The sequence below is a fragment of the Winogradskyella epiphytica genome (assembly GCF_003217215.1).
Classification (GTDB): Bacteria; Bacteroidota; Bacteroidia; order Flavobacteriales; family Flavobacteriaceae; genus Winogradskyella; species Winogradskyella epiphytica.
The window spans coordinates 5,427-173,854 of sequence record NZ_QJTD01000006.1; the positions used below are offsets into that span (position 1 = coordinate 5,427).

The 168,428-nt window shown below is 34.6% G+C and carries 155 protein-coding genes and 6 tRNA genes; 74 read left to right on the forward strand and 87 right to left on the reverse strand.

The annotated features are described in order from the left end of the window. Positions 1 to 1,442: 1,442 nt before the first annotated feature. Positions 1,443 to 2,171, reverse strand: a complete 729-nt coding sequence (locus DFQ11_RS11750) for a phosphatase PAP2 family protein (RefSeq protein WP_110476082.1) — start codon at positions 2,169 to 2,171, stop codon at positions 1,443 to 1,445. Between the two features lie 166 nt (positions 2,172 to 2,337). Between DFQ11_RS11750 and DFQ11_RS11755 the strand changes: the two genes are divergently transcribed. Next, a complete protein-coding gene (locus tag DFQ11_RS11755) occupies positions 2,338 to 2,739 on the forward strand; it encodes a VOC family protein (protein WP_110476083.1) in 402 nt (133 codons plus the stop codon). Positions 2,740 to 2,949: 210 nt separating this feature from the next. Then, on the forward strand, positions 2,950 to 3,285 hold the full coding sequence (locus tag DFQ11_RS11760; RefSeq protein WP_110476084.1) for a hypothetical protein: 336 nt from the start codon (positions 2,950 to 2,952) through the stop codon (positions 3,283 to 3,285). 55 nt (positions 3,286 to 3,340) lie between these two features. Here the strand turns inward: DFQ11_RS11760 and DFQ11_RS11765 are convergent, their stop codons facing one another. From DFQ11_RS11765 to DFQ11_RS11795, 7 genes are all read right to left on the reverse strand, one after another. Further along, the gene (locus tag DFQ11_RS11765; protein WP_110476085.1) at positions 3,341 to 4,483 is read right to left on the reverse strand and encodes a saccharopine dehydrogenase family protein; all 1,143 of its coding nucleotides are present in this window, start codon (positions 4,481 to 4,483) and stop codon (positions 3,341 to 3,343) included. Positions 4,484 to 4,706: 223 nt separating this feature from the next. Beyond that, positions 4,707 to 5,318, reverse strand: coding sequence for a hypothetical protein (locus DFQ11_RS11770; protein ID WP_110476086.1), 612 nt, complete (start codon positions 5,316 to 5,318; stop codon positions 4,707 to 4,709). Positions 5,319 to 5,458: 140 nt separating this feature from the next. Next, complete coding sequence (locus DFQ11_RS11775; protein ID WP_110476087.1) at positions 5,459 to 5,707, reverse strand: DUF3253 domain-containing protein; 249 nt, start codon at positions 5,705 to 5,707, stop codon at positions 5,459 to 5,461. A 12-nt stretch (positions 5,708 to 5,719) separates the two neighbouring features. Next, a complete protein-coding gene (gene pdeM / locus DFQ11_RS11780; RefSeq protein WP_110476088.1) occupies positions 5,720 to 6,379 on the reverse strand; it encodes a ligase-associated DNA damage response endonuclease PdeM in 660 nt (219 codons plus the stop codon). A gap of 18 nt (positions 6,380 to 6,397) precedes the next feature. Next, a complete protein-coding gene (locus tag DFQ11_RS11785) occupies positions 6,398 to 8,863 on the reverse strand; it encodes a ligase-associated DNA damage response DEXH box helicase (RefSeq protein ID WP_110476226.1) in 2,466 nt (821 codons plus the stop codon). A gap of 2 nt (positions 8,864 to 8,865) precedes the next feature. Continuing rightward, on the reverse strand, positions 8,866 to 10,461 hold the full coding sequence (locus tag DFQ11_RS11790) for an ATP-dependent DNA ligase (RefSeq protein ID WP_110476089.1): 1,596 nt from the start codon (positions 10,459 to 10,461) through the stop codon (positions 8,866 to 8,868). After that, positions 10,458 to 11,483 carry a ligase-associated DNA damage response exonuclease gene (locus DFQ11_RS11795; protein ID WP_110476090.1) on the reverse strand — a complete coding sequence of 342 codons (1,026 nt, stop codon included), beginning with the start codon at positions 11,481 to 11,483 and terminating at the stop codon, positions 10,458 to 10,460. Before DFQ11_RS11795 ends, DFQ11_RS11790 begins: the two co-directional genes overlap by 4 nt. Positions 11,484 to 11,770: 287 nt before the next feature. Between DFQ11_RS11795 and DFQ11_RS11800 the strand changes: the two genes are divergently transcribed. Further along, positions 11,771 to 12,139, forward strand: a complete 369-nt coding sequence (locus DFQ11_RS11800; protein ID WP_110476091.1) for a M15 family metallopeptidase domain-containing protein — start codon at positions 11,771 to 11,773, stop codon at positions 12,137 to 12,139. 783 nt (positions 12,140 to 12,922) lie between these two features. Then, complete coding sequence (locus DFQ11_RS11805; RefSeq protein ID WP_110476092.1) at positions 12,923 to 13,561, forward strand: hypothetical protein; 639 nt, start codon at positions 12,923 to 12,925, stop codon at positions 13,559 to 13,561. 26 nt (positions 13,562 to 13,587) lie between these two features. On the opposite strand, the gene DFQ11_RS11810 is transcribed toward DFQ11_RS11805, so the two are convergent. Then, complete coding sequence (locus DFQ11_RS11810) at positions 13,588 to 14,328, reverse strand: aspartyl/asparaginyl beta-hydroxylase domain-containing protein (protein ID WP_110476093.1); 741 nt, start codon at positions 14,326 to 14,328, stop codon at positions 13,588 to 13,590. A gap of 387 nt (positions 14,329 to 14,715) precedes the next feature. On the opposite strand from DFQ11_RS11810, the gene DFQ11_RS11815 reads away from it, so the two are divergent. From DFQ11_RS11815 to DFQ11_RS15190, 4 genes are all read left to right on the forward strand, one after another. Then, positions 14,716 to 15,474 (forward strand): NADase-type glycan-binding domain-containing protein, encoded by a 759-nt coding sequence (locus DFQ11_RS11815; RefSeq protein WP_110476094.1) that lies wholly within the window; start codon positions 14,716 to 14,718, stop codon positions 15,472 to 15,474. A gap of 55 nt (positions 15,475 to 15,529) precedes the next feature. Then, the gene (locus tag DFQ11_RS11820) at positions 15,530 to 15,823 is read left to right on the forward strand and encodes a hypothetical protein (protein WP_110476095.1); all 294 of its coding nucleotides are present in this window, start codon (positions 15,530 to 15,532) and stop codon (positions 15,821 to 15,823) included. Positions 15,824 to 16,090: 267 nt separating this feature from the next. Next, the gene (locus tag DFQ11_RS11825; protein WP_110476096.1) at positions 16,091 to 17,275 is read left to right on the forward strand and encodes a serine hydrolase domain-containing protein; all 1,185 of its coding nucleotides are present in this window, start codon (positions 16,091 to 16,093) and stop codon (positions 17,273 to 17,275) included. A 396-nt stretch (positions 17,276 to 17,671) separates the two neighbouring features. After that, positions 17,672 to 17,824 carry a hypothetical protein gene (locus tag DFQ11_RS15190; protein WP_158525004.1) on the forward strand — a complete coding sequence of 51 codons (153 nt, stop codon included), beginning with the start codon at positions 17,672 to 17,674 and terminating at the stop codon, positions 17,822 to 17,824. Between the two features lie 640 nt (positions 17,825 to 18,464). Here DFQ11_RS15190 and DFQ11_RS11830 read toward each other — a convergent pair. After that, positions 18,465 to 18,538, reverse strand: a tRNA-Met gene (locus DFQ11_RS11830). Between the two features lie 179 nt (positions 18,539 to 18,717). On the opposite strand from DFQ11_RS11830, the gene DFQ11_RS11835 reads away from it, so the two are divergent. Together DFQ11_RS11835 and DFQ11_RS11840 are read left to right on the forward strand one after the other, a co-directional pair. Continuing rightward, positions 18,718 to 19,110 carry an START-like domain-containing protein gene (locus DFQ11_RS11835; RefSeq protein ID WP_110476097.1) on the forward strand — a complete coding sequence of 131 codons (393 nt, stop codon included), beginning with the start codon at positions 18,718 to 18,720 and terminating at the stop codon, positions 19,108 to 19,110. Between the two features lie 69 nt (positions 19,111 to 19,179). Next, positions 19,180 to 20,034: an aminotransferase class IV gene (locus DFQ11_RS11840; protein ID WP_110476098.1), complete on the forward strand. Its 855-nt coding sequence runs from the start codon at positions 19,180 to 19,182 to the stop codon at positions 20,032 to 20,034. A 633-nt stretch (positions 20,035 to 20,667) separates the two neighbouring features. Here the strand turns inward: DFQ11_RS11840 and DFQ11_RS11845 are convergent. The 5 genes from DFQ11_RS11845 to DFQ11_RS11865 form a co-directional block, all read right to left on the reverse strand. Beyond that, complete coding sequence (locus DFQ11_RS11845) at positions 20,668 to 21,222, reverse strand: YqgE/AlgH family protein (protein ID WP_110476099.1); 555 nt, start codon at positions 21,220 to 21,222, stop codon at positions 20,668 to 20,670. A 131-nt stretch (positions 21,223 to 21,353) separates the two neighbouring features. Continuing rightward, positions 21,354 to 21,626, reverse strand: coding sequence for an HU family DNA-binding protein (locus DFQ11_RS11850; RefSeq protein ID WP_110476100.1), 273 nt, complete (start codon positions 21,624 to 21,626; stop codon positions 21,354 to 21,356). Between the two features lie 198 nt (positions 21,627 to 21,824). After that, positions 21,825 to 22,784: a methionyl-tRNA formyltransferase gene (gene fmt, locus DFQ11_RS11855; protein ID WP_110476101.1), complete on the reverse strand. Its 960-nt coding sequence runs from the start codon at positions 22,782 to 22,784 to the stop codon at positions 21,825 to 21,827. Beyond that, positions 22,781 to 24,676 (reverse strand): RecQ family ATP-dependent DNA helicase, encoded by a 1,896-nt coding sequence (locus DFQ11_RS11860; RefSeq protein WP_110476102.1) that lies wholly within the window; start codon positions 24,674 to 24,676, stop codon positions 22,781 to 22,783. The genes fmt and DFQ11_RS11860 overlap by 4 nt, the downstream gene beginning before the upstream one ends. Further along, positions 24,676 to 25,218, reverse strand: a complete 543-nt coding sequence (locus DFQ11_RS11865) for an AAA family ATPase (RefSeq protein ID WP_110476103.1) — start codon at positions 25,216 to 25,218, stop codon at positions 24,676 to 24,678. Before DFQ11_RS11865 ends, DFQ11_RS11860 begins: the two co-directional genes overlap by 1 nt. 104 nt (positions 25,219 to 25,322) lie before the next feature. Between DFQ11_RS11865 and DFQ11_RS11870 the strand changes: the two genes are divergently transcribed. The 3 genes from DFQ11_RS11870 to murA all read left to right on the forward strand — a co-directional run bounded on the left by DFQ11_RS11870 (position 25,323) and on the right by murA (position 27,688). Next, the gene (locus DFQ11_RS11870) at positions 25,323 to 25,616 is read left to right on the forward strand and encodes a DUF493 family protein (RefSeq protein WP_110476104.1); all 294 of its coding nucleotides are present in this window, start codon (positions 25,323 to 25,325) and stop codon (positions 25,614 to 25,616) included. A gap of 90 nt (positions 25,617 to 25,706) precedes the next feature. Further along, positions 25,707 to 26,366: a DUF4290 domain-containing protein gene (locus tag DFQ11_RS11875; RefSeq protein WP_110476105.1), complete on the forward strand. Its 660-nt coding sequence runs from the start codon at positions 25,707 to 25,709 to the stop codon at positions 26,364 to 26,366. Between the two features lie 5 nt (positions 26,367 to 26,371). After that, entirely contained in the window at positions 26,372 to 27,688 is a 1,317-nt protein-coding gene (murA, locus tag DFQ11_RS11880) for a UDP-N-acetylglucosamine 1-carboxyvinyltransferase (RefSeq protein WP_110476106.1), read from the forward strand. 222 nt (positions 27,689 to 27,910) lie between these two features. Here the strand turns inward: murA and DFQ11_RS11885 are convergent, their stop codons facing one another. The 6 genes from DFQ11_RS11885 to folE form a co-directional block, all read right to left on the reverse strand. Further along, the gene (locus tag DFQ11_RS11885) at positions 27,911 to 29,215 is read right to left on the reverse strand and encodes a cryptochrome/photolyase family protein (RefSeq protein WP_110476107.1); all 1,305 of its coding nucleotides are present in this window, start codon (positions 29,213 to 29,215) and stop codon (positions 27,911 to 27,913) included. Positions 29,216 to 29,307: 92 nt separating this feature from the next. Continuing rightward, positions 29,308 to 29,769: an SRPBCC family protein gene (locus tag DFQ11_RS11890; protein WP_110476108.1), complete on the reverse strand. Its 462-nt coding sequence runs from the start codon at positions 29,767 to 29,769 to the stop codon at positions 29,308 to 29,310. Between the two features lie 26 nt (positions 29,770 to 29,795). Beyond that, positions 29,796 to 30,260 (reverse strand): TspO/MBR family protein, encoded by a 465-nt coding sequence (locus tag DFQ11_RS11895; RefSeq protein ID WP_110476109.1) that lies wholly within the window; start codon positions 30,258 to 30,260, stop codon positions 29,796 to 29,798. 65 nt (positions 30,261 to 30,325) lie between these two features. Next, entirely contained in the window at positions 30,326 to 30,817 is a 492-nt protein-coding gene (locus DFQ11_RS11900; RefSeq protein ID WP_110476110.1) for a glutathione peroxidase, read from the reverse strand. 211 nt (positions 30,818 to 31,028) lie between these two features. Continuing rightward, positions 31,029 to 31,256 (reverse strand): hypothetical protein, encoded by a 228-nt coding sequence (locus DFQ11_RS11905; RefSeq protein WP_110476111.1) that lies wholly within the window; start codon positions 31,254 to 31,256, stop codon positions 31,029 to 31,031. Between the two features lie 3 nt (positions 31,257 to 31,259). Beyond that, complete coding sequence (gene folE / locus DFQ11_RS11910) at positions 31,260 to 31,952, reverse strand: GTP cyclohydrolase I FolE (protein ID WP_110476112.1); 693 nt, start codon at positions 31,950 to 31,952, stop codon at positions 31,260 to 31,262. 494 nt (positions 31,953 to 32,446) lie between these two features. On the opposite strand from folE, the gene DFQ11_RS11915 reads away from it, so the two are divergent. Together DFQ11_RS11915 and DFQ11_RS11920 are read left to right on the forward strand one after the other, a co-directional pair. After that, entirely contained in the window at positions 32,447 to 32,863 is a 417-nt protein-coding gene (locus DFQ11_RS11915; RefSeq protein WP_110476113.1) for a hypothetical protein, read from the forward strand. A gap of 147 nt (positions 32,864 to 33,010) precedes the next feature. Beyond that, positions 33,011 to 33,478 carry a type II secretion system protein GspG gene (locus tag DFQ11_RS11920; protein ID WP_110476114.1) on the forward strand — a complete coding sequence of 156 codons (468 nt, stop codon included), beginning with the start codon at positions 33,011 to 33,013 and terminating at the stop codon, positions 33,476 to 33,478. 198 nt (positions 33,479 to 33,676) lie between these two features. Here DFQ11_RS11920 and DFQ11_RS11925 read toward each other — a convergent pair whose 3' ends face one another. The 6 genes from DFQ11_RS11925 to DFQ11_RS11950 all read right to left on the reverse strand — a co-directional run bounded on the left by DFQ11_RS11925 (position 33,677) and on the right by DFQ11_RS11950 (position 38,641). Then, positions 33,677 to 35,098 carry an SDR family oxidoreductase gene (locus DFQ11_RS11925; RefSeq protein WP_110476115.1) on the reverse strand — a complete coding sequence of 474 codons (1,422 nt, stop codon included), beginning with the start codon at positions 35,096 to 35,098 and terminating at the stop codon, positions 33,677 to 33,679. Positions 35,099 to 35,118: 20 nt separating this feature from the next. After that, the gene (locus tag DFQ11_RS11930) at positions 35,119 to 36,429 is read right to left on the reverse strand and encodes an ABC1 kinase family protein (protein ID WP_110476116.1); all 1,311 of its coding nucleotides are present in this window, start codon (positions 36,427 to 36,429) and stop codon (positions 35,119 to 35,121) included. A gap of 5 nt (positions 36,430 to 36,434) precedes the next feature. Beyond that, positions 36,435 to 37,091 carry a TetR family transcriptional regulator C-terminal domain-containing protein gene (locus DFQ11_RS11935; protein WP_110476117.1) on the reverse strand — a complete coding sequence of 219 codons (657 nt, stop codon included), beginning with the start codon at positions 37,089 to 37,091 and terminating at the stop codon, positions 36,435 to 36,437. Positions 37,092 to 37,168: 77 nt separating this feature from the next. Beyond that, positions 37,169 to 37,786 (reverse strand): arsenate-mycothiol transferase ArsC, encoded by a 618-nt coding sequence (locus DFQ11_RS11940; protein WP_110476118.1) that lies wholly within the window; start codon positions 37,784 to 37,786, stop codon positions 37,169 to 37,171. Between the two features lie 22 nt (positions 37,787 to 37,808). Further along, positions 37,809 to 38,279, reverse strand: a complete 471-nt coding sequence (locus tag DFQ11_RS11945; protein WP_110476227.1) for a DUF6428 family protein — start codon at positions 38,277 to 38,279, stop codon at positions 37,809 to 37,811. Positions 38,280 to 38,308: 29 nt separating this feature from the next. Next, a complete protein-coding gene (locus tag DFQ11_RS11950; RefSeq protein ID WP_110476119.1) occupies positions 38,309 to 38,641 on the reverse strand; it encodes an ArsR/SmtB family transcription factor in 333 nt (110 codons plus the stop codon). A gap of 180 nt (positions 38,642 to 38,821) precedes the next feature. Between DFQ11_RS11950 and DFQ11_RS11955 the strand changes: the two genes are divergently transcribed. Next, entirely contained in the window at positions 38,822 to 39,667 is an 846-nt protein-coding gene (locus tag DFQ11_RS11955; RefSeq protein WP_110476120.1) for a DUF2911 domain-containing protein, read from the forward strand. A gap of 269 nt (positions 39,668 to 39,936) precedes the next feature. Next, a complete protein-coding gene (locus DFQ11_RS11960) occupies positions 39,937 to 40,488 on the forward strand; it encodes an HNH endonuclease (RefSeq protein ID WP_110476228.1) in 552 nt (183 codons plus the stop codon). A gap of 97 nt (positions 40,489 to 40,585) precedes the next feature. On the opposite strand, the gene DFQ11_RS11965 is transcribed toward DFQ11_RS11960, so the two are convergent. The 9 genes from DFQ11_RS11965 to DFQ11_RS12005 form a co-directional block, all read right to left on the reverse strand. Further along, positions 40,586 to 42,400 (reverse strand): sodium:solute symporter, encoded by a 1,815-nt coding sequence (locus DFQ11_RS11965; RefSeq protein WP_110476121.1) that lies wholly within the window; start codon positions 42,398 to 42,400, stop codon positions 40,586 to 40,588. Between the two features lie 158 nt (positions 42,401 to 42,558). Then, a complete protein-coding gene (locus tag DFQ11_RS11970; RefSeq protein ID WP_110476122.1) occupies positions 42,559 to 45,084 on the reverse strand; it encodes a PIG-L family deacetylase in 2,526 nt (841 codons plus the stop codon). Positions 45,085 to 45,199: 115 nt separating this feature from the next. Continuing rightward, the gene (corA, locus tag DFQ11_RS11975; RefSeq protein ID WP_110476123.1) at positions 45,200 to 46,279 is read right to left on the reverse strand and encodes a magnesium/cobalt transporter CorA; all 1,080 of its coding nucleotides are present in this window, start codon (positions 46,277 to 46,279) and stop codon (positions 45,200 to 45,202) included. Beyond that, a complete protein-coding gene (locus DFQ11_RS11980; RefSeq protein WP_110476124.1) occupies positions 46,239 to 46,829 on the reverse strand; it encodes a mechanosensitive ion channel domain-containing protein in 591 nt (196 codons plus the stop codon). The genes corA and DFQ11_RS11980 overlap by 41 nt, the downstream gene beginning before the upstream one ends. A 45-nt stretch (positions 46,830 to 46,874) precedes the next feature. After that, positions 46,875 to 47,816, reverse strand: a complete 942-nt coding sequence (locus DFQ11_RS11985; RefSeq protein WP_110476229.1) for a septum formation inhibitor Maf — start codon at positions 47,814 to 47,816, stop codon at positions 46,875 to 46,877. A gap of 93 nt (positions 47,817 to 47,909) precedes the next feature. After that, the gene (locus DFQ11_RS11990) at positions 47,910 to 48,503 is read right to left on the reverse strand and encodes a Maf-like protein (protein ID WP_110476125.1); all 594 of its coding nucleotides are present in this window, start codon (positions 48,501 to 48,503) and stop codon (positions 47,910 to 47,912) included. Between the two features lies 1 nt (position 48,504). Next, positions 48,505 to 49,419 carry a geranylgeranylglycerol-phosphate geranylgeranyltransferase gene (locus DFQ11_RS11995; protein WP_229791290.1) on the reverse strand — a complete coding sequence of 305 codons (915 nt, stop codon included), beginning with the start codon at positions 49,417 to 49,419 and terminating at the stop codon, positions 48,505 to 48,507. 68 nt (positions 49,420 to 49,487) lie between these two features. Further along, the gene (locus tag DFQ11_RS12000; protein WP_110476127.1) at positions 49,488 to 50,021 is read right to left on the reverse strand and encodes a KdsC family phosphatase; all 534 of its coding nucleotides are present in this window, start codon (positions 50,019 to 50,021) and stop codon (positions 49,488 to 49,490) included. Next, the gene (locus DFQ11_RS12005) at positions 50,021 to 50,818 is read right to left on the reverse strand and encodes a Rossmann-like and DUF2520 domain-containing protein (protein ID WP_110476128.1); all 798 of its coding nucleotides are present in this window, start codon (positions 50,816 to 50,818) and stop codon (positions 50,021 to 50,023) included. Before DFQ11_RS12005 ends, DFQ11_RS12000 begins: the two co-directional genes overlap by 1 nt. A gap of 122 nt (positions 50,819 to 50,940) precedes the next feature. Here DFQ11_RS12005 and DFQ11_RS12010 point away from each other — a divergent pair, with 122 nt between their 5' ends. From DFQ11_RS12010 to DFQ11_RS12035, 6 genes are all read left to right on the forward strand, one after another. Beyond that, positions 50,941 to 51,330, forward strand: coding sequence for a group III truncated hemoglobin (locus DFQ11_RS12010; RefSeq protein ID WP_110476230.1), 390 nt, complete (start codon positions 50,941 to 50,943; stop codon positions 51,328 to 51,330). Positions 51,331 to 51,383: 53 nt separating this feature from the next. After that, positions 51,384 to 51,833, forward strand: coding sequence for a large conductance mechanosensitive channel protein MscL (gene mscL, locus DFQ11_RS12015; protein ID WP_110476129.1), 450 nt, complete (start codon positions 51,384 to 51,386; stop codon positions 51,831 to 51,833). A 100-nt stretch (positions 51,834 to 51,933) separates the two neighbouring features. Next, positions 51,934 to 55,128, forward strand: coding sequence for a cytochrome c biogenesis protein CcsA (gene ccsA / locus DFQ11_RS12020; protein WP_110476130.1), 3,195 nt, complete (start codon positions 51,934 to 51,936; stop codon positions 55,126 to 55,128). A gap of 119 nt (positions 55,129 to 55,247) precedes the next feature. Beyond that, on the forward strand, positions 55,248 to 56,399 hold the full coding sequence (locus DFQ11_RS12025; protein WP_110476131.1) for a trans-sulfuration enzyme family protein: 1,152 nt from the start codon (positions 55,248 to 55,250) through the stop codon (positions 56,397 to 56,399). Between the two features lie 97 nt (positions 56,400 to 56,496). Then, a complete protein-coding gene (bshB1, locus tag DFQ11_RS12030) occupies positions 56,497 to 57,213 on the forward strand; it encodes a bacillithiol biosynthesis deacetylase BshB1 (RefSeq protein ID WP_110476132.1) in 717 nt (238 codons plus the stop codon). Between the two features lie 59 nt (positions 57,214 to 57,272). Beyond that, a tRNA-His gene (locus DFQ11_RS12035) sits at positions 57,273 to 57,348 on the forward strand. 111 nt (positions 57,349 to 57,459) lie between these two features. Here the strand turns inward: DFQ11_RS12035 and DFQ11_RS12040 are convergent. The 3 genes from DFQ11_RS12040 to DFQ11_RS12050 all read right to left on the reverse strand — a co-directional run bounded on the left by DFQ11_RS12040 (position 57,460) and on the right by DFQ11_RS12050 (position 60,574). After that, complete coding sequence (locus DFQ11_RS12040) at positions 57,460 to 59,040, reverse strand: M28 family peptidase (RefSeq protein ID WP_110476133.1); 1,581 nt, start codon at positions 59,038 to 59,040, stop codon at positions 57,460 to 57,462. A 100-nt stretch (positions 59,041 to 59,140) separates the two neighbouring features. Then, a complete protein-coding gene (locus DFQ11_RS12045) occupies positions 59,141 to 60,172 on the reverse strand; it encodes a M28 family metallopeptidase (protein ID WP_110476134.1) in 1,032 nt (343 codons plus the stop codon). 66 nt (positions 60,173 to 60,238) lie between these two features. Next, positions 60,239 to 60,574, reverse strand: coding sequence for a hypothetical protein (locus tag DFQ11_RS12050; RefSeq protein WP_146221535.1), 336 nt, complete (start codon positions 60,572 to 60,574; stop codon positions 60,239 to 60,241). Positions 60,575 to 60,836: 262 nt separating this feature from the next. On the opposite strand from DFQ11_RS12050, the gene DFQ11_RS12055 reads away from it, so the two are divergent. From DFQ11_RS12055 to DFQ11_RS12065, 3 genes are all read left to right on the forward strand, one after another. Beyond that, a tRNA-Ser gene (locus DFQ11_RS12055) sits at positions 60,837 to 60,921 on the forward strand. A gap of 135 nt (positions 60,922 to 61,056) precedes the next feature. After that, entirely contained in the window at positions 61,057 to 61,686 is a 630-nt protein-coding gene (locus DFQ11_RS12060; protein ID WP_110476136.1) for an NAD(P)H-dependent oxidoreductase, read from the forward strand. 79 nt (positions 61,687 to 61,765) lie between these two features. Then, positions 61,766 to 62,962, forward strand: a complete 1,197-nt coding sequence (locus DFQ11_RS12065) for a DegT/DnrJ/EryC1/StrS family aminotransferase (protein ID WP_110476137.1) — start codon at positions 61,766 to 61,768, stop codon at positions 62,960 to 62,962. Between the two features lie 123 nt (positions 62,963 to 63,085). Here the strand turns inward: DFQ11_RS12065 and ribB are convergent, their stop codons facing one another. The 8 genes from ribB to pheT form a co-directional block, all read right to left on the reverse strand. Continuing rightward, on the reverse strand, positions 63,086 to 64,234 hold the full coding sequence (ribB, locus tag DFQ11_RS12070; protein ID WP_110476138.1) for a 3,4-dihydroxy-2-butanone-4-phosphate synthase: 1,149 nt from the start codon (positions 64,232 to 64,234) through the stop codon (positions 63,086 to 63,088). 29 nt (positions 64,235 to 64,263) lie between these two features. Further along, positions 64,264 to 66,249 carry an LptF/LptG family permease gene (locus DFQ11_RS12075; protein ID WP_110476139.1) on the reverse strand — a complete coding sequence of 662 codons (1,986 nt, stop codon included), beginning with the start codon at positions 66,247 to 66,249 and terminating at the stop codon, positions 64,264 to 64,266. A gap of 18 nt (positions 66,250 to 66,267) precedes the next feature. Then, positions 66,268 to 66,909, reverse strand: a complete 642-nt coding sequence (locus tag DFQ11_RS12080) for a LolA family protein (RefSeq protein ID WP_110476140.1) — start codon at positions 66,907 to 66,909, stop codon at positions 66,268 to 66,270. Positions 66,910 to 66,953: 44 nt separating this feature from the next. After that, on the reverse strand, positions 66,954 to 69,374 hold the full coding sequence (locus DFQ11_RS12085) for a DNA translocase FtsK (protein WP_110476141.1): 2,421 nt from the start codon (positions 69,372 to 69,374) through the stop codon (positions 66,954 to 66,956). A 33-nt stretch (positions 69,375 to 69,407) separates the two neighbouring features. Then, positions 69,408 to 70,196 carry a M15 family metallopeptidase gene (locus DFQ11_RS12090; protein ID WP_110476142.1) on the reverse strand — a complete coding sequence of 263 codons (789 nt, stop codon included), beginning with the start codon at positions 70,194 to 70,196 and terminating at the stop codon, positions 69,408 to 69,410. Positions 70,197 to 70,365: 169 nt separating this feature from the next. Next, entirely contained in the window at positions 70,366 to 70,737 is a 372-nt protein-coding gene (locus DFQ11_RS12095; protein ID WP_189343018.1) for a diacylglycerol kinase family protein, read from the reverse strand. 4 nt (positions 70,738 to 70,741) lie between these two features. Beyond that, entirely contained in the window at positions 70,742 to 71,242 is a 501-nt protein-coding gene (gene tpx / locus DFQ11_RS12100) for a thiol peroxidase (protein ID WP_110476143.1), read from the reverse strand. 174 nt (positions 71,243 to 71,416) lie between these two features. Beyond that, positions 71,417 to 73,843, reverse strand: a complete 2,427-nt coding sequence (gene pheT / locus DFQ11_RS12105; RefSeq protein WP_110476144.1) for a phenylalanine--tRNA ligase subunit beta — start codon at positions 73,841 to 73,843, stop codon at positions 71,417 to 71,419. A 120-nt stretch (positions 73,844 to 73,963) separates the two neighbouring features. Here pheT and DFQ11_RS12110 point away from each other — a divergent pair, with 120 nt between their 5' ends. From DFQ11_RS12110 to DFQ11_RS12120, 3 genes are all read left to right on the forward strand, one after another. Beyond that, the gene (locus tag DFQ11_RS12110; RefSeq protein ID WP_110476145.1) at positions 73,964 to 75,178 is read left to right on the forward strand and encodes a peroxiredoxin family protein; all 1,215 of its coding nucleotides are present in this window, start codon (positions 73,964 to 73,966) and stop codon (positions 75,176 to 75,178) included. 105 nt (positions 75,179 to 75,283) lie between these two features. Continuing rightward, positions 75,284 to 75,439: a YqaE/Pmp3 family membrane protein gene (locus tag DFQ11_RS12115; protein WP_110476146.1), complete on the forward strand. Its 156-nt coding sequence runs from the start codon at positions 75,284 to 75,286 to the stop codon at positions 75,437 to 75,439. 9 nt (positions 75,440 to 75,448) lie between these two features. Continuing rightward, positions 75,449 to 76,081, forward strand: a complete 633-nt coding sequence (locus tag DFQ11_RS12120; protein WP_110476147.1) for an SDR family oxidoreductase — start codon at positions 75,449 to 75,451, stop codon at positions 76,079 to 76,081. Between the two features lie 95 nt (positions 76,082 to 76,176). On the opposite strand, the gene recG is transcribed toward DFQ11_RS12120, so the two are convergent. Next, on the reverse strand, positions 76,177 to 78,279 hold the full coding sequence (recG, locus tag DFQ11_RS12125) for an ATP-dependent DNA helicase RecG (RefSeq protein ID WP_110476148.1): 2,103 nt from the start codon (positions 78,277 to 78,279) through the stop codon (positions 76,177 to 76,179). A gap of 160 nt (positions 78,280 to 78,439) precedes the next feature. On the opposite strand from recG, the gene DFQ11_RS12130 reads away from it, so the two are divergent. The 3 genes from DFQ11_RS12130 to DFQ11_RS12140 all read left to right on the forward strand — a co-directional run bounded on the left by DFQ11_RS12130 (position 78,440) and on the right by DFQ11_RS12140 (position 82,266). After that, entirely contained in the window at positions 78,440 to 80,404 is a 1,965-nt protein-coding gene (locus tag DFQ11_RS12130; protein ID WP_110476149.1) for a M1 family metallopeptidase, read from the forward strand. Further along, a complete protein-coding gene (locus DFQ11_RS12135) occupies positions 80,401 to 81,309 on the forward strand; it encodes a patatin-like phospholipase family protein (RefSeq protein ID WP_110476150.1) in 909 nt (302 codons plus the stop codon). The genes DFQ11_RS12130 and DFQ11_RS12135 overlap by 4 nt, the downstream gene beginning before the upstream one ends. A gap of 75 nt (positions 81,310 to 81,384) precedes the next feature. Continuing rightward, the gene (locus tag DFQ11_RS12140; RefSeq protein WP_110476151.1) at positions 81,385 to 82,266 is read left to right on the forward strand and encodes a patatin-like phospholipase family protein; all 882 of its coding nucleotides are present in this window, start codon (positions 81,385 to 81,387) and stop codon (positions 82,264 to 82,266) included. A 23-nt stretch (positions 82,267 to 82,289) separates the two neighbouring features. Here DFQ11_RS12140 and DFQ11_RS12145 read toward each other — a convergent pair whose 3' ends face one another. Then, positions 82,290 to 82,811, reverse strand: a complete 522-nt coding sequence (locus DFQ11_RS12145) for a DUF7935 family protein (RefSeq protein ID WP_110476152.1) — start codon at positions 82,809 to 82,811, stop codon at positions 82,290 to 82,292. Between the two features lie 155 nt (positions 82,812 to 82,966). Here DFQ11_RS12145 and DFQ11_RS12150 point away from each other — a divergent pair, with 155 nt between their 5' ends. Continuing rightward, positions 82,967 to 84,535 (forward strand): hypothetical protein, encoded by a 1,569-nt coding sequence (locus DFQ11_RS12150; protein WP_110476153.1) that lies wholly within the window; start codon positions 82,967 to 82,969, stop codon positions 84,533 to 84,535. A gap of 99 nt (positions 84,536 to 84,634) precedes the next feature. Further along, positions 84,635 to 86,968 carry an ATP-dependent helicase gene (locus tag DFQ11_RS12155; protein WP_110476154.1) on the forward strand — a complete coding sequence of 778 codons (2,334 nt, stop codon included), beginning with the start codon at positions 84,635 to 84,637 and terminating at the stop codon, positions 86,966 to 86,968. A 2-nt stretch (positions 86,969 to 86,970) separates the two neighbouring features. Here DFQ11_RS12155 and DFQ11_RS12160 read toward each other — a convergent pair whose 3' ends face one another. Continuing rightward, positions 86,971 to 87,834 carry an alpha/beta hydrolase gene (locus tag DFQ11_RS12160; protein ID WP_110476155.1) on the reverse strand — a complete coding sequence of 288 codons (864 nt, stop codon included), beginning with the start codon at positions 87,832 to 87,834 and terminating at the stop codon, positions 86,971 to 86,973. Positions 87,835 to 87,883: 49 nt separating this feature from the next. Between DFQ11_RS12160 and DFQ11_RS12165 the strand changes: the two genes are divergently transcribed. After that, positions 87,884 to 88,504 carry an L-threonylcarbamoyladenylate synthase gene (locus DFQ11_RS12165; protein ID WP_110476156.1) on the forward strand — a complete coding sequence of 207 codons (621 nt, stop codon included), beginning with the start codon at positions 87,884 to 87,886 and terminating at the stop codon, positions 88,502 to 88,504. 220 nt (positions 88,505 to 88,724) lie between these two features. Here the strand turns inward: DFQ11_RS12165 and DFQ11_RS12170 are convergent, their stop codons facing one another. Continuing rightward, positions 88,725 to 89,927: a multidrug effflux MFS transporter gene (locus DFQ11_RS12170; RefSeq protein ID WP_110476157.1), complete on the reverse strand. Its 1,203-nt coding sequence runs from the start codon at positions 89,925 to 89,927 to the stop codon at positions 88,725 to 88,727. 161 nt (positions 89,928 to 90,088) lie between these two features. Here DFQ11_RS12170 and DFQ11_RS12175 point away from each other — a divergent pair, with 161 nt between their 5' ends. The 3 genes from DFQ11_RS12175 to DFQ11_RS12185 all read left to right on the forward strand — a co-directional run bounded on the left by DFQ11_RS12175 (position 90,089) and on the right by DFQ11_RS12185 (position 96,243). Continuing rightward, on the forward strand, positions 90,089 to 91,861 hold the full coding sequence (locus DFQ11_RS12175; protein ID WP_110476158.1) for an ABC transporter ATP-binding protein: 1,773 nt from the start codon (positions 90,089 to 90,091) through the stop codon (positions 91,859 to 91,861). A 168-nt stretch (positions 91,862 to 92,029) separates the two neighbouring features. Beyond that, a complete protein-coding gene (locus tag DFQ11_RS12180; RefSeq protein ID WP_110476159.1) occupies positions 92,030 to 94,930 on the forward strand; it encodes a PEP/pyruvate-binding domain-containing protein in 2,901 nt (966 codons plus the stop codon). After that, positions 94,930 to 96,243, forward strand: a complete 1,314-nt coding sequence (locus DFQ11_RS12185; protein WP_110476160.1) for a serine hydrolase — start codon at positions 94,930 to 94,932, stop codon at positions 96,241 to 96,243. The genes DFQ11_RS12180 and DFQ11_RS12185 overlap by 1 nt, the downstream gene beginning before the upstream one ends. 1 nt (position 96,244) lies before the next feature. On the opposite strand, the gene DFQ11_RS12190 is transcribed toward DFQ11_RS12185, so the two are convergent. The 7 genes from DFQ11_RS12190 to DFQ11_RS12220 all read right to left on the reverse strand — a co-directional run bounded on the left by DFQ11_RS12190 (position 96,245) and on the right by DFQ11_RS12220 (position 106,092). Then, positions 96,245 to 99,016 (reverse strand): Npt1/Npt2 family nucleotide transporter, encoded by a 2,772-nt coding sequence (locus DFQ11_RS12190; RefSeq protein ID WP_229791291.1) that lies wholly within the window; start codon positions 99,014 to 99,016, stop codon positions 96,245 to 96,247. Positions 99,017 to 99,094: 78 nt separating this feature from the next. Beyond that, positions 99,095 to 100,063: a serine hydrolase gene (locus DFQ11_RS12195; protein ID WP_110476232.1), complete on the reverse strand. Its 969-nt coding sequence runs from the start codon at positions 100,061 to 100,063 to the stop codon at positions 99,095 to 99,097. Between the two features lie 162 nt (positions 100,064 to 100,225). Further along, positions 100,226 to 101,767, reverse strand: a complete 1,542-nt coding sequence (locus tag DFQ11_RS12200) for an acyl-CoA carboxylase subunit beta (protein WP_110476162.1) — start codon at positions 101,765 to 101,767, stop codon at positions 100,226 to 100,228. 164 nt (positions 101,768 to 101,931) lie between these two features. Beyond that, on the reverse strand, positions 101,932 to 103,371 hold the full coding sequence (accC, locus tag DFQ11_RS12205; RefSeq protein WP_110476163.1) for an acetyl-CoA carboxylase biotin carboxylase subunit: 1,440 nt from the start codon (positions 103,369 to 103,371) through the stop codon (positions 101,932 to 101,934). 212 nt (positions 103,372 to 103,583) lie between these two features. Beyond that, complete coding sequence (locus DFQ11_RS12210) at positions 103,584 to 104,060, reverse strand: acetyl-CoA carboxylase biotin carboxyl carrier protein subunit (RefSeq protein ID WP_110476164.1); 477 nt, start codon at positions 104,058 to 104,060, stop codon at positions 103,584 to 103,586. An 84-nt stretch (positions 104,061 to 104,144) separates the two neighbouring features. Continuing rightward, positions 104,145 to 104,822, reverse strand: a complete 678-nt coding sequence (locus DFQ11_RS12215; RefSeq protein WP_110476165.1) for a PrsW family intramembrane metalloprotease — start codon at positions 104,820 to 104,822, stop codon at positions 104,145 to 104,147. A 13-nt stretch (positions 104,823 to 104,835) separates the two neighbouring features. Further along, positions 104,836 to 106,092 carry a flippase gene (locus tag DFQ11_RS12220; RefSeq protein ID WP_158525005.1) on the reverse strand — a complete coding sequence of 419 codons (1,257 nt, stop codon included), beginning with the start codon at positions 106,090 to 106,092 and terminating at the stop codon, positions 104,836 to 104,838. A gap of 90 nt (positions 106,093 to 106,182) precedes the next feature. Here DFQ11_RS12220 and DFQ11_RS12225 point away from each other — a divergent pair, with 90 nt between their 5' ends. Continuing rightward, positions 106,183 to 107,160, forward strand: coding sequence for a helix-turn-helix transcriptional regulator (locus DFQ11_RS12225; protein ID WP_110476167.1), 978 nt, complete (start codon positions 106,183 to 106,185; stop codon positions 107,158 to 107,160). Positions 107,161 to 107,391: 231 nt separating this feature from the next. On the opposite strand, the gene DFQ11_RS12230 is transcribed toward DFQ11_RS12225, so the two are convergent. Both DFQ11_RS12230 and DFQ11_RS12235 read right to left on the reverse strand, forming a co-directional pair. Then, positions 107,392 to 107,949, reverse strand: a complete 558-nt coding sequence (locus tag DFQ11_RS12230) for an NUDIX hydrolase (RefSeq protein WP_110476168.1) — start codon at positions 107,947 to 107,949, stop codon at positions 107,392 to 107,394. Between the two features lie 62 nt (positions 107,950 to 108,011). After that, a complete protein-coding gene (locus DFQ11_RS12235) occupies positions 108,012 to 109,100 on the reverse strand; it encodes a M42 family metallopeptidase (protein WP_110476169.1) in 1,089 nt (362 codons plus the stop codon). Between the two features lie 125 nt (positions 109,101 to 109,225). Here DFQ11_RS12235 and DFQ11_RS12240 point away from each other — a divergent pair, with 125 nt between their 5' ends. Both DFQ11_RS12240 and trhA read left to right on the forward strand, forming a co-directional pair. Continuing rightward, on the forward strand, positions 109,226 to 109,897 hold the full coding sequence (locus DFQ11_RS12240) for a DUF4294 domain-containing protein (RefSeq protein ID WP_110476170.1): 672 nt from the start codon (positions 109,226 to 109,228) through the stop codon (positions 109,895 to 109,897). Positions 109,898 to 109,907: 10 nt separating this feature from the next. Next, positions 109,908 to 110,534, forward strand: a complete 627-nt coding sequence (trhA, locus tag DFQ11_RS12245) for a PAQR family membrane homeostasis protein TrhA (RefSeq protein ID WP_110476233.1) — start codon at positions 109,908 to 109,910, stop codon at positions 110,532 to 110,534. Positions 110,535 to 110,563: 29 nt separating this feature from the next. Here trhA and DFQ11_RS12250 read toward each other — a convergent pair whose 3' ends face one another. Further along, on the reverse strand, positions 110,564 to 111,118 hold the full coding sequence (locus tag DFQ11_RS12250; RefSeq protein WP_110476171.1) for a thioredoxin family protein: 555 nt from the start codon (positions 111,116 to 111,118) through the stop codon (positions 110,564 to 110,566). A 65-nt stretch (positions 111,119 to 111,183) separates the two neighbouring features. On the opposite strand from DFQ11_RS12250, the gene DFQ11_RS12255 reads away from it, so the two are divergent. Next, the gene (locus tag DFQ11_RS12255; RefSeq protein ID WP_110476172.1) at positions 111,184 to 111,519 is read left to right on the forward strand and encodes a tRNA-binding protein; all 336 of its coding nucleotides are present in this window, start codon (positions 111,184 to 111,186) and stop codon (positions 111,517 to 111,519) included. Between the two features lie 72 nt (positions 111,520 to 111,591). Here DFQ11_RS12255 and DFQ11_RS12260 read toward each other — a convergent pair whose 3' ends face one another. From DFQ11_RS12260 to DFQ11_RS12270, 3 genes are all read right to left on the reverse strand, one after another. Beyond that, positions 111,592 to 114,099: a M14 metallopeptidase family protein gene (locus tag DFQ11_RS12260; RefSeq protein WP_110476173.1), complete on the reverse strand. Its 2,508-nt coding sequence runs from the start codon at positions 114,097 to 114,099 to the stop codon at positions 111,592 to 111,594. A gap of 84 nt (positions 114,100 to 114,183) precedes the next feature. Then, entirely contained in the window at positions 114,184 to 114,573 is a 390-nt protein-coding gene (locus DFQ11_RS12265; protein WP_110476174.1) for a PUR family DNA/RNA-binding protein, read from the reverse strand. Between the two features lie 64 nt (positions 114,574 to 114,637). Then, positions 114,638 to 116,392, reverse strand: a complete 1,755-nt coding sequence (locus DFQ11_RS12270) for an ABC transporter ATP-binding protein (RefSeq protein ID WP_110476175.1) — start codon at positions 116,390 to 116,392, stop codon at positions 114,638 to 114,640. A gap of 136 nt (positions 116,393 to 116,528) precedes the next feature. On the opposite strand from DFQ11_RS12270, the gene DFQ11_RS12275 reads away from it, so the two are divergent. The 4 genes from DFQ11_RS12275 to yajC all read left to right on the forward strand — a co-directional run bounded on the left by DFQ11_RS12275 (position 116,529) and on the right by yajC (position 119,681). Then, positions 116,529 to 117,632 (forward strand): Glu/Leu/Phe/Val family dehydrogenase, encoded by a 1,104-nt coding sequence (locus tag DFQ11_RS12275; protein WP_110476176.1) that lies wholly within the window; start codon positions 116,529 to 116,531, stop codon positions 117,630 to 117,632. Positions 117,633 to 117,738: 106 nt separating this feature from the next. Continuing rightward, entirely contained in the window at positions 117,739 to 118,683 is a 945-nt protein-coding gene (nusB, locus tag DFQ11_RS12280) for a transcription antitermination factor NusB (protein WP_229791292.1), read from the forward strand. A gap of 139 nt (positions 118,684 to 118,822) precedes the next feature. Further along, on the forward strand, positions 118,823 to 119,380 hold the full coding sequence (locus tag DFQ11_RS12285; protein WP_110476177.1) for a DUF1573 domain-containing protein: 558 nt from the start codon (positions 118,823 to 118,825) through the stop codon (positions 119,378 to 119,380). A gap of 10 nt (positions 119,381 to 119,390) precedes the next feature. Then, positions 119,391 to 119,681: a preprotein translocase subunit YajC gene (gene yajC / locus DFQ11_RS12290; protein ID WP_110476178.1), complete on the forward strand. Its 291-nt coding sequence runs from the start codon at positions 119,391 to 119,393 to the stop codon at positions 119,679 to 119,681. A 116-nt stretch (positions 119,682 to 119,797) separates the two neighbouring features. Here the strand turns inward: yajC and DFQ11_RS12295 are convergent, their stop codons facing one another. The 3 genes from DFQ11_RS12295 to DFQ11_RS12305 all read right to left on the reverse strand — a co-directional run bounded on the left by DFQ11_RS12295 (position 119,798) and on the right by DFQ11_RS12305 (position 122,632). After that, a complete protein-coding gene (locus DFQ11_RS12295; RefSeq protein ID WP_308425355.1) occupies positions 119,798 to 120,433 on the reverse strand; it encodes a YdeI/OmpD-associated family protein in 636 nt (211 codons plus the stop codon). 116 nt (positions 120,434 to 120,549) lie between these two features. Continuing rightward, positions 120,550 to 121,779 (reverse strand): peptidase T, encoded by a 1,230-nt coding sequence (gene pepT, locus DFQ11_RS12300; RefSeq protein ID WP_110476180.1) that lies wholly within the window; start codon positions 121,777 to 121,779, stop codon positions 120,550 to 120,552. Positions 121,780 to 121,801: 22 nt separating this feature from the next. Next, the gene (locus DFQ11_RS12305; protein ID WP_110476181.1) at positions 121,802 to 122,632 is read right to left on the reverse strand and encodes a universal stress protein; all 831 of its coding nucleotides are present in this window, start codon (positions 122,630 to 122,632) and stop codon (positions 121,802 to 121,804) included. 148 nt (positions 122,633 to 122,780) lie between these two features. Here DFQ11_RS12305 and DFQ11_RS12310 point away from each other — a divergent pair, with 148 nt between their 5' ends. From DFQ11_RS12310 to DFQ11_RS12345, 8 genes are all read left to right on the forward strand, one after another. Further along, entirely contained in the window at positions 122,781 to 123,818 is a 1,038-nt protein-coding gene (locus DFQ11_RS12310) for a quinone-dependent dihydroorotate dehydrogenase (protein WP_110476182.1), read from the forward strand. 231 nt (positions 123,819 to 124,049) lie between these two features. After that, positions 124,050 to 124,667 (forward strand): LysE family translocator, encoded by a 618-nt coding sequence (locus tag DFQ11_RS12315; protein WP_110476183.1) that lies wholly within the window; start codon positions 124,050 to 124,052, stop codon positions 124,665 to 124,667. Positions 124,668 to 124,706: 39 nt separating this feature from the next. Continuing rightward, positions 124,707 to 125,570, forward strand: a complete 864-nt coding sequence (locus DFQ11_RS12320; protein WP_110476184.1) for a hydroxymethylglutaryl-CoA lyase — start codon at positions 124,707 to 124,709, stop codon at positions 125,568 to 125,570. Between the two features lie 238 nt (positions 125,571 to 125,808). Next, entirely contained in the window at positions 125,809 to 126,966 is a 1,158-nt protein-coding gene (locus tag DFQ11_RS12325; RefSeq protein ID WP_110476185.1) for a porin, read from the forward strand. Positions 126,967 to 127,006: 40 nt separating this feature from the next. After that, positions 127,007 to 127,528, forward strand: a complete 522-nt coding sequence (locus DFQ11_RS12330) for an FMN-binding protein (protein ID WP_110476186.1) — start codon at positions 127,007 to 127,009, stop codon at positions 127,526 to 127,528. Further along, the gene (locus DFQ11_RS12335) at positions 127,528 to 128,037 is read left to right on the forward strand and encodes a hypothetical protein (protein WP_110476187.1); all 510 of its coding nucleotides are present in this window, start codon (positions 127,528 to 127,530) and stop codon (positions 128,035 to 128,037) included. The genes DFQ11_RS12330 and DFQ11_RS12335 overlap by 1 nt, the downstream gene beginning before the upstream one ends. Positions 128,038 to 128,169: 132 nt before the next feature. Continuing rightward, entirely contained in the window at positions 128,170 to 129,642 is a 1,473-nt protein-coding gene (gene guaB, locus DFQ11_RS12340; RefSeq protein WP_110476188.1) for an IMP dehydrogenase, read from the forward strand. Positions 129,643 to 129,901: 259 nt separating this feature from the next. Then, the gene (locus DFQ11_RS12345; RefSeq protein ID WP_229791293.1) at positions 129,902 to 131,047 is read left to right on the forward strand and encodes a lycopene cyclase family protein; all 1,146 of its coding nucleotides are present in this window, start codon (positions 129,902 to 129,904) and stop codon (positions 131,045 to 131,047) included. 2 nt (positions 131,048 to 131,049) lie between these two features. Here DFQ11_RS12345 and DFQ11_RS12350 read toward each other — a convergent pair whose 3' ends face one another. Continuing rightward, on the reverse strand, positions 131,050 to 131,289 hold the full coding sequence (locus tag DFQ11_RS12350) for a hypothetical protein (RefSeq protein WP_110476190.1): 240 nt from the start codon (positions 131,287 to 131,289) through the stop codon (positions 131,050 to 131,052). A 4-nt stretch (positions 131,290 to 131,293) separates the two neighbouring features. Beyond that, entirely contained in the window at positions 131,294 to 131,761 is a 468-nt protein-coding gene (locus DFQ11_RS12355) for an SRPBCC family protein (protein ID WP_110476191.1), read from the reverse strand. Between the two features lie 258 nt (positions 131,762 to 132,019). On the opposite strand from DFQ11_RS12355, the gene DFQ11_RS12360 reads away from it, so the two are divergent. The 6 genes from DFQ11_RS12360 (at position 132,020) to DFQ11_RS12385 (ending at position 140,572) form a co-directional block, all read left to right on the forward strand. Beyond that, positions 132,020 to 133,963: a peptidylprolyl isomerase gene (locus DFQ11_RS12360; RefSeq protein WP_110476192.1), complete on the forward strand. Its 1,944-nt coding sequence runs from the start codon at positions 132,020 to 132,022 to the stop codon at positions 133,961 to 133,963. 79 nt (positions 133,964 to 134,042) lie between these two features. Beyond that, positions 134,043 to 134,825 (forward strand): peptidyl-prolyl cis-trans isomerase, encoded by a 783-nt coding sequence (locus tag DFQ11_RS12365; protein ID WP_229791294.1) that lies wholly within the window; start codon positions 134,043 to 134,045, stop codon positions 134,823 to 134,825. Then, complete coding sequence (locus DFQ11_RS12370) at positions 134,773 to 136,227, forward strand: peptidylprolyl isomerase (protein WP_110476193.1); 1,455 nt, start codon at positions 134,773 to 134,775, stop codon at positions 136,225 to 136,227. The genes DFQ11_RS12365 and DFQ11_RS12370 overlap by 53 nt, the downstream gene beginning before the upstream one ends. Positions 136,228 to 136,233: 6 nt before the next feature. Then, entirely contained in the window at positions 136,234 to 137,187 is a 954-nt protein-coding gene (locus tag DFQ11_RS12375; RefSeq protein ID WP_110476194.1) for an AAA family ATPase, read from the forward strand. A 426-nt stretch (positions 137,188 to 137,613) separates the two neighbouring features. Next, complete coding sequence (locus DFQ11_RS12380; protein ID WP_110476195.1) at positions 137,614 to 139,884, forward strand: aconitate hydratase; 2,271 nt, start codon at positions 137,614 to 137,616, stop codon at positions 139,882 to 139,884. Between the two features lie 112 nt (positions 139,885 to 139,996). Then, the gene (locus DFQ11_RS12385; RefSeq protein ID WP_233487600.1) at positions 139,997 to 140,572 is read left to right on the forward strand and encodes a TlpA family protein disulfide reductase; all 576 of its coding nucleotides are present in this window, start codon (positions 139,997 to 139,999) and stop codon (positions 140,570 to 140,572) included. Here the strand turns inward: DFQ11_RS12385 and DFQ11_RS12390 are convergent, their stop codons facing one another. From DFQ11_RS12390 to DFQ11_RS12420, 7 genes are all read right to left on the reverse strand, one after another. Continuing rightward, on the reverse strand, positions 140,573 to 141,019 hold the full coding sequence (locus DFQ11_RS12390) for a sterol desaturase family protein (protein ID WP_110476196.1): 447 nt from the start codon (positions 141,017 to 141,019) through the stop codon (positions 140,573 to 140,575). It abuts the gene before it with no gap. A gap of 18 nt (positions 141,020 to 141,037) precedes the next feature. Continuing rightward, on the reverse strand, positions 141,038 to 141,877 hold the full coding sequence (locus DFQ11_RS12395; RefSeq protein ID WP_110476197.1) for a phytoene/squalene synthase family protein: 840 nt from the start codon (positions 141,875 to 141,877) through the stop codon (positions 141,038 to 141,040). Positions 141,878 to 141,901: 24 nt separating this feature from the next. Continuing rightward, positions 141,902 to 143,362: a phytoene desaturase family protein gene (locus tag DFQ11_RS12400; RefSeq protein ID WP_110476198.1), complete on the reverse strand. Its 1,461-nt coding sequence runs from the start codon at positions 143,360 to 143,362 to the stop codon at positions 141,902 to 141,904. Then, positions 143,362 to 144,261, reverse strand: coding sequence for a MerR family transcriptional regulator (locus DFQ11_RS12405; protein WP_110476199.1), 900 nt, complete (start codon positions 144,259 to 144,261; stop codon positions 143,362 to 143,364). Before DFQ11_RS12405 ends, DFQ11_RS12400 begins: the two co-directional genes overlap by 1 nt. A gap of 228 nt (positions 144,262 to 144,489) precedes the next feature. Then, positions 144,490 to 144,562 (reverse strand) — tRNA-Lys (locus tag DFQ11_RS12410). A 140-nt stretch (positions 144,563 to 144,702) separates the two neighbouring features. After that, positions 144,703 to 144,786: transfer RNA gene (locus tag DFQ11_RS12415), tRNA-Leu, on the reverse strand. A 208-nt stretch (positions 144,787 to 144,994) separates the two neighbouring features. After that, positions 144,995 to 145,067 (reverse strand) — tRNA-Lys (locus tag DFQ11_RS12420). Between the two features lie 129 nt (positions 145,068 to 145,196). On the opposite strand from DFQ11_RS12420, the gene DFQ11_RS12425 reads away from it, so the two are divergent. Then, positions 145,197 to 145,718: a shikimate kinase gene (locus tag DFQ11_RS12425; protein WP_110476200.1), complete on the forward strand. Its 522-nt coding sequence runs from the start codon at positions 145,197 to 145,199 to the stop codon at positions 145,716 to 145,718. Here DFQ11_RS12425 and DFQ11_RS12430 read toward each other — a convergent pair. From DFQ11_RS12430 to DFQ11_RS12440, 3 genes are read right to left on the reverse strand one after another with little or no spacing between them, the layout of a single operon-like run. Further along, positions 145,710 to 146,213, reverse strand: a complete 504-nt coding sequence (locus DFQ11_RS12430; RefSeq protein WP_110476201.1) for a phosphoribosyltransferase family protein — start codon at positions 146,211 to 146,213, stop codon at positions 145,710 to 145,712. The two genes, DFQ11_RS12425 and DFQ11_RS12430, sit on opposite strands and share 9 nt — an antisense overlap. A gap of 5 nt (positions 146,214 to 146,218) precedes the next feature. Further along, on the reverse strand, positions 146,219 to 146,803 hold the full coding sequence (locus DFQ11_RS12435) for a methyltransferase domain-containing protein (protein WP_110476202.1): 585 nt from the start codon (positions 146,801 to 146,803) through the stop codon (positions 146,219 to 146,221). Positions 146,804 to 146,850: 47 nt separating this feature from the next. Then, entirely contained in the window at positions 146,851 to 147,222 is a 372-nt protein-coding gene (locus DFQ11_RS12440) for an RNA-binding S4 domain-containing protein (RefSeq protein ID WP_110476203.1), read from the reverse strand. Positions 147,223 to 147,356: 134 nt separating this feature from the next. On the opposite strand from DFQ11_RS12440, the gene DFQ11_RS12445 reads away from it, so the two are divergent. After that, on the forward strand, positions 147,357 to 148,412 hold the full coding sequence (locus DFQ11_RS12445; protein WP_110476204.1) for an FKBP-type peptidyl-prolyl cis-trans isomerase: 1,056 nt from the start codon (positions 147,357 to 147,359) through the stop codon (positions 148,410 to 148,412). A gap of 67 nt (positions 148,413 to 148,479) precedes the next feature. On the opposite strand, the gene DFQ11_RS12450 is transcribed toward DFQ11_RS12445, so the two are convergent. The 3 genes from DFQ11_RS12450 to DFQ11_RS12460 are packed head-to-tail and all read right to left on the reverse strand — an operon-like array spanning position 148,480 to position 150,977. Continuing rightward, a complete protein-coding gene (locus tag DFQ11_RS12450; RefSeq protein WP_110476205.1) occupies positions 148,480 to 149,079 on the reverse strand; it encodes a porin family protein in 600 nt (199 codons plus the stop codon). 55 nt (positions 149,080 to 149,134) lie between these two features. Then, positions 149,135 to 150,088 (reverse strand): transketolase family protein, encoded by a 954-nt coding sequence (locus tag DFQ11_RS12455; RefSeq protein ID WP_110476206.1) that lies wholly within the window; start codon positions 150,086 to 150,088, stop codon positions 149,135 to 149,137. 43 nt (positions 150,089 to 150,131) lie between these two features. Further along, positions 150,132 to 150,977 (reverse strand): transketolase, encoded by an 846-nt coding sequence (locus DFQ11_RS12460; RefSeq protein WP_110476207.1) that lies wholly within the window; start codon positions 150,975 to 150,977, stop codon positions 150,132 to 150,134. A gap of 169 nt (positions 150,978 to 151,146) precedes the next feature. Between DFQ11_RS12460 and tgt the strand changes: the two genes are divergently transcribed. From tgt to DFQ11_RS12520, 12 genes are all read left to right on the forward strand, one after another. Beyond that, complete coding sequence (gene tgt, locus DFQ11_RS12465) at positions 151,147 to 152,277, forward strand: tRNA guanosine(34) transglycosylase Tgt (protein WP_110476208.1); 1,131 nt, start codon at positions 151,147 to 151,149, stop codon at positions 152,275 to 152,277. 73 nt (positions 152,278 to 152,350) lie between these two features. Beyond that, positions 152,351 to 153,427, forward strand: a complete 1,077-nt coding sequence (locus DFQ11_RS12470; RefSeq protein ID WP_110476209.1) for an LptF/LptG family permease — start codon at positions 152,351 to 152,353, stop codon at positions 153,425 to 153,427. Beyond that, positions 153,414 to 154,313, forward strand: a complete 900-nt coding sequence (locus DFQ11_RS12475) for a DMT family transporter (RefSeq protein WP_110476210.1) — start codon at positions 153,414 to 153,416, stop codon at positions 154,311 to 154,313. Before DFQ11_RS12470 ends, DFQ11_RS12475 begins: the two co-directional genes overlap by 14 nt. Before the next feature lie 146 nt (positions 154,314 to 154,459). Then, positions 154,460 to 155,413, forward strand: a complete 954-nt coding sequence (locus DFQ11_RS12480) for an acetyl-CoA carboxylase carboxyltransferase subunit alpha (RefSeq protein WP_110476211.1) — start codon at positions 154,460 to 154,462, stop codon at positions 155,411 to 155,413. Positions 155,414 to 155,581: 168 nt separating this feature from the next. Further along, positions 155,582 to 157,114: a replicative DNA helicase gene (gene dnaB / locus DFQ11_RS12485; RefSeq protein ID WP_110476212.1), complete on the forward strand. Its 1,533-nt coding sequence runs from the start codon at positions 155,582 to 155,584 to the stop codon at positions 157,112 to 157,114. Positions 157,115 to 157,188: 74 nt separating this feature from the next. After that, the gene (locus DFQ11_RS12490) at positions 157,189 to 158,223 is read left to right on the forward strand and encodes an AI-2E family transporter (RefSeq protein WP_110476213.1); all 1,035 of its coding nucleotides are present in this window, start codon (positions 157,189 to 157,191) and stop codon (positions 158,221 to 158,223) included. A gap of 173 nt (positions 158,224 to 158,396) precedes the next feature. Then, positions 158,397 to 159,314, forward strand: a complete 918-nt coding sequence (locus tag DFQ11_RS12495; protein ID WP_110476214.1) for an aminotransferase class IV — start codon at positions 158,397 to 158,399, stop codon at positions 159,312 to 159,314. Continuing rightward, a complete protein-coding gene (locus DFQ11_RS12500) occupies positions 159,307 to 160,032 on the forward strand; it encodes a sulfotransferase-like domain-containing protein (RefSeq protein WP_110476215.1) in 726 nt (241 codons plus the stop codon). The genes DFQ11_RS12495 and DFQ11_RS12500 overlap by 8 nt, the downstream gene beginning before the upstream one ends. Before the next feature lie 231 nt (positions 160,033 to 160,263). Next, positions 160,264 to 161,448: an asparagine synthetase B gene (locus tag DFQ11_RS12505; protein ID WP_110476216.1), complete on the forward strand. Its 1,185-nt coding sequence runs from the start codon at positions 160,264 to 160,266 to the stop codon at positions 161,446 to 161,448. Positions 161,449 to 161,686: 238 nt separating this feature from the next. After that, complete coding sequence (locus DFQ11_RS12510; RefSeq protein WP_262508291.1) at positions 161,687 to 162,796, forward strand: LamG-like jellyroll fold domain-containing protein; 1,110 nt, start codon at positions 161,687 to 161,689, stop codon at positions 162,794 to 162,796. A 110-nt stretch (positions 162,797 to 162,906) separates the two neighbouring features. Beyond that, entirely contained in the window at positions 162,907 to 163,188 is a 282-nt protein-coding gene (locus DFQ11_RS12515) for an EF-hand domain-containing protein (RefSeq protein WP_110476218.1), read from the forward strand. 11 nt (positions 163,189 to 163,199) lie between these two features. Then, positions 163,200 to 163,622, forward strand: coding sequence for a secondary thiamine-phosphate synthase enzyme YjbQ (locus tag DFQ11_RS12520; RefSeq protein ID WP_110476219.1), 423 nt, complete (start codon positions 163,200 to 163,202; stop codon positions 163,620 to 163,622). Here the strand turns inward: DFQ11_RS12520 and DFQ11_RS12525 are convergent. From DFQ11_RS12525 to thrS, 5 genes are all read right to left on the reverse strand, one after another. Continuing rightward, positions 163,596 to 164,399: an HAD family hydrolase gene (locus tag DFQ11_RS12525; protein WP_110476220.1), complete on the reverse strand. Its 804-nt coding sequence runs from the start codon at positions 164,397 to 164,399 to the stop codon at positions 163,596 to 163,598. The genes DFQ11_RS12520 and DFQ11_RS12525 overlap by 27 nt on opposite strands. A 115-nt stretch (positions 164,400 to 164,514) precedes the next feature. Next, positions 164,515 to 164,859, reverse strand: coding sequence for a 50S ribosomal protein L20 (gene rplT / locus DFQ11_RS12530; protein WP_110476221.1), 345 nt, complete (start codon positions 164,857 to 164,859; stop codon positions 164,515 to 164,517). 103 nt (positions 164,860 to 164,962) lie between these two features. Then, a complete protein-coding gene (gene rpmI, locus DFQ11_RS12535; RefSeq protein ID WP_110476222.1) occupies positions 164,963 to 165,160 on the reverse strand; it encodes a 50S ribosomal protein L35 in 198 nt (65 codons plus the stop codon). Between the two features lie 74 nt (positions 165,161 to 165,234). Beyond that, positions 165,235 to 165,783: a translation initiation factor IF-3 gene (gene infC / locus DFQ11_RS12540; protein ID WP_110476223.1), complete on the reverse strand. Its 549-nt coding sequence runs from the start codon at positions 165,781 to 165,783 to the stop codon at positions 165,235 to 165,237. A gap of 36 nt (positions 165,784 to 165,819) precedes the next feature. Beyond that, positions 165,820 to 167,760, reverse strand: coding sequence for a threonine--tRNA ligase (thrS, locus tag DFQ11_RS12545; RefSeq protein ID WP_110476224.1), 1,941 nt, complete (start codon positions 167,758 to 167,760; stop codon positions 165,820 to 165,822). Positions 167,761 to 168,428 lie beyond the last annotated feature (668 nt).

The following is a 168,428-nucleotide window of genomic DNA, read 5'->3' on the forward strand; positions in this document are numbered from 1 at the left end:
CAGCCCTTAGGGGTGTCGTATAGATTAGCAAGCCTAGCTCATTCTGGGTATTAAAGAATCTATCAAGGCCAGCACCTAAGTACGTCAAAATAACCACTACGACAATTTATAGGTACACATGAACTTAATTTTTTACCACAAAAGCCTCTTGGTCAAGAATGTCCCCTAGAGGGGACTTTAGGGGTGTTATTAAAAACCACCCACAACCGACAACCCACAACATCTAACTAATCACCATAACAAGTAACATTCCAAAAGACTAAACGCTACAGATGTCCCCTAGAGGCTAATAAGAATCAAAATATATTTTGATTCGTAATTACCGGGCGTAGCCCTTAGGGGTGTTGTCTAAGAAACAACCCACAACATCTAACTAATCACCATAACAAGTAACATCCCAAAAGACTAAACGCTACAGATGTCCCCTCGAGGCTAATAAGAATCAAAATATATTTTGATTCGTAATTACCGGGCGTAGTCCTTAGGGGTGTGGTGAAATCACCAAGCACAGCAAATTAGAGGACATAAGAAAAGCACGTAACCAAGAACACCCCTCAGGTCCCCTCAAGGGGACAATAGTAGCCTCAAAATCCTGCATTAAAAGAAACAGAATGAATAGCATCATAATCCACGCAATTATAAATCATACCCAAAAGACTCTTGGTCAAGAATGTCCCATCGAGCCTAATAAGAAATAAAATATACTTTGATTCGTAATCACCGAGCGAAGCCCTTAGGGGTGTCGTATAGATTAGCAAGCCTAGCTCATTCTGGGTATTAAAGAATCTATCAAGGCCAGCACCTAAGTACGTCAAAATAACCACTACGACAATTTATAGGTACACATGAACTTAATTTTTTACCACAAAAGCCTCTTGGTCAAGAATGTCCCCTAGAGGGGACTTTAGGGGTGTTATTAAAAACCACCCACAACCGACAACCCACAACATCTAACTAATCACCATAACAAGTAACATTCCAAAAGACTAAACGCTACAGATGTCCCCTCGAGGCTAATAAGAATCAAAATATATTTTGATTCGTAATTACCGGGCGCAGCCCTTAGGGGTGTATTTACAAAGAACAACCCACAACCGACAACCCACAACCCACAACATCTAATTAATCACCAAAACAAGTAACATTCCACAAGGCTAAACGCTACAGTTGTCCCCTCAAGGCTAATAAGAAGCAAAATATACTTTGATTCGTAAGCACCGGGCTTAGCCCTTAGGGGTGTTGTCTAAGAACAACCCACATCAGTAAATGAATCACTATAACAAGTTATATCCCACAAGGCATAACGAAACAAATGTCCCCTCGAGGCTAATAAGAATCAAAATATATTTTGATTCGTAATTACCGGGCGTAGCCCTTAGGGGTGTTTTCAACCCACAACCCACAACCCACAACCCACAACCCACACAACCCACAACCCCCAATCAAGTCTCCGGATCATAACGAAACACCCGAAACAAATTAAAAATCAACGCACAAAACACCACCCAAATAAAACCAGCAATAAAACCACCAACCACATCAGAAGGGAAATGAACACCAAGATAAATACGACTAATACCAATGCTGATAATGAGAATCGTTAGTAGAAGAATAACACCGTATTTCAGTAGCTTATTAATGTCAAAACGATAGAAAAGATAAATAAGAAAACCATAAAAAGCCATAGCCGTCATAGCATGCCCACTAGGGTAACTCAAGGTTTCAACAGTCACTAAATGTTCGATCTCTGGGCGAGAACGATTAATCACTTTCTTTAAAATCACATTAGAACTCAAAGCCAAAACCATAACCACACCCAATTGCAGTACAAATTTCCAATTCTTAAACACCAATAAAAATAAACTGATACAAATAATCAAGGCGGCCAAATAACCGTACACATCCCCAATATGGGTCACCGCCACAAAATATTGTGTGAGAAAAGGAGATCTAAAGGATACTACATAATCAGTGATGGCCGAATCATAAGTGGCCAAGACTTCCGTGTGCAGGTTTTCAGTGAGCTCAACAAACAGGTTAATCCCACCAATAACCACTAAAACCGCAACACCAACAGTTATCAAATAAGGCAACTTGCCATCGTACCGGTCAAAAAACTTCGACAATAAGACTTTGGCCTGTGTAATAATATACTTGATTTGTTGATACATATAGTGGGTTTTCGGGCGTTTATGCTCTGCAAAATATAAAATAATTTCCTTAAAATAAGGACCTAACTTCAATTGGATTAGGGATATCTTTAAATCAGTTAATGCTTCTAGACCTATTGATGTAATTTTAAATTCATCGAAATGTAGAACTTTAAAAACAAGACTTATGAAAGTACAAGCTTATTTATCATTTAATGGAAATTGTCAAGAAGCACTAGGATTTTATAGTGACTTATTTGATGCTAAAATCACCAACCGACAAACTTACCAAGACAAAAAGATTGATGTACCGTCTTCGTACCGAGATAAACTTCAGCATGCAGAATTAAAAGGGAATAATGTGCACTTTATGGCTTATGACGCCTCACCCGATACACCACTAAACAACGGCAATCAAATGCATATGAGTGTCGAGGTTTCAAATGAAGAAGAAGGAAGAGGTCTGTTCAACAGTCTGTCTAAAGGGGGGACGGTGCACCATGAATATAGAGAACGGGAATGGGGCTTTTTCGGGCGTTGTACCGATCAATACGGTATAGGATGGATGGTAAACCATAATACGAATTAATCACTGTAATAAATAGTAAACTTTAAGATGTTGGACTTTATTTCGGAGGATTGAAAATAGAAACGAAAGCCGGTATTTGAGAAATATTTTCCTTATCTTGTTATAAGAGGTAGATATGAAGCTTTTAAAGCACATATGCGATGCTTGAATTTTACTCGAGCATATTAATCTCACTAACTTTAAACATATTAATTCTAAAACATCAAGATTATGAATAACGAATATTCTAAGCATGAAAAAGATAATATAAAAATCTATGAAGAAAAAGGATATACCGCTGGATTCCATTTTAAAGAGGGAAACTTAATAGGAAACAACTCTAAGCATGTCTATACGCCAAAAGACATCAATATTGTGGCAGAGCATAGGTACGAAGGGATAAGCAACCCAGATGATATGTCTATCTTATATATTATTGAAACTAGTAAGGGTGAAAAAGGCACCTTCTTATTGGGCTATGGACCTAATGCCGACCTAGAGCTAGCAGAATTCTTTAAGAATATCCCTGAAAAGAATATTTCTGATAGAAAGAATATCAATAGCTAATCCGTAGGAATAAAAGATGATAAACTTTTACAAGGTGCTGTGAGAAAGGTGAGGATTACACCTTTCCATAGACACGTTGTACAAAATGACCATTCAAAAACCTGCTGCTTTCAAGTTGACTTTGGAGTACGACACCTTTAGTTTGAGTTTCTAATAGCCAACTGATGGCTTCCACCAATGCCGAAGCTGTTGTGGTTTGAATCGCTCGTAACTTGCGCTTGCCAATGAGCTGAGGTTGTATGCGCTTGGCAGTTTCTTGTCGGCGTAAAATACCTTGAGCATCTTTGCCTTCAACCGCAGCATAAATCACAATTTGATCGTCTTCTATATGTGGAATTTCACGAAGCATTACTTCCTGCAACCCAGATATGGCGTCTTGATGATCACTTAAGCCACGCAATTGGTCGGCGACCCAAGCATAATGCCCAGGATGTCTAAGGGTTTTATAATCTAAACGCTTCACCTTACCACTCAAAGCGTCAGGTAAATCGGCCGCTCCGCCTGAAGTTAAATCTTCTTCATAATGAATCCCATCAATAATAATACTTGCCCTTTCCGAAAGCGCAGGAAGAGTGGTCTTTTTATAATCACGTATAACAATACAATCCTTTAAATATTCCGTAGCCACACCAATCGGACTCCATGTAAAGCCATAATAATGTGGTGCTATCGCATGATCAGTCAATGCACCAACTTTAAACTCTAAGCTATCCACTTGCTCGACGCTGTATTGTTTGCAGAAGTTTTGAAACATGCCATGAGCTAAGATGTCAATATAGCCAGGAGCTAAACCGGTTTGTAAAACGAAGCCTGTTTCAGCACCTTGAGTGATGTCTATAATCTGATTGGTTTCTGCAACGTATTCCGTAAGATTAGCATAATGCAAATGATGCGTTTTGGCCATTTGTGCCATATGTGGCGCAAGGCTTCCAGGTAAACAATCGAGTAGGGCATCACCAGCTTCAAAAATAGCCTCCATTTCAGCACTTATATTCTGAGCATCCAAATGGAAGGCAATAACTTTACAGGATTTGGTGGTGCCATCCATAATCCAATGGGCTACGCTTTTCGCTTTTTCTAAATCCCAATCACCTATATATATCGTTGGCGTAACGGAACTCCACTCAGCTAAAATAAGGCCAGCAGCTTCCGCGATGCCTCCCGCACCTGCTATAATAATCATATGCTGTGTTTTCATAAGACTGATAAGTTTAATTTGAAGGATTAATTTACGGAAATTTTCGCGAGCTTGTTATAAGGAGTGAGAACTTCTTCCTTATAATTTATTTTTGGCGTCCTAATGAATGAATAGATGCCGTATAAAGGAGGTGAGTAGTGTAAAAAAGTACGAGTTCAATGTAAACTTTAGCTATAAACGATGCCCACAGTATTTAACAAAGCGCGTAATGTTGAAATAATACTTACTCTACTGTAAAATAAAACTCACGGTCAGACTCATTTAAATATCGAAAAGAAACCTCACCACAACTGTTGAATCCAATTTGATTCGGATGATCTTCAATAGGATAATTATCTGCTATAAACTCATGTCTTTCTAAATTCTGAAGTAGGCCATCACGCCAACTAATTACAAAGTCCCCTTGAGTAGTAGGTTTTAAACCAATTCTGTAGGTGTAGAAATCCACGTTCTCTTCGAATTCAGGATAAGCTTGTAGCTTGCCATTTTCGCATGAAGGAAGAAAGGACAATTGCCCTTGGTCTAAAATGACTTCAAAGGCATCAATAGCATCCTTACAGTTTGAAACGGTCGTAGGCTCTATAAATTTATAAATAGATAAATCGTCTGGATAAGGTTCTTCTAAAAAAATGGAATCGTTCTCAGTGGCATTAAAGACTTGATTCGAAATTCTACCTTCTATCCAAATGGTATCATTTAACGAGTAGCTATATTCTTGTGATACGTTTGCCTTATATACATTATGAACTAATCGGTCCTCTATAGGATCATTTTCGCAGGTGGTGGCTATTAGAAGTGGCGCAATAATGACAAGTTTTAATAAATTCTTTAACATGTGTTCTGTTTTTCTTTAGATGCAAAATAGGTTAAAGGGTTGCGTCAAAATTCTTACAAAATAGGCCTGTTTATACTCTTTTGTGTTTTATGTTGCTGATTATTAGTGCAATATAGTTTTGTGGTTTTACTACAAGAGCATCATTTTTTTCTAAGTCGGATAGGACCAACAGCCTCAGATGGCTTCACAGCGATAGGCTTATTTTTTTGCATAACTACTAATTGTCCTTCCGCAACTAATTCATCTGCAAGGCTTCGAATTAAATCCATTTGCGAACGCCATTGATCTTCTTTAAATAATTCACGTGCCACTTCCGAAGGGCAAAAGGTTTTGTCCCTACCTCGAGAATCACTCATTTTAATAAGATGGGCTTTAATACGATTTTTCATTCCTGAAAACGATTATTTTAAGGCGATTAATTTGGCCGATATTTCAATAACCTCATCTCGAGTATTCACATAAATACGATCCTTTGAATTCGGTTCTACAATAAATTTACCTGTAAAATTCCCAAAAGCAGGAAAGATGAGTTGCTGTTCTCTTCTAAAAAAGCAACTGACTTTTAAGAATTGCTTTCCGAAACCTTTAAGTCGAACACCAGGATGAATATGTCCAGAGAGATTAAATAAACCATCTCGAGATTCTGGATAATGTGTGAGTAGAAAATCATCAATCAACCATTCCTCTTTGACAGTGACATTAATACCATCAAACATGGACTTAGAGATAATATCATGGTTTCCTGATATAAGCACCACCTCAGATTGAAGCTGTTCAATCCAATCTTTAAACAGATGCCATTCGCTATTTATGGAACTGTGGAATAAGTCCCCAAGAAAACAGACGGATTTCGGCTTAAAATAATCGACTACCGCTTGTAACTTTTCAAAGTTCTGATAGAGGGAAGCCTGTGGTATAGCACTACCATGCTTTCTAAAATGTGTCACCTTACCCAGATGCACATCGGCAATTAAGAGCATGCCTTTCTCTTCCCAATAGGCCGCTCCAGAGGGATGCAACACAAACGACCGTTGATGGCAATTAATTTTTAAGGTTTCCATAATACAATGATTTGCAATTTACGATTTCTCCAATTGAATGGTCATTCGTTTTATTCGATCTGCTAGTTTTTCTGAGGACAATTTTGCTCTGAGTCGATCTGTGATTATTGGAAATGAAAATGGTGTTGGCTTTTGGCAAGCTTTCCAAATAATCGTTTGGGTATTGATACGTTCCATGGCTAACTGTAAACGCCCTTCTTGCAATTGGTGTTCAAACGTTTCTCTAAACGCTTGTTGATAGAGCAGGTTGTCAGGCTCAAAATCTTCAAATACCCCGAATAAAAGTTGTGAACTAGACTGAAGGTGCTTACTCTTGACTAACTTACTTGGAAACCCTGTAAATACAAGTCCGGAGATAACCGCTATATCCCGAAACTGCCGCTTGGCCATTTCTGTAGCATTCAGACTTTTCTCTAAGTCACTTCTTAAATAGTCAGTGCTAAACAAATTATTATCTAAAATCCCTTGCATATCAATAGGCTGATCCGACAGTAATTCAAAACCATAATCGTTAAAGGAAATAGTAAAGGTTATAGGCTTTAATAAGCTGGCGCGATAGGCGATTAAACTACCCATAGCCTCATGTACAAAACGTCCTTCAAAAGGGTAAATTACGGCATGATAGCCTTCACGAGTTTTAAAGGTTTCAATTAACAATTGATCGGCATTAGGAATTATACTTTCAAGCTTTTGTCTTTTAAATATCGGTTCCAAAGCTTTGAGTTCTTTAGATTTTTTGGCGTCATCAGCATTAGCGAGGTAGAGTTCCTGTCGAAGTAAATCGCTCATTTCAGACGAAAAGCTCATACGTCCGCCCATCCAACTAGGGATTTTAGAGGTTTTTTGTTTCGACTTTTTAACTAAGACTTGCATATTTCTAATTCTAAAAAGCTCCAGTTGCTTACCCGCAAATGTAAAGACGTCGCCTGGTTTTAATTTTGAAATAAATGATTCTTCAATCGACCCGATATAACCCCCTTTTAAAAATTTCACACTCAATACTGCATCACTGACAATTGTACCAATCTGAAGTCGATGACGCATCGCAACGCTTCGGCTATTCACTTTAAATTTACCATCAGGCTCAATCTCTACTCTTTTGTATTCGTCATAAGCCTGTAAACTTTGACCGCCAAGAGTAATAAAATTAAGCACCCATTGAAATTGTTCGCGGGTAATGGTTTGGAAACAGAAGGTGCTTTTAATTTCAGGAAAGATCTCCTCTGGATAAAACCCATCTGATACGGCTAAGGTGACTAAGTATTGTACTAAAACATCAAAACTATTCAGATGTGGGACTCTGTCTTCAACGACTCTGTTTTTGACGGCTTTTCGCAATGCTGACGCTTCAATTAATTCTATGGCATGGGTTGGTAGAAAATGAATGACGCTGGTTTTACCTGGTTGATGGCCACTCCGACCTGCTCGCTGGATAAACCGTGAAACTCCTTTGGGGCCACCAATTTGAATAATGGTTTCTACTGGCGCAAAATCGACCCCTAAATCCAGACTAGAAGTACAGACAACGACTTTCAAATTTTCATCACGAATGGCAGTTTCTACCCAAAGTCGAGTTTCTCTACTTATACTTCCATGATGCATGGCTATATCGCCAGCAAATTCAGGATAACGCTCTAATATTTTTTGAAACCACATTTCGCATTGGGAACGTGTATTCGTAAATATCAGTGTGGTCTTACTTTTTCTTAAAATAGGAATGATGTCGTCGAGTAAGTGTAAACCTAAATGGCCTCGCCACGGAAATTTTTCTATGGTCTTGGGGATGACGGACTTTACCTCAATCTGTTTATTAATCTTAGCCTTGATAAGCACAGAATTAGCGACAAATGCTTTATCTGTTCCTAATAATATTTCTCTAGCCTGATCAAGATTTCCTATAGTTGCCGATATGCCCCAAACTCTGAGTTGAGGTGAAATGCTTCTCATACGTGATAGAGCCAAGGTCATTTGAACGCCGCGTTTATTGCCAACCAGTTCGTGCCACTCGTCGACCACAACAGCGATAAGCTTATGAAATAGTTTATCATAGGCCTTGGACGCCAATAAAAGTTGTAAACTTTCTGGGGTGGTGATTAATAGATTAGGCATAGCTCTTTTTTGAGCCGCTCTTTCTTTCTGTGAGGTATCACCAGAACGAATACCTACCGTTAGCGGGACACCTAATTCTTCAACAAAACGTTCTGTGGCTTGTTTAATTTCAACAGACAAGGCGCGTAATGGCGTTACCCAAATAGCCATAAGTCCTTTAGGCTTTTTTGTTTTATAGTCAGGAGTTCTTTTAATATGTTCTAATACAATAGGAATCCATAGCGCATAGGTTTTTCCACTACCTGTAGGCGCGTTTAATAAGCCATTTTTACCTTGAAGAAAGGCAGTCCATGTGTGTTTCTGAAATGGAAAAGGTTTCCATGCCTGTTGTTCAAACCATTGCTGCGCTAAATTCTCTAATTCTTTCCTATTCATCATTATACGGGAATGAGCGTCTCTAAATCCTGTAAACTGTTTGCCTCTTCAATTTTTTTATCTTGGCGCCATCTGAGAATACGAGGAAAACGTGTAGCATAACCACTTTTATGACGGGATGATTTAGCGATTCCTTCAAAGGCAATTTCAAATACAAGTTTTGGGGTAACACTTCGCACGGGGCCAAAACGCTCGATGGTGTTTTTTTTAATCCAAGCATCTACCTTTCTAAATTCGGCATCCGTTAAACCAGAATAGGCTTTCGCGAAGGTGACGAGTTCCTCGCCATTAGCATTCCAAAGGGCAAAGGTATAATCGGTGAAAAGATTAGAGCGTCTACCATGTCCACGCATGGCATAGGTAAGAACGGCATCTATAGTTAAAGGATCAGTTTTCCATTTCCACCAATCGCCCTTTTTCCGGCCTACTTGATAGGTCGAATCTTTTCTTTTTATCATCAAACCTTCGCTTCGCATTTCGCGGGCGCGATCTCTTTCTTTGGCCACCTCATCCCATGATTGACATTCTACGATTTCTGATAGATAAATGGGTAAATCTTTAGAGCTTAAACTGCTCATTAAATCTTTTAGAATTGCTCTTCGTTTTACAAAAGGCTGTTGTCGTAAGTCGTCACCCTTCCATTCTAAAAGATCATAGACTTTAAGAATCACCGGCGTTTTCTCTAGCAGTGCTTTACTCAAGGTTTTTCTACCAATTCGTGTTTGCAAATCTTTAAAGGTACCAATGGCCTTATCGGGAAACGGTAAAATTTCACCATCCAAAACAGTACCATTTGGAATTTCAGTCGCAAAGGGATGAAATTCAGGATACTTATCGGTTACTAATTCTTCACCACGACTCCATACAAATAAGTGATCTTCTCTGATGATGGTTTGAGAACGAATACCATCCCATTTATGTTCTATACTCCAATCTTCGATAGCCCCTAAATCTGCAGCAGCCGTTTCTAAGCCATAAGCCAAATAAAAGGGGTAGGGCTTAGATAAGAAATCTGAGGCTTTTTCTTTTAAAACTAAATCTTCAAACGAAATGGTATTGGGATCCCATTTTCCCATTAATTTATAAGCTAGAATATCTTCATCGATGCCTGTGGTTTGCGATAAGGCACGGGTCATTAATTTCTGACTCACGCCAATTCGAAAGCCACCGGTAATTAATTTGGTAAAGACAAAACGTTCATAATAATTTAATTGGCGCCAATGATCGGTGACATAGGTCTTTTTAAAATCATCATCTTCGGCTTTAAGCGCAATCATTTCCGACAGGTATTCCGAAAGGGATTTATCGCTATGTGACTCAGTGTTTGGAATAACCAAAGCAATGGTTTCGGCGAGATCGCCAACAATATGGTAGGATTCTTCAAAAAGCCAAAGTGGAATATTAGATAATTCAGAGGCCCATTTTCTGAGTAAGGTGGTGTTGACCGGTCTTGGTGGTCGTCGGTGAGACAAAATAGCGATGGTCCATACCCGGTCTTCGTCTGAGGCATTTTCGAAAAACTTGGCCAATGCTTTTACTTTCAACGTGGTTTTCGTTGTACTATCTAATTTTCTTATTAAATCGGCAAAGTTTCTCATGAGGCTTTATCCACTTCTTCTTTTGTTTCGGACTCAGATGATTCACCTTCAAATTGGGTACTTTCTGTACGTGCATCATAGCCCTGTTCTCTAAGGTATCTTGAGAATATTTCAGTATAACCGTGAGTACAAATAATTTTTTCTGCACCTGTTGCTTCTATGGCCGTTAAAAGTTCCTGCCAGTCACAGTGGTCAGACAATACAAAGCCTTTATCAACAGCTCTACGGCGTCTGGCGCCTCTAAAAGCCATCCAACCACTTGCCGATGCTGTAACATAAGGCACCATTTTGCGTATCCAGGTAGAGCCATGCGCACTTGGTGGGGCTAAAACAATATTTCCTAGAAGATCTTTTTTTGTGGTTTCTTTTGTAATACGTGTCGTTTCAGGAAAGTCCACCATTGGTCTAATGACCTCCGTCATATTTTCGATAGCGCCATGGGTATAAATCTTTCCGATATCAGTGTTTAAATATTTTAATAAACGTTGGGCTTTCCCTAAGGAATACCCAAATAATACGGAAGTTTGGTTGTCCTCTTTATTAGTCGCCCACCAATGATTGATGTCTTCAAATACTTTGGATTGAAGCGTCCACTTAAATGCTGGAAGTCCGAAGGTACATTCGGTAATAAAGGAGTGGCATTTAACCGCTTCGAAGGGCACAGCAACCCCATCGTCTTCTAATTTATAATCCCCAGTAAATACCCAAACTTCGCCACGATATTCCACTCTAATTTGGGAACTGCCAATAATATGACCAGCAGGATGGAGGGAAAATTTCACGTTATTGATAACAAAGGTTTCGTTATAAGCTTTACCGGTAACATTTATAGGGCCTAAACGATGTTTTATAATAAGAACGTTGGTATGGTGAGTGATATATTTTCTATGACCATAGCGACTATGATCGGCATGACCATGAGAAATTATAGCCCGATCAACAGGATACCAAGGGTCGAGATAGACATTGGCTTGTTCGCAAAAGATACCATTTTTGTTAAAGACTAACAATGGTTTAGTCATGATCTAATTTTTACTTCAATTTAGACTAAATATTTTGAAAATGAAACTGTTAATGGTTTTGGGTTAATAATTTTAGGAGAACAGCAAGGAATAGAGAGTCCGAAAATCGGAAGAGTTTTCTCTAGAGCTTTAGGATTTATTTTGTATTGGAGTTCATCCATTTTTGCTTTCGCAACTTACTGAGTACGGTATTGATTTCCACTGCGCTTTTCATCTGGGTTATTTTTAAAATTTCTTACTATTCATATATTCAGCGTTTGTATTTATTTAAAATCAGACTATAAACATTGAAAACAGTTTTAAAAATATTTATTATTAGTGGATTAATTTTTCTGTGTGATCTAAGGTATTGTTATCTCAATTATCGATTTTGGACACATTATAAGACCGATAATTTCGAATCACTAATTGAATATAAAGGTAAAAACATAAAAGGCCTGAGGGGTAAACAGATTTTAATACATAAAGATTTCGAGAAAGACCTTCAAAAAATAGATGATTATGCTTCTAAAAACAACATAAATTTAATTGTAAATCATAGTTATAGACTTGATAAGTATGCTTTAAGTGGCGCTATTGTAAAACCGGAAAAAACATCTGATCACCATGCTGGATTCGCCATTGATTTCAATATAAATGAGAATGGGATTAAATAATTTTCAAACGATTTAAAAAGAAAGAACTTCAGAAAACTGCCAAGTAATTTTCAAAATTTTATAAACGACATTCGAAAAAATAGAGATTTGAGGTGGGGCGGAGATTTTAGAAGGGAAGACCCTGTACATATAGACCATCCTAAAAATATAAAAAGTAAAGTGAGTTGGGAGAACTATTCTAAAAATTGTTCTGAAGACTACCTTAAAAGGATTCCTATTTGGAAATTCTAGAAATAAACAGGGACATATAGCCAGAACGAGAATTGAACTCATTACTTCGAGGTTATAAATCCGACAAAAATTTACTTCATCAAAGTAAGCATTGAACTTACGAGCTGCTTCATGTTGAAATCAAATACAATTACGTATGCACTTTTTGACTTTCTGATTAAAATAATTAAAGTATAAATCGACAACATTTGCCCAATTAATCAAAGGTTGAAATTTTAAATTTCTCAGTTCTAATTAAAACACCTCTTATTCGCTACTTTCTTTACATCCAATGAAGTATATGGTTGATTTATAAGCTATACGCATGGGAAAACCGAAAGAAAAGTAGATTAAGTTTAAGAGAATTGGTCTACGGTTTCCGAATATTTCATTAAATTAACAGGAAAGAAATAGTCGGCACATACCAGACGCAAACCATTTCCATCATCAGGTGAAATGATGAAATTAACAAAAGTAGAATTTCACAAAGAACCATTCGACACACGATGATTTGCAAGAAAGCAACATGTCATATGCAATAGTCTTTAAGAATTATTTATAAATCAACCTTAAGTGGAAGCAGGCAAAAAATCATTTTTATATAAAATCACATGGATTTCGAATATTATTAAGAACGGACTGTTTTGGCATGGTATGCGTAACACCTTGGCCAAAATTGGACTTGATTTTATGCCATATTATTGGGAAATAGGTTCAATGGATATAAAACCGCCTCAAATTAGAGGTGATGCGTCCAAATATCAATTATCTTTCTTCGGAAAGGAGGAAATAACTTTTATTAAAAAAAATGTAATAGGAATAGCCCATAAAGATCTAATGAATGATCTTAAAAATGGCGATACCTGTTTAGGTATTAAGAATGATGGTATTATCTCAATATATTCTTTTGTAAAACATAAGAATTTTTCTTTTAGAGGAAGAGAATTTGTTATAATGCCCTCCGAGGGTTACATACATAATACCTATACATTCGAAGATTTTAGAGGTAGAAACTTAGCGCCTTATTTACGTTATAAATGCTATGAACATTTAATAGAGAAGGGGATTGATAAGTATTACAGTATAAGTGAGTATTTTAATAAGCCTACATTAAAATACAAGAAGAAACTAGGTGTTAAGCCACAGAAGTTATACCTAAGCGTTATTTTATTTAAAAGGTGGGTATTTAATTATACTTTAAAATCGTACTAATTAGCCGATTTGCCATATTACAAAATTCAAAGGTGGTTAAGAGGTTTTTTCCTACTTTTATTGAGCTTTGTAACGTCTTTTAGTACTTTTTCTATACGTACTTTTTTTAATAGAAAATTAGCGATAAACCTGTTAATTTGATTTGGTAAGTAAGGCAATGGACGTAAAAGGTCGATAATTAACACCACCCTTTCTTCATTCGATTTGTTTATAACCTCATGATCCCATGTGTCATCAAACAGTAATCCTTCTTTCTCTTTCCAATGGTAAATTTGATCTTTTAATCTAAAACTTGGAGGTGATTCCTTGGGGACCTTAATACCTAAGTGATATCTAAGATAACCTCTATAGGGTCCGTGATGGGCTGGAATGGATTTCCCTGGCTCCAACACCGAAAAAAAAGCTTTATAAATATTGGGAACCTCCTCTAACAAAGCACAAGTCTTTGGGCATAATTCATTAGCAAGATCTATCGTTTCTCCAGAATAATATAATAGAAACACCTTCCATTTTAAGTTTTGCTCTATTCTACCAGAAATTGCATATATTCTTTGTTCTATTTCATGGTAAGCTGGGATATCGAAATGTTCATTAACATTTTCATATTCCGCTTTGATGGTCTGAAAACGTTCTTCTATTAGGGATAGCTCAGGAAATATTCTTTTTATATCTAAAATAACAGGTCGTTGAGGTCCGCCATCATATCGACTAATGACACTATTGCCTATTTTCATTATGTAGTTGATAGTAACTGTGCGTAAATTCATGAAAATAATGATGTGTATTTATTATAAAAGAGTTGAATAATGCTTATAGAATCATCTAATCATAAAATTTCTATAATTAGGACACATAAACTTACTAAACCTTAAAAGTATTGTGTTGATATAGAGTAATATACGAAAATCAGTGATTCGAAGATTTAAATCTGTAGAAGAGTTTGTAAAAAAAGTAGTGTTCGCCACATAGCATGGTGATAAAAAAGAAATTAAACCGTGTATAATTCATTGCTTTGGCGAGTGTTTATTGGGAAAACTCCTTTGGAATGTTCTCGGGTTCGTAATAGTTTACTAAATTAGGTGCTTAACTAGGCAACATGTGAGCGTAGCTTACAGGCGAAGCAAACCATATACAAAAGCCTAAGCCCACGTACTATGAAAAAAGTAAAATACACGATAAACATCATTATTATTTTCCTATCAATAAATGTTAACTCCCAAGTATTAGAGCAGATAAAAACACAGGTTAGATATGAATTAGACTTTGGGGAACAGGTGCAAAATGATTGGATAAAAATCAAGAAATTTCTTTCAGAAAATGAAGATTGGAACAATTTCACCAAAGAAGAGATTGAATTAATTGACAAATATGATGCTGAAGTTGTTGAAGATATGTGGGACATCCTGGGTGGAGGTTGTAGTTTTTATTGTGGTGCAGGGGAATATGAAGTAATGACGTCATCAAATTTAGCTGAGCAAAACGGAATTGGATATAGTTCGAAGAATTTGAGGGATTTTAGCTATGAAACGGCTTGGGTTGAAGGTGTGAAAGGATACGGAATAGGGGAAACTATTGAATTTGAATTTAGTGCAACTCATCCAAGATTAACCGAAATAATTATCGTTAACGGTTATGTGAAAAGTAAATCTGTGTGGAAAAATAATTCGAGAGTTAAAACTTTAAAGATGTATCTAAATAGTAAACCTTATGGAATTATTGAGTTAAAAGATGTTTACGCTGAACAATCTTTTAAAGTTGAACCAATTGGACACGCAGATAGAGAAAATGGAGAGGAATTGATTGAAAAGGGAACATTTAAAATAACATTTGAGATTTTAAATGTTTACAAAGGAGATAAATATGACGATACAGCAATTACTGAAATATATTTTGATGGAATTGATGTGCATTAAAAAATGCATATGCTTAACTAATAGCCGATAAAACATTGTTAAGACATAAAACTCAATGAAAAAAATAATCACAATATTTTTAATAACGCCATTTCTAATTCAATCTTGTGAGAATAAAAACGGATTGGAAGACTCATTCTGGAAATATTGTGATGACTATGGAGCTGGTTATATTTCTGATGTTTTAGATTTTAGAGGGAATAAATACCTGTTGGTTAGAAACGATACGATTTTTGACAAAGAAGAGGTTGCTATTGCGACTATTGATAGAATAGAAGATGATTTTGGAGAAAGAAGATTATTTGTAAAGGATCAAAATGGACGACTAGCACGGTATTGCGAAAAATAAGGGCTAATTATAAAACGGTTTAGCCCAACTATTTTTAGCAATACTTTTCATATTTTAATCTTGCGAAAACAAAAGGAAAAATCACAAAAGATATTTTAATATTATTAGATAAAGAGAAACGATTACCGAAGTTGAAATTAATCCTCCCAAATTTTCGATCCGTGATTTATTTGCTAACTTAGTTGCTTTACCACGAAGCACACCAACAGAGTGAACTAGGGAAACATAGCATAGACCAGTGCATTAGACCTTATTAAAACCACATTTATGAAAGCAATAATAAATAGGATTAAAAATCTATCATTTTCAATTTTGTTTATTGTTGCTTTAATTGGTTGTAATTCAAAAAATAAAAACAAAGAGTCTGTTAAAAATCATCAAAGAATAACTTCACAAAATGTCCTATCAACTGTAATTGATTCTATCAATTCAGAAATTAAGAATGGAGATTATGGATTGATTGACCGCTTTATGCTCATTCAAAATGACGAGTTGTTAGCGGATTTTAGATATAACCAAGACTATGAAACCCTTGTTAAAAAATATGACACAACCAGTCATCAATACAATTTCAATAGTACAGATTGGCATCCCTACTACAAGCAAACTGAGTTACACAGCCTTCAGTCTGTTACTAAAAGTATGACGTCAATTCTATTAGGTATTGCGTTGGATTTGAATGCCGATTATAATGTTAGCAACAAAGCAATGCCTTTATTGACTGGTTATGATACTGACGATCTAGATAAACGAAAACAAAATATATCTATTGAAGATTTATTGACGATGAGAAGTGGATTACAATGGAATGAAGAGACTGATCATAATGATACTACAAATGACTGCTTTTTACTTGAATCAAGCAACAACTGGATAGAATATGTATTGAGCAAGCCTATGGATACCATACCTGGAACAAAATTCGTATATAATGGTGGGGGAACGGTGCTCTTAGGTAAAATCATTAGAACCATGACGGGCAAACGAATTGACCATTGGGCAGAAGAAAAATTATTTGAACCACTCGGCATTAAAGATTACTATTGGAAAGAAACGCCTGATGGAGAAATTGATACAGAGGGAGGTTTATATCTTAAGGCAGAATACTTAGCTAAAATAGGTGTATTGTTTTTGAACAAAGGGAAATGGAACGGTAAGCAAATCGTATCTGAGCATTGGGTCACAACATCCACAAGCCCTTTACTTAAAGACGTAAAACCTCAATGGCAAAATGTTACGGGATATGGGTATCAATGGTGGATTCCTGAATATACAGATAATGGTAAAACCAATATTTATTCTGCCAACGGGTATGGAGGTCAGTATTTAATGATAGCACCAGAACATAATTTAATAATTGTCTTTAATGGCTGGAATATTAATGATGAACCTGAAAAATCAACTTATCGGGTTTTACAGGACAGAATAATCCCAGCACTTAAGAAGAACTGAGTTAAAAAAACAAGCAATTTTAAGCTAATCTAGAAACAAAATTCTTATCATGAGGTAAACCTGACTTTGAAAGAGAACAGGCCTGTTTTGACAACATATTAGATGCTACCTTTCAATTAAGTACCCTTTGAAGATATTTTCTTTAGATTTGAGATGAGAAAATTAAACTATTGTCTATACCCAATAGTTGTGCGGAAGCTCATAAAACCTGTAATAATTGAGAAAAACGATTTATAGACAACGGATTTTAAATATAAAAAAGTGAGAATAAGATTTAAAATATTGGTTTTTATATTCTTTCTTACAATTATCGGTTGTAGCGTAGAAAACGAGCGAGAAAAATATGCGTAATTAATAATTAAAAAAGTACAGAAATTTAAATCAGATAAAAATAGATTGCCTGAAAACGTTTCCGAAATTGGACTTGGTGAACTTGAAAACAGTGAAGCTTTTTACGAGAATAAAACTGATTTAACTTATATAGTTTGGTTTGGATTAAGTCTTGGAGAAGCTAACACATATAATTCATCAACAAAGGAATGGAGATAAGGCAGATAATAGTAAAAAAAATCAACGCACAACAAAGTACTGTAGTTCAAAACTCATTGAATTAGCTATAAAGTTTTATGAATACTCGTAGGCTGCTATTTTAAACTTTTGACATCAATAAAGGTCGTAATCAACGGCTTACAACGGTTCCTTCAATGGCTTCAGTTTATGTATCAATGATTTCAGTTATTTGACCAACGTATTATTAATGACTCTAAGTTTAGATCAGATAACTCTTCCGTAGCTTTACAATAAACCATAGCCACCACTTCAGTGGGATTGTAATAATTCGGTGTGCATCAAATTCACTAAATATTTTGCCTTTATAATTAAAGAAAAAGATCCACCTAATCTGAGTAGGTCTGTGTTTAGATCTCTGACAAACACTAATTATTTACCGCAGAAATAAGACTAAAGTCATTTACCGCAAAATTAGGCGCAACTATTTTTTTTATGCTTTATATGAACTAGATTTTTCGAGAATTAGCTTCGCTGATTCTAAAGGGGAATGCTTTACAACAGTAAAAGTCAGAAATGCCCAAGCATTGCGACGGCCTTTTTTATGCTTTTCCACTTTAAAACGAGCTTTAGTGCAACGCATAAAAAAAGTCCAACATTCCCATGCTGGACTTTACTATTGTAGCGAGAACGAGAATTGAACTCGTGACCTCCGGGTTATGAATCCGACGCTCTAACCGACTGAGCTACCTCGCCATAATTATAATTTACACATGTTTCTAATTTATATCCGCAGAAACATATGCCTAATTGCGGCTGCAAATATAAAAACAAAATCAACACATCAAACAATAATTTCTAAAAAAAAATAATTTTAATTTATTGTTTTAAACTCAACTATAATTGTATATATTGAGCACATAATACTATTAAATATGGATGAGAAAGAAAAATTTGAAATGGAGTTTGTGATTCACGCATCACCTTCACTATTATACCAATATATAGCAACGCCTTCTGGCTTATCAGAATGGTTTGCAGATAACGTTAACTCGCGTGGAGAATTATTTACTTTTATTTGGGATGGATCTGAAGAACAAGCCAAAGTCTTAAGTAAAAAAAGTGGCGAACGCATTAAGTTTCGTTGGCTAGCAGACGAAGAAGATGGTGCTTCAAGTTATTTTGAAATCCGAATACAAGTAGACGAAATTACCAAAGACGTGTCTTTAATGATTACTGATTTTGCTGATGAAGATGAAATCGACGAAGGGAAAATGTTATGGGAGAACCAAATTTCTAGCTTAAAACAAGTTTTAGGGTCGGCATAAGGCCTAACTAATTATTCTATTATATATTTGTCTCGATTTAATCTAAAATAAATCGAGACTTTTTTTTTTATGGTAAATTATAACGGAACTATTCTCACTCTCGCAAAATCTCAACTTAGCATCCAAAATAGAGGTTATAAATACGGCGACGCGCTCTTTGAAACGCTTAAGGTAGTTAATGGAAAAATCTTCTTTTGGGAAGACCATTATTTTAGACTTATGTCTTCGATGCGTATTATGCGAATGGATATTCCAATGAGTTTCACTATGGAATTTCTAGAGGATGAAATCAATAAAACACTTTTTGCAAACGACTTATTGCAATCATCTGCAAGATTAAGAATTAATGTCGATAGAGGTGAAGGAGGCTTATACTTACCATCTGACAACGCTAAAATAGGGTATAACATCAGCGCAGAACCACTAGAAAATCCCTTTTATTCTATAGATACGAATGCAAGCTGTGTGGTCGACTTATATAAAGATTATTATATAGCACCCGGATTACTGTCAGGATTAAAGTCAAATAATAAGGCTATACAGATAATAGGAAGTATTTACGCTAAGGAAAATGATTTTGACAACTGTTTATTGCTGAATACAAATAAGAGTGTTGTAGAGGCTCTAAATGGCAATTTGTTCTTAGTGAAAGATGGACATATAAAAACACCACCATTAGAAGAAGGCTGTTTAAAAGGGGTTATGCGTAAACAAATATTAGCATTGCTGGCAGAAGATGTAAATATAACGGTAGAGGAAGCGCCTATTAGTCCTTTTGAACTTCAAAAAGCTGACGAATTATTTGTAACTAACGTGATTAAAGGCATTGTTCCAATCACCAAATACCGCAAAAAACACTACACTAGTGATTTCGCCCAAACCTTAATAAACAAACTAAACGCTAAACTGAGGTTACAATCCTAAATAAACAAGGTGTTAGCTTGTAGAACTTAGTTAATAGTTTTCAGCTGTCAGTTAGGGGTAAATAGTTGATTTGTAAAATTCGTCACTGAGATATTAGTGAGAATTAGTGAAATTAGTGTCTTTGCGAGTTGTTAGTCTTTAGTTCGTAGTTGTTAGTTGTCAGTTGTCAGTTGTGAGTTATCAGTTGTTAGTTGTGAGTAAATTAGTGGAATTCATCACTGATACATTCGTGAAGATTGGTGAAATTAGTGTCTATACAAGTTGTTAGTCTTTAGTTCGTAGTTGTCAGTTGTGAGTTATCAGTTGTTAATTATCAGTTGTTAGTTGAGAGTAAATTAGTGGAATTCATCACTGATACATTCGTGAAGATTAGTGAAATTAGTGTCTATACAAGTCGTAGTCTTTAGTTAGTAGTTGTTAGTTGTGAGTTATCAGTTGTTAGTTGAGAGTAAATTAGAGGAATTCATCGCTGATACATTCGTGAAGATTAGTGTCTATGCGAGTTGTTAATCTTTAGTTCGTAGTTGTTAGTTATTAGATGATATATATTAGAGAAATTCAGCACTGAGATATTCGTGAGAATTGGTGAAATTAGTGTCTTTAAAAAATATAATCTCAACATTAATCCACCCACTAATTATAACTAGGATTCTCCGGAGCATTAGACCAAATACAATAGTCACCACCAAGCTCAATCATCTTATCTCTCCAAAAAGAATGACAAGGCTTAGCAATAATTTCTTTATTGTGAATATTTTCTGAAACCAACCAAGCATTAGACTTAAGTTCGTGATCCAACTGCTGTTCATCCCAACCCGAATACCCTAAAAAGAAACGGATATCACTATTGGCAATCTTACCTTCATTGATTAAATCAATCACCACACTAAAATCTCCACCCCAAAAAATACCGTGAGATATCTCTACGCTATCTGGAATAAGTTCCGGTAGTTTATGAATGAAATAAAGATTGTCTTGCTCTACAGGTCCGCCATTATAAACGGTAAAGGTAGAATCGGTTCCTTCAATAAGATCTTTTAGGTTGTAATTTAATGGTTTGTTTAGTATAAACCCAACTGACCCTAATGCATTGTGATCGGCTAATAAAATCACTGCACGATTAAATGAAATATCGCCGATAATTGAGGGTTCGGCAATTAATAAATTACCTTTTTCTGGCTTGTTCATTATGTCTTCTCAGTTTTAAGATTATTAAATCTAGTTTTTTTTTGTTAAAAAAACAATATAATTCCATTAAACTTAGCCAAAAAAAAAACCTGCTCATAGAGCAGGCTTAGTATTTTAAACAAAAAAATGTCTTAGTTTATAGCGTTACTTAAGTCAGAACCTGCCTTAAACTTTACTACATTTTTAGCTTTGATCTTAATCGTCTTTCCAGTTTGTGGGTTTCTTCCGTCTCTTGCAGCTCTTCTAGAAACTGACCAAGAACCAAAACCTACTAGAGATACTCTGTTGCCTTTTTGTAAAGCTCCTTCGATATCAACTAATAATGAATCTAATGCTTTTTTAGCAGCTGCTTTTGTAATACCAGCATTCTCTGCCATTCCATTAATTAAATCTGTTTTGTTCATAAATATTTAATTTTAAATGTTAATTATTTTGGTTTTTAGATAATAGTTCTTAAAAATCCATACACAAAATTATTAGGATTATTAAGCTATACAAGTAATAGCAAGGGAAATACGAGAATTTGTTAATAACTTAGGGCATTTGTTAATAACCCTAGGGGATTTTAGCTGATATTTCGCAAATGCAATGCCTATAAGGGTTTAGAGCAGTTTTGCTGAATCACAAAATTGAAACCCATTTAAAAGAGATTTTACATCCATTTTACGCTTTCCTGGTAATTGAATTTCTAAGATGTTTATATAACCACCTTCACAGGCCACTTGTAAATCTGTTCTAGTGGTCGTGATGGTTCCTGGGGCTAAATTATGATCGGCCTCAACCTTTTCTACGCCGTAAATTTTAACGGATAACGGCTTGTCTTCTCCATTGTACAAATAGCACCAAGCGGTTGGAAAGGGGTTCAAGCCTCTAATCTTATTATATATAGTATCAATAGATAGCGACCAATCAATTTTACAATTGTCTCTATTCAGTTTGTAAGCCGTTTTTAAATCATCGGTTTGTGGTTGAACGAGAGTGCTTACAGAATCGTTTTCAATTTGTTCTACAGTCTTAATAACTAGTTCACTGCCAATAGTCATTAATTCATCATGTAATTCGCCAACCGTAGTTGTTGGTCTTATCGTGGTTTCTTTACTATCAATAATAGCACCTGTATCTATCTTTTCGTCAATAAAGAAAGTGGTCACTCCTGTTTTGGTTTCACCGTTAATAATAGCCCAGTGAATTGGTGCTGCACCGCGATATTGTGGCAATAATGACGCATGTAAATTGAAAGTACCGTACTCAGGCATTTGCCAAACCACTTTTGGGAGCATTCTAAAAGCTACAATGATTTGTAAATTGGCATTTAAAGCTTTTAACTCTTCAAGAAAGGCATCTGCTTTTAAGTTTGTAGGCTGTAAGACTTTTAAATCATGCTGCAATGCAAATTCCTTTACTGCCGATGATCTTAGTTTTTGTCCACGGCCTGCAGGTCGGTCTGGAGCAGTAATAACTCCAACCACTTTATAATTATGGTCAAGAAGTGCTTTTAAGGTGGCGACAGCAAAATCTGGTGTGCCCATAAAAACAATGCGTAAATCACGTTTCGTTGTCATACTGGTATATACGTATTAGCGTGTGTTAATGTTATTTGTTTTAGCTCGATAAGTTCTGATAGCTGTTGTATCAATTCTTGTTCCGAACATTGTATTTTCTGTAATAATTGTCTAGAGGATAAAGCCTCGGTCTCCAATAATTTTAAAATTTGAAGCTTAATAGTTTCGGTATTAATAGTGGTTCCTGCCGAAGCTTTAGCGATACAAACCGAACATTGTCCACAAGTGGCTGTCGATTTTTCGCCGAAATAATTCAGCAATTGCTGACTCCTACAAACAGAATCATTTTTAATATAGCGTAATACCGACTCAATCTGATTATGGGTAAGCATATGTTGTTGCTCTATAATCTTGGCAATCGGATTGATGGTAATATCATCTTCTCGTGGTTTTAAAAAGGTGATTTCAGAATCTGTATTGGCCATTTGCAGACTTATAACTTCATTCTTCTCAAGGCGTTGCAATTGAGCGATGACTTGAGCTTCAGAAAGTTTCGACTTTTGAACGACTAAATTTAGATTCACTTTAGTCTCATAATCAAAAATCCCACCATAGGTTCTTAGTAGAACTTTTACCAACAGGTTTAAATCTTTATGGGTTTCTAAATACTTAAATAAAACCGCATTGGTGGTGGTAAACTGGATCTTAGTTCTGAAGTTAAAATGCTGGGTTAAAGTTATAATCGCATTTCGGTCTAATAAGATGAGTGCATTATAAGTAATACTCGCACTTAGTTTATAATGCGTACAAAACGACTTAAAGTCCAATTGGTGCATCGTATTTTCACCTTCGCCATAAGAAATCTGAAAATAATTACACAATTTATTATACACCGTTTTTACAAATGTAACCGAAGGTAAGGTGTTTAAAAACTGACTCCTAAGTCGATCCTCGTCAATATGCTGTTTTAAAATAATGGCATGAGCTAATTTACCATCACGACCAGCTCTCCCGGCTTCTTGATAATAACTTTCTAAACTTTCAGGGAGATTATAATGAATTACGCTTCGTACATTAGCCTTGTCAATTCCCATTCCGAAGGCTGTAGTCGCTACCATAATCCGCTTCTGACCGTTAATCCATTGGGTCAAACGTTCTTGCTTTTCCTTATTGGTGATACCACCGTGATAGAAGGTAGATGAAAAATTTTTAGCTGTTAAATAATTATGAATATCAATGGTGGCTCTTCTATTGCGTACATAAACAATAGAAGATCCGGCATGTCTGTTTAAAAGATGTTCTAAATGAAATAACTTATCATCGGTATGCATCACACCATAAGCAATATTTGGTCGAGCAAATGAAGCTTTAAAGATGTTGGGGTTGATAAAATCGAGATTCTCAACAATATCATCAATCACATCGTGTTTTGCAGAGGCGGTTAAGGCAATGCAAGTTACATGTGGATGCATCTCTCGCAAGCTGCTAATGTTTTTATAAGCTGGTCGGAAATCATTACCCCATTGACTAATACAATGTGCTTCGTCTACAGCAATTAAATTTACACGCATTTGTTGTATGCGTTCTTTAACCAAGGTTTGTTGTAAACGTTCTGGTGATAAGTACAAAAATTTATAATTTCCGTAAATGCAATTGTCTAACTGAGTATCTAAATCTTTGTAAGACATGCCAGAAGTCAAGGCAATGGCTTTAATCCCTTTGGCTTTTAAGGTATTGACCTGATCCTTCATTAAAGCGATTAATGGGGAAATTACGATACAAATTCCATCTTGAATTAAAGCAGGAATCTGAAAGCAAACCGATTTTCCGCCTCCAGTTGGGAGTAAAGCAAAGGTATCCTCATGGTTTAAAACCGAAGTGATAATCTCTTCTTGAAGCGGTCTAAAGGAGGTGTGATTCCAATACCGCTCTAAAACTTCTATAGGATGCATTATTGCAAATTTAAGGACTCCAATATAAAATCGGCCCTATTTTCTACACTTCCAAAAGGAACATCTATAAGTTCATAACCATAGCGCTTATAAGTGGCTAGTAAATGTTTATGAATGTCTTTAGCTTCTTCAAAGTTCTCATATCGTTCACTATCACTAGTGAAAATCTCTTGCCATGGCGCTAAAATAAAGATGCGATCGTATTTGTGAATTTCGCAAGCTTCAACAAAATGTTCAGGATAGGTGTCACCAATAAAATCCATATAAGCCACAACATCAGGAATGCCGCGGTCTAAAAATACAATATCTTCAGTCTCCTTTTCCGCATCTTTATATTGTTGCGTTCGGCCTTCCAGCAGTTTCTGACTGAACAAAAGCGGATCGGTTAAAAAGAGTTGTTCAATGCCATCTTTTCTAGCTTGCAAAGTGATTTTTCGTGAAATTTCATCGTAGCACAAAAAACCACGTTTCTTTAATTCAGAAATAATAGTAGTTTTTCCAGTCCCTGGACCTCCTGCAATGACAACTTTTTTTGGATTCAAATTGGCTTTATTTTTGTTATAAATAATGGGATAAAAATAAGTGATAAAAATTAAAACTTAAAAATGTAAAGTTAAACGTATCTTTGCAACTGAAAAATTTCAATATGGATAGTTCAAAAAAAACAGACGAATTTTACGAAAAATTAAAGTCACAGCTCTATGATACAGCCACTTGGCCATCTGAATATTTGTACAAATTTATAGTGCTTTCTAATACCAAAGGAGTAAAAAGTATTGAGAATATTTTTGATAATTTAGGTGCTGTAATAACTACTAACGAATCTAAGAACGGCAAATATACTAGCGTTTCCGTGAATGTTAGAATGAAAACACCTGAATTAGTCATTGAAAAATATAAGGAAGTCGCTGAAAAAGTAGAGGGTGTAATTTCCTTATAAAATTTCTTTTAAGCTACTTATTTTTTCGTACTTTGCAACAAAACCTACAGACTACAGGTTTTTAAACTATATACTACACATTTTATAATTTTGATTGACGATTTAGAATACAACACAGAACGCGAGCATTTAATTATTCCGGAATACGGACGTCATCTACAAAAGATGATTAATTACGCTAAGACTCGCGAAACAAAAGAAGAACGAAATAAAATAGCCAAAGCTATAATTTCTGTAATGGGAAATCTACAGCCGCATTTAAGAGATGTGCCAGATTTTCAACATAAATTATGGGATCAGTTATTCATAATGGCCGATTTTGATATTGATGTAGATTCGCCTTATGGTGAGCCGTCAAAAGAAGAAATTCAAGCCAGACCAGAACCTCTAAAATATCCACAAAATCATCCGAAATATCGTTTTTATGGTAATAATATAAAAACAATGATCGATGTGGCTGTAAGTTGGGAAGATGGAGAGTTAAAAGATGCTTTGACGTATACGATTGCAAACCATATGAAAAAGTGCTTCCTAAATTGGAATAAAGACACGGTAGAAGATGATGTGATTTTCGATCATTTATACGAACTTTCAGATGGTAAAATCAACTTAAAGAATAGCGAAGAAGATCTTAGTGATGCCACTAGTTTGCTGAGAACAAAATCAAAGTACGGTTCTAAGACTAATTCTAACAAAAAGAGTTCTTCATCAAACAAGAAAAAATATTCGAGTAACAGAAAACGTTATTAAGACGAATGGGTACATTTAAAATTGAAGGTGGTCACCAATTAAAGGGGAAAATTCAACCACAAGGGGCAAAAAACGAAGCACTACAGATCTTATGTGCAGTACTTTTAACTGCTGAAGAAGTTAAGATAGACAACATTCCAGATATTATCGATGTCAATAAACTCATCGCTCTATTAGAGAAATTAGGGGTTAAGGTGAATCAATTAGGAAAGGGTTCTTATATATTCAAAGCAGATGAACTGAACTTGGCCTATTTAGAATCGGCTGAGTTTAAAGAGGACGGCAAAGGTCTAAGAGGATCAATAATGATTGTTGGACCTTTACTTGCACGCTTTGGTAAAGGGTATATTCCAAAACCAGGTGGTGATAAAATTGGCCGTCGTCGTTTAGATACACATTTTGAAGGTTTTATTAATCTCGGCGCTAAATTCCGCTATAATAAAGAGGAGTTGTTCTATGGAGTAGAGGCAGATAAGCTGAAAGGAACTTATATGCTTTTAGATGAAGCGTCGGTTACTGGAACGGCGAATATTGTTATGGCTGCAGTTTTAGCTGAAGGGACTACCACAATTTATAATGCCGCATGTGAACCTTATTTACAGCAACTTTGTAAGATGCTGAATAGAATGGGAGCAAAGATTTCAGGCGTGGGCTCTAACTTACTAACGATTGAAGGTGTTGATGAGTTAGGTGGAACGGAGCATAGAATGCTACCTGATATGATTGAAATAGGAAGCTGGATTGGTTTGGCCGCAATGACTAAAAGTGAATTGACCATCACCAATGTCAGTTGGGACGATTTAGGAGTGATTCCATCTGTATTCAGAAAAATAGGGATTACTGTAGAAAGAAGAGGCGATGATATTTATATCCCAGCTCATAAAGATGGCTACGAGGTACAAAACTATATCGATGGGTCTATCTTAACAATTGCAGATGCACCTTGGCCAGGATTTACGCCTGACTTGTTGAGTATTATCTTAGTGGTACTAACTCAAGCAAGAGGAGCAGCTATCGTACATCAGAAAATGTTTGAAAGCCGACTATTCTTCGTCGATAAGTTGATTGATATGGGTGCTAAGATTATTCTTTGTGATCCACATAGAGCAACAGTTATAGGTCACGATTTTAAATCGAAATTGAAGGCTACAACCATGACATCTCCAGATATTAGAGCAGGTGTATCTTTACTAATTGCAGCATTATCTGCAAAAGGAACTTCAACAATTCATAATATTGAACAGATTGATCGTGGCTACGAAAACATAGATGAGCGTTTAAGAGCCATTGGTGCTAAAATTGAACGTTTAGAAGGGAATTAAAAGGTCTACTTATTTCTTTATAAAGAAAAGCTTCAGGTAAACACTTGAAGCTTTTTCTATGGGAAGAATGAGCCCATTCAAAAAGCCCTGAGACTAATTCAGAGCTTTTCGAAATTGTTTGTTGAAATGGTTATTTTCGTTAAGACCTTCACAGTCTTATAGTTATATAACGTATAAAATTAACGTTTATTATGCGAAATAATTAAAATTTTTAAATTTTAATTATTGTAATGCGGATTTATAGGTTTTTAAGCAGCGTTCTCGTGCTTCTTTGTGATCGACCATCGGTTGTGGATAGGAGGATTCTTGATATTCTGGAACCCAAGTTTTTATGTAGTCATGATGTTTGTCAAACTTCTGAATCTGTGTGGTCGGATTAAATATTCTGAAATAAGGTGAAGCGTCAACACCAGTGCCAGCAACCCACTGCCAGTTTCCTACATTACTTGCCATTTCGTAATCGTGTAATTTTTCAGCAAAATAAGCCTCACCCCAACGCCAATCGATTAACAAATGCTTGCATAAAAAACTACCTACTAACATCCGAACACGGTTGTGCATAAATCCAGTTTGGTTGAGTTGACGCATCCCTGCATCTACTAAAGGATAACCAGTGTGACCATCACACCATTTTTGAAATTCGTCTTCGTTATTTCTCCAAACAATTCTATCATATTGAGGCTTAAAAGATTGGTTGGTGGTCTGTGGAAAATGCCATAAAATTTGAATAAAGAATTCACGCCAAATTAATTCTTGCCAAAAGATCTCATTAGCTTCTGAAATAGCCTTTTTAACAACCTTCCTGATACTTACAGTTCCAAAACGTAAATGAGGGCCTAGTCTAGAAGTCGAGTCAGCTGCGGGGAAATTTCGAGTGGCTTCATAATTCTGAATTAAACTCGAAGATACTTCATATGGAGAAATATTTTGATTTGATGGTTGAAATCCAATTGCCGATAAACTTAAATTGGGCAATTCTTTATCTTGAATAAGTCGGTCTAAGTGAGTCTCGCTTTTAAATGGGGTTAAATCATGGGCTTTAAAGGTTGATTTCCAGGTTTTCATATAGGGCGTGTACACCAAATAGGGGCTTCCATCTTTTTTTACGACCTCATCTTTTTCAAAAATCACATGATCCTTATAAGTATTAAACTCGATATTATGCCGATCGAATAGGGATTTAATCCTAGTATCACGTTGAGTGGCATAAGGTTCATAATCACGATTAGTAAAAACAGAATGTATGGTGTAGTCTGAAATGAGTTGCCTAAAAACAGCTTCTGGTGTACCATGATAAAACCCGATACTACTTCCATAGTCATCTTCTAAACTCTTCCTCAACTGTTGAAGCTGTTCGTGAATAAAAGTGACACGTGCATCGTCTTTCTGCAAATCGTTCAAGATTTCTGTGTCGAAAATAAAAATAGGTAATACAGGCAAGCCGGCTTTTAGAGCTTTATATAAAGCGTGATTGTCATCTAGCCGTAAATCTCTTCGGAACCAAAATATATTGATGTTTTTACTCATGCCGTGTTTTTAGTTTTAATCTATTCGTTTTTATAGAGATTTGTACGCGCCGTCAAATTGAAATAATTCAATTAGAGATTCGTAATATGCAATTAATAGGTTCCAAATAACTCTTCTAACTTTTTAGTTCGGTAATTGAAAATCTCCTCCAGTTTCGGTTTCACTAAAATGGGATGAACCAGCTGCCCTAATATTCCAAAAGGTAATTTATAATGAATGAGGTCTTCCATCTCAATTCCGCCGTCAATTTCTTTTATAAAATGTTTATGATGCCATAAGGCATAAGGCCCAAAACGTTGTTCGTCTACAAAATAATCTAAGTCTTTAATATGGGTAATTTCAGTAACCCATATGGTTTTAATTCCCAAAACAGGTGTGACGATATATTGAATAATCTGCCCTGGAAACATCGGTCTATCGGCACCAGATAAAATATGAAATCCCATATAGTCTGGTGTTATTATTTTCAAATTTTCTGGGTTAGACAAAAACTCCCAGGCTTGTTCTAAGCTTATAGGTAACTTTTGCTTTTTATGAAGGGTGTATAGGTTCATTTAATAATTTAAGATAGCTCATGGTTTTAATTATACAGGACAACATAAGCGTTTAGAGAGGTGGCAATGCACAGCCAAATTATATAGGGAACTAATAAGTATTTTAAACGACTTAGATTATCGTCACCAAAGCTGATAAAGAAATAAATAATGATAATGGTGAGTATAATAATATTAACCAAAGCTAAAGTGGTTAACTGCTGATTGAAGAATAGGTAATTCCATAAAACATTTAAGAGTACAGCGACGCTATAAGTTCCAATGACTACTTTGGAATTCCAAATTGTAAATAAATAACTTAAATAGATAGAGAAACAGACCATGATTAGTGTCCACGCCGCTCCAAAAACCCAGCCTGGGGGTGTCCATGGTGCCTTATTGAGAGAATCATACCAATCCCCTGAAACAGCATCACCCATAAACCAACTTGCTAAGGCTAATCCGCCAAAATTAATGATTAAGAATAGAAGAAATAAATAGAACTTTTTCAACAGTAATCGGTTTTGTGGTTTTAAAAAAGGAATCCACTACTATGGTAAGAAGCCTTAAGTAAAACCTAGGTTTCTTTAAAATGTTTGGTGATTCTAGAACTTGTTGGTTTGGTAATTGAATAATAATAGTCTAAAAACTCACCATTTTCGTCAATAAGGTATTTTTGAAAATTCCATTTAACCGTGGTGTTCTTTTTACCGTTAATTTTTTTTTGAGTGAGCCAAGCGTACAAAGGATGTTGATTAGGACCCTTAACATCAACTTTTTCAGTGATTAAAAATGACACACCATAATTGGCTTCACAAAACTCTTGGATCTCTTCAGGAGTACCAGGTTCTTGTTTTCCAAATTGATTACAAGGCAGGCCAATAACGACAAGTTGGTCCTTATAGCGGTCTTGCAATTCTTGCAAATCTCGATACTGAGGGGTGAAACCACAGCGAGATGCGACATTTACAAACAAGATATTTTTGCCCTTAAACTTGTGTAAGTCAATCGGAGTTCCTGCTAAACTGTTAATTTTTAAATCGTAAACAGGTGTTGTGGCTACTTCCATAACAAGTGGATTTAATATAGTAAAGATACCAATAAAAGCACTTAACTGAGGTGCTTTTTAGAGCTTATCTCAATTTGATACTTTAAAAAAGGTGATTTGGTTAAGGAGTTAGATGGATAAAATGAGGTTCTTGATGATATAAAAAAAGCAAAGTCAGGACTACATTGTAGTCTCGCCTTTGCTTTTTCCAATAAATAATAACCAGCTAAAATTATGCGGCTGTTAAAGGACGACCCTTTAAACGCTTTTCAATTTTTTGCTTAATAACCGTTAAACGCTTCATTAAATCCATGAGTTTAGCGTCTTTCTTTTTTTTATAAATTTCGTTAATAGCTAAGATTAGGTCTTTAGCCTCTCTTGCTGCTACGATTCTGTCACTTGTTGTTTTAAATGAAAACTTTCTGTTTTCAAATTCTATAGCTTTCTGTATTGTTTCCATAGCTTAATTATTTAAATAGTTTTGTAATTCTGCGATTTTTGCAGGCGTATTAAATTCGCCTCCATAATATGTTGTTACTGTTGCCGAAGTATCATCTTGAACACCTCTTGAAGCGACACATAAATGCTTTGCATCTATGATCACCGCAACATCTTCTGTGTTTAAAACGGTTTTAAGTTCGTTGGCAATCTGATTTGTTAAACGTTCTTGTACCTGAGGACGCTTTGCGTAATACTGTACAATGCGATTAAGTTTAGAAAGTCCAATTACTTTACCTGATGACTTATAGGCCACATGGGCTTTCCCGATAATGGGTACAAAGTGATGTTCACAGTTAGAATAAAAAGTAATATTCTTTTCTACTAACATCTGATTGTACTGATACTTATTATCAAACAAGGCAATTTTCGGTTTGTTTTTAGGATCTAAACCAGAAAAAATCTCATCTATATACATTTTTGCCACACGTTTTGGTGTGCCTTGTAACGAGTCGTCGGTTAAATCTAAACCAAGAACATCCATAATTTCTGAAAATAATATAGAGATGCGTTCTTTTTTCTCTTCGTCAGACAACTCAAAAGCACTGGGCTTAATCGGAGTGTCTAAACTTGTAAATAAATGATCGTCACCAATTTCTTCATTACTGAAGTCATTAATTGTATGACCATTTTTATTAGGAATTGTTACTGTGTTCATAGCGTCTTTTTAATGTGCTGTCTTTAAGGTTTCCAAATTTAAATCAAAGCACGCTTTAGTGTTTTTTAAACGAAGACCTTGGTCTTCAATAAATGTTTAGTCGTTAATCTTTCTGTTAGCTAACAAAACAACCCTGTATCATAAAGAGTTAATGCCTCAGTTTGATACTTGATTTTCTCAAACATACAAAATGTTTAATGTTTTAACATCATAGCTAAACATTAATTAACAGAGAATTAAGAATTTAGAAGAAGATATGGTAGAATAGGGCCATTAAAATTCCAGCGAAGCTTGATCGTATGCCTATTAACAATTGTAGTTGCTTTTTTATGCTTCCGATTCTTAATCTTGCTTTTTCCGTTTTGACAAGAGCATAAGTAATGCCGATTATGGGATTGTACAAATTGGTCATAATTGAATAATTCCTATATTTAGGATGTGATTTAGTATGTATTTATCATAGATAAAAATTAAGATTAACCATTCGTTTTAAAATGAAGAAAATCAGATATTCAAAAGAAAGATTAAGGAGTAACTATAGATTAGGGATATTCTTTGTGCTTATTGGAATTGTTCTAATTTTACTATCCTTAATTATGGGTGATTGGAAAAATATGTCATTAAAATCAGTTGGTGTAGGACAAATTCTAGCAGGAATTCCGATGTTTATCCTTTACTACTTTGAGAAGAAAAAACAATATCTAACAATAGATGATGGAGTGATCGTAAAAAATACCTTGATTCCAAAACGAATAAAGCTTTCAGAAATTAATTCAATTCGAGAATTTGCGGGTGACTTAAAATTAATTACCAATAAAAGTGAATTTGTCATCGATACTCAAATTATTGAATCAGATTCTTTAATAGACTTGAAAAATGAATTAAAGAAACACCATCTTGAAAACATATAATTCCAAAAATGGCTGTAATGAAGGTCTTGTTTTTTTAACTATCATATGTAAACTACAACTGAGTTGAAAAAAAAGAAATTGTACAGAACAAATCATCAAATCTAAAAATCAGTCGTATTTATTAATGCTTGAAAAATGGGCTTCTAAATGATAGAAATAATACTTTCAGCCTTAGCTGATTTTGGTCTTATTCGAGAAGATGATAAGCATCACAAAAGAATCAAGGAAAAGGAAAAGAAAGATGGCATAAATAGAGCTTTTCAAAAATATATTTTGCAACCGAGTTCTATTATGGTAATAGTCCTTATGCTGGTTGGTCTAACTAGCGCTTTTCTATTTTTTAACTACCAAAGATCATCAGGTTTTACGAATAAAACAAAAAAGGAAATAACAGCAATGAGCGAAAGAATGGAAGAGTGGAAGGAGAAATACGGCTATTACCCTAAAGATATGAATGCATTAATAGGAAATAGTCCCATAAGAATAGAGTGGAATAAAGACGCTTGGCATACGGAATATAAATTCGAGATTAATACGAGCGGACAAGGCTTTAAAATTAGTTCTGCAGGACCTGATAAGCTGTTCGGAACGGAAGATGATATAGAGTCCAAATAAAGCAATTGACATGAAAAAGAATTCATTTTGGGAGACGATATCCAATTATATGAAGTTTCAAGTAATAGTTGTGGGACTTATTCTAATTGTACTGGTTCTTTTTGTTGTCGGAAAGGCCTTATTTGCTTGATAAAAGCATATAATTAGCCTAGATCTTATTTGAAAATAAAGCCATGAAACAACTCAAAATTTTAGGTATTACTCTTTTTCAACCAGAGCATTAATCATGCCGTTAAATACAAAGGCATGAAACGGAAGTACAGAATACCAATATAAGCGTCCCCATACGCCTTTTGGTCTAAAAACCGCTCGTTGGTAGAGCCTATCATCAACAATTTTAAATTCTAACCAAGCTTCTCCAGGTAATTTCATTTCAGCAAATAAAAGGAGTCGTTTTTCTTCCTTATCAGCTAATAATACACGCCAAAAATCTAATGCATCACCTGCTTCTAGAGTCGTATCATTGGTTCTACCGCGTCTTAAACCAACACCTCCAAAGAGCAAATCGATATATCCGCGAATTTTCCATAAATAATTAAACTTATACCACCCATTTCGGCCTCCAATACTCCAAATACGATTCATAGTATAGGCTTCGTCAGTAACAGGTCGTTCTCTTTCATCGATAAAACAACCAAAGGATGGTAATTCTACATGCTTTGACAATTGGTCTTTAAAAACACCACTACTCACGGCATCTTTCCAACTTGAAATAACAGCGTTTTGCTCAATTTTTTGAAAGGCTAAATTCACAGCACTTTTATAATTCATAGGTTCAATGCCTATAATGGAATTGATATTGCTCGGTTTACCAATAACCTCTACCTTCATACTATCCACTAAAGCAGCAGCCAATTGAAACGAGGTGGATGTAACAAAATACAACCAATACGAGGACATTTTTGGAGATAAAACCGGAAGGGTATAGATATAACGCTTTAAACCTCTTATTTCAGCAAACTGTAAAAGCATTTCTTTATAAGTGAGCACTTCTGGGCCAAAAACATCGTAGTTTTTATTGTAAAGTTCCTCTTTTCCTAACGCGCCAGATAGGTAGTTAAGAATATCTCGAATAGCTAAAGGTTGCGTTTTAGTATTTAACCACTTTGGTGTAATCATTACAGGGAGTTTCTCAACAATATCTCTAATGATTTCAAAGGAAGCACTACCACTACCAACAATGATTCCTGCTCTCAGGGTGGTTAAGGCATAAGCATCAGATTTCAAGGTGTTTTCAACTTGAAGCCGCGATTTTAAATGTTTAGATAAGGAATCGTCATTTACAATGCCACTTAAATAAATGACTTGTTTACACTGAGTTTCTGATACTAATGCTTTAAAGTTGGCCGCACAGGTTTCTTCCAAACTTTCAAAATTGTCTGAAGAGGTCGCCATGGAATGAATTAAATAGTAGGCGGCTTCAATATCTTTCGGTATTTCGGCTTGTTCAGGTTTTAGAAAATCGACTTTTATAAAAGAGGTGTTCGGATGTGATTTTAATTCAGTGGGAATCCGATTTAAATCACGGACACAACAGACTAATTCATGATCATCTTCAAGTAACTGAAGAGATAATCTTTTTGCAATGTATCCGGTGGTTCCAGTGATAAGTATCTTCAAGTTGGGCTGTATAAGTTCGTTTATAACGAATTGAAATTATTAATCTTTACGTTTTCAGCTTTTAAATCATACATTAAATTATAAAGTCCGAAAAAGGTTCTGTTAATATAGATAAAATGTTTTGAACCTCTATTACCGTTCATATTTCTTAATTCGGTACTTTGAGAATAGCGCTGTCCCATCTCTGAAATTTGATTAAAAAATTCAGGATTGGAGAAGTCAAATACCTCACTATGAAAAGGCTGGGTAAATAAATTCAAAAGCTCATGAAACATCGCACTAAAGAATTTAACTTCTTCCTCAGAGTCATCTTGCCTGAGGATCTCGAGCTCAAAGAGTTTCTCTTTAAAAAGTTGAGCATCTTCTATACATTCTTTTTCTGCCAGCTCAAAATAAGGTTTATAAAAATCTTCAGGAATAGTTTTCATGCACCCAAAATCTAGTGCGATTAAATCCTCCCCCTTAGATACCAAGAAATTTCCCGGATGCGGATCGGCATGAACTTTTCTAAGTATGTGAATTTGGTACATATAAAAATCCCAAAGGGCTTGTCCTAATTTGTTGGCTAATTCTTTGTTAGTATTATGTGCTACGAATTCTGATAGGTGTTCACCTTCCATATAATCCATGGTAATTATGCGTTCAGAAGAAAAAGCGTCATAATATTTAGGAAATTTTAAATTCGGAATATGTGCACAAGATTTCGCAACCTCTTTACTTTGAGCAAGTTCCAAACTATAATTGGTCTCTTCTGTTAATTTTTGTTCAACTTCTTTAAAATATTTATCGGAATCTTTCCCTTTAATATTAAACATTTTAATCGCAATAGGTTTCACCAAGGCTAAATCCGATGCAATACTTTCTGCGACTCCAGGATATTGAATCTTTACAGCTAGCTTTTTTCCATCCTTTTCAGCTATATGAACTTGACCAATACTAGCCGCATTCACTGAACTGGCATTAAAGGAATCAAATAGATCATTCGGGTGCTTTCCAAAATATTTTTTAAACGTCTTTATAACTAGAGGAGGAGAGAGGGGCGGAACAGAAAATTGAGATAAGGAAAATTTTTCTACATAAGCTTGTGGCAATATGCTTTTTTCCATACTGAGCATCTGTGCTACTTTTAAGGCGCTTCCTTTGAGAGTTTTTAGACTATCGTAAATATCCTCTGCATTATTTTGATTAAGTCGACCCTTGGCCTCATCTCGAGAGGTCACCATTTTGTCGCCGTAATATTTTAAATAATTAACACCGACTTTTGCTCCTGTTGAGACTAATTTAGAAGCTCGAGATATTTTTGAAATTGGTATACTATCTATGGTTTTCATATGGTCTATTTAGAATTCATTTTTTCCTTATAAAGAAATTTCCCGAAATCAATAATGCTCTTTAATGGTGTCGTATCAATTAAATCGAAACTTGTTTTTAGGGATTTTTCAATAAAAATGTCTGTTTTTTCAAAAGAAGCTGAAGTATCATCCATCCAAAATTTAAGGGTAAATAATAATTGAAGCCAGAACGATTCTTTCAAAGTTTTATTTTGAAATTTTTCGAGTTGCTCGTGTTTTAAATCAATCGCATTTATATTTAAATGTTCGATATAAGATGTAAAACTTGTTCTTAAAAGTTTTAATGATTTAAGCGACTCTAATTTATTTTTACTGCTGACTAAAGCGAGAACAACATAACTTCTATTAGCTGTAAGAATTTCGAAAAAAGTATAATAAAAGCTAAGCAGCTTGTTCTTCGCATCAAAAGAATGATAATCTTCACTATTCTCTAAAGCTGCAAGGGTATGATCAAAAAATGTCTTGAAAATAGTGCGTTCTAAGGCCTCAAAATTGCCGAAGAACTCATAAAACTCTTGTTCTTCAAATTGATGATCCTTCGCAAAGGCATATACTGATTTTGGTTTTTGGTTATGCCTTAACATATAATCCATATAAAAACCTATAAGATCAGTTGGGGTAATTGATTTTTTCTTAGCCATTAATAATTCGTATTTAATATAGAGTAAAGATACGAATGTTTAAAGAATATCTAATAAAGTTAAACAAAGTTTAGCATCTATGTGTTATTAAGTTTAGAAAACACATATTTCATTTCTGTAGCAATTTGAAGACTTCGTTCTTTATATCTTTCTAATTGTAATGGGGTTTGGTCAAATGTTTTTGGATCCTCATAGGTGATGGGAATGCGTTGTTCGGCACCAAATATCTGCGGACAAGCTTCATCTGCACTAGAACAGGTCATGATAGCTGCAAAATCGGATTGCGGATTGAAGTCGGCATCAAAGGTTTTTGAAAATCCTATAATAGGATGGGAGTTTCGACTGAACTTAATAGAACAAATAGGGTTCTCTTCCTTAGAAAGTCTATCGATTTTAAATCCAGAACCTTCCAATGTATCAGCCACAACTGGAAAGAGCGCCGTAGTTTCTGTTCCTCCGGAATAACAATATACCTTAGGGATATTAAAAAAAGACGCCATAGTCTGCGCCCAAACTTGGGACAAATGACTACGGCGTGAATTATGTGTGCAAATAAAATTGAGATTTACGACCTGATGATTATCCTTTTTACGTTGAATATAATCAATAAGTGGTTGTAAGGTCGTTTTACGTTCGGTTGAAATCGCATCGTGATTTAACTGATTGATTTCTGTTTCAATTGGTTTGAACACCATAGAGTAGAGTTTACTATTAAAATTAGCAACATCCTGAGCCAGGTGCACAAGAAGGAGCTGCTTGTTGTAGCTCTGAAAGTTTCAATTTCGGTTTTTCTTCAGGAATTCCGCATTTATCTTTAGCTGAACAATCTGTAAGTTTTGTAGTCAGTAAAAAATGCTTCCCATCAAAGTCTAAACCGTACTTTCCAATAGTATCACCTTGGTATTCCACTTCGATTTCTAAATCTTCAATTCCTAATACTTTTTCAGAAAGTTCTATAATACTAATTAATTTCTCAGGATGTAATCTGTGATCATAATCGTCGGCTTCCCAAAGTTGAAAATTTACGACGTTTTCTTTTCTAACCGTACCGCCACAATCAATAAAATGTTTAGTGATTTTACCAACTTCAGTTACATGAAAATGATTGGGTACCAAAGTGCCATCTGGTAACTGAAATGCAATGGTGTCTAAGGTTTTTAATTTCGATTTTATTTCTGATAATTTCATAATAATGGATGTTTTAAATAATATAGGTTTTAACAACAAGTGTTGCCGTCGTTTAAATCTTGATCTAGGAATTGGGAGATAATAGACTTCATTTCAGCCCATTTATCTTTGTCAATACAATAACATACGCTAGTACCTTCAATTGTTCCTTTGATCAGACCAATGTTTTTTAATTCTTTTAAATGTTGAGAAATGGTAGGTTGCGCCAAACCGATTTCTTCGACCAAATCACCGCAGATACAAGAATTTATTTTAAATAAATGTTGAAGAATAGCGACTCTTGCTGGATGTGCAAAAGCTTTAGCTATTAGAGCAATCGTGTTTTGATCTTCTGTGAACTTTTCGGTTTTAGTTAAACCCATGATGTCTTATAATTCTATATTGCAATATTACGATGAATGAATTTAATATGAATTATTTTTTTGAAAAATTTATGAACGACTTGGGATTTCAAGGCATTTTAAGTATTCCTTAACACAGGAGATATGGCTTAAGTTGTATTTTTACAATAGTTTAAAAAACAAATACATAACACAATAAAGATGAAGAAATTAGTACTATTTACATTTGTATTAACCTTAATGTTTTCGGTTAATGCACAGATTGAAACACCACAACCAAGTCCTTTTACTAAAATTGAGCAAAAGGTTGGGTTAACGGATGTGACCTTAGAATATTCTCGTCCAAGTATGAGAGACAGAGAAGTTTTTGGAAACCTAGTGCCTTATGGAAAAATATGGAGAGCTGGAGCTAACAAAAATTCAATTATCAGTTTCAGTACAGATGCTGTTGTAGGTGGTAAGACATTAAAAGCAGGATCTTATGCGATATTTGTAATTCCTTCTGAAAAGACTTGGGAAATCGTTTTTTATAACGATACCAACAATTGGGGCGCACCAAAAAAATTAGACGATTCTAAAATTGCGGCTAAAGTAAAAGTGGAAACGATGAAATTGCCAATGAAAGTTGAGACTTTTACCATGAGTTTTGATAACTTAAGAAATGACTCTGCAGAATTAAGCATGCTATGGGAAGATACTATGGCAAATGTTAAGTTTGAAGTGGCTACAGATAAAGCGGTAACGGCTTCAATTGAGCGTGTAATGGCCGGACCTTCTGCAAATGACTATTATGCTGCTGCAGTTTATAATATTTCTGAAGGAAAAGATTTAAATCAAGCAAAAGAATGGATGGAAAAAGCAATGTCAATGATGAAAGATCCACAATTCTATCAGTTAAGACAACAGTCTCTATTGTATGCTAAATTAGGTGAAAAGAAAAAGGCTATTGAAGTGGCTAAAAAATCTTTAGAAAAATCTAAAGAAGCTGGTAATGATGATTATGTGAAGATGAATGAAGACTCTCTTAAAGAATGGGGAGCGAAATAATATAAATTTGTTATTTATAGATTTATGTCTATAAATCAGTACATCAAAAGCGCAATTCTTCGGAGTTGCGCTTTTGATTGTATAAATCATTAATAAACAATTGATTTTCTGTTTGTTGGAGATTAATGTGTATCTTAGGGAAAGTCAATTGTTCCTGCAGAAATATATGATTGATTTCTAATTTTTGAACGCGTTTATAAGTTTGAAGAATTATACGTATAGATATACACTTGGGAAGAAGTAATTTAATTTTATAAAGATATTTAATGATGATAAGGGATTACTGGAAAGAAGAATGGAAGGAGGTTAAATTTGACGATAAAATTTCGGATGAGGAAAAGTTTAAAATCTCAAATTATGGTCGAATTATAAATTGTAAAGGAGAAAAAGAAGAGTTAGTAAAAGTCTCTTATATCAATGGCTATCAAAACTTACCTTTAAAGCAAAAACATAACGGAAAACGTACAAGTAGGTATGTTCATAAATTAGTAGCTCAGCACTTTCTTGAGCAAAATGATGGTGTATACGTTATTCATCTTAATTACGATAAAAAAGATAATCGCTTAGAAAACCTGAAATGGGCGACTAAACGCGAAAAGGAATTACACCAATTTAGTAATCCCGCATTTAAAAATATTAAAAGAAAAATTCCATCTACAGCAAAGCTTACTGAAACTAAAGTGAAGCTTATAAAGCGTAAGATTAACGACCCAAATCGCCGTACACGATTAAAAATGATTGCAAAGCAATTTGGAATTTCTGAAATGCAATTATACCGAATAAAATCAGGTGAGAACTGGGGTTCTGTAACTGAGTATTAAGTATACGATATTTGGAGTTGACATAAATTCAACGCAGTATTTAGCAATTGTTTTTTGCTTAATATGAAACTATTCATCTCTGAATTAAAATGCGACACTATGCCTTAGCGTTAGTTTTAGGTAGGACGACTTGTAATAAATTGGCAATTAATATCACTACCACACAACCAAATAAATTCAGCCATAAATAAGGCATCCAATCAAACCACCAGCCAATAACGACTATAGCTTGTGTGATTAAGGCACCAATAAACACGGCGTTTCCTTTGATATATTTAAAGAAAAAAGCTAGTAAAAAGATGCCTAATACATTGCCATAGAATATTGAACCTATGATATTGACCAGTTGAATTAAATTCTCAGCCAAATCGGCAAAACAGGCTATGATTATAGCGATAACTCCCCAACCTAAGGTGAACCACTTGGTCATCTTAACCATATGATCTTCGTCCTTATCTTCTTTGAGATTGCGACCATACAAATCCATAGAGGTAATCGTAGCTAGAGCATTAATTTCCGAAGCTGTAGACGACATAGCTGCAGATAAAATTACAGCTAGTAATAAACCAATAAGTCCTACAGGTAAATTATTTAATATAAACCTAATGAACATATAGTCTCTATCGTTGGTTTGCGTGTCTTTTGCGGCATCGTTATAGAGTGAGGCTAGTGCTGTTTTCTTTTCAAGATAAAGTGAACTATCTGTATTTGATTTTAACGATTCTACTTCGTTTTGAAGTTTTGTGTATTCAGCGGCATAATCCGCATCAATGGCTTTTTTAATTAAAAACTTAGATTCTGAACGGTAAGTTTTTTCGATACTATCTAATTGAAATAATTGCGTTTTTAAACGCGTACCTTCACTTTTAGATAAAGCTAAGCTGACCTGTTGTTTTTCTTTGAATAAGAGGTTTTGTTTCTCTTGAAGGGCTCTATACTCATCCGCATAGTCCGAAGCTAAAACGGTTTGTGTGGATTTATCTATAAAATTTAAAGGTGATGGGTTGAATTGATAAAACACAAATACCATAACACCAACGAGTAAAATGAAAAACTGCATAGGGACCTTTAACAAGCCGTTAAACAGTAATCCCATTTGCATCTCTTTCATAGATTTTCCAGAAAGATAACGTTGTACTTGACTTTGGTCCGTCCCAAAATAGGAAAGCATTAAAAACGTACCTCCAATTAAACCTGTCCAAACCGTATATCTGTTTTCTAAATCGAAAGAGAAATCCAAAACTTGCATCTTACCAGTGGCTCCTGCAATATCAATGGCGTCTGTGAAGCTGACTTCATCCGGAATTAAATCAATAATAATTAATAAGGCGGCTAACATTCCTGCGAAAATCACAAACATTTGCTGCTTTTGGGTCACTGTAACTGCCTTTGTTCCACCCGAAACGGTATAGATGATAACTAAAACACCGATGATAATATTTAGGGTCACAATATTCCAACCTAAAACAACAGAAAGAATAATAGCAGGCGCAAAGATGGTAATACCTGCAGCTAAACCACGTTGTATTAAAAAGAGTATAGCCGTTAAACTTCGAGTTTTTAAATCGAAACGGTTTTCGAGAAATTCGTAGGCGGTATAAACTTTAAGTCTGTGATAAAGAGGAATAAATACCAAACAAATTATGACCATGGCAATAGGTAGTCCAAAATAAAACTGAACGAATCCCATACCGTCAGAAAAAGCTTGTCCTGTTGTAGATAAGAAGGTAATGGCACTAGCTTGTGTGGCCATTACAGATAAACCAATGGTCCACCATTTGGTAGTATTACCACCTCTAATATAATCCTGTGCATTTTTACGACCACGAGTTTTCCATGTACCATAACCAACTATAGTCACAAGGGTTGCTATTAAAACGGCCCAATCAATCCAATTTAAAGTTAACGGCATAGCTTATGCGAATGAAGCGGTTATGAAATAAAACAATATGATATATACAGCATTTGCTACTAAAACTAGAGTGTACATTTTACTCCATTTTTGTTTTACTGGTTTTTCGTTATCGCTTTCCATGTCATTAGGTTTTAGTATGTAGGGGATTTAATTTTTTAATTTTCAGATTTTAAGTCTGTCGAGTTTTCTTTTCCTGCAGAAAGCAAGTTGGCAAACAGGCGATAAGCCCCTGGAACTCCTGCTGGGAATTCTCTAAAGAAACTCAAACCTGTGTAAATATAGTTGCCTTTACCATACTTGGCAACAAGTAAGGCGCCTTCCTTTGAGCTTTCACCTTTATCGTTAGAAGCGAGTAGTGGTGTAAACTCTTTTGACCACTGGTCAGGGAAATATAAGCCACGTTCTTGAACCCAACCTTCAAAATCTTTCATGCCGATTTTATTTGGGAAATTTAAAATAGGATGCTCAGGCTTTAAAATTCTCACCAAGGCATTTTCATCGGTGACTCTATCTTTCGAAAGTTGTAAGGGATAAGGTGCTAATTCATCTACTTTAATTCCAACGTTGGTATTGTATTGAACAATCAAATTTCCACCTTCCTTCACATAGTTTAATAGAAATCGTTGTTTAAACTTTAAGTCATCAACAATATTATAAGCTCTGATTCCAACTACTATAGCATCAAAAGTAGATAGGTATTCAGGTAAGATCTCTTCAGGTTTAATGATAGTCACATTATAACCTATTTGTCTTAAACTTTCTGGAACAACATCACCTGCGCCTTCAATATAACCAATATTGTTCCCTCTTTTATCAATATTTAATCGAACCACTTTGCTTTCACTTGGCATCAGCACCGTTTGAAACGGAATATGAGCGTAATCGATTTCAATAAGTTCGTCGGAATAAAACTCACCGTCAATATTGACCATAGGTGTGATTAATCCTTCACTTTGATTTTGAGGTGGAATCACGGTAAATACCACTTTTTGAATGTCACCTTTACTTGCGATGGCTATTTTTTGTCTTTGTGGGTACACCTGCCAACCTTCAGGATAGGTCATTTGAACAAAACCTTCAATATTATCCTGTCCTGCTTTAACCGTAACTTCAATTTCCTTTTGTTCCTCAGTGTCAAAAATGAAAACTTTATCACTTATGCTTGTTGTAACAATAGGAATTATCTCAAAAGGTCTGTAGAGTTCACCTTTGTCAGGTCTTGAATATCTGAAAACAACCGGTTTTCTAAAGCTAATGGGTACTCCTTCGATTAATAGATTGAATTCGACAAAGACGGCTCTTGGTGTTTCAGGTAAACCAATCAATTTTTGATCGTCTACATGATACATGCCTAAGGTACTTTCAGTATTTAACCAATAGGGTGCTGTATAAGACTTCGAATTTGGAATAGTTATGCCTTCTTTAAAGTTTAAACGTTGATTTGGCGCTAAGTTGATATTTTTAGAAACACCATTTTTTAAAGTTGAAAGCTGGTAAGACGCTAAGCTAATTGCAGCTTGACTTCGATTTAAGACCTCCATATTTAAAGTAACCTCTTCATTTGGTGCAGCATGAGGTTCGTTGGCAGAGGCTTCTAAATACAATCCTGCACAAGCTTCAATAATGGCTTTTATTTCTTTGGTTTTAACTTTTTTCCAATGCTCATCCTTTAAATTTTTAATCAACTTATAAGCTTCTAAAAGTTGCTTTAAGTGAGATGATGGATTCACAAAGTTAAAATTGTTTTCTACCGACTTTAAAATGGTTTCGATGGCTTTTCCGCCTTCAACTCTGTTCCAAGTCATATCGATTCCTGTAAAGATGTCTTCGTCTAGCTCTAAAGGTTCACCTTTAAGAAACTCTATGTATTCCTTTTCCGAGCCACGTTGTGATAAACGTCCAAATCCTTGACACAAATGTTGACTACTAGCAATAGCAGCAATTTCATTGTTAGACATACCTTTGGTTGGGTAATACACACCTATGTCGAAACTGTGCATATTGTCTTTATTGGCTTTTTCAAATTTTTCTTGACTTCCATAAAACCACCAAGAGGTATTGAAAAAGATGCGTTTTGGTTGCCAAGTTTCAGTGAGTTTTAATTGAGATGGGTACTGACTAGGATCATTAGCCAAATCAAAGGCTTCCATACTTAACATGGCTGAGGAGGTATGATGACCATGAGTTTTTCTAGTCACTTTATGGTTGAATCGGTTGATGATAATATCAGGTTTAAACTCACGAATAGCCCATACAATATCGGCTAGAACTTCATCTTTATTCCAAATTTCTAAAGTTTCATCAGGATGTTTAGAATAGCCAAAATCATTTGCTCTAGAAAATAATTGTTCACCACCATCAACACGTCTTGCCGCTAATAATTCTTGTGTTCTAATCACACCTAAAAGTTCCCTAATTTCAGGACCAATAAGGTTTTGTCCTCCATCACCACGAGTTAGTGATAAATAGGCTGTACGGGCTTTAACCTGGTTAGCCATATAAGAAATGAGTCGTGTGTTTTCATCATCAGGATGTGCTGCAACATATAAAACGGAGCCTAAAACATTAAGTTTTTGAACCGCTTCGTAAATTTCTGAAGAATTTAATTGTTTTGGTTGTTGAGCATGTATTGAAACAAAAATGCTTAAAAGAAGCAGTAGACATAGTCTAATTTTCATCATGAGGCTTTTATGTGGTTGGGTTTCAAATATAGGAAAGTTAGAAACTAATAACCTCGGTTTTAGAATTATTTAACGCATGATGCCTAACTAAAATTATTTCATTTTAGAGGTGAATCTACAACCATTTTTTTCGTTTAAAATAAAAAAGTAAGGCTATAAAAAGAATAAGCATGACACCCAAAAGGACAAAATAACCATTGTGATATTGAAGCTCTGGCATATATTCAAAATTCATCCCGTAAATACCTGCGAGGAAGGTAAGTGGAATAAAAATAGAAGACATGATGGTAAGTACTTTCATTACTTCATTCATCTTATTGCTTATGGTCGTCATGTACATATCCATTAAACTCCATATCATTTCACGATAAATATCAATGTTTTCTGATACTTGAATTAAGTGATCGTAAATATCTCTGTAGTAAGTGATTGTGTTTTTGTGAATAAATGGACTTTCACCTTTTTCTAAACGATTTATAATTTCACGAAGTGGAAAAATAGCGCGTCTTACTTTTAATATTTCTCGCTTAAGTTGTTGGACTTCAATATTAATATCGTCACGTGCGTTACCTGCAAAAAGATCAGTTTCTAAATCTTCAATTTTATTACCAAGCGTTTCGATGATTACAAAATAATGATCGACAACCGCATCGATTAAAGCATATAATAAATAGTCTGATTTTAATCCTCTAATTCTACCATTTCCAAGTCGAAGACGCTCTCTAATGGTATTAAAAACGTCGCCTTCCGATTCTTGAAAAGATAGCACATAGTTTTTTCCTAAAATTAGGCTGACTTGCTCTATAACGATAGTTTCATCTTTATCATAGTACAGCATTTTCAAAACGACAAAAAGATAGTCATCGTACTCATCAATTTTAGGCCGTTGTGTGATATTTACAATATCTTCAAGAACCAGAGGATGCAAATCGTACTGTTTACCAATATTTGCAATTTCATCGATAGAGTTTAATCCATCGATATTTATCCAAGTAACGGAGTCTGAGTTTTTAAAAGATTTGGCTTCTTCTATATTAGTGAGTACACGTTCATCAATGGTGTCTTTCGTATAATCAAAAGATTCAATATGAAGTTGTTTCTCAGTTTTTTTACCAGTATAAATAAGTGTACCTGGTGATTTGCCTATATGTTTTTTATAATTCTGTGTGCGTTTTTTCGCTGTTCTCTTCTTCATTCGTTATTAAAATGCTAGTGTCGTCCATGTTTTCATCAAGGGCATCCTTCTGCAATAAAGTTACAGCTTTTTGGAGAATAAGGTTATTCGGGTAAGTGATTAAATCTTTATTCTCGTCTCTAAGAATAATTTGAAAGGCTCTAATATCTTCGATGATCGCAACCACTGAATTATCACTATCGTGTATTTTTATCTTATCTCCAACCTTGTACGGAAATGAAAAAAACATAATAACGCCAGAGGTGATGTTGCTTAGTATAGACCAGGTGGCAAAAAGAGCAACACCGATAACCGCAAATACGGAAGAAAATACAAGAGTAATATCTCTAGTTTCAGCACCTAGAATGAAGGTTTCAATTAATATAGCAAGTAGTACCAGCGTAACCGTGGCATATCTCCCAATAAGAGCCGCTCGAGCTTCTGTGGTTCCACTTTTTTTACCAATCTTATTTACGGTAATAACAATGATATATCTGATTATGGATAATATGAGTAATAAGATGATGGTGTTAATCACCGCGTCTTTGTAGTGCGCAAAAAATTCAGTCATAAATAGGATTTTAATCGTGCAAAGATAGTTGAGATGTTATGAAATTTAGTGCAATTGTAAAGAATCTCTTAGGACTTCATCGGCATTCGTGTTCTTTGTCCAATAATCCGTGTTAATAGTCTTTAATCTCGTCGCTTTGGTGGTTAGAACTCGTTCAGAATCTCCAGAACCACTTACAGAGGATTCTTTCCACCCTAAAATCTCATAAGGAAAACTAGGATTGAAATGTATTTTTAAGGTCCTGTTGAGCTTTTCATAAGTTAATGTATAGCTGCCTTGATGCAATGCCGCATATGCTTTATAGGCTTTGATTTTTTCGTGTTTTATACTTGTGAATTCAATCGATGGAATAATATCTATGGTTCCAGTAGGTAGACTATTGGGATCTATTCGCAATTTGGTCCAAAGTTCATTTTCCGTCCATGTTTTCTCTAAAGCGAAAGAGGTATCGGCTTCACCTTGGAAGTAAGAATGCGATCGGACTTCAAACTTATCCCGGTTATTGAGTTGGGCATACATTTGTCCGCACCACTCTTGTACTGAGCCTGTAATTTTTAGAGCATGTTGATTGTTAGCCACAGGATAAAATGTACTCTGCATTATAGAGTAGGGATAAATTCCTGTATTAAAGTTTTTAGTGGCATTGAGTTTTAAAATAGGAATATTACTTCCGCTATAATTGTCTGCTTTTACTTGAACATCGGGTAAGAAATCCTCAGTTACATAAACTAATACCGCATGTCCATTTCGAAGTTCACCATAGCGTTCTTGCTCTAATTTGAACGATGTTATTTCAGCATCACCATTATACCAATAGTTTTTAAAGTCGTCTGTTAAAACAGTTTTATCAGCTTTAGATTCCTTTTTTACTTCTGAAATCGCTAAATCCTCTGAAGTTTTTTTGTCGTTCTTAGCACATGAAGTGAATAAGAATAGCAAAAGTAAAGGTGTAAGTAAGGTTGAATTGGAGTTGAATATCTTCATCATAATACAACGAATTAAAGGACTCATAATGTTCAATCTGGACATCAGAATAAGCAAATGAGCATTAATTAATACGAAAAGATTAAAGATAAGACTCTAAAGATCTTTGGCAATGGCATTTAACGTTTCATAAAGTAAATGTGTTGGTAATCCTACCACATTATTATAGGACCCTTCTATACGTGTTATGCCAATAGCGCCAATCCACTCTTGAATACCATAAGCGCCGGCTTTGTCAAATGGTTTGTAGGTATTGATATAGTACCAAATTTCGTCATCAGACAAGGCCTTAAAGGTCACCTTAGTACTGGTATTTACAAGCTGTTGTTTTAAAGTTGAAGTAAAGCAAATAGTCGTGACCACATCGTGAGATTTGTTGCTTAGCGATTGAATCATTTTGAAGGCTTCATCCTTATCTTTCGGTTTTCCAATAGCTTTATTGTCTAACCAAACAATAGTGTCGCTAGTAATTAAAATATCCTTAGCTTTTAGAGATTTAAGAAAGGGTTCTGCTTTTAATTTTGCTAAATAATCGGTGATTTCTTCCCGCTTCAAATGTTGGGGATACACTTCTTCAACGGGCTTTAATTGAACGTCAAAATCAATATTGAGTTCCTTTAGAAATGCATGTCGACGAGGAGATGCTGATGCTAATATGATGTTGATATTCTTAAGTTGATCGTTGAGCATTTTATTTCAAAATAAAATTATAAAGTAATAGAGATAGCATACCTGTTAGCATCACCAATTTTAAAATCAGGCTGATGTGTTTATAATCGGCTTTCTGTTTTGCGGAAATTAGTTTTATACTCACATAAAGTAAAGGGGCAATGACTAAGATTAAGAAATACCCAACAACTAATTGGAGTTTAAATAAATAAGTAATCACATAATAAACAATGGAAAATAAAGGAATCAATGATAGTACAAGGACTAATTTATTGCTACGCTCACGCCCTATAAGTATGGGAAGTGTTTGAATTCCTGCTTTGTAGTCGCCGTCAATATCTTCAATATCTTTCACCATTTCACGTATTAAGTTGACCATAAATGCAAATACAGCATAGTCTCTGATAATATTTAAAAAGGTACTTTGTACGGCCCTGTTCATTTCAGTTGTTGCAGGAATCAATTCAAAAATACCTACGAGTAAAATACTTAAGGCAACGATAAGAGATACCACAATATTCCCTACTACTGCAATCTGTTTTAAATAGGAGGAATACATATAAAGTAGGGCAGAAGACATAAAGAATATGGCGAAGAACTCTGGCTTTCCTATGCCGTGAGATAGGTAAAAGCCTAAACCAACACCTATAATATTAAAAACCACGAATAGGTTTGTCGCTGTTTTTTCACTGATATGCTTATTAATTATAAGACGGTTCGGTTTATTAATTTTGTCAGTATCTATATCGTAAATATCGTTAATGATATAACCTCCTGCGGCAATACAAAGGGTTGCCAAAACCATTAGAAAAAAGTTAAAGTGACTTAAGCTAATAAGCACGCCATGACTTTCTGTAAAAGGTAAAAGCAGTGCATATTTTACTAAGTATTGCATCAAAGCAATCATCAATAAGTTTTTCCAACGGATTAAATTCATAAAGTGAATCATCAAAAAATGTAAAGTGATAAGATTGAATTAATTTTTTAACTAAGGACAATGGTTTATTAATCGTATTTGGCATTAAAATTACCATTCCATTTGCCTTGAACTTTTAGAACTTGTTCAATAACATCTCTAACGGCTCCTTTTCCTCCGTTTTTATGCGAAATATATTTAGATATGTTTTTAATTTCAGGTACAGCATCTTGAGGGCAGCATGGCATACCAACTAATTTCATTACCGGATAATCGGGAATATCATCACCCATATATAATACTTCCGATTTCGAAACCTTCTTCTCTTCTAGATAAGTGTCAAGTTGTTCAATCTTATTATGAGCACCTAGATAGATATCTTTTATCCCCAAACCAGCCAAACGTTTTCGAACTCCTTCATTAGATCCACCGGAAATTATACAAAGATTATAACCAGCATCTACAGCCGTTTTTAAGGCAAAGCCGTCTTTTATATTCATGGTTCTTAGCATTTCGCCTTCGGTAGTTACAGTAATAGTTCCATCGGTTAATACACCATCGACATCAAAAATGAAGGTGCTAATGTTTGCTAAATATTCTTTATAACTTTTATCGTCGTTCATTATTCTTGATCTTTTTTAACTCGTCTTTTTGGTGTAGGCGGAAAGCCATGTGTTCGTTTTATTGAATCGGTAAGAACTTCATAGATAGTCTTATGCTCTTCATTTTCAATTAGCTTTAATTGACGCTTAATAGTTTTTTTGTCGTTGCGCCTAGCAGGACCTGTTTGCGCTCTATAAGGTGACATTTCTTGAACTTTCTTGGCTGTTTCTTGAATGAGCGGTTTTAAAATTTCGAATTCTACACTTTTACTTTCGCAAATTTCATGGCCAATTCGGTATAATTGATTGGTGAAATTATTCACAAATACAGCTGCAAGGTGAAGCGACTGACGTTGAGAAGTACTAATTTTGTAGGACTTACATCCAAGGTCATTCGCTAAAGTTTTTAAAAATTTGCGATGATCTTTATCAATAGCTTCAATACAAATAGGGACTTCGCTAAATGTGATTTCAGCATCTTTAGAAAAGGTTTGTAGTGGATAAAAAACAGCAATGTCATTTTTTTTATCCAAAGCATGCATCGAGACACTTCCTGAGGTATGGGCTACAAGCCTGTTTGTAAAGGGTAAATCTTTAGAAAGTTGCTCAATACTATCGTCGCTAACCGCCATGATGTAGAGGTCAGCTTCCTTTAATTCATCTAATGAATCTGTGATTTCAACTTCATTAGCATAGGTTTTAATCGACTCTCTTGTTCGATTATACCACTGTGTCACTGAAATGTTTTCAGCTGTTGAAAACGCCTTATATAGGTGGGTGGCTACGTTACCTGCACCAAGTAATATCACTGTTGTCATGGCGCAAAAATACTAAGATTTCTTATTTTAGAATCACAAGAATGAGATTAAAAAGAATAACTTTGATAGTCAGATCTGAAATACATCTAGTTTAGTGTACAAATTGGAAAATGAAATTAAGAATGGAAAAGAAAGATATAAGAAATAGAGAAGACATCTATAGGTTGGTTTCAACCTTTTATGCAAAGGTTAGGAAGGATGAAAAGTTAGGGCCTTTTTTTAATGAAACCATTACAGATTGGGATCAACATTTAGAACATCTCACTACTTTTTGGGAATCGAGTTTGTTTTTGAAAACTAAGTTCTACGGAAATCCATTAGAGGCTCACGTCAAGGTAGATGCTGCATTTGATCATACGATTACGGAATTACATTTTGGTATCTGGTTGAATTTGTGGTTTGAAACTATAAATGAATTATTTGAAGGCGATTATGCTGAAAACGCCAAACGACGAGCTCGAAAAATGGGAACATTTATGTATTTAAATATTTTTGCCGCTAGGAAGTCGTAAACTACTGACGCTTATTTATAAATTTGCGCGTTCAAATTCAAAAAGAGTTATAAATGAAAATAATACAAGAATTTAAGGAGTTTGCGGTTAAAGGTAATATGATGGATATGGCAGTTGGTATCATCATAGGAGCATCATTCAACAAGGTGGTAGATGTTTTGGCTAAGCAGGTAATTTTACCTCCAATATCATTATTAACGGATGGCGTTCATTTTGCAGATAAGAAATTAGTATTACGAGACGAAATTTCTAATGCTTCAGGAGATATAATTACAAGTGAGGTAGCCGTAGCCTATGGAAAATTAGCCGAGGTATTTTTAGACTTTTTAATTATTGGGTTTACCGTGTTCATAATTGTGAAATTCATGAACAGACTGAGAACAAGAGCTCAAGATACCAAAGACAAAACCGTTGTCACCCCAAAAGATATTCAATTGTTATCTGATTTAAAGGAATTAATACAAGAGCAGAACAGCTTGCTTAAAGGAGGTGGTAAATCGTAGGCAATCAGATCGTTCAATTTTAACATCTATTAGTATAGACTTCTAATCCACTAATCAGTAAAAATACATATCTTTGCCGCTGCTTAAAAAGCCTATAGTTATGCAAAAGAAAATCGCGAATTTCCTATTCTCAACAAAACTCATGGCTGTCTTATTTATTGTGTTTGCCGTTGCTATGGCTGTTGGTACAATATTAGACAGAAATATGGACACCTCCCCAACACCTTTAACACGGAATTTAATCTACAACGCCTGGTGGTTTGAAGCGATTATGGTCTTTTTTGTGATCAACTTTATCGGTAATATGTTCAGGTATCGTTTGCTCAGAAAAGAAAAATGGGCAACCTTAATCATACACTTATCATTTATTCTTATCCTGTTTGGTGCTTTTATAACACGCTATATTGGTTATGAAGGAATGATGCCTATTAGAGAAGGCGAAACTGAAAGCGAATTCTTTTCACAAAAAACATATATCAGTGGTCGTATTATTGGTGACTATAAAATTAATGGTCAGTTACAACAACGACGCATTGAAGAGGTGGTTGACTTTTCACCGAGATTAACAAATAGTTTCAGCGAAACCTTTGATTATGGAGATACCGAAGTTCATATTGAATTGGTTGATTTTATTGAAGGAGCGGAAATAGATGTGATTCCAAATTCAACTGGAAAACGCTATTTGAAAGTAGTAGAAGCAGGTGATGGTGGTTCGCATAACCACTTTTTGGAAGATGGTAAAGTTGCTAACCTTCATAATACATTAGTATCCTTAAATAAATTTCAAGAAGGTGCTATAAATATTTCAGAGACCGAAGATGGCTTGTATATCCAATCGCCATACGAAGGAGATTATATGACCATGGCCACTCGTGCTACTGGTAAATTAGAGAAAGATAGCTTACAACCGCTAATCTTAAGATCGAGATATGTTATCGGGAATATGCAACTAGTATTTCCTAATCCAATTGCTCAAGGGGATTTTGGTGTGGTGAAGAAACCTGAAATATTAACCAATGATGCAGATGGACTGATTTTAAATATTACGGCTAATGGTGAGACAAAAGAAGTAGGCTTAATTGGAGGTCCTGGTACAACGAATCCATTGGAAGAGTTTGAGGTAGGGGGAATTGATATAGCATTACAATACGGACCTAAAATGTTGAAGCTACCATTTGAAATTAAGCTGAACGATTTTATTGCCGAAAAGTATCCAGGTACTGAAAATGCTTATTCTTCTTATGAAAGTAAGGTAACCGTAATTGATAAGGAAGAAGGTGATTTCGATTATCATATTTATATGAATCATGTTTTAGATCATAGAGGGTATCGTTTCTTCCAAGCAAGTTTCCATCCCGATGAAAAAGGAACTGTTCTTTCTGTAAATCATGATTTTTGGGGAACTTACATCACTTATGCAGGTTATATGTTATTGTATTTTGGGTTGATGGCTATCTTATTTGCGAAAAATACACGTTTTGATGATATACGCAGTAGACTGTATAAATTGAAAGCAAAGAAGGCCAAAATGCTTAGCATGATTGTGCTTTTAATTGGATTCTCTGGTTTTGCGCAACAGCATTCTAAAGAAGATAGTCATGACCATATTACTAGAACTAATAAAGAACAGATAGATTCAATTTTAAGAGTTCATATTACACCTAAGAAACACGCGGCCAAATTCTCAGAAATGGTAGTTCAGGATTACAGTGGGCGAATGATGCCTATGCATACCTATTCCTCCGAATTGCTTCGTAAATTAAGTAAAAGCGAAACCTATGAAGAGTTTAATGCCGATCAAATTTACCTTTCAATTCAAGAAAGTCCAATGTTGTGGTACAATGTACCGATCATTTACTTAAAGCCGAGAAAAGCAGATTCTATTCGATCCATCATTGGAATTAGTCCTGATGATAAATTTTCAAGATTAGTTGATTACTTTACGCCAGAAGGACGCTATAAATTAGCACCATATTTAGAAGAAGCGTACAGAGCACAAGTTCCTAATGGTTTTCAAAAAGAAGTCAAGGAAGCAGATTCTAGAGTCAATTTATTATACAATACCATTGAAGGACGATCAAATAAAATTTTCCCTGTTCCTAATGATGATAATAACAAATGGATTTCTTCCGTTGAATTCAGAGAACAAAACTATAGAGAGAAAATTGAAGACTCACTGTATGGGAATTTTATTAATAATGGGTTCAGTGCCTACTTAGTCACTTTAAATAATGCGAAACAAACCGGTGATTATACTAAGGCTGAAGAATTATTAAGTGGGATTAAAAAAACGCAACAACGTTATGGTAGCGAGGTTATGCTGACTGATGAGAAAATTAAAGCAGAAATCCTTTATAACGATTATGATATTTTCAAACGATTATTCAGCTACTATATGTATGCTGGAACACTGTTATTTGTATTATTAATTATACAGATCTTCAAGTTTAATAGTAAGTGGTTAAAAGTATCAATTACCTCTTTTAAGGTCATCATATTCGGACTGTTTTTACTGCATACAGGTGGGCTCATTTTACGTTGGTACCTTTCAGGTCATGCGCCTTGGAGTGATGCTTACGAGTCTATGATTTACGTTGCTTGGTCTGTGATGCTATTTGGATTAATGCTTGGTAAAGACAGTGATTTAACCTTTGCAGCTTCGGCCTTTGTGACCTCTATGATTTTAATGGTAGCACACTGGAACTGGATGGATCCGGCTATTGCGAACCTTCAGCCGGTATTACAAGGTTATTGGTTAATGATTCATGTATCAGTAATTGTAGCGAGTTACGGACCTTTTGCCATTGGTATGATTTTAGGGTTAGTGGTGCTATTCCTGATGATACTTACCAATGAAAAGAATAAAGAACGTATGCTTATTAATATTAAAGAATTGACCATCATTAATGAAATGGCATTAACGGTTGGTTTAGTGATGTTAACTATAGGAAACTTCCTTGGTGGTATGTGGGCTAACGAAAGTTGGGGACGTTATTGGGGATGGGACCCTAAAGAAACTTGGGCTTTAATTAGTATTATGATTTATGCGTTTGTGATTCACATGAGATTAGTTCCAGGCTTAAGAGGTAGTTGGATATATAATCTAATGTCAATTCTAGCTTTTGGAAGTATATTAATGACCTATTTCGGAGTAAACTTCTACTTGGCAGGTTTACATTCTTACGCTAGTGGAGATCAAATATTAAGCTTCAAGTTTATTGCTATTACGCTTGGGATTATTGCAGTGGTAGGAGCGCTGTCCTTTGTTCAATATCGAAAACACTATAAAAAATAAAATAATAAAAGGCAAGTCGTTTCTAAATCACTTGCCTTTTTTTTATCTCTTTCTTTTGGGTAATAGGTAGTGTTTAACGACATTAATACGTATTTTAGTTTTAACTAAATAATACTACCATGTCGAAAAAAGAATTAGGGTTAAATACGATCTGTACACATGTTGGGGAAGTTAAAGACGAACAGTTTAAAGGTGCTGTCTCTCCCATGTATTTGAGCTCATCCTATGAGTTCTTAGATGTAGATGTTGTTCGATATCCAAGGTACTTCAATACGCCTAATCAGGCACATTTAACGCAAAAAATAGCGGTATTAGAACATACAGAAGCCGCACTGATCTTTGCATCAGGTATGGCTGCAATTAGCACTATGTTTTTAGCGTTTTTAAAACAGGGTGATCATTTGGTGGTTCAAAATACCTTATATGGAGGAACGGTTAATTTTATTAAAGAAGAGTTTCCAAAGTACGGGATAGAATATACCTTCACTAATGGATATTCAGTCGATGATTTTAAAAAAGCGATTCAAAAAAACACCAAATTGATTCATATTGAAACACCTTCAAATCCATTAATGACCATTACAGATATTAAGGCGATTGCAAAACTTGGTAAGTCCAAAGGCATTTTAACATCTATAGATAATACCTTTGCTTCACCAGTTAATCAGAAGCCAATGGATTTAGGTATTGATATGGTCATGCATTCGGCGACCAAATATTTTGGAGGACATAGTGATATTTGTGCAGGAGCTGTAGCCAGTTCGGAAGAGCATATTAAACGCATATTTAACGTTGGAAAAAACTTAGGAGGGAATTTAAGCGATATGACGGTTTGGATGCTAGAACGGAGCATGAAAACTCTAGGATTACGTGTTAAAGCTCAAACTAAAAATGCTATGAAATTAGCCAAGTGGTTGGATAAACACCCGAAAGTTGCTAAAGTTTATTATCCGGGTTTGAATTCGCACCCAGAACATCAGTTAGCAAAATCTCAGATGATAGGCTATGGCGCCATGCTCTCCTTTGAATTAATAGCAGGTTTAGATTCAATACAATTTCAAAAGCAATTAAAATTGATTAAATCATCTATGAGTTTGGCGGGCGTGGAGAGTACTATGCTGTCGCCTTACTTAACCTCTCACTCCTTACTCACACAAGAGGAAAGGGATTCTATAGGGATCACGGATCAATTAATTCGTTTTTCCGTGGGCATTGAAAATACCAAAGATTTGAAAAAAGATATAAATCAGGCCATTGAAGCTTTAGGTTAATCGATCAAATTTTAAGGGAATGAAATGCTAACTTCGGTTTTATCCGTTTTCTATCTTCTTTTTAATATTTTTGACATTCAGATAAAATACAAAGCATATGAAATTAGATATATTGGCAATAGGTGCGCATCCTGATGATGTAGAATTAAGTTGTGGAGCAACTATAGCAAAGGAAGTTTCTAAGGGAAAGAAAGTAGGTATTGTGGACCTTACTAGAGGAGAATTAGGAACAAGGGGGACGGCAGAAACACGTGATGAAGAAGCCTTTAACGCAGCTAAAATATTAGGTGTTCATTCTAGAGTGAATTTACGTTTTGCTGATGGCTTCTTTGTGAATGATAAAGAGCATCAGCTTGAGGTTATAAAGATGATTCGGTTGTATAAGCCTGAAATCGTTCTTTGTAATGCAATAGACGATAGACATATCGATCACCCTAAAGGCAGTCAATTAGTAAGTGATGCTTGTTTTTTAAGTGGACTTATGAAGATAGAAACTATTCATAATAACCAACTTCAAGAACCTTGGAGACCTAAAATGGTTTATCATTATATTCAGTGGAAAGACGTTGAGCCTGATTTTGTGGTCGATGTTTCAGGATTTATGGATAAAAAGATTGAATCTGTGATGGCTTATAAAACACAATTCTTTGATCCAGACAGCAAAGAACCACAAACACCGATCTCAAGTAAGAATTTTTCGGATAGTATTGATTATAGAGCAAGAAATTTAGGAAGATTAATTGGAGTGGAACATGCTGAGGGTTACACAGTTGAAAGATTTGTTGCGGTAAATTCATTATTTGATTTAAAATAAAGTGAAAAACTATTTGCAATAAATAGGAATTAATATATCTTTGCAATCCAATTTAAAATGGTGGTTGTAGCTCAGCTGGTTAGAGCGTCGGTTTGTGGTACCGAAAGTCGCCGGTTCGAACCCGGTCTTCCACCCAAAATCAACAAGCCTTTCAGAAATGAAGGGCTTTTTTTGTGGCTATAGGGGAAATAAAAAAGGTCTTTCGTATTTAGTGAAAGACCTTTTTTAATAATGAAAAGTATATAATTACTCAGCGGCTTTGTCAACCACAATTCTCTCGTCTCTATTCGCTAATTTCCAAGCTGTATGAAATACTAAACGCGATCTTGTTTCTAATAGGTCATATTCAATTTTATCTGGTGTATCTGAGGCTTTATGATAGTCATCATGAGTACCATTAAAATAAAAGATCACAGGGATATTATTTTTTGCAAAATTATAATGGTCAGATCTGTAGTAAAAACGATTGGGGTCGTTATCATCGTTAAATGTATAATCTAACTCCATATTAATGTATTTACTATTTGCTTCCTCAGAGATGTTATGTAAGTCCGTACTTAATTTATCACTACCTATAAGATAGATGTAATTTCTCGTACCTACTTTTCGATTTGGGTCTATGCGTCCAATCATATCTATATTTAGATTAGCTACAGTGTTTTCTAATGGGAAAATAGGATCGTAATCCGTATAATATCTTGAGCCTAGTAGTCCTTTTTCTTCTCCTGTAACATGTAAAAATAGAACTGAACGCTTCGGTCCATGTCCTGCTTTTTCAGCGAGTTTAAAAGCTTCTGCAATTTCTAATATGGCAACCGTTCCTGATCCATCGTCATCTGCGCCATTATATATTTCACCATTTTTTATGCCTTCATGGTCTAAATGTGCTGAAATAACAATAATCTCGTCAGGCTTTTCAGAACCTTTAATGAATGCGACCACATTCTCAGACATTATAGATTCTGATTTGTTCTCAATAGAAAGACGTAGATCAGTAGTAATTGTTTTTGGTTCACTTTCTTCATCAATAGTAGGGAGAAGGGCTTTACCCAAACCTTCGTTTATCATAAACATGAACATATTGTCCTCTTTATTTTTCAAAGACAAACGTCCAGAAGAACCTGAAGCCGCCAAACGCTGATAGAAAGCTGAGTATCTCGAGAACATAGAATTATCCATAAATATTAGCCCTTTAGCGCCATTGTTTAATGCTGCCTCTCTCTTGCTAGAAATAGACTGTCTTCCATTGGTCCACTTTGTATCTCCTGCTTCACCTGTAGTGATATAATTGCCAGATGCATCTTTCGGTTCCCCTGCTTTTGCTAAAACAATCTTTCCTTGCACATCCGTATTTTTATAATCTGAGTAATTTTCGTCATCAATTCCGTATCCTACGTAAATAATCTCAGAAGTACTAATAGTCATACTCTCAGAAGCTGCTAATACAATATGGTCTTCAAAGTTCTTGAAAGATCTTCCGTTTAAGGTGAAATCGGCCTTAGCCACATTTTGTTTTTCTAAAGGGACCTCTTGAAAATAGTTATCGCCTCCTAATGGTGTTGGGATACCCATATCTAAATATTGCTGCTTTAAATATTCAACAGCCATTTTTTGCCCTTTATCACCAGTGTTTCTACCCTCAAACTCATCTGAAGCATAGATGTATAACATGGTTTTTAATTCATCGGATGTGATTGATGAAGCGTATTTAGTAGGATCTACAACAGGTATGCTTTCCTGTGAAGCTAGAACTGTGTTTGGTTTTGACGAACTGCCACAACCAACAATGAGTGCAGAAGCACAACATAGAAATAATAATTTTTTCATTAAAAAGGTTATATAATGGTTAAAATGGATGAATTTCTAAACTTACAAAAATTGCTTAGACTTCTAGTCAGTCAGAATTTCCTTTTAACAATTTTTAACATCAGATGATTTCTGCTGTTAATCGCTTATCAGAATTTGCGAGGTACCAAGCAGTTGCGAAAATGAGTTGAGCTCGTTTTGCTAATAAATCATAATTGATTTTATCTGCCGTATCGGTTGGTTTGGTATAATCTTCATGTTCCCCATTAAAGAAGAAGATTACAGGAATGCCCTTTTGATCAAAGTAATAGTGATCAGATCTGTAATAATAACGATTAGGGTCATTCTCTGCATTGTATTTATAATCTAAATTTAACTGAGTAAATTCAGTATTAGCCTTTTGAGCGATAAAGTCTAATTCAGTACTAATTTTATCTGAGCCAATAAGATAAATATAGTTTTCATCATCTATATGTCTATAGTCTACGCGACCAATCATATCAATGTTTAACGTAGCAATAGCATTTTCTAGTGGAAAAACAGGGTTTTCTGTATAATATCTTGAACCGTGTAAACCAACCTCTTCAGCCGTTACATGCAAAAACACAATGCTTCGTTTAGGACGGTGACCATTAGCAACAGCTAGACTCATAGCCTCTGCCATTTCTAGAACAGCAGCTGTACCAGAGCCATTATCATCTGCACCGTTATAAATTTCTCCATTTCGAACTCCTTCGTGATCGGAGTGAGCCGATATGTATAGGTATTCATTCGGAAATTCCGAGCCTTCTATGTAGGCAATTACATTTTGAGATTGATTAAGATTTTGAGGCAAGACTTCTTTTGGCACAATTTGATAGTAGTTTGAATGCGATTCAGGAGCCCTTATATCGAGATTTTTATAATGATTTCTTATATAATCGCAAACTTGATTGTGACCATCTTCACCAGTCATTCTACCCTTGTATTTGTCTGATGAGATTTCGTTAACATGTCGTTTTAACTCTTCAGATTTGATGGTATTCAGATAGTTTTCGACGACAGCTTTATCCTTATAGACTATGCTGTTTTTAAGGTTGGATATTTTTTCACTATGCCTAATGGTTGAACATGAGCCAACGATTAGTAGTAGGAATGTAATTAAAACTTTCATGTAACTTACTGATTGCGTCAAAGATATAATATTGACTTTAAGATAGCCTTAACTTCTTTAGGAATTTTATGGCTCTTCTTCAGGTTCGATCTCTATCAGATTTCCCTGTGAATTATTTAAATTCTCTGTAGACTCTTGTTCTGTCTGAATTGCTTGCTCGTCTTCTATTGTACTAGTAACACTTTTATATATGGTTAAGCTCAAAGAAAAAATTACTAATAGGAATATATATTGAATGGGTTTAGTCTTGCTGTGTTCCTTTTTTGAAATATATATGAGAATTATACCACTGACAAAAGCAATTATCAAGGGAAGTATTGCTAAATCATAGTATAAAGTCGAAGTCATGACCACAGCTGTAATTGCAGCAATCATTCCTATAACTGTAAATAATTTTTTCAAAATTCTATATTTTTTAGTTCAGAAGTCAGGTGAATTTCTTTATAGCAAAACTAATGGTGACATATATTGAAGAGGTAGAGGATTAATTTATAAGTATCTTTAACTTCAATTTTCTGACCTAATATACTGATAACATAAACTGTACCGAAATTACAATGCTTTCTGAAATTTATTAATTAAAAGAGTCGCGAAATTTTTTTAAAAAAACTATACAAAAAGGTTTGGTTAGAACAAAAAGGATTATATATTTGCAACCGCTAAAGGAGAAATGGCAGAGTGGTCGAATGCGGCAGTCTTGAAAACTGTTGAGGGTCACACCTCCGGGGGTTCGAATCCCTCTTTCTCCGCTGAAAAGCCTTGCATTTGATGCAAGGCTTTTTCTTTTTTCTTAATTTTTAACTTGCAACTTGCAATGGTAAATTAGTAAATACGCCATATGCAACTACGGCGATTATTCCGTATTTTTGAAAAAATAGCTAGAAATGTCTATTATAGATAAATTAAAATGGCGTTATGCCACAAAAAAATTCGATTCTACTAAGTCGCTTTCAGAAGAAAAAATAAATATTCTCAAGGAAGCCTTTAATTTAACAGCATTATCATTTGGCCTACAAATCTTAAAATTAGTAGTAGTTGAAGATCGAGAGGTTAGAAAGAGGCTCGTAGAATCTGCTTACGGTCAACCTCAGGTTATTGATGCGTCTCATTTATTAATTCTCTGTATTCAGAATGAAATTGATGAAAATGTTGTTGAAGAGCATTTTGAGACCGTTAAAAACATTCGACAAACTCCAGATTCTATTTTAACACCTTTTAAATCTCAACTAAAGTCTACAATTAATGAAATGCCTAAGGTGAAAAAAGTAGATTGGGCAACTAGACAAGCTTATATCGCTTTGGGTAATTTAATGACGGTTTGTGCTGTTGAAAGGATTGATAGCTGTCCGATGGAAGGATTTAATCCTATAACATTAGGAACGGCTCTTGGTCTTGACGATTTAGGATTAAGGGCGGTTCTCCTATTACCTGTTGGATATAGGGCAGATGATGATATGTTTGCCGATTTCAAAAAAGTAAGACAACCCTTGTCAAAAACCATTATAGATTTATAGCGGATTTAACAATAGGACCTTTTGAAAATGATATCTTTGTTTTCGAGACAAAATTGTAAGATTAAAATCAAAATTTAATATGCCAGGATTCGAGTTATTTAGTGATTTAGAACGTAAGGAAGTTCATGATGTTTTAGACAATGGAGTGTTAATGCGCTATGGATTTGACGGCATGCGAAATGGCCATTGGAAAGCTAAAGAACTTGAAGCTGAATTGGCAACTACACTTAAAACAAATCACGTTCAACTAGTGTCAAGCGGAACGGCTGCTGTATCTATTGCATTGGCTTCTGCTGGTGTTGGAGCAGGAGACGAGGTGATTATGCCTAGTTTTACCTTTGTTGCAAGTTTTGAAGCTATTATGATGCTAGGCGCTATACCTGTTTTAGTAGATATAGATGATACCTTAGCTCTAGACCCAAAAGCTGTCGAAGCGGCTATTACGCCAAGAACGAAAGCGGTGATGGTAGTTCAAATGTGTGGCAGCATGGGGCATATGGATGCGTTACAAGAGATTTGTAGGAAACACAATTTACTATTTATTGAAGATGCTTGTCAAGCTATTGGTGGAACATATAATGGTAAACCATTGGGAAGTATTGCCGATTTAGGGTGCTTCTCTTTCGATTTTGTAAAAACAATTACTTGTGGTGAAGGTGGTGCCGTAATCACGAATAATCCAGATTATTATAGAAATGCCGATCATTTTAGCGATCATGGGCACGACCATATAGGAAATGATAGAGGTGCCGAGTCACATCCATTTCTGGGATATAATTTTAGAGTTTCGGAACTACATGCTGCCGTAGGTTTGGCACAAGTAAAGCGTTTGCCTGAATTTATAGAAATTCAAAAGAAACATTATACAATCCTTCGCAATGCCTTATCACGAATTCCAGGTGTGACTTTTAGAACTGTTCCTAAAGGAGGAGAAGAGAGTTATGCATTTTTAAATTTCTTTTTACCAGATTTAGAATCGGCAAGAAAGGTAAACGCCGCATTTAAAGAAAATGGTATAGATGCTTGTTTTCATTATTACGATAATAACTGGCACTATGTTAGAAAGTGGGATCATTTAAAAAATATGAAATCTTTATATCCGATTTCTACAGAAGTTAAAAAAGGCTTAGAATATCTTGAAACAAAAACTTTTGAACAATCCGATCACTATATCGCGAGAAACCTATCCTGTTTAATCAAATTGTCTTGGACAGAAGAAGAGGTGAAACAACGTGCTGAAAAAATGGTTGAATGCGTACAGAAGGCATTATCATAATTAAGACTTATAATAAAAAAATGGCTTCGTATTTAAATACACGAAGCCATTTTCTATTTTGGACTGTTACGATTTCTAATTTAGACCTTCAGCTCGGCCTTTATTTAAACTATAATTTTCAAACTAATAATTTACATAATCAACAATCTCCAATCCGTAACCAATCATTCCAACACGTTTCGTTTGAAGACTATTAGACATGAGTATCAATTTACTGATTTTAAGATCGTGTAAAATTTGTGCTCCAATACCAAAATCCTTAGTGTCTATACTAATACTTGGTGCTTTAACTAACTCTCCTTCCACTTGATTTTCTTTAAGAATAGCTAATCGAGCTAATAAGTTAATAGACTCTGCTTGTTGATTTATAAAGATGATAGCACCTTTGCCTTCCGTATTAATAACATTAAACATACTATCTAATTTCTGGTCGGCATTATTGGTTAGAGTACCCAGAATATCATTATTCACTAAAGTAGCATTAACACGCGTATAAACAGGCTCATCCGTCTTCCAAGTACCTTTGGTTAGTGCAATATGAATTTGATTATTTGTAGTTTGTAAATAAGCTCTGAGTCTAAACTTACCAAAACGCGTTTCGATATCGAAATCTTCTTTCTTTTCAATTAACGAATCGTGCTCCATTCGGTAAGCCACTAAATCTTCAATAGAAACGATTTTTAAATCAAATTTCTTAGCAACCTCCATTAATTGTGGCAATCGCGCCATAGTACCGTCTTCATTCATGATTTCTACAATCACACCTGCAGGTTCAAAACCCGCTAAGCGTGCGAAATCTATAGCAGCTTCTGTATGTCCAGTACGTCTTAAAACACCACCTTCTTTAGCTACTAAAGGAAATATATGTCCTGGACGTGCTAATTCAAAAGGCTTAGTGTCTTTTTTAACTAATGCTTGAATGGTTTTAGCTCTATCACTGGCCGAAATACCTGTACTTACACCATTACCTCTTAAATCTACAGATACTGTGAAAGCGGTTTCTAATGGATCTGTATTATTTCTCACCATCATGTTCAACTCTAGATCTTCACAACGATGTTCAGTTAGAGGTGCGCATATCAATCCGCGACCATGCATAGCCATGAAGTTGATCATTTCTGGAGTGACCTTTTCTGCAGCCGCTAAGAAGTCACCTTCATTCTCTCTGTTTTCATCGTCAACAACAATAATGACCTTACCTTGTCTTATGTCTTCAATGGCTTCTTCAATTGTATTTAGGCTTGTTTTAGTATTCACAGTATTAGTTGTCATAGTACAAATTTTGCGTTGCAAAGGTACGGTTATTTTATATTTTGAAGACAACTCAAATAAAAGTCTTGAGTAATCTTATTTCTTAAAATTAAATATTTCAGAGGGTAAACAGGAAGGGATAATATTAAAATTATAGGGTTAATTCGTTTCCCTTTCTGATTGATGGTTTTATAAAATTTTGAATATTTAAAAGCATCAATAATCACATAAATCACGAAAAACACAAAAGCGATAATGCTAAGGGTAAGTGAGCTATCTGCGAAATCGGGTAATTTATTGTTTTTAAATACAAAGTGTAAGACTAAAAGTGCAACTCCAACACTATAACTCACTAAACTAGTTTTAGAATAATCTTTATAATCCTTGAGTAAATGCCTTGCCTCAATTAGATGGTCTGGTATGTCTAAACCTTCAGATTTTAACCCTTCTAAGGGAACCTTTCGATCTATTAAATTTTGAAGGGCAATCTCTTTAGGTTTTTTATCCAAATCGAATTCATCTTGCTTTTTAATAACTGCAATTAACTCTTCAATGGAGTATTTTTTATAGTAATTATAGGCTTTTGTATCACTTTCTGAAAGCTGAAGTTTATTTTTAGAAGTGAATAAGCGTTTTAGAGGTACTAAAATAGCATCAAATTGAAATACACCTTTGTCGTTTGTAGCTCGAGTGGTCAAATAAATACTTAAAGGAAGCATAACAGCGGTTGAAAGCCAAGATCCAATAATAGGGTTGAAGCTACCTTTCTCAGCACTGTTCTTTGCAAAAATTCCAAAGAAATGATAGGTCAAAAATAAAACAATAGCTACAACCATCGGTAATCCTAATCCCCCTTTACGGATTAAAGCACCAAGTGGGGCACCTACGAAGAACAAAATTACACAGGCAAAAGCTAAAACAAACTTATCATGCATAACAATGATATGTTTGTTTAACCAAATATCCTTTGTCTGAAAGGTTCTTGTGTTTGAATCTATGATCTGACTTGTGTTGTTGGTAGAATTTATAGCGAGGTTCAAAATTTGAATTTTTTGATTCGTACTATAAAGGTCAAGTATATGTTCTCCTTTGAAAATGGAGTCGGTTCGGGTTGTATCTATATTGGCATTTAAAACATCATAAGTACTGCGATTGTATAAAGTTTTACTGAAGGTCTCGTAATCTTCAGTTTTTTTATCTTGAAGGCTATCAATCGTATAATTTAATTGATTTACATCTAACATGTTGTATCGCCGTGACGAGACATTGTCGTCCATGTCATCAGAGTTTAGTATTTCTAAATCCACATTAATGATGTAGTTTTCAAAATAACTTCTTACATGCGGTTTAGTAATGTTTTTTCTAGCATCTTTATTAAATATCTCCTCGTAATAGTTTCCATTAATCAACTCCAATTGAAGAATATTAGAGTCAGGACTACTTTTTAATTCACCTTTTTCAGAAACAATAACTTTAGGATTACCACCTCGATTTGGCGTTTTTTCATGAATGACAACATTACTAAGATATTGTCCCTTATCTCCAGATTTCTTTTCGACCTTAATATTAATATTGCCAATTTCATTAAACTGGCCTTCTGCAATGGCAAGGGCTGGTTTTACTTTAGCAATATTTCTTCGAAGGTTATAAAATTTATATTCACCCCATGGAATAACATTATTAGCAAAAAAGAAACTAGCAATACCAAGTGCGACAATAAAGATACTCAAGCTTCGCATAGCGCGTTGAAGCGAAATTCCAGTGGATTTCATTGCAGCGAACTCATAGTTCTCTGCAAAATTCCCAAACACCATTATCGAAGAAAGTAAAACCGTTAAAGGCACAACCAAAGGCACGAGCTTTGGCATGTAGTAAATGATAAATTTGGCCGTAACTGTAACATCTAAGTCTTTACCAGCAAGTTCGGATATATAAAGCCAAACCCCTTGTAAAATAAAGATGAACATGAATATAATAAAGACGCTAAAAAACGTCCTTAAGAATGTGATAAGTATGTACCTATCTAATATTTTCACACAATGTTGTATTAAGCCTTAGTCTATTTTATTGATAAAGTAGTCGCTGTATTTACTTTTGTCAAATGTAAATAAGGTTTTTGAAATAGGTTGGTCGGTTTTAAAAGAATTAACAGTTAATGTGGTTTTAGTTCCATTTTTACCAACTTCAATCAAATTGTAAATGTGTTTAGTTGTCGCGTCTATACCTAATAGAATATGCTTTATTTCAGAATTTGTATCGATAGGATTAAGCTTCACGTATTGAATTTTACGTCCTCTTACATCTTGAATAATGTCCATTTTATAGGTATAGCCATTTTCATAGAACGATAGCATTTTACTCGGTGTAATTGTGCTTTCATCCTCTGTATTGTCTGAGGAAATTGTAACTTCTTCATCTTCTGGACTAATCGTATACAATGTTTTACCATCGAAAATACGTGTTATTCCTAAAATATTTAACTTATACTTATCATCTTCAATAACCACATCGCCACGTGTTTCTTGTTTGATATTTTCGCTAAGATTATTCAACTCATATTTAAAGTCTAAACTGATATTTTTGTAGCTTTTAATTTTTGTACTTACTTCGTTTAATAAAGCTTCAGCTTTCGCATCATTCTGAGCGAAAGATGTTAATCCGAAAGCGATACATGCGATAATTATTAAATTTCTCATTTTTTTCTATTAATTATTTTAAATAATATTTCTAATTATATAATCTACTGTTGTTCATTTTCTAGCAATTGATCTAAAGCCACTAAATCAGGGACTAATACTTGACGTGCTTTACTTCCTTCGAAAGAACCTACGATACCAGCAGCTTCAAGTTGATCGATAATTCTACCGGCTCTATTGTAACCTAACTTCAATTTACGCTGTAATAAAGAGGCTGAACCTTGTTGTGATGTCACAATAATTTCAGCGGCCTCTCTGAACAGTTTATCTCTGTCGGAGATATCTACATCAAGATTTGTGCCACCTTCTTCACCTACGTATTCTGGTAGGAGGTGAGCGTCTGGATATGCCTTCTGTGATCCTATGAATTCTGTTATTTTTTCAACTTCAGGCGTGTCAACAAAAGCACACTGAATTCGAATAAGTTCGTTTCCTTGCGTGTATAACATATCTCCACGTCCGATTAATTGATCGGCACCAGAACCATCTAAAATAGTACGTGAATCAATTTTACTTGTAACTCTAAAGGCAATACGTGCCGGGAAATTGGCCTTAATAATACCTGTAATGACGTTAACAGAAGGACGTTGAGTAGCGATAATTAAGTGAATTCCAATAGCACGAGCGAGTTGCGCTAATCGCGCAATCGGCGTTTCTACTTCCTTACCTGCGGTCATAATTAAATCGGCAAACTCATCAACCACTAAAACGATATAGGGTAAGAATGCATGACCATCATTAGGATTTAATTTCCTAGCCTTGAATTTAGCATTATATTCTGCGATATTTCTACAAAATGCGTTTTTAAGCATTTCATAACGATTATCCATTTCAATACACAGGGAATTAAGTGTATTAATAACCTTTGTGTTATCTGTAATAATCGCTTCTTCGCTATCCGGTAGTTTTGCTAGATAGTGACGTTCAATTTTGTTGAAAAGCGTTAGTTCAACCTTCTTAGGGTCGACAAGAACGAATTTCACCTCGGCAGGGTGCTTCTTATATAATAAAGAGGTTAATACGGCATTTAGCCCCACGGACTTACCTTGACCTGTAGCACCGGCCATTAATAAGTGAGGCATCTTCGCTAAATCTACCACAAAGGTTTCGTTACTAATTGTTTTTCCAAATGCAATTGGAAGTTGCATCTCGGATTTCTGAAATTTTTGAGATGCAATAACAGATCGCATCGATACAATAGTTGAATTTTTGTTAGGAACTTCAATACCAATAGTTCCTTTGCCTGGAATAGGAGCAATAATACGAATCCCTAAAGCCGCAAGTGATAGGGCAATATCGTCTTCTAAATTCTTAATTTTTGAAATACGAACACCAGCATCAGGAACAATCTCATAAAGGGTTACCGTTGGACCAATGGTTGCTTTAATACTTGAAATACCAATTTTGTAGTTATTCAGAGTTTCTACAATTTTGTTTTTATTTTCCTCAAGCTCGTCTTGGTCTATAGATATGCCTTCGTTAGGGTATTTTTTTAATAAATCTAAAGGTGGAAATTGATACTTATTTAATTCTAAAGTAGGATCGAACAATCCAAAATCTTCCACTAATTTATCAGCTAAATTATCCGTTTCGGATTTTTCTTCTTCTACAGTTTCAACTTCAACTTGTAATTCAGGAGTCTCAACGGTTTCCTCTTTGGGTTTTTCCGAAACCTCCATGGTAATGCCTTCGACAGTTTCTTTTGGTTTAGAATTTTTCTTTGACTTCGGTGTTTCCGTATTTTTTAAAGGCACTTCGAATGCCGATTTAATCGCTTCGGCTTCTTCCGTTAGACTATTATCAATATTAACCGCAGGTTGAGGGGGCGTCTCATCCGATTTGAAATCATCTTTTAGGTTTTGCTTAGTACGTTTGAAAAAATTAACTAATGATTCACCAGTTACTTTAAAACGAATGGCGAGATAGGTGACAAAGCCAAATAGCAATAGTAATATGGTTCCGATTTTCCCTATATAATCCTGAAAGAACAGATTCATTTCATAACCGATGGTGCCTCCAAGCATATCAAACTTATGAGTGAAAAAGCCTAGTAATATAGATAACCAAATCATAATAAGTGTTCCCCAAATCCAATGTTTTCTCAGTTTTGCTTTGGTTAAGCTAAAGGCAATATATACTCCTGAAAGGGTGATTAAACCTGAAAAAATAAAGGAAGATAATCCGAATCCTTTAGTGATAAAGAATTCACTTACCCATGCACCAAGTTGACTGGCCCAATTTTTATATTCTGTAGAACGTTCTGGAAAATTGGTTAAAACACTCTGATCTTCCTTACCTGTAAAAACAAATGATAAAAAAGAAATGAATAGTAACAGACCTGTAATAATAAAAAAGCTACCTAAGACAAGCTTCTGTTGACTGGTCATTGTAAACGTAGGTCTCTTTACTTTAGCCTTTGGTTTTGCTTTGGTGGTTGTCTTTTTTTTCGCTGTTTTTTTTGCCATGCTTACTTTCCGTATTCTTCGGAAATCTATTATTTATTTATACTGTTTTGCTTTTTCAGAAATACCATTTACGTAATCTACAATGATATGAAGATCTTCTGCAAGTTCAGCACCTTTGAATTCACTGATATCTGCACTCGTGATATTCGTATTATAATAATTTAAATATTGACTCGCTAATGGTAGGTATGACCAATGCCATTTTTCAAGGTTATATCCAGTTCTTCCATGATCCTTATCTGTATAAACTTGAAAAAAACCATAATTATTGGCGTTCGCACTTAACCAATCATAAACGGCTTTTCCTTTTCCGCTGCTAAAATACGAATTTGTTAAACTATTTAAGTCAAAATCTGTTCCCCAATGATGTCTTGACGAACTTGGCATTGAACTGTATTCTAAAATCTTTAAAGCGCGTTCTTTCGGTTTTAAATTGTTGTATTTGTTCCATTTTCTTTCCCAAATTACTTTTTGTTCGTCAAAGTTTCGTGTCCCTGAAAGTATGATTAATTCAATACCATCTTCTTTAGCCGCATTGTACATTTCTAGAAAGGCATTGTAAGTATTCTTGTGAAGGTATAAGGTTTTTGCCGAATGTGTAGCGCTTACTTTGGTAAACGTTGTATCGGTTTTATAGTTGAACTTTCCTAAGACAAACTCTTTAGTGATGTTAAGACTGTCTTGTGGCATAGGTTTTAAAGTATCAGTTTTAATTACGGACTCCGGTTGGACAGAATTAAGTTCTTTATCTATAGATTTAGAGGCGTTGGATTGACAACTAAAAACAAAGACTATAGAACATGTGATTAGGAATAATTTCATTGAAAACTTAATGGTATTGCTGGCTAGTGATACGAGTGAAAGTACAAATATGCAAAGTTTCTTTTATAGGCTTGATGTAATAACGACGATAACTTGAGAGTATTTCGTTTAAAAATGAAATCTCTAAATAAAGTGAGTTCGACCTTTATATTTTAAATAGTTGAAAACTTTAAAAAATCTTCGGGATATAAATTATACCAGCGATAATCATAGCAATAATGGAAGCTAGAAATACGGCACCTGCAGCTATATCCTTTATTAATCCTATTTGTTTATGATATTCTGGATGAATAAAATCGGCTATATTCTCTATTGCTGTATTAACCCCTTCAATACTTAATACCATGCCAATCATAATTAATTGAGCCATCCACTCAGTTTTAGATATATCAAAATAGAAGCCAGCAACTGTTACTACAAGAGCTATAAACAATTGAGACTTAATACTGGCTTCTGTTTTAATCAGTACAAGCATGCCCTTAAAGGCGTAACCAACACTTTTTAGTCTATTGACTAAAAATGGTTCTTTCTTTTGAATCATATAGCTATGCTAAACTTGCTAATGCACTTTCGTAATTAGGTTCGTCTTTAATTTCGCTAACTTGTTCTGTATGTAGGATGGTTCCGTCTTTTTCAATTACCACGATACAACGAGATAATAAACTTTCTAATGGACCATTATTTATAGTTAAACCATAATCTTTTCCAAAATTTCCAGTTTTAAAATCTGAAAGACTGATGACATTATCTAAACCTTCTGCACCACAAAAACGTGCTAAGGCAAATGGTAAATCTTTAGAAATACAAAGAACTTTAGTGTTTTCTAATTGACTCGCTTTTTCGTTAAAAGTTCTTACCGATTGCGCACAAGTACCAGTGTCTATACTTGGAAAAATATTTAAAACTAATCTACTGCCCTTATAATCGGCCATTGATTTTGTTGATAAATCCGTTGCAGTGAGTTTAAAATCAGGTGCTTTGCTTCCTACAGATGGTAAGTCGCCTATAGTTTCTATAGGTGATCCTCCTAATGTTATATTTGCCATGTTTTCTAAATTTTAGTGAATGTTAAAAATAGCAACTTTTAAGCGTATTCGTATAAAATAAAACAGAATATTTGAATTAAATAGGTGGATCATATAATGACATCCACAAATAGATGAAAATAAAAAAAGCCCTTAAACGTAATGCTTAAGGGCTTTAGTATAGCTGTTGAATTTTTAACGTAGTTCTGCGCCAAGCTTATTTTCAAAATTAGCCTGAAGTTTAGACATAATTTTATCAATCTGCTTATCGTTAAGCGTTTTATGTTCGTCTTGTAGCATGAAACTTACCGCATAACTTTTCTTGCCAGCTGGTAAATTGTCACCTTGATAAACATCAAAAAGTTTTACGCTTTTCAACAATTGCTTTTCCGTTTGTTTGGCAATTGTATTAATGTCATCAAAAGTTACCTTTTCATCTAAAAGAAGTGCGAAATCACGTCTTACCGCTGGATATTTAGGGATTGGGGTAAATTTAATGGTGTTGTAATGAACCATTTCTAATACATTATCCCAATTGAAATCTGCATATAAAACGTTTTGAGAAATTCCAAAATGCTTCAATACAGATTTCTTGACTAATCCAAAGTCAACTAATTTCTTTTTACCGACAGATAAGCTCATACCTTCACTAAATACATCCATTTTAGTTGGTGCATATTTTAATTTGGTAAGACCTAATCGATCTAAAATCGCTTCAGTTGTTCCTTTTAAAAAGAAGAAATCACTTGGGTTTGATGCCGAATTCCAGCGTGTTTCATTTTTATTTCCTGTAACTAAAAGAGAAAGGTGTTTGTTTTCAGCTCGTGTTTCAGAATATTGATGGTAGGTCTTTCCGAATTCAAACAATTTTAAATCCGAACGTTTTCTATTAATGTTATGAGCCGCTGCTTCTAAACTAGAAAACAATAAAGACTGACGCATGACTTCTAAATCCGTACTAAGTGGGTTAAGCATGCTAACATTGTGATCGGGATTTAAATCTTCACTAAGCTCCACGTATTTAGGAGATGTTAACGAGTTAGCCATAATCTCAAAGAAACCTTGAGAAACTAACTGATTGCCTATCACATTTTGAAGTTTATAATCTTCAAGTTTAGGAAAATGAGCAATAGACGCATTTAGCTTTTCAGAAGTACCTACATTATTGTAGCCATAAACTCGTAGAATTTCTTCAATAATATCTACCTCGCGTTGAACATCATTTCTATAAGCAGGAATAGTTAATCCTAAACCAGCTTCAGTAACGTTGTTCACTTTTATGTCTAAAGACGAAAGAATACTCTTAATGGTTTCTTCCGGTATATCTTCACCAATTAACTTTTTAGCATTGGCAAAACTAAGTCTTACCTCAAAATCTTTAATTTTTTTTGGGTAAGTATCTAAAATATCACTTGTAATTTCTCCACCAGCAACTTCAAGAATTAATAAAGCGGCACGTTTTAACGCGTATTCTGTAAGGTTAGGGTCAATTCCTCTTTCAAATCGGAATGAGGCATCTGTATTCAATCCATGACGTTTAGCTGTTTTTCTAACACTTACGGGATTAAAATAGGCGCTTTCTAAAAATATACGTGTTGTGTATTCTGTAACGCCTGAGTCAATGCCACCAAAAACACCTGCTATACACATTGGTTTTTTAGCATCACAGATCATAAGGTCTTCTTCGTGTAATTCACGCTCAACACCGTCTAGAGTTGTAAATTTTGTTCCAGCTTCACAGGTTTTAACTTGAATTTTATTCCCTGTTATTTTATCACCATCAAAGGCGTGTAAAGGTTGTCCTAATTCGTGTAGTACATAATTAGTGGCGTCTACGACATTATTAATCGGCGCTAAACCAATTGATTTTAAGCGGTGTTGTAGCCAATCAGGAGAAGGGCCAACTTGGATTCCAGAGATCGTAACTCCGCAATAACGCGGTGCTTTATCGTAATCTTGAACGTCAACATCAACCTTATATGCTCTTGCGTCTACGTGGTAAGAACTTACAGAAGGCGTAATTAATTCTAAAGAAATATCTTTTTGTAAAAGCCCCGCTTTTAAGTCACGAGCAACCCCGTAATGACTCATGGCGTCCGCACGGTTTGGCGTTAAACCTATTTCAAAAACTTGATCGTTTTCAACTTTGAAAAGCTCTGCAGCCGGAGTACCAACTTTAGTTTCAGGATCTAAAACCATAATGCCATCATGAGACTCTCCAAGACCTAACTCGTCTTCGGCACATATCATACCATGGCTTTCTTCGCCTCGGATTTTTCCTTTTTTTATGGTCCAAGCTTCACCCTCTGGAGTATACAAAGTCGTTCCAATAGTGGCCACTGGAACTTTTTGTCCTGCTGCTACATTTGGAGCTCCACATACAATTTGTACAGGCGTATCTGTGCCGATATTTACGGTGGTCACCTTTAATCGGTCGGCATTTGAATGCTGCTCACAGGTTAAAACTTCGCCTACAACGATGCCTTTTAATCCCCCTTTAACAGATTCGTAATTAGTTATTCCTTCTACTTCTAAACCAAGATCAGTTAATAATTCGCCAGTTTTTTCAGCGTCCCAATCTACATTTATGAACTGTTTAAGCCAGTTGTATGAAATCTTCATAGTTTCAATTTAATCAAGCAGCAAAGATAGTAATTCCAACAAGTGAATGAAATATGAAATCAATTTTTTATGTGATCTTTATATTGTTATTTTGAACAAAATTTAAAAAAAAACATTTATATGCGTTACGCCCTTGTTTGCCTATTACTAGTAATATTAACTTCTTGTGAGAGTGAAAAGAAAGAGTATAAATTAAAAAACGGAACCTACCGCGCAAGTTTAGAAACAAAAGATAATGTGAAGTTGCCTTTCATTTTTAAAGTTGAATCAGCTACAAGTTTGAAAATCTTTAATGCTGAAGAAGTTATAGATGTTGATGAAATCACTTATAGAAATGATTCTGTATTTATACAAGCTCCTGTATTTGAAGGTTATTTAGTGGCGAAATTTGAAGGTGATAACCTCAAAGGACACTTTGTAAAAGAAAGCTTAGATAGAGTAGTTCCTTTTATTGCTGAATATGGTAAGTCTAACCGTTTTGAGGTCAGTTCAAGTCCATCACAAGACGTAAATGGAACTTGGGAAACTACTTTTGGAAAAGGTGATCCTGATCAGGAATATATTGCGCAAGGCATATTTAAACAGGAAAATGAAAAGGTCACAGGTACCTTTAGAACCACAACGGGTGATTATCGTTATCTAGAAGGTGTGATGGATGGTAATGAAATGAAGCTGTCTACTTTCGATGGCGCTAACGCTTATTTATTTACAGCGATAGTTTCAGATTCAACTATGGAAGGTTCATTTTATTCAGGAAATCATTATAAACAACCTTTTGAAGCTAAGCGTAATTCGTCCTTTGAATTGCCCAGTGCAGATGAGCTTACGTACTTAAAGGCTGGTTATGATCAACTTGAATTTACCTTTCCTGATGAGAATGGCAAAATGGTGTCATTAAGTGATGAGCGTTTTAAGGAGAAGGTTGTTGTGGTTCAAATTATGGGAACTTGGTGTCCAAATTGTTTGGATGAAAGTAAATACTTCGCTGAATTTTACGACAGCAACAAGGATAAAGGGTTCGAGGTTATTGGTTTAGCTTTTGAATATGTGAAAACTCAGGAAAAGGCTTTCAATAGCATTGCGCGATTAAAAGAGCGATTAGATATTAAGTATCCGATTCTTTTAGCGCAGTACGGTACGTCTGATAAAGTAAAGGCGCAAGAAAAATTGCCGATGTTGAATCAAGTCTTGTCTTATCCAACCTCTATATTTATTGATAAAACCGGGAAGGTTCGAAAAATTCATACAGGATTTAATGGGCCTGCGACAGGTACCAAGTATCTAGAGTTTAAAGAAGATTTTGAAGCATTCGTGGGGAGCTTATTAGATGAGTAATTGGTCATCTCATATTCAATTTGCGCTAATATAATTTGCAAACCGACTAAGAGGTGAAGTTCAATCGGGTTAAATTTGTATTGAACTCAAAAAAAAGTAAGATAAATGTCATTAGTAACAATCATAATTAGTATTCTTTTACCGCCATTAGCTGTATTTCTAAAGAGTGGTTTAGGAACTCAATTTTTAATAAGCCTTTTGTTAACATTAATAGGTTGGTTGCCAGGTATAATTTACGCACTTTATGTCAATAGTAAATAAAGGAAAACTATGGAAAATGTATTAGTTGCAGGTGCTAATGGTACCACTGGCAGGCATATTGTAAATAAATTAAAATCTTCATCAAACTTTAATCCGGTTGCGATGGTAAGAAAAGAAGAGCAGCAGAAGCAATTTAAGGAAGAGGGAGTGGAAACGGTTCTAGCGGATTTAACGCAAGACCTTAGGCATACTGTAAAGGGTATAGATAAGGTGGTTTTTGCGGCTGGATCTGGTGGAAAGAATGTTGTTGAAGTTGATCAAGAAGGAGCAAAGTGCCTTATGGATGTTTTAAAAACGGCAAACATCAAGAGATTTGTAATGTTGAGCTCTATGGGAGCAGATCATCCGGAGTCTGTAACGGACTTAAAAGATTATATGAAAGCCAAGCAAAATGCCGACGAGCATCTAAGAAATAGTGGGCTAAAATACACTATTGTTAGGCCAGGTGCGCTTATTAATGCTGAAGCTAAAGGGAAAATAGAATTGAAGGGAAAACTAAATAAACAGGGAGAGATAAGTAGAGAAGATGTCGCTCAAACCCTTGTTGGTGCCTTAGATGATGAGGCGCCTTTTAATACAACCTTTGAAATTATTGAGGGTGATACTTTAATAGGAGAGGCGCTTAGTAGTTTTAATAGTTAAGTCAGGCACAAAGTAAATTAGTATATAAAATAAAAGATAGAGGCGTTTTTTAAAGCGTCTCTTTTTTATTAGGCTAATTTATAGACTGCCAAACACTAACTAATATAATTCCAGATATTGCGATACTTACTCATTTGTCTGTAGGTGTGGAGAATTGCTTTGTTTTCGGGTAAAGCTAAGCTTGGGTCTACTTTAAGTATGTTTTTGGCGTAATAGCGTGCTTGTTGAAGAATGTCTTTATCTTTTACAATATCAGCAATACGTAAATTTAAAACACCACTCTGTTGTGTACCCATAATATCCCCTGGCCCACGAAGTTTTAAATCTACTTCGGCAATCTCAAAACCGTCACTGCTTCTTACCATAGTCTCAAGGCGAGTTTTGCTATCCTGACTCAATTTATGGCCTGTCATTAAAATACAGTAACTCTGTTCTGCTCCACGACCTACGCGTCCTCGTAATTGGTGTAATTGTGATAACCCGAAGCGTTCAGCACTTTCAATAATCATCACTGAGGCGTTGGGAACGTTTACGCCAACTTCAATAACTGTGGTAGCCACCATAATTTGAGTTTCGCCTTTTACAAATCGTTCCATTTCAAAATCTTTATCCGCTGGTTTCATTTTTCCGTGAACAATGGAAATTTGATAATCTGGCATCGGAAATTCTCGAGCCACGCTTTCGTAGCCATCCATTAAATCCTTATAATCCATTTTTTCACTTTCTTGGATTAAAGGATACACGATATAAACTTGTCGGCCTAAAGCAATTTCATCTCGTATAAATTTGAAAACTTTAAGGCGATTACTATCATAACGATGAACTGTTTTTATTGGTTTTCTACCTGCAGGTAATTCATCGATAACAGAGATGTCCAAGTCGCCATAAACAGACATGGCTAAAGTTCTAGGAATTGGCGTAGCAGTCATGACCAAAATATTTGGTGGAAGCGTATTTTTGTGCCATAATTTTGAGCGCTGAGCAACACCAAATCGATGTTGTTCATCTATAATTGCAAGACCTAAATTCTTAAATTTTACCTTATCTTCGAGGAGAGCATGAGTGCCAATTAAGATCTGTAAATCGCCATTTTCTAAATTTTCGTGTATAATTTTTCTATCTGAAGTTTTTGTTGACCCAGTTAGTAGTGATATGCTGATTCCTAATGGTTTACATAGCTCACTTAATCCCTGGTAGTGTTGGACTGACAAAATTGCAGTCGGTGCCATTAGGCAGCATTGGAAACCGTTGTCAAGCCCCATGAGCATTGACATAAAGGCGACTATGGTTTTGCCTGAGCCTACATCGCCTTGTAAAAGTCGATTCATTTGAGCATTGCTGCCTAAGTCTTGTCTTATTTCTTTTAAAACACGTTTCTGTGCATTGGTTAAATCGAATGGTAAATGCTCTTTGTAAAAAGTATTAAAATAGTCTCCAACTTTATCAAAAGTAAATCCTTTTATTTTTGATTTATGGATGAGATTTTTAATAATTAGCTGCAGTTGAATATAAAATAATTCTTCAAATTTTAATCGGAATTGAGCACGTGCTAAAAGCTCTGGATTTTTTGGAAAATGTATATTAAAAAGAGCCTCAGATTTAGAAAGTAATTTTAGTTCAGCTAATAAAGAATCGGGTAAAGTTTCTATAAATCGTCCTTTGGTTTCCAAAAACAGTTGTTGCATTATTTTGGTCGTAACACGATTTGTAATGCCTTTATTCGAAAGCTTTTCTGTGGATGGGTAAATTGCTTGCATCGCAGAACGCAAATTACTTTCATGTTCAGATTGCAACTCCATGTCGGGATGAGGCATACTAAATTTTCCATTGAACCAATTGGTTTTACCGAAAATCACATAAGTTTGACCGGTTTTTAGACTGTCTCTAATCCATTTTTGTCCTCTAAACCACACCAATTCCATTACTCCGGTGTCATCCCTGAAGTCGGCAACCAAGCGTTTGCCTCGCTTTTGTGCGACTTCTCTAAACCCTGTAATTCTTCCTATGACTTGAACTTCAGCATTATTTTGCTGTAGTTCGTCGATTTTATAGTATCTCGTTCGATCTATATAGCGATTGGGGAACAAGTTAATAAGGTCTTGATAGGTCTGAATACCCAATTCTGACCGCAACAAATCTGCTCGGTTTGGGCCAACACCTTTGAGGTAGTCAATGGGAGTTTGTAAGTTCGCACTCATAGTTGCGAATTTACCTATTTCATTTGAAAAAAGGAATCTCTTTTTTTTGCCATTCCTAACTTATGGTAAATTCTCTGAGAATGCTTGGTGTTTTAAGTCAGGTCCTTCGAGGGAATAACAATTTATCGTATTTTGGTCATATTCTTGTATATTGGATGTTATGAGAAACCTGATTGTTATTTTCGTGTTATTGTTTGTCAATGTTTGTGCGGCGCAGCAGATGGAATTCGTTGATTTTAAACGGCTGCATGCCTCTTTGTCGTTTGATGTTGATTCTACAATGGTTTCGGGCGATGTTGAGCTTCAATTTAAAATACTAAAAGATGTCGATTCTGTTTTTTTAGACGCTGTAAATATGAAGTTTGATTATTCGTTGAATACAAATGATGGTGTTCAGTTTTATAATGATGGAAAGAAATTGTGGATGGTGTCTGATTTTAAATCTGGAGTGTCGTACATTGTTAACTTCAGTTATCAGGTTGGTCCAAAGCAAGCTCTTTATTTTGTTGAAAAAAATGGATCTCCTCAGATCTGGACTCAAGGACAAGGGAAGTATACAAGTCATTGGCTGCCAAGTTTAGATGATACGAACGATAAAATAGAGTTCGATTTGACCATAACTTATGATGAAGATTATAAAGTTTTGGCTAATGGGCAACTTGAAAATATTCAAAAAGTGGATAGTTTGAAGGTCTGGCAATTTGATATGAAGCAACCGATGTCAAGTTATTTGGTAGCTTTAGCAATTGGTGATTACGATAAAAGAACGGAAACATCTAATAGTGGGACTCCTTTAGAGTTTTACTATTATCCTGAAGACTCATTAAAAATTGAATCAACTTATAAGTACTCGAAGGAAATGTTTGATTATTTGGAAGAAGAAATTGGATTTCCTTATCCTTGGGGCGTATACAAACAAGTGCCTGTTCATGATTTTTTATATGCAGGAATGGAAAATACAAGTCTTACTATTTTTTCAGATGCGTTTGTAGTGGATTCGGTAGGGTTTAATGATAAGAACTATGTAAATGTTAACGCTCACGAATTAGCGCATCAATGGTTTGGAGATTTAGTGACAGCCAAGTCAAGTGATCATCATTGGCTGCAGGAGGGCTTTGCGACGTATTATGCACTGTTGGCAGAGCGTAAGGTGTTTGGGGACGATTATTTCTATTTTAAATTATACCAATCGGCCCAAGAATTAGGAAGGCAAGATGTAGCTGGCGAAGGAACTTCATTATTAAATCCTAAATCTAGCAGTTTAACGTTTTATCAGCGAGGCGCATGGGTATTGCATGCCTTGCGGAGTAAGGTCGGTGATTTGGTTTTTAGAAAAGCTATTCAGAATTATCTTGAAAATCATCAGTTTTCGATTGTACAAACATCCGACTTTATTTCAGAGGTTGAAGTGCTAGCAGAGCAAGATTTATCGGGATTTGTTGATATATGGATTGTTCAAAAAGAGTTTCCTTTTGATGACGCAATTGGATTATTAAAGGAACAGTCAATGTATATTCAGGAATACATTATGGTTGACTGTGAGGCGAAAACTTCAAAATGTGCGGAATATTTAAAGTATGACGTGTCTGATGATGCCAAGGCGAAGATTATTGCTCAGGTGCCTTATTTGGTTAATGCTAATACTTTCAAGAATGGGTTGAAAGTAAGGCAAGCTATTTCTCAATATGTCAGCGACATTCCTAAGGAGTTAAAATCTGATTATGAATCTTTATTAAATGATAAGTCCTATATTACCATAGAAAACGCTTTATATAATCTGTGGGTTAATTTCCCTCAAGAACGTTCAAAATATTTAATTAAAACCCAGGATGTCATTGGTTTTAGTGATAAAAATGTGAGGTTGTTATGGTTGGTTTTACATCTTAATACTTTGGAATTTCAAGTGGATAAAAAACAAGCGATGTATGATGAGTTATTAAGTTATACAGCTGAAAAGTGGAATGCTGACTTAAGAATCAAAGCCTTTCAGTATTTAAATTTAATAAAAGCCTGTGCTGCAGAATGTGAAACTAATTTGGAGACCGCTAAATCACATCATAATTGGAGAATGGTGAAATTTGCAAGACAGTTTTCGGAACGATTAGATCAAAATAAAGAAGAATGAGAGCGTTGGTGATATCTGGAGGAGGGAGCAAAGGTGCTTTTGCAGGAGGAGTGGCTCAGTTTCTGATTCAGGAGGAGCATTATAAATACGATATATTTTTAGGTACATCCACTGGGAGTTTAATGGTGTCTCATTTGGGTTTGAATCGTATAGATAAAATAAAAGAAATATATACCAATGTCAATCAGAAGTCTATATTCGATAGTTGTCCTTTTGTTATCAAAAGAAAAAAAGGAGTTGAAACTATTGGGATTAACCATTATACGGTACTTCAAAATATATTTAAAGGGCATAAAACTTTTGGAACAAGTTTAAACTTAAAGAAACTTATTAAAAGAACCTTGACTAAGGAAGAGTTTGTAATGCTTAAAGGATGTCATGCGGATGTCGTTGTGACGGTATCTAACTTGTCGCTAAATCAAGTGGAATATAAATCAATCAAAGATTTTGATTATGACGAGTTTTGTGAGTGGATTTGGATCTCATGCAACTATACGCCCTTTATGTCATTGGCTTATAAAAATGGTTGTGAATATGCTGATGGTGGCTTAGGAGCTATGGTTCCTATTGAGGAAGCTATAAAAAGAGGAGCAACTACGGTGGATGCTATAATTCTGCAAACAGAAGTCACACAGTTGAACAGAATGCCATCCCTTAATGCATTTTCATTATTGACCAATATGTTTTCGTTTATGTTAGATCGAATTGAAAGTCAGAATATAAGAATTGGGAAATTCGTAGCGTCAAATCAAGATGCGATTATTAATTTTTATTATACGCCAACCGTGTTAACCACGAATTCCTTGATTTTCGATAAAACTAAGATGACCAAATGGTGGGAAAGAGGCTATGATTATGCGAAGTATAAAAATCAAGAGCTCAGTCCTATTGAGAGTCAAGAATAATTAGTAAATCAAATAAAGAATGATAGAAACACGGAATACGATATTCAGTGACATAAGAAAAAAGAGTATAAGAAGATGAGAGCACTAGTGATATCAGGAGGTGGTAGTAAAGGAGCTTTTGCAGGTGGTGTGGCTCAATATCTGATTGAAAATAAAAAACGTGAATACGATATGTTTCTGGGGACTTCTACCGGAAGTCTTTTGGTTCCACATTTAGCTGTGAATAAAATAGATAAACTCCATAATATCTTTACTAATGTACAGCAACATGATATTTTTAGTGTTAGTCCATTTGTGCAACGTAAAAAAGGAGATAGGGAATATGTGTCTATTGATTTTGTTAATTCGCTTTGGCAATTTATAAGGCGAAAACGAACCTTTGGTGAAAGTAAAGCGCTGCGTAGAAATATCAGGAAAAATGTAACTCGTGAGGAATACGAGCAGATTAAGAGAGAAAAGCATGATGTTGTGGTTACCGTTTCTAATTTGTCTATGAATCGTGTGGAATATAAGTCGATACAAGAGTGTTCTTATGATGAATTTTGTAATTGGATATGGATTTCTTGTAATTACATCCCTTTCATGTCATTAGCTAAAGTTGATGGTTATGAATATGCTGATGGTGGTTTAGGAAGTGTGATTCCAATCCGAGAGGCTATTCGTCGTGGAGCCACTGAGGTCGATGCTATTATATTAGAGGCTGAAACTCTGGGAAAGCAGAAGGTGTTAGGTAAGAACCCTTTCTCGTTAATGATTAGTTTATTTGGGCATTTGCTTAATCAAGTTGAACGCAATGATATTGTCATAGGTAAACTGGCGGCTAAGAATAGAAATGTCAAGTTAAACCTGTATTATACGCCGACAAGTCTCACTGAGAATTCTTTGATTTTCTCCAAGCGTTTAATGACCAAATGGTGGAAAGAGGGTTTCGAATATGCTAAAAGTAGAGACGTGTAGAGTGCAAAACTATATTTTAGTCTTTACCACATCTCACTAACTTCTTGTTTTATAAAAGCTAAAGCAGCATTGCTAGGTGCTGGTTTATTCATTAACTCCTTTAAAACCACTTCGCGAAGCTTGTTTGCTGTATCTGTATCTTCTTGAGATGTCGCTTTACGGATCATTTGAATGGTTGCATTTTTTGCAGCCTGAGTTATAGACCAACATTGATCGCTAACATAGATTTGTTGTGCTAGATTGTGCTCAAACTCTTGTTCAATATTTGCTATAAGTAACGCTTCGTAGTCTTCTTTGCTTGAAGATATTGGGTTGACTCTTGTGAGAAGTTTTGAAGGGGAAATACGTTCCAAAAAAAGAGTCATACGCTCATAGGCTTGTAATCGTAAAGGAAAGGCGTTTTTCTGTAAATCTTGTTGAATCATAAAACGTCTTCTGTTATTTTCATTCACTATATGCTGCTTGAAAAAGTAATAGGCAATTACACCAACAACTAACGTAGGAGCTAAGTTAAAGAGTAGTTGAATTATTTGATCAATATCCATGGAGATGACGTTTATGAGTTAATATTATAATGATTACCGCCAAGTTACTTATCTTAGTAAGAGTAATTTGGCATTTGGAAGCCGCAAAGTTAATCTATTTTAAAGAGTCTAAAAATATTTTGTTCGCCCTTAACTGAAATATTAGCAATTAAATTATGAAGCAAAACTATAAGAAAATTGGTATTGCGATTGCAATAATAATACTGGTACTTATTATATCAACGTATATAGCGAATCGAGTTATAGAAGGAAAAGTAACCACAGCTATTGAAAATTTGCCTTCATCTGTTTCTGTTGACTATTCAGAAGTAGAGGTTTCGGTGTGGACTGCTAAGATGACATTGAAAGACCCTGTTATAAAGATTACAGGACAAACGACAGGAAAAAACATCCTTGAAGCGACCTTAAAAGCGATTGAAATAGATGATATTAGTTATTGGAATTTGCTTGTTAATGATAAAATCTCTATTGAGGAATTTAATATCATTAAGCCTATTCTCAAATATTTGCATAATCCTCATGTTAAAAAAGACGATTATCAATCGGGTTTCCTAGACAAGATCAAACGTATTATCGATATAGAAAAACTTTCCATCAAGGATGCCGATATTCTAATATCAGATTATGATACGGATTCATTGCTATTAAGCATACCTAAGTTGAATGTTGGTATATCAGATCTTAAAATTAATTCTAAGTCATCAAAGTCAAACAAGAAAATTCGATACGATGACCTAAACGTACAGGCTAGAAATGTAAAATGGGCAAGCAATACCTATGATGATATCTATGCAAATACGATTTATTTAACGAATTCTGAGCTTAAGGTCGAAGACTTTCAGTATAAAACTAAGTATAGTAGATCTGAATATTCAGCACTTTTACCTAAGGAGCGAGATCATTTCGATTTAAAAGTTGAAGAAATAAAGCTACGGGATTTAGATTATGGTTTCGATTCAAATAAGAAATTTTATCTGACTTCAAATAAGGTTCAACTAATCTCTCCAACATCAGAAATTTATAGGGATAAGTTAGTAGCCGATGATTTAACAAAAAAAGCACTTTACGGAAAAATGCTAAGGGAATTAGATCTTAACTTAGGTCTCAAATCCATTGAAATAACAGATGGAAGTATTTCATATTTAGAAAAAGTGAATGCAGAAAATCAAGCAGGGCGTCTAGACTTTACAAATATGAATGCGACGATTACCAATCTAGGAAACACCTTCGGAGAGGAGGAAACCTCAATTAAGGTCAATTCTACTTTCATGAAAAACTCACCATTGGAAGTGCATTGGAATTTTAAAGTGGCAGATTCAACCGATCAGTTTACCTTTAAAGCGGACATAGGGTTATTGAATGCTACCGTAATGGATCAATTTACCCAGCCTAATCTTAATGTTGATTTAAATGGGGAGCTCAACCAAACATATTTCACGATTAGTGGAGCCCCAAACAGGTCTCGTATCGATTTAAAGGTAAAATATGAAGATTTTGAAATCTCCATTCTAAAGAAAGAAGGCAAAGAAAAAAATAAATTCTTATCAACTTTAGTCAATCTATTTGTTTCGAAAGATAGTGAGGACGACCAAAGAAGTTACCGTTATGGTCAGTCGGAAAATGTTGAACGTGATCCTACTAAATCTGTTTTCAATTTCATCTGGCTCAATATCAAAGATGGACTTCTATCTGCAATGGCTGGAAATGGAGAAAAAGCAGGTTAAACTTAATAAGACTCTTAATACATTGTTTATAATTTATCGCATTTCAATGAGGTAAACATAAAGACTATCCGTAATTTCACAGCTTCAAAAATTTATAGTTTGGAAAAGTATCTTAGTCAGCTTAACGAAGCACAATTAGCACCTACAATTCAGGTAAATGGCCCAATGATCATCATTGCTGGTGCCGGTTCTGGTAAAACACGAGTTCTTACATATCGCATTGCTTATTTGATGAGCAAAGGAGTGGACTCTTTTAATATTTTAGCCTTGACCTTTACCAATAAGGCCGCGAAAGAAATGAAAGAGAGAATCGCTCAAATTGTTGGCGATGGTGAGGCAAAAAACTTGTGGATGGGCACCTTTCACTCGGTATTTGCAAAGATTTTACGTTTTGAAGGGCATCATTTAGGCTTTCCGAGCAATTTCACAATCTACGATACACAAGATTCTCAAAAATTAATGGGTTCCATTATTAAAGAAATGGGACTCGATAAAGATATTTATAAGACTAAGCAGGTTTATAGTCGAATCTCATCTTATAAGAACAGTTTAATTACGGTAAAGGCTTACTTCAAAAACCCGGAACTTATGGAAGCTGATGCTATGGCAAGGCGACCAAGAATGGGGGAGATTTATAAAGAATATGTAGACCGCTGTTTTAAAGCTGGCGCTATGGATTTTGATGATTTATTGCTTCGAACAAATGAGTTATTAACGCGTTTTCCAAATGTTCTAGCGCAATATCAAGATAAGTTCCGCTATATCTTAGTTGATGAGTACCAAGATACCAACCATTCACAATATTTAATTGTTAGAGCTTTAGCAGATCGTTTTCAGAATATTTGTGTGGTAGGTGATGATGCTCAAAGTATCTATGCTTTCCGTGGTGCAAACATCAATAATATTTTGAATTTCCAAAAGGATTACGATAATGTAAAAATGTATCGCTTAGAACAGAATTATCGTTCTACCAAAAATATTGTTGGTGCTGCAAACTCAGTTATTGAACATAACAAAACCAAACTTGATAAAGTCGTTTGGACAGCCAATGATGTTGGTGAAAAAGTGATTGTTCATAGAGCGTTAACCGATGGTGATGAAGGTAGGTATGTAGCAAGTACCATTTGGGAAACTAAAATGAATCAGCAGCTTAATAATAATGACTTTGCTGTTTTATATAGAACGAATGCCCAATCGAGGGCTATTGAAGATGCCTTAAGAAAACGAGATATTCCATATCGTATTTATGGAGGTTTATCATTCTACCAAAGAAAAGAAATTAAGGACGTTACAGCTTATTTGCGTTTAATTCTGAATTCAGCTGATGAAGAAGCTTTAAAACGTGTGATTAACTATCCTGGAAGAGGAATCGGTCAGACAACTATAGATAGGTTGATCGTTGCCGCAAATCAGACAGGAAAGACCATTTACGATGTTATAAAAGACATCGATTCCGTGCCTATAAACATTAATAACGGAACTAAAAATAAACTTAGAGACTTCGTAACGCTTATTGAAAGCTACAAGGTGATGAATCAAACAGCTAACGCTTTTGATTTAGCTGAACATGTCACTAAAACCTCAGGTTTAATTAGAGAATTAAACAAAGATGGAACTCCTGAAGGGGTGACACGTATGGATAACGTTCAAGAATTACTGAATGGTATTAAAGATTTTGTTGAAGGACAAATGGAGTTAGCCGATGCAGGAGATTCTTTAGCTGAATTTTTAGAAGATGTTGCCTTAGCAACAGATATGGATGCCGATAAAGGCGATCCGGATCATGTGGCGTTAATGACCATTCACTTGGCTAAAGGTTTGGAGTTCGGACACGTGTTTATTGTAGGTATGGAAGAGGATTTATTCCCAAGTGCCATGAGTATGAATACACGTAGTGAGCTCGAAGAGGAACGCCGTTTGTTTTACGTTGCTCTAACAAGAGCTGAAAAACAAGCCTATTTAACTTATACGCTTTCTCGTTACCGTTGGGGTAAATTGATAGATGCAGAGCCAAGCCGATTTATTGAAGAAATAGACGAGCAGTTTGTAGATATTACGACTCCTTTAAAGGAGCGTTTTAATCCGATGTTAGACCCTTCAATATTTGATGATGTAGAGCCTAATAGAGTGCGATTTGCTAAACCAAAAACGGCTAAAATCAAAAAGAAGGAACCTAAAAAACAGCCAGAGAAATTTCAAATTAGTACCCCTAAGAAATTAAAACCTGTTTCTAAAACGGAAAAGGCTCCAAGTTCTTTCGACACCAAATTAGTCGTTGGAGATACTGTGAACCATCAACGTTTTGGTAGAGGAGAAGTAATGAAAATTGAAGGTTCTGGTGGTGATATTAAAGCTGAAATCAAATTTCAAAATGGTGCTACTAAGAAACTACTTCTTCGTTTTGCAAAACTTGAAATTTTAAGAACTAAGTAAGTTTACAAATGTGTTTCTATAAAGGCTTGTAGCTTAATAGTCGTATCTAGTAAGTTGAGTCCAAGCCATCCATGACCTTCATTAGGGTACAGGGTGAATTCGTGAGTTATATTTAGCTCTGCTAATTTATCACGCATCATGGTACCCTGAGTTGTTGGAATTAACGGATCTTGACCTCCATAAAATAATATGGTTGGAGGTGCTGATGCGCTTACTCTGTGATAAGGGCTTACCTCTTCAAGAAATTCAGTTGTTGTATCAATTCCAAAGGTGTCTAAAAGCTCTTGTAGTAAAGGATTGTTGTTTTCTAAATAGGCAGGATCAGTAAAGTTTGTTGGGCCTACTACACTACAAACCATATTTACTTGATGGTTCACATCAAATGCATAACTCCATAATAATGATAAATGAGCACCTGCACTAACACCTACAAAACCTAATGTGTTAGAAATAGTATAATAATCTTGTTGCTCTTGAAGGTGATTTACAACGCTCGTAATATCATCAATTTGCATAGGGTAAGGTTGATTTTCTTCATCAGCTAAACGGTAATTGATATTAACTACAGCATAATCTGGCATGTTTTCCTTTATATATTCTTTAAAGCCGTTCATATCGGATTTGTCTCCAGTAGTCCATCCGCCACCATGTACTAATAGCACTGTTTTAGTTGCAACAGTTCGATTGGCTGGTAGGTATAAGTCGAAAACCTGATCGTTATCTTCACCATAAGAAATGTTCAATTGTTCATGCGCTTCTAGAGGGTTTAGAACCATAGGGCCATTGTCACCAGAATCATCCGATGAACAAGAAACGACTACTGAAATTGAAAGAAAAAAGAGGAAAATTGATTTTAGATGGTTCATATTGAAAATTATAGTTACTTTGTATAAACGTATTTGAAAGGTATTTATTATGGCTGAATTTTTAAAGATATATCCGGAAAACCCGAATCCAAAAGCGATTCAGAAAGTAGTGAAGGTATTAAAAAATGGTGGATTAATAATCTATCCAACAGATACTGTTTATGGTTTGGGCTGTGATATTACGAATATTAAAGCATTAGAGCGTATTGCACAAATTAAAGGCGTTAAGCTTGAAAAGTCTAACTTTTCATTTGTTTGTGAGGATTTAAGCAATCTTAGTGACTATGTAAAGCAAATTGATACCACTACCTTTAAAATTTTAAAACGTGCCTTACCTGGTCCGTATACCTTTATTTTACCGGGTTCTAAAAACTTGCCTAACCCCTTCAAAAAACGTAAAACTGTAGGTATTAGAGTTCCAGATAATTCTATTGCCTTAGCTTTAGTCGCTGGCTTAGGAAATCCAATTGTTTCTACCTCTATAAGAGATGAGGATGATGTTTTAGAGTATACCACTGATCCCGAATTAATTCTTGAGAAGTGGGATAATCTTGTAGATTTAGTTATTGATGGAGGTTATGGTGATAATGAAGCTTCAACTGTTATCGATTTATCTGAAGACGAGCCTATTGTGGTTAGAGAAGGGAAAGGGAGTTTGGAGATTTTCTAACCTTTCTGTACGTCTATTAGGTATCATTCTGGTTTCTTCATTATTTCAATTAACCATCTTGATCTTTAGAAATAAGATGAGTTTTTGATGTTTTATATCTAAGTTTTATCAATTCAATGTATTCGGAGTCAGTACGGAGTCAATACGGAGTCACTTCGGAGTCACTATGGCCTTAGAATGAACATTCTCTTTTCTTATTATAAACGATTAGGTATGGTTTTTAAGCCTTAATTCGAATTGGTTTTTTTACACTATAGAATAAGATCAAGGCAATCACACCTGTAATAAGAAAACCTATAAATAGTGGTAAAACAGATGTTGTTACAAAACTTCCTATATAGTTAGCAATTGGTACGGCCATTACTGTTGAAATAAATCCGTTTAAGGCAGACCCAATACCTGCAATATGACCCATAGGCTGCATAGCCAAAGCTCTGTAGTTTCCAAATAAGAAAGCTATACTAGTAAATTGCAGCATTAGAAATGCCATCAATACTTCAATAGGAGGGTTTACGCCTGACCAAAATAGTACGACATAGATTAAGGAGATAGTTACAAATGATAATAAGGCGATATTCACCAAATTCCACATTCCAAAGCGCATCACAATTGCACTGTTTAAAAAGGTAGCCAAACCAATGGTTACGGCTAAACTCGCAAAAATATATGGGAAGTACTCGCCTAGGTCGTATTGCACTTGGAATATTTGCTGTGAGGTACTTAAATACACCATAAAAGAACCCGTTGCTAAACCGGACAATAAGGTGTAAATCACAGAAGATTTTAATCTGAAAAATGTCACTGCTCCAGAAAGGAATAACGAAAGTCTAAACGACTTTTGATGATCGTCCTTAAGTGTTTCCGGTTGTCGCCTCCAAAACCATATAATTATTAAAAGGCCAAAGGCTAAGTTAACGGTGAAAATGGACTTCCAGCCGAAATGGATGAGCAAAAACTGACCTAACATAGGGGCAATAACAGGTACTAAAATAAAGGTCATGGTTACAATTGAAAGTACTTTTGCCATATGGTCTCCGCTAAAGGAGTCTCTTACTATAGCTACACTCATAGTTCGTGGGGAAGAAAGACCAACGCCTTGTAAAACACGACCGAAAAGCATGACTTCAAAGTTTTTTGTCGTGATACAGATAATAGATGCCAGTACAAAAACTCCAAATCCGAAATAGACCATTGGCTTTCGCCCAAAACTATCTGATAAGGGGCCAAATACCAATTGTCCAAAACCTAAACCTAAGAAAATTGCTGTTATAAGTTTTTGGTTCTCGGTGTCACCTAAGCTGTTGAGATAGTCACCGATTTCCGGTAAAGCAGGCAAAACTGCATCAATGGAAAGTGCCACAATAGACATTAAGGCTGCCATTAAGGTTACAAATTCTAATTGAGAACGTTTTTGATTTTGCATGGCGCAAAAATAGTTTAATTATTAAAGAAAGAGGAAGAGGATACGCGCTAAATAATGAGAATCTTCTTAATTAAATTTGTACGAAGCAACTAAAAAGCTAATCATTTATTAATACGATATTCCAAGCACTTAGGACGTATATTTGTAGAAAACAAAACGACATGCAGCATTTAAAAGACCGTCCTAAAGATTCCAAAAAAAGAAAACCAAAAGTGACTATGGCGAGTGCTTTTAAAACCATTATTTGGCCACGACGAAAGTTAGTCTTTATTGGTTTAATTCTTATTGTAATTCGCAGTCTGTCTGGATTAATTCTACCATGGCAATCAAAGGTGCTTTTAGATGATGTAGTCCCAAATAAAGATGTTGATGGCCTTTATATGCTTATAGGAATTGTCCTCACGGCGATATTGGTTCAGTCTGTCACCTCGTTTTTATTGACACGAATTTTAAGTGTACAAGCCCAGTATCTCATCTCAGAGTTAAGAGCTCAAGTACAGAAGAAAGTTTTGTCCTTACCGATAAGCTTTTTTGATAGCACCAAATCAGGAGCACTTGTTTCTCGTATTATGACTGATGTAGAAGGTGTTCGTAATTTAATAGGAACAGGTTTGGTGCAGCTTGTAGGTGGCTCTTTTACTGCCATTGTCTCTTTGATTATTTTAATAAAGCTAAATGCATGGATGACTTTATTCGTATTTGTGCCCTTATCATTATTCGGAATAGTTGCTTTAAAAGCATTTAAATATATTCGACCTGTTTTTAGAAACCGAGGAAAAATTAATGCTGAGGTTACAGGGCGTTTAACAGAAACACTGGCAGGCGTTCGTGTGATTAAAGCTTTTAATGCCGAAGATCAAGAAAATAAAACCTTCGAAGTAGGTGTTGAGCGCTTGTTTCAAAATGTAAAAAAGAGCTTAACAGCAACGGCTTTAATGACCAGTTCTTCAACCTTCTTAATTGGTGTAGCCACTACAGGTATTATGGGAATTGGTGGGTATTATATGATTGATGGCAGTATGACCACAGGTGAATTTTTATTCTTTACACTGATTTTAGGTTTTATGATTGCGCCAATTGTTCAGATGAGCAATATTGGTAGTCAGTTAACCGAAGCTTTAGCAGGATTAGATCGTACAGAAGAATTAATGAATATTGCCGCTGAAGATGAACAAGAAGATCGAACAATAGAATTAGAAAAGGTAAAGGGCGATATTAAATTCAAGGATGTGTCATTTGAATATGAAGAAGGGAAACCTATTCTTCACCATATAGATTTTGAAGCACCATCAGGTTCAGTAACGGCCTTGGTTGGAAGTTCAGGTTCTGGGAAGTCGACCATTGCGGGCTTATCTGCTACATTTTTAAATCCGCAATCCGGACAAATTACCATTGATGGTCATGATTTATCTAAGGTGAAGTTGAGTAGTTTCAGGCAAAATCTTGGTGTGGTTTTACAAGATGAGTTTCTGTTTGAAGGCAGCATAAGAGAAAACATTATGTTTCCGCGACCTCATGCGACTGAAGAACAACTTCAACATGCTGTAAAAGCCGCTTATGTGAATGAGTTTACAGATCGTTTTGAAGATGGTTTAGAAACTTTAATTGGCGAACGAGGTGTAAAACTTTCAGGAGGACAACGTCAAAGAATCGCTATTGCAAGAGCAATTTTAGCCGATCCAAGAATCATCATTTTAGACGAAGCGACCTCCAATTTAGATACAGAGAGTGAAGGCATGATTCAAAAGAGTTTATCGGAACTTACCAATGATAGAACAACCATTGTTATTGCTCACCGATTAAGTACCATTAAAAGAGCCGATCAAATTTTAGTTATAGAATCAGGTCGTATTGCAGAACGAGGGACTCATGATGAATTGTTAAATCTAAAAGGACGTTACTACGATTTATACACCTATCAAGCGAAAATATAGAAGTTTAAAAAACTTCAATTTTAATAAATTTCTCATTTTTAACTATTGAACATGGCATTTTTGTCTTCGAATGATTTAAATGTTAACGCAATAGATTAAATTACGTATCAAATTGATTTTAAAAAACTTAAAAAAGATACATTTGTTTTTACTAAACCTCATTTCAAAATGAAAACCTTTATTTGCTTAATTTTTAGCTTATTTTTATTTCAAAGTTTATCTGCCCAAAAGTTATCTAATTCTCAAATTTCTTCATTGATTGAATCTTATAAAGAAGACATCAGAGGACCTTACCATCGTATCAAGTGGTTTTGTAAGGATGGCAGTGTAAGAGAGCCAAAAGATCCATGTCCTGATAATATTGGAGGCGGCATTCAACATGCAACATTTAAAACTTCAGCTTTAAATTTAAGAAAGACGAATCAATTGTATTTTGCTGAAATATTAGCTTCAAACGATATTAAGGCTTTTCTGAATAAAGACGATAATTATAATAGACTAAAGCAATACCAACTCAATAAATACTTAGCGAGTGTCGATGACGGTTGGATTTTAAGAAAGGGGCAATTTTACAGAGGAGCGCTTCAGTCTGAAGACGAAGAAGCTTGGGGAAGAACATTTTTTGAAACTGTGTTAAAGAATGACGAATTTATTCACAGCAACTACTATTTAATTAAGCAGGCATTAAAGGATATTCCACATAACGGTGATACAAATATTGCACAATTAATGAGAAGCCAATCGAAGGTGATTTCAGAAGATTATACGGCCTTTATGGATTTAAGAATTAAAATTCACGGTCAGCCGGAAGCTTCAGATGTTTCTAAAGTTGAACAATTTTATAGCCATCATAAATATAAATTATCAGAGGAACTTCAAAAGGATTTTGACGAGTTAATTCAGACGATGAAGGCCAATTATGCGCCTTTAGATATTTCGAAATTTGAAGAGCGAATCAATAAGCTTCCAAAATCTAATGCTGTTACGGAACATTTATTAGATTTCATCACGTCAAATAAAGACACGAGACCTACAGTTATCATTCCTAATATTACGGAAGCGTTACATGCTATTCGATCTGGACTTACCTCGTATTCCTCTTCAAAAAACAGGTTGGAAGTTTTAGATATATCGAACGACTTAGAGCATTATTTATTGACAAAAGCACAAGAATGGCAACCCGAAAATCTTCAAGGGAATTTATATAAAATTATGACTTTGGTTTGTGCAGCCAACGGCACAGGATTAATTGAAGATTGGGAATACAATGCTATAGAAACTCAATTAGTAGACATTTACACGTCGGAGGATTTAAATGTTGAAAAATTATCTGAATTTCTAACAATTTCACGCAGTGTCGTAGAGTGGAGTGCAGCCATGGCAAAAGCTAACTATATCGATGTGGTAAATACTTATACTGCCTTTGAGCCTTTGGCTTATGGGTTTATTGACGATAGAGTGAGAAGTAGCGTGGCTTTGAGTTTAGGTGAAGCCGTAAGTCGATTAGGAAGTTTTTTCGCTGATATCACGAATTTAAATAATGCTGTTCTTAACTTGAAGAACGCCTCTAGCTTTAGAGGTTTAAACCCAGGTTATGCTTTTGGAGAATTAGTGGTGGTTGATGGCAACCCGGATGAGATTGAAGTCGATTCGAAGAAAATTTATGTATTTGAAAGACCGCCTGCCGATTTAAAACCAGTTGCAGGAATTATGACTGTTTCTGAAGGTAATTTAGTATCACACGTACAATTATTAGCTAGAAACTTAGGCATCCCGAATGCGGCTTTGTCTTATGATAACCTAAAAGACTTAAAGTCTTACCATGGAAAGAAGGTATTTTATGCGGTTTCTAATAAAGGAAATTTAGTAGTAAAAACCTCTGATGATATGTCGACCTTAGAAAAGGAGTTGTTCAGTAAACAAGAACGCAGTAAGAACATCGTTGAAGTTCCTGTAGATCAGATTCAATTAGATAAAACGAATGTGATTAATATGCGTGATGTAGATGCTAATGATTCTGGTAAGTTCTGTGGTCCAAAAGCGGCGAATTTAGGAGAACTTAAAAAAATGTTTCCAGAGAATGTGGTGGAAGGTTTAATCATTCCTTTTGGAATATTTAGAGCACATATGGATCAGCCAATGCCAAATCAATCTAAGTCGTATTGGACCTATCTCAACGACACTTTTAACAAAGCGAAGCAAATGCAAGCGGATGGTTCAAGTGAGTCTGAAGTTGAAGCCTTTCAATTAGCCGCCTTAGATCACTTACATAAAGCTATAATTAATATTCCTTTACAGGCCGAATTTGTTTCAGACTTAAAAAAACAATTCAAGTCCACTTTTGGAAATTCACTTGGAAACGAGCCTGTGTTTTTAAGAAGTGATACGAATATGGAAGACTTAAAGGAATTTACAGGGGCTGGATTGAATCTTACACTTTTCAACATTTTAAAAGAAGACGAAATATTGAATGGAATAAAGCGTGTTTGGGCTTCAGCATATACAGAACGAAGCTTTAAGTGGAGACAGAAATATTTATCGAATCCGGAAAATGTATTCCCTTCAATTTTAATTATTCCAAGTGTAGATGTGGACTATTCTGGAGTTATGATTACAAAAGGTATTAATTCAGGAAATGATGACGATTTAACCGTAGCTTTTAGTCGTGGCGCAGGTGGAGCCGTAGATGGTCAATCGGCAGAAACACGATTAATCACTAAAACCTACACACAGTTATTAACGCCTGCACGTCAACCTGATTATATTCGTTTACCTAAAACTGGTGGAACTAAAAAGTATGAAACTGGATTTGACTCTCCAATTCTTAATGCTCAGAATATTGAAGATACTAAAGCCATGGCAAAGAAGGTAAGGGATAAAATGGATCCTGAGTCGACTTCAAAATCGCAGGCTTATGATGTGGAGTTTGGATTTCAGGATAATAAGTTATGGTTATTTCAAATCCGTCCTTTTGTTGAAAATAAAAGTGCTAAGAGTTCTGAGTATTTAGCCTCTATAGCACCACAGATTGATTTAAAGCAAGCTGTTAATCGTAAAACAAAATTATAATGAGAAAAGTATACATCATATTGGCTGTTGTCGCCATTTCAATTTCGTTTGGATTCACCACCATGTATCCCATAGATGGTTTTAAGCGTACAGGTATTAAGCGATTGTATCAAATTCAAAAATTTGTGGAAGACAGTGTGCTTTATAAAAGAATTCCATTTGGAGCTTATAAAAAGTTAGAAGACATTAAGCTCAATCTAACTTCGGTTAAAGATAGTATGGATCAAATATTAGTGGAGGATAATGACTTTGCTAAACGTATTAAAAGTCTTTTTCCTAACGGCGCTTATTCTGCAGCTGTTTTAGATATGTCTAATCCTGATGATTTAAAATATGCTGAGTATAGAGAAAATGTAGGTTACCAGCCAGGAAGTGTTGGAAAGTTAGCTGTGCTTAATGCGGTGTTTTATCAAATGGCAAAGATTTGTCCAGATTCTTGGGAAGATCGTGTGATGTATCTTAAAGATATTAGAGTGCCTTCCAGATATTGGGGAACGGGAGATCATCATACAGTGCCTATTTACGATATTGAAAAGGATAAGTTGGTGAAGCGTCAAGTTGTAGCTAGTGATGAATTTTCACTTTACGAATGGTTAGATCATATGGTTTCTGTGAGTAATAACGGAGCCGCAAGCGTCATGTTTAGAGAAGCGATTTTAATGGCTGCATTTGGGCCTGAATATGTAAACATCACTGAAAAACAAGCTGAAACCTATTTTAAAGAAACTCCAAAGGACTCTTTAACTAATTTGGCGCATAGTGTGGTAAATGATCCATTAAGGGAGCTGGGCATCACTGAAGACGAATGGAGGCTAGGTGGTATGTTTACTAGAGGACCGGAAAAGTATGTAGGACGTAAAGGTGGAAGCATAGGAACACCAAAAGGACTTATGAAGTATTTGGTGCGTATAGAACAAGGAACAGCAGTAGACGAAAATTCTAGTTTAGAAATGAAACGTCTGATGTATCTTACCGATAGAAGAATTAGATATGCTAAGTCGCCACGCTTAGACAGTGCCGCTGTTTATTTCAAATCGGGAAGTTATTATAAATGCGATCGAGTAAAGAATCCTAATTGTAGTGCTTACGCTGGGAATGTATTTAATTATATGAATTCTGTAATAACGGTTGAACACGATGATGGTGTAAAGTATATTGTTTGTCTTATGACTAATGTACTCAACCGAAATTCGGCAGGAGCGCATATGTATTTAGCGAGTAAAATAGACGACTTAATTACTCAAGACAATTCAAAGCCTGAAGTGAAAGAAGTGCCTTATAAAGATGATGAGGACACTGGTAATGATGGTTAAATTATCGCTTTACATTGAGCAAGCGTAAAGTCTCTAAAGCATAGGTGCTTACGTCTTTATTTTTGTGAATGATTTGCGATTTTACTAAAGCTATATAGGAGCTGTCGTTAAGTGCTCTTATAAGTTGAAGCACTTCTAATTTCATACGTTTACTACGCCTTTTAAGTAAGTTTCGCAATAATACCTGTTCACTTAATATAGTGAGCTCTAAAGAGGTTTTAGTTAGAGGTTTGTCTTCGTCGACGCTATAATATTCTATAATAGGTAAAATCTGAGTTTTAATTTGGCTCTGTAAAAGATTGTCTAAGAACTCCAACGCATTGACTTGAGCTTCTTTAACATCACTAATGAGTCCGGAATAGCTCACTTTAATATCAGTTTCGTCATAGAGCAGACTTAATAATTTAAAGATAGACTTCAAACTGGTGTGTAGTTGTTCATCCAATACAGCGATAATACTATTTCTAGCGCTTAGAATATCATTTTTTTGATTTTCTGGAAAGCCTTTATCTATTTCAGAATTTACAATGGCTCGCATAGAAGCTAAGGCGTCTAGAGATTCTTTTCCGTATCTGCATTCTCGAACAATTTCCTTCTTTAATCGTCTTTTACTAAAGTATAAGGTGTCATTATTTGTTTTCAATTTGATCAATGCTTTAGTCGCTTCAAATCGTGTATTAACATCTTTACTTTTAAGGAATCCCATCAATACTTTAACGGATCTTTGATTATTAAACGATCGAATCAACAAAGGTAAATAGCGTTTAGCTGCATTATTTAATTCGTCACTCTCTTCTAATTCAATTATCGTTTTGGTGAGGCTAGTACTGTAGTTTTTTAGTGCTTTAATGGCTGCTTTTCTAAATTTTTTCTGAGCTAAGAAATCGATTAGCACTTTGCTGTACCTTTCGTGTGAGGTAATACCAGCAGCTTTAATGGCGTGCTTTACAATATATGGATTTGTGTTTTGAAGGTGTTTGTCAATGTATGTATAATAGGTTTCGTAATTAGAGTTTCCAATAGTTAATAATAACTTCGCAATGTCTGCTTTTCTTTCTTCGCTATTTTCGTTTGATAGTTCTTTCAGTCTTCGTTCAATTCTGTCTTTAAGTTGAAAACGACGTCCTAAACTTTCGTTATCACGAATCTCTTCCGATAGACATAATAGTGCAGCACTTGAGATAAAAGGATCTTTATGGTCTAAATATTCCGTAAAGAAATCGTTTTGTGAAACATTAGAATGTTCTAAAACATAACTTAAAGCGACATGTACTAATTGATCGTCGCTAGAATTAATATAGGGTCTTATTTTATCAATAGCCGCACCTTTATCATGAATATAGAGTTGTTTAATGACTTCAGATTTTACTTTGTTTGAAGGGAAATCTAAAAGTCTAATAATTTCAGGACGTAAGGATTTTATTTTATAAAGACTGAAGCGATCTAGAACGGATAAAATGTCTTTTTCATTATCTGATTGTAGCACTTTTCTTGTAAGCTCTAAAGTCCTCTCTTTTCTCATTTTATCCGTTTGAATACCATTTACATTCAGATTTCTTTGAATATTTTGTCTAAAAGAATTGAAGTAAGCTTCACGTAATTTATATATGAGAATAATCCAGATGAAGGTAAGCAGCAATACTATAATTGTAATATAAGTGGATGGAAGGTCTAAACGTTTTACAAAGAGGAGCAGCATTAAGCCAGCTAATCCTGTAGCTATACTATCTACCGCTACGTCTATAAAGGACTTTGCTTGGTTTTTTATCTGAAAAGGAATTGGCATTATAGATAATTCTACGGCCGCTTTATTTAAGGATTGTTTAAAACTGCCATCGATACCTTTAATGATAATTAAAACCCAAAGTTCTGGGAATGTTAGGAATAGTAAGCTTCCTAAGGCTAATCCCAAGGGTAAGATTAATAAGGTACTTGAAACGCCGAGTTTACTAAGCACTCTGTTAGTTAAAAACAATTGAAGAGCTAGGGCAATAACGTTAAACGATGAAAACCAAAATCCGAAGAAAGATGCTAATTCATCAGGATCAGGAATGGCTTTATTAGCAAAATCACTGAATTGAAAATCGACTAGTTTTGCGACAATTACACCTAATCCAGTAATCAAAGCTAGATATGTAAGATGTCGTGATTTTGATATGATTCTTATGGCAGGTTCATGGGAGTCGCTATCGGCATCTTTACGCTGAGCCCTAACATAAGTGTTGAGTTTTTTAATTCTAAGACTCCAAATCTTTCTCAATATTGGAATACATACCATAAGCAATGCAGCGGCTACAATAATGGCCGTAGCATTACCAAATTTAGAGACAATGATACTTGTTAAATAGCCTCCAAATACGCCACCAGCTATGGCACCAGCACCTATAAAACCAAATAATCGTTTGGCCTCACGAGTATTAAACACAAGATTGGCTAAAATCCAAAACTGTGATGTAGTAATCACTGCAAATAACGAAACTCCAATATAATAGAGGTAGAGGAGCCAATCATTTAAATTGGCGGTTCTTAAGATGATTATAGCTAAAGTGATAAAACTTAAGCTGAAAAAAGTAAGTGAGGTGGTTGTAACTCTAAGAAATGAAAATCGTTTTACCCATTGATTGTAAAAGTATGTGGTGATAACGGCAATAAGAGCGACTAATAAATAACCAAAAGGCAGGTGTTCTGCTCCAAGTTCTGATAAGAATAACGCATTTACAATCGGTTTGATAATCAGTAAAACGGTGATTATCAAAAAGATATAAATTTGCATTAAAAAAGAGATGTGTATTTCACCATCTCTTATACCGAATGTTGTATTTAAAAACTTTCTAATCACTTACTAAAGACTTCACATTTTTTGCTGCTTGTCTAAAGTACGTGCTTTTTTCATTACTTTTTCTAATGGTTTCACTAAATCTCTAATAATTGTTTCACCGTAATCGTTATCTACCAGAGCCACAATGATATATCTTCGTTTTGGACCCCAAACTAAAGCCGAGTCTGAATGGTAACTTCTCCATGAACCCGATTTTCTATAAATATCTGCTTGAGGTGCAATTTGATCGAGTGTATTTACAAACTTATGATGTAATGCAGGATCTTTCATGATTTCTAACATCTCTTTAGAACGTTCATCACTAATTAGATTCCCCATCGCTAATTGATAATAGAAACTACATACTTGTTTAGTCGTTGCCGCATGGCTTAAGTTCTTTAATGGCTCTCTGTTAGTGTCGCCACCTCCGCCATAACGTTTTCCTACCCAAAGTCCACCACCTGTCGCTTCATCATAAAACGCATTTCTTGGAGATCTCACTACCTCTTCAATTTTAGCATAGCCAACACGATCAATCATTCTTGTTGTTGCCTGATTGTTTGATTTGCTGATCATTTGTTTCATATCATCTCGAATTTCAGGCGTATCTTCCAACTCTCCTTTGTCGATGGCATCCATAGATGCTAATAAAACAGCAATTTTAGGTAAGCTTGCGGCATACATCATGTTGTTGTCATTGATGCCTGCGTATTTTATATTCTCAATATTAGTTAAATCGACGATTCCAACCGCCATGGCATTATTGGCCACTAAAACTTTCCAAGATTCATTTTTATTGATCTCATTTTCTAAGATAGTTTGTAGTTGAATGTCTCTTAATTCTCCTATTTGAGCAATAGAATCTTTAGGTTGTATAGGTAATTGAGTATCGTTTGTTTTTCGAATAACTGGAGATGAATCAGCTATTAAATCTTTTGACGAATTTTGCGATTCGCAACTAAATGTAAAAACAAAGAAAAGCAGGAATAAGGTTTTATTCATAAAAATTTTACGTGTTAAATTCATCTATGTACGTGCAAGTTACATAAGATAGATTGCAATAAGTGTTAAATATGGTCTTAAATTTTTCATAATATTCCATATTGAAGTCAAATTTAAGTCATTAGCACCTAGTGATTTACGTGGTAAAATAAAAGTTATGAACTATAATGGAATATTCCCATGTTTACGCTGAGGTCTTGCCACCTCTTTGTTTTCCAACATACTGAATGCTTTAATTAATTTTCGTCTTGTGTTTTGAGGAAGAATGACATCATCTACAAATCCACGTTCAGCTGCGCTATATGGATTAGCGAATAATTTTGCGTATTCAGCTTCTTTTTCCTTCCATTTAGCTTCTTTATCTTCGGCTTTTGAGATTTCACGCTTAAAAATGATCTCTGCAGCACCTTTAGCACCCATAACTGCAATTTCCGCGTTTGGCCATGCAAAATTCATATCAGCACCAATATGTTTTGAGTTCATGACGTCATAAGCACCACCATATGCTTTTCTTGTAATCACCGTAATTCTTGGTACTGTCGCTTCACTAAATGCGTATAATAATTTAGCACCATTGACAATAATACCATTCCACTCTTGATCTGTTCCAGGTAAGAATCCAGGAACATCTTCTAAAACTAGTAAAGGAATGTTGAAGCAATCACAGAAACGAACAAATCGCGCTGCTTTTTTAGAGCTATTTACATCTAAAACCCCAGCTAAGAACATAGGCTGATTAGCTACAATACCAATACTTTTTCCGCCGAGTCTAGCGAAACCAACGATAATGTTTTCGGCAAAGTCACCATGAATTTCATAGAATGAATCCTCGTCGATTATGCCTTCAATCACTTGATGCATATCGTAAGGTTTGTTAGGATTATCTGGTACAATATCAATTAAAGACTCACGAACTTCTTCTTCGAGTTTAAACGGAAGGGCTTCCGGTTTTTCTTTATTACTCTGTGGTAAATAACTTAAGAGTTTTTTGATGTCCTCTAAACATTCTACATCATTAGTTGCTGTTTTGTGTGCAACACCAGATTTTGAGGAATGTACACTCGCACCACCTAATTCTTCACTGGTAACTTCTTCATTTGTTACTGTTTTTACCACGTTAGGGCCAGTGACAAACATATAACTGGTGTCTTGTACCATTAGTGTGAAATCAGTCATTGCTGGAGAATACACCGCGCCACCAGCACAAGGTCCCATTATTGCCGATATTTGAGGAATTACTCCAGAGGCTTGAACATTTCTATAGAAAATATCAGCATAACCCGCTAACGAACGCACACCTTCTTGTATACGCGCGCCACCTGAATCGTTGAGTCCAATTATAGGAGCGCCAACATTAACGGCCATATCCATAATCTTACAGATTTTTTCAGCATGTGTTTCAGATAAAGACCCTCCGAAAACGGTAAAGTCCTGTGCAAAAACATAAACCAATTTACCGTTAACCGTGCCGTATCCTGTAACCACACCATCACCATAAAACTGTTGGTCTTCCATTCCGAAGTCTTTTGTTCTATGCGTTACTAGTGCTCCAATTTCTTCAAAAGATCCATCATCTAATAGGTAGTTGACACGTTCTCTTGCTGTAAGCTTTTTATTTTTATGTTGTTTATCAATTCTAGCTTGTCCACCTCCTAATTTAGCTAAATCTAGTTTTTCGTTTAAGGTTTTTATCTTGTCGTTCATGCTATTATATTTTCTGGCTTTTCTCTTAGGTTAAGCTCTATATGTAATGTTTTTAAAATGTTTGTCGTTAAGTCCTTAGTTTAAGATGACACTTCGATGGCGCTCAACATGAATTCTTTTGAACGGTTAGTCTCTACCAAATGTGACTATAACTAAAACTAGGACTAATTTGGTACTCGTAAAACTTTTTGTTCTTTTAAATACTGTTTCAATGCAATTTTAGCAGCAATTTCTGCTTCCATTTTATGTTGTTCTTCCAAGAGGCTAGGAGAGTAGTATTTCTTCACAAAATGCGTATCGAAGTTTCCACTTTTGAAAGCCTCATGTTCGCAAACAAATCGTCCGAATGGCAAGGTTGATTCTACACCTTTAATATGATACTCTGAAATCGCTTTTACCATAAGTTGAATAGCTTCTTCTCGAGTAGAACCATAGGTGATTAATTTTGAAATCATCGGGTCATAATAAATTGGAATATCCATGCCTTCTTCAAAGCCATTATCAACTCTTATATTTTTGCCTTCTGGTAGTTTATAAACTTCTAGGTTTCCTACGCTAGGTAAGAAGTCGTTCATTGGGTCTTCAGCATAAACGCGAAGTTCTAGAGCGTGACCGTTAATTTTTAAATCATCTTGTTTTATAGGTAATTCTTCACCACGAGCTACTTTTATTTGTAGCTCTACCAAGTCAACTCCAGTAATTAATTCCGTAACAGGATGCTCCACTTGAAGTCTGGTGTTCATTTCCAAGAAATAGAAATTCAGGTTTTCGTCTAATAGAAACTCAACTGTTCCAGCACCAACATAATCACAAGAACGAGCTACATTGATAGCCGCTTGACCCATTTTTTCTCTTAATTCTGGAGTTAATACCGCAGAAGGCGCTTCTTCAACCACTTTTTGGTGACGACGTTGAACAGAACATTCACGTTCGAACAAATGAATAACATTCCCATGGGTATCTGCCATGACTTGAATTTCGATATGTCTCGGAGAAGCCACATATTTTTCAATAAACACAGAGCCATCACCAAATGCCGATTTCGCTTCACTAATCGCTCGATTCATTTGTGATTCAAATTCAGCTTCATTTTCAACAATACGCATGCCTTTACCTCCGCCTCCGGCTGATGCTTTTATTAGAATAGGAAATCCAATGGTAGTGGCAATAGATTTCGCTTCTTGTATATCTGTAATGGCTTCATCGGTACCTGGAACCATGGGAATATCATAAGCTTTTACGGTTTCTTTTGCCGCTAATTTGCTACCCATCACTCTAATTGCTTTAGATCGTGGTCCTATGAATATGATGTTATTAGCTTCGCATAATTCTGCGAAATCAGCATTTTCACTTAGAAAACCATAGCCAGGGTGAATGGCGTCTACTTTAAGGGATTTTGATACCTCTATGATTTTATCGCCTCTTAAATAAGATTCGTTTGAAGGTGCAGGACCAATACATACGGCTTCATCTGCATATTTAACATGAGGTGAGTTACGATCGGCTTCAGAAAAAACAGCGACTGTTTTAATTCCCATTTTTTTTGCAGTTCGCATCACTCTTATGGCGATTTCACCTCTGTTTGCTACTAGTATTTTTTTCATTCTAATGCCTGCTAAAGCAGGTATTTTTTTAATTAAACCTTTGTTCTTTCCCTTAAAATAGGGATTCTTACTATTCCGTAGAAACGGATTATAATTGATTATACTTTAAGTTCTATATCGTTAGGTTGAGTGGTGTTGAAGTCGAATTTAACTTGACTGTGATTTGAGTGGAACTGTACCCAAGTCATCACACACTCAATCTGAAATTAGAACTATTCAAATTCTATCAACAAAGCATTTTTGTCAACTGTTTCTCCTTGCTTTACTTGAATGGATTTTATGATGCCTTCTCTAGGTGAATTAATCACATTTTCCATTTTCATGGCTTCAAGAATCAATAGAGGATCATTTTCTTTAACCTCTTGACCTACTTCAACACTGATTTCAAGAATCAATCCTGGCATAGGTGCTTTTATATCATTCACTTGTTTTGAAGCTCCAATTTCAAAGCCTAAAGCTTCAATTTGTTGGTCTAAAGCATCATAAATATCAACCTCGTAGGTATTGTTATTTACCTTTACGCTGTACCTTTTTTTATTAAAATTGGTAGCTGTAATTTCTACTTTTATAGACTTATTATTTTGAAGGATATGAAACTGATTAGGAGCGGTTTCAATAGCGTCAAGTGTTTCAATATCTTCTTTGGTCACTTCAAAATTATGTGAAGTGATGACTTTTATTTTGTACATAAAAATTAAGTTTAAATGTCTTTAGCAAGTTCGTCGCTAAATCAACTGCAAAATATGAAATTATTCAGGCTTAGTTTATGAATTTTATAAAGATTTAAATTTTGAATTGTTCTGATGGGCTTTAATAGCTTTCCTTGAAAGTATGATTGCAATGGCTAACGACACAAATGCACCAATTGAAATCCCTGGCACAAAATGGATGAATAGGAAAAAGTCGTAGGCTCCATGAAATAAAACAGCAAAAAACAAACCGGTTAAATTTAGAAAGGTTCTGTTCTTTGAGAATTTTGCTTTACCCATAAAATAACCCATAAGTATTCCAAAAGTGGCGTGGGCAGGAACTGCTGTAAAGGCTCTCAATATAGCAATTTCATAGCCACCATCAAGCACATACATGATGTTCTCTGTACAGGCAAAACCCATAGAAACCATAACGGCGTAAATGATTCCATCGTAAGGTTCATTAAATTCTTTTTTAGGTTGAGCATAGTATTTTACAATGACATACTTACTAAATTCTTCAGCTAGAGCCACGACAATGAAGGCTTGGATAAACTGTTGCCAAATGCTAAATGGATCTGTGACGGGAATTAAACGTCCTGTAAAAAAATATAATGCAAATACGATAAAAATACTGATAATGCCACCGAAAAGAAAGCTTGAAATAAGTAGGCGTTTAGGTTCTTTTTCATATTTGTCTTGAACATAAATATATATAAGAATGGCTAAAACAGGAGCAATAGCTGCTATGAGTAAATTCATGGATCAAAAATAATTAAAAAATGGAAATCAGTTCTCTTCGACTTTTGCCATCAATAAAAACATAAACAATATTAGTTATAAAATGACTTGCTAAAACGGCAATGGCCGCACCGGTAACCTGCCAGGTTGGAATTAACAAATAGCATAGAACTAAGTTTGAAAGGCAACCTATGAAAAATCTATAAACGTTTTTTTGTAAGTTGTTTGAGTTGATCAGGTGCTTTTCGTAAATCATTCCTAAGAACACAAAGAGTGGAGCCCAGCAGAAAACAAGTAAAGGTGTTTTAGCTTCCGCATAGTTCTCGGTGAAATAGCTATCTAAAATAGCATCGCCGAATAGGGTATAAAAAACGGCAATTATTAGACCTAAAACAAACATGATTTTTATTAATCGTTTGATTTTTTGAATATACAATTTGAGGTCATTTTTATAAGATTCCGCCAAGGAAGGATATAAGGCGCCTACTATGGAAAATCCAATATTCCAACTTAGCGCTGTGACTAAAAACTGAACACTACCAAAAACCCCATTAGCATGGTCGCCGATATAATATTTTAGAAAAAGTTCGTCTATAGTGATATAAAACATAATTAAGCTATTAGAGACAATAAGCGGAAACGACATCTTTAATAAGGACTTGCTTAATGTCCAAGAAAACAGCCATTTCTTGAACTGAAGATGGTCGTAATGCTTTAAAATAAGAACATAGAGTAAGCCTTGAATGAAAAAATCTAAAACGATGAGCTTCGCGAAATAGGTCACATCTAATTGGTTCTGAACCCCATAATATTGTAATGACACAATGATAATTAAGCTTATAATCTTGGTAAAGAATATAATTTTAGTCCATTTTTTTGCCAACAGATAATACTCAAAAACATCGGTGAGTTTAAATAAATAGCTTAGGGTGATGATAAAGTAAAGCGCTTTTAGTGGACTTGATTCGGTAAAATTAAAATATAAGAATACACCTAAGGCAATAAGGATCCAACTAAATAATCTTAGATAAAAGGCATTGGCCAAGATAAGCTGGCTTCTTTTAGGATGAAAAACGATTTCTCTAATACAGATGGCAGACAAGCCTAAGAAAAATAGTGGTGTAAACATTCCAAGTACGGCTTCTACAAACTTTAGCTTTCCTATATCTACCGTTCCTAAGGCACTGAAGATTTTAGGAACTATGAAAACACCAGAGACAAACTGAATTAATTTTTCTAAAGTAAACCAATTGGTAGCAAGAAAATCCTTTTTACTAAAAACCGAGGTCATGAACATTTTTTAGGTGGTCAAAGATATAAAAACCACTACCTTTTAATCATTTCGAAAAATATTTTTACTTTCGTTTCCAGAATTAAGTATATGACTCCACAGTTTCTTCGACGCTATTATATTTTACGTATTATTTCAAATCCTACGGTTTATGGCGTGGATAAAAATGGGTTTGTCCCATTAAAAGATTTGCAAGATGCTTTAGATCAATTACGTGTAGATAATATTGACGATCCCCTTTACGACAGTTTAAATTTACATAGCCAAAAGACAGTAAAACGCGATTTAAATAAAATTAAGTCGTATTACCAAGTCGTAGTGCTACATAAACGAAATTACGGATACTATATAGACGATTATGAAGTTAATGATGCTTTAAAAGAGACTTACGAAAAAACAGAGCTTTATCTTTTGCATCATCATGCTCATGCCTGGAAAGATTTTGTATCTACATCACGAAGTTCCTTAAGTTCACAAATAGACTTAGTGCCTCTAATTCATGCCATAGAGCAGCAATTTATTATTAAGATGACCTATCACGGATGGTATGATGATGGTTTTCGAACCATATCAGGATTTTTTCAACCCTTACATATCAAAGAGATTAACAAGGCCTGGTATCTAATAGCTCATAATAAGGAATACGGTATTTATCCATTTTGTTTGGATGATCGTGTTAAATCGATGTCGGTAAGCAAACAGCGAGTAAAAGAGCCTATAGTATTTAGTGAAAAAGACTATTTTAAAAATGCCATAGGAATTCTGAAAACCGATATGAAGGCGGAGTGGATTCATTTAAAAGTCGCTAATCATCATTTTAAATATTTAGCGAGCAATCCAATGCATCACTCTCAAAAGATTGTTTCGCCACCTAAAGATCCCGAAACAGAGGCTCTTGATTATAACAATCCTAAAATTTGGGGCGAAATTAAATTGCATGTTGAGCCGAATTATGAGTTTTTAATGGAGATATTAAAATACAATTTATGGGTTAAGGTGGTAAGGCCAGCACATGTTAAAGAGTTTGTTAAGCATCATATTGGTCTTATGATGGCGTATTACGAATAAATAGCTTTAGGAAATAGTAGTGAATGTCCGTGAATTAATATTTAATTATTTGTTTAGGCTACATAAATTACTTCTAAAAGAGCTTCTATATCAAGAAAAATAATAAATATATAGTTAATTGTATAATTGATTGGAAGAGAAAACTTTGCTAAGAAATAATTAAAAATTTAGAATATAACTTTCAAACGGACACATTTTGTCCATGTCAGTTGTATTTTTGCAACAAGAAATTTAAGAGGAGGTTGTCATGGTAATCTCTTTTAAAACTTTCTTATAATAATCACGATTAGATGCCACAAAATAGGGTAGGGTGTCGCTATTTATCAAAAGGGACTTAAAGGTATTGATCGTGACTAGCTGAAAAGCCTCAACCTCACCAGGTTGGGGTTTTAAGTTTTCTAAAGGAACCTTTAATTCGGCAATAAAGATATGATGAAACTCATTATCTACAATTCCATTAGGATAGGACTGGAAGCATTCGAAAACACCAACTTTTTGTAAATCCTTTTCAGAAATATCTAAACTTATTTCTTCTTTTGTTTCTCTAATTGCCGCTTGTTCAACTGTTTCTCCAGCATCTACATGTCCTGCTACTGATACATCCCAAAGTAAAGGGTAAATAAGTTTAGATGCAGCGCGTTGAGATAATAGAATTTTACCATCTTTAGTATAAAACCAAATATGGGCGGTCTTATGGTAATGACCTTTACTATGTATTTCTGATTTTAAAGCTGTTTTACCAGTGCGTTTACCGTCTTTCGTTAGTATGTCTATAATTTCTTCATTCATATCAAAAAAAGCCTCTAAAAAGAGGCTTTGAAAGTTTTGATTGCCAAATTTTATTTAGCGGTTTATTTAAAATACGAAAATGTTTCGCCGTCTTTAATCTTTAATAAAGTTTCATAGATGAGTTTAATCACATTCTCCACGTCTTCTTTATGCACCATTTCAACCGTAGTATGCATATAACGTAAAGGTAATGAAATTAGGGCAGAGGCAACACCACCATTGCTATAAGCAAAAGCATCAGTATCCGTTCCAGTTGCTCTAGATAAAGCCGCACGTTGAAACGGGATTTTCTTTTCTTCAGCTGTATCTGTAATTAAATCTCTTAATTTTTGTTGTACTGCAGGAGCGTAAGCAATAACAGGACCTTTTCCAATTTCAGCATAACCTTGTTTCTTTTGGTCAATCATTGGAGTGGTTGTGTCGTGCGTCACATCTGTAACAATGGCCACATTTGGTTTGATGGTTTGAGTAATCATTTCCGCTCCGCGTAAACCAATTTCTTCTTGTACCGAATTGGTAATATAAAGTCCAAAATCGAGTTTTTGTTTGTTTTCGTGAAGTAATCGCGCCACTTCAGCAATCATAAATCCACCCATTCTATTATCTAGAGCACGACAAACAAATTTGTCCTTGTTTAGAATATGGAACTCATCAGGATAGGTAATAACGCAACCCACATGAACACCCATTTTTTCAACTTCACCTTTATCTTTCGCGCCTATATCAATACAAATGTTATCTGGTTTAGGTGCCTCTTCTTTCGCTTTGCTTCTTGTGTGGATAGCAGGCCATCCAAAAACACCTTTCACAATTCCGTTTTTAGTATGTATATTGACAACTTTACTCGGTGCAATTTGGTGATCACTTCCTCCATTTCTAATGACATAAAGCAATCCATTGTCTGAAATATAGTTCACATACCAAGAAATTTCGTCGGCATGACCTTCAATAACTACTCTGTATTTTGCTTTAGGATTAATTACAGCAACGGCTGAACCGTAGGTATCTGTAATAAATTCGTCTACATATGGTTTTAGGTAGTCCATCCAAATTTTTTGCCCTTCCCATTCATATCCTGTAGGCGACGCATTATTTAAGTATTTTTCTAAAAAGTCCATCGACCTTTTGTTCAGTAATTGTTTTTTTGCCATGAGTTTAAATTTTGCTTAAAAATAATAATATTAATACGAATTTAAGGATATAGCCTTTAAATATTATTAATTTTGAATCTGTACAAAACCGCCATTTTGGAATGGTTTTAGCTCTAAAGATAAGCATGAAACACTTAACTTATATAGTATTATTTTTTTCAATGGTATGTAGTGCTCAAATAGATCCTGTGAAGCAAGATTCTACTGAGGTGCATTATATGATTATTGAAGGCGATTCTATTCCGGTCACCTCTATTGATTTGGATGAAGTTTTGGTGCTGCCTAATTTGAATTTTAAGGATAGAGAAGCACGGATTCGTTATCTCGTTTTAAAACGAAAAACCTTAAAAGTTTATCCTTATGCTAAGCTTGCTGCCGAACGATTAAAGCAATTACAAAATCGGCTAGATAACTTAGAACGAAAGCGAGATAAGAAACGTTATGCTAAGATTATTCAGAATTATATCGAAGATGAGTTCTCAGCTGAACTAAAGAAACTGACAAAAACCGAAGGTCAGATTCTTGTAAAGTTGATTCATAGACAAACTGGGAAAACAACCTTTGACCTCATAAGAGAACTTCGTAGCGGTTGGCGTGCCTTTTGGTTTAATAATACCGCAAGTTTATTTAATATTTCTCTGAAACGTGAATTTAATCCAATTGAAGTCCAAGAGGATTACCTAATTGAAGACATTTTACAACGTGCATTTCAGAATGAAATTTTAAAACGTCAGGAACCAGCTTTTGATATCGACTTCTACGCATGTGTTAATAAATGGTCTGAAGCAAAAAGTTAAAAGTATCCCTATGCGCACCCAAACTAAGCTTGAAGAACAATTAAACGCTCAAACTCATGGTCTTGGTGCTGCCTTAGGTATAGTAGCCTTAATATTGATGATTTTAAAAGTTAATACTAGTGAGCAATGGAGCTTATTTAGTGTTATTGTTTATGGACTTTCAATTATCATCTTATTTTTAGCGTCGACCTTTTATCATTCGGTGAAAGACGAAAAACGTAAACACTACTTTAGAATCGTAGATCATGTGAGTATTTATTTGCTAATTGCAGGTACTTATACACCTGTTCTACTTATCAGTTTACCTGACTCTTTAGGATGGACATTATTTTGGACCGTATGGGGAATAGCAGCTTTTGGTGTAATTTTAAAGCTCTTTTTTACGGGTAGGTTTGAAGTCTTTTCAACACTTTTATACTTGGTTATGGGCTGGTTGATTATTTTTGACTATTCTAATCTATCAGATACTTTAGGGGCAGAAGGTGTAACATGGTTATTTGCGGGAGGATTATTCTACACTATTGGGATTATTTTCTATGTGGTTCAAAAACTACCGTTTAACCATGTGATATGGCATCTATTCGTTTTAGCAGGTGCTATAAGTCATTTTTTTATGGTTTATCTCTATGTGATATAGGCGACCTATTCACATCAATGTTTTCCGATTTACTTCCATTTAATATTACAACCCATACTAGGCTTTTGGTTTGAGCTTATTGGCGTCTTATTGATAAGAGCACTCATTGCTTCCCTTATATCTTTTCCTGTTACGGGTTCATCATTACCTGGTCTAGAGTCATCTAATTGTCCTGCGTAAACTAATTCTAAATCGTCATTAAATAGAAAAAAATCAGGAGTACAAGCTGCGTTATAGGCCTTAGCCACGTCTTGAGTTTCATCGTATAAATACGGGAAAATATAATCGTTATCAATCGCGTTTTTCTCCATTAATTCTGGAGCGTCTTGCGGGTAATTGTCTACATCATTACTTGAAATTGCAATACAATTAATTCCTTTTGAAATATAATCCTTCGCTAACTGGGCCAATTCAGAACTCACATGAATTACATACGGACAATGGTTACAAATAAACATAACTAAGGTGCCTTTTGTACCTTTAAGCTCACTCAGAGACTTTCTGATATCGTCAGTCGTGTCTACTAGGTTGAAGTCAGGAGCTTTTGTGCCTAAAGGTATCATGTTTGATTCTGTTCTCGCCATGGTATTATTTAATTTAATATTTTAGTAAAACTACAATAAAGCATTAGAATTTTGTCATTAAGAAAATGGAAAAGATAATAACATTTGAAGACTTTCGCAAGGTCGATTTGCGAATAGGTACTATTATAGAAGTGAGCGATTTTCCAAATGCTCGTAGACCTGCATACAAGCTTACTATAGATTTTGGTGAATTAGGAATAAAAAAGTCTTCTGCCCAAATCACGACGCTTTATAAAAAAAACGATTTGCTAAACAGGCAAGTTGTCGCGGTGGTTAACTTTCCTAAAAAGCAAATCGCTAATTTTATGAGTGAATGTTTAGTTGTCGGCGCTGTAAAAGATAAAGATGTGTTTTTATTACATCCTGAATCGAAAGTTCAAAATGGAACCGTCGTTTCTTAAAACATCTAGCTAGGACTTTCAAACTAAGGCATATCCTATGATATTTTACTTTTTACAGTTCTTTACTAATAACTACATCTCGTCTCTAAAGAATATTGCATTCATCAGTAATTTATTGGTGCCATACCAAAAGGCTCTAAAATTAGTATTATTTGTAAAAGCTATAATATTACCACGACCTAATCTCGAAATTTTCAAAGGTACTGTGCCACTTAAACTGTCTAAATTTCTTTTGGAAATATAACCTGCTAATAAGGGGTCTTTGGTGTACTGAATAGGATTGTTATAACTGTTTTTATCAGGATTTATAAATAAAGTCGAATTTCTAAACATAGGAATTTTATCGTTTTTATACCCAAAGTTGATAGGATGAGAACGGTCTAATTGCGTTTCAAAAATAGAACCTCCAATTACTTGAGCCCCTCTAAAATCGCGTCGTTGTTCGAAGCTTATATTTTTCGCGATAAGTTCGTTTTTCTTAAAATCAATCTTCATCAATTTTTTAGAATTTAACCATTTTAACGCATTTTTATAGGCAATTAAGGTACCACCATTTGAAATCCAAGATTGAATTTTCTTAGTGTGTGCATCATTCATTCCAGAACGCGTATTCACCATTATAATAGTGTTATAGCGACTTAAGTCAGCTCGATTTAAACTTTTTGTGTCTAATTTTGTAGCAATAATATCGTAGCGGGTGTCAAATAAATGCCAGATTTCACCTGCATCGTAAGAGGTAATTCCATCTCCAACTAAAAGTGCCACTTTAGGCAATTCCAAAGCTTTAAAGTTTCTACTTCCTAAATCCATCCCTTCGTTTAAACCTGTCGAAACTGCATCAATAGTGATATGACTTTCCTTAGCTGCTTCGTTTAAAAATGAATAGACTTCTGATGTCGATAAGTCTTGGTTTTTAGCAGGAATTAAGATGGTACCATAATCATAAGATTTGCCATTCGCTTTAAATTGTTTTAAGGCCACTTTAGCTCTTAATCCCTTCTTTAAAATGGCATTAAGAAGTTTAGGCGAATAATATTCATGCCATTCAAATAGGTAAGCATAGTCGTTTTGTGATAACACACCACCTTCTTTTTGCTCTAGATTGATAACTTCACTTCCAGCATTTGCTGTCGTTGTTTCTGTATAATCTAGATTAAACGCCAATGGAAATGACCAGGCCGACACGTCATAGAATAAGCTGTCTTGGAACGAAGTACGCTTTTCGAACATAGCATCTATTAATCGCGTGTTTTTTTGGTTTTTCGGAACTACAAAACTGTATCCTTTTTTAAAGTTCTTTCCGTCTTTTGAAAAATCAGATTTTAACTCATGAAATTTGATTCGGTGACGTTTCAATATTTCAGCTAAATGATAAGTTTTAGCGGCATCTTTTGAATCTCCAAAAACGATAGCATTTTTACCTGCTTTCGAGGCTTCAGCTCTTGCATTTTTAAAGAAGTCATGTTGGTAGTTTAAAATATCTTTACGCATACTGTGAGCTGCATCAAGAGTGGATAAGGCGGCGGTAAATTGATTTCTTATCGTGAATGGGAAGGTTAATAAACCATTCTCACTTTCTTGAACATGACCACGAGAACTCGCTTGTTCAAATAAAATGCCAATACCACCATTGATATCTGGAAATGTGGAGCCTTTACCGTAGTAAAAGTCGTCAAAACTTTCTTCAGAATAATACAAGGATCCTATTTTATCAAAAGCTTTAGCGTGGTATGTTGCGATTTCTGCAGTTAAATCTTGATTTAATTGAGGTGTTAAGGGATGCGTACGAGATGGAATTCCAGGTTGAAAAAAGAAGCTAGTATTCGTTCCCATTTCGTGGTGATCCGTTAAAATGTTTGGCATCCAATTATGAAAGGTTTCAATACGAGCTCTAGATTCAGGTAATTGTACAGGTAGCCAATCCCTATTCATATCAAACCAATAATGATTTGTACGTCCACCTGGCCAAACTTCGCTGTACTCTCTGTCGTTTGGATCTGGGTTTAGATTTATGTTTTTATTAGTATTTGCCCAATAAGCAAAACGTTGTAAACCATCAGGATTCATAGAAGGGTCTAATAAAATCACTGTGTTTTTTAATAAGCTATCTATTTTAGGACCTTCGGCAGCCGCTAAATAATAAGCAAGAACAAGAGCAGCGTTTGTACCACTAGCTTCGTTTCCATGAATGGAAAATCCTTGGTATACTACAATAGGTCTGTTTTTAGAGTTTGCTGAATTATTTTCAGTAGCTTCTAAATGAGCAGACTGTATAGCATCTAAATTCTGATGATTTTCAGGTGAAGTAACTGTTAATAGGAGTAGAGGTCGGGCTTCAAAAGTTTTCCCACGATCTTCAAGGGTTATACGATCCGACGCCGCTGCAATCGCTTTCATGTATTGCACTAGTTTATCATGGGTGACATGCCATTCACCTACCTCGTGACCAATTATGCTTTCTGGTGTAGGAATGTTTGAATTGTAATTCACACCTTCTGGAAGGTAGTAGGATAAGTCAGTTTTAGATTGTGAGAATAGCGATGTAGTAGCTAAAAACACGAGAAGTAATAATCGTTGCATAAGTATAAAATTAGTTAGCTTTTAAAAATAAAAAATCCATTACGTAAGGTAATGGATTTAGTTATAATTTAACAAATGAAAGTTTTATATATCGTCAAAACTGATATCTGTAAAACTATCTAAACTTTTTGTGTCTTCTGTTGTTTTTGCTTCCTGAGCAACAAAATCATCTTCACGCTTAAAGTCTTTTTGATGACGCTCGCTAATGACTTCTTCACCTTTTTCGTTAATGATGTAATCCGTCATTTCAGCTAAAATCTCTTTAAACTCTGTAAAATCTTCTTTGTATAAGTAGATTTTATGTTTTTTGTAATGAAAGGAACCGTCGTCATTGGTGAATTTTTTACTTTCTGTAACCGTTAAATAATAATCACCAGCTTTAGTAGCTCTAACATCAAAGAAATATGTTCTTCTTCCAGCACGTAATACTTTAGAATATATTTCTTCCTTGTCCATCATTTCATAATCACTCATATCTCTATTTGTTTAAAATTTCCATCCAAAAATCTAAAAAAAAAGTAAGGTAAACAACAAATAATTACTTTTCTTTTTCAGAGAGTTGTTTGGTGTATAATTCCTGATAGTACCCCTTACTATTTATAAGGCTTTCGTGGTTTCCAGACTCAATAACTCTACCATCATCTAATACGATAATTTGATCTGCGTTTTTCGCTGAAGATACACGATGGCTCACAATGATGGTCGTTTTATCTTTTGTGAGTTTTACTAAATTATTAAGAATTTTTTCTTCCGTTTCAGTATCTACGGCCGATAAACAATCATCGAATAATAATATATCTGGTTTTTTAATAATCGCGCGAGCAATAGAAACCCGTTGTTTTTGTCCACCAGATAAAGTAATACCACGCTCACCTAAGACAGTGTCATAGCCTTTATTAAAGTTAATAATGTTCTTATGGACCTTAGCATTTTTAGCCGCTGCAATTACTTCCTCGTCTGTAGCGTCCTCTTTTCCAAATTTAATATTGTTTTTAATGGAATCCGAAAATAAGAAGGCTTCCTGAGGGACATAACCTATGCTTTCTCTTAAGCTATAGAGGTTTAATTCTGAAATCTTAGTATTATCAATTAAGAGAGAACCTTTATCTATATCGTATAAGCGACCAATTAAATCCAAAATTGTGGATTTACCAGAGCCCGTTTTTCCGAGGATGGCTAAAGTTTCTCCTGATTTTAATTTGAAACTCACATCCTTTAAAGCTTCAATATTAGTATCCGGATATGTAAAGGATACATTTTTAAATTCGATATCACCTTTTATAGGTGTTAAGTCTAGAGCTGTGTTTTTAATTTCAGGCTCTGTGTCTAAGAATTCATTAATTCGCTCTTGAGAGGCTTCAGCTTCCTGAACAATTGAAGTTACCCAACCTATGGTTGCTACTGGCCAGGTTAGCATGTTTACATAAATAATAAACTCTGCAATGGTTCCTATTTGCTCAATCTCACCACTCATATATTGCATTCCTCCAATATAGACTACAATGAGGTTACTAATTCCGATTAATAGAATCATCATAGGAAAAAAGAAAGCTTGAACTTTAGTCAGATTGATTTGTTTCTGACGGTTTTCAGCTGAAAGTTGTTCAAATTCTACATAAGTTCGCGGTTCAATACCATAAGATTTTATAACTGTAATTCCGCTAAAAGTTTCTTGAGAATAAGTAGAAAGCGTAGATAAGGATTGTTGAACAATTGTACTACGTTTATTAATTAATCGGCTTAAATAATATATCGCAACCGATAGAATAGGTAAAGGCAGTAAGGTGTATAAAGTTAACAGAGGTGCTGCACTTATCATATAGATTAAAGCCACTACAAATAAGGTTATGGTGTTCATGGTGTACATAATCGCTGGTCCAGCGTACATTCTCACTTTTCCCACATCCTCGCTTATACGATTCATTAAGTCACCTGTTCGGTTAGATTTATAAAAGCTTAAGGATAGTATTTGATAATGCTTGTAGATTTCATTTTTAAGATCGTATTCAATATAACGGGAGACATTAATAATGGTTTGACGCATTAAAAATGTAAAAACACCAGCTACAACAGCAGCTCCTATAAGGAATAGAATATTAATCATTAATTCACTCCTGAAAACCTCTTCCGTAATCTTTCCAGAAAGGCGATCAGACACCACGTTTATAGAAGCACCGACTAACCTAGGCGTGAATAATGCAAATATCTTTGCAACAATAGTAATGATAATACCAACTATTAATCGGTATCTGTATTTGTAAAAGTATTTATTGAGATGTTTTAATGCTTTCATTCTAAAATTTGATCGCTCAAAAATATTACGATAATCGTATTTTATAGTTAATATTTTGCTAATCCTCTACTAATGGTTTAAGTTTGTTAGTGGTTTTTTGATAATCTTCAATAACCCTAACACAAAACTATAATACATGAATTCAGAAATAATGAACCCTAAAGAATTACAAAAAATGGACCCCGTGTTTGGTCAATATTCCTTTGATAACCATGAACAGATTGTTTTTTGCAACGACAAAGATACTGGTTTAAAAGCTATAATTGGAATTCACAATACAGTTTTAGGTCCTGCTTTAGGTGGAACGCGAATGTGGAATTATGCCAATGAGTGGGAAGCGCTGAATGATGTATTACGATTATCGCGTGGTATGACCTTTAAAGCTGCGATTACAGAATTAAATCTTGGAGGAGGTAAAGCCGTAATTATAGGTGATGCCAAGACACAAAAAACGCCTGAGTTGATGAAACGTTTTGCGGAATTTGTAGATTCTTTAAGCGGACGATATATTACAGCTGAAGATGTTGGTATGACGACAAAAGACATGGATATTGTAAGAGAAACAACACCTTATGTTACTGGAATTTCTGAAAGTAAAGGTGGGTCAGGCAACCCTTCACCAGTAACCGCTTATGGCGTTTTTATGGGCATGAAGGCTGCCGCTAAATTTCAATTCGGTTCTGATATCTTAGAAAATAAAAAGGTATTTGTTCAAGGTGTTGGAAGTGTAGGTGAGTCCCTAGTAGAGCATTTAATTAATGAAGGGGCTAATGTAACTATTACAGATATTAGTAAAGAACGATTAACAGAAGTGAGTTCTAAATACGAGGTCAATATTTACGAAGGTCAAGATTTATTTAGTGAAGACATGGATATTTATGCACCATGTGCATTAGGCGCAACCGTTAATGATGATACCATAAATAAGATAAAAGCAAAGGTGATTGCTGGCGCCGCTAATAATCAGTTGGCTGAAGAGAATAAACATGGTAAAATTCTGCAAGATAGAGGTATTGTTTATGCACCGGATTTTTTAATCAATGCAGGTGGACTTATAAATGTGTATGCAGAATTAGAAAACTACGACAGACAAGAAACGATGCGTAAAACTGAGAATATTTACAATACAACCCTAGAAATACTGAATAACGCTAAAACTAATAATATTACAGCTAATACGGCTGCGATGAATATGGCTAAAGAACGAATAGAAACTCGAAAGCGAGAAAATTTGAAATAGTGAAAGAATAAATTTTATTTCAGAATTAAATAATAGTATTTTTGCACGGTGAATCTTTAAGAGGTTCACCGTTTTTAATAATCAATAATAAAGTGAGTTCTTACACATGCTAAACAGAAGACACATCAGAATTAAAGTCATGCAATCTATGTATGCTTTTAAAGGAACAGAAAGTGATGATTTACTAAAGGAACAGAGGTTTCTGCTTCAAAGTTTAGACAATATGTATGATTTATACCTATCACTTTTAGCCTTACTTACTGAACTTCATAAAAAGAGTAAGGATCACAACGAGAAGTTGCAAAAGAAATTGGTAAAATCGGCAGCTGATGAAAACCCAAACCTAAAGTTTCAGGATAATCAATTACTTCATCTTATTAGTAGTAATGTGATATTACAAGAAGCAATTTCTAATAAAAAATTAAACTATTGGGATTTAGATTTTGAATATGTAGATCTCCTTTTTAAAGAAATTCTGAATAGTGAGATTTATGAAAAGTATACGGAGGACCCCGATACGTCATTTAAAAAAGACAAAACTTTTGTTTTAGATGTTTTTTCTGAAATCATTGCTCCAAACGACAAGCTTTACGATTATTTTGAAGATAAAAAGTTAACCTGGGTAGATGATATTCCTGTTGTAAATACAGCTATTTTAAAAATATTACGAAAGTTAAAATTAACCTCTCCAGAAACTGATTTATTGCCAGAATTATATAAAGATGAAGACGATAAAGAGTTTGCTATAGAATTGTTTAAAAAGTCTTTTCTGAACAACTCTAAATTTACTGAAGAAATTAACAAAAAAACAACTAATTGGGATTCTGAGCGTTTAGCTAGTCTAGATGGCGTATTGTTGAAAATGGCGATTTGTGAATTTCAAAAATTCCCATCGATTCCTCATAAAGTTACAATGAATGAATACTTAGAAATCGCTAAGGAATATTCTACGCCAAAAAGTAGTTTGTTTATCAATGGTATTTTAGATAAAATCGTTAAAGAATATCAATCTGAAAATTTACATCCTAAAGTAGGGCGTGGGTTAATGTAGAGAATAGGTGAAGTGATAAAAAAAAAATAGTATTTCTGACCTAACAAAATTATGTTAACTGTCGGGTAAAAATTTTAATTCGTTAAAATTATCACTAACTTCGTCAACTTAAATTAAATTTTAACAAAAAAACAAAGTAATGAAAAAAGTAATTTTAGGACTTAGTGCACTGTGCATGATAGCTTTTACATCTTGTAAAGATGATGCAGCGAGTAAAATTAAATCTGAAAATATTGCTGAAGCAGCTGAAAGAGATGCAGCTTCAGGAGATTTTGCTGTGATTTCTTTAGATAAGACTGAGCATGATTTTGGTACTATCCAAGATGGTACACCAGTTGAAACTGTTTTTAAATATACAAACACAGGAAAATCAATGTTAGTGGTAAGTAATATCAAAAGTACTTGTGGATGTACAGTTCCTTCTAACTATTCTAAGGAAGTTCAACCAGGTGAAACAGGTGAGTTTACAGTAAAGTTTAATGGAAAAGGTAATGGTAAGGTTACTAAATCATTAACTATGGTAACTAACACTGAAAAAGGGCAAATTCCAGTTAAGATTTCTGCATTTATTGAGAAAGATCCTAACGCTGCTTCAAGACCAGCTGGGAAAGCTACAATTAATCCATTATCAACTGATGGTGCTGCTCCAAGAAAATATTCTACTCAACCAGGACACGAAGGTCATAACCACGATTAATAATTTTTGAATGGACGCAATAGGATCATTTTTACCGTTTATCGCCATTTTTGCTGTGATGTATTTCTTTATGATTGCACCACAAATGAAACGCTCTAAGCAAGAGAAAAAGTTCGCCAGTGAATTAAAACGTGGCGATCGTGTTATTACAAAAAGTGGAATGCACGGAAAAATCGTAGATTTAAATGATAAAGATAACAGTTGTGTTATTGAAACATTAGCAGGAAAGATTAAGTTTGATCGCTCTGCAATTTCTATGGAAATGAGTAATAAACTAAATGCACCAGCAACTGTAAAGTAAGCTAATCTGCATTTTTAAATATAAAAAAGACTGTTCATTTTTGAACAGTCTTTTTTTTGCTTTAAATAGTTGTCTATTGAAGTATAATGATGACGTATCTTATCAACTATCTTACATTACTTGTATTTCTCATACATACTTTTTCCTTCTAATAGCAACGGTATAATTTTCTGAAGACGTCTTTGTTTCGTATCCTCTCGTTTGGCTTCTGAAATATATGCTGCGTATTCACGTTGATGAGATGGTGCGAGAGATTTAAATTTTAATTGAAGTTCTGCGTTTTTAGAAAACTCCTTTTTTAGCTCCTCAGGAACCACTATTGGTTTCGTATTTCGTTTTGGCTTTATTTCTTTTCCTAAACGTTGATTCTTAATGGCTTCTTTGATGTATTCTAGAACATATTCCTCATTGATCTCATCTGTAGAAGTAAAGCGCATTTGTCTTAATGCTTTGGTTTTACCTTCTTGAGCATTAACTAATAGTTGCTTTTCGTCTTTCAAAAAGACGCCATTAAAAAACCAAATACAGAAATGATGTTTAAATGCTGCGAGACCTAAAACGTTCTTACCATCTAAGCAGTAGGTAGGTGCTCCCCATTTTATGGTTTCTTCAAGTTCTGTGCTGCGTACCAAATCTCGCAACCGTTGAATGGCTTCTGACCAATGTGTGTGTTTTTCTAAATAGTCTTCTACGTTCTGAATTTTTGCTATGATTTTAGTTTTGTAGGTTGAATATACGATTTCCTGTATTATTTATTTTAACGGACTATTTAAAATTTAGAAGAAGATTTATTATAAAAAAAAGTTAGCAGTACACTTAGAAATCTAAGCATGTACTGCTAACTTAACACAAAAACAAAAACGAAAAACTATTTTCTCAAAGCCGTTAATTCGGCAATTTTGCAAATTACCTCTACGGCTTTCTGCATACTTTCTACAGGTACGTATTCGTAACGTCCGTGGAAGTTGTGTCCGCCTGCAAATATATTAGGGCAAGGTAAACCCATATAAGAAAGTTGAGAGCCATCGGTTCCACCTCTTATCGCTTTTATTAAAGGTTCGATGCCTACTTGTTTCATAGCTTCCTCTGCAATATCAACAATATGCATTACAGGTTCTACTTTTTCTTTCATGTTGTAGTATTGGTCACTGATTTCAATTTTAAATACCTCACTTTCATACTTAGAATTTAAATCAGAAACAATTTTTTCCATTAAAGCTTTTCTTGCTTCAAACTTATCTCTGTCATGATCTCTAATAATATACTCCAATGTGGTTTTTTCTACATCACCTTCAATATTGTGTAAATGGAAGAAGCCCTCATAGCCTTCAGTATGCTCAGGAGTTTCTAAACGTGGTAAAACATTGATAAATTCAGACGCATAATACATTGAATTAATCATCTTACCTTTAGCATAACCAGGATGAACAATTTTTCCCTTTACTGTAATTTTGGCTCCGGCGGCATTAAAGTTTTCGAACTCTAATTCACCAACTTGACTTCCATCCATGGTATAAGCCCAATCCGCGCCGAACTTCTCAACATCGAATTTATGTGCGCCTCTACCAATTTCCTCATCTGGAGTAAAACCGACTTTAATAGTACCATGTTTAATTTCAGGATGATTGATAAGATATTCCATCGCCGTTACGATTTCTGTAATACCCGCTTTATCATCGGCTCCTAATAAGGTAGTTCCATCTGTTGTGATTAAAGTCTGACCTTTATACATCAGTAAATCTTCAAAATAATCTGGAGATAGAACGATATTTTGTTCGGCATTTAAAACAATGTCTTTACCGTTATAATTTTTTACGATTTGTGGCTTCACATTCGCTCCAGTAAAATCAGGAGAGGTATCAAAATGTGAAATAAAGCCTATGACTGGTACGTCGTGATCTACATTACTTGGTAGAGTTGCCATGATATAGGCATTCTCGTCAATAGTAACATCACTCAGACCTATTGCTTTTAATTCTTCAACTAGTTTATTAGCCAAGTCCCATTGTTTTTCTGTACTTGGTGTGGTATTAGAGTTTGGATCAGATTCAGTGTCTATGGTCACATAACTGATAAAACGATCTATGATTTGTTGCATGGAAATTATTTTGTTCTAAAATTTATTTTCTAAATGTAATTACTGGAAGTTTAGTGTGGTTTACAACATCTTCTGAGATACTACCACCAAAGAAATGACTTAGCCCAGTTCTACCGTGAGTGATCATTGCTACAGCATCTGCATTTTGTCTATGCGCAAAATTTAAAACACCATCCTCAACATTATGATCTGCAATTCGAGCAATTTTAACATCCTTTTCGCTCAAATTAGCAAGTTCTAAAAAGTTCGCGACTAATTCATCGATTTCGTCTGTACTTGAGAATCCTAAGTTAGGTAGGTTAATATGAAGCAATGTCACGTTTTCACTTAAATCGTTTAATACTTCTAAAGCGCTTTTTACTCCTTCAACACTGTCTTCAGCAAAATCTGTTGCTAAAACAATATTATTAAAGTTAACGGCATCAATTCTAGATTTTACAACTAATACAGGTGTTTCGCTATAGCGTACTACTTTTTCGGTGTTAGACCCTGTGAAAATCCCATCGTGATCACTATGGCCTCTAGAACCCATAACAATTAAGTCGGCATTAATATCTTTTGCTACTCCCGCAACTTCCTTTAATACTTTATGATATTTTATATGTTGTGTAACCTCGATACCTTCTAAATAAGGTTTATCTAAAAAAGTTTCAAACTTCTTATTGGCTACCATTAACATAAACGCGTTTTCTTCATTTCGTTCACTACTTGAAGCCGAAAAGATAGATTCAGAAAGTTCTAACATATGCATTACAATCAGCTCTGCTTGGTGTTTTTTTGCCAATGCAGCTGCAGTTTCTAGGGCATATTCTGAATGTTTCGAAAAATCTACAGGAACTATAATTTTCTTCATAATAAGTTGGTTTTTTTAAGTGATTTCAAATTTAAACAATTCCAAACGTATAAAGAATGATAAATGACAGTTTATGATAAAATTAATAGCATTAACAAGGTATTTTTAGTCAAATAGATTCTTATTTTTGCAAAGTAAAAGAGCTCATATGTACAAAGCGATAATCCGTCCCATCTTATTTTGTTTTGACCCAGAAAAGGTTCATCATTTTACATTTTCATTAATTCAGATCATATCTAAAATTCCAGGAATGAAAGGTTTGTTTAAATCCATGTATGTGGTAGAGGACAAACGGTTAGAACGCAATTTATTCGGGCTTACATTCAAAAATCCCATTGGATTAGCTGCAGGTTTTGATAAGAATGCGGTACTTTATAATGAATTGGCAAATTTTGGCTTCGGGTTTATAGAAATAGGAACGGTAACTCCAAAAGCTCAAGAAGGTAATCCTAAGAAACGATTATTCCGACTTAAGGACGATAAAGGGATTATTAATCGAATGGGTTTTAATAACGAAGGTTTAGAAGCCGCTATTTCTCAATTGAAGAAAAATAAAGGTCAATTAATCATCGGTGGGAATATTGGTAAAAACACCCAAACTCGTCCTGAAGATTATACCAAAGACTATTTAGAATGTTTTAATGGTTTACATCCTTATGTGGATTATTTTGTACTTAATGTGAGTTGCCCTAATGTAGGCAGTCATGCCAAGTTAAATGATAAAGCTTATTTGCTTGAATTAATCGCTGTCGTACAAAAAGCAAATTCAACGTTTAGTTTACAAAAGCCCATTCTCCTTAAAATTGCTCCAGACCTTAATGATATACAATTAGATGAAATTGTAGAGTTAATTGCCGAAACGAATCTCGATGGTGTAATTGCAAGTAATACCTCTACTGATAGATCCGGATTACTAACAAGTGACGACCGATTATCAGAGATAGGTAATGGTGGGTTAAGTGGACAACCAATTAAAGATAAATCGACACGAGTTATAAAATATTTAGCAGATAAGAGCAATAAGGCATTTCCTATCATTGGGGTAGGAGGCGTGCATTCAGCTGAAGATGCCTTAGAAAAAATTGAAGCAGGAGCTGATTTGATTCAGGTGTATACCGGTTTTATTTATGAAGGACCTTCTTTAATAAAACGAATTAATAAGGCCTTGTTGAAGAGGAATTTATAAGAAAGAATTTAAAATGTTTTGTGATGAATTACATTATTCAATTTCATTATTAGACAAATTAGTGTCACAATAAGATCAGTGTCTCATTTAAATTCGTGTCATAAAAATTTAACCTAGTTTAACCTCATATAAAATGTCTTTAAAAAATTCGAAGTCTCATTTTGAAAACTCAATAGTTCTCAAAAGTGCTCGAACTAACCAAACGTATTAATTCAAATAAGTTTTCTCACTTTGAACATAGATATCCTTTTATCATTTGCACTAGCAACATCAGCATTAGCAATTTCGCCAGGGCCTGATAATATCTATGTATTAGTGCAAAGTATTGCTAATGGTAAATCATACGGAATAGCAACGGTTTGTGGGTTGATTACAGGTTGTATTATTCATACCTCATTATTAGCTTTTGGTGTTTCTGCAATTATCGCTTCCAATGAAAAGTTGTTTTTCGGCATTAAACTTTTAGGTGCGATTTACCTTATATATCTGGCGTATTTAGTCTTTAAATCGGATGCAAGTCTAAGCTTTGACTCCGATAACGTTCCTAAGAAAAGTCTAAAACAATTATTCATACAAGGTTTCTTTATGAATGTGCTTAATCCAAAAGTGATTATTTTCTTCTTGGCCTTTTTTCCAGGGTTTTTGTTTAGTGATTCGATGAGTACTGTGATTCAGTTTTATATTTTGGGCGGAATTTTTATGTTGGTCTCATTTATCATTTTCGTTTCAATCGCCTTGTTAGCTGGAAATATTAAAACTTATACGATGACACATAAGAACTCTGGTTTAGTATTAAAGTGGCTTCAAATTGTAGTTTTTGTTGGAATTGCTGTTTTCATATTATTATAATGTTTTTAAATCCTTATTCTAAACCGTATATTTGACGCGATGAATAAACAGGTTAAAATTATAGAGTGTCCTCGTGATGCTATGCAAGGCATCAAGGATTTTATTCCTACTGAAAAGAAAGTTCAGTACATTCAGTCTTTATTACGAGTTGGTTTTGATACCATTGACTTTGGAAGTTTTGTATCGCCAAAAGCCATTCCTCAAATGGTAGATACTGCCGAAGTTTTGGCGCAACTTGATTTGAGTAAAACCGAAAGTAAGTTACTCGCCATCATAGCCAATACAAGAGGTGCTGTAGATGCCTGTAAACATCCTGAAATTGACTATTTAGGATTTCCTTTCTCAATTTCTGAGAACTTCCAAATGCGAAATACGCATAAAACTATCGCCGAGTCTGTAGTAACACTTTCAGAAATCTTGGAGATCGCAGATAAACACCAAAAGAAAGTGGTGGTTTATATTTCGATGGGATTTGGTAATCCTTATGGAGATCCTTGGAATGTGGATATTGTAGGGGAGTGGACCGAACGCTTAGCTAAAATGGGTGTTGGAATACTGTCTCTTAGTGATACCATAGGAAGTTCTGATCCAGAGAATATTGATTATTTATTTTCAAATTTAATTCCTGCTTATCCAAATATAGAATTCGGTGCACATCTACATACCACTCCAACCTCTTGGTTCGAAAAAGTAGATGCAGCCTATAAGGCGGGTTGTTTACGTTTTGATGGAGCCATTCAAGGATTTGGAGGTTGCCCAATGGCAAAAGATGATCTAACGGGGAATATGCCAACAGAAAAAATGTTTTCTTATTTCACGCAGAAAAAAGCACACAACCTAAACGCGATGTGTTTTGAAAGTTCTTATAACGAAGCGACTAAGATTTTCTCGAAGTATCATTAATTACGTTTTTCACTTTTTATCCTTCTAACTTAAACTATTTATTATTAGGTGTTTAATGAATATAGGCTTCAGCTGATTCATTTAATTGAAAAAATATCGCAAGATAAGGGGTTGTTTATCAGCGTTTTGCAACTTTATTTAAAATTAATCTAAATAAAGTTTGTGTAAAAACGCATCTGTTTTAAATTTGCGGCTTCAAATAAACTATTATTTATAGCAAGTCTTAATAAGAATAAAAATGCATAAAATCAATTTAGTTTTAGCCATGTTTGTCGCAAGTTTTACATTTGCTCAAACCGTATCAGATTCCATAGTAACAAATCCAAAAAGTCAGCAAAATGGAGCTGAGCGTATATTATCTGGAAATATTAGTTCAGGTGTTACCGTTGGAGGTTATGGGGAAATTACTTATAACCAACCAGAAGGTGATAACGGTGAATTAGATGTTCAACGTTTGGTTTTACTTTTTGGATATAAATTTAACGATCGTGTTCAATTTGTCACCGAAGTAGAATTCGAGCATGTTGAAGAAGTGTATGTAGAACAAGCGTTTTTACAATATAGCTTATCGGATAATGTGAACCTTAGAGGTGGTTTAATGTTGGTACCAATGGGAATAATTAACGAATACCATGAGCCAACAACTTTTAACGGCGTTGAACGTCCAAGCGTCGACAAGAGTATTGTTCCAACAACTTGGAGAGAAATTGGTTTTGGTGTTGCTGGTCGTTTAGACAATGCGTCAATGCGTTACCAAGCGTATATTTTTAATGGTTTTCAGTCTGTAAACGGATCAAAAGTTTTAGGAGGTGCTAATGGTTTAAGAAACGGAAGACAAAAAGGAATCAAATCTACTATTGATTCTCCAACTTTTTCTGCAAAATTAGATTACTACGGTTTACCAGGTTTACGTTTAGGTTTATCAGGATATTTTGGTCGTACTCAAGCAGAAGATGATGTTGAAGATATTGATGGAACAAGTGTAGGGGTTTCAATGATAGGCTTAGATGCTCGTTATGCGTATAAGCGTTTTACAGCAAGAGGTCAATTTATTCACGCGAGCATTACAGATTCAGAAGATTATAATGCTTTAAATAATGCCGATTTAGGAAGTGCTTTGCAAGGATGGTATGTAGAAGGTGCTTTTAATTTATTACCACAAACCAAGCAACAACAGTTATTTGCTTTTGCACGTTATTCAGATTATGATACTCATGCGTCAGTAGCTGGTGGATTAATAAAAAATGAGGCTTACGATAGAGACGAATGGACTTTTGGTTTAAGTTATAAAATAGCTCCAGGAGCTGTGGTAAAGGCAGATTATCAACTATTTGGAGACGGTACAGATAGCGATTCACCAAACCAATTAAATATAGGATTAGGAGTTTGGTTCTAAAATTGCAGGAACAGAACTAATAATTCAATAATTTTGCAGTATGAAATTTAATAGCCTAATCATTTTTATTTTATCTATTCTTTCTTTTGGTCTGCCTAAAAACATTCAAAAGAAAGTTGATTCAGAAATTAAGAAAACATATTCAGTCGATGAATTTTCGTTTACGGATATGAAAGTTTCTACAGAATTAGATAAGGCAACTCCTTCGGATTTCGGTCCTGACCATTTTTTTAAAATAAAAAAAGGGAGTCAACTTTTAGGTTATGCATATGTAGCCAAAGCGCTAAGTAAAACAGATGAGTTTGATTATTTAGTTTTATTCGATTCTAATCTACTTGTGGTGAATACGAAAGTCTTAATTTACCGTGAGGATTATGGCGGTGAAATTGGATCTAAACGTTGGTTGAAACAATTTCTTGGCAAATCAAAAAATGACGCCTTCCGTTATGGCGATAATATCGATGCTATTTCAGGAGCAACCATTTCAGTACGGTCAATGACAAATGCTATGGACGACTTAATGAAATCATTAAAAATTTTAAACACTAAAGGAATTATATAATGAAAGTCAATGGCCTCATAGAAACATTCCCAAAAGAACTAAAGCTGCTTATTGCAGCTTTTGTTGTTGTTTTAAGTGTCGGGTTTTATACCGGACTTTTATTTGTGAATGAAACAGCTTCAACAGATCCTGATGGAATTGAACAACAATATCTAGGAAATGAACACGATGAGGAAGCCGAAGTTATGAAGTTTAAGAAAACGGAACAAGCTATGCTTACTTTGGTTCATGGCCATATCTTATCTATGTCAATTATATTCTTTTTAGTGGGATTAATACTCGTTACGACTAGACTGAATTATAAGTTCAAAATGTTTTTGCTTATTGAACCTTTTATATCTGTAGTTCTAACTTTCGGCGGTTTATACCTATTATGGTCAGGAATGTTATGGGTAAAATACATAGTGATGATTTCTGGTTTTTTCATGACCTTATGTTACACACTAGCCGTAATTATTATTTTGAAGCAACTAGTAAGTTCATCAATAAAAACTAAATCCGCCATTTAGTAGTGAAGCTATAGATTTAGTTGAAAATAGGTCAGCAAAAAAATATCCTTTTTTAACTATAATTAGCTTTTCAATATCAATAAGTTTTTAAATTTTAATTGTACTTTTGCGTGCAATTATATCCTAATTGCCATGAAAGCACACGAAAATAAAATTGTTGGAGAAGGTCTTACTTACGATGACGTACTCTTAGTTCCCGCATTTTCTGAAGTTCTTCCTCGAGAAGTTAATATCCAATCCAAGTTTACACGAAATATTACGATAAACATTCCTGTGGTTTCTGCAGCTATGGACACCGTAACCGAAAGTAAAATGGCAATTGCCATGGCACAAGAAGGTGGTATTGGTGTACTTCACAAAAACATGACGATCGAGCAACAAGCAGAGAAAGTACGTCGCGTTAAACGTGCGGAGAGCGGCATGATTATCGACCCTGTAACTTTACCACTAACGGCTACTGTATTTGATGCCAAACACAATATGGCAGAGCATAGTATTGGAGGTATTCCTATTATAGATGAAACCGGAACTTTAAAAGGAATTGTTACTAACAGAGATTTACGTTTTGAGCACGAAAACAAAAAGCCAATTGTTGACGTGATGACCAAAGAGAACTTAGTGACAGCTCCAGTAGGAACGTCATTAAATGAAGCTGAAAAAATCCTTCAACAAAATAAGATTGAAAAATTATTAATTGTTGATGATCATTATAAACTTAAAGGTTTAATCACCTTTAGAGATATCACCAAATTAACACAAAAGCCTAATGCTAATAAAGATACTTACGGTCGACTTCGTGTCGCTGCAGCTATTGGTGTTACAGGAGATGCTGTTGATAGAGCGACTGCTTTAGTCAATGCAGGTGTTGATGCAATTATTATAGATACTGCTCATGGCCATACTAAAGGTGTGGTTATGGTTTTAAAAGATATTAAAAAGAAATTTCCAGAATTAGATGTGATTGTTGGAAATATAGCCACGGCGGAAGCGGCAAAATATTTAGTTGAAGCTGGAGCTGATGCTGTAAAAGTTGGAATTGGCCCTGGTTCTATTTGTACAACTCGTGTTGTTGCAGGTGTAGGATTTCCTCAATTCTCGGCAGTATTAGAAGTGGCGGAAGCTATTAAAGGGTCTGGAGTACCTGTAATTGCAGATGGTGGAATTCGTTATACTGGCGATATTCCTAAAGCCATCGCAGCTGGTGCAGATACTGTGATGTTAGGTTCACTTTTAGCTGGTACTAAAGAAAGTCCTGGTGATACTATTATCTACGAAGGAAGAAAATACAAGTCCTACAGAGGAATGGGTTCTGTTGAAGCCATGAAACAAGGAAGTAAAGATCGTTATTTCCAAGATGTGGAAGATGATATTAAGAAATTAGTACCAGAAGGTATCGTTGGAAGAGTAGCTTATAAAGGTGAATTGGTAGAAAGTATTCATCAGTTTATCGGTGGACTTAGAGCTGGAATGGGTTACTGTGGAGCAAAAGATATCGAAACCTTAAAAGAAACTGGCCGTTTTGTTAAAATTACAGCAAGTGGTATTAATGAAAGTCATCCACATGATGTGACTATTACAAATGAGTCACCGAATTATTCTAGATAATTACTCATAATTTAAAGGTTTAGTTTTATTCAGCTTTTGAAAAAACTATACGAAGTCATCTAAGGTAACATTCAATGTTATTTTAGGTGACTTTTTTAATTCCTATCATTTTTTATAAATTCAAGTTCAGGTAGATTTATAATTAGTTTCAAATTTAATGAAGATAAATTCCAATATTCATTGAAGACAGTTATGAAATATCCTTAGACCATAAACTTATGTAAGATATAGTCTATATTTACCTTTGGAAATGTTTAAAATGAAAACGAAATACGATTATATCATATTGGGAGCAGGAGCTTCGGGATTGATGTTGGCCTATAGAATGTCGAACGATTCATATTTCGATGATAAGTCGATATTAATTATTGATAAGGAAAAGGACAAGGGTAACGACAGAACTTGGTGTTATTGGGAGGAAGGCAATGGCGAGTGGGATGATTTGAGCGCGAGATCTTGGACCAAGGTCTTTTTTGGAAGTCATAGTTTTTCTAAAACAATCCCTATAGAACCTTATAGTTACAAATTAATTAAGAGTGAACAATTTTATAAAACCTTATGGAAAAGGATAGAGTCTAAACCGAATTTTACATTTGTTCAGGATAGTGTAGATAGCTTCACGGAACTAAAGAATGTTGTCCATGTCATTACGGGAAAGGCAAATTATTTTGGGTTGAAACTATTTAATAGTTCTCTTAATCCTGTGGTTTATAATTTACAAGATAAATATCCTTTAATTCACCAACACTTTGTGGGATGGTATGTAAGAACTAAAGAGGATTCGTTTGATAGTTCTACAGCCACATTTATGGATTTTACAGTGTCGCAAAAGGGAAATACTAGATTTATGTATGTATTGCCAATGGATAAAAAAACGGCATTGTTTGAATATACTTTATTTTCAAAAAACCTTTTAGATAATTCAGAATACGAAAGGGAAATAGTTAGATATCTCAGGGATAAAAACATTATGGATTATGAGATAGTTGAAAAAGAAATGGGAAATATTCCAATGACGTCCTTTAAATTTTCAAATCTTAACTCGGAGCATATTTTAAACATTGGAACAGCAGGTGGTTGGACTAAAGCCAGTACAGGTTATACTTTTAAAAACACAAGTGAAAAGACAAAACAACTTATCGAATTTTTAAAGCAAGAATCGGATTTAACTAAATTTCATAAGAAATCTAAATTTAGTTTTTACGATTTAATCTTTTTAGATGTTCTAGCCAATCATAATGCAGAAGGAGCAGGTATATTCTCTTCTATGTTTAAGAAGGCAGATATTAGAACAATCTTTAAATTTTTGGATGAAGATTCCTCATTGTTGGAGGATTTGAAAATTGTTAGAGCAGTACCACCAAAACGCTTTTTACAAGCATTTTTAAAGAGATTATTCAAATAATATTACAATTCTTGATAAACCTGACCCCTATGAGGTTTCAAACTATTTCTAACAGGTTTCATATCAGCTTCGTTAACCACTAAATATGCTATGCTATGCATATCACTTATGGTTTCAACGCCTGTAATTGTTATGTCTAATTTGTTAATGGTAATATATTCTTTTAAATGTATTAGGTGATGTTCAGCTGTTTTTTGTCCCGCAGGACCTCTAAAATCCCATATTAACTTTAACTGTCTCATGCTTTTAATAAGATTGTTTAGGTTTGAAGACTGAAATACCTTTTTCCATATAATATTTAAAATTTTCCATATTAATTTTAGTCTCTTTCTTGAATGTACTTGGCATTAAAGAAATCATGGCATTCATCTTAAAATTAGTAGGTTGTAATTCATTATTAGAAATCCATTTTGTAAAACCTTCCTCAGTGGAAATAAAGTGGTTCTCTTGGATAATACGTAACCCTTTTAAAGTATAATTAGCGTGAAACTCATTCGGTAAATTATGTTTAGTTATCATTTCTATGATGCCTGTTTTATAATTTCCAAAATCGTAATTAAGTTTCATTTTAGCGCCAAAACTACCAGGAGTGCCAGAAATATGTTCGGTACTAAGTAAACCTTTTACCCAATGTTTCTTTTTTTCTGGAGAATCATAAACCTTCATGACCTCTTCGATTGGTTTTTCGATGAGGACTTTTATTGTGTACTGCACGTTAAATAATTTTCAAGTAAAGTTATATAAAGATTAAACTATAGTACTATCTATTCGACGTTCTTACTTATTTAACAGATGAACTCATTCTGTTAGATTGTAAGAAACTATTTTCAAGTTATTCTACACTTTTTCCAAATATAATAGTTTATTTATTGAGTTTTATTGGGCTTGTGAAATACGCTATTTATGTTATTTTTGCTGAGTTTGATAAAAGAATCATTTCACGATTATTAGAATATAAAAGAAGGTTGAATTATGTCTATTAAATTTAAATGTTTGTTACTCGTGCTTTTTGCACTCAACTTTTCGTTTTCACAAGATAAAGACGAAGTACTTCTTAAAGTAAGTGAAGAACCAATATTGGCTTCAGAATTTTTAAGAGTTTACAACAAGAACTTAGATTTAGTTAAAGATGAAAGTCAAAAGGACATCGATGGTTATTTAAAACTGTTTACGGAATATCAATTGAAACTCCAAGAAGCAAAACGTTTAAAACTTCATGAAGATGAAAAGTATCTACGTGAGTTTTCTCGTTATCAGAAGCAGCTTATTCAAAATTATATTTCAGAGAATCAGGTAACGGATGCTTTGGTTAAAGAGGCTTATGACAGAAGTAATTTAGACATTAACGCTTCACATATTTTAGTTCGATTAGATGCTACTGAAAAAGACACACTTAGTGCCTATAATAAAGTTTTAGAATTAAGGAATCGTGCTTTAAATGAGGGCTACGAAACCGTGCAAAAAGAAATGCACGACGGTCAAAATATTTTACTTGAAGACTTAGGATATTTTTCGGCATTTAAAATGGTGTATGATTTTGAAACGGAAGCTTACAATACGCCAGTTGGAGAAATATCAATGCCATTTAGAACTCAGTTTGGATATCATGTAGTTTTTGTCAAAGACAAGCGCAAGTCAAAAGGAACGCTTACAGCGGCTCATATAATGGTGAATCTAAATCCAGAAGATTCATTAAGCAATCCAGAAGAACGTATAAAAGATATTTATAAGAAGTTAAACCAAGGCGAAAGCTTTGAATCATTAGCTAAACAATTTTCTGACGATAAAAGTTCTGCAAGAAATGGTGGTAAGCTTATGCCTTTTAAAAGCGGGCAGTTAAGTTCTATAGAATTTGAAGACATTGCTTTTGGATTAAAAAATAATGGTGATGTTAGTGCGCCTTTTAAAACAGCTTTTGGTTGGCATATAGTAAAACGCATAGACCTTAAGCCAGTTGAATCTTTTGAGGATGTAAAGTCGACCATTGAACAACAAGTAAAAAGAGACTCAAGATCTAAACTGATTAATGAGGCCATGGTAAATAAGTTAAAGGAAAAATATACAATCACATATAATACTGAAGCGAAAGCCTATTTTACATCAATTATTAATGAAGGTTTTCATAACCGTTCATGGGTTTTACCTGAAGATTTAAAAAAGGAGCAAAATGTATTCACCATTAATGATAAGTCTGTTACTTATGAAGACTTTGGAATTCATTTAGAAAATGCACAACGTATTTATGCAGGTAGAAAAATGCCTGCTTCAACTATTATAGAACAGGAATTCGAAAAGTTCTTTGAAAAATCTATTTTTCAATATAGAGAAGATAACCTAGAGACAGAAAATTCTGAATACGCTAATATACTTTCGGAATATAGAGATGGACTTTTACTTTTCGACCTTATGGAAAAAGAGGTATGGAATAAAGCTTCAAAAGACACTTTAGGTTTAAAAGACTACTATAATACACATCAATCTAATTACCAATGGGATGATAGAGTAGAAGTATTAATAGCTTCTTTTGCTGATAAAGACAATATGAAGTCCATCCGTAAAATGATGAAGAAAGGTAAGTCTGAAGAAGAAATTAAGAATAAGTTAAATAAAGGTAAAAAGCAGAATGTTATCTTTACAAAAGGAACATTCAATAGTAACAATCCTATTTTACCTGCAGAGTTTCAAGTTAAAAAAGGAGTTTCTGATGTGTATGAACACAACGAGGCCTATCATATTATAGACGTTAAAAAAGTGTTACCAGCAGGTTTGAAGACTTTTGAAGAGGCTAAAGGATCTGTGATTAATGACTACCAAGCTGAATTAGAAACAAATTGGATTAATGATTTATACGAGCGTTTTGAAGTAGAAGTTAATCAAGACGTATTGAATAAAATTAAGTCGAAAATTAATAATTAAAATAATTTTTTTGAAACAAACCTTGTACATATTAATACTAAGTATACTCCTAACAAGTTGTAATTTTTTTAAACAACCAATGGATGAAAATCCTATAGCAAGAGTAAACGAAAGTTATTTATATGAATCTGACATAGAAGGTTTAGTTCCAAAAGGAACTTCTAAAGAAGATAGCATTTTAATGGTCAATGCTTACGTGAATCGTTGGGCTAGACAATTGTTATTAATGGATGGTGCATTGGTTAACCTTCCAGAAAAAAAACAGGATGAATTTGCCAAATTAGTTTCTCAATACAAGAACGATTTATATACTAAAGCTTATTTAGAGGGCTTAGTAAAAAAAAACATAGATACTTTAGTAGAGCAAGAAGAAGCTGAAAAGTTTTATGAAGCCAATAAAGAATCTTTTAAACTTAATGACGATCTAATTCAATTTAGATACATTAGCTTACCATTAAACCCTATTAATTTAGACACTATAACTAAACGGTTCAAACGCTTTGAAGCGAATGATATAGCGTATTTAGATTCAATTTCGGTACAGTTTAAATCCTATTCTTTGAATGATTCACTTTGGATAAAATTGAATCGTGTAGTCGAAAAAATTCCCATCATTACAAACTCAAATAAAGATCAACTGTTAAAAAAAACTAATTTCTTACAACTCAAAGATTCATTAAACCTATATTTGATGCAAGTTAATGACGTACGTCTCCAAAATGACTATGCACCATTGGATTATGTGAGTACGTCGATTAAAAAAATTGTTATAAACAAGAGAAAATTAGAGCTCATCAAGCAACTCGAAAATGATATTACAAAAGATGCCATTAAAAACAATAAATTCCAAACTTATAATTAAAGCAGCCTTAGTGGTATGTTTTCTTTCATTCAACTACAGCAGTGCTCAAGAAATAATTGAAGACGAAAAACCACAAGTTGAAAAAACTAAAGACAGTATAACCAACCAAACGCGTATAAAAGCTGATGGTGTGGCGGCTGTTGTTGGTGACTACATTATTTTAGAATCTGACTTAGATCGTGAAATTGCACAATTAAAAGCACAAGGAGCAAATCTAGAAGGCTATTCAAGATGTGAGCTTTTTGGAAGTTTATTAGAAAGCAAGTTATACGCCCATCAAGCAATCCAGGATAGTATCGTTGTGAATGAATTATATATTCAACAGCGAACTGATCAGCAAATTCAAGGTATTTTGGCTCAAACCAAAGGCGATATGGAGGGCTTATTGAAATTTTACAAGAAAGACTCAGAGCAAGCCTTAAGAGAAGAAATGAACGAGATTAACAGGAACGGTTATCTCGCACAACAAATGCAAGAAAAAGTTACTAAAGACATCGAAGTAACTCCAGAAGAAGTGAGAACATTCTTTAATGATATTCCTAAAGAAGAACGTCCTGTGTTTGGTACAGAATTAAAGTTAGCTCAAATTGTAATTATTCCTGAAGTCACGGAACAAGCTAAGCAAGATGTTATCGATAAACTTAACGAGTTTAAGAGAGATGTTGAAGAAAATGGAGCCAATTTTACAACAAAAGTCTTGTTTTACACAGAAGACTCAGGTTCTAAATCTACAGGTGGGAAATACACACTGAATAGAAAACAGCCAAGAATGGTAAAAGAGTTTAGAGATGTCGCATTCTCAATGCAAGAAGGGGAGATATCTGAACCTTTTGCTACTGAATTCGGTTATCATATTATACTATTAGAAAAAATTAGAGGTCAAGAATATGATGTAAGACATATTTTATTACGTCCTGAATTAACTCAAGAATCTATTCAAAAAGCGAAAGATAAGATTGATGAAGTTAGAGCAAAAATTGTGGATGGTACCTTAACTTTTGCGGAAGCTGCGCGTGAATTCAGTGATGAGGAAGAAACAAAATTTGAAGGTGGACAACTTACCAACCCAATGACTCAAGATTTTAATTTTGAGTTAACTAGAATGGAGCCTGAATTATATGCTCAGATTCAAGATTTAAAAGATGGAGAAATTAGTGAGGTGTTCCAAGATGAAGATAGAGTTAATAGAATTAAATTTAAGATTTTAACCGTTACTGATCGTATCGATGATCACGAAGCAGACTTCGCTAAAGATTATTTAAAAATCAAAAACTTAGCACTACAAGACAAACAAATTAAAGCTGTTGAAAAATGGCAAAAGGAAACCATTGCTGATACTTATATCAAGATTAATGGAGAGTACAGAGATTGTGATTTCAATAGTAACTGGTTAAAAAAGTAATACATTATGTCTGATGTTGCTATCATCGAAAATTTCGTTAAAAAATATGCAGGGCTTAAGCAAGAGGTTGCTAAAGTTATCATTGGCCAAGACGATGTTGTCAATCAAATATTGATTTCTATTTTTTCGGGAGGTCACTCGCTTTTAGTTGGTGTTCCAGGTTTAGCAAAAACTTTAATGGTAAACACGATTGCTCAGGCTTTAGGTTTGGATTTTAAGCGTATTCAGTTTACCCCAGATTTAATGCCTAGTGATATTTTAGGTAGTGAGATATTAGATGAGAATCGTCATTTCAAATTTCTCAAAGGACCTATTTTTGCAAATATCATATTAGCCGACGAAATCAACAGAACACCACCAAAGACACAAGCCGCTCTACTAGAAGCGATGCAGGAGCGTGCTGTAACCGTAGCAGGACATCAGTATAAATTAAGTTTACCATATTTTGTGTTGGCTACTCAAAACCCCATTGAGCAAGAAGGAACTTATCCTTTACCTGAAGCGCAATTAGACCGTTTTATGTTTGCTATTAATTTAGAATATCCTTCGTTTCAAGAAGAAGTAGATGTTGTGAAAGCAACTACTACAGATATCAAAACTACGGTTAATCCCTTATTTACCGCCCAAGAAATTATAGACTTTCAAAATGTAATCCGACGTATTCCAGTAGCAGATAATGTGATTGAATACGCTGTATCCTTAGTTGGTAAAACAAGACCAAAAGAGGAAACAGCTGCAGATATTGTTAGAGAATTTGTAGATTGGGGAGCAGGACCAAGAGCCTCTCAAAATTTAATTTTAGCTGCAAAAACTCATGCGGCGACAAAGGGTAAGTTTTCTCCAGACATAGAAGATGTTCAAGCAGTAGCTACAGGAATCTTAAGACATAGAATTATCAAAAACTACAAAGCAGAAGCAGAAGGGATCACCGACGAGAAGATTATTGAGAGTTTATTTTAATTAGTGTTTACAATGACACAAAATAATTTTAAATCTTCACCTGTGTTTTGTGTGATATTCTAAGTGTTACTCAATATAAATCTAACTTGTGGTTATTGCTATAAGTAACAGAATAAGAACTTTTTATATGTATATCGTAGCTTTGTAGAGGCAAACAAGGTTGAATTTTACCATCTTCAAAGGTTTAAACTCGTGTCATACTACTTGTCTGATTCCAAATTCATATTTATTCTAAATAAGTTATTTTATTAAATTAATATTTAACTGCAGGGTTTATTGTTAATAAACTAAATTATCACAATGATTTCTATGAAATTGCAACTTATTTTCAGTAAAAACCCAATTTCGTTACATATTTTTAAAAACCCTTTAAAATTCGTAAATTTGTGGAACGAAATAAATAATTAACAACCTTAAATATTCTATATGGCTTTCGACATTGATATGATTAAAAAGGTTTACGCTAACATGGCTGAGCGCGTTGATGCTGCTCGTGAAATTGTTGGTAAACCATTGACACTTTCTGAAAAAATATTATACTCTCATTTATGGGATGGAACAGCGACCAAGGCGTTCATTAGAGGCAAGGATTATGTAGAGTTCGCTCCAGACCGTGTGGCTTGTCAAGATGCCACCGCTCAGATGGCCTTATTACAATTTATGCAAGCAGGGAAACCTAAAGTAGCAGTGCCTACAACTGTACATTGTGATCACTTAATTCAAGCTAAAGAAGGTGCTGCAGAGGATTTGAGAATTGCGAACAACGCAAGTAGTGAAGTTTTTAATTTCTTAGAATCTGTTTCTAATAAATATGGTATCGGATTTTGGAAGCCAGGAGCAGGTATTATCCACCAAGTAGTATTAGAAAATTATGCCTTTCCAGGTGGAATGATGATTGGTACGGATTCACATACTGTAAATGCAGGTGGATTAGGAATGGTTGCTATTGGTGTTGGTGGTGCTGATGCTGTAGATGTTATGGCAGGTATGGCTTGGGAACTTAAATTTCCAAAGCTTATTGGAGTTAAATTAACTGGAAAACTTTCAGGTTGGACAGCGCCAAAAGATGTTATTTTAAAGGTTGCTGAAATTCTAACTGTAAAAGGTGGAACAGGTGCTATCGTAGAGTACTTTGGTCCTGGCGCAACAGCAATGTCTTGTACTGGAAAAGGAACTATCTGTAACATGGGAGCTGAAATTGGTGCAACAACATCTACTTTCGGTTATGATGATTCTATGGAGCGTTACTTACGTGCAACAGATAGAACGGTTGTTGCTGATGAAGCAAATAAAATTAGAGAATACTTAACTGCAGATGCTGAAGTTTATGCAAATCCAGAACAGTATTTCGATCAAGTTATTGAAATTAATCTTTCAGAATTAGGACCTTTATTAAATGGTCCATTCACTCCAGATTTATCTACAGAAGTAGGTCGCGATATGACTGAAAAAGCAAAAGCTAACGATTGGCCAATGCAAGTAGAGTGGGGATTAATAGGGTCTTGTACCAACTCTTCTTATGAGGATTTATCTAGAGCATCATCTATTGCGCAACAAGCATTAGATAAAGGTCTTAAAATGAAATCTGAACTTGGAATTAACCCAGGTTCTGAGCAAGTAAGATATACTGCCGAGCGTGATGGTATTATCGATATTTTCGAAAAACTAGACGCTAAAATATTCACTAACGCTTGTGGACCATGTATCGGTCAATGGGCGAGATATAGTGATCCTAAAAATGCACCAAAGAACAGTATCGTTCATTCATTTAACAGAAACTTTGCTAAACGTGCAGATGGTAACCCAAATACACACGCTTTCGTAGCTTCTCCAGAATTAACAGCAGCTATTGCCATTTCAGGTCGTTTGGATTTTAATCCTATGACCGATAAGTTAATCAATGAGAATGGTGAAGAAGTGATGTTTGATGAGCCGACTGGATGGGAATTACCTCCAAAAGGTTTTGAAGTTAAAGACAATGGTTACTTAGAGCCAGTTGAAGATGGTAGTAGTGTTGAAATTAAAGTGAATGAAGACTCAGAACGTTTACAGTTACTTGAACCTTTTACACCATTAGGAAATTCAATTACTGGAGCTAAATTATTAATTAAAGCTTTTGGTAAGTGTACCACCGATCACATTTCTATGGCAGGTCCATGGTTACGTTTTAGAGGACACTTAGATAATATTGCAAACAATACTCTAATTGGTGCTGTTAACGCATTTGGTAAGAAAACGAATTTCGTTAAAAACCAATTAACTGGTGAATATGGTGGTGTTCCTGATACGGCAAGAGCTTATAAAGCGGCAGGTGTAAAGTCTATAGTTGTAGGAGACCATAACTATGGAGAAGGTTCATCAAGAGAGCATGCAGCAATGCAACCTAGACATTTAGGTGTAGCCGCAGTTATTGTTAAATCATTCGCTCGTATACACGAAACAAACCTTAAAAAGCAAGGTATGTTAGGTTTAACTTTTGCTAATGAAGCAGATTACGATTTAATTCAAGAAGATGATACTTTCAACTTCTTAGACTTAAATGAATTTGCACCTGATAAGCAATTACATGTTGAAGTTGTACATGCAGATGGTAGCAAAGATGTTATTGCATTAGACCATACGTATAACCAAGCTCAAATTGAGTGGTATAACGAAGGTTCTGCCTTAAATTTAATCAAGAAAGAAAACGCTAAATAAAAGCGAATTCCAAATTATATAAACTCCTAGTTATTTTAGCTAGGAGTTTTTTTATGTTTTGATGAAAGCAAATTAGAATCTAACCACTATTACGAAAACCATTACCAACAACATGAAGTCACAAAAAAAAAGTAATTTTAATATGGCGAATATAATTTTTGTAGTACTTATTATTTTACTGCTTATACCTCAAACTAGAATTACACTTCAGATTTGGATGCATAAGGGTTTAAGTCTAATTAATCAATCGTCATTAATCGATGAAAAAGATCGAGAAATAATTAGCTACACAAATTGGCAATTAAGAGGAGATGCGAACACATCCATAAAATTTGAAGAGACGAAAGGCCAAGTTGTATTTATAAACTTTTGGGCGACCTGGTGTCCGCCTTGTATAGCAGAAATGGCAGGCATACAGGAATTATATGATGATTATAATGAGAAGGTGGTGTTTTTACTTATAACGAATGATTCTTTTGATACGGTTGAAAAATTTAAACAAAAAAGAGGATTTGATTTTGAAGTATTCAACCCTTTAAATCAAGCACCCGAAGAATTATCAGTGCGTACTATTCCAAGAACCTTCATAATTAATAAGAAAAGAGAAATTGTTGTTGATGAGTCTGCTGCTTTAGATTGGAATAACAATAAAGTAAGAGCCCAATTAAATGATTTGCTTCTAGAATAATTACTTAAAATACTTGAAAGGGACAATGAGCATCCCAAAGTTTTCACCTTTTTCTTTTCCTAAGTGTTTATGGTGAATTTTATGTGCACGTCTCAAGCCTCGTGCATATTTATTATCAATATTTCTAAGCCATTTAAAACGTTGATGTATAAAAATATCATGTACAATAAAGTAGGCAGCACCATAAGCCATAATCCCTAACCCAATAGGGAGAGTGTACCAAATACCTTCATAGTTCCAGAGATAAAAACAAGTCATACTTATTATAGCATAAAAGATAAAGAAGGCATCATTACGCTCAAACCAGCTATCATGATCTTTATGATGGTGATCTTTATGTAAGCTCCATAAGAAACCATGCATAATGTACTTATGAGTAAACCACGCGTTAAACTCCATGATAAAAAATGTGGCTAAAAAAATAAGTATCCAAAAAACGATCTGCATAATAGGTCTATTAAATGTTTAAAGTAAATTTAAGTGGTACTTTACATAGCTGCGTGTCAGTAACTCCAGTTTTCTATGGTTAGGTACTCGGATTCTGGTCGATTTAATCTGTAAGGCTGGCGTCTTTTTTAATTTGTCTAATAATTTACTATAGTAACGATAAGCCATAAATACGCCAAACTTAGCTTCAATAGGTAATTTTTTTATGCCTTGTAGTCCATTTGAAAAATCCTCTTCAATCTCAGCGATTATTAACTTTTTTGATTCTTCATCTAGTCTATTCAAATCAGTATTCGGAAAATAAGTTCTACTTAGATTTTCAAAATCCTCTTTTAAATCCCTTAAGAAATTAACTTTTTGAAAGGCAGAGCCCAAGCTCATGGCAGAATCTTTCAATTCTTCAAATTTATTCTGATCGCCTTTTACGAAAACTTTTAAACACATAAGCCCTACCACATCGGCAGAACCATAGATATAAGCTTTGTATTCCTCCTTGGTTAAATAGTCTTTTTTATGAAGATCTAATCGCATACTTGCCATAAACGATTCTACCATATGTTTATCTATACCGTAGTTATGGTAGGTCTCTTGAAACGAATTCAAAATAGGGTTTAGGCTTATTCTATCTTCTAAAGCGGCCTCGAGGTCTCTTTCAAAATTATTAAATAACTTCTCTTTATTATATTCGTGGAAGGTGTCTACAATCTCATCAGCAAACCGAACAAATCCATAAATGTTATAAATATCCTGTCTTATGCTAATTGATAACATTTTAGTCGCCATTGAGAATGAAGTGCTATAGGCTTTTGTAACAGCCCTACTACATTCTTTAGAAACATTGTCAAATATTAATTTCATAGTATTAAAGTGATACGTTCATAATTAGCTTTCATTCTTTTGAATTAATTCAGCCACTAGCTTTCCTGATATTAAAGAAGGAGGCACGCCTGGTCCTGGCACTGTTAATTGTCCTGTAAAATACAGTCCACCTACTTTCTTGCTCTTTAATTTAGGTCTTAAAAATGCGGTTTGCAACAGGGTATTTGCCATTCCATAAGCATTTCCTTTGTATGAATTATAATCTTTAATAAAGTCGTTCACGCAATAGGAGTCTTTAAATATAATATGTTCTCGTATTTTTTGTTGCGTTTTATCTTCGAATCTGTTCATAATAACATCAAAATAATGTTGACGCAATTCAGGTGTATCCTCAATTCCAGGAGCAATAGGTATTAAGAAAAAACCGGTTTCAAAGCCTTCAGGTGCCATACTACTATCAGTTACAGAAGGAAAGTTAACATAAAATAATGGATCTTTTGGCCATTTAGGCTCATCGTAAATCTCTTCAGCATGTTTTTCAAAATCAGTGTCAAAGAATAAATTGTGATGTTCAACATTTTTCAACTTCTTATTAAATCCAACATAGAAAAGGAGGGAAGAGGGAGCGAATGTTCGGCTTTCCCAATAAGTTTCACTGTATTGTCTGTGCTTTTTATCTAAAAGAGTTTCCGAGTGATGATAGTCGGCGCCACTTAAAACGACGTCAGATTCAATCGTTTTTCCATTAACCATGATGCTTATAGCTCTACCATTTTCAACATTTATTTTTTCAACATTGCAATTGTTATGAATAGAAACTCCTAAACTTTCAGCTAAACTTTTCATAGCTTTGATAATTTCGTACATCCCGCCTTTTGGATGCCATGTGCCTAAACCAAAATCGGCAAAATTCATAAAACTATAAAATGAGGGGGTTTGATTCGGTTTAGCTCCTAAGAATAAAACGGGAAACTCTAAGGTTGAAATAAGCTTAGGGTTTTTAAAATTTTTACGGACCTCAGAACTTATCGTTTTAAAAAATTGATCCAAACGAGTGACGGTTTCTTTAGTCACCAATTCAAAAGGTGAAATTCCAGGTTTCAAAACCACCTTATTCATTGCAATATCGTAGTGTTCTTGAGCTCGAGCTATAAACTTTCGAAGTGGTTTAGCACTGCCTTTCTCAATACGTTCAAACTCTTCACAAATTTGATCCATATGGTCTCCGATTGTGATAACATCATCCGAAAAGAAAATTTTATAAGCAGGACTTAGCTTATCGAGCTGATAATAATCGCTTACCTGCTTTCCGAAGTCGTTAAAGAACTTTTCAAAAACATCGGGCATCCAATACCAACTTGGACCAATATCAAACTTAAAGCCCTCCTTTTGGAGTTGTCTTGCTCTTCCTCCAACCGTATCATTTTTTTCGAAAATTGTAACCTTATAACCTCCTTGAGCTAAATAGCAAGCGGCCGATAGTGCTGAAAAACCCGAGCCTATTATAGAAATACGTTTACTCATTACAATGCGTTGGTTAAGTCTTTAATTGATTTAAAAGTTTTAATCTTCTTAGGTATTTTGTCGGAATCAATAGCATTAATCATTTGACCGAGTACCCAAAAATTGGTGTTCGGAGTTTTCATAATAATGTCATCGCATTCGTTTAGATAGCTGATTACATTTTCTACATCAGGTTTTATCGTGAAATAAGAAATATAGGTGATGTTATCGTAATAATGTTGAAGGTCTGATAAACTATCTAATGGGATACTTTGACCCAGTAATATAGAATGATGGCCTTTGCTAATTAATTTATAATTTAAGAACATTAATCCTAATTCGTGCATTTCATTATCAGGTAAATAGAGTACGAAAGTTTTATTGGAAGAGGGATTTTGTTTCGATTGAACGATTCCAGTATGCATTATAATTTTCTGTCGAATGAGCCCACTAATGAAATGTTCATGTGCCGGAGTAATAGTGTTGGTTTGCCATAAAACGCCTATTTGCGACAATAGCGGAATAAAAATATCGTAGAAGATGTCTTCGAACGATTTATCTGAATAGAGAGTATCATAGGTCTTATAAAATAATTGCGGATCAAAATTAAGCATGGCTAATTTAAAATCATTGATGATATGGCTTTCTTGATTATTCTCTATTGCGATTTCTTTTACTAATCGCGGAATGTCATTATCTGCTATTGTAGCAATTTTGGAGATTTTATAACCATTATTGTTAAGGTAACTGACGTTTAGAAGTTTTTGGAAACTGGCTAAATCATAAAATCTAATATTGGTCTCAGTACGATTGGGCGTGAGCAGGTTATAACGTTTTTCCCATATCCTTATGGTATGCGCTTTAATCCCTGTAAGATTTTCAAGGTCTTTAATACTGAACCTATTTTTGATATTGTTCATTTTTTATTAAAAATGTTTAAACAAAAATAAGTCTTTAAGTCATACGAAGTATAGAATTAACATTAATTAAGTAAAAATGGCGCTTTGTATTTGAAGGTAAATGGAGGGAAAGTTCAAAAAGTGGCGTATAGTATATCGCGGTAGATATAACTTTTAATGAGGCTTAACTAAATAGCAATTAAAAAATAGGCAAAAAAAAAGTTAAGCATATTGCTTAACTTTTCTTAGTGACCAGTCTGGGGCTCGAACCCAGGACCCTCTCCTTAAAAGGGAGATGCTCTACCAACTGAGCTAACTAGTCAAATTGTTTTCTCTAAACGAGGGTGCAAATATAAAAGGTTTAATTAATAAAACAATATTTATATAAAATAAGTGAAAAGAAATTTAAGACCATAGTGTAATTCCTATACTTATTCAAATAAAGTGGATCCAAAAATTTTGTGCGCACGAGAAGACTCGAACTTCCACGGACTAATGTCCACCAACCCCTCAAGCTGGCGCGTCTACCAATTCCGCCACGTGCGCAAATTATAAATCATTTAAATTTAAAAAAGAATGATTCAAGCAAAATAATCTTTATTCTTACTTCATTATAAAAATGAATCCTTCTGCAAAAGATAGGATTTATTTTTTCTTCAGAACAAAGAAATCTAACTCATTTTATACACCATAATTTCAAATAACAACTCACATAAAGGTAAAAAAAAAGTTAAGCTTATTGCTTAACTTTTAGTGACCAGTCTGGGGCTCGAACCCAGGACCCTCTCCTTAAAAGGGAGATGCTCTACCAACTGAGCTAACTAGTCAAATTGTTTTCTCTTTAACGAGGGTGCAAATATATAAGGTTTAATTAATAAAACAATACTTTTTTATATTTATTTTCGTTTTTTTGTGTCGTAATTATCTATTCGATTAATAATCAATTTATAAGCATTATGAAAATAATTTTACTGGGATATATGGGGTCAGGCAAAACGACTTTGGGTAAGGAATTAGCTACAAGTCTAAACTACAACTTTTTAGATTTAGATGATTATATTTCTGACAAAGAACATTCCTCAATTTCACATTTATTTCAATCGAAGGGAGAAATATATTTTAGAAGGAAAGAAACACAGTACTTGAATGAAATTATAAACTCAACTGAAGATGTGGTAATCGCATTGGGAGGTGGTACACCATGTTATGCAAATAATATGGAATCTATAATTTCTAACCCAGAAATTAAATCATTCTATTTAAAACTATCTATTCCGATCTTGGCAAAACGTTTGTTTAATGAACGCGCCAATAGACCTTTAATCAGTCATTTAAATTCTGAAGAAGAGCTTATGGAATACATTGGCAAACACCTATTTGAACGCAGTCCGTACTATAGTCAAGCCCATCATATTATCAATGCAAATGATAAAGAGCAACAAGCTATCTTAGAAGAACTATTAACGCATTTAATCTAAATAAGCGTCGTAAGGCTGTTTAGATAAATTGACATGCACATGTTCAAACAAAGAGGTTGATAAAGATATTCCTTTAAAGTCAGCCTTAACAGGATATTTTTTGTGATTTCTATTTACTAATACTGCAGTTTTAAATTGTTTTAATGGAACATCTAGAAAATGTCTAATTCCATAAATCAATGTACTACCAGAGTTTAAAACATCATCTACCAAAACTAAAGATTTATTAGCATAATCTTCTTTAGGTATAGAAGTGGCAATTGGTTGAGTAGGTTCAGTTTTATTTATAGTTACTTTACAAAGCGTGGATTCAATATTAGATATTTGATCTAAATTCGCTTTAATTTTTTTGGCGAGTAAATAACCGTTGTTAGCAATACCAGCTATAATAATTTCGGTTTCATTGACATTAGATTCATAAATCTGATAAGCAATACGTTTAATTTTATGCTCGATTTCTTTATGACTTAAAATAGTATTTTTTGTAAGTGCCATTAGCTCTATTTTTTTTGAAAGATAAAAAACAGTTCTTTACCTTGTCTTTCTTTTATTGAATTAATTGAAGGTTCTAAAACCTTTATATTAAATTTTTGATTGAAATGAGATTTATATTCAGTTATACTCCCGCCGAAAGGTGGACCCTCTTCAGTGAGTTCAAAGTTAAATAATAATCCAACTAATTTCCCATGTGGCTTCAGAAGATTATGCATTTGTTCTACATAATTTGGTCTTAAATTTGGCTGTAATGCACAAAAGAAGGTTTGTTCCAAAATAAGATCGAAGTTATCTTTTAATTCGAAAAAGTTAAGATTTAACAGTTGGTTTTCTTGAAAATCAGGTACACGCTTTTTAAAATTTATTAATGGTTGCTGAACAAAATCTAGAATATAGATGTTCTTAAAGCCATTATTCCAAAGGTATTCTGCCTCATAACTATTTCCTGCACCTGGAATTAGTATCTTTATAGATTTGTCTTCTAATTGATCGATATAGGTTTTAAGAGGTGTTGAAGCATAACCAATATTCCAACCAAGTTGATTGTTAGAATAACGCTTTTCCCAATAATGTTTATTTAATGGTTTCATAATAAATAGTTCAGATAATAGTAGTGATTCAGATATGATAATTTGTGTTATTCGTCATCATCTATATAGTCATCAATATCACGTCTATCTTTTTTAGTAGGTCGTCCAGTACCTTTTTTTCTGTAATAATCTTTACTGTATTTTAAGAGCTCTTTAGCTTCAAATGCCGATTTTGGTGTTGTATCCGTTCTGTAAATATCTACTAGTTTAGCACCAACTCTATTAGGAGGTAAATCATTAACAGTAAGTTGATAAACGATTTGGTCTTTACGTAATTCTATTTTATCCGTAGGATAAACTTCTCTAGAAGGTTTAACTGCTGCACCATTAACTTTCACTTGGCCTTTTTTACAAGCTTTCGTTGCAATACTCCGGGTTTTATAATAACGTACACTCCATAAATATTTGTCAATTCTCATATTCCTTAAACTAAAAACTACGTTAATGTTATGGTACAAAAATATTATATTATTGTATCTTGCGGCTTAAAAATTAGCAATAATGAACTTCGTATTGAAACTCTATTGGTTTTATACGATAAATACAAAATTCTATGAAATTAAAATTTTTAAGACTGAGTCTTTTATTATTGGCAGTATTTTCTGTTGTTATTTCTTGTAAAGATGATGACGATTTTGAAGAAATTCCTTATGTTTTAGAGGATAGAACAGAACAGCAAGCCAAAGATAAGGATTCATTATTATCATATTTATCCACACATTACTATAACTCTGCATTTTTTGAGACTGGGACTAATCACCGATATAATGATATTGTTATTACTGAATTACCTAAAGATGAATCAGGTAATTATCTTGAAATGCCTGATCCTGAAAACAACACCTTACTTATTGAAGCAGTTGAAACTTTAACAACAGAGTATAAAGACGTAAGCTATGAGTATTATGTCTTAAATATTAACCAAGGAGGAGGTGAGTCTCCGAATTTTACAGATAAGGTCCGTGTACGATATCAAGGTGTTTCTGTAGGAAATCAAACTGTTTTTGATGCAGTTAGTTCACCAATCACACTGCCTTTAGTAGGTGATGGGTTTCAAACAGGTGGGGCCATAAGAGCATGGCAATTGGTAATTCCAACATTTAAAACAGCAGTTTCTTATAGTTATAATGACGGTGTTGTTGAATATGATGACTTTGGATTAGGAATGATGTTCGTTCCATCTGGATTAGCATATTTTGCAGGTGTAAATACGGGATCTGCTTATGATAATCTAATTTTTAAGTTTGAATTATTACAATATGAAGTTGTAGACCATGATAGTGATGGGATTCCTTCTTGGGTTGAAGATTTGGATGGTGATTTAGATGTTAGCAATGATGATACTGATGGAAATGGTTTTCCTAATTATGTAGACCGTGATGACGATGGAGATGGTGTTTTAACTAGAGATGAGTTAATTCCAACAACATATACTATAGATTTAAATGCAGGGGAAGAAGAGCCTGTATTATCTGAAGGAGAGTTTGAAGTAAGTAGAGATTTAAATAATGGAATACTTACTATAGAAACGGTAACCATAGCAGATTCAAACAATGATGGTTTGGCAGATTATTTAGATCCGAATATTACCATCAACTATAATGAATAATTGATTGAAAAGATAAAGCATAAAAAAAGCCGCTCAATGAGCGGCTTTTTTATTTCTATATTTAAACTTATAGTCCAATCGATAAACTAAGAATTAACTGATCTGGTCTAGTATCAATTCTACTAACTGCGCCAGTCTCAATATTATTCCCAATAAAAGTAGCTTCGTTATCGTTAAAGCCTCTCTCATATCTTAGATCAATTCCAATTTTGTTAAAGTTAAGACCAATACCAAAATTTAAACCTACTGAGAAGTCATCCTCAACGTTGTCAATTTTTATACCGTCAAACTCGGTATCTAAAATATACTGTAAAGAAGGACCACCAAAAACACTAAGAGGTCCTAAAACTTTCACTCCTACTAATAACGGCGCATCAATTTTTTTAATTGAAAACTCATTACTGTCATAGTCACTTTTGGTGGCAGTATAGACCAACTCCGGTCTAAAATAGAACTTATTACCCAACTTTCCGAAAACACCAATATGGTATCCTACATTACGGTCTGGGTTTTTGGCATTGTCACCTATAGATTCAAAATAATCTCCATTAGCACTATAGTTCAGCCCGCCTTTGAACCCGAAGGCACTTTCGCTTTGCGCATTTGAAGTAAAACTTACTAAGGCAATTACTGCAGTTATAAGAACTGATGTCTTTAAATGTTTCATAATGTTCGTTTTTTAAGATTAGGTATGTCTATCCAAAAACGATGCCAAAATCAATTTATTTCCTTTTCAATACTTTTTTAACAGCTTTCTGGATGGCATCACTATTTAGTCCGTACTTATCCATAAGTTGTGCTGGTGTACCAGATTCTCCAAAAGTATCATTGGTTGCAACGAACTCTTGAGGTGTTGGTCGATGTTGTGCTAAAACTCTAGCAACACTTTCCCCTAAACCACCAAGGTGATTATGCTCTTCAGCGGTAACAATACATCCTGTTTTAGCAACAGAGTCTAAAATTGCTTTATCGTCTAGAGGTTTAATCGTATGTATATTGATAACTTCAGCAGAAATTCCAGCTTCATGTAACGCTTTAGAAGCCTCTAAAGCTTCCCAAACTAAATGTCCAGTAGCAACGATAGTTACATCTGTACCTTCAGTAAATTTGATGGCTTTACCAATTTCGAACTTCTGATCTGCAGGCGTAAACACTGGAACAGAAGGACGTCCGAATCTTAAATAAACAGGCCCTTCGTATTCTGCAATAGCAATAGTAGCTGCTTTTGTTTGGTTATAATCACATGGATTGATAACGACCATTCCTGGTAGCATTTTCATTAATCCAATGTCTTCAAGAATCTGATGTGTAGCACCATCTTCACCTAAAGTTAAGCCAGCGTGAGAAGCACAAATCTTTACATTCTTCCCTGAATAAGCGATAGATTGACGAATTTGATCGTAAACTCTACCTGTAGAGAAGTTAGCAAAAGTTCCTGTAAATGGAATTTTTCCACCGATTGTTAAACCAGCTGCGATTCCCATCATATTAGCTTCTGCAATTCCTATTTGGAAAAAACGTTCAGGGTTCTCCTCAATGAATTTATCCATTTTTAAAGATCCAATTAAATCTGCACAAAGTGCTACCACGTTTTGGTTTGTTCTACCTAACTCGGCCAAACCTGCACCAAATCCACTTCTTGTATCTTTCTTTTCTGTGTATGTATATGTTTTCATAGTAATGCCCACCTAAGTGGGTATATATTTAATTAGACTTTTTTTAGTAATCTCCTAAAGTTTCAGGATTTTGAGATAATCCTTCAGCAAGTTGCTCATCGCTAGGTGCTTTACCGTGCCATGCGTGAGTATGCATCATAAAATCAACACCATTACCCATAACAGTATGTAATAAAACACAAACGGGTTTTCCTTTTCCTGTTAATGCTTTAGCTTCCTTCATTCCTTTAAGAACGGCTTCAATATCGTTTCCTTCTTCGATATCTACTACAGTCCAACCAAAAGCTTCAAATTTAGCTCTAAGACTTCCCATTGGTAAAACGTCGTCTGTAGAACCATCAATCTGTTGTTTGTTTAAATCAATAGTTGAAATTAGGTTATCTACTTTTTTTGCTGAAGCATACATGATCGCTTCCCAATTTTGTCCTTCTTGCAATTCACCATCACCATGAAGACTATAAACTAACTTGTCATCATTGTTTAGCTTCTTTGCTTGAGCTGCACCGATGGCAACAGACATACCTTGCCCTAAAGAACCAGAAGCAATACGAATACCTGGTAAACCTTCGTGAGTTGTTGGGTGACCTTGTAAACGTGAATCGATAAGTCTAAAAGTATTTAATTCATCGACAGGAAAGTATCCTGATCTCGCCAATACACTATAATAAACTGGAGAGATATGTCCGTTTGAAAGAAAAAATAAATCTTCGCCAATACCATCCATATCAAAACCTTCTTTGGTTTCTAATAGCTCTTGGTAAAGTGAAACAAAAAATTCGGTACAACCTAATGATCCTCCTGGATGACCAGAGTTTACCTTATGTACCATTCGTAAGATGTCTCTACGAACCTGTGTTGTTAAATCGGTTAATTCTTTAATGTTTGGCATGTTATGTTGCTTAAGTTTGTATGGTGCAAAAGTAACCTTTTTACCGAAGTCTTTCAAAAGATGTAACCCTGCATTTATTAACGAATTATATGATTTGCTAACAATTTTTATTTTTAATTAAGAATGAATGAGATTGAGTTAATTATATTTGCCGTCAGACATATTTTACATGAAATTTCAAAGAGTAGCACAAGATAAACAATCAAAGGCAAGAGCAGGAACTATTACCACAGATCATGGGACAATAGAAACGCCTATTTTTATGCCTGTTGGTACGGTTGGATCCGTTAAAGGAGTCCATCAAAGAGAATTAAAAAATGATATTAACCCAGATATTATTCTTGGAAATACCTATCACCTTTATTTAAGACCGCAAACGCCGATTTTAGAAAAAGCTGGTGGTTTGCATAAGTTTATGAATTGGGATCGTAACATTCTAACAGATTCTGGAGGTTATCAAGTTTATTCACTTTCTGCAAATAGAAAGATTAAGGAAGAAGGGGTTAAATTCAAGTCTCATATCGATGGAAGTTATCACACCTTCACTCCAGAAAATGTTATGGAAGTGCAAAGAAGTATTGGTGCAGATATCATAATGGCTTTTGATGAATGTACACCTTATCCATGTGATTACAACTATGCCAAACGTTCTATGCACATGACGCATCGTTGGCTAGAGCGTTGTTTAACACATCTTAAAAAGACACCGTTTAAATACGACTATGAACAAACATTTTTCCCTATTGTTCAGGGTAGTACTTATAAAGATTTAAGACAGCAGTCTGCTGAATATATTGCTAACGCAGGAGCTCAAGGTAATGCAATTGGAGGACTTTCAGTTGGAGAACCAGCTGAAGAAATGTATGCGATGACAGAAGTGGTCTGTGATATTTTACCAGAAGACAAGCCTCGCTACCTTATGGGTGTGGGTACACCAATAAATATTTTAGAAAATATTGCTTTAGGTGTAGATATGTTCGACTGTGTGATGCCAACTCGTAACGCTAGAAACGGAATGTTGTTTACAGCTCATGGTAGTATAAATATCAAAAATTTAAAATGGGCTGAAGACTTTTCTCCTATCGATGAAATGGGTATTACATTTGTAGATACCGAGTATACAAAAGCCTATTTAAGACATTTATTTACGGTTAATGAACTATTAGGAAAACAAATTGCCACTATTCATAATTTAGGATTTTACTTATGGCTCACTAGAGAAGCACGAAAGCATATTATTGCAGGTGACTTTAGAGAGTGGAAAGATAAGATGGTAAAGCAAATGGATAACCGATTGTAGAAATTGAAATCTTAAATGAAATTGAGAAAAACACAATCCTCAAAAGTCTAACAAATAACAACAAACAACAACCTTGAAAATCCTAGATTGGTACATATTAAAGCGGTATTTACTAACATTCTTAATGATGTTATTATTGTTTGTTCCAATAGGAATTACAGTAGACTTAGCTGAGAAAGTAGGGAAAATGTTAGAAAATAATGTACCATTAAGTGAAGCTGTTTTCTATTACTTGAACTTTACAGTATACTTTGCTAATCTACTATTTCCATTATTTTTATTTTTGTCTGTTATATGGTTCACGTCTAAATTGGCAAATAATACCGAAATCGTCGCATTCTTAAGTTCTGGCGTGTCTTTTTCAAGGTTTTTAAGACCATATTTAATCGGTGCGACAATTGTGGCTAGTTTTGCTATGTTTTTAGGGATGTATTTAGCCCCGATAGCTAGTCAAGGTTTTAATGAATTCAAATTTAAATACTTAAAGAAGGGTAAAAGTGTACAACAAACTAGAGATGTATATCAACAAATCAATGATAACGACTATATCTATGTAAGTAACTTTATTCCAAGTACAAGTACAGGTATGCATTTTACATATGAACACTTTGAAGGGAATGAATTAAAATATAAGATTTTCGCTGATAACATCCGATATATTGAAAAGGATAGTGCTTACAGATTAACCAACTATTTAAAGCGTTCCTTTGAAAATGGTGTTGAAACAATTGAGACTGATAAAAGAAAACTAATGAGCTTTCCTTTTGAACTCGAAGACTTAACACCAGTTGAGTATGCTGCTGAAACCAAATCTTATGGAGAATTATTAGATTTTATTGCTGCGGAAAAAAGAAGAGGATCTCCTAATATAGGTAGATATGAGGTAGTGAAATTAAAAAAATGGAGTTTACCTGTATCCATATTTATACTTACAATAATTGCAGTGGCTGTTTCTTCAATAAAACGAAGAGGAGGAATGGGGGTAAACCTAGCCTTTGGTATTGCTATCGCTATGATTTATGTCTTCTTTGACAAAGTATTTGGTGTTATGGCTGAGCAGTCTGACTTTTCAGCCGTTGTTGCCGTGTGGTTTCCTAACGTAATATTTGGTATTTTAGCTGTATACCTGCTACAAAATGCCAAACGCTAAGTTAAAAAACTATTTACACTTACATGTACTTGTTATTATTGCAGGCTTTACAGCTATACTAGGAGAACTTATTACTATCGGTTCATTAGAATTGGTTTGGTATAGAATGGTAATAGCTGGGATTTTGATGTTTATGTACATCAAGTTTATTAAGCTAAATATTAAAATTTCTAAAAAAACCTTTTTACTATTTTCAGTCGCAGGTGTAATTATAGCATTACATTGGATCACCTTTTTTGAAGCGATTAATCAAGCAAATGTTTCCATAGCTTTAGCTATGTTTTCTTCTGGTGCATTTTTCGCGTCTTTTATAGAACCTATCTTTTTTAAACGAAGAATATTAGGGTACGAAATCGTATTTGGACTCATTGTCATATTCGGAGTGTTTTTAATTACAAGCAGTGAAATGGGCTATATCAATGGCATTGTTTTAGGTTTAATTTCTGCACTGTTTTCCTCATTGTTTGCTATAATAAACGGACGCTTTATTGAAAAGTATAACTCCACTGTTATATCGTTCTATGAGTTTTTGAATGGGGTGGCATTTTTAACGATTTTTATTCTCTTATCTGGAAAAACATTTAATGCTGAATTCTTTACCTTATCAACTTCAGACTGGATCTACTTATTCATTTTAGCATCTATTTGTACGGCTTATGCTTTCATTGGAGCGGTAGAAGTTATGCGCTTTATCAGTCCATTTACTGTGATTTTAACGTATAATTTAGAGCCTGTTTATGGTATTGCAATTGCGTTAATTATATTTCCAGAAACTGAACAGATGTCTTCACAGTTCTACATTGGAGCTATATTAGTAATAGGAACTGTTTTATTTGATGCTATTTTTAAAAATTACAAGAGACGAAAAGTGAAAACACTAGGCTAGTCAAGTAGATTTTTACATTTTATGAAAGTATCATTACTTTTGTATTTGAAAAAGGGAACTTACTTTTGAAATTATTTATCGAAAAATACATTTAGAATACGTAGGTTTGTAATCTAACTAAACATTAAAAATTAACTTCAAATTGTATGGAATATTTAGAGTTTGAATTACCTATAAAAGAATTAGAGCAGCAACTCGATAAGTGTCAGATTATTGGAAAAGAGAGTGATGTAGATGTTTCTGAAACTTGCATGCAGATTGAGAAAAAGCTAGAAGCTACTAAGAAAGAAATTTATAAGAATCTAACGGCTTGGCAACGAGTTCAATTGTCTAGACACCCAAATAGACCTTATACTTTAGATCACATCAAAGCTTTATGTGGAGATACATTTTTAGAGCTACATGGTGACAGAAATGTAAAGGATGATAAGGCGATGATTGGTGGCTTAGGTAAAATTGGTGATCAATCATATATGTTTATTGGTCAACAAAAAGGATTTAATACCAAAACGAGACAATATCGAAATTTTGGAATGCCTAATCCTGAAGGTTATCGTAAAGCATTGCGTTTGATGAAGTCGGCAGAGAAGTTTGGGATTCCTGTTGTAACTTTAATTGATACGCCAGGTGCTTACCCTGGTCTTGAAGCTGAAGAGCGTGGACAAGGTGAAGCAATTGCTAGAAATATTTTGGAAATGGCACGTCTTAAAGTTCCAATTATCACAATCATTATTGGTGAGGGTGCTTCAGGTGGAGCATTAGGGATTGGCGTTGGAGATCGTGTTATGATGCTTGAGAATACATGGTATTCCGTTATTTCACCAGAGTCTTGTTCTTCAATTTTATGGAGAAGCTGGGAATATAAAGAGCAAGCTGCTGAAGCTTTAAAACTGACAGCGAAGGACATGAAAAAAATGAAGTTAGTGGATGCTATAATTAAAGAACCATTAGGAGGAGCACATACAGATAGAGAGAAAACCTTTTCTTCTGTAAAAGATGCCATAATTAAAGCATATGACGAGCTTAAAAACTTATCACCAAAAGTTTTAGTGGAACAACGTATGAAAAAATACGATGATATGGGAGTCTATAAAGACTAACTCTACTAAACATAAGGAGCTAAAAAAAACTGAAGTGTTCACTTCGGTTTTTTTTGGCGCTATTAACAATAAAACAAACTTATTAACAGTTAGATTGTTAACGAAATGTTGACATCGTAAATCGGTGGATCACATTTCCTTACGACTATTTAACTACTTTTGCTACTTATGAAACAATCCAATCCAGTACAAGGTTACAAAGTTGATAAAAGCACTATTATCAGTTTAGAAAAAGGTAAAATACCACCACAAGCCGTTGATTTAGAAGAGGTTGTGCTTGGTGCGATGATGATTGATAAAAAAGGTGTTGATGAAGTCATTGATATTTTAAGTCCAGATTCATTTTATAAAGAGGCGCATAAACATATCTTTGAAGCTATTTTTAAATTGTTTGAAAATAGTGAACCTATTGACTTATTAACCGTTTCTAGTCAATTAAAGAAAGATCAAAAACTGGATATAATTGGTGGCGATTTTTATCTTATTTCATTGACTCAAAGAGTGTCTTCTTCTGCTCATATTGAGTTTCACGCAAGGATTATTCTACAAAAGTATATCCAAAGAAGTTTAATAAAGATTTCAAGTGAAATTATTGAAGAAGCATACGACGAAACTAAAGATGTATTTGATCTTTTAGATACTGCCGAAGCAAAACTGTATGAGGTTACTCAAGGTAACGTTAAAAAGTCAACAGAATCTGCTCAAAGTTTAGTGATTCAAGCGAAGAAAAAAATTGAAGAAATGTCAAATAAAGAGGGGATGAGTGGTATTCCTTCTGGATTTGATAAACTAGATAAATTAACTTCTGGTTGGCAGCCAAGTGATTTAATTATTGTTGCAGCTCGTCCGGGTATGGGTAAAACAGCATTAACACTAACCATGGCAAGAAACATGGCTGTAAATAGTAATGTACCTGTGGCTTTCTTCTCTTTGGAGATGTCATCCGTACAATTAATTACACGTTTAATTTCTAGTGAAACAGGTCTTTCTTCTGAAAAGCTAAGAACAGGAAAGTTAGAAAAACACGAATGGGAACAACTTAACGTAAAGGTGAAGACTTTAGAACAAGCACCTTTGTTTATTGATGATACACCATCTCTTTCAATTTTTGATCTAAGAGCTAAAGCTCGACGATTGGCCTCACAATACGGCATTAAAATGATCATGATTGATTATTTGCAATTAATGACCGCAGGTGGTAGTCAAAAAGGAGGAAACCGTGAACAAGAAATTTCTATGATTTCTCGTAACCTTAAGGCTTTAGCAAAGGAGCTTAGCGTTCCTGTAATCGCCTTATCGCAGTTATCGCGTGCGGTTGAAACTCGTGGTGGAAGTAAACGTCCTTTACTATCAGATTTACGTGAATCTGGTGCGATTGAGCAAGATGCGGATATCGTATCGTTTATTTATAGACCAGAATATTATAAAATTGACGAATGGGATGACGAGGAACGATCACCAACAGAAGGTCAAGGAGAGTTTATCGTGGCGAAACACAGAAATGGGGGACTAGAGAACATCCGACTGAAATTTATCGGACACTTAGGTAAATTCGATAACTTAGATGATTTCGATACACCGTTTGGTGAATATCATTCTAAAATGAATGAAACTCCTAGCGACAATCCGTTTAAACAAGATAGTTTTCCATCGCCATCAGATGCATTTGGTGACCCAGAGGATGATGGAGTTCCGTTTTAACAACAATTAATAGAATTGTAAACTGATTTTTAGTTTATCTTTGCACGCTTAGTTAAAAAAAACAACGCTGCCTCATGTTAGATCAAAGACGTACAACGAATGTGTTGCTATTAATAATAGTAATTCCTTTAGTATTCTATTTACTAAAGATATTGTCTTTTATATTTATTCCATTGATCTTCTCAATGTTCATCGCTCTATTGTTTTTACCATTAATGCGATGGTTAGGGCGTAGAAATGTTCCTAAGGTTGTAAGTATTGTCATAGTTTTATTGTTGGTTGGTGTTGGACTTAAGCTTGGAATTGAATTGATTCAATTGTCTAGTAAGCAGATCATGGCAAGCAATACAGAGTTTTTCTCCAAAGCTGAAGTTAAATTAGATGGAGCTAAGACTTATCTCACGGATAGTTTTGGAATTAAATTTCAACAAGAGACTAGTGTAATAGGTCAATTATTTGAAAAAGAAAATCTAGGAACTACTATTGGTTTTGTAAATAGATTTTTAACAACACTACTCATGACTGTGTTCTTTGTGGTTTTGTGGTTAGCTGAATCTATAAATGTGCATAAACTTTTAAATAATACACTTCTTAGAAGAAAACATACCTCTATAAAGGCCTTTATGAAAATTGAAAAAGACTTAATTAAATTTATTAAAGTTAAGTTTTTAGTAAGTGCTTTAACCGGTCTGTTTACTGGGTTGATGTGTGTTTTCTTTGATGTAAGCTTTCCTATATTCTGGGGCTTATTTGCCTTTGCCATTAACTTTGTACAAATGGTAGGCTCTTTTATCTCAGTTATTTGCTTATCTATTTTTGCTTTTGTAGAATTAGATCCTACTAGTACTTTATTTTTCTTTATTCTTTCAATCTCTTTAGTTCAAGTGGTATTCGGTGCAATTTTGGAACCAATTTTTATGGGGAAATCTTTCTCTATCAACATTATTGCCGTTTTGGTGATGCTTATGTTTTGGGGCTTTCTATGGGGAATACCTGGTCTTATAATGGCCATTCCAATCACGGTATTCATCAAAATTATTTTAGAGCAATTTGAAGGTACTAAGGTGATAGCAGAACTGTTGTCCGGCGATCAAAGAGAGTTGAGATAATACACTCCTTTTTTACTTAGTCAACTTTGAAATCACTCGTTTAAGTGTTGGAATAGCTATTTGCTAATTATTAGATTTAAAATCAAATAGAAGCATATAAGGTTATACTACTTAGATTTAAGTAAAGAATTATTTATAATTTTAGTTATCTTACTAAACTAAAATTATAAATTATGGTTCATGGGACACACAATGCTATAGAGGATTCTAGAAATAAGGATATTCTAATATCTATTAACAACGAGTTATTTCCACGAAATGAAGCTAAAATTTCGGTCTTTGATAGTGGCTATTTAGTAGGAGATGGTATATGGGAAGCCTTGCGATTACATCGAGGGGTTTTAGTCTTTTTAGACGATCACCTTAATCGTTTATGGAGTGCAGCAGCTACCGTAGGAATGAATTTTCCATTTACTAAAGAAGAACTTACCGCTAATATTTGGAGTACTTTAAAGGCAAACGATATGGAAGATGGAGTTCATGTAAGAATCATGATCACACGAGGAATTAAAAAAACACCTTCTCAAGATCCTAGATTGACCATTTCGGGGCCTAACATTGTCATAATCCCTGAGTATAAGACCGCATCAAAGGAGTCTAAAGAAAAAGGAATTACACTTTTCACTAGTACCATTAGAAGAGGATCACCAGATTATTTAGATCCCAAATTAAATTGTCATAGTAAACTTCATGAAGTACAAGCCCTAATTCATGCGATTGAAGCTGGTGCAGATGAAGCTTTAATGCTTGATGTTAACGGTTTTGTGTCAACCTGTAATGCTACTAATTTTTTCGTAGTGAAAAATGAGGAAGTTTGGACTTCGACACCTAAATATTGTATGAATGGAATAACGAGAGCAAAGGTCTTAGAAGTTTGTAAAGAGAACAATATATCTTGTTATGAAAAAGACTTTTCCTTATTTGATGTCTACGGTGCCGATGAAGCTTTTGTCACCGGCACATTTGGAGGCTTAACTCCTGTGACAAAAATTGATGGACGCGTAGTTGGAAAGGGGAATTATGGTAATATGACCAAAAGACTCAATGGTTTATATGAATCACTTATTGAAGAAATTGTGAATAATGGATAAAATTAGACGTATTTGTTTATGGTCTGGCCCGCGAAATATTTCAACTGCCTTAATGTACTCTTTTGCACAACGCGACGACACTAAGGTTTTTGATGAACCCTTATATGCCTACTATCTAAAAAATCACCCGGAAGCACACAAATACCACCCAGGTTCTGAAGAGATTTTAAAGTCTTTAGAAAATAATGGAGATGTGGTTGTTAGTATGATGCTTAATAACCAAGATAAGCCAGTTTTGTTTTTTAAACATATGACTCATCACTTATATGGTTTGGATCGTGAATTTATGAAAAGTACTATAAATATTATTTTAACCAGAGATCCCATTGATATGTTACCTTCCTTTGATAAGGTCATTAAAAACCCTAGCTTAAATGATGTGGGTTATGCGCAACATGTCAAACTCATAAACTATTACGAAAAAAACAACATTAAGTTTACAGTTTTAGATTCCAAAAGAGTGTTAAAGAACCCGAAGGAGACGCTACAAAAACTATGTGAATTTGCTGAAATCCCTTTCGATAATAATATGTTATCATGGGAACCACAGGAACGTTCTGAAGATGGTGTTTGGGCAAAGTTTTGGTATAAAAGTGTACATGAATCTAGCGGATTTATGTCGTATAAACCGAAAGAAGAAACGTTTCCAGAACATCTTAAACCATTATTGGCGGAATGTCAACATTTTTACCAAAGGCTTAAGAGATATGCATTGTAGGTATTAGATTTGACATACAATGCCAGCACTTAAAGCCAATAGACTAAAAATTTTCCATTCTATTACCTTGGTCTTAAAAGAATGGTAAAATTAAGAAATCAAGATTAAATTTAGTTATATTTCGTTCTGATACCTGTTAGGCATAACTTTATGAAAGTGAAAAATATAATTGTACTCTGTTTTGTATTGCTGTTTGGATTTGAATCTTATGCATCTTACATATTAATCCCAATGGATGCAAAATCTCAAAAAAATCATTTAAAAGCATATGGTGTGACCTATTGGACGCTTGAAAGAGATTTGAAGGTACAGTGGCTTCTGAATTATAGAGGAGGCTCTTTTTTGTTGCCTGATGCTGAAATAATTCAACGTGAATGCCAAATTAGAGGAGTTTCGTTCGAGGTTATCTCCGATGCTAAGGCAGCTCAGATTTTAGATGATATTGCAAGTCCTGCCGTGAATCAAGAAGCTATTGTTTTAGAAAAAGCACCTAAAATAGCTGTGTATACACCAGATAGTATGAAGCCATGGGATGATGCGGTGACCTTAGTCCTGACCTATGCTGAAATACCTTATGAAACCATATATGACGAAGAGGTTTTAAAAGATGAATTACTACTATATGATTGGTTGCACTTACATCATGAAGACTTTACGGGACAATATGGTAAGTTTTATAGAACCTTCCGTTCTGCAGCGTGGTATATAGAAGATAAAAGAGAAGCAGAAGCTTTAGCAGCGCGTTTAGGGTATTCTAAAGTATCTGAAGCGAAATTAGCTGTTGCTTTAAAAATTAGAGATTATGTTGTTGGTGGTGGATTCATGTTTGCTATGTGTTCTGCAACAGATAGTTTTGATATTGCACTTTCTGCTGAAGGTGTCGATATTTGCGAGCCAATGTTTGATGGTGACGGAAGTGATCCAGGTTATCAAAATAAAATTGACTATTCTAAAACCTTTGCGTTTAAAGATTATATTTTAGAGCGGAGTCCAAATGTATATGAGTTTTCCTCAATAGATATGACGACAAAACGCAATATACCTAAAATGACCGATTATTTTTCTTTAATGGAATATTCCGCTAAATGGGACCCGATTCCAACCATGTTAACGCAGAATCATACCGCTTTGGTTAAAGGATTTATGGGGCAAACCACATCTTTCTCTAGGGATCAAATTAAATCCAATGTCCTAGTGATGGGCGAAAATCGAACCAATGGAGAAGCCAAATATATTCACGGTATTAAGGGAAAAGGTTTTTTTACTTTTTATGGCGGACATGATCCTGAAGATTATACACATAAAGTAGGAGATCCAAAAACTGAATTAGATTTGCATCCAACATCTCCAGGTTATAGATTAATTTTAAATAACGTATTATTTCCTGCAGCAAAAAAGAAGAAACAGAAAACATGATGTGTAATTTTATTGCTTAATCTTTCAAAATAAATATACAAGCATTAAAGGCTGTTACTAATAGATTACAGGCGGATTTTAAGATTATAATGGTTTTTATTATTGACTATACAATATGATGTTATTGCAAAATAAAATAAATCGGACGCTCTGAAATATTAAATAAAACTTTCGTTTCTACTTTCAAATGAGTTGAATTTAAAAATAAGAAAACTACATCACCATTTAAATTTTAACCATAGAAGCTTGGATCAACACAAATAAAATAACGGGAAATCAAACTATTTTAAGTAATCATAGTGGTCCTGGTGTGAGACAATTTACCTTCGGTCTTGTTGATGATAAGTTACAGATGTTCTTAGGAGGCGGGGCTAACACATTAACATCAGATGCAGGTGTAATATCTGTAGATACATGGCATCATGTAGCTGCTGTCTATAATGACGTAGCTTTAAAGCTATATGTAGATGGTGTAGAAATTGCTTCTCACGAAATGCCATTAGGTTATTTTATCTATGATTCTTTTGATCCTTATCAAATAGGAGCGACGAAGGATGCTAATTCTCACTTTAGTGGCTCTATTGACGAACTTAAAGTTTGGGACATTGCAAGATCGGCCGAGCAAATCGAAGAATTTGCTTGTGAACTACAAGGGACAGAAACATTAAACGTAGAGACTTCAGGTTTATTGGCTTATTATAAGTTTAACCAAGGAGTTGCAGCTGGAAATAATACCGGTCTCACAACATTAATTGATCATACGGCAAATGGATATAATGGCACATTAACTGATTTTGCATTTTCAGGTGCATCAAGTAACTGGGTAGATGGTTCTCCTGTACTTGCTCCTGAGACACCTACAGTTACAACTCAAGTGACATTGGAACAAAATAGTACGGCTAGTCCATTAACTGCTACATCTAGTGCCACTGGTTTATTATGGTATACAGAAGTAAATGGTGACGCTTCCGCTGTAGCGCCAACTCCTAATACAGATATGCTTGGTGAAACTTCATTCTGGGTTTCAAGTGTCAATGAAATGGGTTGCGAGAGCGAACGTGTAGAAATAGTTGTTACTGTTGAAGAGACTATGAGCGTAGGAGAGGAGAATATGCTAAATGGCTTAAGCATTTATCCTAACCCTACTAACGGTGTATTAACTGTATCAAATACTTTAGATACTGAAGTTTTTACTACAGTATATGACCTTAATGGAAGATTACTTCTAAGTAAAACACTCGGACAAAATTCAAATACATTAGATCTTTCAAATCTTAATACAGGAGTTTACATTGTAAAACTTAAAACTGAATTAGGAGAAGTTTCTAAAAGAGTTCTTAAGAACTAAAAAGTTCTTCATATAGTTTAAAAGGCCGCATTTATGCGGCCTTTTTTCATATTTATATATGGTATAAACCTAACATTATTGTTTATTTGTAGTCTAATAAAGTATGAATTATGATATCCAAAGAAGAGACCCTCAAAAAAATTCAAATCTTAATAACTAACCATTTTGACACACCAGAAGATGCTTTTGCCTTTTTTGATAATGATAAAGATGGTAAATTAAGTAAGGCGGAAATCGTAAAACTTTTAAAACAAGCAAAAATCACTGGATTTGTTCGTGGCTTAGTAGCTACAAAACTTATAGAAGGCTATGATAAGGATGCGGATGGACTGATTGGTTGGGAGGATTTTAAAGACGCAATTGATAATATTACTGTAGATCCTAATAAGTAGAGACTTTCAATATGCAGGTCTTTCAAAAACAAATTACACTAATACCATTCTCTCGCGGATTTCATTTAATTACAGAGGATATCTTAAGGGCATTTCCGGAAATCAGGCATATTCAGGTCGGCCAATTACACGTGTTTATTAAACATACTTCTGCTAGTTTAACTATAAATGAAAACGCAGATCCAACAGTGAGGGAAGATTTTGAAAGTCACATCAATACAATGGTTCCTGAAAACCAATCTTATTATAAACATACCTATGAAGGTGCCGATGATATGCCCGCACATATTAAATCGTCATTAATGGGAGCTTCGGTTCAAATTCCAATAACAAACGGTCAGTTGAATATGGGAATATGGCAAGGTGTTTATCTATGTGAGCATAGAAATAGGGCCTGTGGACGGGAATTAGTACTTACGGCTTTCGGCAATTAAACGCTCTAAAATTACTTCTACACCATACGCGTCATTAGAAGATGTACTAAAGTTCGCTGTAGCTTTTACATCTGGATGTGCATTTTCCATAGCATAACTATATGTGGCAAGTTTCAACATGTCTAAATCATTATTATAGTCTCCAAAAACCATCGTCTCTGAGGGTTTTATTTTCAAGCGATTTTGTAAATACGCAAGGGCATTTCCTTTATTTGTCTTAGCATCAGAAATATCTACCCAGTGATTTCCAGAAACCACTACATTAAGTGCAGGTCTTAAATGCTTCACTAAAGGAAAGATATTAGCTTCAGAATTGGTAGGATGATAAAGAGCTATTTTAACCACAGGGTCTTTAATTTCATCTATAGAATCAATAAGAATATAGTTTGAATAATATTCAGAAAAGGTTTGTACCAAGTCATCAGAAGCATTATTAATATAGGCACAATGTTTTGTGCAAAAGATAGGGTAGGTGTTATCTATAGAAGTTACTAATCTATAAAGTTCAGCAATGTGTTCTGAGGCAATAACATTTGATATTAAGACTTGTTCTTGCTCAATGACTAATCCACCATTTTCGGCCACAATTATAATATCATTAAGAAGAGGTTTAAGTTTTTCTGAGATACTGTAATAAGGTCTTCCACTAGCCGCAACAAACAAAATATTCTGCTGTTTCAATTGTTTGAAAACATCAAAAAACCGAGGGCTAACTTCGTGTTTAGAGTTGAGTAAAGTACCATCCATATCTGCCACCACTAGTTTTATATCTTTCATGTGTCCGTATTTAAGTGTAATTGTTTTGAACGAAAATAATTAAAATAAAAAATCCGATTCAAATTAATGAACCGGATTTATAAGCGAAATGTTGTTATTAATTAGGCTAAACGCCTTACTTTACTTTTTTAACTATAGCTTCAAAAGCTTCTGGGTGATTCATTGCTAAATCGGCAAGAACCTTACGGTTTAAGTCGATATTATTAGATTTTAATCCTCCCATAAATTTTGAATAGCTCATTCCATGCTGTCTTGCACCTGCGTTAATACGCATAATCCATAACGAACGGAATGTTCTCTTTTTTACTCTACGGTCTCTATACGAATATTGCATCGCTTTGTCAACCGCATTTTTTGCTACTGTCCAAACGTTTTTACGTCTTCCAAAGTAACCTTTTGCTTGCTTAAGAACCTTTTTTCTTCTGGCTCTCTTCGCTACTGAATTTACTGATCTTGGCATTTCTTTAATTGTTTTTTGTAGTAGGCGGTCTTTTTACAGACACTTGCTAAATTCTTTTGCCTAACTCCAGGGTTTATAAATTGTTTTTAACCGGTTAAGTTGATTACTTCAAACGAAGCATTAACTTAACATTACTCTCATCTGCTTTATGTACTAAACCATCATGAGTTAATTTAAGCTTACGCTTTTTAGATTTTTTTGTCAAGATATGACTCTTAAAAGCGTGCTTTCTTTTAATCTTACCAGTGCCAGTAACTTTGAAACGTTTCTTAGCACTTGATATTGTTTTCATTTTAGGCATTTTTTTCCTCTTTTAAATTTACGTTTCGCTTATTATTGTCTCACGATTCTAATGGATACTAGAACTGTGTATTATTATTTTTTCTTAGGTGCGATGAACATAATCATTCGCTTTCCTTCAAGTTTAGGCATTTGCTCAACTTTTCCGTATTCTTCAAGATCCTGAGCCAATTTTAATAATAAAATTTGTCCCTGTTCTTTAAAAACAATAGAACGTCCTTTAAAGAATACAAAAGCTTTTAACTTTGCTCCATCTTTTAAGAACTTTTCGGCGTGTTTCTTTTTAAACTCGTAATCGTGCTCATCTGTCTGAGGACCAAAACGAATTTCTTTAACAACGACTTTAGTTGCTTTAGATTTCAACGACTTTTCACGTTTCTTCTGCTCGTAAAGGAATTTTTTATAATCCATAACTTTACAAACAGGAGGCGTCGCATTTGGCGAAATCTCTACAAGATCTAAACCTTGTTCATCGGCTATGGATAAAGCCTGTTTGATAGGATAAACTCCTATTTCGACATTATCTCCGACTAATCTTACTTCTTCAGATCTGATTTTAGAATTTATACGGTGTTTATCTTCTTGAGATACGCGTCTTGTATAATTCTTTCTGTTTCTACGTATTGCTATGGCTTCTGTATTTAAATTAAACTTATTTTTTTATTTGAAAGTCTTTAGACTTTTACTTACTCTATCTTTTACAATAGTCACGAACTCTTCTACAGTAATCGTGCCAAGATCTTCGCCACCATGCTCACGCACAGTTATTGTATTATCTTTTTCTTCCTGCTCACCGACAATAATCATAAACGGAAACTTCTGCATTTCAGCTTCGCGAATTTTCTTACCTACTGTCTCATTTCTATTGTCAGTAAGGGCGCGAATTTCGTCATTTTCTAGGACATTTAAAACTTTTTCGGCGTATTTTTCATATTTCTCACTAATAGAGAGTATAATAGCCTGTTCTGGCATAAGCCAAAGTGGGAAGTTACCTCCTGTATGTTCTAGTAAAATAGCTACAAAACGTTCTATACTTCCAAAAGGCGCACGGTGAATCATGACCGGTCTATGCATCTCATTGTCACTACCTTTATAGGTTAAGTCAAAACGCTCTGGTAAGTTGTAATCTACTTGGATGGTACCTAGTTGCCACTGTCTACCTAAAGCATCCTTCACCATAAAGTCTAACTTAGGTCCGTAAAATGCGGCTTCACCAGTTTCAACCACATAATTCAATCCTTTATCAATCGCAGCATTTAAGATGGCTTGTTCCGCTTTTTCCCAATTTTCATCGCTTCCTATATATTTATCCGGGTTTTCAGGGTCTCTTAACGAAACTTGTGCTGTGAAATCTTCAAAACCTAAAGAACCGAATACATATAGAACTAGGTCAATAACATCTTTAAATTCCTTATCGAGCTGATCAGGAGTACAAAATATATGGGCATCATCTTGAGTAAATCCTCTAACGCGTGTTAGTCCATGTAATTCGCCACTTTGCTCATAGCGATATACCGTACCAAATTCCGCAAATCGCTTAGGTAATTCTTTATAAGAAAAAGGTTTACTGTTATAAATTTCACAGTGATGAGGACAGTTCATTGGTTTTAATAAGAATTCCTCACCATCTACAGGTGTTGTTATAGGTTGAAAACTATCCTCGCCATATTTGGCATAATGGCCAGAGGTGATATATAATTCTTTATTACCAATATGCGGTGTGACCACCATTTCGTAACCAGCCTTCTTTTGCGCCGCTTTCAAAAAGTTCTCTAATCGTTCACGTAAGGCAGCTCCTTTCGGTAACCATAATGGAAGTCCTTGACCAACTTTTTGTGAAAAAGTAAATAGCTCCAGTTCCTTACCTAATTTTCTATGATCTCTTTTCTTCGCTTCTTCTAAAAGTTGAAGGTATTCCGTAAGGTCTTTTTGCTTCGGGAATGAAATTCCATAAACACGAGTTAATTGTTTATTGTTTTCGTCACCTTTAAAATAGGCTCCAGCCACACTCATTATCTTAACGGCTTTTATGATTCCTGTATTTGGAATATGGCCACCACGACATAAGTCTGTAAAAGTGGAATGATCACAAAAACTTATGGTACCATCTTCAAGTTGTTCAATTAAGTCTACTTTATAGTCATTTTTACCTTCATAATAAGAAAGAGCTTCAGCTTTTGATACATCACGCATTTTAAAATCGTGCTTACCTCGAGCAATTTCTATCATCTTATTTTCAATCGTCTTAAAGTCCTTTTCAGAAATTACCCCGTCTTCTAAATCAACGTCGTAATAAAAGCCATTTTCAATAGCAGGACCCACCCAAAGCTTTACATTCGGATAAAGTTCCTCTAAGGCCTGTGCTAAAACGTGAGCCGAAGAATGCCAAAAAGCTTTTTTTCCAGCATCATCCTTAAACGTATATAAGGTAAGATTACCATCGGTGGTCAATGGCGTGGTAGTTTCAACAATTTTGTCATTGAATTTTGCAGAGATGACATTACGAGCAAATCCCTCGCTAATATCTACAGCCACATCATGAGGTGTTACATCTTTCTCAAAAGACCTCACCGAACCATCAGGTAGAGTAATTTTAATCATATATAGTTTAAGTTTTAGAGCACAAAGATATATCTATATAAGGAATAGACAAAGTGATGTATTCAGAAAATATTAATGGCGTTTCTCTTTTGCTTTTTATGAAGCAAAAGAGCCGCGCTATCCGCTATATCTTTTTTGGACTATACTATTTAGGTGTAGTTTTTACTTCGAGAATTACTCCTTATATATATAGGTATATAAATGGAAGTGATATTGATCCAAAAAAGGATGCCGCTTCTATCGCTAACGCAAGTATTTGCTAACGAACTTTCTGTAATGCGATGCTATGGATTGTTTGTTAGAGTAGGGGAGCTTATAAAAAGACCGAGAGTTAACTACACAATAACTTAATGATTCTTTAAATATAGATGTTGGTTTAGTACACTCCATAGTTTTTACACTACGCCTTCATATTATATATAGGTGTTATACCTTATTATAATAGGTGTGTTCTGTCATAGGAATGGGGGCATAAGATTAGGAGTCATTATATATAGATACCATCAAAACAGCACGCTTCAAAAAAAAGCAACATGTATTTCTATGGTTTCAAGGGAGTTAAAAAAAATAACGAAATAAATTATAAAAAGGTGTTGTGGGATTAAAAAAGGGTTCTATATTTGCACCCCGAAACAAAGACAAGGTGTCGCGTTTCAGACGTTCATTTC

Coding starts and splice junctions, on each gene's coding strand:
- DFQ11_RS12130 (WP_110476149.1), top strand. CDS start 78,440: ATGAGAAACCTGATTGTTATTTTCGTGTTATTGTTTGTCAATGTTTGT.
- DFQ11_RS12260 (WP_110476173.1), bottom strand. CDS start 114,099: ATGCAACGATTATTACTTCTCGTGTTTTTAGCTACTACATCGCTATTC.
- DFQ11_RS11870 (WP_110476104.1), top strand. CDS start 25,323: ATGGATAGTTCAAAAAAAACAGACGAATTTTACGAAAAATTAAAGTCA.
- DFQ11_RS12180 (WP_110476159.1), top strand. CDS start 92,030: ATGAAAACCTTTATTTGCTTAATTTTTAGCTTATTTTTATTTCAAAGT.
- tpx (WP_110476143.1), bottom strand. CDS start 71,242: ATGGCAAATATAACATTAGGAGGATCACCTATAGAAACTATAGGCGAC.
- DFQ11_RS12430 (WP_110476201.1), bottom strand. CDS start 146,213: ATGGCACTTACAAAAAATACTATTTTAAGTCATAAAGAAATCGAGCAT.
- DFQ11_RS11955 (WP_110476120.1), top strand. CDS start 38,822: ATGAAGAAATTAGTACTATTTACATTTGTATTAACCTTAATGTTTTCG.
- DFQ11_RS12335 (WP_110476187.1), top strand. CDS start 127,528: ATGAAAGTCAATGGCCTCATAGAAACATTCCCAAAAGAACTAAAGCTG.
- DFQ11_RS11845 (WP_110476099.1), bottom strand. CDS start 21,222: ATGAACAAGCCAGAAAAAGGTAATTTATTAATTGCCGAACCCTCAATT.
- DFQ11_RS12060 (WP_110476136.1), top strand. CDS start 61,057: ATGTCTATTATAGATAAATTAAAATGGCGTTATGCCACAAAAAAATTC.
- DFQ11_RS12490 (WP_110476213.1), top strand. CDS start 157,189: ATGTTAGATCAAAGACGTACAACGAATGTGTTGCTATTAATAATAGTA.
- DFQ11_RS12495 (WP_110476214.1), top strand. CDS start 158,397: ATGGTTCATGGGACACACAATGCTATAGAGGATTCTAGAAATAAGGAT.
- pepT (WP_110476180.1), bottom strand. CDS start 121,779: ATGCAACAAATCATAGATCGTTTTATCAGTTATGTGACCATAGACACT.
- corA (WP_110476123.1), bottom strand. CDS start 46,279: ATGAAGAAGAGAACAGCGAAAAAACGCACACAGAATTATAAAAAACAT.
- DFQ11_RS12080 (WP_110476140.1), bottom strand. CDS start 66,909: ATGAGAAATTTAATAATTATCGCATGTATCGCTTTCGGATTAACATCT.
- DFQ11_RS12285 (WP_110476177.1), top strand. CDS start 118,823: ATGAAAAAAGTAATTTTAGGACTTAGTGCACTGTGCATGATAGCTTTT.
- DFQ11_RS12200 (WP_110476162.1), bottom strand. CDS start 101,767: ATGAACGACAAGATAAAAACCTTAAACGAAAAACTAGATTTAGCTAAA.
- DFQ11_RS11840 (WP_110476098.1), top strand. CDS start 19,180: ATGGTAAATTATAACGGAACTATTCTCACTCTCGCAAAATCTCAACTT.
- fmt (WP_110476101.1), bottom strand. CDS start 22,784: ATGACAACGAAACGTGATTTACGCATTGTTTTTATGGGCACACCAGAT.
- DFQ11_RS11860 (WP_110476102.1), bottom strand. CDS start 24,676: ATGCATCCTATAGAAGTTTTAGAGCGGTATTGGAATCACACCTCCTTT.
- pdeM (WP_110476088.1), bottom strand. CDS start 6,379: ATGGAAACCTTAAAAATTAATTGCCATCAACGGTCGTTTGTGTTGCAT.
- DFQ11_RS11970 (WP_110476122.1), bottom strand. CDS start 45,084: ATGATGAAAATTAGACTATGTCTACTGCTTCTTTTAAGCATTTTTGTT.
- DFQ11_RS12405 (WP_110476199.1), bottom strand. CDS start 144,261: ATGAACAATATCAAAAATAGGTTCAGTATTAAAGACCTTGAAAATCTT.
- DFQ11_RS11950 (WP_110476119.1), bottom strand. CDS start 38,641: ATGGGTTTAACTAAAACCGAAAAGTTCACAGAAGATCAAAACACGATT.
- DFQ11_RS12045 (WP_110476134.1), bottom strand. CDS start 60,172: ATGAAAGTTTTAATTACATTCCTACTACTAATCGTTGGCTCATGTTCA.
- DFQ11_RS11765 (WP_110476085.1), bottom strand. CDS start 4,483: ATGAAAACACAGCATATGATTATTATAGCAGGTGCGGGAGGCATCGCG.
- DFQ11_RS11905 (WP_110476111.1), bottom strand. CDS start 31,256: ATGGAAACAATACAGAAAGCTATAGAATTTGAAAACAGAAAGTTTTCA.
- DFQ11_RS12265 (WP_110476174.1), bottom strand. CDS start 114,573: ATGAGTGATTATGAAATGATGGACAAGGAAGAAATATATTCTAAAGTA.
- accC (WP_110476163.1), bottom strand. CDS start 103,371: ATGAAAAAAATACTAGTAGCAAACAGAGGTGAAATCGCCATAAGAGTG.
- DFQ11_RS12360 (WP_110476192.1), top strand. CDS start 132,020: ATGTCTATTAAATTTAAATGTTTGTTACTCGTGCTTTTTGCACTCAAC.
- DFQ11_RS12160 (WP_110476155.1), bottom strand. CDS start 87,834: ATGAACCATCTAAAATCAATTTTCCTCTTTTTTCTTTCAATTTCAGTA.
- ribB (WP_110476138.1), bottom strand. CDS start 64,234: ATGACAACTAATACTGTGAATACTAAAACAAGCCTAAATACAATTGAA.
- DFQ11_RS12480 (WP_110476211.1), top strand. CDS start 154,460: ATGGAATATTTAGAGTTTGAATTACCTATAAAAGAATTAGAGCAGCAA.
- DFQ11_RS12220 (WP_158525005.1), bottom strand. CDS start 106,092: ATGACCTCGGTTTTTAGTAAAAAGGATTTTCTTGCTACCAATTGGTTT.
- DFQ11_RS12385 (WP_233487600.1), top strand. CDS start 139,997: ATGAAGTCACAAAAAAAAAGTAATTTTAATATGGCGAATATAATTTTT.
- DFQ11_RS12210 (WP_110476164.1), bottom strand. CDS start 104,060: ATGTACAAAATAAAAGTCATCACTTCACATAATTTTGAAGTGACCAAA.
- DFQ11_RS12185 (WP_110476160.1), top strand. CDS start 94,930: ATGAGAAAAGTATACATCATATTGGCTGTTGTCGCCATTTCAATTTCG.
- DFQ11_RS12140 (WP_110476151.1), top strand. CDS start 81,385: ATGAGAGCACTAGTGATATCAGGAGGTGGTAGTAAAGGAGCTTTTGCA.
- DFQ11_RS12115 (WP_110476146.1), top strand. CDS start 75,284: ATGTCATTAGTAACAATCATAATTAGTATTCTTTTACCGCCATTAGCT.
- DFQ11_RS11990 (WP_110476125.1), bottom strand. CDS start 48,503: ATGCTCAACGATCAACTTAAGAATATCAACATCATATTAGCATCAGCA.
- DFQ11_RS11995 (WP_229791290.1), bottom strand. CDS start 49,419: ATGAATTTAATCCGTTGGAAAAACTTATTGATGATTGCTTTGATGCAA.
- DFQ11_RS11760 (WP_110476084.1), top strand. CDS start 2,950: ATGAATAACGAATATTCTAAGCATGAAAAAGATAATATAAAAATCTAT.
- DFQ11_RS11810 (WP_110476093.1), bottom strand. CDS start 14,328: ATGAATTTACGCACAGTTACTATCAACTACATAATGAAAATAGGCAAT.
- rpmI (WP_110476222.1), bottom strand. CDS start 165,160: ATGCCTAAAATGAAAACAATATCAAGTGCTAAGAAACGTTTCAAAGTT.
- DFQ11_RS12235 (WP_110476169.1), bottom strand. CDS start 109,100: ATGGCAAAAAAACAATTACTGAACAAAAGGTCGATGGACTTTTTAGAA.
- DFQ11_RS12475 (WP_110476210.1), top strand. CDS start 153,414: ATGCCAAACGCTAAGTTAAAAAACTATTTACACTTACATGTACTTGTT.
- DFQ11_RS11835 (WP_110476097.1), top strand. CDS start 18,718: ATGGATGAGAAAGAAAAATTTGAAATGGAGTTTGTGATTCACGCATCA.
- DFQ11_RS12135 (WP_110476150.1), top strand. CDS start 80,401: ATGAGAGCGTTGGTGATATCTGGAGGAGGGAGCAAAGGTGCTTTTGCA.
- DFQ11_RS12170 (WP_110476157.1), bottom strand. CDS start 89,927: ATGCAAAATCAAAAACGTTCTCAATTAGAATTTGTAACCTTAATGGCA.
- DFQ11_RS12255 (WP_110476172.1), top strand. CDS start 111,184: ATGGAAAAGATAATAACATTTGAAGACTTTCGCAAGGTCGATTTGCGA.
- DFQ11_RS12395 (WP_110476197.1), bottom strand. CDS start 141,877: ATGAAATTAATATTTGACAATGTTTCTAAAGAATGTAGTAGGGCTGTT.
- DFQ11_RS12025 (WP_110476131.1), top strand. CDS start 55,248: ATGTCGAAAAAAGAATTAGGGTTAAATACGATCTGTACACATGTTGGG.
- DFQ11_RS12230 (WP_110476168.1), bottom strand. CDS start 107,949: ATGAATGAAGAAATTATAGACATACTAACGAAAGACGGTAAACGCACT.
- DFQ11_RS12370 (WP_110476193.1), top strand. CDS start 134,773: ATGATATTACAAAAGATGCCATTAAAAACAATAAATTCCAAACTTATA.
- rplT (WP_110476221.1), bottom strand. CDS start 164,859: ATGCCAAGATCAGTAAATTCAGTAGCGAAGAGAGCCAGAAGAAAAAAG.
- DFQ11_RS12325 (WP_110476185.1), top strand. CDS start 125,809: ATGCATAAAATCAATTTAGTTTTAGCCATGTTTGTCGCAAGTTTTACA.
- DFQ11_RS11900 (WP_110476110.1), bottom strand. CDS start 30,817: ATGGAAGTAGCCACAACACCTGTTTACGATTTAAAAATTAACAGTTTA.
- DFQ11_RS12350 (WP_110476190.1), bottom strand. CDS start 131,289: ATGAGACAGTTAAAGTTAATATGGGATTTTAGAGGTCCTGCGGGACAA.
- DFQ11_RS11825 (WP_110476096.1), top strand. CDS start 16,091: ATGAAAGCAATAATAAATAGGATTAAAAATCTATCATTTTCAATTTTG.
- DFQ11_RS12425 (WP_110476200.1), top strand. CDS start 145,197: ATGAAAATAATTTTACTGGGATATATGGGGTCAGGCAAAACGACTTTG.
- DFQ11_RS12165 (WP_110476156.1), top strand. CDS start 87,884: ATGGCTGAATTTTTAAAGATATATCCGGAAAACCCGAATCCAAAAGCG.
- trhA (WP_110476233.1), top strand. CDS start 109,908: ATGCGCACCCAAACTAAGCTTGAAGAACAATTAAACGCTCAAACTCAT.
- dnaB (WP_110476212.1), top strand. CDS start 155,582: ATGAAACAATCCAATCCAGTACAAGGTTACAAAGTTGATAAAAGCACT.
- DFQ11_RS11915 (WP_110476113.1), top strand. CDS start 32,447: ATGAAGAAAATCAGATATTCAAAAGAAAGATTAAGGAGTAACTATAGA.
- bshB1 (WP_110476132.1), top strand. CDS start 56,497: ATGAAATTAGATATATTGGCAATAGGTGCGCATCCTGATGATGTAGAA.
- DFQ11_RS11770 (WP_110476086.1), bottom strand. CDS start 5,318: ATGTTAAAGAATTTATTAAAACTTGTCATTATTGCGCCACTTCTAATA.
- DFQ11_RS12500 (WP_110476215.1), top strand. CDS start 159,307: ATGGATAAAATTAGACGTATTTGTTTATGGTCTGGCCCGCGAAATATT.
- DFQ11_RS12345 (WP_229791293.1), top strand. CDS start 129,902: ATGAAAACGAAATACGATTATATCATATTGGGAGCAGGAGCTTCGGGA.
- DFQ11_RS12365 (WP_229791294.1), top strand. CDS start 134,043: ATGGATGAAAATCCTATAGCAAGAGTAAACGAAAGTTATTTATATGAA.
- DFQ11_RS12040 (WP_110476133.1), bottom strand. CDS start 59,040: ATGAAAAAATTATTATTTCTATGTTGTGCTTCTGCACTCATTGTTGGT.
- DFQ11_RS11850 (WP_110476100.1), bottom strand. CDS start 21,626: ATGAACAAAACAGATTTAATTAATGGAATGGCAGAGAATGCTGGTATT.
- DFQ11_RS12190 (WP_229791291.1), bottom strand. CDS start 99,016: ATGCAAATTTATATCTTTTTGATAATCACCGTTTTACTGATTATCAAA.
- DFQ11_RS12525 (WP_110476220.1), bottom strand. CDS start 164,399: ATGAAAGATATAAAACTAGTGGTGGCAGATATGGATGGTACTTTACTC.
- DFQ11_RS11960 (WP_110476228.1), top strand. CDS start 39,937: ATGATAAGGGATTACTGGAAAGAAGAATGGAAGGAGGTTAAATTTGAC.
- DFQ11_RS11985 (WP_110476229.1), bottom strand. CDS start 47,816: ATGATGAAGATATTCAACTCCAATTCAACCTTACTTACACCTTTACTT.
- DFQ11_RS11940 (WP_110476118.1), bottom strand. CDS start 37,786: ATGGTGTTCAAACCAATTGAAACAGAAATCAATCAGTTAAATCACGAT.
- DFQ11_RS12090 (WP_110476142.1), bottom strand. CDS start 70,196: ATGAAATTATTCCTAATCACATGTTCTATAGTCTTTGTTTTTAGTTGT.
- tgt (WP_110476208.1), top strand. CDS start 151,147: ATGAAATTTCAAAGAGTAGCACAAGATAAACAATCAAAGGCAAGAGCA.
- murA (WP_110476106.1), top strand. CDS start 26,372: ATGGGTACATTTAAAATTGAAGGTGGTCACCAATTAAAGGGGAAAATT.
- DFQ11_RS11980 (WP_110476124.1), bottom strand. CDS start 46,829: ATGACTGAATTTTTTGCGCACTACAAAGACGCGGTGATTAACACCATC.
- nusB (WP_229791292.1), top strand. CDS start 117,739: ATGCTAAACAGAAGACACATCAGAATTAAAGTCATGCAATCTATGTAT.
- DFQ11_RS11930 (WP_110476116.1), bottom strand. CDS start 36,429: ATGAAAACCATAGATAGTATACCAATTTCAAAAATATCTCGAGCTTCT.
- DFQ11_RS12310 (WP_110476182.1), top strand. CDS start 122,781: ATGTACAAAGCGATAATCCGTCCCATCTTATTTTGTTTTGACCCAGAA.
- DFQ11_RS11815 (WP_110476094.1), top strand. CDS start 14,716: ATGAAAAAAGTAAAATACACGATAAACATCATTATTATTTTCCTATCA.
- guaB (WP_110476188.1), top strand. CDS start 128,170: ATGAAAGCACACGAAAATAAAATTGTTGGAGAAGGTCTTACTTACGAT.
- DFQ11_RS12305 (WP_110476181.1), bottom strand. CDS start 122,632: ATGAAGAAAATTATAGTTCCTGTAGATTTTTCGAAACATTCAGAATAT.
- DFQ11_RS12445 (WP_110476204.1), top strand. CDS start 147,357: ATGAAATTAAAATTTTTAAGACTGAGTCTTTTATTATTGGCAGTATTT.
- DFQ11_RS12450 (WP_110476205.1), bottom strand. CDS start 149,079: ATGAAACATTTAAAGACATCAGTTCTTATAACTGCAGTAATTGCCTTA.
- DFQ11_RS12270 (WP_110476175.1), bottom strand. CDS start 116,392: ATGAAAGCATTAAAACATCTCAATAAATACTTTTACAAATACAGATAC.
- DFQ11_RS11790 (WP_110476089.1), bottom strand. CDS start 10,461: ATGAGAAACTTTGCCGATTTAATAAGAAAATTAGATAGTACAACGAAA.
- DFQ11_RS12195 (WP_110476232.1), bottom strand. CDS start 100,063: ATGAATAAAACCTTATTCCTGCTTTTCTTTGTTTTTACATTTAGTTGC.
- DFQ11_RS12085 (WP_110476141.1), bottom strand. CDS start 69,374: ATGGCAAAAAAAACAGCGAAAAAAAAGACAACCACCAAAGCAAAACCA.
- DFQ11_RS12520 (WP_110476219.1), top strand. CDS start 163,200: ATGCAGGTCTTTCAAAAACAAATTACACTAATACCATTCTCTCGCGGA.
- DFQ11_RS12110 (WP_110476145.1), top strand. CDS start 73,964: ATGCGTTACGCCCTTGTTTGCCTATTACTAGTAATATTAACTTCTTGT.
- DFQ11_RS11785 (WP_110476226.1), bottom strand. CDS start 8,863: ATGAATAGGAAAGAATTAGAGAATTTAGCGCAGCAATGGTTTGAACAA.
- DFQ11_RS12145 (WP_110476152.1), bottom strand. CDS start 82,811: ATGGATATTGATCAAATAATTCAACTACTCTTTAACTTAGCTCCTACG.
- DFQ11_RS12065 (WP_110476137.1), top strand. CDS start 61,766: ATGCCAGGATTCGAGTTATTTAGTGATTTAGAACGTAAGGAAGTTCAT.
- DFQ11_RS12320 (WP_110476184.1), top strand. CDS start 124,707: ATGAATAAACAGGTTAAAATTATAGAGTGTCCTCGTGATGCTATGCAA.
- DFQ11_RS11885 (WP_110476107.1), bottom strand. CDS start 29,215: ATGAGTAAAAACATCAATATATTTTGGTTCCGAAGAGATTTACGGCTA.
- DFQ11_RS12250 (WP_110476171.1), bottom strand. CDS start 111,118: ATGGCGAGAACAGAATCAAACATGATACCTTTAGGCACAAAAGCTCCT.
- DFQ11_RS12460 (WP_110476207.1), bottom strand. CDS start 150,977: ATGCCAAACATTAAAGAATTAACCGATTTAACAACACAGGTTCGTAGA.
- DFQ11_RS12440 (WP_110476203.1), bottom strand. CDS start 147,222: ATGAGAATTGACAAATATTTATGGAGTGTACGTTATTATAAAACCCGG.
- DFQ11_RS12390 (WP_110476196.1), bottom strand. CDS start 141,019: ATGCAGATCGTTTTTTGGATACTTATTTTTTTAGCCACATTTTTTATC.
- DFQ11_RS12330 (WP_110476186.1), top strand. CDS start 127,007: ATGAAATTTAATAGCCTAATCATTTTTATTTTATCTATTCTTTCTTTT.
- recG (WP_110476148.1), bottom strand. CDS start 78,279: ATGAGTGCGAACTTACAAACTCCCATTGACTACCTCAAAGGTGTTGGC.
- DFQ11_RS12095 (WP_189343018.1), bottom strand. CDS start 70,737: ATGATTCAAAAGAAAGAACCATTTTTAGTCAATAGACTAAAAAGTGTT.
- DFQ11_RS11795 (WP_110476090.1), bottom strand. CDS start 11,483: ATGACTAAACCATTGTTAGTCTTTAACAAAAATGGTATCTTTTGCGAA.
- DFQ11_RS12150 (WP_110476153.1), top strand. CDS start 82,967: ATGAAGCAAAACTATAAGAAAATTGGTATTGCGATTGCAATAATAATA.
- DFQ11_RS12505 (WP_110476216.1), top strand. CDS start 160,264: ATGGATGCAAAATCTCAAAAAAATCATTTAAAAGCATATGGTGTGACC.
- DFQ11_RS12000 (WP_110476127.1), bottom strand. CDS start 50,021: ATGAACGACGATAAAAGTTATAAAGAATATTTAGCAAACATTAGCACC.
- DFQ11_RS11755 (WP_110476083.1), top strand. CDS start 2,338: ATGAAAGTACAAGCTTATTTATCATTTAATGGAAATTGTCAAGAAGCA.
- DFQ11_RS12400 (WP_110476198.1), bottom strand. CDS start 143,362: ATGAGTAAACGTATTTCTATAATAGGCTCGGGTTTTTCAGCACTATCG.
- DFQ11_RS12275 (WP_110476176.1), top strand. CDS start 116,529: ATGAATTCAGAAATAATGAACCCTAAAGAATTACAAAAAATGGACCCC.
- DFQ11_RS11935 (WP_110476117.1), bottom strand. CDS start 37,091: ATGGCTAAGAAAAAATCAATTACCCCAACTGATCTTATAGGTTTTTAT.
- DFQ11_RS11945 (WP_110476227.1), bottom strand. CDS start 38,279: ATGAAATTATCAGAAATAAAATCGAAATTAAAAACCTTAGACACCATT.
- ccsA (WP_110476130.1), top strand. CDS start 51,934: ATGCAAAAGAAAATCGCGAATTTCCTATTCTCAACAAAACTCATGGCT.
- DFQ11_RS12515 (WP_110476218.1), top strand. CDS start 162,907: ATGATATCCAAAGAAGAGACCCTCAAAAAAATTCAAATCTTAATAACT.
- DFQ11_RS12120 (WP_110476147.1), top strand. CDS start 75,449: ATGGAAAATGTATTAGTTGCAGGTGCTAATGGTACCACTGGCAGGCAT.
- mscL (WP_110476129.1), top strand. CDS start 51,384: ATGAAAATAATACAAGAATTTAAGGAGTTTGCGGTTAAAGGTAATATG.
- DFQ11_RS12005 (WP_110476128.1), bottom strand. CDS start 50,818: ATGACAACAGTGATATTACTTGGTGCAGGTAACGTAGCCACCCACCTA.
- DFQ11_RS12435 (WP_110476202.1), bottom strand. CDS start 146,803: ATGAAACCATTAAATAAACATTATTGGGAAAAGCGTTATTCTAACAAT.
- DFQ11_RS11750 (WP_110476082.1), bottom strand. CDS start 2,171: ATGTATCAACAAATCAAGTATATTATTACACAGGCCAAAGTCTTATTG.
- DFQ11_RS11775 (WP_110476087.1), bottom strand. CDS start 5,707: ATGAAAAATCGTATTAAAGCCCATCTTATTAAAATGAGTGATTCTCGA.
- DFQ11_RS11920 (WP_110476114.1), top strand. CDS start 33,011: ATGATAGAAATAATACTTTCAGCCTTAGCTGATTTTGGTCTTATTCGA.
- pheT (WP_110476144.1), bottom strand. CDS start 73,843: ATGAAGATTTCATACAACTGGCTTAAACAGTTCATAAATGTAGATTGG.
- folE (WP_110476112.1), bottom strand. CDS start 31,952: ATGAACACAGTAACAATTCCTAATAAAAATGGTCATACAATTAATGAC.
- DFQ11_RS12215 (WP_110476165.1), bottom strand. CDS start 104,822: ATGAATTTACTCATAGCAGCTATTGCTCCTGTTTTAGCCATTCTTATA.
- DFQ11_RS12375 (WP_110476194.1), top strand. CDS start 136,234: ATGTCTGATGTTGCTATCATCGAAAATTTCGTTAAAAAATATGCAGGG.
- DFQ11_RS11965 (WP_110476121.1), bottom strand. CDS start 42,400: ATGCCGTTAACTTTAAATTGGATTGATTGGGCCGTTTTAATAGCAACC.
- DFQ11_RS11890 (WP_110476108.1), bottom strand. CDS start 29,769: ATGAACCTATACACCCTTCATAAAAAGCAAAAGTTACCTATAAGCTTA.
- DFQ11_RS12455 (WP_110476206.1), bottom strand. CDS start 150,088: ATGAAAACATATACATACACAGAAAAGAAAGATACAAGAAGTGGATTT.
- thrS (WP_110476224.1), bottom strand. CDS start 167,760: ATGATTAAAATTACTCTACCTGATGGTTCGGTGAGGTCTTTTGAGAAA.
- DFQ11_RS12010 (WP_110476230.1), top strand. CDS start 50,941: ATGGAAAAGAAAGATATAAGAAATAGAGAAGACATCTATAGGTTGGTT.
- DFQ11_RS12175 (WP_110476158.1), top strand. CDS start 90,089: ATGCAGCATTTAAAAGACCGTCCTAAAGATTCCAAAAAAAGAAAACCA.
- DFQ11_RS12225 (WP_110476167.1), top strand. CDS start 106,183: ATGACTCCACAGTTTCTTCGACGCTATTATATTTTACGTATTATTTCA.
- DFQ11_RS12380 (WP_110476195.1), top strand. CDS start 137,614: ATGGCTTTCGACATTGATATGATTAAAAAGGTTTACGCTAACATGGCT.
- DFQ11_RS12240 (WP_110476170.1), top strand. CDS start 109,226: ATGAAACACTTAACTTATATAGTATTATTTTTTTCAATGGTATGTAGT.
- DFQ11_RS11820 (WP_110476095.1), top strand. CDS start 15,530: ATGAAAAAAATAATCACAATATTTTTAATAACGCCATTTCTAATTCAA.
- yajC (WP_110476178.1), top strand. CDS start 119,391: ATGGACGCAATAGGATCATTTTTACCGTTTATCGCCATTTTTGCTGTG.